Genomic DNA, 230686 nt, shown 5'->3' with positions numbered 1-230686 from the left:
CGGCGTGGATGGACCAGCCCTTCTTCAGCCATGCCGTCCAGCCGGCGCTCGCCACCCAGTTCGCCGACAGCGCCTGGCGCGACAAGGTGCGGGACGATCGCGCCACGCCGGTCAACGAGGCTGCGCTGAAAACGAACGAACAGAACTTCAAGCGGATTTACGATGCCGGCGGCAAGGTAGGCTTCGGTACCGACTCCGGCGCGACACCACTGCGCATCCCGGGCTTTGCGGAGCACCGCGAGCTGGCGCTGATGGTGGATGCTGGCCTTAGCCCACTGCAGGCCCTTAACGTGGCGACAGAGCGCGCCGCGAGCCTGCTGGGCCTGGATGACCGTGGCGTCATCGCCAACGGCAAGCGGGCCGATTTCGTCGTACTCGGCAGCGACCCGACGAACGATATTGAGGCCAGCACCCATATCGAGGCCGTATGGCAACGAGGCGTACAGGTATCAGGCAAGGTCACCGACTTCACGCCGTGAGCCATCCATGACCCCTCGCTCGCCCGAGCCCTTCGCCTTCCTGCCGATGGAATCGCCCACGGCCGCGGAGATTCGTGCGTTCGACTGGTCGAACACCGAACTTGGGCCTGTCGAGACGTGGCCGCCAGCGCTCAAGACCATGCTTGCCACGATGTTCGACACGCCACGCCCCATGTTCCTTGCCGTTGAGGCGGGCCAGCAGTTCTTCTTCAACGACCCCTACCGGCCCATGCTGGGTCGGCGCCTGCAGGGCGCCATCGGCAAATCGTTCCGCGCGCTGTGGCATGACGTGTGGGACGAGGTTGAACGCCATGTCGAGCTGGCCATGCGGGGCGAAGGCAGCATGCACCTTGATCTACCCCTGCGCATGACCCGGCACGGTTTCGAGGAGGAAACCTGGTGGACGTTTTCGTTCGCACCGATGCGCGACGAGCACGGCAAGGTGTTCGGCATGTATGCGATCACGAACGAGACGACACGCGCCGTACGCACCACGCAGACGCTACGCGAGCTCAACGCCTCGCTCGAGGTGGAGATCGACCAGCGCACTCGCGAGCGCGACCAGGTGTGGGCCATCGCGCGCGACCTTTATGTGGTGATGACGCGCGACGGGCACTATCGCAACGTGAATCCTGCCTGGCGAACCGAGCTGGGTTACGCGCCCGATGACCTGATGGGCGTCGGCTTCGAAGAACTCATCCACCCCGACGACCTCGACCGCGCACGGGACGCCGTGAGCCAGATGATCGATGGTGAGGTGGTGGAAGACCTTGAACTGAGGATCCGTAGCAAGGATGGCCAGTTCCGCTGGTTCGCCTGGACCGGCGTGCCTGATGGCGATGTGATCTACGGCATGGGCCGCGACACCCAGCGGCGCCGTGCCATGGATGACCAGATGCGCCACGCACAGAAGCTGGAAGCCCTGGGCCGGCTGACCGGTGGCATCGCCCACGATTTCAACAACATCCTGGGGGGCATCGGTGGCGCGATCGAAGTCGTCACCGAGAGGATGGAACAGGGCCGCGTGGATGGCTCGCGCCGGCTACTCGATGCGGCGCGTGGCGCCGTGCAACGTGCCGCGGGGCTCACGCACCGGTTGCTCGCGTACTCGCGCCAGCAGGCGCTCTCCCTCTCTGACGTGGATGCCAATGGCATCGTCCATGGCCTGGACCTGCTGCTGCGCCCCCTGCTGGGCGAGCAGGTGAATCTGCAGGTCAACATGACGGAGAGCTTGTGGCGCACGCTTTCGGATGCCAGCCAGCTCGAAAGCGCCATCCTCAACCTGGCCATCAATGGCCGGGATGCCATGCCGCACGGGGGCACCCTGACCATCGCCACGCGAAACGCGGAGTCGGTGGACATTGGCCGAGGTGCCTCGGATTACGTGGTCGTGGATGTGACCGATACCGGCACCGGCATGTCGGCATCCGTGATCGAAAAGGCCTTCGATCCGTTCTTCACCACGAAGGCCATTGGCCAGGGCACCGGCCTTGGCTTATCCATGGTCGATGGCTTTGCACGGCAAACCGGTGGCCGCGCGATCATCACCTCAGCGCCTGGCCGCGGCACGACGGTGAGCCTGTGGCTGCCGCGCCACATCGGCGCACCGGCGGCGAAGCACTCGCATATCGAAAACCGGTCGCGCCAGGGTGGCGGCCGCCACGTGTTGCTCGTCGAAGACGAGGCGATGCTGCGATCGCTTACCCGCGAAGTACTCGAAGAGGCCGGCTACACCGTCAGCGATTGCGCCGAAGGCAACGAGGCGCTGCTTCTGCTGGCCGCGGAGGATGCGCCGGACGTACTCGTGACGGACGTCGGCCTGCCAGGCATGGATGGGCGCCGGCTCGCGCAGGCTGCCCGGGAACGCTGCCCCACGCTGCCCGTGCTCTTTATCACGGGGTACGCGTGGGAAGCCTTTGCCGACAGCCCAGTCCTGCCCGAGGGCTGTGCCATCCTGAGCAAGCCGTTTTCGGTACATGCCCTTGTAGACGCCGTCGCCGACCTTATCGACGGCACGTCGGCATAACGCGCGCATTCCATTTCCTTGACCCATCCACGGGGACACTGCGTCTTATGAAGCCCGGAGCCCCCATGAACCGCACGCGCTACTACGCACTGATCGCGTTGATCGTTGCCATGCTTGCGATATTCGTGGTGGGCGCTATCCGCAAGGGCGGCCCCGCGGGTGATGTGCCGGATGACGGGCGTGCGCCTGCCACCCAGCCGTCAGGCCACTAAGCGGGCTCTGCCTCTTCGGCGCCCTGCCTGGACGCCTCTGCAGCGGCGCGTTGCATCGCCACGAGGAAATCGACGCCGTAGCGCATGACAAACGGCGCGACAGTGCCTGGCACGCAGCCATCGGGCAGTGCCGGCATCGTGGTGGTATCAAGCTGATCGAACTGCGACGAACGACTTGCCATGGCCTTTGCGGCCCCCTTTCTGGTATTCCCCCGCCAACCTAGTTATCGGAAAGGCCGCGCGCCGTCAAGACCAGGGCCACCTGCGGCATTTGGGCGCATGCCGCTGACCGTCCCGGCCCCGCAGGATCCTGCGGCCTAAAATGGCGCTGCACGCTCCACGCGTGCGGGAGGTTTACCTGTGCACTACGCGTCCGACGTCGCCATGCCCCCACCTGCCCTGCGCCGTGGCGCCGCCTGCTGCAACGCCTCATGTCGCCATGCTCACACCTGCCAGGCGACGCGCGGCGGGGCCGCCGAACTGCTGGCCATGCGCGATGTGGTCGAGCGTGTCGGGCCGTTCGCCGATGGCGACCGCCTCGTGCAACCCGATGCGCCCCACCTGGCTGCCTATGCCGTCCTTTCCGGCCTCGCCATGACGGTAGGTGGCGGGCGGATCCTCGCGTTCCACCTGCCCGGCGAGCTGTTTGCGCTGGACGTCGCGCGGCAAGGCCAGCATATGACCTCCGTCGTCGCGGTGGGCAAGACGTGGTTTTGCCGCTTCCCGCGCGCGGCCACCGACGCCTTGTGCGAGCACGACGACGCCATCGCCAGCCACCTGCGTGGCTTGCGCCGGCAGGAGCGCCGCCGAGCCACGCTGGGCGGCGACACGCCTGCCCTCGCCCGCGTCGCGTTCTTCCTCGACGACCTGCTTGCGCGGCGCCGCCAGGTCGAACCCGATACCACCTTCATACCCTTGCCGATGTCACGCGACGACATCGGTTCGTACCTGGGCATGAGCGCGGCCACGGTAACGCGCATGCTGGGTCGCCTGCGCGCCGAAGGCATCCTGACGGTCAGGAACGACGGGATCGATATTGCCGATCCCGCCGCCCTGGCCGGGCACGGCCTTACAGTTTGACCTTGACGCCCACGGTGAAGAATCGCCCGACAATGCCGCCCTGGGCGTACGTCGGGTTGTAGTTGAGTGCCGCGTAGTTCAGTGGATCGAGCGGCGGCTTGCGATCGAACGCATTGAGGATCGAACCGGTGATCGAGATTTTCTCGGTCAGGTCGTAGCGCCCGGTAAGATCGAACTGCGTGAATGACGACATCCGGCACGACGCAGGAAAATCCTCGCCCGTCGTCGTATTCGTCGACTGGCACCCTGGTGCCACATCGGGCGCGGTGAGCTTAAGGCCGCTCGTGTAGTACAGGGTGCCGGTGATGTTGAGCTTACCCATCTGCAAACTATTGGCCCACGAACCACGGTAACGCGGCGTACCCGCGCCCGACGACAACCCATACGGCCCATGCGTGCCGACGTACTGCAAGGTCGTCCCGTCCTGCAAGGTCAACGTCCACGAGATGATTTTGGTGAGGTTGATTTCACTGGTCAGCCGCACGTTCTCGCTGAAGTTGAAACCGCCCTTGAGATCGAGGTCGATGCCCTTGGTCTTCAGCGCGTTCTGGTTGACGTAAGGGGCGACCACCACCAGGGGGCGCGGCAACGCATCGGGGGCGGCCGGATCAGGCACATCAGCGATGATATTGGATGCCGTCGGCAGTGGCTGGCCGTTGTAGTAGGCATCGAGCACCGCCGCCGGGCTCTGCTGGCCGATCACCCCGGTCTTCTTGATCTGGTAGTAATCGAGCGATGCGCTGAGGTCCTGGGTCGGCTGGAACAGGATACCGAACGTATAGCTCTTCGAACGCTCCGGCTTCACCTTCGGATTGGCCGAGGTAAGGAACGCCAGCGGGTACGGTTGCACGTAACCACTGTTGTTGTGCAGCTCCTGGAATTCCGCAGGCGGCGTGTAGGTCGCGAAGCCTTCGGATTCGCTTGAGCCGTTCTCCGCAAAACTGGGGGCGCGGAAGCCCTTGGAGAAGGTCCCGCGGAACGCCAGTTCGTCAATGGGCTTCCACTTGATGCCGATCTTTGGCGAGAAATTCCTGCCGAAATCGGAGTAATGGTCATAGCGCCCGGAAACGTCCACCTCCAGTGACTCGAGGAACGGTGCATCGAGCTCCACATAAGCACCCGTCACCGTGCGGTTGCCTTTGGTATGCGCAATGCCGAGGCCCTGCGCCGCCAGATCAGGGTTGAGATCCGGGTCGTTCTGCTCTTCGTGGCGCACGTCGATACCCGTGGCCAGCCCAAGCGAGCCGCCGGGCAAATCCATGAGTGGGCGGGTCACCCGGAAATCGAACGACTGCAAGTCACTGGTCGATGTCTTCTGCAGCGTCGGGGCCAGTGAACGCAGCAGTTCCGGCGAATTCGCCGAGGGATTGATGAAGTTATACGTTCCGTTGGTGACCGCGGCGATCAACGCGTTATAGTTCAGCAGGCCCGGCGTGTTGATGTCGAGCGACTCGTGGTTGAACACCAACGCGGTATCGTAGCTCCAGTCGCCCCAAGTACCGGTCATGCCACCGGTAATGCGCAGGTTGTGGTTCTTGTTGTCGCCACCACCCAAGGCGCCCGGGAAGGTGTAGTTGATGAGCGCGGCCTTGCCCTCAGCGGCAAACGGGTTGTTCGGGTTCAACGAGCCATCGGGCAGCGTCGCTGGAAGCGCGATGGCGTTGGTGTTGTTCGGCGTACTGGCCTGGATCTGCGGTGGTGGCCCGCGGAAATCGGTGCGTACCTGGTAGTAGCTCGCATCGATGTAGGCCTGCGAGGTATCGCTCACTTTCAGGGTAAACCGGCCGTAGATACCCTGGCGCTCCATCTCCGGCGCGATGTCGAAATACCGCGTGCGGTTATATGCGCAGTAGCTTCCGGGGTTGTTGGGATCATCCGTGACCAGTGTGCTTCCGGTGCCGCAGGGCACGAGCGGTTGCGCGACCGCGCCCGGGTCCGGAATACCGGTCGTCACATCACCAGGCGTACCCAGCGTGCCCGGCGTCACCGTACCGAACGTCGAACCGGAGTTCTGCGATGGCTGGCCGCCGATCAGGTTGTTGCCACCGCTACGGCGCAGGTCGTTGGTGTTGTAGGGATAGCCACGGTCACCCACCTTGATCCGGTCATCTTTCTGGTACTCGGCGCTGAAGTACGCATTCCAGCCATCCTTGCGCAGGTCACCACCGCCAAACAGCACCGTGCCTCGGCGCGTCGTACCGCCGCCGTGCTGCGATGTACCCACGTCCGCGCTGAACTCCGTGCCCTTGTAGCTGGGGCGCAGGATGATATTGACGACACCTGCGATCGCATCGGCGCCATATAGCGATGACGCGCCATCCTTGAGCACCTCGATACGCTCAATCGCGTTCGACGGGATCGTATTAAGGTCGACAAAGGAGCGCTGCCCGTCGTCCGCCAAGGGGTAGTTCGCCGCTCGCCGGCCATTGATAAGCACCAGCGTCGAGTTCACGGTGAGGCCGCGCAACGCCACCCCGGATGAGCCGGCCGCGAAGCCGCCGGTGAATGCTGGCGGGATGGAGCCACTGTTGTCGGCCGATACCGCCCGGATCACATCCGACACGGTGGTGAGGCCACTCTTCTGGATTTGCTCGGCGGTGATGGTCGTCACGGGTGACGGCGTCTCAACGTCGATGCGCGGAAGCGCCGAACCCGTCACCGTGATCGCGGCCAGTTCGGTCGTGCCCTTCTGGTCATCCGGCGGCGGTACCGGCTGCTGCGCGGCTGGCGCGGGCGGGGGAGGAGCGGCCGATGGGGGCGGCGCATTCTGGGCCGCGAGTGTGCCGCAGGTGCAAGCCAGGGCGGCAGCGATGGACAAAGCGAGGCCGTGGCGCCTGAGCGCCATGTGTGCGTGCGTTTTCATTGTGAGTCTCCGAAGCCTTAGGGGAGTGGGGCTGGGACTTTGCGGGGCGGGAATATGCGAAAAACGCAACATTCACGCAGCCGCAATGAAAACCTACGCCGTGTAAACGACCTGTACCATCGGCCATTCGGAATACCTTGCGCCGCGTTGCGCGGCGCTTTCTGGCATGGCCTATGCAGGTATCCCGTAGCAGGTCGAGGCGTTATTCGTGCTCGCCCGGGTCAAACCCCTCGCGCTCTTTCATGAGTTTCCGCGCGGCGGCCACACCTAGCGCCATGCCTTCGCTGCACGCATCGTCCTCGTTTTCGTGCAGGGTGGCGCAGAGCTTTTCCTGCAGCTCTTCGCCGTCTTCACTGATGACGTACTTGCCGCGCCAACGGCCGGGCTTCGCGACGTAGCACGAACCTTCAACGTCGAAATAACCAATCTTGCGGTGTGCCATGGGTAGCTGGTTCCTCCGTAAGGCCACCATCCTATCCATCGCACATCAACGTGACGTGCAGCCGCTACTGCAGGCTCTGCACCGGCCGCTTCGCGTTCGACTCGAATTCACGCCACACGCCATCCGCGCCCTCGACCGACACCAGTACCTGCAACTGGCCCTGCGTTCCCAGCAACTTCGATTGCTGCACTGCATAAGCGATGGCAGCCACGCGCGATTCGAAGTTTTCCGTCGGCACGCCATTGATCTGGACATGCCAAAGGCCGGCCAGGTCGGGATTGAACGGAATGTCGTAGATAACCAGGGCCATGGGTACGACGCTGCTCCAGCGCATAGGCTATGCCGCCGGTCCCATCCCTATGGGTTCTTACGGTCGGACGAGGAAGCTTAGCCCTCCCGTTACGCCGCTACAACGGAAGGCCACGTGGCGAAACCTTCACGGCGTGTGCACATAAATCGGCGCGAAGCACTTTCCGCAAGATCCTCCGCCCATCCCTGGCGCAGGTGAATGCAAGGCGAGCGTGCCGCCACATGTGCCGCGATTCCACCCAGCCCGCTCGGCTAGACTGCGCGCATGAGCCGACACCCCCGCCTTCCCCTGCTGTTTTTTTCACTTTCCCTGGCGTTTATGTCGACGGCGACTGCCCAGGTACCGCCGCCCGCCACCAGCGTCCCCACGCTCGAAGCCGTGACCGTCAGTGGCATCCAGCCTGGCCCGGGGCTCTGGCGAGCCACCCGGGGCGACCATGTGCTCCTGATCCTCGGCACCCTGTCACCCATCCCGGGCAACATCACGTGGAAGACCGACGAGGTCGATGATGCGGTTGCCCATGCAGGCGCACTGATCCTGCCCCCGCATACCGAGGTCAAACCCAACGTCGGCTTCTTTGGCAAGCTGGCCCTGTTGCCGTCCCTCATCGGTGTGCGCAATTCCCCGGATGGCAAGACACTGGAAGAGACCGTGCCGCCCGATGTCTACGCGCGCTGGCTTACCGTGAAAGCGCGTTACATTGGCGACGAACGCAAGATCGAACGTTATCGGCCCATTTTCGCCGCCATCGAGCTCTACAAGCAGGCCGTGAAGAAGTCGGGGCTGCGCAAGTCGGGGTACATTACCGATGCGGTAGTGGCGATGGCCAAGGCGCACAATGTGAAACAGGTGCCCGTGGAGTACACCCTGCTCGTGGATGACCCACGTGCCGTCGTAAAGGAATTCAAGCGATCGACCCTCGACGACCTTTCCTGCTTCACCCAGAGCGTCGACAACATCGAGCCGCAACTGGCGGCCATGCGCGAACGGGCTAATGCGTGGGCCACGGGCGATGTGGACGCCTTGCGCGACGAGCGCCGCGCGAAACAGATTTCCACCTGCCTGGATGCCGTCACCGAAGGCGGCCTGGCGCAACGCATCGGCCTGACCGATGTACCTGCGCAGGTGCGCACACGCTGGCTTGCAGCCGTCGATTCGGAAACCGCGACGAACACCCAGACGGTGGCGATCGTGCCGCTGGACGACCTTATCGGCCCGAAGGGCTACCTCTCCGCGCTCGAGGCCAGGGGCTTCAAGGTGGAGTCGCCCGATGACGGCGATGCCTCCGACAAGGCCGCCGGCGGCACGCCCTGACGGATCACCGCGGAGAAATCATCGCCGGCTTGGGCAGCACGCGCGCGGTCGGTGATACGGCCGAGGCGGCGCCACTCGTCGACAGGCATGCGGTTATCCAGCGCGCCATTGTCCATCAGGTACTCGGGCAGGTATCCGGTCAGCAGCAAGCGGATATCCATGGGCAGGCCCCGGTCGATGCGGCGGGCCATCCGGTAGACGATGGTGGTGCAATTCGAGGTAATCGTGTTGTAGAAGCGAGGCTTTTCCACGAGCCGGTTCGCCGCGTCCACGTAGGAAACGAACAGTGAGCGCATAGCCTCGTGCGGCATGCGCAGGGGAAACAGGTAATCGTCTTCACCGCGCACATTGGTACGCACGCCAATGATGTCGCGCTCGTCCGCAGCGATCAGTACCAGTTCGAACTGCTTGAAAAAGCCGCCGACCTCGGAGAAGGCCTCGCCTTTTTCACGACGGATCTCCATGGAAAAAACGATATGGCGACCATCGTCGAACCCGAATGAAAGCATCGCATGGGCGATGGCTTCGCTCGACCAATAGGAAAGCACCGCATCGGCCGAAACCAGGTGATCGAGGTCGTATTCCCTCGTTTCCCAACGGGCGTCGTAGTCGTCGTCGGCGCGCCAGGTGAAATTGCGGACGTTGTGCAGGGTGACCCGGCTACCGCTGACCTCGCCGGAAAGGAGGTGGGCGACATCATCGGCCCAGAGGCGATCGTTTCGCGGCGGGATCATTACCCACCACCCCATAAGCACCGCCAGCAAGGCCATGAGGCACAGCGGGGCCCACCACAGGCGCCAGCCAAACGTCGCCACGAGGAGCGCAAGGTAAAGCGCCGACCAGGCGATGGCGCCGGCCGCGCGAATGGGTGGTGGCCCGGGCAGTTGGTAACGAAGGGCTAGCGCGCCCCAGGCTCCGGAAACGAAGAGCAGTAATCCGGCGATGGCGCCAGCCACGCTACGAGCAAGCATGCGGCGTTTTCTCATGACGTGGATCGCGACCAAGGGCTCATGCCACCAGCGTGAACGGAGCGGCCTGCCAGTGCAATCGTTTTCACACCATAAAAGGCCATCCGGAATATGGCGCTGTGCCACCACCCGCGCTATGGTCAACTGAAACGGGGCATTATCCGGCCGCTAGTGCGGCCATCGGGGGCAGGCATGGTGCGTTTTCCCGCAACTCCCCAGGCCATCGTGTTTGACCTGGACGGCGTCCTATTCGATACCGAAGCCCTTTATCGCGATGCCCTGCTCGGCGCGGCGGCTGATGTCGGCATCGATCTGCCGCTGGCCGTGTGCCAACGCATGGTCGGGCTGCATGGGCAAGCCGCGCGCATGCTGCTGCGCGAGCACGTCGGCGAAGACGTGGACCTGGATGATGTCTGGGAGGGGGCATCCCGGCGCTACCATGCCATGTTCGAAACCGACTTGCGCCTGAAACCGGGCGTCATGGCCCTGCTGGATACGCTGGATGAGTTCGGCATGCCCCGGGCCATCGCCACCTCCTCGCCCCACCGCACCGCGATTCATCACCTCGAGGCATTCGGATTGCGCGATCGCTTCGATGCACTCGTGGCCTCGGGTGACTGCGAGCGTTGCAAGCCTTTCCCCGACCCCTACCTTCGCGCCGCCCGCATCCTCAACAAGCCGGCCCATTGCTGCCTCGCCCTGGAAGACTCACACGCAGGGGTGCGCTCGGCCGTGTCCGCCGGTATTCCCACCATCATGGTGCCCGACCTGCAGCAGCCCTCGGCTGAGGTGCGCAGGTTGTGCGCGAGCGTCGTCAGCGGCCTCGACGAAGTGAACGGGTGGCTACGGAAAGCCTGCGGCGCCCAGGCTTCCTGACTCAGCAGGGGCGCGGGGCGCTGGCCTCTCGAATGGCCTGCTCCAGCTGCTGCGCGCTGTAGGGCTTGCGGACCATGGGTGCGCGATAGCGCGTCGGGATATCCAACGGCAAGGTGCCGGTCGCGAGCACATAGGGAATGCCCCGGCGCTTCAATTCATCGAGGGCCGGGTAAGCCATGACTCCCTGCAGGTCCAGGTCGACCACCGCCACATCGCACCGCTCGACGTGAGCGAGCCGTATGGCCTCTTCAATGCAACCCGCGCAAGCCGCGACGTCATAGCCCAGCCGCGCTTCCAGCAGGTCGGTCAACGCGGATGCGAGGCCGGAATGATCTTCAAAAACAATGGCTCTGGGCACGGCGGAAGTGGTGGCCATATCGACACTCACGGCTAACGTTTCGGACTCCCCGCCACCGAAGCTACTACCGAATTTGCATGCAGGCCATAGCCCAACAGGCCGATATCAAACTTTTGCGCCTGCGTACTTTCACGTATGCGAACGCCGTCATTTTCTTGGTTCGATCTAATAGCCAAACGGTAACGAAAAACCTCAGGGTTTGTCGTTTGGCTCGACAATGAAGGGTGGCGCACCGCCGTCGCCCTTACTGCGTGTTCCGACATCATCGGCCACCCGGGACAGCCGCTGGGCAATGCGGGCGCTGTCCCGGCGCAGCTCATCGCCCGGCTGGCCCGCCTGGGCGCTGGCAATCATGGCGGCCTGGGCCTGCTTTAACCGAACCACGCCCAGGTTGTACTGGGCCGGCGGGTAGCCAGGACGAATCTGGATGGCGTGGTTGTAGGCGAGCACGGCGTCGTCCGGCTGCTGCAGGCGGAACCGCGCGTTGCCCAGGCGAAACCAGGCATCGGCGTCCCCCGGCTGGGCATCGACGATCGCCTGGTACCGATCGGCCGCCTGGCACATGTCGCCTGCCGCATAGGCGCGCCTGGCTTCATCGGCCTCTCGCGCCACATCCACCGCCGGTTTGGGCGGTGGCAACGTACCGTGGCCCGCGCACCCGGCGAGTAAACCAATGGCGATGGCGGCCGGCCACTGCAGACTGACTCGCAGCATGGATCGCACTCCTATGGTGCAGTTCGTCCTCCCGACATTGCCCGGCCGGACGACCATCCGTCAAATCTCACAAAAGGCCGAAGGCGCTCAACGCGCTGCGTATGCGCCGGGCAACGATCCCGAGCAGCAGGCGCTTCACATAGAACCGCCACGCAAGCCAGGTGGCAAAGCGCCCACCCAGGCTTGAGGTGGCCGCACCGTATAGCGCCTGCATGCGGCCCTCGACCAGCGGCATGAGCGCATCCACATCGAGCGCACCCACGGGCCATGCCGGGACGGGTTCGCGCAGTCCCTGGCAACCACCGACGAGCGGAATGACGGGCGCAAACACCTCGCCATCGATCGTTCGCAGGTACCCGGCGAGCACGGGATCGCTTATCCATCCTGCGAAAATCGGATTGCTCGCGGGCACCAGGAGTCGCTCGGCGAGAAAACGCTGGCAGTTGCGCCGCCCCAGGAGGAAGTCGTGGTGGCGGTAAGCCTCGGCAAGGAAGCCCGAGAATCCGCCGAGCGCGCCAGCCGCCAACGCCCGCCCACCGATCCAGCGCGGGCCACCGGCAGCAGCGGGGCGGCTGGGCGCGATCATGAAGCGGCTGTACACCGTGGTATCAAGCGCAAGCGCCACCTCCTCGGGTTTGAACCGGGCCTGCTGTTTCCATGCACCGAACAGGGCGGCCATCGACTCAACGATGTTGGTATCGGCCGCCTCCACCGGCCCCGGCGCCTCGGCCTCCGGAAACGGATCGAGCATGATCACGATGCGGTTCACCCGGTTGCCTTCGCGCGGGTTACGGCCGAGCGTTCCCGCCAGCTCCGTGCGGGCCAGCTCGAAAGGCTCGTTATCCATGGCCCCACCATCCACGGCCACGAAGCGATAGTCGCCTTGCGCACCTTCGCCTTCAGCCCAGGCGGGCGGGATGGGAACGGGCGTGGCCTGGCCACCCTGGCCCGGCACGACCACTACGCGCTGGTCGTAATCAGCCCAGGGGCGTGCGACCTCGCGGTAGCGCAAACCCGCGGGAAACGCCGATGATGCAAGCGCGGCCTCCATCACGGCCTGCCAGTGTTCGCTGCCGGGATGGTTGGGACCATGGACGACACGCTCATCCGGATACTTCCAGACCGCCTCATAGCCGCCCTGCCCCGTGTCCACGGCGAAACGCAACCAATCGGAGTGGGCCATCATCCCGTGCCCGGGAATCTCCGGGTTGCCCTTGAACTGCACCATGTACGGCACGCCACGAAGGTTGGTGACCGTGAACACGCATTTCAGGGGATTCGCGATATACGGCCTGGCGGCGGCCTCCGGTCCGCCGTAGCCGAGCATCTCGCTGGCGATCGCGTCCAGGGGGGTCGAGTCCAGTAACGACATGATCGGCCGGGCCGGATCCGCAAGATCGGCCTTGCCCAGCAGCGCGCGGATATCGATGCGCTTCACCCAGGCATCGTAGAACGGATTACCGGTGCTGCCTCCTGCTGCCGGCCCAGGGTGGACATGCGGAAAGCGGTAGCGCAGCGCGATGGCCGACAACACGCCATTGATGCTGCCGGCGGATGCGCCCGAGATCACCCGCAACAGGACATCGTGGCTCGGCACGGGCACCCCCTTCGCGCGAGCCTCGTACCAGTGTTCAAGCGCCTCGTAGAGGAAATCGAGCACGCCGGCGGCATACGCGCCACCGGAAACCGCGCCGGCGAGGGCGAGGCCCAGTTCGAAGGTGCCGGGGCGGCAGGCGGGGGTTTCCCGGGGACGGGCAAGCGGCAACTCGGTGTCAGGCATCCAGCGTTGATCCGGTAGGTTCGCGCGAACGCCCCGCCCCCTCGGCGGCGTCTCGAAGATATTTACGGCGTTAGCGTGCCATCCACTGCGCCGCCAGCGCCAGCGCCGCAGGCAGTGCTTGCACGTAAAGAATGCGGCGGCTTGCGGTGATCGCGCCCCAAAGGCCCGCCACGACGACACAGCCAAGCCCGTAGAACACGAACGCCGTGGCGAACGGCTCGCGGAGCACCAGGCCCAGCACCAGGGCCACCACGAGGAATCCGTTGTAGAGGCCCTGGTTGGACGCGAGCGAAGCGCTTTCCTGGGCGAAGGCAGGCGTGATGCCGAACACACGTGGGCCACGCGATCGCCAAAGCACCATCTCAAGGACCACGATGTAGATGTGGATCAGGATGACGACCACGGTAAGTACGGTGGCTAGCAAGGGCATGGCGATCCTTCGTTGGCGTAATGCGCGCAGCATAGCGATGCCCACGCCCGGTATCACCTCTTTTGGCAACCCGCGACGCGACCCGTGGGTTTACGTAGGCCGATCGTTGGATTGCACGCGGGGCGGCTGCCGGGTCTGATAGCGCGATGCGCAACGTCATGGCAGCCCAGGAGATATCGCTGGAGGCCCTCGGGCTCCTCCAGGCCCTGCTGCATCACGATTACGACGAGGCGCACTTCCGCGCAGGCCACGTGGCGCGCCATGCCACGCTACACGAACACCTCCCCGTGGCCGACGCCGCCGAACGTATCGAGACCTTGCTGCAGACCGGCCCGGTGAACCAGGCTGAGCTGCGTATCGCCCTGCGCAGCCTTGCAGCATCTGTCGATCGTATGCATGCGGTTGCCCTTCGTCGCGCAGGGAAGCTGCTCTGAGCGGATGGCTCGGGTAGGATGCCGGGAGCTGCCCCGGAGCCTCCCATGAGCGACCATCTCAAGCACATCGACCCCAGCATCCCACCGAGCGGCACCGGTTGCGTGGAATGCCTCGCCACGGGCGACTGGTGGTTTCACCTGCGCCGCTGCACCGAGTGCGGCCATATTGGCTGCTGCGACGATTCACTCAACCGGCACGCCCGCAAGCACTTCCACGACACGGGCCACCCCGTCATCCAGAGCTTTGAGCCGGGTGAGGACTGGTTTTACGATTACCGCACCGACGAGGAAGTACGCGGCCCCCGGCTGGCCGATCCGCAGCATCATCCGCACGACCAGCCCGTTCCCGGGCCGGCCGGCGTCGTACCGCGCAACTGGCAACGCATCCTGATGGAACGCAATGACTGAACAGATTGACTGGGACGACTTCACGAAAGTGGTGATGGTGGCCGGCACGGTGGTCCGTGCCGATACGTTCCCCGAAGCACGGCGGCCCGCCTACCTGATCTGGGTCGATTTCGGCCCCTACGGCGAGCGCAAGACGAGCGCACAGGTGGCCGGGGTGTATCAGCCCGGTGACCTGGTAGGCCGGCAGATCATCGGCGTCATCAACTTCCCGGAAAAGCAGATTGGCCCCATCCGCTCGCAGTTCCTCCTGACCGGCTTTCACACGGATAACGGCGTGGTGATTGCCACCACCGAGCGTGCCGTGCCCAACGGCACGCGGCTGGCATGACGCCATGACGGACGACACAAACGCGAGCATCTGGGTCGATGCCGACGCCTGCCCCAACGTCATCAAGGACATCCTGTTCCGCGCGGCGGAACGCGAGCAGGTCGAGACAACGCTTGTAGCGAATCAGTGGATACGCACGCCTGCTTCGAAATTCATCCGTTCGATCCAGGTGGCTGGCGGCTTTGACGTTGCCGATGACGAGATCGTCCGCCGGGTCCAGCAAGGCGACCTTGTGGTAACGCAGGATATCCCGCTAGCTGCGCTGGCCATCGAGAAAGGCGCCATGGCGCTGCACCCTCGTGGCGAGATGTTTACCCGGGACACGATTGCAGCACGGTTATCCATGCGCAACTTCATGGAAGAACTGCGCGGTGCCGGGGTCGATACCGGTGGACCGGCCGCGATGCATCCGCGTGATCGCCAGAACTTCGCCAATGAACTCGATAAGTGGCTGGCGCGCCGACGCGTGCGGCCGCGCCCATAACGCTACGGTCAGGCCGTGGCCGGCACCGTGCGGGGCAGCTCATCGGCCGACACGGGGCTACCAAGCAGGTAGCCCTGCAGGGCGTTGCAACCCAGCCGCGTAAGGAGTTCCTGCTGCTCTACAGTCTCAACACCCTCGGCCACGATCTTCAGGCCGAGGGTCTTGCCGAGCGCGATGATCGCCGACACGATCGCCTCATCGTCGTTCCCGCAGGCCAGCTCGGTGACGAACCCACGATCAATCTTCAGCTCGTCGGCAGGCAACTGCTTCAGATAGAGCAAGCTCGAGTAGCCTGTCCCGAAATCGTCGATGGATATGCCCACGCCCAGCGCTGCCACCTGGTTGAGAATCGCGAGGCTAGTTTCCGCGTCGCGCATCGCCGTGGATTCGGTGACCTCCACCGTAAGGTGACGCGGCTCGATGCGGTGGCGCACAAGCGCATCGCGCAGCGTATCCACCAGCCCCACATGATTGAGCTGGGCGGTGGAGACATTCACCGCCACGGTCCAGTCGGCGTGCCCTGCATCGCGCCACGCGCGCATCTGCCGGCAGGCTTCATCGATGACCCAATTGCCGATCGGCACGATAAGACCGGTGCGCTCCGCCACCGGCAGGAACTGATCTGGCGGCACCAGGCCCTCGCCCGGCTTGTTCCACCGCAACAAGGCCTCCACACCCACCATGGGGCCATTGGGCGACACCAGCTTGGGCTGGTAATGCAAGGTGAACTCATTGCGGTCGAGCGCGCGACGCAGATCCTGCTGAAGTTTCAGCTGCTGGTGCACGTTGGCGTTCATCGCCACCTCGAAGAAGCGGAACGCGCGGCGCCCCTGCTCCTTCGCGTGATACATGGCCGCATCCGCATTGATCATCAGATCGTGGCGTGTACGGCCATTTTCCGGGTACAGGGCAATGCCCACACTGGCGGAAACGTGGGCCGTCACGTTATGGATCGCGTAGGGCTCGCTCAGAAGATCCACGAGCTCTTCGGCGAGAATCGCGGCATCTTCGGGCCCGCGGATATCCACCACGACCACGAACTCGTCACCGCCCAGCCGGGCGACCGTCTCCTCATCGCGCTTGCATGCCAGGATGCGGCGCGACACCTCCCTCAACAGCTCATCGCCCACGTGGTGACCGTAAACATCGTTCACGGCCTTGAAGCCATCAAGGTCGAGAAACAATACGGCGAAACGGCGGCCGCTGCGCGACGCGTTGTGGATGGCCTGGTCGATACGATCTTCGAGAAGCACGCGGTTCGGCAAGCGTGTGAGGTTGTCGTGCAAGGCCAACTGGAGCAACTCGCTGTTCGCCCGATCGAGCGACGTGGCAAGCATGCTCGCACGCGCATCCAGCGTGGCAACCGCCAATGCGATGGCAAACACGGACAGGGTCACGACGATGACGACGACCGCAAGGTACTTCACGTCCATGCCGCCGGCGACCGCGGCGCCGCACCAGCTGCCATCCGGAAAGTTTGCGGCAGCCATACCGGTGTAGTGCATGCCGACGATGGCACACCCCATGACAAGCGACGCACCGAAGCGCGCAACCCAGATGCGCCGGGCGTCCCGGCGCAGGCGGAACGCGATCCAGAGTGCCGCACCCGACGCGAGCACGGCGAACAGGACAGACAACGAGAACAGGAGCGGGTCGTATACGACGCCCGGCACCATCCGCATCGCCGCCATACCCGTGTAGTGCATGGCGGAAATACCCGCGCCCATCAGAAGCGCGCCGACCACCAGATGACGCTTCGGTAATTCGCTGTGGCAGACCAGCCACAGTGCGAACGCCGATGAGCCAACGGCGATCACCAGCGAGAGCACGGTCAACTCGATGTCATAACCCAGGGTGATGGGCAGGCTAAATGCGAGCATACCCACGAAATGCATGGCCCAGATGCCAAGGCCCATGGCAAAGGAGCCGCCCAGCAACCAGAAGACCGATGCCCTGCCGCGGGTACCGGCCACGCGCCCGGCCATGTTCAGCGCCGTGTAAGACGCCAGGATGGCGACGACGAACGAGAACGCGACCAGAACCGTGTTGTAGCTACTGGGGAGCATCAAGAGACCTGCAATGGGGAGATCGGGGTTCGCACCTCACCCAATCAATTTCGGTAGTTTCAGCGATTTCTTGAGCCAATATGCCGAAATTCACTAGCCGTATGACGGCTTTTCCCCTGTCGCGCATTTTATCTGGGTAATAAGTGAGCCTCAGCCACCGACGGTACGCCCCCGAGAGCGCGTCCGTGCGGAAGGTTTGTCACGACAAAACCCAGCAAGGAGCAAAGGGCGGCCATGGCTCCCGTGAGCACCCAGACCCGCAAGGCATGCACCTCTTCCTTGACTGCCAGCAGCACCTCCGACTTCGAGGCCCCGATCTCACGCTGCAACGCATCGAGGCGTGCGTTGAGCTCATCCCTGGTAACTTCAACCATACATTCCTCCTTCACCTTGACGGATGAAGAGAGTAACCATCCAGCGCATCGCTGGATGTCAGGGATCGCCCCAAGTGATGTAGGTGCCATGCGCTGTCGGCACAAAAAAACCCGCTTTCGCGGGTTTTTCTGCGATCCGGTAGAGGTGAATCCGAATCTATGTTGGTGCCCAAGGGGGGACTCGAACCCCCACGACCTAAGCCGCTACCACCTCAAGGTAGTGCGTCTACCAATTCCGCCACCTGGGCATAACTTTTAAAACTGGAGTGTTGCCTGATTACTTCTTGGCCGTCGAAGCGGACGCCGGATTGGCTGCCTGCTGCGGGGCCGGAACTTCGTTGTTTGCCGCCGGCGCCGTGGCTGCCGGGACATCGCCGCTGGCTGCCGGAGCCTTCGGTACATCGGTGGCCGGGGCCGCCGTGTTATTTGCCGGAGCTGCCGGGGCAACTGCGCCTGACATCACACCGAGATCTGCCGTGGGCTGGGGGTTACCCGTACGGCCCAGGTAGATACCCATGCCGAGGCTCAACAGGAAGAACAAGGTGGCCAGCACAGCCGTGGCTCGCGTCATGAAGCTGGACGAGCCGCGTGCACCGAACACGGTAGCGGAAGCACCGCCACCGAAACCAGAACCTGCCTCCGCACCTGCACCGCGCTGCATAAGAATCAGCACGATCATGGCTGCGGCGATCAGGATATAGAAAACGCTGAAGAGAATGAACATGTCTTCTTGTTTGCCGTGTCGCGAATTATCGACGCGCCGCGGCGCATTTGCATATATCCAGGAAATCGGAGGCCACCAGGGCAGCACCACCGATCAGTCCCCCGTCTACATCTGGCTGGGCGAAAAGTTCGGCCGCGTTGGCCGGCTTGACGCTTCCACCGTAAAGCACCCGGGTCAGGAGCGAGATAGTAGCATCCTTTTTTGCCAGTTGGCTACGGATGAATGAATGAATTTTTTGCACCTTGTCCGGCGTGGCCGTGAGGCCGGTCCCGATCGCCCAAACGGGCTCATACGCAATGATCGCTTCGCGGAAGGGCTCAATGCCGTTGTGCTCAAGCACGGCCGCAAGCTGGCGGGCGATGACCGCCTCGGCCTGGCCGGCTTCGTGCTCGTCCCTGGTCTCGCCCACGCACAGGATCGGCGTAAGGCCGGCCTGGCGCGCGGCTTCGAATTTCTTGGCCAGTAACGCATCGGACTCATGCTGGTACTGGCGCCGCTCGGAATGGCCGACGAGCACCCAGGTCGCCCCCACGTCGCGCAGCATGGCGCCCGAGATTTCACCGGTGAACGCCCCCTGCACATGATGCTCGGAGAGGTTCTGCGCCCCGAAGCCCAGGCCACGGTCGCCGTACTTCTCCGTCAATTCATGGAGAAACACATCAGGCGGAAAGACGAGCACATCGGTGCCATCGGGCAAATCCTCGACGATATCGCGGACCAGCTTGTCGGCCATGGATCGCGAGCCGTGCATCTTCCAGTTTCCGGCGACCAGCTTCTTGCGCATGGCTTGGCTTCCAGGCAGTGGCAAAGGGGCGGCAGGATAGCCGCGGTCCCGTGATGGGCAAAGCTGCAACGCCGCATGGACGAGCCCGCATGCGGCGTTCACCGAGGGTAACGCATGCTTCGGGCATTTGAGCTTGTCAGATCCGGCCTATCATTGCCCCATGCGTATATTGAGAATTCTCTTCCTTGCCCTGCTCCTTGCCGGAACGGGCGTCGCCCTGGCCCAGGACGGAGACACGGCGACGACCCCAGCCCAGCAGCTGGATGACCTGCGCGGCCAGCTGGACACCGTCGAAAAGACGATGAAAGCGGCCGACGTTCCTGATGGCCAGATCGATGACCTGCGCGCGCAGGCCAACGACGTGGGGAGCAAGGCCCAGAAGGTATCGAGCTCGCTGCAAAGCAGCCGCGATGCCGCCAAGGCCCGTGTCGACCAGCTAGGCCCCGCCCCCACCGGGGGCGCCAAGGAGCCGCCGGAAGTCGTCCAGGCCCGTAAGGATGCCCAGAAGGCGTTCGATGCCGTGGATGGGCAGATCAAGCAGGCCGATGCCATGGCCCTGGAAGCCAGCCAGACGGCCAACGCCCTGTCCGATCTTCGGCGCACCCGGTTCCAGGAAAGGATTTCCCGGCAAAGCTACTCACCCCTGTCGCGCCCCTTCTGGTCGGAACCCGCCAAGGCCTTTCCGCGCGACTCGGCAAACGTGCGTGATTTCGCCACGCAGGCGCAAGCGGACATCGCCGAAAGCTGGACCAACGGCAACCGCACCGCCCTGATCAGCAGCGTACTCCTCGGCCTGCTGCTCATGACCGCCGTCCGATTCTGGATCGAATCGCGCGTACGCAGCCTCACCGCGAACCGCATGCCCCCAGGCCGCCTGCGCCGCTCCGCCCTCATCGTCGGCATTACCCTTACATCCGCGCTGACAACGGGCATTGGCACGCAACTGCTTTACATCGGGCTCAACTGGCGCGACACGTTCAGCGATGAAACCAACGAGGTGGCCAAGGCCATTGTCCATCTCGTCTTCTTCGGCGCATTCATCGCCGGGCTGGGCCGCGCACTGATCTCGGTGAAGCGGCCATCCTGGCGCCTGCCGGCGATTTCGGACGAAACGGCACTGAGCCTGCGCCGCTTCCCGATGCTCTTCTCGATCGCCGTCGTCGTTTTTTACTTCCTGCGTGTACTCAACCGCGTTATCGGCACCAGCCTCGCTGCGGAAGTGCTCACCAGCAGCTTGCAGGCCGTGGTATTGACCGTGCTTACGGCGCTCGCACTCATCCGCCTGAGCCGCACTCACCACGTCACCGAAGAAGGCAGCACGGAGCCACCGCGCCCCGTGTGGGCCAGCCTCTTTATCGCCGCCGCATGGGTAGCCATCGTCGCGTCGTGGATCGGGCTGCTCAGCGGCTTCATCGCGTTTGCCTCCTGGATGGCAGGCCAGGTGGTCTGGACCCTTATCGTTATCTCGGCGACATACCTGGCGATGCGCCTCGTCGACGATCTGTTCGAGACGCTGCTCTCTGAAAAGGGGCCGATGAGCGCTCGCGCACAAGCCATCTTCGGCACGCACCCCAAACTGCTCGACCAGGCCGGCGTCCTGCTCTCCGGCGTATCGCGCCTTGCCCTGTTCCTGTTTGGCCTTACCGCGGTCATCTCGGGCTTCGGCGCGGGCACCTCGGACATCATCGACCTGGCCAGCAAGGTGCAGCAGCTGAAGGTCGCCGGGGTCACCCTGCAGCCCGCGCAGATCCTCGGCGGCATCGGGGTGTTCTTCGCCGGCCTGCTCGCCGTGCGCATCGTGAAGGGCTGGCTCGCAGACCAGTACTTGCCGCGGACCAGCCTCGACCCCGGCATGCGCACGTCGCTCACGACGCTGCTTGGCTACGTCGGCATCGTCATCGTGGTGTCGGTGGCCTTGCTCTCGCTAGGCCTTTCGCTCCAGAACATCGCCTGGGTCGCCTCTGCCCTCTCCGTCGGCATCGGCTTCGGCTTGCAAGCCATCGTGCAGAACTTCATCTCCGGCCTGATCCTGCTGGCGGAGCGGCCCGTCAAGGTGGGTGACTGGGTGGTACTCGATGATGCCGAGGGCGATATCCGCCGCATCAACGTCCGCGCCACCGAAATCCAGGTGGCCGACCGATCCACCATCATCGTGCCGAACTCGTCGTTCATCACCAAGCCCGTGCGCAACATGACGATGGCCAACCCGCAGGGCCGCGTGCTGATCAAGCTGCCCATGCCACTGGATTCGGACCCCGTATCGGTGCGGGAACACGTGCTGGGCGCCATGCAGGATCACCAGGGTGTCGCGGAAACACCAGCGCCCTCCGTGACGCTGGACAGCATCGACCGCGCGGCCATGACCTTCTCCATCACCTGTTACGTCGGTAGCCCACGCGATGTGGGCGGAGTGAAGAGCGACCTGCTGTTTGAAATCATCGCCCGCCTGCGCGGCGCGGATATCCCGCTGCTGCGGCCGCAGGACCTGGTGCTGCGCTCGGGCGGGAACATGGGCGACCTTATCGGACCCACCGGCGCCTCGGCGCCCAAGGCATCCACGGATCCGGACGCGTGACGTAACCGGGGATCGCGTGCAAGCACGCTCCTATAGATGCGTACCACCGTTGCACGGGGCCTTCTGCAGGAGCGTGCTTGCGCGCGAAAAACCAAGAAACCGGTGAAACCGCCCGTCAGTTCTTGACAGGCGCCAACCGCAGATCCTGGAAGTCGAAGCTGAAGTCCGTCAACGGCGAGACCGGCTCCATGCGCACTTCGCGCACCTTGCCATCCGGATCCAGTGAGAAGTTCACGAAGGCATCGCCGTTGAGCGAACGATCGTTCCAATGCGCGATGAACGTATCGTGCTGCCACGGCTCCAGCGTGCCGGTGAGCTGGGCGGTTTTGGTGAAGCTCATGACCAGCTTCCCACCCTGTTTTGCCACCTTGACGTCGCCATACCAGGGATCCCGGTACGTACCCACGTAACCATCCAGCGGCAACGAAGGCTTCGCGCCCTTCATCCGGTCGGCTTCGTGCTGCTTCATGCTGTCGTCGGCATTGCCCTGCGCTTTCTTCACCGAAGCGGCGTACGCAGCGATCCAGTCCGTCTTCGGCGCATCCATGTAGGCATCGAGCGCGCGCATGGTCACCGCCTGGAACGCGGCGCCACTTTCCTGGTTGGTGAGCACCACCACGCCAAGGTTCAGGTCGGGCACCAGGGTAAGGCGCGACACCATGCCCGGCCAGCCACCGGTGTGCCACACCAGCTTGTGCCCGCGGTAGTCAGAAACAAACCAGCCCTCACCGTAACCCGAGAAGTTCGGCACGGCCGCCTTCAACTCCGGCACGCTCGGCTCAGGAATGCGGATGGGCGTCAGCAGCGACCACATCTCCTTCTGCCGCGCCGCCGAGAACAGGCGCTGCTGTTTCCCGTTGGCATCGGTGTACACGCCACCGGCAAGCTGCATGGTCATCCACTTGGAAAGGTCATGCACGCTGGAATAGATGCCGCCTGCGGAGGGATTGTTGTTCCACGACATCGGCTCGACCGGCTTCAGGTCCTTGAAGTCGAACTTCGCGTGGCCAATGGCCGTGTCATCACCCGGGTTGATGTGATCGGGTGCACTGGTGATCGATTCGGTCATGCCCAGCGGCTGGAAGATACGATCACGGACGAAATCCGCCCACGGGCGGCCGGAGACCTGCTCGATCACCAGGCCCGCGACGGCAAACAGGATGTTGTCGTAGGCGTACTCGGCGCGGAAGCTGTTGGCGATCGGCACGTAGCGCAGGCGCTCAACCACTTCCTTCGTGGTGTAGGTCGTCGCGGGCCAGTACAACAGGTCACCCGCACCGAGACTGAGGCCGCTGCGGTGAGCCAGCAGGTCGCGCACGCGCATTTCGCGGGTCACGTACGGATCCGACATCTGGAACCACGGCAACCGGTCGACCACCCGGTCGTTCATGTCGAGCTTTTTTTCGTCCGCCAGGATAGCCAGCGAGGCCGCAGTGAACGCCTTGGTGTTCGAAGCGATGGCGAACCGCGTATGTGCATCCACCTTGGCCGGATCGCCGAGCTTGCGTACGCCCGAGCCCATCTCGAGAACGATCTTGCCGTCCTTCACGATCGCCACGGCGATGCCAGGTACATCGAACTGCTTGCGGGTGGCATCGACGTAAGCATCGAAATCGGCCAGGGCGACCGGCCGCGCATCCGCGGCAGCGGCGGCCGGGGCAGATGCTTGCTGGGCATCCTGTGCCTGCGCGGCCAGCGCGAAAGCGAACGATGTGACCCCGAAAGCGAGGACGTAGCGAAGACGCGACATTGGGTGACCCCTGCTGGAAAAACGGTGTTCCAGACTATGCCGCGACGGGCGCTCTTACGGAAGGGAGCGCTTAGGCCTTGCTTTTCTGACTGAAGATGACGCTACCCAGGATGATGGCACCCGCGAGGGCCATGGTCGGGGTCAGCGCCTCGCCAAGGAACATCCACGCCCAGGCCACCCCGAAGAGCGGCACCAGGTACGTGGACGTGGCCGCACGTGGCGCCCCGATCTTCTGGATCAGGCGGAAGTAAAACGCATAGGCCAGGCCGGTAGAGAGCACGCCAAGCGCCACCACGCACGCCCACGATTTCGCCGGGATCGGCGCATCGGGCCAGGTCATCCATGCCAGTGGCGCGGTCAGCAGCGTGGCACCCAGCAGGCAGCCCGCGGCCACGGCGGTCGGGGCGATGTCCGACAGGAAGCGCTTGATCAGGTTCGCCGCCAGCCCGTAGCAAAACGACGCGGCGGCGCCGGCCAGTGCAGCCAGGCCCACGTTTTCACCGGCGGTCTTGCCGCTGGCCAGGATCACCACGCCGACGAAGCCGGCCACCAGGGCGATGGCTTTGCGCGTGCCAATTTTCTCGCCAAAGCCGATAAACGCGACCAGCGCCGCGAACAGCACGGTCATGCTGTTGGCGATGGCGCCAATGCCGGCGGGTGCGCGCTCGGCACCCCAGGCAAACAGGGTGAATGGAATGGCAGCGCTAAGACCGCCAAGCAACAGCATCTTCCACAGGTGTGCCAGGCGGATCGTGGCACGAGCGCGCCACAGCAAGGGCAGCAGGATCGCCGAGCCAAACGCCAGGCGCGTGGCCACCATGGGGAACGGGCCGAAATCCTTCGCGGCGATACGCATGAAAAGGAACGATCCGCCCCAGATCGCACCCAGCGCCACCAGTTCCGCGCCGGTACGCCAGTCGCGTCCGGCAGCGGGTGCGATGGGGTCCAGGGAGGATTCGGCTGCGGCGGACATATGAACCTCACTTGTGTCTGGCCTTGTATTGTCGCTGGAACCCCGGGCCGGACAAGCGCATTCTTTGCACGCCAGCCTATCAAACGATTCAACCCTCAGATCATGCGCTCCGCCCTCCTCCCTGCCCTCGCCGCGTTCGCCTCGGCCGCCCGCCACCAGAACTTCGCCCATGCGGCGGAGGAACTGCACCTGACCGCCAGTGCGGTGAGCCACCATGTGCGCAAGCTTGAACTCGCGCTTGGGGTGAGCCTGTTCCAACGTCATGCGCGTGGCGTGGCGTTAACGCCCGAGGGCCGCCTGCTGGCCGATGCCGCCGGATCGGCCCTGGGCGAGGTGGAGGCGGTACTCGATAGTCTGCGCCAGCACCGGCGCGACCATGGCGTGCGCATCAGCGTATTGCCCTCGCTGGCCGCCAACTGGCTGGTGCCACGACTGCGTCGCTTCGCCGATATCCACCCTGACGTACGGCTATCGATCGATACCGACCGCACCCTGGTGCGCTTTGACGAAGCCGGCCCGGACCTGGGCATCCGCTATGGGATGGGCGCGTGGCCCGGGCTTACCTCACGCTACCTCATGGACGATTCGCTCCAACCACTGGCGCCGCCGGAACTTGCCGCGTCCGTGGGTGGGGCCGCCGACGTGGCCACACTGCCCTTGCTGGCCGATATTTCACCCGAAGGCTGGCGGGAGTGGTTCAAGGCCGCCGGCGTGCGCTACCCCCGCGGCGGCACGGTGCACACGCTCAGCGATTCGGCCGATAGCCTGAACGCGGCGGCGACCGGCCTGGGGGCCGTGCTTGCCCGTACGCGCCTGGCGGCGGCGCATCTGGCCGACGGACGGCTCGTACGCCTCCCCGGGCCCGCGCTGCCCACGAAATACGCGTACTACGTGGTGCACACCGCCAACCGTTCACCCACCGCGGCGGCGCAGGCTTTCATTAACTGGCTGGAACGCGAAGCCGCCGCCCACCCCCTGTAGGAGCGCGCTCCTACACCATGCCGGCGCTATTCGACGCCGACGAAGCCGCCGGTCTGGTGCGCCCAAAGGCGCGCGTAGAGGCCGCCGTGCGCAATGAGTTCGGCATGCGTGCCGGTTTCCACGATAGCGCCCTTCTCCATCACCACGAGGCGATCCATCCGCGCGATCGTGGAAAGCCGGTGAGCGATCGCGATCACCGTTTTGCCCTGCATCAGGGTTTCCAGGCTCTCCTGGATGGCCGCCTCGGCTTCGGAATCGAGTGCCGAGGTCGCCTCATCCATGACCAGGATCGGCGCGTCCTTCAGCAGCACGCGCGCGATCGCGATGCGCTGACGCTGGCCGCCCGATAGCTTCACACCACGCTCGCCGGCATGCGCGTCGTAACCCGTACGGCCTTCGCCATCCGACAGCAGTGGGATGAACTCATCCGCGCGCGCCTTGCGCACGGCTTCCGCCATTTCGGCATCACTGGCATCGGGGCGGCCATAAAGCAGGTTGTCGCGGATCGACCGATGCAGCAGGGAGGTATCCTGCGTCACGACGCCGATCTGCGAGCGGAGCGACTCCTGGGTGACCCGAGCGATATCCTGGCCATCGATCAGGATGTGCCCCTCTTCCAGGTCGTACAGCCGCAACAGCACGTTCACCAGCGTGGACTTGCCCGCACCCGAGGGGCCCACCAGGCCGATCTTCTCGCCCGGCCGCACGATCAGATCCAGCCCACTGATGACGCCGCCCGCCTTGCCATAGTGGAAGTGGATATCGTCGAAGCGAACCTCGCCCTTCGACACCTTCAACGGCAGCGCATCCGGCCGGTCGACCACGGTACGCTCCTGCGAGATGGTGGTGATGCCATCCTGCACGGTGCCGATGTTGTCGAAGATGCCATTCACCACCCACATGATCCAGCCGGACATGTTGTTGATGCGGATAACCAGGCCCACCGCCAGCGCCACCTGCCCCGTCGATACCGTGCCATGGACCCACAGCCAGAGCGCCAGCGCACTGGTGCCGGCGATCAGCAAGCCATTGAGCGAGGTGATGGAGAAATCCATCGTGGTGATGATGCGGTTCTGTGAGCGCAGCTTTTCGGTCTGCTCGCGAATGGCCTCCTTGGCATAACCCTCTTCGCGGTTCGTGTGCGCGAAAAGCTTGAGGGTCATGATATTGCTGTAGCCGTCGACGATACGGCCCATGAGCTTCGAACGGGCCTCCGACGCATGCCACGAGCGTTCTTTTACCCGCGGGACAAAAAACACCAGCATGCCGACGTAGCCGCCGATCCAGAGGACCAGCGGCAACGCGAGCCAGATGTCCGCCTTCGCGAAGAGATAGATAGACGTGCCGGCGTACACGGAGACGTACCACATGGCATCGACGACCTGCACCGCCGATTCACGCAGCGAGGGGCCCGTCTGCATGATGCGGTTGGCGATTCGCCCGGCGAAATCATTCTGGAAAAACGCCAGGCTCTGTTTCAGCACATAGCGATGCTGCTGCCAGCGAACCATCGCCGTGACGCCGGGGTTGATCGCCTGGTTCACCAGCAGGTCGTGGATGCCGATGAACAGCGGCCGCAGGATGACGACGACGACGGCCATCCACACCAGCGCTTGCCCATGGACCTGGAAGAACTGCGCCGCTGGCGTCTTCTGCGCCATATCGACCACGCGGCCGAGGAAATCGAACAGGGCCACCTCGACCAGGGCCACGGCCAGGCCAAACACCAGCGCTACCACGAACAGCTTCCACACCTGGCGCAGGTAATGGACGTAAAAGCGCACAACAGTCTTCGGCGGCGCCTTGTCCGGCGCGTCGTGGAAGATATCGATGAGGGATTCGAACCAGCGGAAGATCATGCGGCGCATTGTACGCCCGTGCCATGACACCCGCATGCCTCATCGAAACCCCTGTTTTTTATCGAGCGCCACGTAGATAAGGCCAATCACGAGGAATACGGCCCCGACGATGCCGGTATTGAGCAGGACCTGTCCGTAGCCCAGCGTGGTGACATCCATGAAGGGATAGGGGTATTCATGCACCACGGCACCGCGTGCGAACGTCCATGCCGCGAACAGGCCCGGGAAGGCCAGCCAGCGCAACGCATCGGCCCATTGCAATGCCCCATGGGGCAGCAAGGCCACCCACCAGAACACATAGAGCACCGGCACGGCGTAGTGCAGCGAGCGGTCGGCCAGCAGCTGCGGCCCCTGCGGGTGCCAATGGCCCTGGAGCACCGTGGCATACACCAGGCAGGTCACCGTGATCGACAAGGCGGCCAGCCCACGCACGCGCGGGCCGCGCCACACCCTGAGGAACGCCCAGTTGCCGCCCGTGGCGGCGGAACCCGCGACCAGGGCGACCAGCAGGTTGGAAAGAATCGTGAAGAAGCTGAGGAACCGTATCGTCTCGTGGCCCGGCGGGCCCGACCACAGCATCAGCCAGTACTGCAGCATGAGGGCGGGCCACGCGACGGCGGCCACGATGACGGCAAACAGGTTGGCGAAGGCGGCACGCGAGGGCATGCCACCCAGTATCAGCGAGGCCAGCTGTTATTGGAACGGTCGCGATCAGGCACTTTGTGGTCGGGATCGATCACCGCCGCGACGACCTTGTGGGCGCCAGGCACCGTCAGGTCGAAGCTCTTGTGCTGCTGCCAGGTCTCCACGGGGATGCGGATATCCTTCGTCGTCTTGTCGTCGAAGGTCACGCGCAGCGTGGCCGGCATGACCAACTGGTCGCGGTTCTCGATCGTCACCACCTGGCCATCGACCTTGGTGACGGCCAGGTCCAGCTGCCAGTTGTTGGCGTACCAGCCGCGCCAGAACCAGCCAAGGTCCTCACCCGCCTCGCTCTCCATCAGCCGGAAGAAGTCCGACGGCGAAGGGTGCTTGTACGCCCAGGTGGCGATGTATTTGCGGAACGCCGGATCGAAACGCTCGGGCCCGATGATTTCCTCGCGCAACAACACCAGGCCCAGCGCCGCCTTGTAGTAGGTGGCGGGGTGACGGTACTTCTCCTTCACCATGTCGGCGCCCATCAGCAGGCTCGGTGCGTCGGCATCGGCCAGCAGCGGCAGGATGCCATCCACCGGGTTACCGCCCTTCGGCGCGTACTCGCCATCGCGCTTGGGGCCGAACTCGCCGTGGTTGAACGCATCCATCTCGTACACGTCGATAAACGTATTGAAGCCTTCGTCCATCCACGCGTTACGGCGCTCATCACTGCCCACGATCATCGGGAACCACGTGTGGCCAATCTCATGCGCCGTCACCATGTGCAGCGGCTTCGCCGGCGCCTCCATCGGATCAAACACGATGCCCGGGTACTCCATGCCGCTGGCGGCGCTGCCGCCTTCGTTGATCGCCACCGGGTAGGGGTACGGGTACCACTTGGTCGAGAAGTGCTCCACGGAGGCCTTCAGGAACTCGGTCGAGCGGCCCCACAGCTTCGGCGTCGCGCTTTCCACCGGGTACACCGACATGGCCAGCGCCTTTTTCCCTTCGGGCAGGTTGATGCGTGCGGCATCCCACACATAGGCCGTGGACGCGCCAAAGGCGACGTCACGCGTGTTCTGCATGCGGAACTTCCAGGTCAGCGTGCCACCTTGCTTCGGGCGGCTAGCCGGATCAGTCACTTCGGCCGCGGTGCGGATCATCACCGTGGCATCGCTTTCGCGCGCCTTGGCCAGGCGCTCCTGCTGCGTCTTTGTCAGCACCTCACCGGGGTTCACCAGCTCACCCGAGCCCGCCACGATCATGTTGGACGGCACCGTGATCGCGTAATTGAAATCGCCGTACTCGAGGTAGAACTCGCTGTTGAGGTACGGCGCGGTATCCCAGCCACGCTGGTCGTCGTACACGCACATGCGCGGGTACCACTGGGCCATCTCGTAGATGTTGCCGTTCTTCGATGGATCGAAGCCCGTGCGGCCACCAAAGTCTCCTGGCAGGTCGTAGGAATATTCGATCGTGACATCGACCTTGCCGCCCTTGGCCGCCAAGGTCTCGGGCAAGCGCACCTGCATGCGCGTATCCGAGACCACATAGGTCGCCTTCGTTGCCTTGCCGCCCTGGTTCACCGTCACCGACGCGACGCGGTATCCATCCGTATGCCGCTTCTCCGCCTTGTCGCCTGTAAAGTTGCCGCGCGCATCCTCGGTGAAGCGGTTCTCATCCATCTGCACCCACAGCACATCCAGCGCATCGGGGCTGTTGTTGGTGTAGTGGATGGTGGCCTTGCCGACCAGCGTGTTATTCACCGGGTCCAGCGTGGCGGCCAGGTCGTAGTCCGCGCGGTTCTGCCAGAACAGCGGACCCGGCATGCCGCTGCCCGAGCGATAGGCATTGACCGGCTGCGGGTAGGTGAACGGGGCGAAGGTCTCGCGCGGATCGTAGGTACCGGCGGCGGCACCCAGCGTCGTGGCCAGGGCCAGGCCAGCCAGGGAAAGGCGGATTGTGCGGTTCATGGAAACACTCGTGGGACGACCCAAGGAGACTACCCGTGCCCGCCACATACCCCCAACCGTGCCGGAAGTCAGGGGTCCGGCCTCTCGCATGACGAAATCTTCCCATCGGCCCCGGCATGATGGGCGGATATCCGGAACAAGCCTTCCATGGTCGATCGTTTACAATAAAACGAGCGATCCCCGCGGGATCATCGGCCCCATCCGTTTGTATACCTTGCATCCCGCACGGACAGCCGCATATTCCCCACGTTGTTTTTCCACGAGGACCCCACGCATGAAAATCGGTTTGATCGGTCTGGGCCGCATGGGCGGCAATATCGCCCGCCGCCTGATGAGGGATGGTCACGAGACCGTCGTCTATGACGTCAGCGCCGATGCGCGCGCCGCCCTGGCTAAGGATGGCTCGCAGGCTGTCGAATCGGTCGAAGCCCTGGTCCAGGCCCTGCCCTCGCCCAAGGCTGTATGGGTCATGCTCCCGGCCGGTGACATCACCGAAGCCACGATCCAGCAGCTTGCTGGCCTGATGGGCAAGGATGACATCATCATCGACGGCGGCAACACGTTCTATAAGGACGATGCGCGCCGCGGCAAGGAACTGGCCCAGAAGGGCATCCACTACGTGGACGTCGGCACCTCCGGCGGCGTGTGGGGCCTCGATCGCGGCTACTGCATGATGATCGGCGGCGACAAGGCCACGGTCGATCACCTCGATCCCATCTTCAAGACCCTCGCCCCGGGCGCCGGTGACATCCCGCGCACCGAAGATCGTGAAGGCCGCGATCCGCGCGTCGAGCAGGGTTACATGCACGCTGGCCCGGCCGGCGCGGGCCACTTCGTCAAGATGATCCATAACGGCATCGAGTACGGCATGATGCAGTCGTTTGCGGAGGGCTTCGATATCCTGAAGAACCGCAACGCCGATTTCCTGCCGGAACACGAGCGCTACAACCTCGACATGGCCGACATCGCCGAAGTGTGGCGTCGCGGCAGCGTTGTGTCGTCGTGGCTGCTCGACCTGACCGCCAGCGCGCTGGCGAAGGGTTCGGAGCTGGATAACTACTCCGGTTACGTCAACGATTCGGGCGAAGGCCGCTGGACGGTGAACGCCGCCATCGAAGAAGCCGTGCCGGCCGAGGTGCTCACCTCCGCCCTGTTCGCCCGCTTCCGCTCGCGCCAGGATCACACCTACGCCGAGCGCCTGCTCTCGGCGATGCGCATGGGCTTCGGCGGCCACGTCGAAGGCCGTGGCAAGCCGCCGAAGGAAGGCGAGCACTCGTAAACCAGAACGCCCCGCTCTCGCGGGGCGTTTTTTTGTAGGATCCCACCCTGTGGGCGACATCCTTCGCAACAAGGCCACAGGCCCTGTTGCTACAGCATGAGCTGCGTCGCTCACAGGGTGAGCTCCTACAAAGTCGTCCAATCGTTGGCGCTTGTGTCATCGGTGGCCTGAGCTTGCCGAGCCACCCTCACCCTCCACTGCTCCGGCGTCTGCGGCTTCACGAACAGCGCCACGATGGGCAGCTTCGCATCGCGGGTCGCGGCCTCCATGCGCCGCACGCACTCCTCGATCGCCACGGTCGTCAGGTTGTCTTCGAATTCGGTGGACACTGCGACCATCACCTGGTCCGGCGCAAGCTGCAAGGTGAGCATGCCATTCACCCGGCGCACCCCCGGCACTTTCGATGTCACCGCGCACACCTTCTCCAGCAGGTTCGGTGTCGCCGGCTCGCCAATGAGCAGCGCCTTGCTCTCGCGCGCCAATAGCACCGACGCCAGCGCCAGCACCACGGCAATGCCCACGGAGGCCCAGCCATCAAGGCGTGGCTCGTTCAGGGCATGCGACAAGTAGACACCGAGGCCCGCGATCGCCAGGCCCAGCAGCGCAGCGCTGTCTTCGAACAGTACGGTGAAGGTCGTTGGATCCTTGCTGCCGCGAAATGCCTCGAAGTAGCCCATGCGCCCCTTGCGGCGCTGCACGCTTCGCAACGACAGATACCACGAGCTGCCCTCGAACACGGCCGCGATGCCGAGCACGATGTAGTTTGCCGTGGGATCACGCGGGGGGTCAGGCGCGAGGATGTGGTTCACGCCCTCGTACAGCGAAAAGCCCGCACCCAGCGAAAGTACGAGCAGTGCGACGATGAAACTCCAGAAATACAGCTCGCGACCGTAGCCCAAGGGGTGATATCGGTCGGGCGGCTTGCGCGAGCGGCGCAGCCCGTAAAGCAACAGTACTTCGTTGACGCTATCGACCAGCGAATGCACACCTTCGGAAAGCATGGCGGCACTCCCCGTCAGCGCGGCGGCGATGAACTTCGCCACGGCGATGCCGAGGTTGGCGGCCAGGGCCGCGTAGACGATGAGCTTGTTTTCGGTGGCCATGGCTGATGGTGCGCAGCATGGCGTATGCATGGGGTAAAAAATTGCATGGGCGCACCCTGTGAGCGCCCCAAATCGCAGTAGGAGCTCACCCTGTGAGCGACATCTTCCGCGGAAGAGCAACAGGGCCTGTTGCCGGCCGTCAAAAGATGTCGCCCACAGGGTGGGCTCCTACATGGGCTGAGCTACGCAGCCGGCTTATTTGGCGAACAGGTGCTCGACGCCGGCGCGCTCTTCGCGCAATTCCTTTTCGGTCGCGTCGATACGCGCCTGCGAGAACGCATTGATCGCCAGGCCCTGCACGATCGCGTACTTGCCATCCTTCACGGTGACCGGGTAGCCAAAGATGACGCCCGGCTCGACGCCGTACGAACCATCCGACGGGATCGCCATGGAGACCCAGTCGCCTTCGGCGGTGCCGAGGGTCCAGTCACGCATGTGATCGATGGCGGCCGACGCGGCCGACGCGGCCGACGAGGCGCCACGGGCCTTGATGATGGCCGCGCCGCGCTGCTGCACGGTCGGGATGAAGTCACCCTCGTACCACGCCTGGTCGACCTGCTCCAGCGCCGGCTTGCCCTTCACCGTGGTGGTGTGCAGGTCCGGGTACTGGGTGGAGCTGTGGTTGCCCCAGATGGTGAGCTTCTTGATATCGGTGCTGTGCGTGCCGGTCTTCTCGGCCAGCTGCGACAGGGCGCGGTTGTGGTCCAGGCGCACCATGGCGGTGAAGCACTTCGGATCCAGGTCCGGGGCGTTCTGCTGGGCGATCAGCGCATTGGTGTTGGCCGGGTTACCGACCACCAGCACGCGCACGTCACGCTTGGCGTGATCGTTCAGGGCCTTGCCCTGCGGACCGAAGATGGCGCCGTTCGCTTCGAGCAGATCCTTGCGCTCCATGCCCGGGCCGCGCGGACGCGCGCCGACGAGCAGGGCGTAATCCACGTCCTTGAAAGCAACGTTGAGGTCATCGGTGGCGACCACGCCGGCCAGCGTCGGGAAGGCGCAATCGTTGAGCTCCATCACCACGCCCTGCAGGGCCGGCAGCGCCGGGGTGATTTCGAGCAGGTGCAGGATCACCGGCTGGTCCGGGCCCAGCATGTCGCCGGCGGCGATACGGAACAGGAGGGCATAGCCGATCTGGCCGGCTGCGCCGGTGACGGCAACGCGAACGGGTGCTTTCATGTTTCGACTCCTCAGGGATATCGCGTGTGGGACTGACGATCAGTTCAGCTCGGCGAAGAACTCGACGATGCGGGCCATGCCCTTGTCGAGTGCCTCATCCGGGCAGGAATAGGAAATGCGCAGCGCGCGCGGCTCGCCGAAGGCGGAACCCGGCACGCAGGCCACGCCCTTGGCTTCCAGCAGCGCGGCACAGAAGGTGACGTCATCGGTAATGGCGACGCCGTTGTGCTGCTTGCCGAAGGCCACCGAGATATCCGGGAACGCGTAGAACGCGCCCTGCGGACGCGGGCAGACCACGCCGGGAATGGACACCAGCGCGTTGTAGACGCGATCGCGCTTGGCGGCGAACTCAATGCACTTCTGCTCGGGCACATCCTGCGGACCCGCAAGGGCGGCCACCGCGGCGGCGGTGACGACTTCAGGCAGGCTGGTGATGTGGTTGGAGTTGAGCGTGGTGACCGCCTTGGCGACCTCGGCAGGCGCGGCGATGAAGCCCACGCGCCAGCCCGGCATGCCGTAGGTCTTCGACAGCGAATCGACGAAGATCACGCGGTCCTTCAGCTCCGGGCGCACGTGCACGAAGTTGTGGTAACCCACGCCATCGAACACCATGGTGTTGTAGATGTCATCGGTGATCACCCAGGTTTCCGGGTACTTCACGATCACATCGGCCAGCGCGGCGATTTCATCGCGCGTGTAGACCATACCGGTGGGGTTGGAGGGGTTGTTGAAGAGGAACACGCGCGGCTTGCGCTGCAGGGCCTCTTCGAGCTGTGCCGGGGTGAGCTTGTAGTGCTGCTCGGGCGGGCACGGCAGGATGTTGATCTTCGCCCCGACGATCTCGGCGATATCGAGGTAGCTGGTCCAGTACGGGGCCGGGAAAGCGATTTCATCGCCTTCATCGAGCAGGGCTTCGGCCAGGTTGTACAGGATCTGCTTGGCACCGACGCCCGTGCTGACGTTCTCCGGCTTATAGCCGGTGAGGCCCAGGGCTTCGATGTGCTTGAGGAAGGCGTTGACCAGGGCATCGGCGCCGCGGTTGCTGCCGTACTGGCCGGAATCCTTCGCCAGCGCCTCGCGGGCGGCGGCGTAGACGTGCTCGCCGGGGAGGAAGTTGGGGACGCCGATCGAGAAGCTGACGATGTCGCGCCCCTCGGCTTTCAGGCGCTTGGCCTTCTCGGCAATAACCATGATCGCACTGGGCTTGGCGCGACCCATACGCTTGGCGAGCTGCGGCATCGTTTCCTCGTCGTGGGGACGGAACAAAGGCCGCTATTTTAGCATGGGCCCACGGCTGGATGGCGCCAAAGCAAAACGCCGCCCCAGGGGGCGGCGTTTCGTTTTAAACAGGGGGGGCCGGGGCGCTTAGCGAGCGTCCAGCACCGTGTTCCACTCCTTGACCTTGGCGGCCTGCTTCTCGAGCAGGGCGTCCACGTCGCCGGACACTTCCACCTTATTGATGGTGTCTTCCTGGCGGATGGCATCGACCACGGCCTGGTCTTCCGCACCCACGATTTCACCGAAGACGCTGTGCTTGCCATCCAGCCACGGGGTCGGGCCGTGGGTGATGAAGAACTGCGAGCCATTGGTGCCCGGGCCGGCATTGGCCATCGAGAGGATGCCCGGCTTGTCGTGCTTCAGGCTGCTGTCGAACTCGTCGCCAAAACGGTAACCCGGGCCACCGCGGCCGGAACCTTCCGGGCAGCCACCCTGGATCATGAAATCGGCAATGACGCGGTGGAACGACAGACCGTCGTAGTAACCACGCTTGGCCAGGTTCACGAAGTTGGCCACCGTCATCGGGGTCTTGTCGTCGTGCAGGCGCAGGTGGATGTCGCCCTTATTGGTCTTCATGGTGACGTTAATGGTCATCGTATTTCCTGTAACTCGTTGAAATTCGGCCAAACGCGGATTGCGCCCGGCCCAGGGGAGGCTGCAAAGGCTAACGAAGATGGCGCCCGGGGCCAAAGAACTCAAGCGGCACTGCGTGATGAAAGGATTAGCCTGGCGGCAAGGCCAGGGTCTTGGCGGTAAGCGGCCCGGGGCCACGGGGCTGGGTATCGCGGACCAGGGCGTCTTCCGGGAGGGCGCGGCCGGTGGTCAGGTGCGCCCAGGCCCGGTCAAGCGCGGCATAGCCGAAAGGCAGCAACGGGGCATGGCGGTCGCCGAAATCTGGGAAGGCCAAGAAGGCATCGAAGTGCTGGGCGTAGGGGACTTTCCAGAATACCGGGGAGCGGCCATGGGCACGGAGCCAGGCCACGTAGGGCTCGGCGCTGAAGCTGACCGGGATCAGGCCATCGTCGGTGCCGTGGACCACCAGGATGGGCAAATCCTCGCGCGGCATGGCGGCGGCCGTGGCAGCCACGCCTTCCCTTAGTTTTTGAGCATCCTCGCCCTGCCCCGTCCACAAGTCGCGCAGGCACAGGCAACCCGGCAGGGTCGGGTCGAGCGAGAGATCCATGCCTCCCGCCAGGGTGATGCCGGCATGGGGAGGTACGCCAGACCCGTCGGCCCACCAGGCCGCGCGGACGATCGCGTCGGCAGGCGTGGTGACGCCGCCGATGCGCTGCGCCTCGTACGAAAACCCACAAGGCATGTCGCCCGCCTCCCGGCGCAGGTACGAGGATGCATAGGCCACGGTGACCGAGCGCCACAGGTCCAGCCAGGTGGATGAAGCTGCAACCTTCAGCGCCTCGTCGCGCCACCCCGATGCACGGAGCATCGACAGTGCTTCCGCCGCTTGCGCCTGCGGCGTGTTACCTGAAAGCTTGCCGTGCGCACGCAGCGCGGCGCCGCGCAGCACCCATGCGGGTGGCGTGGCCATCCCGGCTCTCGCGAAGGGCACATCGTCAAACTCGGGCGCGGATAGAGCGGCAGGAAGCAGCAACGCCGCCTCGGTGGCGTAATCATAGAAGGGGCGGCCATGGCCTTCGATGTGGATGTTCGGCTCCAGCGCGACGACCGCGGAAAGCAAGCCTTCGGCATCGTCACCAGCGGCGCGTAATACCGCGCCGCCGCCGTTTGAAAGGCCCGTCGCGATGATGCGCGTGTTTTGTGGCGTGAAGGGCGCCTCATCCGGATACGCACGATCGAGCATCGCCAGACCGAACCGCGCAGCCTGCAGGACGTGCCTACCCCATTCCGCCTCCGGGTGATCGCCCGAATGGGCATGCTTGGCCGCCACGCCCGCATCGCGCGGCACACCCTTGGGCTCGAACTCCAGGACGGCGTCGCCCGCCTTCGCGCGCGTACCGTCAAGCGTCACGCCCGTGCCATCAGCCGGATCGAAATAACCCGCCCCCGTGCCCTTGTCCGTGTAGACCACCGCGCAACCACGCGGCAATCCCCAGCCACCCGCCAGCGCCACTGGCCCGTAGATACCGCGCGAGCCCGACGATGCGGCGACGACCAGGCAACGCGCTTGCTTGTCGAAGGCATCCGGTATCTGGGCGAGCACGCGGTGTGGATGACGCGCGCCGTGTAGCCATGCGAACGTGGTGAACTCGCGGCCGGGAACGTCGGGGACATCACCGTACACGCTACCGAACCCGCCAAGTGGGCCCAGATCCGCGATGCCTCGCCAGCTGCTCTGGATGGATCGGCGGCGCAGTTCTCCTGCGGTAGGCGCGGCAGGCGATACGAACCTCGCCGGCACACCTGCAAGTCCTCGCAAACCAAGACCCGCAGTCAGCAGGTCGTCATCGCCGCGATGAAGGGTCACCCGCACTTCGCCAAACGTATCGGTCACCGCGGCCAGTCCTGCTATTGCGATCGGGCAACCATACCACCCAGCGGTTATTCACCAAATGCACATAGGTCGACGCAGTCCGCACTCATGAATGCCCGCTCGATTTTCTGGAAGGTCGCCTGGTCACCCGGCGCGGCAAGCACGTGCGCGCGAAATGCACGCCTCCAGATGTCCTTTCGCTCCGCGAGCGTCAGTGCGCCCGCCACCACGGGTGCAACGTCAGCGGCGGCGTGGAGGATATCCTCACGTGCATCGGCCTCAGCGCCTTCAACGGGCCATGTCATGCCAAAGACGTCCGAAAGCAAGATCACCGAGCCACGCCGGATCTCACGTACAGCAGGCATCTTCGCCGCGCGCTGATCCGCCGGCACCTTGCCAAGCAGCGTCGTAAAGCCCGCGATGGCCCGGCCCGTCGTTGAGAGGGAGAAGGCAAACAACGGGCCGACTACACCTTCATACTTTCTGGCGTTCACGACGGCCCCGGCAAGGAGATCCTTCGGCGGCGATGTCGCGGTATCCGTTTTAAGGTATGCGTGCAGCACCTCTCCTGTCCTGATCATGATGTCACTTACACGGATCACATCCTCACCAGACATGGAGCGACTCTCGGCGATCGACGACCGTCCGAAGACCTTGCGGTCCGATGCCGCGGCGACGAGCGCCTGCACACGTGCGTCGGACTCCGGGAGCGCCGCGCCCGCTTCCTTCTGCGCCGCGATCACCACGTCGGCAAGGCGGAGGTATTCATCGGCGCCTGGCAAATCACCCGCATGGACAGGCCGCGAAAGGCTGGCGATCGCCAGCGTGCCCAGACAGAAAATTCGACAAAAACGCATAATCACCCGGTAACCCCTGCCTATCTATTCGCCAAATGCACACAGGCCAACGCATTCCTTGCCATCGAACGCCTGCTTGATGCTCTCGAACCTCGCCGCCTCGTCGGGCTTGCTGAAGGCCGCCGCGCGAACGACCTTGAAGTACATATCCCTGCGCTGCGGCACGGTCAACGCGCCAGCAACGGCAGGCGCTGAATCGGAGGCGGCCGCAAGCATGGCAACATGCATCGCGCGAGCGTCATCCTCATACATGGGCATCATCGTAAAGAAGCCGGCGTACATCTGAATCTCGGCCTGCCGTAATTCCCGTATGTCCTTCATCACCGACTCGCGATCGCCCTTCGGCAGCGATCCGGCATGCGCTGACATCGCCGACAAGGCGATTGAGATCCTGCGCCGTATCCGGCCCCTGGCCGAAAACGGCCTCGCCGGTGGCGGACGCCAGAAGCGCGTGAACCCGGGGGTCCGTTGCGGGCAGAGGTGATCCTGCGGAATTCTGTGCGGCGATGACCACGCCTGCGCGACGGATGAACTCATCGATGCCTGGGCGGCCCTGCGCCCAGACAGGAACCGACAACGCGGTGAGTGACAGCGCAAGCAAGACTGCAACGGCGATTCGATAACGCATGGACGCTCCCTGTTCTGCGGATGCGCAGCATAGGACAGGACGAGGGGCTATATACATACCTGGCTTGAACGTCAGCGCGCTCCTGCAAGGCCGTCGAAGGACAGGCTGGCACGCCACGCGTTATGCTCCAGCCTTCCCGGCAGGAGCCGGACGAACCCAGGGGATACCGAGCAATGATTGCCCGTCGTACCGTGCTGCTTGGCGCAGCCATTTCCGCCGCTTTGGGCCTGGTGGCCTGCCACAAGAAGGAAGAGGCGCCCAGCGCTGATCCGCAGGCCGTGGCCGCCGCGCAGGCGTCGCTTTCGTCACCGGCATGGCTGCGCCAGCACCTGCCTGCGCAGACGGTCGCTTACCTGCGCATCCCCTCGCCATGGGGCATGCTCAACGCCGTGCCGAATGGCCGGCCGCTCGATGCGGCGCTATCGGCAAAAGCGCACCTCGATGCGATCGCGCAGATCCGGGACGCGCTGGCGAAGGACAAGCTGCTCGCCGACCTGAAACTCGCGCCTGCGCTCAACCTCCTGCTTGGCGATGTGCGTTCACCCATCGAGATCGCCCTGGTCGATCCGCTCGGCATCCCGTCGCCTTCGTCGCGGATGATGGCCACGGCGCTGGTCGATTTCCCGAGCGTGGATGCGCTGAATGCGCGCCTGGCCAGCCTGGCCGGTGACGAGAAGCTGCTATCGGCACCGCTCGATGCCGAGGGTAACGGCATGCTGGCCGGTGGCTCGGCGGCCGTGCATTTCGATGTGGCCCAGCACCGGCTGTGGCTCGCCAGTGCCGTGCCGGTCGGCAAGAACGAACCTATGGATGCACATACCCTGACCGGCCTGGCTGCGGACATCTACAAGGCCAACGCGGCCACGGTGCCGCCCCTGCTCACTGCGCTTGAAGCGCGGATCGACACCAGCGGTGAAGGCTTCTTCGGCTGGGTAACTGTCCGCGGCGTCGGTGCCGTCGCCGCGGCGCAGGCGGGCGATTCCCCGCTCGGCAAGCTGCCCGCTGACTTCGCCTCCAAGGCCGATGCCATCGCGTTCGGCGCGGGCACGGTCAACGGCCGCGGCCAGCTCCAGTTGCTGATCCACTCGCCGCAGGCGCGCCTGCTGCAGTACCTCGCCCCCACCTCCTTCGCGCCGACGTTCAAGACAGTGGGCGATGCGCATTGGGCTTTCACCCTCGCCGCGCCTACCGCCGGGGCCTGGAAGGCAATGGATGCCAACATCAACCTCGATTTCGGCCCGGACGGGGCGAAGAAGATCCGCGAGTTCGGCGCCACGCTGCAGAAGCGCCTGCACATGGCGCCGACGGATTACTTCAGCTGGTTTGGCCCCGAATACATCTTCTTCGCCGATGACGCGGGTACCTACACGGCCGTGCGCGTGCGCGACTGGAAGGCCTGGCACGATCGCATCGCCCAGAACGCCCAGTTCGGGTGGAAGACCGGCACCACCAAGGTCGATGGCGAGGAAGTGCACTGGATGACCGCACCCAACGGTGCGGACGACGTGCTGCAGCCGAATACCCCGCCGGAACTGCAGAACCTCATGCGCGTCGTAGCCCGCACGGGCGGCCGCGCATGGTGGACCGAGGAAGGCGACTGGGCAATCTTCGCCAAGGTGCCCCAGGCCCTTTCCGATCGCTCGGCGGCCGGCCCCAGCGCCTCCATGGAGGACTGGTTCAAGGCCCACGCCTTCCAGGGCCAGCGCACGGTGGCCGGCTTTGCCGCCACCAGCCACGGTGCCCAGCGCGATGCGTACTACACCTACCTGTCCATCCTGCAGGCGATGACTGGCGTGGCCGGCTCGGATGGCGATATCGCCGCCCTGCCCTCGGCCCACACCCTGGGCTTGCCCGACAAGGGCGTAATCGGTGCCGGGCTGGAGGTCGACAAGGAAACGCTGGCCCTGTCGGTCACCTACGAGCAGTCCCCGGTTGAACTGGCCGGTGCCGGTGGCGGCGCCACGGGCATGGCCACGGTCGCCACGGCGGCGATCATCGCGGCCATCGCGATCCCGCAGTACCAGGTCTATACGATCCGGAGCCAGGTCGGCGCCGCCGCGGCGTCCATGGGCGCCGTGAAGGTCGCTGTCACCGAGCACCGCCTGGCTACCGGCAAGTTCCCCGCGAACAACGCGGCGGCGGGGCTGGGTAAGCCCGAGACGCTCAGCGATAACTTCCTGGGCAGCATCGAAATTGGCCCCGGCGGCGAGATCGTGGGTACCTTCGACACCACGCCGCCCCACAAGACCAACGCCAAGCTCGAGGGCGGCCAGCTGATCATGACGCCCACGGTCGAAGGCAAGACCATCCAATGGAGTTGCTCGGCCGAGGGTATCGACCCGAAATACCTGCCGCCCAGCTGCCAGGACGCCCCAATCGAGCCCTAAAAAGCCGGTCGCGCCGGGGCCCGAGACCGGGCCCCGGCGCCGTCATGCGAAAGTTCGAAAAAGTCTTTATAATCGTCGGCTTCCCATCCCAAAGAGGCCGCCCGGCTTAACGCCGGTGCACGACGCATGTCCATCGAATTCCTGCGCAATATCGCCATCGTCGCCCACGTCGACCATGGCAAGACCACCCTCGTCGACCAGCTGCTGAAGCAGTCGGGCACGCTCAACGAGCGCACCGTGCTCGCCGAGCGCGTCATGGATTCGAACGACCAGGAAAAGGAGCGTGGCATCACGATCCTGGCCAAGAACACGGCCATCACCTGGGAAGACAAGAAGAAGGGCGTCAAGAACCGCATCAACATCGTCGACACCCCGGGGCATGCTGACTTCGGTGGCGAAGTCGAGCGCGTGCTGTCGATGGTCGATACCGTGCTGATCCTCGTCGATGCGATGGACGGCCCGATGCCGCAGACCCGCTTCGTGACCCAGAAGGCCTTCGCCATGGGCTTCAAGCCCATCGTGGTCGTCAACAAGGTTGACCGCCCGGGTGCGCGTCCGGAGTGGGTGGTCGAGCAGGTGTGGGATCTCTTCGCCAAGCTCGGCGCCACCGATGAGCAGATGGAATTCCCGATCGTTTACGCCTCGGCGCTGAACGGTTACGCCTCGCTGGACGAGAACGCCCGCGAAGGCGACATGACCCCGCTGTATGAAGCGATCATGCAGCACGCGCCGAAGCCGGACGTGGATCCGGAAGGCCCGTTCCAGATGCGCATCAGCCAGCTGGACTACAACAACTTCGTCGGCGTCATCGGCATCGGCCGCATCCAGCGCGGCACCCTGAAGAAGGGCATGCCGGTCGCCGTGATCGACCGTGAAGGCAAGAAGCGCCAGGGCAAGGTTGTCCAGGTGCTGGGCTTCCTCGGCCTCGAGCGCATCGAGCAGGACACCGCCGAGGCGGGCGACATCGTCGCCATCGCCGGCATCCCCGAGCTGACCATCTCCGATACCGTCACCGCGCTGGATACCCCGGAAGCGCTGCCGCCGCTGAGCGTCGACGAGCCGATGATCAGCATGACCTTCCAGGTGAACAACTCGCCGTTCGTGGGTCACAAGGATCTCTCCGGCGGCAAGTTCCTCACCAGCCGCCAGCTGCGTGAGCGCCTGGACCGCGAGAAGGTGCACAACGTGGCCCTGCGCGTGGAAGACGGCTCCGACGCCGACAAGTTCCTGGTCTCGGGCCGTGGCGAACTGCACCTGTCGGTGCTGATCGAGAACATGCGCCGCGAAGGCTACGAGCTGGCCGTGTCGCGCCCGGAAGTCATCCTCAAGGATATCGACGGCCAGAAGATGGAGCCGATCGAAGAGCTGGTGATCGACATCGAAGAGCAGCACCAGGGCGGCGTGATGGAGCGTCTGGGCATCCGCAAGGGCGACCTGAAGAACATGGTGTCCGACGGCAATGGCCGCGTGCGCCTTGAGTACGAAATCCCGGCGCGCGGCCTGATCGGCTTCCAGAACCAGTTCAAGACCCTCACCCAGGGTTCGGGCCTGCTGTTCCACGTGTTCAAGCACTACGGTGCGTACACCCCGGCACCGATCGCCAAGCGCCAGAACGGCGTGATGATCGCGAACGCCCCGGGCACCACCCCGGCCTACTCGCTTGGGCCGCTGCAGGAGCGTGGCAAGCTGTTCGCCGCTGAAGGTGATTCGGTGTACGAAGGCCAGCTGATCGGCATCCACGCGAAGGACAACGACCTGACCGTGAACGCGATCAAGCCGAAGCCGCTGACCAACATGCGCGCCTCGGGCAAGGACGATGCGATCCAGCTGACCCCGGCCACGAAGTTCACGCTGGAGCAGGCACTGGACTTCATCGACGATGACGAGCTGGTCGAAGTCACGCCGAAGGAGATCCGCCTCCGCAAGAAGCACCTGACGGAAAACGATCGCAAGAAGGCTTCGCGCGGCGGTTAATCACCACCCGCAAGCCAACCGAAAAGCCCGGCGAAAGCCGGGCTTTTTTGTGCATGCCCGCGTGGGCTCGCCTTCAGCTTGGCGCTAGTGAAGCGGCTCATCCGCTGGCGCGAATGCATGTTCTTAGCGGCATCCGCCGCCTCGCCCTGGCGGGCTTGAGGCGAAGAGCCGCCGGTGCCCACCCTCGCTGCTCAGACAGGTCCTCCGCGTTCGGTGCGGAATGCCGCTGCGCGGCATGTGTACTTATTTGGCCTACGGCCGCTCTCTTGTGCGGAACTCGCCTCGAAGGTGGGCACCGACGGCTCTCTTCACCCATGAGGTGGCTTGGCGGGCGAGCTCGTAGCTCGTGACGCCATGCCCCTGTAGGAGGCCACCCTGTGGCCGACAGCTTTCGCGATACCGCCGCAGGACCTGCGCGCTCGGCGAAAAGATGTCGCCCACAGGGTGAGCTCCTACAAGGGAGTGGTTACCGCGATCTGATTAATGAATGCGCCAGGCTCGTGTAGGAGCCCGCTTGCACGCGATCAACCTACGCAGCGGTGAGGCCATAACGCATCACCACGCGACGATCGGCAAACGCTGCCACGACGCCGCGCTTGCCGATACACGCCGCACGGCCGCCCCTGTCGGTGGGCGGAGCAGCTGTCCGCCCACGCATGCCCGACCGCACCAACCTATCCGCAGACAACGCCGCGGCTCTCCACTCACTCAACCTCATGGGTCAAAAGAGTCGTCGGTGCCCACCCTCGAGGCGAGTTCCGCACAAGAGAGCGGCCGTAGGCCAATTAGGTACATATGCGCCGGAGGCGCACTCCGGTACGAACGCGGAGGACCTGTCTGAGCAGCGAGGGTGGGCACCGACGGCTCTCGGCCTCAAGCTAACCAGAGCGAGGCGGCGGATGCCGCTAAGAACACGCATTCGCCCAGCGAATGAACCGCTTAACCAGCGCGAAGCCAAAGGCAAGCCGACTCAGTCGCCCCGCTCGCGCACCAGCTTCAACAACAGGTCGATCTGCTCCTGCTGCTTCATCAGCATCAACTGCAGCTGGTCGTTACGCATCTGGTCCAGCTTCTCATGCAGGCCCATGATCTCGATCTCGGCCTTCAGGTTCACCTTGTAGTCGTTCGTCGCATCCATCCGATCCTTCGCCGCCTGGCGGTTCTGGCTCATCATGATCACCGGCGCCTGCACCGCCGCCAGCATCGACAGCATCAGGTTGAGGAAGATGTACGGGTACGGATCGAATGGCTTGTGCAAGACCCAGCTGTTCGCGCCCGTCCATGCCAGCAGAATCAGCGCGAACACGATGATGAACGTCCACGAGCCACCAAAGCGCGACACCTTGTCGGCCAGGCGCTCGCCAAAGCTCATATCCTCGCGGAAAACCTCGTTGATGTTCTCCGCCACCAGCTTGCGCTGCATCAGGCGGTCGAGCAGGTGGCGTTCGGCGTGGCCCAGGTCATCGAGACTTTTTGCGAACCAGCGGTGGGCGGCGTGTTCAGGGGTGTGTTCGTTGCTGGACATGGCTAAAGCTCCGGGCGGTGTGCCTGATGGCGGACACTATACCGCTGGCGTGCGCTCGCTCTTGTACGGGCGCGCTTGTGCACGATCAGCCTTGTCCATACACCCGGCCTGATCGCTTGGCAGTGAAAGGGACCGGGGCAGCTTCGACGCCGCGGACCTGGCTTTCCAGATCGCCGCGCAGGCGTGGCAGGTAGGCGGGGGACTCACGGCGGACGAAGGCGATGAGGCCCTCGCGAACCTTGCAGCGCAGGTCGAACGACTTGCCAGAGTTCGACGAACTGACCAGGGCGCGGATCTGCATGCCCTTGTCGTTACTGTCCACTACCTGCATCACCATGACCCGGCCATCCCACTCGGAGGCACCCTTGCAGATGCGCTCCAACTCGCCACGCAATGGCTCCAGCGGCAGGCCGTAGTCGAACCATAGCAGCACCGAGCCAAGGATCTGTGACGAGGTACGCGTCCAGTTCTGGAACGGGGTCTCGATGAAGTACTGCAACGGCACGATCATCCGCCGCTCATCCCAGATCTTCACCACGACGTAGGTGCTGGTGATCTCTTCCACCTTGCCCCACTCACCCTCGACGATCACGACATCATCAATGCGGATGGGTTGGGTCAGTGCGATCTGGATGCCGGCGATCAGGTTGCCCAGCACCGGCTTGGCGGCAAGGCCCACGGCGATGCCTGCGATACCCGCCGAGGCCAGGAGGCTGGCGCCGAACTGCCGGACGGCGGGGAATGTCATCAGCGCCACGCCGATGCCCAGCACCACGGTCACCACCATGCCCGTCCGCGCCAGCACGCGCGATTGGGTCTGCAGGCGCCGCGCACGCAGGTTGTCTTCGAGGTCGATCGGGTTGAAGCGCGACACCGTGGCCTCAACCGCACCGATACAGCGCACGAGGAACCACGTACACGCGCCGATCAGGCCCACCCCAAGCAGGTGCTCCAGCCCATCGATCAGTCGCGCTGGCTCGTCGGGCGCCACGCGAAAGGCCAGCAGCACCATGACCAGTGGCACGATGGCCTCCAGCGGCGTGTTCGCCTTCGCTACGATGCTGGCACCCATGGGATGCCGTAACGCAAGCCGGCGCAACAAGGCGTCGGAAACGCGATGGATGAGGCCCGCGACCACGAGCGCGATGATGATCACCAGCGCAAAACGCGTCCACGGATGCGAGACGTCGGGCATCCAGTCGGAGGAGTTCATGGGCCCTTACCCTAGCGGTCCTTATGTCTAGGCTTTGTTGTGGCGCATCAAACGCAGGTTAAAGTAACCGCATGAGCGATGCCGATTCCGCGCAACACATCCTGCCCGACGTGCTTGAGCCGGGCCTTCGCCTTGTGTTTTGCGGCACGGCGGCAGGCACACGCTCCGCACGTGATGGCGCGTATTACGCGCATCCGGGCAACATGTTCTGGCGCGCGCTGCACGCCATAGGGCTCACACCGCGGCTGTTCGCACCGGCCGAGTACCCACTGATGCGGGGTTTCGGCATCGGTTTTACCGACCTCGCGAAATATCATCACGGTAACGATAATCAGCTGCCGCGCGATGCATTCGATGTTGAAGCACTGCAAGCGAAGGTCCGGACGTTCGCGCCACGCATCATCGCCTTCACCAGCAAGCAGGCGGGTATGGCCGCACTCGGTAAAGGCATTGCGACCGGACGGCAACCCGAACGCTTCGGCGGCGCGAACGCGTGGGTACTCCCCTCACCCTCCGGCCAGGCCCGCGGCTCGTGGAACCTCGCGACCTGGCGGGCGATGGCGGATGAAGTGCTTCAGATACCGCCCGGCGTCGACCGGTAGGCACGCACGTCGTTCGGCGATACCGATGACGCACGGTTCGACCACGCGTGACGGATGTACGTGACCACGGCCGCCGCATCATCATCGGTAAGTACCTGCGCGAATGGCGGCATGGAGTAAGGCCGCGGATGCGATGCCGTGGCCGGGGCGAATCCACCGGAGAGCACCACGCGGATCGCGTTGATACCGCTCGGCTCGGTCACACTGACATTGCCATCGAGCGGCGGGTACGCATCGCCTTTGCCGCGGCCGTCGGCGCCATGGCAGTCCGCGCAGTGCTGCGCGTATACCTTCTGTCCGGCCTGGGCCACCTGCGCGGCATCCACGGCGTTGCCGCGCTGACGCACCGGGGCGCGCGGCGGCAATGTCTTGAGGTAGGTGGCGATAGCAGCAAGGTCGTCGTCGGTGAGGTGCTGCGTACTCTTGAGCACCACCTCCGCCATGGGCCCAAGGGCACTGCCCTTCGATGACCGGCCTGTTTTAAGCAGTGCCACGACATCGGCTTCGCTCCAGCCGGCAAGGCCACCCTCCGGGCCCATCGACAGATCCGGCGCATACCAGTTCTGCACCGGGATCAGGCCACCTGCGAGGTAGGGATCGGTCACCATCGCACCGAAGCTGTTGCGACTGGCGTGGCATTCGTTGCAGTGGCCCAGGCCCTGGACGAGGTACGCACCACGATTCCATCGCGCGGATTGCTTCGGGTCGGACGGGTACTCGCCTTCGTCGAAATACATGAGCCGCCATGTCGCCATGAGCGAACGCATGCGGTACGGCCAGCGCAACGTATTCGGGGTGTCGGGGTTGCGCACCGCGGGCAATGATTTCAGGTAGGCGAACATGGCATCGCTGTCGGCGCGGGTCACCCTGGTGTACGAGGTGAACGGGAACGCCGGGTAGAGCGATGTACCGTCGTGCGCCTTGCCGCTGTGCAGCGCCTGGTAGAAGTCATCGGCCGACCACTCGCCCAGTCCGGTTTCGCGATCGGGGGTGAGGTTCGGGGAAGGGATGGCGCCGAACGGCGTGGGAACCACGCGACCGCCCGCCATGGGCTTGCCGTTTCGAGCCGTATGGCAGCTGGCGCAATCGCCAATGGTGGTTAGGTATTGGCCTTCGGTAAGGGCATCGCGCGCGAGCGCGCTTCCAAAGGTGGTAAGGGCTACCAGCAGCGCGGCGATCTGGAGGGCGGTCTTCATCAGGTCAGCCTCCCAGTACGCCGCAGTGAAGGGGCGGCTTTACGCTCCCGGCGGGTTCCGCGTGCGCGTCGGGCGGCACGGGACGTGAGGCCAGCCACGCTGAGACGGCGCTGATGTCGGCGTCAGTGAGCCGGCTGACCACCGTCGCCATGCAGTCGGGAGCCGTGGTGCTGCGCGTGTTGGTCCGCCATGAGCCTAATTGCGCGCTCACGTAGTCATACGGAAGGCCGACCAGGCCGGGAATATCGGGCTGCACGCCCGTGAGGTTCGGCCCGTGGCATGCCATGCATGCGGGCACCCCCTTCGCCGCATCGCCCTTCGTGACCAGTTGCTCACCGCGCGCCATGGCCGCCGGCGTCATCGCCGGCGTCGGGTGCGTTTCATAGGGAACTTGCTGGCCCGCGAAGTACTCGGCGATCTCGCGCATGTACGCCTCATCCAGCGGCGCGACCATGTACTCCATGATCTCGTAATGGCGCAGGCCCTTCTGGAAATCCTGCAACTGGCGCAGGAGGTAACCGGCGGGCTTGCCGGCCAGGCGCGGTTTGAAGGCATCGTTGCCCCCTTCCCCGTGCGGGCCATGGCAACTGGTGCACGCGGCGATGCGCTGCTCAAGCGTATCGGGCACAGGCGGCGATGCCTGCGCGTGGGCATGCGTCGCGAACGCGAGCGCAATCACGGCCAGCACGATCCATCCGAACGAACGTCGCATCCGCCTGCTCCCCTGGGGTCCACCTTGGGTGTCGGCTGAGTATAGCCACACGGCGCACGGCCGCTGGGCTACCATCGACCGGACCACCGGGGGAGAGACCTTATGCCGCAGCACCGCCACGCACTCGTCGCCGCGCTCGCACTCCTGCTACCGCTCGCCGCCCACGCGCGCGATGCCGGCGAGGACGATGCCTTCGCCTCCATCGCCACGTTGAAGCGGGCCTATGCCCGCGGCGAGCTGACGCCCACCGGCATGACCCAGCTCTTCCTCGATCGCATCGCGACGATCGACAAAGCCGGTCCGCGGGTCAATGCCGTGCTCGAGACGAACCCCGACGCGCTCGCCATCGCTGGCAAGAGCAACGGCAAGGGCAAGGGGCCGCTGGCCGGCATACCCATCCTGCTGAAGGACAACATCGACACCGGTGACCGGATGCAGACCACGGCCGGCTCGCTGGCACTGGCGGGCAGCACGGCGCCGAAGGATTCCGCCGTCGCCGCACGGCTACGCAAGGCCGGCGCAGTGATCCTGGGCAAGGCCAACCTCAGCGAGTGGGCCAACATCCGCTCTAACCACGCCACCAGCGGCTGGACCGGCCGTGCCGGCCTCACCCTCAACCCTTACGTACTCGATCGCAACGCCTGCGGCTCCAGCGCCGGCTCGGGCTCAGCGGTAGCCGCCGGCCTCGCGACCGTGGCGATTGGCAGCGAAACCGACGGCTCCATCATCTGCCCCGCTTCCATGACCGGCCTGGTCGGCATCAAGCCCACCGTCGGCCTGGTCAGCCGCACCGGCATCATCCCCATCTCGCATAGCCAGGACACCGCCGGCCCCATGGCCCGCAGCGTCGCCGATGCAGCGACCGTGTTGAGCGCCATCGCCGGCAGCGACCCCAGCGACCCGGCCACGAAAGATGCCGACAAGCACGCCACCGACTACACAAAGTTCCTCGACCAGAACGCACTGCGTGGCAAGCGCATCGGCGTAGCTCGCCAGCTCGCCGGCATCGAGCCGAACGCCGATGCCGCATTGGAGAAAACGATCGCACTCCTGAAAGCCCAGGGTGCCACCGTTGTAGACAACGTTGAGATACCTCACCTGAAGGAACTAAGCGAACACGAACTCGATGTGATGCTCTACGAGTTCAAGCACGACATCGCCGCGTACCTCGCCACACGCCCGAACCAGCCCATGAAATCCCTGGCCGACCTCATCGCCTTCAACGAGGCGCACAAGGACCAGGAGATGCCGTGGTTCGGCCAGGAGCTGTTCCTCATGGCGCAGGAAAAGGGCGGCCTCGACGATCCGAAGTACAAGGAGATCGTCGAGAAGAACAAGCGGCTTGCCGGCCCGGAAGGTATCGACGCAGCGCTGGCGAAGGATCACCTCGATGCGTTGCTCGCACCGAGCTGGGGGCCTGCCTTCGTCAACGACCTGGTGCTCGGCGATCACGTGGTCAGCGGTGACCCGACCGTGGGCGGCGTCTCGGCACCGGCCGCCATCGCTGGCTACCCGTCGATCACCCTGCCCGTCGATTTCGCGCATGAACTGCCGGTGGGCGTGGTGTTCTTCGGCGCGAAGTGGAGCGAGCCGACGTTGATCGCGATCGCCTATGGCGTGGAGCAGAAGGCGAATGCGTTCCAGCGGCCGAAGTTCCTGCCGTCGTTGCCGGTGCATTGACCGGTCGATGCATGCGCTTACTTTGTAAGTGACGCGGTTCGCGTTGGTGCCGCGGCATCTGCGGCGCCGCTGCGAAAGATGTCGCCCACAGGGTGGGCTCCTACAGAAAAGCCCGGCGATTGCCGGGCTTTTCGTATTACATCGCCGCGTATTCGCGAACGATCGGCGCCAGCTTCGGATCTTCCAAAGCCATCGCCAGGGTCGCGCGGACAAGGCCCGCCTTGTTGCCGCAATCGAAGCGCGTGCCTTCGAACTTGTACGACAGCACCTGGCCCTTGTCCTTCAGCAGGTTCTCGATCGCATCCGTGAGCTGGATTTCACCGCCGGCACCGGCGCGCGTACGCTCCAGGAAGCCGAAGATCTCGCGCGGCAGCACGTAGCGGCCGACCACGGCAAGGTTCGACGGTGCATCGGCCGGCTTCGGCTTCTCCACCATGTGCTCGATGCGGCCCGCACGGTCGCTGATCTCGCTGCTGAGCTTCACCACGCCGTACTTGTCCGTGTCCTTCTCAGGCACTTCCTCAACGGCGATGACGCCGGCGTGCTCCTTGTAAGCCAGGTCGGACATCTGGCCCAGGGCGCCACGGCCCTTCGTCCAGATAAGGTCATCCGGCAGCATCACGCCGAAATACTCCTCGTTGACCACGGCCTTCGCGCGCAGCACCGCATCGCCGAGGCCCAGGGCCTCCGGCTGGGTGACGAACACGCAACGCACGCGCGGCGGAAGGATGCCACGGAGGATGCCAAGCAGCTCCTCCTTGTTCTTCTCGGCCAGCTTCTCTTCGAGCTCGTAGGCCTTGTCGAAGTAATCGGCGATCGCGTGCTTGTAACGGTTGGTGACAAACACCAGCGTGTCGGCACCGGCGTCGACGGCCTCATCCACGGCGTACTGGATGAGCGGGCGGTCGAGCACCGGGAGCATCTCCTTGGCTACCACCTTGGTCGCGGGAAGGAAGCGCGTACCGAGGCCAGCTACCGGAAATACCACCGTGCGCAGGGGTTGGGTCATGCGATGTCTCCACTTTCGTTGCGGCGAAGCGGCAGCACGTTATCGACCTGCGGCTCGCTCCAGCGGAACGAGGGCAGCAGCTGCGATACGCACCGACGCAAGGTTTCTTCGTCAAAGGCCCACACCGCTTCTTCGGCGCGGCCCAGTTGCGTTTGCAGCAGATCCCACGAGACCTGGCGGTGTTGCGCCTGGAAGATCTTGGCGTGGGTAGTACTCGTGTAGTTTTCCAGCGGGTGGAACAGCTCCTCGAACAACTTTTCGCCCGAACGCAAACCGGTGTAGACAATCTGTATGTCAGAACCGGGACGCTTGCCGGCGAGCCGGATCATCTGTTCAGCCAGGTCGCGGATCTTGACCGGGTCGCCCATGTCCAGCGCGAAGATCTCGCCCCCCTTCCCCAGCGTGGCCGCCTGCAGGATCAGCTGGCAGGCCTCGGGGATGGTCATGAAGTAGCGCGAAATCTCCGGATGGGTGATGGTCACCGGGCCGCCCTGGCGGATCTGCCGGCGGAACAGCGGAACCACCGAACCCGCCGAGTCAAGGACGTTACCGAAACGCACGGTGATAAAACGTGTCGCCGTATGCGCCGCGAGGTTCTGGCACCAGATCTCCGCCATGCGCTTGCAGGCACCCATCACCGAGGTGGGGTTCACCGCCTTGTCGGTCGAAATGAGGACGAAGGTTTCGGCACCGCAACGCACGGCCGCGTCGGCCACTACGCGCGTACCCAGGACGTTGTTGCGGAAGGCCTCACGCAGCTGGCCCTGCAGCATGGGCACGTGCTTATACGCCGCGGCATGGAAGACGATCTGCGGCTGAGTTTCTTCGAACAGGCGCTGCACCGCGACGGACTCGCGCGCGTCGGTAAGCACCCCGTTGAAGATCAGCTCGGGATACGCCGAGGTCAGCTCCTGGCCGATGCGGTACAGGTTGTACTCGGACATTTCCACGACGGTGAGCGAGGCGGCGCCCAGGCGGGCGACCTGCCGGCACAGCTCCGAACCGATCGAGCCGCCACCGCCGGTGACCAGCACGCGGCGGCCACTGATCGTTTCGCGGATGGCCGTCCAGTCGAGCTCCACGGCATCGCGGCCAAGCAGATCCTCGATCGCGACTTCCTTGATCTCGTTGAACTGCGCCCGGCCGGCGACCACATCTTCCAGGCGGGGCACCGTGCGAAACGGCAAGCCCGTGCTTTCGCAAAACGCGACGATGCGACGCATCTGCGCCGTGGTGGCGCCCGGCACCGCGATCAGCAGCATCTGGACGGCCACCGCCTTGGACAACTCGGCGAGTTGGTCCACCGTGCCCAGTACCGGCACACCACCGATCTGCGCACCGCGCAAGGCCAGGTTATCGTCCACAAAACCGATGACGCTGTAGCGGCTGTCGCGGCGCAGGTCGCGGGCCAGCGCGTCACCCGCGCGGTCGGCACCGACGATCAGCACGCGCTTGGTCGGCACGGACTGGAACAGATCGATGCGGCTATCTTTCCAGAAGCGGTAGCTGAGGCGCGGAAGGCCGAGCAGCACGACCAGCACCACCGGGTACACCAGGAGGACCGAGCGCGGTACACCGTCCAGGCGCGCGTACATCACCATGGCCAGGCCAATGATGAGCGAGCCGATCACGGTGGCCTTGATGATGTTCCACAGATCGGGAAGGCTGGCGAAGCGCCATACGCCCTTGTACAGGCCCGTCCAGTTGAATACCGCGCCCTGCACCAGGAGGACCAGCGGGAATTCCATGGGCAGGTAGGTGACCGGCGCCGACTCGGGCATCAGCGCATAGCGCAGTGATTTCGCAATCCACCATGCGAAGGCCGCCATGGCCAGGTCGTGAGCGACCACGGCAGTGCGGGGGTGGATGATGCCTATGAATTTACGCAGAAACATGTCGCTCCCTTCGACGCAAGCACGACCGCTTGCCAGTACGCCAGGCCGCTGCCCCCAGCAGGTAGGCCACCCCGCAGCATGCGGGCGCCACCGCCGGATGGCGGAGCGCGATCCATGCGCTGGGTACACAAACGAAAAGATTCCACACCAGGTACCCCGTGGCCACCCGTGTATGGGATTCCCCCCGCCTCACGAGCCATTGGTACAGGTGCTCGCGATGGGGAGTGTACCAGCGAGCACCGCGCAGGATGCGCACGAGCAGCGTCAAGGTCGCGTCGATAACGAACGCCGAGGACAGGATAAGTTCAGGCCATAGCAGGTCGGTGCGCCAGGCCCAGAGCATGGCTGTGAGGGCGAAAACAATGAACCCAACCGTCGCACTACCGACGTCGCCCATGAAAATGCGTGCCGGCGAGCGGTTGAACCACCAGAACCCGGCGGCCGCGGCATCCAGGGCAGCCGCGGCAATGCCGATGCCATAGGCCCCGGCGCTTGCGGCGACCAGCGCGGTGGCCCCGCCAAAGAACATGGCCTGCATGGCGGCGATGCCGTCGATCCCGTCCATGAAGTTATGCAGGTTGATGCACCAAACCCCCGCAAGAAGTAGTGGGACGGCCCACCATAAGCTTGCGGTGTGGCTGGATACGGCCACGCAAAAGAGCAGCGTCGCCGCCAGCTGGATGAGCAGGCGCGGCTTGATCGGCAGCGAACCGTGGTCATCCAGCCAGCCGATGGCCGCGATGGCGATGACCCCCACCGTAAACGCACCGACCACCCCTGCGCCTGGCGATGGCGGGAGTAACAGCAGGGCGGCCGGCATACCGACAAGGGCGCCAATGACGATGCCAATCCCCCCGCCCCGCGGCGTCGGCACGCTGTGCGACCGGCGCTGCCCGGGCGCATCGAGCATGCCCTTGCGATGGGCATACGCGATCGCCACGCGCACACAGCCGAACGAAACAAGGAAGGCGACAAGGAGGCAGCCCGCGGCGAACACGTGCGGGTCGGGCAACGGCAGGCTCATTCGTTGGCGACACCGTGGATGGGTCGCACGGTGCCCCAGTTCTTGCAGCTCGGGCACTGCCAGTGGTGGGCCTTCGCACCGAAGCCACAGCGGCTGCAGCGATACATGGCCTGGCCTTCGAGCAACTTGCGGGTCAGGTCACGCAGGATCAGGTAATTCTCGCGGGCTTCGCCGGATACCTTGTCCATGGTGGCGTCGATCAGCGCCATGAGGCCGCGCACGGAGGGCCGCTTGCGCAACTGGCCGGTGAGGAAATCGATGGCGGTGCGCTCACCGTCGCGCCCTTCATACAGGCGCGTGAGTGCGAGCACCGGGGAGATTCCGTGATAGCGCCCCATGATCTCGCGAAGAAAGGTCTCGGCGCGGTCCATCTGCTGCGAACGGGCATAGCAATGAAGCAGTGGCGGCAGGATCTCGGGGACGAATGCGATATCTGCCGCGATGGCCGCCTCGTAGGAGGCAATGGCGTTCGGCATATCGTCGTCTTCCGACGACAAGCGCCCGGCGATCATGTGCGCGCGCACGCAATCCGCCTGGCAAGCGAACGCTTCGCGGATGTAATCGCGCGCCTCGGTACGGGCCCCGTGCTGCCGCGATTGCTCCGCCAGCTCGCAGTAAAACTGCGCGATCATGGCGGCCTCGTCTTCGCCGGTCATGGCTTCCAGCCGGCGGGCATGATCGATGGCCTTATGCCATTCGCGCTCGTGCTGGTAAATCGCGATCAGGTGGCGCAAGGCAGACGGCGCCAGCGCATCCATCGCGACCAGGTCGGAGAACAGGGTCTCGGCCCGGTCGAGCAGGCCCGCGCGCATGTAGTCCTCACCCAGCTCGAGCAAGGCCACGGTCTTCATTTCATCCGACAGGCCCTGCCGGGATACGAGGTGCTGGTGCAGCCGGATCGCACGGTCCACCTCGCCGCGCTTGCGGAACAGGTTACCTAGCGCCAGGTGGGTTTCGACCGTGTCGCGGTTGTACTCCGCCAGGCGCAGGAACACCTCGAGCGCCTTGTCCTGCTCTTCATTGAGCAGGTAATTCAGCCCGCGGAAGTAATCGGACGACAGTTCGTTGACCCGCGCGCCGGAGCGCCCGGCATCGGTACGGCGTGCCAGCCACCAGCCACAGGCGAACGCGATGGGCGGGACAAGCGCCAACAACCAGATCGGGTTCATGCGGCTTTCGCGCTGGCTACCTTGCGCTCACCCAGGGCCCGGCGGCGCTTGCGCTGGTGGGCGAACGAGGTACCCACCCAGGCCGTAAGCCCACCCAGCACCCAGCCCACCAGCAGGAACGCGAGCATGGCGCCCCCCTTGGGCAGGGACGCGCGGGCGAACCCGAAATCGAAGGGCACGAGGTCGGCGTTGAGCGCACCGAAAATGATACCGGCGGCCACGAACAACAGCAGGAAAAGGAGGGCGATCAGACGCATCCGGCGACTGTACCTGAATCAGGAAAGGCGTGGGTGGGAACGGTTCGGAATTCGTTTAGGTTGTGCGGGTTTAGGGGCCGCAGGTTGCCAATGCACCCCAAAAAAAACGCCGCTTAGGAAGCGGCGTCTTCGAGGGCCAGGTTTACGCGTTCGCGTAGTTCCTTGCCCGGCTTGAAATGAGGCACATGCTTACCCGGCAGGGCTACCGCTTCGCCGGTCTTGGGGTTACGCCCCATGCGCGGCGGACGGAAGTGCAGCGCGAAGCTGCCAAAGCCGCGAATCTCGATGCGCTCGCCCGTGGAAAGGGCATGGCTCATCTGTTCGAGCACGCTCTTGACGGCAAGTTCCACATCGCTGAAGGCAAGGTGGGTCTGGCGCCGCGCCAGCGCCTCGATCAGTTCCGACTTGGTCATGGGTCCCCTGATTCTTCGATAAAGCTGACGCAAACAACAGGTTACAACAAAACGAGGGGCGGGATACCCGCCCCTCGCTCCGACCTTAGTCGGCCTTGTTCATCTGCTCCTTGAGGAGCGCGCCGAGCTTGGTCGTGCCACCGGCAGCGGACTGGTAGTCAGCCATGGTATCGGCCAGCTCTTCCTCGTCCTTCGCACGGATCGACAGCTGCAGCTGACGGCCCTTGCGATCCATGCCCGTGAACTTCGCCTCGACCGCATCACCCACCTTCAGGTGCAGGGTGGCGTCGTCAACGCGTTCCTTGGCGATGTCGTTGGCACGGATGTAGCCCTCGACGCCTTCGCCCAGGTCAACCAGCGCACCCTTGGCGTCCACTTCCTTGACCGTACCGGTCAGGACCGTGCCGCGCGGGTTCGTGGCCATGAACTGACCGAACGGATCCTGCTCCATCTGCTTGATGCCAAGCGAGATGCGCTCACGCTCCGGATCCACGGCGAGCACCACGGCTTCGACTTCGTCGCCCTTCTTGAAGTTGCGGACGAGGTCTTCACCCGAGGCCTGCCACGAGATATCGGACAGGTGGACGAGACCATCGATACCGCCATCGAGGCCGATGAAGATGCCGAAGTCGGTGATCGACTTGATCTGGCCGGACACCTTGTCGCCCTTCTTGTGCATGGCGGCGAAGGCTTCCCACGGGTTCGAGCGGGTCTGCTTGATACCCAGCGAGATGCGGCGACGCTCTTCATCCACGTCCAGGACCATGACTTCCGTCTCGTCACCGACCTGCACGACCTTGGCCGGATTGACGTTCTTGTTGGTCCAGTCCATTTCGGACACGTGCACCAGGCCTTCCACGCCCGGCTCGATCTCGACGAAGCAACCGTAATCGGTCACGTTCGAAACCTTGCCGAACAGGCGGCTGCCGACCGGGTAACGGCGGGCGATGGCAACCCACGGATCGTCGCCGAGCTGCTTCAGGCCGAGCGAAACGCGGTTGCGCTCGCGGTCGTACTTCAGCACGCGGACGTCGAGCTCGTCGCCAACGTTGACGACTTCCGACGGGTGACGGACGCGCTTCCACGCCATGTCGGTGATGTGCAGCAGGCCATCGATGCCGCCGAGGTCGACGAACGCGCCGTAATCGGTGAGGTTCTTGACCACACCCTTGACGACCGCGCCCTCGGTGAGGCGCTCGAGCAGCTTCTCGCGCTCTTCGGAGAACTCGGTCTCGACGACGGCGCGACGGCTGACGACCACGTTGTTGCGCTTGCGGTCGAGCTTGATGATCTTGAACTCGAGGTCCTTGCCCTCGAGGTAGACGGGGTCACGGACCGGACGCACGTCGACCAGGGAGCCCGGCAGGAACGCGCGGACATCCTTGATGTCGACCGTGAAGCCGCCCTTGACCTTGCCGGAGATCTTGCCGGTGATGGTCTCTTCCTTGTCGAACGCCTGCTCGAGGTCGTCCCACACCATCGAACGCTTGGCCTTCTCACGGGAGAGCTTGGTCTCGCCGAAGCCGTCTTCGAGCGCGTCGAGCGCGACCTTGACTTCGTCACCAACCTCTACTTCGAGAGCGCCGTTCTCGTCCTTGAACTGCTCGATAGGAACAATGCCTTCGCTCTTCAGGCCAGCGTTGATCACCACCACGTCGTTGCGGATTTCCACAACGATACCGGTGACGATGGAGCCGGGCTTCAGCTTCGAAATGGCCTGCTGGCTCTGTTCAAACAGTTCGGCAAAACTTTCAGTCATGTTGATTCCAGGGTTATGAAAGGCCGTACCCGGCGCAGGCGTGCATCAGTGAACGCGAGCGGACGAGGGACCCACCGGTTGTGGGTGCTTACGGAGGGGCCACTTACATGGAGCCCCCGGGCACCGTTGCCAAGAACCCGCGCACACTGCGCGGGCGATGTGCCGAATGCGCCCTACGGGCGCACCACGGCGAAAACTTTTGCCACCACCACTTCGATGGGCATGCCGGTCGTATCGATGACGACGGCGCCCTCGGCGGGCTTCAACGGGGCGACGGGCCGCGACGCATCACGCTGGTCGCGGGCCTCGATTTCCCGTTGCAGGCCTGCAAGTGTAACGCTGAGGCCCTTATCCTTCAACTGCTTATAGCGTCTTTTCGCACGCTCGGCCGCGCTGGCGGTCAGGAAGACCTTGAACGGGGCATCCGGGAAAATCACCGTACCCATGTCCCGGCCGTCGGCCACCAGGCCCGGGGCCTTGCGGAAAGCCAGCTGCAGGTCCACCAGGGCCTGCCGCACCGAAGGAATCACGGCAATGGCGGACGCCGCGGCCCCTGCCGTTTCCGTGCGTAGTTCGTCCGTGGCGTCGTGGCCGTTGACCAGGACGTGCGTCTCGCCGCCGTCGGGACTGGCCTGGAAGCGGATCTTGATGTGCTGCGCGCAGCGGGTGACCGCTTCCTCGTCGGAAAGATCGATGCCCTCGGCACCGGCGGCGTAGCCTACCGCCCGGTAGAGGGCGCCGGAATCGAGCATGCGCCAGCCGAGTTTCTCGGCGACCAGGCGGCTGATGGTGCCCTTGCCGGAGCCCGAGGGGCCGTCGATGGTGAGGACGGGGACGGGCGCGTGGGCCATGGGATACCTCGGTCGCGAAACCGGCATGATACAGCGAGCCACGCCCCGAGGCTGCCCGATGGACAGTGCCGGATACGCGTGTTACAAGCCCCCAACCTACCGCGCCACGCCAGCCCGCCCGCATGCCAGACGACCTTCAGAGCCAGTTCGAACAGGCGTCGCTGGATATCACCCGGCTCGGGCACCGGCCGGACAACGATACCCTCCTGAGGATCTATGCCCTCTACAAGCAGGGCTCGGAGGGGGATGTACACGGCGACAAGCCGGGTTTCTTCGATTTCGTGGGCACGGCCAAGTACGAGGCATGGGCCAAGCTGAGCGGCACCCCGCGGCAGCAGGCCATGCGCGATTACATTCAGCTGGTACGCGACCTGGGGGGCTGAAGCATGGGCGCCCCTATCGGTTTATCCAGGCGGCTACGGTGAGGTCGCCGAATAGCCCAGCCGCCGGTGCCACGCCCCCTTCCCTCTTCTCGCTGCCCAGCAGGCTGTTCCACTTGCCAGCGGGAAGCTCAAGCGATGTGCCATCCCAACGTTCCGTCGGGATCGCCGGGGCCGACAACCCGGCCAGCCAGGGCGCCAGGTGCCGCCCCACCGCCACCACCAGCTTTTGCCCGCGATGCTCGCGCGCGAAGGCCAGCACCTTGTCCGCGGCCGGCCCAACCGCCTCGAGCGCCCGGTACGTGCCTCGGGCGAACAGCTCCGGGTGGGCCTTGCGAGCACAGAGAAGGCGCGCGATCACCGACTGCTTCAGTGCGCCATCCCGCCATGAGCAGAGCGCATCGACCGGCGCCGACTCCCTCTCCAGCGACGCTGAGCGCGCCAGGAAATCCACCGGCCGCCGGTTATCCGGATCCACCAGGCTGAAATCCCAGTACTCCGTGCCCTGGTAAAGATCCGGAACCCCCGGGGTCGTCAGCCGCAACACCGCCTGCGCCAGGCCATTGGCCGCACCTGGCGCGCCGATGTACTCAGCGAAGGCATGCAATTCCTCCGCAGCACCACCCGACAGCATCGCCCTAAGGAAATCTTCGCACGCGTCCTCATACGGCTCGTTCGGCGAGGTCCACCGCGTCCAGCGCTTCGCTTCACGTAGCGCCTTGCGCTGCCACGCGGCGATACGCGTCGCGAAACGCTCCAGTCCTTCGTCATCGTCGGGCGCCAGGCCCAGCGGCCAGGCACCGACCAGCATCTGATAGAGCATCGCCTCATCGGAGGCAGAAGGTGCCATGCGCCCGTCGGCACGCTGGCGATGGTCCGCGTGACGGATCCGCCAGCGCTCCACCGTGATGACCCAGCGCTCGGCCACCTCCGAAAGCACGGCCAGGCGGGCGCGCAAATCTTCGCCGCGCTTGTGGTCATGGGTGGCGGTGGCCAACAAGGTATGCGGCAGCGCCATGTGCCGTTCGGCGCAACGGGCATGGAACGTGGAAGGCGGGATCGCGAGGTGCGCCGCGTCCACGCCCACCTCGTTGCGCGAAAGCAGGCGTCCATAGCGATAGCCCGCCGTGTCTTCCACGGCTTTCGCGGCAACCGGCGATGTCGCCTGCTGGAATACGGCGATGGCCCGCTCGCGCGCGCGGCGCACGGGGCCTGGCGGCAACGTGCGCGGAGCCTCACCGCCAAGCCAGCGCGCGACCAGGTGCAGCAGTTCGGCATCCTCCTGCCGCAAGGTACGTAACGCGCCCTCCACGGCACGCGCGAACACGGATTCATCGAACGCATCGCGGCCAGCGCCACCCGCGTATGTGCGGTACACCGGAAAATGGACCAGCAACTCGACCAGCACACGCCGGATCGCGGCCTGGGACACGTCACGCGTTGCCACATCGGCGCGCGCGGCGGCAAACAGGGCACGCGCTGTTCGATCGAGTTCGGCTTCGAAACTGTCGACCAGGATCTGCCGGCGGGCACGTACGGCCTGCGTCGCGAAATCCGCGGCATCCCCGGTCAGGCGCCGCCATAGCTCGGTCAACGGCGCCTCGCCACGCTCGTCGTGCAACACCGCCGATACCTGGTCCATGAACTCATACCCCGTGGTGCCATCCGTGCGCCAGTCGGCGTGCAATGCCTCATCTTCGGCAAGTATCTTCTCCACGACGAGATACGCGGCATCGCGTGGCGCACCCACCGGCCGCTGCGTACGCAGGCGCTCCAGGCGGTGGCGCAGCTGCCGGCAATATCGGCGCGGATCCGCCAGGCCATCGACGTGGTCGCAACGAACACCATCGATAAGACCCTCCGCATACAGCCGGAAGATCGTGCGGTGGGTATCCTCGAAAACGGCGGTGCGTTCGATCCGCAAGCCGGCCAGCTCATTGATGTCGAAAAAGCGGCGGTAATTCACCATGTCACTGGCGAGCTTCCAGAACGCAAGGCGGTAATGCTGCTTTTCGATCAGCTCATGCAGGCGCGCCCTGCCCCCATCGTGCCGTGGCTCGTGCACATGCAACGCATCGTCGCCAAGGGCCGCGGCGGAAGCCGGCGACAGCGGGAGATAGTCGTCATACAAACGCAGCACCCACGCCTCGCCACGCCGCGCCAGGCGCAGCTGCCCGCTGCGCAGCACGGCGTCATACCCATCGCCCAGGATGGGCAATAGCACCCGGCCGCGTACCAGCGGATCGGGGGCTAGCCAGTCGATATCGAAATAGCCGGCGTAGCGGCTTTCTCGCCCATGGCGCAGGACATCCATCCACCAGGCGTTCTCGCTGCCGATACCCATGTGGTTCGGCACGATATCGACGACCAGCCCCATGTCGTGTGCGCGTAACGCGGCGACCAGCCGACCCAAGGCCTCCTCGCCGCCGATTTCCGGGTTCACCTCATGGCAATCCACCACGTCGTAGCCATGCGTCGAACCGCGGCGTGCACGGAGGATGGGCGAAGCGTAAAGGTGGCTGACGCCCATGCGCGCGTAGTAACCCACCACATCCACGGCATCATCGAGCGTAAAGCCGGCGTGGAACTGAAGCCGGCCCAGCGCGCGCGGTGGGCTCACGAACGGTTCCGGGTCTGGTCGATCGCCGCGCTTACCGCATGGGCGATCGGGCCATCGAATAGCCGCGACGATGAATCCGGCATGCGACGACGCCAGTTGGGATGCACCGCGTCCGTTGGGCCCGGCAAGTTGGGTTGCTCGTGCAGGCCAAGCACATCTTCCACGGGGAAGATGGCGATCGGTGCGGGGGCTTGTGCCACATGCTTCGCCGCCGCCACCACGACAGGTGAGATATCGTCCGGCCCCGGCGGTGTCTCCGCGTTCCACGCGGAGCCCGATGCGACCATGGAACTCCACAGGCGGTGGCGGTCGGCCTCGCGCCCGGCCACTTCGTCCACATCGGGATCATCCAGGCCCGCCTTCTTCCGCCAGGCGATGTCGCGGCCGCTCCACCATCCCGCGACCGTCGGCACGTCATGCGTGCTGGTCGTCGCCATCGCCGTCGCGGACCAATCATGTGGCGCCATAAACCCACCATCGGCCGCACGTTCGAACCACAGGACGCGAATGCCCAGCACGCACTTCTCGCCAATGGCCTGGCGAAAATCCCCCGGCACCGTACCGAGGTCCTCACCAATGACCAACGCTCGGTGTAAGTGACTCTCCAGCGCAATCAGGCGCAACAGGTCCTGCAGCGGGTAGCGAACATAGGCCCCCTCCGTGGCCCCCGCACCGTGCGGCACCATCCACAGTCGCTTGAGGCCAAGGATATGGTCGATCCGCACGCCACCCGAATAGGCGAGCGCGGCGCGCAACATGCCGATGAATCCACGGAAGCCTGTATCGCGCAGGCCACGCGGCGAGAACGTTGTAAGACCCCAGTCCTGGCCAAGGCGGTTGAGTGCATCCGGCGGTGCGCCCACGGAAAGCCCGCGGAGCATTTCAGCCTGGTGGGCCCACGCATGGCTGCCACCGGCATCCGCGCCCACGGCAAGGTCGGCGATCAGGCCGATTTTCATGCCGGCATCGCGTGCGGCTTTCTGCGCACCGGAAAGCCCCTGCGCCGCCAGCCATTGCAACCAGGCATGAAAGCCGACCTCGCGTGAATGCTCGCGCGCAAATGCGGCCACCTCGGGGCTGGAAGGGTCATGGAAGGCCGCCGGCCATCCCTGCCACCCACCGGGCCGGCCGTGCGCGGTGAAATCGGCATGCAATGCTTCAAACCGGGCATGCCGCTCAAGCGCCTCGCCCTGCTCCCTGCGGAACGCGGCGAACCGTTCCGAATGAGCGAAGTCCACCGAGGCCCACTCGTAGACGGAGCGCAGGATCGTCATGCGCGCACGGGCGGCGCGCGGCCAGTCGATCAACTCCAGCCATTCCAGCTCGGCCAGTTCCTGGCGCAGGTTGTGCGTGTCAATGACCGCACGTACGGTCTGCTCGCCGCTGGTCTGCACCGGATCCACGTAAAGGCCGTTGAGGAACAGACGGCTGGATGGCGCGTAAGGGCTGTAGCGCTCCGGCGCGGCGGCGAACAGCGCATGCACGGGGCTGATCGCCAGCGCGTCGGCGCCTTTCTCGGCCGCCGCCCGGGCGCACAGGCTCAACGCGGTGAAATCACCGATACCGCCATCGCCGGGGCGACGCAGTCCCGACACCTGCACGGCCATGCCCCATGGACGGTGCAGCCCTTTCACATCGGCGACGCTGAACGCCCGCGGCGGTGCGACGGCGACGGTGACCTCGGCGTCGTCCAGAAACAGCGTGTAGTAACCGGGCTCGCGCGGTGCAGCGAGACGACCATCGCCGGACGCCAGTTCGCCCTCCGCGATCAAGCTGTCGTTTTCCCCCAGCAGCTTCCAAGTACGCCCGCGCGGTGCCGCCGGCACGTTGATGTCGGTTCCGGCATCCGCCGTGATCATGCGCGGAAGATAACTCCCTGCCCGCTCCTCCTCGAGCCGGTGCAGGCTCTCCTCCACCTCCCCCGCGCTATCCGCTGGCAACCCCAGCGCCTGGAGCACCGCGCGTAACGTATCCGCCGGCACCGACTGGGGACGATCCAGCGCATCGCGCCAGTGGACATCAACGCCTGCTTGTTCGGCCAGCAGTGCAAGGCGATCGTCGAGGGGGGCGTTCACGGTCAGGACTCCAGGCAAGCGAGGGCACGGCGTGCTGGCAGCAGCCCGCGTGAAAGGGAGGCGATATCCGCAGCGTCGCCATGCAACCACGCCGCCGCGGGTGAAGGTGGCTGGGCCAGCGCCGCATCGGCGTCGCCCAGGTTGACAAAGAGGGACAAGGTGCCTGTTCCACCCAAGGACCACGAAGCCATGAGGGCCTTCTCGCCGAGGGCCGTGGCGCCACGGCTCACGGCGGTCTCGCTATGGGGGCTAACGTATTTCGCACGCAGGCTGATCAAGCGCTGCACGAGCGCCATGCGCACGTCGGTCCGCTCGCCGTCGCCACCGGGAATGGAGCGCTGGAAGGTGTCGGGATGATTGGGATCGGGCAGATCCTCGCCACCGAAACGGGAAAACGCGGCGAACTCCTTGCGCCGGCCGTCGCGAACCGCGGTCCGCAGCGCCTCATCCGGAAAATCAGTGAAGAAGAGGAAAGGCGTACGGCTCCCCCATTCCTCGCCCATGAAAAGCATGGGGACAAACGGCGCAAGGAGCAGCAACACCAGGGCCGCCTCGACGACCTCCGGCTCCACCAGTGCGGTCAGCCGTTCACCAAAGGCACGGTTGCCTACCTGGTCGTGGTTCTGCAGGAAGTTCACGAATCGCGAGGGTGGCAGGTGCGCGCTGGGTTCGCCTCGACGGCGGCCGGCGAACTTTTCGCCCTGGTATGAAAAGCCTTCGCGCAGGCTGCGCAGAAGCTTGTCCATCGGCGTGGTGTAGTGCGCGTAGTAGCCTTCCTGTTCTCCCGTGAGGAGAACGTGCAATGCATTGTGGAAATCATCGTTCCACTGCGCATCGAAGCGCCCGCGCCCCAGCAGGTTGGCCTGGTTCGCTTCGTTCTCGAGCACCAGGTGCACGTGGCGCCGGTTACCGACGGCGGCGCGCACCCGTGCGGCCAGCGAGGAAAGCCAGCCCGGGTTGCCGATGGCATGGACCGCATCAAAACGCAGCCCATCCACCTGGTACTCCTCGATCCAGTACAGCGCGTTGTGCACGAAAAAGTCGCCTACCTGCGGCGTCGACACACCGATGGCCGAACCCCACGGCGTGTCGGCATCTTCATCAAAGAAGCCTGACGCATAGGCATGCAGGTAATTACCTTCCGGTCCAAAGTGGTTGTAGACCACATCCAGGAACACCATCAGCCCCAGGCCGTGTGCTGTATCGATCAGTGCCTTCAGCTCATCGGGCGTGCCATACGCTGCCGCCGGCGCATACGGCAGTACGCCGTCGTACCCCCAGTTGCGCGAGCCGGCGAACTCCGCCACGGGCATCAACTCCACCGCCGTGATGCCCAGCGCCGCAAGCCGCGGCAACGCCTTCGCCACCCCCGCGTAACCGCCGAACGCCCCCACGTGTAACTCGTAGAGCACCGTCTCGTGCCACGGGCGGCCCTGCCACCCCGCGTTGATCCACTCGTACGCGGCGGCGTCCACGACCACGCTGTAACCATGCACATCGCCATTAACCTGGCGGCGCGACGCGGGGTCGGGTACGGCCAGGTTGTCTCGCAAGCGAAAGCGGTACGCGCAGCCCACCCCACGTGGGCAGATGCATTCGAACCAGCCGTCATCGAGCGCACGCATGCTCGCGACGTGCCCGTCCTCACACTCGAGCGCTACCGATTCCAGGTCAGGAGCCCACAGGCGGAACCGCGTATTACCGTCACCCATGGGGCGCGCGCCGTAAGGCATGGCATGGGTGAACCGGGCGCTCATGCCTGCTCCAGCCGCACCGTTGCCGCGAGCAACACCACGCTATGCCCTTCCACTTCGATCGTCGGTTCGCTCCAGGCGGTTTCCGGTGCCGTCGGCTCCGCGCTGTTGCAACGGCGCCGCCATGCCACTCCTGGCTGGGGAATATGGAATACGTGCATCTCGGGCGTCGCGTTGATCATCACCAGGGTGACGTCCGCGCGCTTCTCGCCATACGCCTGCGCTCGCCGCAACGCCAGCAGGCGTCCTTCCGTGTAGCCCCAGGTATCCTGGGTCATCTCCGATCCACTTTCGTCGAACCACGCCACTTCGCGAATGCCGGGCAGCACATCGGTATCGCCGCGCAGGAAGTGCGCGGCACGCAGGGTCGGGTGCTGCTCGCGCAGGCGCACCAGCCGGCCCACGAAATCGGTCAGCTCCTTGCCGCGATCGGACGTAGCGAGCTTCCAGTCATACCAGGAGATCTCATTGTCCTGGCAGTACGCATTGTTGTTGCCATCCTGTGTGCGCCCGAACTCATCACCGCCCAGCAACATGGGCGTGCCGTGCGAGAAGAACAGCGTCGATAGCATCGCCCGCTTGACCCGGTCACGCGCCAGGCGGATCGCGGGATCATCGGTAGGTCCCTCCACGCCATGGTTGTAACTTTCGTTATCGTTGCCGCCGTCGCGGTTGTCTTCACCGTTGGCCAGGTTGTGCTTGTCGTTGTAGCTGACCAGGTCTTCCAGCGTGAACCCATCGTGCGCGGTAAGGAAGTTCACCGACGCCCACGGCTTGCGTCGCTGGTGATCGAACAGTTCGCCCGAGGCCTGCAGGCGGCCGGCGAGGATGCCGCGCATGTTCGAATCGCCCTTCCAGAACTTGCGCACGTCATCGCGGAATTTGCCGTTCCATTCGGCGAAGCCCGGCGGATGATTGCCGAGCTGGTAGCCCCCGGGGCCGATGTCCCACGGCTCGGAGATCAACTTCACGTTGGCGAGCACCGGGTCCTGGCGCATGGCATCGAACAGGCCGCAATTCGGATCGAAACCATTCTCCTCGCGGCCCAGGCTCACGCCCAGGTCAAAGCGGAAGCCATCGACGTGGAAGGTGTTGACCCAGTAGCGCAGCGAATCCATCACCAGCTGCAGCACGCGCGGGTGGGCCGTATTCACCGTGTTGCCGGTGCCGGTATCGTTGATGCAATAGCGCGGGTTATCCGGCATGAGCCGGTAGTAGCTCTTGTTGTCGAGGCCGCGGAACGACATGGTGGTACCCATCTCACTACCCTCGCAGGTGTGGTTGTAAACCACGTCGAGGATCACCTCGATCCCTGCGGCATGCAGCGCCTGCACGGCGGCGCGGATTTCGTTCAGGGCGCCCTCGGCCAGGTAGGCCGGTTCCGGCGCGAAAAACGCCAGCGTGTTGTAGCCCCAATAATTGCGCAGCTTCATCTCGGTGAGCCGGCGATCCTGGAGGAACGCGTGAACCGGCAGCAGTTCCACGGCGGTGACGCCCAGCTTCACCAGGTAATCCACGACGTAGGGATCGGCCAGCGCGATGAACGTACCGCGTTCATGCTGGCGGATACGCTTGAGGTTGCGGGTGAAGCCCTTCAGGTGCGTTTCGTACACCACCGTTTCGTTCCACGGTGTGTGCGGCCGGTTGCCCTGCGTCCAGTGCATGGGTTCGTCCACCACCACCGCCTTGGGCATGGCGGCAGCACTGTCACGGCGATCGAACGAGAGATCGGCGCGTGGTGACGATACCCGGTACCCATGCAGCGCATCGGACCAGCGAACCTGCCCGTGGAGCAACCGGGCATACGGATCGAGCAGCAGCTTGTGCGGGTTGAAACGGTGGCCTTCCTCCGGTGCATACGGGCCGTGGGCACGAAAGCCGTACAACGTCCCGCCACGCACGCGCGGCAGGTAGCCGTGCCAGACTTCATCCGTGCACTCGGGCAGGTCGTAGCGCGCGATCTCACGCTTGCCCGACGGATCGAAGAGGCACAGTTCGATGCGCTCGGCGTGGGCGGAGAACACCGCGAAGTTCGTCCCCATGCCATCGCAGTTCGCACCAAGGGGATAGGGCGATCCGGACTGCATGCGTTCGGGAAAAGTGGGCATCGCGTTCCTCTCTAGTCAGCCACGAACATCAACGTGGCCAGGGGCGGCAGGCTGACGACCAGGGACCGGTCGAACCCATGCGAGGGCACCTCCTGGGCGTGGCGCTCACCTTCGTTGCCAACGCCAGAGCCGCCGTAATCGGTGGCATCCGTGTTGATCGCCTCGCGCCAGCGGCCGCCTTCGGGTACGCCAATGCGGAAACTGTGCCGGGGCGTCGGCACCATGTTGCTTATCACCAGCACCGGCCTGCCGTTCTCGGCGAAACGCAGCCAGGCAAAAACACTCTGGTCGGCGTCATCGCCGATCACCCAGCGAAAGCCGCGCGGGTCCGTATCCCAGGCGTGCATGGCAGGCGTGCTCGCGAAGAAGCGGTTGAGGTCGCGCACGAGTGTCTGCATGCCGAGGTGCAGCGGCGCATCGAGCAGGTCCCACGCTATCTGCGCATCATGGTTCCACTCATGCGGCTGGGCGATCTCGCCGCCGGTGAAGAGCAGTTTCTTGCCGGGATGCCCCCACATGAAGCCGTAGTAGGCACGCAGGTTGGCGAAGCGCTGCCATTCATCGCCTGGCATCCGCCCCAGCAGCGAGCGCTTGCCGTGCACCACTTCGTCGTGGGACAGCGGCAGGACGTACTTTTCCGAGTACGCGTAAATCATGCTGAAGGTCATCTCGCCGTGGTGCCAGCGGCGATGGATCGGATCACGCGACATGTACTCCAGCGAATCGTGCATCCAGCCCATGTTCCATTTGAAGGTAAAGCCCAGCCCGCCCTCGCCCACCGGCCGGGTCACGCCCGGCCAGGCCGTGGATTCCTCGGCGATGGTCATGCAATCGGGGTGGCGCTCGGCCACCAGCTGGTTCACCCGGCGCAGGAACGCGATGGACTCCAGGTTCTCGCGACCGCCATGGATGTTGGGCACCCATTCGCCATGCTTGCGCGAGTAGTCGCGGTAAAGCATCGAAGCGACGGCATCCACGCGTAGGCCATCGACGTGGAAGCGCTCCAGCCAGGCCAGCGCACTGGCGATAAGGAACGCGGAGACCTCGTTGCGCCCCAGGTTGAAGATCAGCGTGTTCCAGTCCTGGTGGTAGCCCTCGCGCGGGTCCGCGTGTTCGTACAGCGGGGTGCCGTCAAAATGGGCCAAGCCGTGGATATCCGTCGGGAAATGCGCGGGCACCCAGTCGACAATGACACCGACGCCCGCCTCGTGGCAGCGGTCGACGAAACGTGCGAACGCCTCAGGCGTACCGAACCGGGACGTGGGAGCGAACTGCCCAAGTGGCTGGTAACCCCACGAGCCGCCAAAGGGGTGCTCGGAAATGGGCAACAGTTCGATGTGCGAGAAACCCATGCCGGCCACATAGGGAATCAGGCGCTCGCCGATATCATCCCAGTGCAGTTCCTCACCCTCTTTCCCTCGCAGCCATGAACCAGGGTGCAGCTCGTAGATCGAGATCGGCGAGCCGGCGTGGTGCAGGTTGCCGCGCTTGCGAAGCCATGCGTCATCGGTCCAGCGGAAGGCTTCAGGATCGGCCACGATGGATGCGGTTGCCGGCGGCAGCTCGGCGGCCAGGGCCACCGGGTCCGCGCGCTGGGTAAGCGAGCCATCGGCGCCCCATACCTCGTATTTGTAACGGGCGCCAGGCAACAAGCCAGGCACGAACAGCTCCCACACGCCGGCCGGTACGCGCTTGCGCATCGGCTGGCGGCGGCCATCCCAGCTGTTGAAGTCACCCACCACGCTCACACGCTGCGCATTCGGTGCCCAGACAGCGAAACGCACACCGTGCACGCCATCCACCGTGACCGGATGCGCGCCCAGGCAACGGAACAGCTCGATGTGCGATCCATCGGAAAGGCGGCCAAGGTCGTCGTCGCCCAGCAGCGTGCCGAACGCGTAGGCATCATGCGTATCGTGCGCCGCGGCGGGCCAGCGCACGCGCAGCCGGTAAGGCGTATCGCCATCCACGAAGCCGGCGAAAAGGCCGCCATCGTGTACCTTCTGCAATGCCGCCAGGACACGGCCGCCCGCATCGATGGCCTCGACCTGTAATGCACCGGGCTGCAAGGTACGAACGCTGCGCCGGCCATCGACGAGGTGCGGGCCAAGCAGCGCGAACGGATCGCCATGCCGGCCGTCGACAAGGGCGTCGACGGCGGCACGGTCGTCGAGGCCGTGGGTGCGCAGATCGATCACGTATCCTCCTCCAGTTCCCTGGCGGTATCGCCCTGGGCGGCATGCAGCAGGCCGTGCAACGGTACGTCCAGCCACCCGGGGCGGTTCGCCGCCTCATAACTCACTTCATAGGCCGCCTTCTCGATCACGAACAGTTCGATCAGCGGGGCAAGCGCGTCCGCGCTCACCCAACGCACGGGCGCGGCATCGAGCACGGCGCGGTACGCCTGCAGGAACACGCGTGACGCGCGCTCACGGAAGCGGGCCAGGTAATCGCCGAAGCCGGGGTCCTCCACCGGTGCCAGGCCATCCTCGCCACGCCGCGCCATGGCGGCGGCGTAATCCAGCGAACGCAGGAAGCCGGCCACGTCGCGCAGCGGCGTGCCCTTGCCGCGCCGCTCGGCGAGTGAACGGGCGGGCTCACCTTCGAAATCGATGATGTAAGCATCATCCTGCACCACCAGGATCTGACCCAGGTGGAAGTCGCCGTGCATGCGGGTCAGCACCGCTCCTGGGCCCGCCTTGGCCAGTCGGGCGACGCGATCGTCCAATGCCCCGGCCAGCCCGCGCAACGATTCGCCATCGGCCCGGAGGTCGTCACCCACACCGTTGGCGCCCTCCAAGGCCAGCAAGGCACGCCCCACTTCGGCACGGACGGCGTCGCGCCAATGGTTCGCCGTGGCGTCTGTCGCCTTCTCGGGTTCGAATGCAGGAATGCCCGACGGCTTCGCCAGCAGGGCGTGCAACTCGCCCAGACGCGTGCCCACCGCGGCGGCAAAGGCATCGTAGCCACCTTCGATCTCTACCCTCCGCTCATCATCGGTCGAGTGGCTGTACTCGTCGTAGCTGCGCCGCAGGAAATCCAGCGTCCATCGCCAGGCATCGCCCTGGTTGCGCAGGAATCCCTGGAGCACGGCAATGGTGGTGCGCTCCCCGCTTTCGTTGACGCGCACCACTTCGCCAAGCAACGGCGACGTGTTCGCATAGCCGTGTTCGGTGAGGAAGCGGCCCATCTCCACTTCGGGGTTGATGCCCGCCGACGTGCGCCGGAACAGCTTCAACACACCGGCATCGTGCAGGATCATGGAGCTGTTCGATTGCTCACCGGCGAGCCAGCGGCTTTCGATCGCCGGATCAAAGGCCACGGTATCGAACACCGGCGTCTTCTCGAACCGGACGGTGCCCCCGTTCACGGCAATCTCGGTGCCGTTGCGCAAGCCGATCAGCAGCCCGGAGGCAAACTCAGGCAACGCGAAGCCATCGGTCAGCAAGCCAATGCGGCGGCCCCGGCGCACGCGCGCGAGCGCCAGCTGCTGCACACGCGCGTGCGGGTTATCGTCTTCCCACGCGATGCCGACCGGCACGCTGTAGCGCTCCTTGCCGCCGTCGGCGAGGGTGGCCTCCACTTCCGTCAGGATCAGGTCGTCGCCACGGTCGGGCCAGGGCGCCGCATAGAGCACGTGCACCGACTCGATGCCACGATCCTTCGAGGCGAACCAGCGCCGCACGGCCAGGTAGCCCGGCAACACCTGGCGCTCGATGACGCCACGGTGATGCTCCATCACGGGCCCCTCCACCAGTGCGCCGCGCACGACCAGCGTTTCGTAATCAGGCAGCGGTTCGGCGGGCACTTCGTGCCACTCGGGCATCTGTGCGTTGGGGCATAGCTGGAACGCGTAGAAACCGTACGGCGGTACGGTGAGCAGGTACGGCAACTGGCCGACCGGCGGGAACGAGGTACCACCGACGATATCCACCGGCACCTGGCCATCGAACGACGCAAGGTCGAGCTCCACGGCCTGCAGCGTGCGCGACATGTTGGCCACGCAAAGCACGTGTTCGCCACCGAACTCACGCAGGTAGGCAAGCACTTTCCGGTTACCCGGATAAAGGAATTTCAAGGTGCCCCGCCCGAAGGCCTTGTAGCGGTTGCGCACGGCCAGCATGCGCCGCGTCCAGTTCAGCAGCGAATGCGGATCGCGCTGCTGCGCTTCCACATTGATCGCCTGGAAGCCGTACAGCGGGTCCATGATCGGCGGCAGCACCAGGCTGGCGGGATCGGCGCGGGAGAAACCCCCATTGCGGTCCACCGACCACTGCATGGGCGTGCGAACGCCATCGCGATCACCCAGGTGGATGTTATCGCCCATGCCGATCTCGTCGCCGTAATACAGCACCGGCGTACCGGGCATGGTCAGCAACAGCGAGTTCATCAGCTCGATGCGCCGACGGTCGCGCTCAAGCAACGGCGCCAGGCGGCGACGAATGCCGAGGTTGATGCGGGCACGGCGATCGGCCGCGTAGGTCTGCCACAGGTAATCGCGCTCGTTGTCGGTCACCATCTCCAGTGTGAGCTCGTCGTGGTTACGCAGGAAGATCGCCCACTGGCAGTTCTCCGGGATGGCCGGGGTCTGCCGCATGATGTCGGTGATGGGGAACCGATCCTCGCGCGCGATGGCCATGTACATGCGCGGCATGAGCGGAAAATGGAACGCCATATGGCATTCATCACCCTTGCCGAAATAGTCCTGGGTATCTTCCGGCCACTGGTTCGCCTCGGCCAGCAGCATGCGATCAGGGTAATGCTGGTCGATTTCCGCACGCATCAGTTTCAGGATCTCGTGCGTCTCCGGCAGGTTCTCGTTGTTCGTGCCTTCGCGCTCGATAAGGTAAGGCACGGCGTCCAGGCGCAAGCCATCCACGCCCATGTCCAGCCAGAAGCGCATCACTTCCATCACCGCCTTCAGCACCGCGGGGTTATCGAAGTTGAGGTCCGGCTGGTGCGAGAAGAATCGATGCCAGAAGTACTGGCCTGCCACCGCATCCCAGGTCCAGTTCGATTTTTCGGTATCGAGGAAAATGATGCGCGTGCCGTCGTAGGCCTGGTCCGTGTCCGACCATACGTAGAAGTTGCGCGCCGCCGAGCCTTTCTTCGCATGGCGCGCGCGCTGGAACCAGGGGTGCTGGTCGCTCGTATGGTTGATGACCAGCTCGGTGATCACGCGCAGCCCGCGCTTGTGCGCCTCGCTGATGAAGCGCTTCGCGTCGCCCAGCTTGCCGTAATCCTCATGCACCGCCTTGTACTCGGCGATGTCGTAGCCATCATCCCGGCGCGGGCTGGGATAGAACGGCAACAGCCACAGCGTGTTCACACCCAGGTCCGCGATGTAATCCAGCTTTTCGATCAGGCCCTGGAAATCGCCTACGCCATCATCGTTGGCGTCGAAGTACGACTTCAGGTGCACCTGGTAGATGATCGCATCCTTGTACCAGAGCGGATCCTTCGAAAACTCCGGCGCTTTTGCTTGCTTATGCACTTTGCCGCGTGTAGCCATGGATCAGACTCCAGGTAGACGCACATGCCAGACCGCATAGGGTTGGCCGAGGCCAAGCCACACATGTTGAACTGGGCCGCGCCAGGCGATGGGTTGGGTATGCAGGAGGTCGTGGATATCGAGCGCATCGCCAGGGCCGTAGCCCCAATCGCCCAACGGGAGTGTCAGGTCCGCGGCCTGGGCGTCGTGCGGGTCCATGCTGATCGCGACCAGCACGACGTCATCACCCGCGCGCTTTTCGAAGAACAGCACCTGGTCGTTGTTTGCAGGGAGGAAACGCACGCCAAGGTGGGTCTGCAACGCGGGATGCGCACGGCGAATCTGGTTCAGCTGCGTGATCTCGGCCACGATGTTGCCGGGCGCGTTGAAGTCGCGAATGCGGATTTCGTACTTCTCCGAATCCAGGTACTCCTCCTTGCCGGGCATGGGGGCGGACTCGCAGATTTCGAAGCCCGAGTACATGCCCCAAAGGCCCGATAGCGTGGTGGCCAGGGCGGCGCGGATCAGGAAACCGGGGCGCCCCGAGGTCTGCAGGAAGTACGGATCGATATCTGGCGTATTGACGAAGAAGTTGGGCCGGAAGAAATCCTTCGGCGGTGTCGTCGTCAGCTCGGTCAGGTAATCGATGAACTCCTGCTTCGAATTGCGCCAGGTGAAGTAGGTGTACGACTGGCTGAAGCCCACCTTCGCCAGCCGGTACATCGGTTTCGGCCGGGTAAACGCCTCCGAAAGGAACAGCGCATCCGGGTATTTCGCGCGAACGCGGGCAATCATCCATTCCCAGAACGGGAACGGCTTGGTGTGCGGGTTATCGACGCGGAAGGTACGCACGCCCTCCCCCGCCCAGAACAGCACGGCGTCGCACAGCGCCTGCCACAGCGATGGCATGGCCCCATCCTTGTAGAAATCGACGTTGACGATGTCCTGGTATTTCTTCGGGGGGTTCTCGGCGTACTTGATGCTGCCATCGGGGCGCCAGTCGAACCATTCCGGGTGCTCCTTCAGCCATGGATGATCGGGCGAGCACTGGATGGCGAAGTCCAGCGCGAGTTCGAGCCCGTGCTCGTGCGCCGCATCGCGCAACGCGCGGAAGTCCTCGATCGTGCCCAACTGGGGATGGATCGCCGTGTGGCCGCCCTCGGGCGAACCAATGGCATAGGGGCTACCTGGATCGTCGGGGCCCGGCGTCAACGTGTTGTTGGGGCCCTTGCGGAACGCCTTGCCGATCGGGTGGATCGGCGGGAAATACAGGACATCGAAGCCCATGTCACGAACGGCCGGCAAGCGATCGATCGTGTTGCGGAAGGTACCGTGTACTGTCTTGTCGGTGGTCATCGAGCGCGGGAAGAGTTCGTACCAGCTCGCGAACAGCGCTTCACGGCGATCGACTTCCACGACAAATGCCTGGGTAATGGTGGAGCGTGTACGCGGATCGGTCGCCGCCATCAGGTCGACCGTGCTCTCCGCGAGGAGCAGCCCAACGCGTTCCTCGCCCTCGGCTTTCTCCACCGCGGTGGCGAGCGTACGCAACGCTTTCGCTTTCGGGCCCGACGCGTCTTTCGCGCGGACATCCACCATCAGGCGCCCTTCTTCCAGCTCAAGCGCGACATTGACGCCGGCCGCGTGTTTCACCTCGAGTTCGTGGTGGTAGCTGCCGAAGGGGTCGTGCCAGGCCTCGATCTGGAACTCGTGGCGACCGATCCGCGTTGGCGTGAAGGTCGCTGTGTGGATATCGTTGTTCACGGGCGCCATCACGACCTCGCGCCAGGCTTTTTCGTCCTGGGCGCGGTAGCGCAAGCGCGCGGCGAGCACTTCATGGCCATCAACGAAGATGTCGGCTGTCACCGTGATGGGCTGGCCGACGATGCGCTTGGCGGGAAACTGCCCGCCGTCGACCGTGGGCTGTACGCTCTCGATCGCGACACGTGGTGCCCTGGTCGCGGCGTTGATCGCCTCCTTCTGCGCCGAGGCGCCGAGTTTGCGTTTCGCGGGCTGCCCAGGCGTGCCGGACAAGGTGAGTACCGCACCGGGTTCGAGTATCACGCTATCTCCCTGGTCGAATACCTTGCGCCCATCGGGTGTTACCCAGGGCGTGAAATGGCTCGCCGCCCCCGCCAGCGCGTCGCCGGCGGTGACGAGCGATTCGCGATCGAGTGATGCGTTCACCAGCGTCAGCGTGGCGTGCGCGGCCCGGCGCGGATCGGCACCAGCCACAGTGAGGAACGCCGCTACCCCGCCACGCGCGGTGATGTGAGGCGCGCCGGGCACCTCTTCGCCCACGGATGCGTTTGCGGCCTTTACCGTGTCGGTCAGGTCAGCGGCGGCGGCCGCCGCAAAATCCTTCGGTGTCGTGGGTTTGCCACGGCGCGGATCGAGCGCGTCATGCACCGCATACTCAAAACCCATTGGCATCAGCCAGCCCGCCGGTGCTGTCGCGGCGAACGCGATGGCGCGTCGGTACGCATGGTCGAGCTGGTTTTCTTCGCCCAGTTCATCGCCCAGGCGGGTCGCGAACGGCTGCTCGGTACAGGCGAGCGACGGCGCGATCGCTTGCAGCCGCATCGCTTCCTCGGCGAACCACGGTGAACGGAAATCCCACCATGCCGAGGAGTTCACGACCGCATCGAAGCCCGAACCCGCCAACGCTGCAAGTTCTTCCGGGGTGCTCCCCGGGGTCCAGGCAACAAAGCCCACCCCGGGTGACTCAGCGTGAACGGCCTCGATCAAGGCCTTCCAGCGCGCGGCCCCGAGGCGCTGCGGATGCATCAGCCGGAAGCCGAGCACACCGGCCTTTGCCCAGCGGCGCAACCGTTCCACCCACCATTGGGTCGCGGCCTGCGCCACATCGGGATCGTTGAGGCGCCAGCGCGCGCTATCGCTTTCGCTCGGTGTCCAGCGCGGATCGGGCGTGCCGTGTTCGGTCGCTACCGCGCGAAACCAGCCTGGGTTCTCCTGGCGTACAGGGGCATCGGCGGCAAGCTCATCGAGCGGCAGGTCGAGCCAGAGTTCGAGATTGCGCGCACGGCAGGCTTTTGCGAGTTGCTCGATACGGGTGGTCGCGTCGCCATCGGCAGCGAGCGCCGGATTCAGCCGGTCGAAATCCCGCGTGACAAACACATCGCCCGCCGGGGACGTTTCGAAGGGCGGCGCCATGAGCAGTTGCCGGAAACCGAGTGCCGCGGCGTGATCGATCCACGCATTCCACCCCGTCATCGGGCCGGCGATCAGCGGATGCAGGTAATAAATGCAGAAAGGCGCACGCATGCTTGCCGACATTGCCTCGTGTTCCCAAAGGGGTTGGACACAAGCATGCCGGGCCGGATGTGTGCATCGTGCCAATGACCCGGGCACGCAGAGCAATCACATTGGCGCAGATGGGTGTTGCTATTTCGTGAATGCCCCAAGACGGGGCAATGTGCAGGTTACTGGCCGAACTTGATTTCTTCGCCTTCGTGGCCGCGGTCCCAGCCGCGCAATTCATCGCGGATGTGCGCGATGCGCTGGCGACCGAGGGCATTGCGCTCTTCATCGAGCACGAGCCCATCAAGGAGCTCGGCAAGGCGCTGTGCCGTGGGCAACATCGCATCCCACGCATCCAGCGCGGCGACCGGGCCCGGCAACGCCATGAAGAACGACAGGCCCGGCGTCTGCAGGGTGGCGATGCGCGCCATGTCGAAATTGCCCGGCTTCACCAGGTTCGCCACGCTGAAGATGGGTCCCTTCTCCGGGTGCCCATCCACCAGCCGGTGGTAAATGCCCATGTCACCGAATTCGAGGCCGGCCTTTTCAGCGGCGACGACAAGATCGGAACCCTGGAAGCGCTGGCCTTCGCGCGAGACGACGTACAAGCTGACGATGCGCTCCACGGGCGCATTACCCGGGCGACGCCCCAGGTCCGAACGCGGCGGGGTCTTCGCTGGCTGGGGCGCGGGCGCAGGCGCGGGCGCAGGTGCCGGAGCTGGGGCCGGCGTGGGCGCGGCGGCCGAGGGGCGTGGCGGCACCGGCTCATCCAGGTCGAACGGGAGATCCAGGTCGATATGCGGCTCGGTACGCTGCGCCGGGCGCGGCGACGGCGCTGGCGTGGGTGCCGGTTCCACCTGATCGTGCACAGGCTGCTTACGCTCGCCAGCCAGCGATGCGCCCAGGCGTTCCAGCTCGGCGCGCAGATCGACGTCCAGCTCGCCCTGCTTCGGCGAGGGGCGGAACAAAGGATCGTTCGCATCGTCATCACGCGACCCAACGACCGGGGCAGGCGTATCGAAGCGATCATCGAAGGAATCGTTATCGCGGGCGCTGAAGGACAGCTCGTCGCCGCCACGGGGGGCCTCATCGCCGAACACCGGCTCGCGGCGCTCACGCGGCCGATCGGGCTGCTCCGGTGCAGGCTTGCGCCGGCCCTGCTCCTTGCGCGGCTGGCCAAACAGCCATATCAGCACGAGCACGACGATGCCGACGAAGAGCATCGGGATGCCGACGGCAGGGTTCCAGGCGAGGCCGATGGCGGGATTCATGGGGCGGTAATTCCTTTGGTAATGCTCAGGCGACGCCGGCGAGCTTGGACGCCTCAGCCAGGTCGACCTGGACGAGACGCGACACGCCCGGCTCGCGCATGGTAACGCCGCACAGCTGGTGTGCGGCCTCCATCGTGGCCTTGTTGTGGCTGACGAAGATGAATTGCACCTTTTCGCTCATTTCGCGAACCATCGCCGAGAAGCGGCCCACGTTGGCTTCGTCCAGCGGCGCATCCACCTCGTCCAGCAGGCAGAACGGTGCGGGATTGAGACCGAAGATAGCGAAGACGAGTGAGACGGCCGTGAGGGCCTTCTCGCCGCCGGAAAGCAGTGTGATGTTGGACACGCGCTTGCCCGGCGGGCGGGCCATGATGGCGACGCCGGTATCGAGCAGGTCCTCACCGGTGAGCTCAAGGTAAGCGTGGCCGCCACCGAACAGGCGCGGGAACAGCTCCTGTACGCCCGCGTTCACGCGGTCGAACGTTTCCTTGAAGCGCTGGCGCGTCTCGCGATCGATCTTCTTGATCGCACCCTCGAGCGTTTCCATCGCACTGGTAAGGTCGGTCAGCTGCGAATCCAGGTATTCCTTGCGCTGGGATTGCTCGGCGTGTTCCTGGATGGCGGCCAGGTTCACCGGCTCGAGGCGCGCGATCTTTTGCGCCAGGTCGGCCAGCTGCGATTGCCACTGCGACGGCTCGGCATCTTCGGCCAGCTCGGCCAGCAACGGCTCGAGTTCAAGACCGGAGGCGGTGATCGCCTGCGCAAGCTGCTCGGCACGCAGCTGCAACGCCTGGGCCGCAAGACGCTTTTCGGCCACGTTCTCGCGCACCTGGCTGAGCACGTGCTCCACGCGCTGGCGCTCCTGCTCCAGGCGGCGGAACTCCGCGTCGCAATCTTCCAGCGCGCGGCGCGCCTCGACCAGTTGCTTGTCCACCAGCAGGCGCTGGTCGAGGTAGGTCTGCCGCTCGGATTCCAGCTCGGCGATGGGATCGCTGCCGGCGGCAAGCTGTTCGTCGATTTCTTCGCGGCGCATCGTCACCTGGCGCAACTGGGTATCGAGGCGTGCCAGCGCCTGCTCCAGCGAGGTGAGCGCGGCACGCTTGGATTCCATGCTGAGCGCCAGCGCGTGCGCCTGTTCAGCGGCCTCGCGGGCGTTCATGCGCGCTTCTTCGCGCGCCTCAAGCAGTTCGCGGCGTTCGTTCTCAAGCCCACGGCGCTCGTCCTCGCGATCGCCCATGTGGCCAACGGCTTCGTCCAGGCGTGCGCGTGCTTCGCGGGTCTGGCCCTGCAATTCATCGAGCTGCTCGACCAGCGTGCTGATCTCGCCGCCAACCTTCTCGGCGCGGGCGCGCGCGGTTTCCATCTTGCCGCGGTGGCTCTGCAACTGGCCGGCCAGCTCTGACAGCCGGCGATGTGCCGCGTAAAGATCGCGCTGTGCATCATCGCGCTGGCGCTCGGTCTCGAACTTGCGCGTACGCAGGTCTTCGAGCTGCTCGGTACGCTCCTCGATAGTCGCTTCGAGGCTTTCAATCTGTTCGGCCAACTGGCGAATATCGCGCTCGCGGGCGAGCACGCCCACCTGGTTGCCCTGCGCGCGGAGCACACGGGTCCAGCCTGGGCCCATCCACGCACCATCCCGAGTGATCACCGACTGGCCAGCGCCAAGGGAATCCGCACGCGCGGCGGCCGCCTCCACCGAATCGGCGACAAACACGTTCGAAAGCAACGCGACCGCGGCCGAGGGACCGCGCACGTGGCCCGCCAGCGTGCCGGCGGCACCCGGGCCACCCTTTTCACTGGCGAAGAGCGCCACGTCGGCTTCGCCCAGCGCATTGAATTCCGGTGCGAGCGCGGTCGGTGAATCCACCAGCACGCCATCGAGCACGCCGGAAAGCACGGTCTCCACAGCGGATTCGTACCCGGCATCCACCTGCAGCGACTCGCCCAGGCGGCGCGCATCGGAAAGGCCCAGGCGTTTCAGCCAGCCGGTTGCGGCCGATTCTTCCTGGCCCAGCGCTGCGGTCTGCAGGGCCTCCAGCGAGGCCTGACGACCGCGCGCGGTCTGCAGCTGCTGGCGGGCATCGTTCAGTGCCGACTGCACCTGGCGCTCATCATCGAGCACGCGCTCGTAGGCCACCTTGTGCTGGTCGAGCACGCCGCCGAGCTGCTCCACGCGCTCGCGTTGCGTATCGTGTTCCGTATCGAGCTGTTCGGCGGCCGCATCCAGCGCGGCCACATCGGTCGCTTTCTGCTCGGCTTCCAGCGCTTCGCGCCGGCGCGAAAAATCCACTGCCTGGCGATCGAGGTAGGCCAGCTTGGTGCGCTCCACTTCCGCCGCACGGGTGGATTCCGACGCGCCGCGCGTATGCGTATCCCAACGCTGCTGCCAATCGGCCAGGCGCGACTCCGTCGAGCGCTGCGCCTCGCCCGTGTCATCCTGGATCTGCTGCAGCGATTCCAGCTTGGGTTCGCCTTCGGCCAGGGCCATGCGCAGGGTTTCCACCTGCTCACGATCCGCATCGATGTGGCCCTGCAACTCACCCAGTTCGCGATCGGTCTCTGCCTTCGAGCGGGTCAGGCGCTCTGCCAGGTCACGGTTGTGCCGCACCTGCTGTTCGACGCGGGCGATCTCGGCGCCGACCTTGTAGACCTCGGCCTGCACCTGGTTGAGGTGTTCACTGGCGCCCTGGTGGCGTTCGCGCACCGTCTCCATCTGCGCCTCGACCTGGCGCTGGGTGGCGGTGTGCTTCTCAATTTCGATTTCGTACTCGCGCAGGCCCGAGCCTTCACCCTGGCGCTGGCGATCCAGCGTGCGGTACTCCAGCGCGCGCAGTTCCGCCTCGCGGCGGGTCTGCTCTTCCTTGAAGCCCTTCCAGCGCTCGGCGGCGCGCGCCTGGCGGTTCAGGTGGTCCAGCTGCTTTTCCACCTCGTCGCGCACATCGCGCACGCGGTCGAGGTTTTCGCGGGTGGACTTGATGCGGCTCTCGGTTTCCTTGCGGCGCTCCTTGTACTTGGAGATGCCCGCGGCCTCTTCCAGGTGGGTGCGCAATTCTTCCGGTGCCGCTTCGATGATCTGGCTGATCATGCCCTGCTCGATGATCGAGTAGGAACGCGGGCCCAGGCCGGTGCCAAGGAACAGATCGGTGATGTCGCGGCGGCGGCAGCGCGCGCCATTGAGGTAATACGAGGACTGGCCATCGCGGCTGACCACGCGCTTGACCGAGATCTCGGCGAAGCTGGCGTACTCACCCTGGATGGTGCCATCGGCGTTATCGAAGATGAGTTCAACCGCCGCCTGGCCCACCGGCTTGCGCGCGCTGGACCCGGAGAAGATCACGTCGGTGAGCGAATCGCCACGCAGGCGGCTTGCCGCGGATTCACCCATGACCCAGCGGATGGCGTCGATGATGTTCGACTTGCCACAGCCATTGGGACCGACGACGCCGGTCATGTTGGTGGGCAGGTGCAGCGTGGTGGGGTCCACGAAGGACTTGAACCCCGCCAGCTTGATCGTGGTCAGACGCATGTTTGGTTCCGTTGGGACGCGGGCTTTCAGCCACCCCTTGGCTGATCGATCACTTTGCCAAAGGGGTCACCCCGGCGCAATACGCGAAATTACGCGAGAATAATAGCGTAACTGACTGATTGCAGGAGCGTGCTTACACACGATGGGGCTGTGGGAGGCCTGATCGCGCGCAAGCGCGCTCCTACGGGGCGCCGCCGGGGGCCGAAAGACCGGGGCGGCGGACTTATTCCCCGGGCGCTTTCGCGTCGATCGAGAGGGCGTGGATGCCGTCAGGCATCATGTCGCCCAGGGCCTGGTACACCAGGCGGTGGCGCTGGATGGGGTTCTTCCCCGCGAAGGCCGGGCTGACGATCCGGGCGAAGAAATGGCCCTTGCCCTCGCCTGAGTGGCCGGCGTGCTTATGGCCCTCGTCGATCACATCGAGCTCGACCGGGGCCAGCGCCTCGGTCAGGCGCTGGCGGATCATCGCGACCTTCTCGGCGGTCACGGCAGGACCACTTTGAACGGGCGGACCGAGACTTCCTTGTACACGCCAGCGGCAATGTACGGATCCGCCTCGGCCCAGGCCTGGGCGGCCTCCAGGCTATCGAACTCGGCCACGATCAGGCTGCCGGTGAAGCCGGCCTCACCTGGATCTTCCGAATCGATCGCCGGGAACGGGCCGGCCAGCTTCAGGCGGCCCTCTTCCTTCAGCGCGGACAGGCGCGCCACATGGGCCGGGCGCACCGAAAGGCGGTTGGCCAGCGAATTCGGGTGATCGATACCGGTGATGGCGTAGAACATGGGGGAGCTCCGGTCAGTGGACTGCCCATTGTATCGGCGGCAAGGGGGTGGCGTCAGTGCGCCGTTGCGGACGCCGCCTTGGCAGCGTTGGCAGCCTTCGCCTCTTTCGCGGCGTTCTCCGCCGCCTCTTCCGCCGCATCCTCGGCGTCTTCCTCAGCCTCCACATCGCTGTGGAACATGTTCAGCGCGAAGGTCTTGCACTGTCCCACGGAAAGCTTGTGGATCGACGTACGGATCGACCAGTCGTTCAAAGACTCACAACGGGGGCCGCGAATGCCGGCCATCAGCACCCCGGCAGCTTCGAGGGCGCCGGATTCGTGATGAGGCATCGCGGAGACGTCGGCCCAGCCGCGTTTGCCGGTCACCGTATCCGTGACCGAAAAATGGAGGTTGGCATCCACCGAGGAGACGGTGGCGTACTTGCCCGCGTCCTGGGTCACGCGGTGGGATTCGGCCGGCGCAAGAATCATGCGGTAACGGGTACCGATCGAGGCCTCGGCCGCCAGATCGGGTGCGAACTCGCGCGGCTGCTCTTTGGTACCGACGCTGTAGTCGATCACCTTGACCTTGCCTTGCAGACCCTGAGATTTCGTACGAAGCGCGGCGGCCATGTCCTGGCACGCCTTCAGGCCCAGCGCCGCGTCACGCCCATCGATGAAGCCGAAGAAGCCACCTTCGACCGGGCAATCCGGCACGTAGATCGTCACGGGGAGCAACGCGTCGCCCATGGGGATCGGCGTTTTGAGTACGGCCGGGCCGCAGCCGGCGAGGAACAACAGGGCAGCCGCAAGAAGCGGCGCCGCGAGGCGGATACGCATGACGAGTCCTTTCGATGTTGGGACGGAACAAAGCGGGCCACCCTCGCTTGGGTGGCCCGAGTGGGAACGTTAGCCGATCAGGCCTCGGGGCGCATGGTCGGGAACAGCAGCACGTCGCGGATGGACGACGAGCCGGTGAGCAGCATCACCAGGCGATCGATGCCTACGCCCAGGCCGCCAGTGGGCGGCAGGCCCACTTCCAGCGCACGGATGTAGTCGGCGTCGAAGTGCATCGCCTCGTCATCGCCGGCATCCTTTGCATCGACCTGGGCCTGGAAGCGCGCCGCCTGGTCTTCCGAGTCGTTCAGCTCGGAGAAGCCGTTGGCGATTTCCTTGCCGTTGATGAACAGCTCGAAGCGATCGGTGATGCCCTTGTCGGTATCGCTCTCGCGGGCGAGCGGCGAGACCTCCACCGGGTGATCGGTGATGAAGGTGGGCTGCACCAGGGTGTGTTCCACCGTGGCCTCGAAGATCTCGAGCAGCAGCTTGCCCCAGCCGTAAGACGGCTTGACCTGGATACCAAGGCGCTTTGCGTGCGCCGCCATGGCCTCGCGATCACGCAGGTCGCCCGGCTTGATCTCGGGATTGAGCTCCAGCACCGCATCTTCCATGCGCCAGCGGCGGAACGCCGGGCCCACGTCAACGGTGGCGCCATCCCATTCGATGACCGTATTGCCGATGACATCGGTGGCTGCCGAGCGAATCAGGCCTTCGGTGATATCCATGATCTCGTGGTACGTGGCGTAGGCCTGGTACAGCTCGAGCATGGTGAACTCGGGGTTGTGCCGCGTGGACACGCCCTCGTTACGGAAATTGCGGTTGATCTCGTACACACGGTCGAAGCCGCCCACAGTGAGGCGCTTCAGGTAAAGCTCCGGCGCCACGCGCAGGAACAGCGGGATATCCAGCGCGTTGTGGTGCGTGGTGAACGGGCGTGCGGTGGCACCGCCCGGGATCACGTGCATCATGGGCGTCTCGACTTCCATGAAGCGGCGCGGCGCGGCCTCGAGCCAACGGCGGATGTGGCTGACGATCTTCGAACGCAGCTGGAACGTGCGGCGTGCTTCCTCGGTAACGATCAGGTCGACGTAGCGCTGGCGGTAGCGCTGCTCCACGTCTGCCATGCCATGGTGCTTATCCGGCAGGCCACGCAGCGACTTGGTGAGCAGGCGGATCGCTTCCACCTTTACCGAGAGTTCGCCGGTCTTGGTGCGCATCAGCGTGCCGGTGGCACCGACGATATCGCCCAGGTCCCAACGCTTGAAGGCGTTGTAGGTTTCCTCGCCCACCGTGCCGTGGTGGATGAAGAGCTGGATGCGGCCCGTGCCGTCTTGCAGTGTGACGAAGCTGACCTTGCCCTGGCCACGGCTGAGCAGGATGCGGCCGGCCACGGCCACCTGGCGGGGTGCGGCCTCGATGGCTTCGGCCGTCCAGGTGTCCTTGTCCTCGAACTCGGCCTGCAGGTCGCCCGCGAAGCTATCGACCTTGAAGTCGTTAGGGAACGCGATGCCCTGCTCGCGCAGCGCTTTCAGTTTCTCGCGGCGCTCGGCGATGAGGCGGTTCTCGTCGGCGGCAGTTGCGGGAGTGGCGGCGCTGTCGTGTTCGGTCATGGCTTGGCTATAGGTCGTTTATAGAGTGGCCCCGGGGCACTCAGGCGCCCCGGGGTGGATCATCAGGCATCGATGCGCTTGGAACCCGCCTCGAGGCCGGCCTTCAGGCTGGCCTCGACGAATTCATCGAGATCGCCATCGAGCACCTTCTGCGTGTCGGAGCGTTCGATGCCGGTACGCAGATCCTTGATGCGCGATTGATCGAGCACGTAATTGCGGATCTGGCTACCCCAGCCGATGTCGGACTTGGTGGCTTCCAGGGCATCCTTTTCCGCGTTGCGCTTCTGCACTTCCAGCTCGTACAGCTTCGCTTTCAGCATCTTCATGGCGCGATCGCGGTTGGCATGCTGCGAACGTTCGGTCTGGCAGGCCACGACCGTATTGGTCGGGATATGCGTGATACGCACGGCCGACTCGGTCTTGTTCACGTGCTGGCCACCGGCGCCCGACGAGCGGTACACGTCGGTTTTCAGGTCGGCCGGATTGATATCGATCTCGATATCGTCGTTCACTTCCGGCGACACGAACACCGAGGTGAAGCTGGTGTGGCGGCGATTGTCGGAATCGAACGGGCTCTTGCGGACCAGGCGGTGTACGCCGATCTCGGTCTTGAGCCAGCCGTAGGCGTAATCGCCTTCCACGCGGAACGTGGCCGATTTGATGCCGGCGACTTCGCCACCGGAGACTTCCATCAGTTCGGCCTTCCAGCCGCGCGATTCGGCCCAGCGCAGGTACATGCGCAGGAGGATTTCCGCCCAATCCTGGGCTTCGGTACCGCCGGCACCAGCCTGGATATCGACGAAGGCAGCGGAATTATCGAGTTCGCCGGAGAACATGCGCTGGAATTCCAGCTTGCTGATGCGCGCATCGACCTTGTTCACGTCGTCGGCCACCGACTTCACGGTGTCCTCGTCGCCGTCGGCGGCGGCCATCTCAAGCAGTTCCTTCGCATCGTCGAGCGCGGCGGTCATCTCTTCGATGCCGGTGACGATGGTATCGAGCTGGGCGCGTTCGCGGCCGAGCTCCTGCGCGCGCTTGGGATCGTCCCACACGGTGGGGCTCTCAAGCTCGCGGTTGACTTCTTCTAGCCGTTCTTTCTTGACGGCGTAGTCAAAGGTACCCCCTAAGCGACTCGACGCGGCCCTTGAGGTCCGCGATCTGCGCAAGGATCGGATTGGTCTCGATCATGGTTGGATTGCCTGCTGGGGCAGCGCGGGAGGCGCCGCCGAAACGTCCAATCCTACCAAATTGCCACGTTTCCTTGTATGTCCGGAAGGCAGCCCCTGTAGGAGCGCACTTGCGTGCGATGGTGGCTAGCCGCGAGCGCCCATCGCGCGCAAGCGCGCTCCTACGGGGGAAATGCTCTCGTCATCAGGCCGGCAGGGCCTCCCGATGCACCCCGCGTACGGCCCGGCCGGAGGGATCGGCAGCGGCGGCAAACGACGGATCCCAGGCCAGGGCCGCCGGTGAGGAGCAGGCAATGGACTTGCCGCCGGGTACCGTGGCGGCGCAGGCCTCGCCGGGGAAATGCTTCTCGAAGATCGTGCGGTAGAAGAAGGCTTCCTTGGTAGCCGGGGTGTTCACCGGGAACCGCGCTGCCGCCGCGGCGAACTCGCGATCGCTCACCATGGCTTCGGCATGGGCCTTCAGCCCATCGATCCAGCCATACCCCACGCCGTCACTGAACTGCTCTTTCTGCCGCCACAGGATTGAATCCGGCAGCGCGCCCTCGAACGCCTCGCGCAGGATGCCCTTCTCGATGCCCTTGCGGGCCACCATCTTCGCTTCCGCATCAAACGCCATGGCGGCCTCCAGGAATTCCGTATCCAGGAACGGGACGCGGGCTTCCACACCCCAGGCGGCCATGGATTTGTTGGCGCGCAGGCAGTCGTAATAGTGCAAGGCGTCGAGCTTGCGCACGGTTTCCTCGTGGAACTCCCGGGCATTGGGCGCCTTGTGGAAATACAGGTACCCGCCGAATACCTCGTCCGAGCCCTCACCCGAAAGCACCATCTTCACGCCCATGGCCTTGATCCGGCGCGCCAGCAGGAACATGGGGGTGGAGGCGCGAATCGTCGTGACGTCGTACGTTTCGATGTGCCGGATGACTTCCGGCAGCACGTCCAGCCCTTCCTCAAAGCTGTACACAAACCCATGGTGCACGGTACCCAACGCTTCGGCCGCCACCTCGGCCGCCTTCAGGTCGGGCGATCCGTCCAGGCCGATGGCGAAGGAATGCAGGCGCGGCCACCAGGCTTCGTCGCGATCGTCGTCCTCGATGCGGCGCCGGGCAAAGCCCGCCGCCACGGCCGCCACGAGCGAGGAATCCAGGCCGCCCGATAGCAGAACGCCGTAGGGCACGTCGGTCATCATCTGCCGGTGCACGGCGGACTCGAAGGCAACGCGCAAGTCGTGCGGCTCGATCGTCTTGCCCTCGGTGACCGCGTAATCGCGCCACGCCGGTGTCCAGTAGCGCGTGGTCTCACCCGTCGCACTGTCATAGACGTGCCCCGGCGGGAACGGGGCCACATCGGCACACACACCCACCAGCGATTTCATCTCGGAGGCCACGCACAGGCGGCCCTGGCGATCGTGACCCCAATAGAGCGGGCATACCCCCACTGGATCGCGGGCGATCAGTACGCGCTGTTTCGCGGCATCCCACAACGCAAAGGCGAAAATGCCGTTGAGCCTGCCCAGGAAGTCCGCGCCAGACTCGCGATAAAGGGCGTTGATCACTTCGCAATCGGACCCGGTCGTAAACGCGTAGTCGCTGGCGGCGCGCAATTCACGGTGGTTATAGATTTCGCCGTTCACGGCAAGGGCAAGCTCGCCATCCGTTGAACGCAGCGGCTGGGCGCCACTGGCCGGATCGACGATGGCGAGGCGTTCATGGACGAGGATCGCCCCCTCCCCCACGTACACGCCGCTCCAATCGGGGCCGCGGTGGCGCTGCCGTTGCGATAGCTCCATCGCCTGCGTGCGTAGCGCCTGGAGGTCGTCGCCGGCCGCCAGGCCGAACATCCCGAAGATCGAACACATGGCCTTGCTCCTGGATCAATGGTGGGGTTGAGGAAAAACGCGCAAAGAAAAAGGCCCGCCTGGTGAGGGCGGGCCTTTGGTGATTCGGTGGTTTCAGTTGCAACCGCCTACACGCCGACCCTCCCGAGGTTCCGGGCATTATTGGTATTGGCGTTATTGGCGTTGAAACGGGTCATGGCCCGACTAAACCACGTTTCCCGACGCACTGCAACAGGCAGCATTTGTAGGAGCCCACCCTGTGGGCGACGCTGTTCGACGACGCGCAGCAGGTCCTGTTGCCTGTGGGCGAAACATGTCGCCCACAGGGTGGGCTACTACCGGGACGCCGGTTACATGGCCGCCAGCTTTTCGACCGTCCGGCGGTATTCTGCGGCAGCGCCCGCTTCCGCCGCATGCGCGTGGTCGCGCACGCGCCAGGCGCCACCCACCATCACATCGCGCACCAGCGGTGTATTACCTGCGAAGAGGAAGGTATCGATCACGTCCGCTTCGTCGCGCGCGGCAAGCAACGGCGAGCGATCGTCGATGACGAGCAGATCTGCGCGGCCGCCCTGCCCCAGCCGGGCGATATCGGCGCCGGATGCACGCGCACCGCCTTTGAGCGCGTGCTGCCATAGCGCAACACCGGTGCTTTCTTCCGGCTTGCGCGACGCCACGTTGCGGTGACGGGTCACCAGGCGCTGTCCGTACTCCAGCCAGCGCAGCTCTTCCACGGGCGATACCGAAATATGGGAATCGGAGCCGATACCCAGCGTGCCGCCCGCGTCGATGAAATCGGCCAGGGGGAACAACCCATCGCCCAGGTTGGCCTCCGTGGTGGGGCACAGGCCGGCCACCGCACCGCTCTGCGCAATGCGCTTCGTTTCATGGCCCGTCAGGTGGGTGGCATGGACCAGGGTCCAGCGTGCATCAACGTCAGCGTGGTCGAGCAACCATTCCACCGGGCGCGCGCCACGCACCGCCAGGCAATCCTGCACTTCACCGATCTGCTCGGCGATATGGATATGGATGGGCAAATCCTTCGCCACGCCCGTGGCAAGTACGGAGCGCATCGCCTCTTCCGGTACGGCGCGCAGCGAATGCAACGCGATGCCCACCTTGAGCATGTCGTGCTGCATCGGCACCAACCGCTCAAGCAACGCCACGTACTGGCCCACGTCGTGACGGAAGCGCTGCTGGCGTTCGGTCAGCGGGCGGCCATCGAACCCTCCGGTCATGTAAAGCACCGGCAGCAAGGTAAGCCCGATCCCCGCCTCCTTCGCCGCCTCGATAAGCGCGAGCGACATGGCGGCCGGATCCGCATAGGGCACGCCGCGCTGGCCGTGGTGCAGGTAGTGGAACTCGCAGACATGGGTGTATCCCGCCTTCACCATCTCGATGTAGAGCTGGGTGGCGATGGCCTTCAGGTCATCCGGATCGATCGCCTCGGCGAACGCGTACATCGTTTCGCGCCAGGTCCAGAAACTGTCCTCGCCGGGGCCGCGCCGCTCGGCCAGGCCAGCCATGGCCCGCTGGAACGCATGCGAATGCAGGTTGGGCATGCCCGGCAGGACAAAGCGGCCGATGCGCTCGCCGGCCTCACCGTTACGCGCGGCGAAGCGGCCATCGCGGACCCCGAGCCCACCCTCGGCCCAGGCGCCCTCGGACCAGAAGAAATCGGCGGTGAAGTGAGACTGGGGCATGTGCGAGGCCTGTGTAGGTGCGGGTGAACCGCCGTATGACGCACAGGATAGCGTGGTCGTGTGAATGGCTTCACGCTGCGGGGGCATAATGGGCGGATGAACGAGACCACGCCTGCCCAGCCCCCCAAACTCAACCTGCGCCTGGCGCGCCCCGCGGATATCCCGGAACTGGTGGCCCTGACCGCGCGGGTTTACACCGCCGAATGGGGGCATTCGGCCGAAATGCTGCAGGGCCAGCAGAACAACTTCCCCGAAGGCCAGTTCGTCGTGGAGTACGAAGGCCACATCGTCGGCTTTTGCGCCACGTTCCGGATCAATGAGGCCGTGGCGCTCGCGCCGCACACGTGGATGCAGATCACCGGCGGCGGCTTCGCCTCCCGCCACGATCCGAAGGGCGACTGGCTCTACGGCATGGAAGTCGTTGTGCATCCGGATTACCGCGGCATGCGCATCGGCCAGCGCCTGTACCAGGCACGCAAGCGCGTGTGTACGGACCTGAAGCTGCGCGGCATCGTCTTCGGCGGACGCATGCCCGGGCTTTCCCGCGCCATCGGTCGCTACGGAAGCGCCGAGGCCTACGTGCAGGCCGTGGTGGATGGCAGCCGGCGCGATCCTACGCTCAGCTTCCAGCTACGCAACGGCTTCGAAGTGATCGGCCTGCTGCGCGAATACGTTCCGTCGGATCATGAATCGCTCGGTTATGCAGCCCATCTGGTTTGGCGCAACCCGCAACTGCTGAATCACCCGGATACGCCGCGGGTCTCGCACAGCCACCGGTTGCCGGATTCGGTCCGTGTCGCCTCGGTGCAATACCAGCAACGCCGGATCACGTCGTTCGCCGAGTTCGCCACCCAAGTGGAGTATTTCGTCGATATCGCGGCGGACTACGACGCGGACTTCGTGGTGTTCCCGGAACTGCTGACGTTGCAGCTGCTCTCCATCGAGAACGCCGAACTCTCGCCGGTGGATTCGATCCGCCGCCTCTCCGAATACACCGATGAAGTGAAGGCCATGTTCCACCGCCTGGCCGTGCACTACAACATCAACATCATCGGCGGCTCGCACCCCACCCGGCAGCCCAATGGCGACATCCACAATGTCTGCTATGTGTGCCTGCGTGACGGTTCGATCCACGAGCGGGAGAAGCTGCACCCCACGCCCAGCGAAAAGAACGTGTGGAACATCACCGGTGGTGATTCGGCCGCCACCATCCAGACCGATTGCGGCCCGATCGGGGTGATGATCTGTTACGACTCCGAGTTCCCCGAGGTGGCGCGCCATCTCACGGACCAGGGCGCACTCATTCTGTTCGTGCCGTTCTGCACCGATGTGCGCGAGGGCTATCTGCGCGTGCGCTACTGCTCACAAGCTCGCGCCATCGAAAACCAGTGCTATGTCGTGCTGTCCGGCAATGTTGGCAACCTCCCTGGCGTGAATAACTTCGATATCCAGTACGGACAAAGCTGCATCCTCACGCCGAGCGATTTCCCCTTTGCGCGTGATGGCATCGCGGCGGATTCGACACCGAACATCGAAACCGTGCTGTTTGCCGACCTGCGCCTGGAAAACCTGGCGAGGGCACGCAACTCCGGTGCGGTACAGAATCTGAAGGACCGCCGCTACGATCTCTACCAGGTGCGTTGGGCGCGCACCCCGGAGGGCCGGTGAGCGCCGTGCCGGGGGACACGCCCCCGCTATCGCGCCTCGATCGCCTGCGACGCAACGAGTGGCTATCGCCCGAACAGTGGCGGCGGCGCATCCTGTTCTGGACAGGCGCGATCATCGTCGGCCTGGCGGCGGTGTTTTTCGCCAAGGCGGCCGACTACGCCTTCGAGGTTTTTCACGGCGTAGCCAGCCACGGCTGGTGGGTTCCCTTGCTCATCACGCCGCCGACGTTCGCCCTGCTCTGCTGGCTCACCCAGGGCGCGCTCAAGGCGACGCGCGGCTCAGGCATCCCGCAGGCCATCGCCGCACTGAAGATCGAGGATGAAGGGTTTCGCACGCGCCTGCTGTCCCTCAAGGTGGCTATGGGCAAAATGGCGCTGACCCTCGCCGCGTTGCTTGGCGGTGCCTCCGTGGGCCGCGAAGGCCCCACGGTGCATGTCGGCGCAGGCTTGCTGTATTCGATGGGCAAGCGTTTCGGTTTTGCGGACCCCACCGCGGCCGGGCGATTCATCCTGGCCGGATCGGCGGCAGGCCTCGCGGCGGCGTTCAACACACCCCTGGCGGGCGTCGTCTTCGCCATCGAGGAAATGTCGGGCACCTTCGAGCACCGCATGAGCGGCACGTTGCTCACCGCGGTTATCGTCGCCGGCGTCGTTTCGCTGGGCGTCGTCGGCAACTACGCGTACTTCGGTGACATCACGGCAGCGCTACCCTTGGGCAAAGCATGGCTGGCGGTCTTGCTCACCGGCATCGTCGGTGGACTGGCCGGTGGCCTGTTCGCCCGTCTCATCATTCCATCTGCCAGCGGTTTCCGTGGTGCGCTGGGACGGCTGCGCGGGCGCCAACCCGTCGTGTTCGCCGCATTCTGCGGCCTCGCGCTCGTACTACTCAGCATGGCCAGCGCCAATGGGTTGTACGGCACGGGCTACGCCCAGGCGCGCGCCATCCTCGAGGGTCATTCCGATACGGGCCCGCTGTTCGGCGTGCTGAAGTTCCTCGGCAATATCGCGTCGTCGTGGGCCGGCATTCCCGGTGGCATTTTTTCGCCCGCCCTTGCCGTTGGCGCTGGCCTGGGCGGTAACATCGCCCACCTCCTGCCAGGCGCCGATGTCTCGGCGGTGGTGTTGCTGGGCATGGCCGCCTATCTGTCTGGCGTGACGCAGGCGCCGCTCACGGCCGCCGTGATCTCGCTGGAGCTGACGGCGAACCACCAGATGGCCCTGCCGATCATGGCCGCTTGCCTGCTGGCCCGCGGTGTCTCGGCACTGGTATGCCGGGTACCGGTGTACAAGGCGCTGGCTGAGACGCTCATGGCCGGCTATGAAGAAGAGCGCGCACGACGCGAATCAACCGCCCCGCAAGAAGCCACGCCGCCATGACCACCGACACACGCTGGGATTACCTGCTGCTCGATGCCGGCCTTGCCACGCTCGTCGATAACGGGACACCGTATGGCGCCATCGCCGACGGTGCACTGGGGATCAAGGATGGCCGCATTGTGTTCGCAGGCAAGCGCGCCGGCTTGCCGGGCGAACCGCACGCATTGGCGCACCGGGTCGAGTCGCTTCGCGGCACGTGGATTACGCCGGGCCTGGTCGACTGCCACACGCACCTGGTATTCGGCGGTGATCGCGCCCAGGAATTCGAGATGCGCCTGGAAGGCGCAACGTACGAAGAGATTGCGCGGGCCGGCGGCGGCATCGTCTCCAGCGTGCGTGCCACGCGGAGCGCCAGCGAGGATGAACTGTTCCAGCAGTCGCTGCCGCGCGCGCGCGCCTTGCTCGCCGATGGCGTGACCACGCTTGAGATCAAATCAGGGTATGGCCTGGAGCCCGACGCCGAGCGACGCATGCTGCGCGTCGCGCGCCGCATCGGCCATGAGCTGGGTATCGACGTCCGCACCAGTTTCCTGGGCATGCATGCGTTGCCGCCTGAATATGCGGGCCGCCGCGACGATTACGTGGCGCTTGTGTGCGACACCATGCTGCCCTCGCTCGCCGAGGAAGACCTGGTCGATGCCGTCGACGCGTTCTGCGAAGGCATCGGCTTCACCCACGCGGAAACCGAGCGCCTGTTCGAGAAGGCAACCGCCCTGGGCCTTCCGGTCAAGCTGCACGCGGAGCAGTTATCCGATCTTGGCGGTGCGGCGCTGGTCGCCCGCTATAACGGCCTCTCCGCCGATCACCTGGAATGGACCAGCGAGGATGACGTCAGGGCCATGGCTGCCGCCGGCACGGTCGCCGTGTTGCTACCGGGTGCCTACTACGCATTGCGAGACACCCGGCCACCGCCGATCGCGGCCTTCCGCGAACACGGCGTGGCCATGGCCGTCGCAACGGACCTGAATCCCGGTACGTCACCCCTATTGTCGTTGCGCCTGGCGATGGGCATGGCCTGCACCCTGTTCCGCCTGACCCCGGAGGAAGCACTGCGCGGTGCCACGCAATATGGCGCGCGCGCGCTTGGCCTGGCGGACCGCGGCACGCTCGCCGTGGGTCAGCGCGCCGACCTGGCCGTGTGGAACATCCGGCGCCTGCCTGAGCTTTGCTACTGGATCGGCGGCGGCCTGCTCAGGGAAACCTGGGTAGCGGGTGAACGCAGCACCCCCTGAAATCCGTCGCATTTTTCAGAATCCTTCCATCGATTACCGCACCATCGTTTCCTAACATCGACAAGCTCAGGCCGCGTCCCAGGAAGCTTGTTGATCGCCGCACCGCCACTTCGCACGGCTTTGCCTCGCGCATGCCTTTTCGTGTTTGCGCTTGGCGCAGCCGCGCTCGTGGCCGCATGCTCGGAGGAACGTGAGGCAGGTGCGGAGGCAGCCGAACGCGCGCGGCAAATGCGCGATGTATCGCGGATGCTTGATGCCATGGAAATCCCGGCCGAGCCAGGCACGGCGGCGAGGCAGGCCACCACCCCACCCGCAGCCGTCATACCGGTCACATCGATGGTGGCCCCGCCCTCCCAGGCCACGCCAGAGCATGTCCACCTGCCGCTGACGACCTGGGCGGCCATATGCGCCGCGGCGGCCGGAATCACAGGCGTACTGGCCCTGGCGTGGCACCGCCGCAGGCGGCGGCCCGGCAAGTCCACACCTGCCGCCATCTCGATCGCCCCCGCCTTCGCGCCCGCGGAAGCCGGCTTGCCTTCAGGCCCCGACACCCCCAAGGAGGATGCCCCCATGGCAAGGAATCCGAACCCGCCCGACTGGACCTATAAACGCACCGCATTTGAAACACCGTCGCTGCAGCTGACGCTTGAGCCGGTCGATCTTCTTTCCCGCCCGCGCATGCCGGTCGAAGATGTTTCGCCGTCGCTCATCACGCGGCTGCATGCCCCGGGGATACCACCCACGCTCTATTTAAGTGGCGACCGGTTCCATCCCTCCATACGTCATGTAGGCGGCCATGGCGACGATTTCATCGCGTGGGAAGCCATCGTCCGCGCAACACTCGACGCCCCAGGTGATGATGGGCAGCTCGCGCGCTGGCTGTTGCCTCCGCTGCTCTGCCTGCGCGCACCCTACCTGGCGCGCAAGGACGCCCTGGCCAGCCTCGCCGAGGCGGTGAGCCTTTGCCGCGCCATGCTGGATAAAAACAGCGGCGAGGGGCTGACCTGGTGGCGCGCGCACCTGCTTCGCGCGGAGCTCGCCCGGCTCACACGCAGTTCGGGTGCCACCCGGTTGCTCGCCCTGCGTAACCTGGGCAGCGACGCCGATGATGATGATGTCCCTGCACTGGATGCCTGGGTCGATGTACATCTTGCCTGGTCGACCTGGCTCGTAGGTGTCGCCGCGAAAGAACGACTGGGCCTGGCTGACCAGATCTGTACCCGCCTTGCCCGGATCGCACCAGCGCATGCCGCCAGGCGCCGTGCGGAAGTAATGATGCGGCGTGCCAGTCTCGGGAAAGGTGAGGCGCGCCTTGCCGATCTCGATCACGCCATGTCGCTGCTGCACGCCGCGTCAGGTGAGGTCGATGACCCGGCGACCCTGCTGCTTTTCGCCGACTGCGCCCACCGACGCGCGCCACTGCTTCCCCACGACGAAGCCCTCGAAGCTTGCTCGTTTGCGCTGGCGAACGCGTTTGCCGCGGGCCAGCACGCTGCCTGGCACATCGCGTCGCTGGAAATGCGCATCGCCCTACAGCACACCCACGACACCCTGGCCGGCACCGCTCCGCCCGGGGACATCGCTGCCACCCTGCGTCGCGAACTCGCCGACGCCCGCTCCCTCCTCCGTACTGGATCCCCATGACCCGTGCCAAGACCTCGCCGCTGATAGCCACCCGCTACGGTTTCGCCGCCCCCACCACCAGCGATAACCCCGTCGCCCGCTCGTTACAGCTGTACGGGGAGTGGGCTGAAAGCGAAACGGATCTGCTCAGCGGGGTCGTCACCGACGGCCACCATGTCGTCGAGGTGGGCGGTGATCATGCGGCTCACACACTGTGGCTGGCCCAGGCCGTCGGCGATGCGGGTGCCGTTCACGTCATCGAGCCGCAACGCCTTCCGTTCCAACAGCTCTGTGCCAATGTCGCGCTCAACCAGTTGGCCAATGTCCACACCCACCACGCGTGGCCTGGCGCAAGCGATGGCACGAAAGCGCTGAGCAACGAAAGTACGCGGCGCATGCGGCTCGATGAGCTGGCGCTTCCGGCGTTGCATCTCCTGAAGGTGAATTTACCGGATGTCCTTGAGGATCTCCTCAAGGGCGCGAGCACAACGATGGCCGAACATCACCCGCTCATCTACGCTCGCCTCGGCGGTCCCGCGAACGCCGAGCGTGAGGTCGATGCCATAAAGGCGCTTGGCTATCGCGTGTGGTCCCACGCCCCGCTGCTGTTCAACCCTGAAAACCATGCTGGCGCCACGAGGAACCTGTTCCCGGGCCTGCTCAGTTGCAACATCATCGCGGCGCACGCCGAAGGTGGCATGGAGTTCGATACGCTGACCGAGCTATAAGCGGAGTCCCCAGGCACGCCGCTGTGATCCGGGCTATCGCGCGTTCCTTCTGACGGAGTGACCCCATGGCTAAGTTCGTCTTCGCAATGAACCAGTCCCTGGATGGCTATGTCGATCACCAGGCCTTCGCGCCACCCCCGGCCCTCTTTCGCCACTTTATCGACGATGTGCGCCAGCTGACGGGCATGGTGTATGGCCGCGGCCTGTATGAGGTCATGCGGTACTGGGACGATGAGGTCGCCGAGTGGGGGCCGGCGGAGCGCGAATACGCGCAGGCCTGGCGCAGCAAGCCCAAATGGGTGGTGTCCCGTTCGTTGCAACACGTAGGGCCGAACGCCACCCTGATCAGTAACGACATGCCGAAGGCGCTCGGGCAGCTGAAGGCCGAACTCGCTGGCGAGATCGAGGTCGGCGGCCCCGTCCTGGCGCACAGCCTGGGGGCGCTTGGCCTTGTCGACGAGTACCGACTCTATATGCACCCGGTAGTGCTCGGGGGCGGCAGCCCCTACTTTGCCGGCGCGCGGCCAACGCTGCGGCTGGCGGCCACTGAACAGGTGTGCGAAGGAATCATCCGCCTTACCTACGTAACGGCGTGATCGCCGGGCGCCTGGCCCAACAAAAAACCCCGCCGAGGCGGGGTTTTTCGCGTCACACGAAGAAGGATCAGGCCTTCTTGCGCGGAGCCGCAGCCTTCTTGGCCGCAGCCGGCTTTGCAGCCGGCTTTGCCACGGCAGCACCGGTCACGATATCGGTGTGCGGACGGGCAATGCCGTAGCTGGAACGGTAGATCTTGCCGCGACGGGTGCGGCGGTCGCCCTTGCCCATGGGAAACTCCTTAATTCGGGTGATGAAGAGGAACGGTCGGCCATCGTATCAGCGGCCGTGTAAAGCGCAAGGGTCCGGCGTACAGGGCCGTTCAGTGGCCGTGCCGGCCCCCATCCTGGCCGCAGCCCTCCAGCTCATCCGGGCACTCGCCCGGGTCGAACTGGACGGTGGCGTGGCCGACCTGCCAGCGCTCGCTCAGGGTCGTCTTAATGGCCGTGAGAACGCGCGCCTGGTCGGCGCCGGGTGCCAGCTCGGCATGCAACGTGGCCATGCGCGAGCCGGCCGTCATCTGCCATACGTGTACGTGATGGATATCGAGGATGGCCGGATCGCACTCGTGCAGCACCCGCGTGACCTCCTCCAGGTGCACACCATCCGGCGTGCCCTCCAGCAGGATGTGCCCCGAGCGGCGCACCAGCGACCAGGCACTGCGCAGGATAAGCAGCGACACCAGGATCGACAGGACCGGATCGGCCCACAGCCAGTTCATGAAATACACGGCCAGCGCCGCCAGGACGGCTGCGACCGAACCAAGCAGGTCGCCTAATACATGCAGGCTCGCACCGGCAATGTTCACGTCATCCGGGTCGTGGCCGTGCAGCGTGCGCAGCACCACCACGTTGGCCACCAGGCCGACCAATGCGACAACGAACATGATCCCGGACAGGATCGGTTCGGGGTGGAACAGGCGCTGTACTGCCTCGTAAATGATGAAGGCGACCAGTGCGAACTGGGTCAGCGCATTGACGAACCCCGCGAGCACCTCGATGCGGCCATAACCATAGGTGCGCTGGGCATCCGCAGGCCGTGCAGCGAAACGCGCGCCAAGGAAAGCCAGCAGGAGGGCAAGCGCATCGACCAGCATGTGGCCGGCATCGGCCAGCAGCGCCAGCGAACCGGATACCAGGCCACCGGCCGCCTCCACGACGAGCATGAGCAAGGTGAGGACGAACGCGAACAGCAGCTTCTTCTCGCTGCTGCCCTCGAAGTGGGAGTGATCGTGCGAATGATCGTGCGCGTGGCCGTGGGAGTGGCCGTGCGCGTGGGCGTGATCGTGTGCCATGGGGCGAAGGCTAGGTGCTGTGGCCGCGGTTACACAATCACGGGTGGGCGCAGGTGGGCCCGTGGATATGGCCGGCGTGGCCGCTGCGATCGACCTTGAGGTTCACGAAATGGGCGGTCGCGACCAACAGTCCGCCGGTGGTGACGAGCACGCTGTGCACCAGCAGCGAGCCACTGTGCAGGAAGGTCACGCCAAGGATCAAAAGCAGCAGGCCCGGCACCGCGAATGCGAATGGCAGGCGGCGACGATGCCGGCGGTAGCCAGACACGAGCGCGGCCATGGCCAGCACGCAGGCAAAGGAGACAAACACCTCTTCGAACCGGTGGTTGGCCAGGAACGACAGGCCAAGCAACGGGAGCACCGCGATGACAAACGGCAGCAGTGCGCAGTGGATCGCGCACAGGAACGATGCTGTCGCCCCCAGCCGGTCGGCGGCGTGCCACCAGCGGCGGCGGGTTTCGGGGGCGAGCGTGGGGTCGGTCATGGAGTGCATAGCGTGACTATTTGCACAGGTCGAGGCAAGTGATGATACTTTATAACATTGCAAAGTCCAACCGATGGAGCTCCACCCGATGCGCAGAACCCTTTTCGCCCTGACCCTTGCCGCAACGTTCGGCAGCTCGCTCCCCGCCATGGCGGAGGACGCACCGCAGGACGCCACGGCACCCGATGTGGGCACGAAGGAGCCGCAGGGCAAGTCGAAGAAGCACGTCGACAAGCTGGAAGGCATCGTGGTGAACGCCGTTCCTGGTGGCCGCAACGCTGACCAGATCGTCGCGCCGGTTGCGGTACTGGCCGGGTCGGCGCTGGACGATGCCAAGGGCGTATCGCTGGGTGAGACCGTGTCATCCATCCCCGGCGTGCAGACCTCGGCCCTGGGCACCGCCGTCGGTCGCCCGGTCATTCGTGGCCTGGATGGCCCCCGCGTCGCCGTGCTCGAGAACGGCCTTTCCTCGCAGGATGTCTCCAACGTCAGCCAGGATCACGCGGTCACCCTGGAGCCCTTCCTCGCCGACCAGATCGAGGTGCTGAAGGGCCCGGCCACCCTGCTCTACGGTTCGGGCGCGATTGGTGGCGTCGTGAACGTCGTGGATGGCCGCGTGCCTGAAAAAGCGCCTGACAATGGCTTCGCAGGCCGCGCCGAGGTACGTACCGATTCCGTCTCCGACGGCAAGACCGGCCTCGCCCGCTTCGATGCCGGCAACGACCAGTTCGCCATCCATGTCGATGGCATGCACCGCGACAACAAGGATTACGACATTCCTGGCGGCACACTGGCCAATAGCGCCGTGAAAACCACCTCGGGCGCGGTCGGCGCCTCACTGCTCGGCTCGTGGGGTTACGTTGGCCTGTCTATCTCCCGATTCATGGACCTGTACGGCAGCCCCGCTGAACCGGGCGACCCGGCCGAGGGCGAAGACCCGGTGCACATCAAGATGGCGCAGACCAACTACACCCTGAAGGGCGGCCTGGTGCAGCCGTTCGAAGGCATCAGCAAGGTCGAGTTCAACCTGGGCCACGGTGATTACCAGCACGTGGAATACGAAGGTGATGAACCCGGCACGACGTTCACCACCCAGAGTAACCAGGGCCGCCTGATCGTCACCCACGACGAACTCGACGGGTGGAATGGCGCGTTCGGCGTGCAGACCCAACACCGCCAGTTTGCGGCGGTGGGTGAAGAGACGTTCGTGCCGGCGACTACCACGAAGGGAGTTGGCGTATTCCTCACGGAAACGCGTGACTTCGGCCCGCTCAAGGTCGAGCTTGGCGCACGCCACGATAAACAGAGCGTGCAGCCTGTCGACGGAGCCAAGCGCAATTACGCACCAAACAGTTTCTCAGCGGGCTTCGCCTACCGCTTTACCGACCAGTGGCACGTCTCGTTGAATCTCGACCACGCCGAGCGCGCGCCGTCAGAAGAAGAGCTGTTCGCCAATGGCCCGCACGAAGCCTCGAACACGTTCGAGATCGGCAGTGATTTGGGCAAGGAAAAATCCAACCAGGCGGAGCTGGGCCTGCACTTCCACGGCGATGTCGTGGAGGGCAAGGTCGCGGTGTATTACAACAAGTACAAGAACTTCATTTACCTGGCCGACACGGGCGAGATCGAGGATGACCTGCCCGTGCGCATCTGGTCGCAGAACGATGCCACCTTCCGCGGTGCGGAAGCGGAAGCCACGTTCCATCTTTCGCAGGGCCCATCGGGCCATTGGGATCTCCGCGTTTTCGGCGACACCGTGCGCGCCACCCTGGATAACGGCGGTGGCAACGTACCGCGCATCCCTGCGGGCCGCGTCGGTTCCACGTTGAGCTGGAACGCCGACGGTCTGCGCGCCAGCCTGGGCGCTGTTCGCTACATGAAGCAGGACAAGGTGGCCGCGTTCGAAACCGATACAGCGGGCTACACGCTGGTGAACGCGCACTTTGGCTGGACCTTCGTCAACGACGAGCACAGTCAGTGGGAGGCGTTCGTGGATGGCAACAACCTGACCAACCAGACGGCACGCCCCGCGACCTCGTTGTTCAAGGATGTGGCGCCGATGCCGGGCCGCAATGTGTCGGTGGGGGTGCGCGCCTACTTCTGACCACGCTGCGTGATCGCTGTGCCGGGATCGCGCGCAAGCGCGCTCCTACAAGGTTCCCGGTCCCTGACGTCCCACTCCTCCCTCCCCGGCAGGGGCCGGAAACAAACGGGGCGCCGCAAAGCGGCGCCCCGTTTTCTTTAGTTCGTACACAAGGCGATCAGGATTCGCGGCAGTTCTTGCAGATGCCGTGCACTTCCAGGGTTTGCGCCTGCGGGCGGAAGCCGAACGCCTTTGCCTGCGCCTCGATCAACTCGGCCACGCGTTCGTCGCACACTTCCTGCGCGCACTGGCACTTGTCACAGATGAGGAAAGGCACCTGGTGCGACTCAGCCGGATGGTGGCAGGACACGTAGGCGTTGATCGATTCCAGCTTGTGGATAAAGCCGTTCTCGAGGAGGAAATCGAGCGCACGATAGACCGTAGGTGGTGCAGCGTTGCCGTGCTTTTCGCGCAAGCGGTCCAGCAGGTCGTACGCCTTCACCGGCTTGCCCGCAATGGCGACCAGCTCCAGCACCTCGCGGCGCAACGGGGTCAGGCGCAGGCCACGCTCGTTGGAGGCAAGCTCCACCGCCTCGACGAAGCCGCGGGCGTCATCGTGGTGGTCATGGGCGTGGTGGTGGCTGGCATGGGTGCTCATGGGGTCATTCTAACATGAGGACCTTTCAAGGCTTTTTCGAGCCCGGGAGGGGTGGCGGCAGCGCGCCGTGGTGTCGCGGCACCGGGGGGACACCGGAGCCCAGAGATGCTCTGGCGGGGCCCGCAGGCGCGGCCGGCGGGCGCGGCAGGAACGGCACGGCCCAGCCAAACGGCCCCAGCACCAGCGAGGCCACCACGGTGGCGGTGACACGGCCGCGCCACCAGCCCAGCAAGGCCCCTACCACGATGAAAACCACCTGCCACAGGACGAGTTGGCCCCACGGCACCAGGCGCATCAGGTTCATGAAGATGGTGAGGAACGCGCCTGGCGCCTGGGGATCGACCCCCGCCATGGCCTTGGCCAGCAGCTCATCCATGGCCACGACACCTGTAGGAGCGCGCTTGCGCGCGATCAGGGGTGCTGCGAGCACCCATCGCGCGCGAGGGCGCTCCTACGGGCGCGGTCATGCGGCCTTGGCCACCGCTTCGTCGATACGGGCCAGGGCCACGTCGCGGCCGCACAGGTAGATCGTGTGTTCGATGGACGGCGAGACCTGGGTACCGGTCATGGCCACGCGCAGCGGCGCGGCAACCTTGCCCATGCCCAGTTCCAACGCCGCCGCGGTACGCTCCACGGCGCCATGCACGGCTTCCGGCGTCCACTCCGGCAGGACCGCCAGCTCTTCCTTCGCTTTGGCCAACACAGCCGGGGCCGTCTCGGTGCGGAGGTGCTTTTCCACGGCCTTGGGATCCCACTCGGTGATCGGGCCGTACCAGAGGGTCGCGCGCTGGGCCATTTCCACGAAGGTCTGCACCCGGTCGCGCAGCGCCACGACCACATCGGCGGGGTTCGGGCCGGTAGCCGGATCGATACCGATGCGTTGCAGGTGGTAGGCGAGTTCGGGGCCAAGCGCCGCCGGATCATCCGTCTTGAGGTAATGCTGGTTCAGCCAGGACAGCTTGGTAACGTCAAAGCGCGACGCGGCTTTGTTCACATCGGCCACATCGAACAGCTCGATCATCTGTCCTACCGAGAAGATCTCCTGGTCGCCGTGGGACCAGCCAAGGCGGACGAGATAGTTCAGCAGCGCATGCGGCAGGAAGCCATCCTCGCGGTACTGCATGACGCTGACCGCGCCGTGGCGCTTGGAAAGCTTCTGGCCATCCGGGCCCAGGATCATCGGCAGGTGCGCGAACTCCGGCACCGGGGCGCCCAGCGCCTTGTAGATGTTGATCTGGCGCGGGGTGTTGTTCACGTGGTCGTCGCCGCGGATGACCTCGGTGATGCCCATGTCGATATCGTCGACCACCACCGCGAAATTGTAGGTAGGGAAGCCGTCCGAGCGGAAGATCACCAGGTCATCGAGCTCGGTGTTCGCCCACTCGATGCGGCCCTTCACCTTGTCATCGAATACGACCGAACCCGACGTCGGGTTCTTGAAGCGGATGACACGGTTCGGGTCGTCACGGAGCGGCTCGTTACGATCACGGTAATAGCCGTTGTATCGCGGCTTCTCGCCTGCGGCCATCGCTGCATTGCGCATGGCCTCGATCTCTTCCTTGGTCTCGTAGGCGTAGTACGCCTTGCCCTCGCGCAGCAGCTGTTCGGCCACTTCGCGGTAACGGTCCATGCGCAGGGTCTGGTAGTACGGGCCCTCGTCGTGCGACAGGCCGAGCCAGCTCATGCCATCCAGAATGGCCTGCACGGCCTCCTGGGTCGAGCGCTCGCGGTCCGTATCCTCGATGCGCAGGATGAATTCACCGCCACGACGGCGCGCTTCGAGCCAGCAGTACAGCGCAGTGCGCGCGCCGCCGATATGCAGGTAGCCGGTGGGACTGGGGGCGAAACGGGTGCGGACGGTCATCGTAGGGTCATGGCTTTTGCGGTCAGACCGGCGATTTTATCCGGTTCGGGCACAACCTGCTGTGCCTTGCGGGTGATCCGGGCACCAAATCCCACCGCTGGGGCCGATTTCGCGGATTCCTGTCATATGCCGGTCATGCCGCGATAACCGCCGCGACACGGCCGCGCGAGAGCATGAACCAAGCCAGGCCAGAGGGCACCGCCATGCGAGTTGGCATCGTCACCGAGACCTACGCACCGGACGTGAACGGCGTAGCCATGACCGTCCAGTCCCTAGCCCGCGGGCTTCTCCGCCGCGGTCACGCTGTCGACCTCGTCCGTCCCATCCATCCCGCCACACCCGCCATGGCGGATGCAGGCATGGATGTGTTCGAGGTCGAAGGTGCCTCCCTGCCCCGCTATGCCGGCCTGCGCTTTGGCCTGCCCGCCCGCATTCGCATCGAGCGCCGCTGGCGCTCTGACCGGCCGGATGCCATTTATGTGGCCACGGAAGGCCCCCTGGGCTGGAGCGCCGTAAGCGCCGCCCGCCGCCTGGGCATCCCTGTCGCGACCGGCTTCCACACACGGTTTGATTTCTACGTTGGTCACTACGGCTTTGGCGCGTTGACGCCCGTGGTGCGTAGCTACCTGGCCCGATTCCATCGCCGCGCCCAGGCCACCCTGGTCCCGACCGGCCAGTTGGCCGACGAACTGAATGATCTGGGGGTTCACGATGTGCGGGTGCTCCGCCGCGCCGTGGATACCGTCCGCTTTCACCCCGAAAGGCGCAGCGAAGCACTTCGCGCCGCGTGGGGCGCCGGCCCGGACACGCCGGTGATGATCTGTGTCGGTCGCGTGGCGCCGGAAAAGAACCTGCATGTCGTCATCGAAGCGTGGGAAGCCCTGCGCCGACGCGCGCCGGATGCGCGCTGTGTCATCGTCGGCGATGGCCCGGGTCGCGCTGCGCTCGAAGCCGCGCACCCCGAGGTGATCTTTGCCGGCACCCGCCGTGGCGATGAGCTGGCCGCGTATTACGCCAGCGCCGATGTGTTCGTGTTCCCCAGCCTCACTGAAACCTTTGGCAACGTCGTGCTGGAAGCCATGGCCTCCGGCATCCCCGTGGTTGCCTACGCCGAGGCGGCGGCACGCGAGTACATCCGCAATGGCCAGAACGGTATCCGCGTCGCGCCTGGCAATGAAGGCGGCCTCGTAGAACGCGCTGCCACGCTCGGCGCGGATGCCACCGCGTGCGCGGCGATGGGGCGCGCTGCGCGTGCATCCGTGGCAGGGCTATCACCGGAATCGGTCGTGTCTGAATTCGAATCCATCATGCAGTCGCTCGCCGAGGAGAACCTCCATGAACGCAGCACCGCCGTCGCCGCGTAGAGCGAACCTCGATCGACGCATGTGCGTCGCCGCCAACCGCTGGGGTGCACGCCGCGCCATTGGCGTTTTCTTCGGTATCGTCAGCCGCCTGGGCGATGGCGTCTTCTGGTATGCCCTCATGACGGTGCTCGCTATCGTGGGCGGCATGCACGGTCTGGCTGTCGCGGTACAGATGGCCCTGACCGGCCTTACCGCCCTCATGATGTACCGCGTATTGAAGCGCTGGACCAAGCGGCCGCGCCCCTTCCGCTCCTGTCCTGGTGTGATCGCACACGTGCCACCGCTGGATGAGTTCAGCTTTCCTTCGGGACATACGCTGCAGGCGGTTTCGTTCACGGTGGTGGCCGTCGCGCACTATCCCGTGCTGGCGCCGTTCCTGATCGGGTTCGCCGCGCTGATTGGCGCGTCGCGCGTGATTCTTGGCCTGCACTACCCAAGCGATGTACTGGCGGCTACCGCGATTGGCGGCGGCCTCGGCACGCTATCGCTATGGCTTGAGCGCGTTATCTTTTGAAGATCGGACGTCCAAACGCGGACACACCATCGTCCGCGGACACTGTTCTCGGCAGTGTGAGACTCGCAGACATGGCGTGATTCAAGGCATTTCTTAGCAGGAACGCCATTGGCACGCGCCATGCTTCGTGTTACGCGAAGGGCCCAAACGCCCAGGTTGCAAGTCGCCACGGAGACTCGCCATGAAAGCCGAATTCATCCTGTTGAAAACGCTGTTCGCGGTTGCCGTTATTGCCTGCGTGCTGACCATGGGGGCCATGGTCACGACCAGTATCGAGCAGATGCCTGTCGCGGCAATGGCTGCCACTCGCTGAGGATCGCCGGCGGCTGCCGCACATTACGACACCCCAAAACCTACGTGAATCGTGCCCGCCAGCGCCTTGTAAAGCGCGAACAGAAGGCCGATGACCGTCGCGCCACCTAGCACGAGGGTCTTCCAGGTTTTCAGATCGTCCACATCCTTCCTGGTGGCTTCTGCCACCTTCGTGAGGTGTGCAAGCTCGGTCTCGATGCGAACAATGGCCTCATTCATCTGAAGCAGAAGAGGCGACGGAACGGCGTCGCCCTGCGCCAACGCGGCGCCACCGATGGAGGTATTCTTCGGTGGGCGGGCCTCAGCCTGATTGAACATGCGGCTCTTGCGCATGTCGCGCCCTCCATGTGAGACGTCCTTGGGATGATCTACGGCCTTCGAACACTCATCGAAGCCCGTCACGAATAAAATAGCCATGCTTCCCCCTTGCCATTGGTTGCCGTTACGCAATGTGCGGGGAGCTGACGCGGGCTGTCTATCCGACATAGCTCAGCGAACCGCGAAGCCTGCATGCGGCGCGCAAATTTGCCAGGCAATACAGCTGGATATGAAATGCGTCAGCCTTTATCTCGAGGAGCGTGAAGCGATGCCGCAAGACGGACCCGAGCTCACATGGGTTGAGATGGCACTCAGGAGTACCCGTCACGCAGGCCTGACGCTCCGTACCTCGACGCAGAGGAACAGACAAAAAAAACCCCGCCGGAGCGGGGTCTTTTCCATCAGGCCGCGTCGACGCGCGGCATCTTTTCAAGTATGCCCAGCATGGCGCCCAGCTTCTCACGCATTTCACGGCGGTCGACGATCACGTCCACCGCACCGTGGTCCACGAGGAACTCAGAACGCTGGAAGCCTTCAGGCAGCGTTTCGCGCACCGTCTGCTCGATGACACGCGGGCCGGCGAAACCGATAAGCGCCTTCGGCTCGGCAACGTTCAGGTCACCCAGCATGCCCAGCGACGCCGACACGCCACCGGTCGTGGGGTGCGTCAGCACCGAGATATAAGGCACGCCCGCATCATGCATGCGCGCGATGGCCGCCGAGGTCTTCGCCATCTGCATCAGCGAGAACAGGCCCTCCTGCATGCGTGCGCCACCTGTAGCCGAGAAGCAAACCAGCGCGCTCTTCTCCGCCAGGGCTTTCTCGGCGGCGCGGGCAAACTTCTCACCGACGACCGAGCCCATCGAGCCGCCCATGAAGGAAAACTCGAAGGCCACCGAGACCAGCGGACGACCGAGCAGCTTGCCCGACATCGCGATCAGCGCATCCTTTTCACCCGTGCTCTTCTGCGCGGACGTAATGCGATCCTTGTACTTCTTCTGGTCCTTGAACTTGAGCGCATCGACCGGCTCGAGCTTCGACCACAGTTCGGTCGTGCTGCCTTCATCGAAGAACGACAGAAGGCGCGCACGCGCGCCAATGGCATGGTGATGACCACACTTGGGGCACACCATCAGCGACTTCTCAAGCTCGGGCTTGTAAAGCACCGTGCCGCAGCCTGCGCATTTCTCCCAAACGCCCTCGGGGACCTTGCCCTTGCCAGCGCCCGCTGCCGGAACGCGGGTTTTCGGGGTCATGATTTTCTGTAGCCAGTTCATGGTGTGTCTCCGATGGTGCGTGTGGGATCGCGCGCAAGCGCGCTCCTACAAATGAGCCTTTGGTATCGCGCGTTGGCGCGATACCGAATCGCGCGCAAGCGCGCTCCTACAACTGCGCCGCCCCGGATCAGCGGGCGTCGAGCGCCGTGCGGATCGGGGCCAGGAAAGCCTTCGCTCGCGACACGGCATCGTCGGCCGAATCCGCCCCGGCGAGGCGATCGACGAGGGCGCTACCAATGACCACGGCGTCGGCAAATTCCCCGATCGCCCTGGCCGAGGCGGCATCGCGAACACCGAAGCCCACCGCCACCGGTGCCTTCGAACGAGCACGGATGCCAGCCACGCGCTCGGCGATCTGGCCGGTGCTGAGCTGCGCGGCGCCGGTGATGCCAGCGAAGGACACATAATACAGGAAGCCTGAAGCAGCCTCGCAAAGGTTGGCCAGCCGGCCCTCGGCCGTGGTCGGCGAGGCGAGCAGGATCTGGTCGAGGCCAGCGTCACGCAGGGGCTTCAGCACCGCGGATTCCTCCAACGGGCAATCCACCATCAGGACGCCATCGACCCCGGCTTCGACCGCATCTTCGGCGAACGACCCGTAACCGTACATTTCGACGGGATTGAGATACCCCATAAGGACGATCGGCGTCTCATCGTCTGTCTCACGGAAGGCTGCGACCCAGGCGAGGACATTGTGCAGGCCCACGCCCTTCTCGATCGCCCGCTCCGAAGCGTGCTGGATGACCGGGCCGTCCGCCATGGGATCGGAGAACGGCACGCCCAGCTCAATGACGTCGGCGCCCGCGGCCACGAGGCCATGGAGCAGCGACACCACGTGGTCGGGCGAGGGATCCCCTGCCGTGATGAAGGTGACGAGGCCTGTGCGCCCGCTTTGTTTGAGGGCCGCGAAGCAGCGTTCGAGGCGACTCATCAGATCTCGATCCCTTCGCGCGCGGCGATCGTGTGGACGTCTTTATCACCACGCCCGGAGAGGTTGGCCAGCACCAGGCCGTCCTTCGGCAGTTCCCGGGCCAGCTTGATCGCCTGCGCGATCGCGTGGCTCGATTCCAGCGCAGCGAGGATGCCCTCGGTGCGGGCCAGCAGATGGAAGGCTTCGAGTGCTTCATCATCGGTGACGCCCACGTAATCCGCGCGGCCGGCATCCTTCAGGAAGGCATGCTCCGGGCCAACGCCCGGGTAATCGAGGCCGGCCGACACCGAGTGCGTCTCGATGATCTGGCCATTCGCATCGGAAAGCACGTAGGTGCGATTGCCGTGCAACACGCCCGGTTTGCCCGCGGCGAGCGAGGCGGCATGGCGCCCGGTCTCAATGCCATCGCCTGCAGCTTCGGCACCCACGATGCGCACATCACGATCATTCAGGAAGGCGTGGAACAAGCCGATCGCATTGGAGCCACCGCCCACGCACGCCGTGATGACGTCCGGCAGGCGACCGAACTGTTCGAGGGTCTGCGCGCGGGCTTCGCGGCCAACGATGGCGTTGAAATCGCGCACCATCTGCGGATACGGATGCGGGCCGGCAACGGTGCCAATGATGTAGAAGGTATCGGCGACGTTGGTGACCCAGTCGCGCATCGCTTCGTTCAGGGCATCCTTCAGCGTCTGGGAGCCGGAGGTGACCGGCACCACTTCGGCGCCGAGCAGGCGCATGCGGTAGACGTTGATCTTCTGCCGCTCGATATCGACGGCGCCCATGTACACCACGCACTTCTGGCCCATGCGGGCGGCCACCGTGGCGCTGGCCACGCCGTGCTGCCCCGCACCGGTCTCGGCGATGATGCGGGTCTTGCCCATGTGCCGGGCGACCAGCGCCTGGCCCACGGTGTTGTTGATCTTGTGCGCGCCGGTGTGGTTCAGGTCTTCGCGCTTCAGGATGATGCGCGCGCCACCCACATGCTTCGTGAGGCGCTCGGCGAAATACACCGGGCTGGGGCGGCCCACGTAGTACTTCAGGTCGCGGTCGAGCTCGGCAATGAATGTGGGATCCTGGCGCAGGCGCTCGTACGCGGCTGTGAGTTCAGCCAGGGGCTCCATGAGCGTTTCGGCCACGTAAATGCCGCCGTAATCGCCGAAGCGCCCGTGCGCATCGGGGTAGGCGTGAAAATCCGGGATCTGGGTCATTGCTATACCGTGTGTTGCTAAAAGGGGCTCACGCGCTGGGGACGGCGCGCACGGCGGCGAGGAAGCGTTCCATCTTAGCCCGATCCTTCAGGCCCGGCGACGTCTCGATACCGCTGGACAGGTCCACGCCCCAGGGGCGGGCCACGCGAATCGCCTCGGCGACGTTATCGGCGGTAAGGCCACCGGCGAGCACCAGCGGTTGCGCCAGATCCTGCGGCATGGCCGACCAGTCGAAGCGCTGGCCGCTGCCGCCGGTCTCGCCCAGGCCGTGGCCATCGAGCAGCAGGCCGGCCGCACGCGGGTACGCGTGCAGGCGCGGCAACGCGGCTGCACCCTCGCCCATGGCGATGGCCTTGAGGTAGCGGACGCCGTGGGCCGCGCAGGCCTCGTCGGTTTCCGCGCCGTGGAACTGCAGCATATCGGGGCGCACGCGCCGCATGATCTCATCGACCCATGCCGGCTCGTCGTCCATCACAAGGACAACGGTGGTGACGAACGGCGGCACGGCATCGCGCAGCGCGGTGGCCTGCGCAAGGTCGACGAAACGCTTGCTCTTGCGCGTCATGACGAAACCGACGGCATCGACGCCGAGTTGCGCAGCCGCCTGTACATCGTCAACGCGGGTAAATCCGCAGTACTTGATCCGTGTCATATGGTCACTTCCTGTGGCAGCCCCCAATGGGCCTCATAGCGGGGGCCGAGGAACGTAAGGCCCTCGGCGGGCGCGGTGGCTCCGGCCACGTCGCGGTTGCGGCCTTCCAGCAATTCGGCCATCCATTCGATGGGCTGTTCGCCGCGGCCAATGGGGATGAGCGAACCGACGATGTTGCGCACCATGTGGTGCAGGAAGGCGTTCGCCTCGATCTCGACCACGATGTGGATGTCATCCTGGTAGACCCGGATGTTCATCACGTTGCGGCGGGCGTGTGCCGCCTGGCAGGAGATCGCACGGAAAGCTGAGAAATCGTGTTCGCCGATGATGGCCTGGGCCGCTTCGTGCATGCGTGAGGCATCCAGCGGCTTCTTTTCCCACGCCACGAATCGTGCATCGAGCGCCGGGCGCACGTAGCGTGGCAGCAACCGATAACGGTAACGGCGGGCGCGCGCCGAGAAACGGGCGTGGAAATCGTCGGCGACCGGCTGGGCCCAGGTCACGGCGACCGTCCGTGGCAGGTTGGAACAGGCACCGAGCACCCAGCCACGCATATCGCGCTCCACCTCGGTATCGAAATGCACGACCTGGGTACGGCCGTGCACGCCCGCATCGGTACGGCCGGCCGCAGTCACTTCGATGGGTTGGTGGGCGACGAAGGAAAGGGCTTCCTCCAGCACACCCTGCACGGTCCTCGCATGGCTCAGCTTCTGCCAGCCAAAGAAGTCGGTGCCGTCGTATTCGACGCCTAGGGCGATACGCATGGGGTTATGGGGCGGTGGAAACCGGAAAGGTTACCACCGCCGGGACCCCATCGGCACGATCAGGCAATCCCGTCCAGGATGCGACGGGCCGTGTCCTTCTGCATCTGGGTGCCTTCGCTGATCACTTCATCGAGCATCAGGCGGGCGCCTTCGTTATCACCCATGTCCAGGTAGGCACGGGCGAGGTCGAGCTTGGTGTCCACCGGGTCGTCACTGAAGCTTTCCGGGCCCGCCGTATCCACCGGCTCTTCGTCCGGGAAGGTGGGCTCGTCGAAGCGCGGCGGCTCGGAAGGGGCAACCGGTGCAGCCGGCACTTCCTCATCGAACGACCACGTGGAGCGCTCCTCCGCCGGGGCCTTTTCGCCGGCGAGGATATCACCGAAGGCCGGCACATCATTCGCCTCGGTGTACGGCGATTCAGGGGCATCCACGTCGAACACGTCAGGCGCGTGCGGGCGACGATCTGCCTCCGTGCGCTGCGCGGGGGTCAGGTCGAAGTTGAAGTGGTATTCGCTGTGTTTCTGCGGCGCCGGCGGTGCCGGGTGCGCGTCTTCATCCGCACTGGTCACGTAGCTGCCCAGGTCGAAGGCTTCGAGGGCCTCCGCGTTCTCGTGCCCATCGTGCGCCGGGACGTAGGTATCGCCCTCGTAAGGATCGTCGATCGCATCGACCGGCTGGCCGCCGAACAGCGGGTGCGACGGGGCGAGCTCCTCACCCATCATCACCACCTCGCGCCATTCCGGCTGCTCGGGATCGGCCACGTGCGCATACATCGCTTCGGCGGCGGCTTCGAAATGATCGACGTCGCGACGGCCGTAGTAAAGGCTCACCAACTCGAGGTGCAGGCCGATATCGTCCGGGTGCTCGGCGAGCGCATCGATGATCTCGCGCTGGTCGGTGTCGATCGCCTCGTCGTGCCCGGCGTCGAAGTTACCGAAGGTCGGCTCACGACCGAAGCGATCGGCCAATGAGCTCGGGGCAACGGACGCGGCGGGCTTCTTGCGGCGGCCGAACACGGCAGCGACCAGCAGCAACAGGATGACGACGGCGCAGCCGCCCCAGGCCCACGGCTGCATGAACCACGGATCTTCTTCGACCGGTGCCGGCGCGGGCACCACCTTCTTCGGCAGCGGCTTCTCGGCAGGCGGCGTCGCTGGCTGGGCTGCGGCAGCCGCCGGAACAGGTGCGGTGGCAACCGTGGCGGCATGGGCAGGCACATTAGCCGCCGTATCCGGGGCGTTCGCTGCCGGTGCCGACGTGGCCGGCGCAGGGGTAGCGGCCGCCACAGGCTGGGCCGTTGCCGGGGCGGTGGCCGGCGCTGCCGCGGGCGCAGCAGGTGCCGGTACGCTGGCCGCGGCGGCCGGCTGGCCGGCGTTCTTGCGGGCTTCGGCGAGCTTGTGCTGCAGCTCGGCGATTTCCGAATCCTTGAGGCTCAGCAGGCGCTCGTTCTTGGTATTGATCGCCTCCAGGTCGCCAATGCGCGACTTGAGTTCGGCGCCCTGCTGCTTGAGCGAGGCCACGGCCTCCTGCGACGTGCTCAGGTCCTGCTTGAGCCCGGCCACCTGGGCATCGCCCGTGCCGCCCTTGACACCAGCGCGCGTGGATGCGGCTTCCCCGCCCTCCTTCGCCGGAACCAGGGCAAGGCGATCGTTCTTCGCGGCGCCAGACTTGGCCGGTGCCGCGCTTTCCGTAGCGGCACCATCGGCGACCGAGGCCGGCGCCCGCGCCGCGCCCGAGCGCCAGGCTTCGTTCTGGCGGCGAACCTCGGCCAGGGCGGCGGCGGCGCTCTGCGCCTGGATATCGTCCTGCGACGGCATGCGCAACACGGCGCCCGTCTTCAGGGCATTGATGTTGTCGCGGTAGAAGGCGTCCGGATTGGCCTTGTGAAGCGCGACCAGCACCTGGTTGAGGTCGGCACCGTTGGCATTGTCGCGGGCGATGGTAGACAAGGTCTGGCCACGCTGCACCGGGCCGATGCTGCCGTTGGCGGCCTGCGCGGAGGGCGCGGCCGTGGTACGCGGCTCGCTGCTGGTCGCGCGGGGCGAGGCGGCCCTGGCCGGCACGCGGGCCGGCACCGCCTCGGTGCGCGACGGACGCGATGCCGGGGCCGAGTTGGCTGCCGGCGTGGCCGGCGTACCCGGCGGATCGAGCAGCATGGTGACTTCGCGAATGGCGGAGCCGCTCTTGCCGCTGCTGACTTCCACCAGGAAATCGAGGTAGGTGTCGCGGACCGGGGCGCCGCTGGTGACGTGGATCACCGGCTGGCCGGCGGCGTTCTTGCCGACCGTGAAACTGAGCTGCACCGGCATGCCCGACTTGTTCAGGCCGGCGCGGGAGAACGCCTCATCGGAGGCCAGGGCCACCTTGATATCGCCAGGGTTCCCGGTGACACCGGTCAGCGGGATATCCGCGGAAAGCGGCTGGTCCATGGTCGAATGGACCTGGACGGCGCCGAGGCTCTGGGCCAGGGCCTGGCTGCCCCCCATGGCAAGCGCCAGCATGATCGACAGCTTCAAAGTACGGTTCATCACTCGCATCCCCCGAACAATTCCACGCTGGCGGCGCGCCTCTACGGGCGGTCGGCCGCGAAGGCGCCACTGTAGTGCACCCCAGCAACAACTAACAATAGCGGCTACGGGCATTTACGCGACAAGTTTGACTCGTTCGCGAGGCCCGTACACGCCCCCCTTACATGTTTACCCTTACGGGTGCCGCGCGGCTTCCAGCTGCCGTTCGAGCTCCGCGATCTTCTGATCGCGTTCCTCCAGGGCTTTCCTGGAGGCTTGCGAATTCGTTTCCAGCGCATCCACGCGCTTCTTGAGGTCCTTGTTCTTTTGGTCTTCGGCCTTGGCCTGCCCGCGCGCGGCATCGACTTGCGCGCGGGTGGCCTCGGCCTGCCCGGGCGGCGTCGCCTTCGCGGCCGCCTGGCCCATGGCAGCCGCGACGTGCGGCTGTGCCAGGAACAGGAAGCAAGCGACGGCGGCGCGGCCCAGGTTCATTACAGATAATCCCGGATCAGGATTTCCGCGATCTGGACGGCGTTGAGCGCCGCACCCTTGCGGATGTTGTCGGATACGACCCACAGATCCAGGCCGTTCTCATGCGAGATATCTTCCCGGATGCGTCCGACGTACACCGGATCCTTGCCCGCGGCGTCGCTGACCGGGGTCGGGTAACCACCCGCCTTGCGCTCATCGACCACGACCACGCCTTCGGCCTGCTCCAGTAGTTCGCGGGCGCGCTCGGCGGTGATCTTGTCGCGGGTTTCGATATGCACGGCCTCGGAGTGGCCATAGAACACGGGCACGCGCACGGCGGTGGGGTTCACCTGGATCGAAGGATCCTCAAGGATCTTCCGGGTCTCCCAGACCATCTTCATTTCTTCCTTGGTGTAGCCGTTGGCCTGGAAGTCGTCGATGTGCGGGATGACATTGAAGGCAATCTGCTTGGGGAACTTCTCGGTTTCGACATCCTGGAAGTTCAGCATCTGCGCGGTCTGCTTGCCGAGCTCCTCGAGGCCGCTACGACCGGCGCCAGAGACCGACTGGTACGTGGCAACGTTGATGCGCTCGATGCCCACCTCACGGTAGATCGGCGCCAGCGCCACCAGCATGCCCATGGTCGAGCAGTTCGGGTTGGCGATGATGCCGCGCACCGTGTAATCGGCGATGGCGTGCGGGTTCACCTCGGAAACGACCAGGGGAATATCGTCCTGGTAACGGAATTCCGAGGTGTTATCGATGACGACGGCACCTGCTGCCGCTGCGCGCGGCGCGTGCTCGCGGCTGACCGAGCCGCCGGCCGAGAAGAAGGCGATATCCACGCCTTCAAAGTCGAATTTGGCCAGATCTTTGACGACACAAGGTTTTCCAGCAAAATCGACCGTACCGCCCGCCGAGCGCTCGCTCGCCAGGGGAATCAGTTCGCTGACCGGGAACTCCCGTTCGGCCAGGATCGACAGGAGGGTCTCGCCGACCGCACCGGTCGCACCGACCATGGCTACCTTGTAACTCGTCTTCTTGCTCATCTTCGCTCTTGTTGGCGGGGGGTAGAGGGTCAGCTGGCGTCGGCCAGCACACCCGGATTGAGGATCGTGGGTGGCCGGCCGGCGCAGGGACCATGCCCAAACGCCGCCAGCACATTGTCCACAGCCAGCGACGCCATGCCGCGACGTGTGTCGCGACTTGCGCTAGCGATGTGCGGACTTAGCACCACATTGTCGAGTTGGAGCAGGTCCGGATGGACCCTGGGCTCGCCCTCGAACACATCGAGGGCCGCCGCGGCGATCTCGCCGTCGGCCAGTGCGCGGGCGAGGGCCTCGTCATCGACGATGCCGCCACGGGCGATATTGATGAGGGTGGCCGTGGGCTTCATGGCTTTCAGTTCGGCGGCGCCGATGATGTGCCGGTTGGCCGGGGTGAACGGCAGCACCAGCATCAGGTGATCGGACTGGGCCAGCAGGGCGGCCTTGTCCACATACGTGGCGCCACACTCCTTCTCTATAGCGACGTCGAGGCGCGAGCGGTTGTGATAAATCACCCGCGAGCGGAAACCCTGCGCCCGCCGGGCAATGGCCTGGCCGATGCGGCCCATGCCCAGGATGCCAATCGTCATGCCGTGCACATCGGCACCCAGCCAGCCCTCGAAGCGCGAACCCTTCCACTGCCCTGCCCTGAGCCAGCGCTCGGCTTCGCCCACGCGGCGGGCCGCGGCGAGCATGAGCGCCCAGGCATAGTCGGCCACGGTCTCGTTGAGGACATCCGGGGTATTTGACGCGCCGATGCCAGCTTCGGTCAGCGCATCCAGGTCGAGGTTGTTGTAGCCCACGCCCAGGTTGGCGACGAAACGCAGCCTCGGGGCGTGCTTGAGCACATTCGCGTCGATGCGGTCGGCCAGCCCGACGATCGCGGCGTCGGCATCGGCCAGCCGTGCCGCCAGCTCCTCCGGCGAGAACGCACGTTCCTCGGTCTCGGCCACCACGTCGAAGTGCTCACGCAGGCGATCGACGATATCGGGGAAGAATGGCCGGGAGACCCAGGCCTTCGGCTTGCTCATCACTTACTCCTGCAACGTACCCGGGATCCGCGGCGGCATCGGCGCCACGTCACCGCATTGGGCGCGATGGCGCAGGGCCTGGTCCATCAGCACCAGGGCCAGCATGGCCTCGGCGATGGGGACGGCGCGGATGCCGACACAGGGATCATGCCGGCCCTTGGTGACCACTTCGGTAGCGTTGCCTTCGCGATCGACGCTGCGGCCGGGCACGAGGATGCTGGAGGTGGGCTTGAAGGCCATGGACACCACGACCGGCTGGCCGGTGGCGATGCCACCCAGGATCCCGCCCGCGTGGTTGGAAAGGAAACCCTGCGCGGTGATCTCGTCACGGTGCTGGGTGCCGCGCTGGCGCACGGCATCGAAGCCATCGCCGATCTCCACGCCTTTCACGGCATTGATCGACATCATGGCCGCCGCGAGTTCGCCATCGAGCTTGCCGTAGATGGGCTCGCCCCACCCCGCCGGCACGCCTTCGGCCACCACGGTGACCTTGGCACCCACGGAATCGCCCGACTTGCGCAAGGCATCCATGTAGGCCTCGAGCTCGGGAATCTGCTCGGCGAACGGCCAGAAGAACGGGCTGGATTCGATGGTCTCCGCCTCGAAGCCGCGCGGAACCACCTCGCCGATCTGGCTGACGTGGCCCTGCACCGTTACGCCATAGCGCTGGGCGAGCCATTTCTTGGCGATGACACCCGCAGCCACGCGCATCGTGGTTTCGCGGGCCGAAGAGCGCCCGCCGCCACGCGGGTCGCGCACACCGTACTTCTGCCAGTAGGTGTAGTCCGCATGGCCCGGGCGGAACGTATCGAGGATGTTGCCGTAATCCTTTGAGCGCGCATCGGTGTTGCGGATGAGCAGCGCGATGGGGGTGCCGGTAGTGACTCCCTCGTAGACGCCCGAGAGGATCTCGACGTCATCCGCCTCGCGGCGCTGCGAGGTGTGCCGTGAGCGGCCCGTGGCGCGCCGCTCCAGGTCAACCCGGAATTCACTGGCCTCCAGCGGCAGGCCGGGGGGACAACCGTCGACCACGCACCCGATCGCCGGGCCGTGGCTTTCGCCGAAGGTGGTAACGGAAAGGAGCTTGCCGAACGTATTGGAGGACACGGTACTTCCGTTGGGTGGTTAGTTCCGCGCGGCGCGTGCGGCGCGGATTTCCGCGGCGTGCGCGACCAGGTCGCGGCGTTCGAGGGCGAAGATACCCATCTGGCCTACCTTGAACTCGATCCACACGAACGGGACGCGCGGCAACAGGTTGACCAGGGCATGTTCGCTATCGCCCACCTCGACGATCAACAGGCCATCCTCGCTGAGGTGGCTGGCGGCTTCGTCGAGGATGCGCAGCGTGATGTCCAGTCCATCATCGCCGGATGTCAGGCCGAGGACCGGTTCATGGCTGTATTCGGCCGGCATGGCGGCGTATTCGTCGTTGGTAACGTAGGGCGGGTTCGACACGATGATGTCGTACACCTCGTCCTTCACACCCGAGAACAGGTCGGACTTGACCGCGCGAACGCGGCCTTCGACGTGCTGGTAGACGATGTTTTCGTTGGCCAGGCTGAGGGCGTCGTCGCTGATATCGACGATATCGACCTGCCATTCCGGGTTGTATTCGGCCATGGCAATGCCGATGCAGCCGGAGCCGGTGCACAGGTCGAGGGCGCGTTCCACATGGCGGTCATCGAGCCAGGGGGTGAACCGGCTTTCGATGAGCTCGGCGATGGGCGAACGCGGGACGAGGGCACGGCGGTCGCTCTTGAACTTGAGGCCGGCGAACCAGGTCTCGCCGACCAGGTAGGCGACGGGGACGCGCTCGGTGATGCGCTTTTCGATGAGCGCGAGGATGGTTTCGCGCTCCTGGGCCACCAGCTTGCCGGCGCCGTAAGCGGGCGGCAGGTCGGGCGGCAGGTGCAGGGCGGCCAGGACCAGGTGGGTGGCCTCGTCGATCGGATTGTCATGGCTATGGCCAAACGTGAGGCCGGCGGCGGAGAAGCGGCTGGCGCCGTAGCGGATGAAATCGATGATGGAGCTGAGTTCGCTGGTCACGGGCGGGGGCTTTCTTGGGGCTGACTGGGGAGTATAGCCGTCTGTCGCCCGCTCGGCTTCCGGCCGCAACCCCTTCCGGCTTCGCCCCGTGGCATCGGTTCATTAGGGAAAGGCCTAGCCAGATTGCCGATACGCGGGCTCTCCCCGGGCGCGTAGAGTGTTTGCGGCCCTTTCAAGCCAAGGACTTCGCCATGATTTCCCGCTGGCGCGCCCTGCTTTTCCTGCTCGCCTCTGCCGGCATGAGCCACGCCCAGGAAATGCACGATCACGACCACGGCGTGCCTGAGAAACTGGGCACGGTGTCGTTTCCCATTTCCTGCATGGCCTCCGTGCAGCAGCCGTTCAATCGTGCCGTCGCGCTGCTTCACTCGTTCGCTTATGGCCCCGCGCAAAAGGCCTTCAGGGATGTGGCCGCCAAGGATCCAAAGTGCGCGATGGCCCACTGGGGAATCGCCATGACGGACTTTCACCCGGTATGGCAGCCGGCGCTGCCCCCGGAGACATTCGCCGCTGCGCAGAAGGAAATGCAGGAAGCTGTGCGCCTGCAGCCCGCCGCGGAGCGTGAGCGGCAATATATCCATGCACTGGCACTTCTCTACGCCGCGGACCCGAAGCTCAAGCCCGAACAACGCACCATGGCCTACGAAGAGGCCATGGCGAAGCTCGCCAAGGATCATCCCGAAGACGTGGAAGCACAGGTCTTTTACGCCGTCGCGTTGCTATCGAACGCCTCCATGAGCGACAAGACCCACGCGCGGCAAAAGCAGGCGGTGACCATCCTCGAGCCACTGTTCAGGAAGTACCCTGATCACCCAGGCATCGCGCACTACATGATCCATGCATGTGACAGCGCCGAGCTTGCACAACATGGCCTCGATGCAGCGAGGAAGTATGCGGACATCGCGCCTTCTGCATCGCACGCCCTGCATATGCCCTCGCACATCTTCACGCGCATGGGGCTTTGGGATGATTCCATCCGTTCCAATCTCGCCTCCGAAAAGGCCGCCCGCGCGCAGGGTGACCTGATGGGCGAGCTGCATGCGATGGATTATCTCGTCTACGCCTATGTGCAGACCGGGCGCGACGCGCAGGCACGGCAGGTGCTCGCCGAATTGAAGGCCCTGCCCCGACTGGACATGACCAACTTCGCTATCGCTTATGCGGCGGCTGCAATGCCGGTTCGCGTGGCGGTGGAAGAAGCGCACTGGGATGAAGCGGCGGCGATTTCGCCGCCCTCCGGAGCACCCGACGCCGTCGCCGCCATTTCCGTGTGGGCGAAGGGCCTGGGCCTGGCCCGCTCCGGCCACCCCGACCAGGCCGATGTACAGGCGGCCCGGCTGCGCGCCATGGAAGCCAGGCTAAGAACGTCGGGGGACATGTATTGGGCGGACCAGACCGGCATCCTGGCGACCGAAGTCGCCGCATGGACCGCCCAGGCGCGCGGCAAGGGCGCCGGGGCCGTTGCACTCTTGAGCGATGCCGCCGAGAAGGAAGACGCGCTCGAGAAGCGTCCGGTCACACCGGGGCCGATCGTCCCGGCACGCGAGCAGCTCGGTGAACTGATGCTGGAGCAGAACAAGCCTGGGCCGGCGCTTGCGGCGTTCCAGGATGCGTTGGCGCAGGCGCCCGGGCGGGCGGGTGCGCTGCGGGGTGAGGCGAAGGCGAAGGCAGCACCCTAACCAAAGCGCGGAGTTTAGACCTTCCGGGGGCCGGGATCGCTTGCAGCGGGGTTGCCGTCTTCGTGGTGGCCGGCGAAGCGACGCAGGTAGCGCGGCACCTCCGGCGTGGTTACGGCGATGTCGTACCAGCCTGAGCTCGCCGCCAGGTCCATGGAAACCGTGACCGTCGCACCCGCTTCGATGCTCAGGTGACGCGGATCGTCGGCCACATAGGCATCCGCCACCCGGCATGCCGCACGCGCCTTACCCACGTTCGTCACCGCCACATCGATGCGACGTTCGCCAGCCACCCCGCGCACTACCACTTCGAGGCCATCATCGGCAAAGCCGCGAAGGGCGGCGTAGTAGCCATTCGGCCCATGGATGCGCCGATCGTAGGCGTCGCCTTTCGCGGCAAGCGCCCAGTTGTCTTCAATGCGATCGCCGGCGGCGGCCGTGTAACGTCGTGGCGGTGCGTCGCGGTCAAGACCATCGTAGACAAGAAACGCAGCGCCCAGCCTGCCGGTGTTCTGGAAGATGATTCGGCTTTGATCGCCGTCCAGGCGGTGCTCGACCGACCACGCGTAACCGAGCGGGCGCGCCGGGCGCTGGCCCGGCTCCTGCGACGGCATGACCTGTTCGGCAGGCACGGTGATCGGCTTCTTGCCGTCGGAGCCCGCAGGCACCGCGATCGTCGGCACCTTGTCATCGTGCGCGCCCGCGAAATCAAAGCAGCTGGTGAGATCACCGCATACCGCGCGGCGCCAGCCACTGATGTTCGGCTCCGCCACGCCAAAGCGCGTTTCAAGGAAGCGGAGCACGGAGGTGTGATCGAACGTTTCGCTGCACACCCAGCCACCCCGCGTCCACGGCGATACCACGATCATCGGCACGCGATTGCCAAGGCCGACAACCTGCAAGCCCTTGGGATCGCTACCGGGAACGATCGGGCTGGAGATTCTCGGGTGGGCATCGAGATCCATCACTTCGTCGACAAGGCTTTCAGCCAGCGCAGCGGAGACCACGCCGCCCTCCCCGTTCACCAGCGGTGGCGCAGGCGGCACCACGTGATCGAAGAAGCCGTCGTTCTCGTCGTAATTCAGGAACAACACGGTGCGGCTCCACACCTTGGCATTCGCGGTCAACGCATCGAGCACGGCACGGATGTAGTACGCGCCATCGGCCGGTGAAGACGTGGGATGCTCGCTGTATTTATAGGGTGCAACGATCCACGTGACCTGCGGCAGGCGGTCATGGATCACATCGTTGCGTAGATCACGCAACGTGTGCGTGGAGACGCCATTGCGCACCAGCGGGCTTTTCGGATCAGCGCCTTCCTGCACCTGGTAGGCGGCGAAGAACTCCAGCGAGTTGTCGGTGTAGTTGTCGGTGGGCGACCCGGGCTCGCCGGTACCGCCCTGGTATACCCGCCAGGTGATGCCCGCCTTCTCCAGGCGCTCGGGGTACGTGGTCCACGTGTAACCATTCGTGTTCGCACGCTCCTCCGTGCCGGGGCCATTGGGTTTGACACCGAGCCGCCCGGAGGGATCCGACGTGCCGCTCCACAGGTAAATGCGGTTGATGGCGGTATCTGCCAGCGCGGAGGCGTGGTACGCATCGCAGACGGTGAAGGCATCGGCCAGCGCGTAGTGGAATGCGGCGTCGTCACGGCGCAGATAGGCCATGGTGAGCACATCCTGCTTCTGCTCGATCCACCTGTCGTTACGTGCGAGGTTCCACGAACCGTGGCCGGTGCTCCAGCCGTGGTCGGTACCTTCGTGGTGATCGCCACTGGCACGCGTATCGAGGTGGAAGGGATAGACCCAGCCCGTATCCGCGCCGATGCCTCGAGGTTTCCAGAACTTCGTGTGGGTGGCGGTCGTGGGTTGTTTCCACACCGGATCGCCATTGCCCAACTCCAGCACACGCGGATCATGGAAGCCGCGCACGCCACGCAAGGTGCCGAAATAGTGATCGAACGAGCGGTTTTCCTGCATCAGGATCACCACATGCCCCACGTCGTCGATGCTGCCGCTGCGCCGGTCCGGCGCGGTGGCCAGCGCACGGGCGATGCTCGCGGGGAAACCCTGCGCTACGAGCGACGCGGCAGCCGTGGCGGCAGCGCCTTGCAGGAACCGGCGGCGATCGCGGGAAAACATGGGGCTAATCCTTCAACGAGGCGATGATCGCGGCGTGCAGTTCAGGGGAGGCGGCGGCTACGACGCGCCCACCACTGTCGAGGCCCAGCGCCCGGCCCTCCCAATCGGTCATGACTCCGCCGGCCGCCTCGACGACGGGCGCGATGGCCAGGTAGTCATACGGCATAAGATTGGACTCAATCACTGCATCAATGTGACCGGAAGCCAACATGCCGTAGCTGTAGCAATCGCCGCCAAAGCGCCGGCCAAGCGCGGCGCGGCTGGTACGGTCAAAGCGGGCCCATTCCTCCGCCGTGAACATGTCCGGCGTGGTGGTGTAGAGCGTGGCCTCGGCCAGCGCTTTGCAGCCGCTCGTATGGCAGCGCACGCCATTCATGGTGGTGCCCACGCCCACATGCCCCACCCAGCGCTCATCCAGCACAGGCATATCGAGCACCCCAAGCACGGGCTTGCCGTGGCGCAGCAGCGCGATCAGGGTGCCCCACAGCGGCCAGCCAGAGATGAAGCTGCGCGTGCCGTCGATCGGGTCGATGGACCAGACGAACTCGGCGTCCACGCGGGTGGCGCCGTATTCCTCACCCAGCAAGCCGTGGGCAGGCCAGGCCATCTCGATACGCTCGCGGAGCATCGATTCCACGCCGCGGTCCACGGCGGTTACAGGGCTCAGGTCGCCCTTCAGCGTCACATCGACGGGGCGGCGGAAACGGGGGAGTGACAAGGCACGTGCATTGTTGGCGATGCCGGTGGCAAAGGCTTCGAACTCAGCCCGCTCATCGGCGGACAGCGAGGCGTCGACGGTCACTCTGGACTCCAAAAAGGCGTGCGCGATCTAGCGTTTGCACGTTTCACATTAATGACGAAAACGAAAATTTTCCTGTGGACTCGGAGTCCACATGTTTGCAAATATACCCAAAACGCCACACGGGTGGGTGATCTTTTCCACCGTGTCGCCTAGGAATTAACCCCAGGGTCTTCCATGCGTCCAGTCCAGCACATCGCCAGCATCACCGCGCTGCTTGCCCTGTGTGCCTCCGCGCACGCGGGCAGCCTCACGGTGTATTCGGCGCTGGAGAGTGACGAGATCGCCACCTACCTTGCGGGCGCAAAGCAGGCGCTTCCGGGTGTGGATATCCACGTGCTGCGCCTGTCCAGCGGTGACCTCGCCGCCCGCCTCCTGGCGGAATCGGCCGAGCCACGCAACGATGTGGTGTGGGGCATGGCCGCCACGGACCTGCTGGACCCACGTATCGCGGCGCTGTTGCAACCCGTGCACAGCCCCGCGATCGATGCACTGCCTGCCCGGTTTCGTGGCACGGATGGGCGCTGGTTCGCTCCCACGGGCTATATGGCAGCGCTATGCGTCAACCGCGACGCCCTGGCGGAACGGGGCCTGCCGATGCCGCGCACGTGGCGGGACCTGACATCGCCGGCGTACCGCGGGCAGATTGCCATGCCCGACCCGGCCTCCTCCGGTACCGGCTACATGGTGCTGTCGTCGCTTAGCGATGCGGGGCGCGACGCGAAGGGCATGCAGTTGGTAACCGAAATCGCCGCCAACCTGGGGCAGGTCACGCTTTCCGGCTCCGCGCCTTGCAAGCTCGCGCGTATCGGCGAGTTCCCGATTGGCGTTTCCTTCGCGTTTTCAGCCATGCAATCCATTCGCCAGGGTTACCCGGTGAGCATGGTGCTGCCCACCGATGGGACCGGATACGAACTGGAAGGCTCGGGCCTGATGAAGGGCGCAACGAACGTCGACGATGCCAGGCGCTTTCTCGACTGGACCGCCTCGCCCGCCGCCGCCGCGCTGTACCGCGGCTACAAGGAAATCGTCGCGGCGCCGGGCAGCACGCCCACTGAAGAACAACAACGCGCGGGGTTGCCGGCCAATGTGGTCGCCACCCTGCCCGCACGTGATTTCGAAGCCGCGGCGCGCGAGCGCGCGGCACTCATTGCTCGGTTCAAGCACCTGACGCGCTGAGGCGCGGGGTTGCGGGGGAGATAAGGCTTCATGCATCTGCGCATTGAAGACATCAGCAAGGCCTGGGGTGGCCACTCGGTGCTCGACCGCGTGTCGTTCAACGCGGGTGCCAGCGATTTCGTGTGCCTGCTGGGGCCCAGCGGCTGCGGCAAGACGACCCTGCTACGCATCGTTGCCGGCCTGACCGACGCCGATGCCGGGCGCGTCTACCTGGGCGGCAAGGACATCACCCGCATGCCCGCACGCGAGCGCGGCATGGGCATCGTGTTCCAGTCGTACTCGCTGTTTCCCGACCTGACCGCCGCGGCGAACGTGGGCTACCCCATGCGCCTGCGCGGCGCGCCGGCATCCACCATCGCCACGCGTAGCACCGAACTCCTCGCCAAAGTGGGCCTTGGCGGCTTTGGTGGGCGCTTCCCCGATGAGCTATCCGGTGGCCAGCAACAGCGCGTTGCACTTGCCCGCGCGCTCGCGGCCGAGCCGGCGTTGCTTTTGCTCGACGAGCCACTTTCGGCCCTCGATCCGGCGATCCGCGCCCAGTTGCGCGGCGAAATCCGCTCGCTGCAGCGCTCACTCGGCATCCCCACGATCATGGTGACGCACGACCAGGATGAGGCACTCGCCCTGGCCGACACCATCGTGTGCATGAAAGCCGGCGGTATCGAGCAGATCGGTTCGCCGCGCGACCTTTACGAACGCCCCGCATCCCGTTTTGTCGCCGACTTCATCGGGCACGCCAACCTGCTGCCCACCGCGTTCGTACGCGAAGCCATGCCTGGCTTCCTCGAGCGCCGGCCGCCTGGCGCGGATACCACATGGGAGCTATGCCTCCGCCCGGAAGATCTGGTCGTGGAAGCCAACCCGCGTGGCGATGCCGTCGTCGCCGACGTGACCTTCCTCGGCAACCTCACAAGGGCGGGCATCGCCTGGCGCGGCGAGCGTGTGGTGGCCGAGCTTCACGGCCGCAGCACGCTGGCGCCGGGCGAAGCCGTCTCCATCGATGCCATCCGTGGCGCGTGGGTGTGCGCGTGAGTACCGTAGCCACGTCGCACACCGCGGTGCGCGCGCGCAGCGTGGCGTGGCTATTGCTGGCCGTACCCGGCGCCGGCCTGCTGCTGTTCTTCCTGCAGCCGTTGTTGACCGTTGCATGGCGAAGCCTCACGGATGCCTCCGGCGCATTCACGCTGGCGAACTACGCACGGCTGCTGGATGATCCGGGCCTGCCTCGCGCCGCGTTGCACAGTGTGGAAACGGGCCTGGTCACTACCATGGCGACGATCTTGTTCGGCCTTGGCATCGCCATGGCCCTGCACCGCTCGCGCTTGCCCGGTAAGGCGTTCATTCGCGCGGCGCTGCTGCTGCCCATGCTCGCGCCATCGCTCGTGCTCGGCCTGGGCCTGGTGCTGCTACTGGGCCGCAACGGCCTTGTCCACCGGCTCACCGGCCTGCCTACCGATATCTATGGATTTCCCGGCCTCGTTATCGCCAACACCCTGTATGGCCTGCCGCAGGCGGTGCTGATCATCTCCGCGGCGCTCGGCCGCACGCCCGCCCGCCACTATGACGCCGCCGCATCGATGGGCGCGACGCCGTGGCGGCAATTCATCGATGTCACACTGCCGCGTTTGCGCTTTGCGTTGCTCGCGGCGGCCTTCCTCGTCTTTACTGAAACACTGACTGACTTTGGTAGCGCGGTCATCGTAGGCGGCAACTACCGCGTACTCGCCATGGAGATCTATAGCGAAGTCGTCGGCCAGCTCGATTTCGCCATGGGTGCGACCCTGGGCATGGTGCTATTGCTTCACGCGCTGCTCTCGGTATGGCTCGGCCGACTGGCGAAGCGCCGCCAGGATAGCGGTGATGCAAGCCCGGGGCGCGCGCTGGTGCCTGCACGCCACGCGGGCCGCGATACCCTGCTGGCCGTGGTCTCGCTTGCCGCGCTGCTGCCGATGATTGCGGTCGTGGGCACGGTCGCCTACGTATCGTTCGTCAAGCTGTGGCCTTATCAGCAATCGCTCACCCTGGCGAATTACACCGGCATGACGGAAGGCTTCGGGCCGGTGTGGACATCGCTGGGCATGTCATTCATCGCCGCCGCGGCCGGGACGGCACTCGTGTTCGCGCTCTGCGCCGGCCTGCGCAAGGCACCCCCTACGCTCGCGCGCCCCGTGCAGTTCATCGCCTCCCTACCCGCCGCCGTTCCCGGCATGGTGATCGGCCTGGGCTATGTCATGGCATTCAACCATGGCCCGTGGTCAGGCTGGTTCCACGGCAGCGTGTTCATCATCGCCGCGTGCAGCCTGTACCACTACCACGCGCAAGCGTTCCTCACGATGCAGACCGGCATGCGCCAGGTGCCAGATGCCCTCGAGGATGCCGTCGCCGCGTTCGGTGGCGGCACCCGCGAAGTCCTGCGCGACGCCGTGCTCCCGTTCACCGCGCCGGCCGCCATCTCCACCTTTTTCTACCTGTTCATGCGTTCCATGGTGACCCTTTCCGGCGTGATCTTCCTGGTCACGGCGGATGTAGGCCTGGCTTCGGTCACCGTGATGCGCCTGGACGAAAACGGCTTCCTGGCCCAGGCCGCTGCTTACGCCATGTGCGTGGTCGCGGCCGGCGCCATCGCACTCGGCGCCATGCGCCTGCTTTTGCACACACTCAAGGAACGACGCCATGTGGCATGAAGAACGACATACACGCATCCGCGACCTGCTGCGCACCAGCGGCCAGGTTTCGGTCGAGCGCATCGTCACCGAACTGGGCGTGTCGCGAGAGACCATCCGCCGCGACCTGCTTGAGCTTGCCGAACGTGGCGAAATCCGCCGCGTCCACGGTGGCGCCGTGCTTACCTCCGACGAGCCGCCGATCGACGTGCGCCATGCGACACGCGTGCGTGAGAAGCGCGCCATCGCCAAGGTCGTGGCCAGCCTGGTGGAAAGCGGCCAGACCATTTTCATGGATGCAGGCAGCACCATGAATGTCGTGGCCGAAGCCCTCGCGACACGCAGCGGCCTCACCATTATCACCAACGCCGTGGACGTCGCATCGCGCTTCGCCGCGCGCGAAGGCAACACCGTGCACCTGCTCGGCGGGCGCTTCAACGCGCAGATCGGCTGCACGATCGGTGCTGGCACCGTCGCGGAGATTTATCGCTACCAGGCGCACGTCGCCATCCTTTCGCCGGTGGGCGTGGATGCGAAGGCGGGTGCCAGCAGCTTTGAGCACGATGAAGTGGAGGTCGCCCGTGCGATGTGCACCAACGCACGCCAGGTCATCCTCGCCGCCGATCATTCGAAGATCGGCGTTCGCAGCCGCGCCAGTTGGTGCGCCCCCGAGCGTATCGATGTCCTCGTCACCGACCGCAAGTCGGAGAAATCCCGCGCCTTCGCCACCGTCCGCAAGGCGGTAGGCGAGGTCGCGCTCGCCTGATCCACCTACAACAACGCGCCAGGAAGGCCGCTTTACGCCTGTCGTTTAAATCGATCGAAACCTCACTGTCACAGACCAAAGCCTTTCCGGAGCATCCCATGAGTTCCCTCCCCGCCCTCCGCCGTACCCTGCTGTGCGCCGCGGTCGCCGCGACGTTCAGTGGCCTGGCCTATGGCCAGGCCACCACGGGCCGCATTACCGGCTCGGCACCCGCGACCGCCGGCGAAACCGTGCTGATCGAAGGCAGCAACGGCGTCACTCGCGAAGTGGCTGTCGACTCGCGCGGCCGTTACAGCGCTGAATCCCTGCCGCTTGCCACTTACAAAGTCACGCTGCGCGCCAACGGCCAGCCGGTCGATACACGCGACAACATCACGCTGCGCGTCGGCGCCGCGACCGAAGTGTCGTTCGAAGCGGCTTCGTCATCAAACGCCCAGGACCTGAGCGCCGTCACCGTATCGGCCACCTCGCTGCCCAAGATCGACGTCGCCACGGTCGCCTCGAGCACCGTGATCACCTCCGCCGACCTCGCCCGCCTGCCCCTTCAGCGTTCGGCCGAGGCCGTAGCGCTGCTCGCACCGGGTGCATCACCGGGCTACAGCGGTTTCAAGAACGCGTTTGGTGGCACCCTGGTGAGCTTCGCCGGCTCGGCCGTTTCCGAGAACGCTTACTACATCAACGGCATGAACACGACCGATCCGCTCAGCGGCTTCGGCGGCGTGACCCTGCCTTATGGTGCGATCGACCAGCAGGAAATCCTGAGCGGCGGTTACTCGGCCATGTATGGCCGCTCCGATGGCGGCGTGATCAGCCAGGTCGGCAAGCGCGGCACGAACGAATGGCATTTCGGCGCCCAGGTACTGTGGGAGCCGGATTTCGCCCGCGCCAGCGCACGCAACATCACCTACGGCCATGACAACCCCGCGCCCCCGGGCACGATCAACCAGCGCAACGATCGCAATCACGAATGGTCGTCGACCATCAGCGCTTACGCGGGCGGCCCGCTGATCAAGGACAAGCTGTACGCCTTTGCCGCGGTGGAGATGGAGCGTAGCCAGGGCAACAGCCTGGGCGACGTGAACCACGCGTACGACACCAAGTACACGTACAAGGACCCGAAGTGGTACGGCAAGCTCGACTGGAACATCAATGACAACAACATCCTCGAGCTGACCGGCGTTAACCAGACCCACCGTTCCAACGGCAACAAGTACAACTACGACTACGACACGAACACGATTGGCGACTACGCCAGCGAAGATACGACGTACAAGACCAAGGCGATGGTCTATGTGGCGAAGTTCACGAGCTACATCACCGATGACCTGACCCTCACTGCCCTGTACGGCAAGTCCAAGCTCACGTATTACAACGAGCCACCGGATACCGGCGTCAGCGGCCCGTTCATCGGCAACGTGAGCCAGCAGAACCCGGCATTGAATGGCGGCACGCCGATCACGAACGGCCAGACGCTGGACACGATCGACAACCCGGACCACGAATCGACCAACCGCAACCTGCGCGTCGACCTGAACTACAAGATCGGCAGCCATTCGATCACCGCCGGTATCGATAACCAGGATTCGAAGGATATCGATGACGGCACCACGATCGGTGGCGACGGCTACGAGCTGTGGTATGCCAAGGGCGACCCCAACCTCAACATCAGCGACAGCCCGTTTGTCGGCAAGCCTGGCGACTACCCGGGCGGCCAGACCGGTTACTACGGCTACTACCGCCACTACAACACGCTTGCCTCGGTACGCGTGAAGCAACGCGCCCAGTACATCATGGACGACTGGCAGCTCAACGACCGCTGGCTACTCTCGCTCGGCATCCGCAACGACCAGTTCACTAACTACAACCCGTCCGGCCAGCCGTACCTGAAGCTGACCAAGCCGCAGTGGGCCCCGCGCCTGGGCTTCAGCTGGGATGTGAATGGCGATTCCAGCCTGAAGGTATATGGCAACGCGGGCCGTTACTTCCTCGCGATGCCCGCCTCGGTCGCCCTGCGCACTTCGGCCGGCTCGCTGGCCACGAACCAGTACTTCACCTATACGGGCATCGACGGTAGCGGCATGCCCACCGGCGTGACGTTTATCCAATCGGCGACCGGCGGTGCCGTCTCGCCCAACGGCGAATATGGCCAGCCGCCCGATCCCAAGACCGTCAGCGCCAAGAACATCAAGTCGGAGTACCAGGACGAGTTCATCCTGGGCGCGGACAAGCAGCTCAACGCCGAATGGGTGACAGGCGTGAAGGCCACCGCCCGCAAGCTGCGTAACGCCCTTGACGACGTGTGCGACAACGGTGCCATCAGCCGGGCCGCGATCGCCCAGGGTGCGGATATCGATGCCGTGACGGTCGGTAGCTGCTACCTGTCGAATCCGGGTCGCGCCAACGTGTACCAGCTGGCCAACGCCAACGGTGGCTACACCAACGTCACGGTGACCAACGCCGATTTCGGTTTCCCGCACCTGAAGCGCAACTACTACGGCCTCGACCTGTACCTGTCGCATCCGTTCGATGGCAAGTGGTCGGGTAAGGTCGATTACCTGTGGTCGCACAGCTACGGCAACACCGAAGGCCAGGTGCGCTCCGACGTCGGCCAGGGTTCTGTCGCCGCTTCGCGTGACTGGGATTACGCCACGTTGATGAACTACGCCAACGGCGACCTCGGCAACGATCGCAAGCACCAGCTGAAGCTGTACGGTTCGTACCAGATCGCACCGGAATGGCTGGTCTCCGCCAACATCCTCATCCAGTCGGGCCTGCCGAAGTCGTGCCTCGGCCGCTACGGCGCGGATGAAAGTGATCCGTCGGGCTACGGCAGCTACTACCACTTCTGCTTCGGCGTACCGTCGGCGTACGGCGCCAAGGGCCGTGAGCCGTGGGAAGAGCTGGTGGACGTGAGCACCGAGTACCGCCCGCTGTGGGCCGACAAAAAGCTTGCGTTCACGGTGTCGGTGTTCAACCTGTTCAACCAGCAGCGTTCACAGCGCACCAACCCGGTCTCGGGCAGCACGAACTCGGTGAACGATGGCTACCAGCAGGTCATCAGCTACACCCAGCCGCGTTACGCCCGCTTCGGCATCACGTACGACTTCTGACGGAGCGTCCATGCATCCACTCCTGCGACTGGGTATCGTCGCGCTTGCCGCCGGGGTCCTCGCGACCCCGGCGGTCGGTGGCGAAAAGACCTATAAAGACCTGCCCACGGAGATCCCGGCTCACTTCACGCCGACGAACCCGGGCTTCAACTACGAGCGGCGCACCGTCGACATTCCCATGCGCGACGGCGTGAAGCTGCACACGGTGATCCTGGTACCCAAGGGCGCCACGCATGCCGGCATACTGCTAACCCGCACGCCCTACGGTGCCGATGGCATGGGCCATCGTTCCGATAGCCCGAACCTCGATTCGGCGTTGCGCGGCTACGACAACCCGGCCGACATCATCGTCCAGGACGGGTATATCCGCGTCATCCAGGATATCCGCGGCAAGAACGGTTCCGAAGGCGATTTCGTGATGAACCGGCCGCCGGTCGGCCATGGCAACCCGACGACTATCGACGAATCGACCGATATCTACGACAGCATCGACTGGCTCGTGAAGCACGTTCCCGAATCCAACGGGAAGGTCGGCATCATCGGCATCTCGTACGATGGCTTCGAGGCGATGATCGCCACGATCCACCCCCACCCCGCCCTGAAAGTAGCCGTGCCGATCAACCCCATGATCGATGGCTGGATGGGCGACGACTGGTTCCACCGGGGCGCGTTCCGCCAACAGATGATCCCGTACATCTACGGCATGGTGAACTCGCGCAAGAGCAACATCGGATGGACCACCGGCTACCGCGATGACTACGACCTGTACCTGAAGGGTGGCTCCGCGGGCGATATCGGCCGCGCCTACGGCATGGAGGCACTGGGCTTCTGGCAGAAGCTGCTCGCCCACCCGGCATACGACAGTTTCTGGTCGGAACAGGCGCTGGACAAGATCGCCGCGAAGGAACCGATGACGGTGCCGACGATGCTGGTACACAGCCTTTGGGACCAGGAGGACAACTACGGCGACATGGCCGTGTATCGCGCCCTGGCCCCGCGTGATCCGAACCACGAGAAGCTGTGGCTCGTTCTTGGCCCGTGGCGCCACGCGAAGACCTGGGAAAACGCGAGCACCATCGCTGCGATCGAGCTGGGCAGTGATACCGGCAAGACGTTCCGGCAGACCATGCTGCGCCCGTTCCTCGCCCAGTACTTGAAGGATGACGCTCCGAAAGCGAACGTCGCACCGGTCAATGCGTTTGTCACCGGTGAGAATACGTGGCGCAAGCTGGATACGTGGCCTTCCTCTTGCCTTAGCGGCTGTGCGCCTACCCTGCAGCGCTGGTATGTGGAACCGAACGGAGGGTTTGCCACCTCCATGCCGTCGGCTGGCGATGACGAATACGTGTCGGATCCCGCGAAGCCGGTTCCCTACCGCGTGCGTCCCATTCAATCATGGTCGCATGGCGTCGCCGACCGCGAGGACTCATGGCCGGAATGGCTTGTCGACGATCAACGCCAGTTTGCAACCCGCACGGATGTACTGACCTACGTGTCACCCGTACTTGATAAGCCGATGGGCGTTTCGGGCGAGCCGCTCGTGCACCTGCTGGCTTCCACCAGCGGTACGGACAGCGACTGGGTAGTGAAGCTCATCGATGTGTACCCCGATGAGGTCGAGGAGAGGCCTTCCATGGGGGGTTACCAGCTCCCGGTCGCCATGGAGATCTTCCGCGGCCGCTATCGCGAGGGTTACGACAAGCCGAAAGCACTGGAGGCCAACAAAGCCCTGCCCTACAGCTTCCCGCTTCCAACGGTGAACCACGTGTTCCAGCCGGGGCACCGCGTGATGGTGCAGATCCAGTCCAGCTGGTTCCCTCTGTACGACCGCAACCCGCAGACCTTCGTGCCGAACATCTTCAACGCGAAGCCGGCGGATTACGTGAAAGCCACGCAGAAGATCCTGCGCGGCGGGGAAAACGGCACGTACATCGAGCTTCCCGTGGTGCACTAGTCGCCTCGATGCACACCACCGTCTGCACGTGCACGGATGTCCCGCACGTGCATGACCCCGTACATGGATGGAACCTTGTAGGAGCGCGCTTGCGCGCGATGGGACTTGCCGCCAGACCCATCGCGCGCAAGCGCGCTCCTTCAGACGCCGCAAGCGTGATGTACGTCTCATTTTTGCCGCCATTTGCCGAATGTGCCCCCCATGAGTTTGCTTGATCCGGCTCACGCCACTCGGAAGAATGGGGGTCGCATTTCGTAGTTGCAGGGGCGGGGGAGAATGAATCTGGTACGAACAGCGCGGGACTGGCTCGACCGCGCGCCCACGTCCAGCCCGGTCGACCGCCTCAACGCCCGTTTCATCCAGATCCTGATGATCGGCCTGGGATTCGCCACGCTGCTCAGCCGTCTTTACTTCATCGCGATCCACGCACCTGCCGATGCGTTGGGTAGCATGACGGTAGACCAGGTCACGGACCTCGGATCGGATCTCGCCGTCATGGCGGCGACCCTGGGCGGCCTTATCGTGGTGCGCCGCGGGCATTTCGCGAGGGGTATCCAGTTATTCCTCTCGATCTACCTGCTCGCACTCATGGCGAACTTCGCCACGACGGGCTACCGCCACGCCCCACTCGATCCGACACCCACGCTGCTTCTTGCCGTCGCCGGCGTCGTACTGGGGCGGCGCACGCTATGGGTCGTTTATTCGGCCGTACTCGCCGCTTTCGCGCTTGGGCAACTGGCCGACGCCCTATGGCTGGCCGAACCTCGCCCCTCCCTTGCTGCCGCCTTTCATGTCCTGCCGATGCTGGTCATCGCTTACCTGCTGGTGGCGTTCGCCATCGACAGCACTACGCGAGCGCTGCGCACGATGCTTGCCGAGGCGATCGAACGTAGCGATGCGCTGGCCGCGGCCAACTGCCGGCTGAAACAGGAAATGGAAGAACGCGAACGCACCCAGCACCAGCTCATCCACTCGCAAAAGCTCGATGCGATTGGCCGCGCCGCCAGCGGCGTGGCGCACGATGTCGACAATGTACTCAGCGTGATCCTTGGCTACGCGGCGCAGCGCGAACAGCTGGCCGACCTTGGCACCAACGCGTTGCTCACCGCGATGGAAGGCATGGAGCTGGCGGCCCTTCGCGCGCTCAGCATCAGCCGCAAGCTGTTGAACTTCAGCCGCGAAGATATCATCGATAACCAGGTATTCGATGCCGGCGATGCGCTACGCGAACTGGAGCCACTCCTTCGCCAACTGCTCGGCCGCTACATCCAACCGGTACTTCGGTTACCCGATGCGCCCATGCCGGTACAACTCGACCGGAGCGCCTTCGAACTCATGGTGCTCAATATCGCGGCGAACGCACGCGATGCCATGCCCGACGGCGGGCGTTTCACGATGTCACTGGATGCCCCGCGCCACGGATCGACGGTGACGCTGGCATTGGCCGACACCGGCGTAGGCATGTCCGACGATGTGTGCGCCAAGGTCTTCGAGCCGTTCTATACCACCAAGCCCTACGGCCATGGCACGGGCATCGGCCTGTCCGTCGTCGCCGCCATGGTCCGGGCAGCGCAAGGCAGTATCGATGTCTGCAGCGCACCCGGCGAGGGCAGCCAGTTCCTTATCAGCCTGCCGGTGCATGATGAGAACGCATGCGCCGCGCCTCAGGTTTCGATCACGAACCGGTAACCCTGCCCGCGCGATGTGAGGAGTGGCAGGGGCACGCCCGCCGCATCCTGCGCCTTCCGGCGCAAACGGTGCACCATCATCTCGAGCCGGTGTGGATCGAAGTCGTAGACATCGGACGTCAGCGAGGCGATGAGCTTTTCGCGGGATACCGGCGCACCCTGCATGGCGACCAACAGCCGGAGGATGCAACGCTCCGGCGCTGTCAGCGGCAACGCCAGGCCGTCGGGCGTCACAAGGCACCAGTCATCGGTATCCATGCGCCATTTGCCGGTACCGACCAGCACGGCCGATACGGGCGAAGGTGCCGGGCCCGCTAACCGCCGCCCCACGCCATGCAACGTCGCGGCAAGGATCTCCACGTTCACCGGCTTGTTGAGGAAGGCATCCGCCCCGCGCTTCAGTGCCTCCAGGTGGTCGCTGCTCGCTGTATTCGCCGTGAGCATCACAATGCCGAGCTGGCTGGAGACCTCACGCAGGTGCTTGAGCACGCTCAGGCCATCCTCGTCCGGCACGCCAATATCGAGAACGACCATATCGAATGACTGCAGCAGCATGCTTCGGTACAACTCGGCCGCATGGCCGGCTCCCACCACCTGGAAGCCGAAGTACCGCAGGCCGGGCAAAATGATGCCTTCGCGCAGCTGGGCATCATCCTCCAGCACGCCGATGCGCCAGGGCCGGTCCGGCGCGCGAGACGACATGGTGGGCACTCCTGGAAACATGGGGATCAACTACTTTCGGTGAGCGGTCCCCGCGCCGTCAAGCACGGGGTAAAAAAGTGGACTTCCCTGTCCCGGGCAAACTCAAAGGGTGTAGGACGCCAGCACGCTCACGCCACTGTAAGCCGTGACACCGGAGATACGCAGGTAGTACGTCGTGGTCGCCGGGCTCCTGACCACCGCTGATTCGGTCGTACCTGGGCGGGTGGACGCCACATCCGCGTTACCGCCGTTCTCGTTGGGCGCGCTGCCCGCCTTCGCATACAGCGAGACATCGCCACTCCCGCCGAAACTACGCAACGTAAGCGTCTTCGCGCCTGCGGGTACGGTAATCGCATATAGCGTGCTCGCCCCTGCGGCGCCGGATTGACCGGCCAGGGCGACATTGACGGTAAGTGGCACGGCGTCTCCGCTTCCGCCGCCATCATCCGGGCCACTCACGGCTTTCTCGACCGCTGCATACGCATCCACGATGCCCGCACCGATCGGATGGTCCTCGCTCACCGGAAACGGACGTGCGGTCGACACCAGCAGGTCCTTGACCTGGTCGGGCGTGGAAAGTGGCTGGCCCAGCGCCTTCTCCGCACCAAGCATCATGGCCACGATGCCCGAGACGTGGGGCGTCGCCTGGGAGGTACCCGCCATGCCACCGTACCCGGCATCGCCCGGCGTCGTGGCACTCAGGTTGATCGTGGACCAGACAAAGCCATCGGGTACGTTTTGCGTACCGCTCGATGCGTCGTTTGCGTAGATGCCGCCACCCGGCGCCGAAATCGTGACGCCGGTGCCATAGTTCGAGTAGAACGCACGCTTGCCGGTGTAGCCATTGGAAGCGACGGAGATAACGCCTGGGCAACTGGCCGGACTGAAGTTGGCCACATCGGCGCCGCTGTTACCCGCGGCGACCACCACGGTTGTCCCCCGCGCGATCGCGCCGGCGATCGCCGTGCCCGTGACATCGCTGGCGGTACAAACGCCACCGCCGCCAAGGCTCATGCTGATGACCTGGGCGGGGTTCGCGTTATCGGCGATGCCATCCACATGGCCGCCCGATGCCCAGGTGATCGCATCGGCGATATCGGAGGTGTAACCGCCGCAATGGCCCAGCACGCGTACGGGCAGTACGCGCGCCGCATGGGCGGCACCCGCCATGCCCACGCCGTTATCCGTCAGCTCGGAAATCGTCCCCGAAACATGGGTGCCGTGCCAGCTACTGGCCTCGCCAGGATCACCCGCATCGCGGCACTCGGCATAGGCATCGCCCGTCGTCCAGTCGCCAAGGTCCCAACCGCCGGCCACGCGGCCATCGGTCGTGCGGCCGGAGACGAACGCATCGTCAATGAAGTCATAGCCTGCGTCGGCGAGCGACAAGTCGAGATCGGGGTGCTGCGTTATACCCGTATCCAGTACGGCCACGGTGATGCCCGCGCCATCGGCCACGGTCCAGCCCTTCTCGACGTTCGACGTGCCCGGTGCGCTGGCCGTGGGTGCCTTGAAGTGCCACTGGTAATCGGCGTACTTCGGATCGTTGGGTGTACTGGAAAGCAGGGCGCTGGCGCTCACGATCCGCCCGGACGCGATATCGCGCACCGGTTGCATCATCACATCGGCCTCCACGTGGGCCACCGCGGGGTCAGTCGCGATTTGCTGCATCAGCCGCGTCGCTTCGCTCGTATCGAGCTTGCGCGACGTGCGCAGCACATGCGCGCCGATGGCGAGCCGACGCACGTGGCTCACGGCGATGCCGGGGACGCTGGCACCCAGGGCGCTACGCGCTGCGCGATCCATGCCTGCGCGTGAAACCGCGGCACGGACCGACTGTGCCGCCGCCGAGGCATCGACGTTTTCCGTGGTGCCGTTGCGGTAAGTGACGATAAAGCGATCGATACGCTGCTGCGGCCGCGCCTGCAGGCTGCGCAGGTTGATCGTCGCGGACATCGTGGTGCTATCGGCCGCGTATGCCGAGGGCATGGCCAGGAGGATGGCTGCCGCCAGGGCACATGCCCTGGTCGTACGAAGAGTAAACATGATGTCTTCCGAATAAAGAGAAAGGAGGGATGCCGGTTACCAACCGATGCTCACGCCCACGGTGGCCGTCGATTCACCACCACCCGCAATGGAACCGCCCAGCAAGACGGCACCGTTCCCGGGTATGGCATGCGCGTAGCCCACGGCCAGGGCGCCTTGCCCCTTGTAGCCACCGGCCGCCGCACTCACGCGGTTATCCGTGTGGTCGGCCGCGGCGATCGCGCCCGCCATGCCGGCAAGCGCCGAACCCATGGCACCCACGCGATCCATCCGCGTGTTCACCGTGTGGAACTGATCGTTGACCTTGTTCCGGAACGCGTCGAAATCCTGGCCACTGACCATGCTGCCGAGCTTGCTGTCGGTATACGCATTCGCACTGCTTAGCGTCGTGGCGTCCCCACTGTCGGTGTAGCTCTTCGCCGTGGCGATCGCTTGCGATGTCGCACTATCGAGCTGGCCTTTGTTTACCGCATCCGTCGCTGCGCTGCCTGCCGCCAGGTTGTTGATCTGGGCGCCCCCCGCATCCGCCGCTATGGCAGGTGCGATGGCCGTCGCGACGGGGGCGGCAGCGGCGTTGTCGCGAGTGATTGTCGGAACGACAGGCGCCGGGGCCAGGGCCGATGTCGCCGACGCCTGCGTCGTACCGCCTTCCAGGGCGCCCACGCGGGAATCGAGTCCGTTGATATCGCGTAACGTGCTATCGATCGCGCCGTTCACGGCCGAGAGGGCGTCACCAACGTTGAAGTACGTATTGCCCTGGATGGCGAACGCAGGCGTATTGATCAAGCCATTCGAACCCATGGACAAGCCACCACCGAGGGTTGCCGCAAGCGAATTGAACTGCTGCACGTTAACGGCCTCGTTGGCGTGTGTGCCTGCTGCCACGTTGGCAAGTACCGTTCCACCTGCACCACCGAAACTCACTCGCGCGCGGTCGCTGGCGTCATAGGCCACTGCGTCCAATGTCTTACCGCCCACATCCACAAGGCCGGTGGCACGCAACTGCGAGACGTTCACGGCATCCGTATCGGCGCTACCCGCGGCGACATTCGTGATCTGGCGTTCATTTCCCGCGGAACCTACCGACACAGTATTGGCCACGGTGGCCCGCGAGCTGGCGCCCAACGCCACGCTGTTCGTGGCGCTCTTTGCCACCGAAGCCGCATTGCCCAATGCGGTACCGTCATCAGCGAACGCCGAGGCTCCGGCACCCACGGCCGTTGCCCCCGAGCCCGGCGTGGACGCATGCGCACCCAGTGCGGCGCTCCAGTCGCCGAAGGCCTTGGCGCTCCCGCCGACCGCGGTGGCTGCAAACCCTTCCGCATCGGACCAGCCACCCACCGACAGCGTTTCGCTGTTGGTCGCACGCGCCATCATGCCGTAAGCCGTGCCAAATACGCCGCTCGCCACCGAGTTCATGCCGACGGCGACCGCGCCCACACCCGTGGCCTTGGCGGACGCGTAGTCACCGTTGATGCCACCGCCAAGGCCATCGTGCGGCCCATAGGCTTCGTACTGGTTCGAAGCGTTCAACTGGTCGACGTTCACGGCATCGGTACCTGCGGTCCCGGCCGCCACGTTGGTGATCTGCCGCTCGGCACCCGCGCTGCCTACGGAGACGCTGTTGGCGCGATCGGCAAATGAATTCGCACCCACCGCGACGCTATTGATCGCACCGGCACTCGCGTCGAAGCCAACCGCCGTGGCTAAATCAGCTGCGGCCGTTGCCCCGTTGCCGACTGCAGCCGCACCGGTGCCCAGCGCCAGGCTGACACCGCCCAGGGCCGTCGTGTAATCGCCCGACGCATAGGCCTGGTTACCCACGGATACGCTCTGTTCGCCTGCGGCAATGGCACTGACGCCCATGGCCTGGGCGCGGCTGGTGCCGGCCTGCGCATCGGCGCCGAATGCGATTGCGTCGCTGACGTTCTGCGCCGGGTCGTCGATATCGGCCGTGGGATTTCCCGCGACGGCGCCGTCACCAATTGCCATGTTCCGCGTACCGTAACCGCCACCGGCCCACGCATTGCTGCCCAACGCCATGTCCTTGGAATACGCGGCCACCGCACCGTGGCCGAGCGCTACGCTATCGTCGCCATAGGCAACACTGGAGAAGCCCACTGCCGTCGCACCATCGTGCTGGGTCAGGCTTTCGCGGCCGATCGCCACCGTGCCGTCACCCGCCGCGAAGGCCTTGTAACCAACGGCCACTGATCCGCTGAGGGCACCATCCCCCGCATCCTGGCTGCCGCCGGCGTACGACAGCGTACCAAGCGCCGTCGTGTAATCGCCAAATGCCACCGCAGCGGCGCCGTAAGCGTTGGAGCCTTTGCCATACGCCCAGGTCATTTCACCGCCGCTGCCATGTCCTGGCAACTGGCCATCGCCGTTCGCGTCCAGCCAGCCGCCGATCGCCGTAGACCCAGCGCCCAGCGAATACGTGCCGGTACCCAGCGCCATCGAACCTTGCCCGTAACCGATCGCGCGCGTGCCGATGGCGACGGCATCGTAGGAGTTCTGTGCGAGCGCCGATTGGTAGCCGATCGCGACGCCGTTCTGGGCGCCCGAAAACGCAAGCGCCTCGTTGCCGATCACCACCGTGTTCGATGATCCGCGTGGATTGCCATTCGTATCCAGGCCATCGGTAGCCTGTGAACCGTTGCCGATCACGATGGTCCCGGTGGAGTACGCACCCACGCTGCTGCCCGCGCCAAGCACGATGCTGTTGTCGGCACGTGACGCGGCCGAGGCGCCTATAGCGACGCTGTTGCCTCCCGCCGCCTGGGCGTCGTCGCTTCCGTCGTTGCGGCCATTCACTTTCAGGTAGCGGGTGGCGTCGTCGAGGTTACTGGCAGCCTGCGCGCTGGCCGAATCCAGTTGCGCCCTGTTTACGGCGTCGTAAGCATTCTCGCCATCCGCGACATTCGTGACGCGCCGCTCTGCACCCGCACGCCCCACCGATACCGTATTGGCTTCGTTCGCCACGGAGTTCTGGCCCAACGCGACACTGTTGTTTGCCTTGGCCTTGCTGTTGTCACCGATTGCCGTACTGTTCTTCCCTGTCGCCTGTGCGGCCGCACCCAGCGCGGTACTGTCGTCGGCACTGGCCACCGCACTGTTACCGATGGCCGTGGCCTGGCTTCCCGTGGCCGCCGCCACCTGGCCGCACGCCAGCGAGTTCGCCGCCGCTGTCGGCGCCTGGCCGGCGGCGAACGTTCCCGTGCATACATCCGCATGTGCGGCGGTAAACACGGACGCCATGCCCAACGCCGCAACCCAAGCCACTGCGCGCTTTGTCACGACGCCAGTGCGACCTTTCCCCCGGCCTTTTGCCAGTTCGGATGCCACCACCATCGCCCCCAGCGATGGGTTCCAGACCTTGCTGTAAATCGTGTTCATCAGTTTCCCTCTTCCCCGTGGATGTGCGCCGCGAACGGCGTAAGCGGGGAAGAGCTTCGTGATCTGAAACACAACTGTCACGCACGGACATCACACACGTTTTCGAGGCGCACCTACCTCACGAATCTCACCAAACCTCACAGCGTGCCGCTAGAAATTCCAGCGAAGCCCCAGGTTCAACGACCAGCCACGCGCACCGGCCTCGCCGATGTTGTTCTGCCAATCCGCTTCACCATAAACCGATAGCTTGTTGCGCCAGGCCCAGGTGCCCCCCAGGCCCAACTCCACCATCTGGCCAAACTTGCCGCCGGCGAACTGCTGGGAAAAGTCGAAGCCCTCGGCGCCTACATCCACCTTCGATATGCCACCCCATCCTTTGATGTAATTCGCCCGGGCATAAGGTGTGAACTGACTCCCCGCCGACGTAATCCATGTGCGGTCGAAACGCAGCCCGGCCCGGCCCACCGTTTGCTCGAACGGCTCGTAGTGCGTGGTTACCTGATCCACATCGACCTGGTCGCGCAAGCCAATGTGCTGGCGGATCAACTGCAACTGTGGCTCCAGCTCCCAGCCACCATCGAACCAAAACGGATAGCCAGCCTCCACCGACCCATTCCAGCCCGAGCCGCGGACACGCGCTGCACCCTTGATTCGCGCGGTATCCACATCACCCGCGTGGCGATCGCCCGAAGCGATCACGTCGACGTAGAAACCGTTCACGTGCTGCCAGGTGACGAACATGGCGATGGAGTTGGTGTAGAGCTTGGCATGGCTGTAACCATCCGCCGCCTTTGGGTCCAACTGCGTCGTACCATGCGTGTAGGCCACGCCAGCGCGCAGTGTCGAGCGGTCGGCATCCAGCGCAAAAATATTCGTACCTACCTGCACGGCACGCATATCGATGTCGTAATCGTAGCCGTAATCGCGGAATGCCCGGTTGGTGGAGTAGTGGTAATCACCACCGAAGTAGCGGACGAACGTCTCGCCGCCCAGCCCCTCACCCAGGTCGTCCATGTTGCGCACTTCGCCGAGTCGACGGTGGAGGTTATCGATCGCGCGATAACCGTAGAACGAGAGTGCAGACGGTGACACGATGGACGTGGGGACCTGTGGCACCACGGCAAGCCGCGCGTCGGCCTCCGCGAGCGGGCCCGTCGGCGGCGGTGGGGCGATGTACGCCTGGCCAGGCGCAGGCGTGGGCGCCGGGGATTCGGTCGTGGGTGCCGGGCACGGCCCGTTGCAGACAATGACGTTTGCGAGCCGGTAATCCCAGAACGCATTACCCGAGGTAGCACCGGCCACGACGCGCTGCGATGCCTCACTCGATCCCGGCTGGAACGCATACAGTCCGTACTGGTACGGTCCGAACGCAAGGTAGCCACCATTGAGCCGAAATGCGCCGCCGGAGGACTGGCCCGCCACCTGCACGACCGAGATCCCCTCATCCGCACCCACGTAACCGTTACGGTTAACGTCAGTGATGGCGCCCGTGCTAAGCAACGATGGCGCGATGTCGAGCACCGTCTCGCCGCTCGCATCGCCTTGCACCAACAGCCGATCGGTACCTTGCGCGGCCAATGCGCCACCGGCATTCATCGTGGTGACAAGCCGCAATAACCCGGCCTGCCCGGTGTAGTTGCCATCAATGGTGAGCGTATTACCGGGAGAACCTGTCCCGTTGGTGAGGTCGATCGTGCCCGCATTGGTGACGTTGGCCCCACCCGGCGTCGCGGCGGAAATGACCGGGTGCACGTTATCGCCCGCATACAGCGTTGACGATGCATCGATGGTGACATCGCTCCCCGCAAGGACAAGCTTGTCGGTCAGCGTGAACGCCGCCCCCTGGCTCAGGTTGAATGTATTCCACCCCTGCAGGTTGATGCCCTTATCCAGCGTATCGCTATCAAACGTGCCGCCGCGCGCCTGCGTGCCGACCAGGTCCAGCGTGTTGCCGCCACCCGCACCTGCGATGAGGTGATAGGTAGTCGCCGTATCCACGGCGCCCAGGGTCGCGTGGTTACCCGTGCTTCCCATCGTCAGGCCGCCATCGAGCGTGCCGCCTGTCCAGGCGAATGTATCGCCGCCCTCGCCTGTTGCCACCTCACCACGGACTTGCCCGCCGGAGAGCGAGACGACATCGCTCCCCGCGCTTCCGCGCACGGCGACCGCACTCGCGGATGCCGCGAGGATGCTTCCGCTGTTCGTAAGCGACGAACGCGTGCCATTGGCAAGGTCGACCACAGGCGCCACCGTGCTTACCGACGACAGGACACCACTGTTCGACACGGATGACGCCGTACCCGCCACTAGCGCTGAGCCGCCTGACGGACTGAGGATATTCACGCTGGCCGCCGTACTCACCGCCCCCGTGGTCAACGCCTGTATGCCGGTGCTGCCCGCCCCGTTACCGTGGATGGTGAACCCCGCACCGATGGCGAGGTCACCCGTCGTGACCGACCCATCGGCATGACGGAACGCATAGCCTGCGCCGGGCCCATCCACCTCGAACGTGGCCGTGGAGGCCGGGTCGATCGCCGTGGCAGTGCGCAAGCCGGCGCCGGCTCCGGAGTGGAGCGTCGCACCCGTCAGCGTGATCGCGCTGGTTTCGGCCGCGTTCTCAATCGCATTGCCTGTGCCCAGGGTCGTGATGGTAGTGCCGTTGGCCACCAGCGATGTCGCACCGGCATCGACGAGGATGCCGTGCGCGCTGCCGCGTGTCGTAATGGCCGAGTCGCCGCTACCAAGGGCAAGGCTGGCGCCCGAGGTTAGCCACACACCCGCGTGCCCATCGTTCACCGTGATCGTGCCGGCCGGATTCAAGACGGTACCCGCGCCCTCGATCCGCACCCCGGTACCGTTCGCCACGGCGATGCTGCCGGTGTTCGACAGCGAGCCAGCGGAGCGCAGGATGGCACCCGTCGCCTCCGGGCCACCCAACGTCACGGCGCCGCTGTTAATCGCGGTCGCGCCGGTCTCGACGATCAGGCCGGTGGTGTTCGCACCGCTGAAATCCAGCGCACCGGCATTGGCCAGCTTCGCGCGGTTGCGCGCGATGAGGCCAATGACGCCTGCCGCCGATGAGTTCAACGTGGCGAGGCTATTCACCGACGTCGCGGTCGAAGCGGCGCCGGTGGCCGCGCCCGTCAGGTCATGCTTCTGCCCGTCGGCGACACCCGCGATGGCGCCGTTTCCCGTCAAAGCCATGGTCGTCGCGGCATCGATGGTCGCGGTAGAGCCGCCCTCGGCCACCACACCCTGGGCGCCCGCGCCGGTGACGTTGATCACCGCGTTGCGCGTATTGAGGACCGAGCCGGCCCCTGAGCCCAATACGCCCGTGGCCTGCGCGCCCGATACGGTGACGGCAAGGCCCGTACCGTCGAAATCCGCGCCGCTATCCAGGCGAAACAAGGTCGACTGAGGTGTCGATACATTCAGGGCAGTGCCGCCGGCCACGTTGATCTTTGCGTTATCACCAAACGCGAAGAAGCCGATCTGCTTGCTGCCGGACTGGAAGCTTGGCGCAGCACCCGCCGCGACATTCACCGTGGCCCGTCCCCGGGCGTGAATGCCGATCGCGCCATCACCCTGCAGGTTCACCGCACCCTGGATATCACCCGTGGCGGTCGCACTCCCCTGGCCCTCGATCCATACGCCATAGTTGCGCGTGCCGCTGGCAGGGTCCGCCCCGCCCGCTACGTTGATCGTTCCGGTGGAGTGCACAAGCGAGGGGGTGCCCGCCGTGGAGACCGCCTTCAATGCCGTGCCATTCACGCCCGTGACATTGATGGTGCCGGTGTTGCGAATACCTGGGCCGGTGGCACCCGCGTTCACGACGGATATGCCGATGTTTTCACGGGGCACGGCGGCGGCACGCCCCGTGATGTTGATCGTACCCGCGTTGGTCACGTTCGCCGCAGGCGCGGTGACAAGAATGCCCGCGGCGTTTTGCGTGCCCGTGCCAATCGTGATCGTGCCGAGGTTGTTGACGGTGGCCGCCGTAGGCACATTGATGCCGGTGGTGATCGTGCCCTGGTTGATCGCCACATCCGCAGGGTTATCGCTTGCCGCGTATTGCGGTCCCCGGCCGATATAGATCACGCCCGAGCTGCCGTTGGTGAACGATGCGGTCGCGTCGTTGAGATAGACACCGTCGGCCGATCCATTGGAACGAGAACCGGTGACCCCGACATTCACAAAGCCGTCGTTCGATGCCGTGGCGCCCGTCCCGACCCGGATGCCGGTCGACTTACCAGCACCATTGGTGGTGCCGAGTGCCAGGTTGATGATGCCGCCCGCCGCGTTGCTGAACGTACTTCCGGACTGGACATCCACGATATTTGCACCGAAGGCGCCACTGGAGATGCCACCATCAGCGTTACGGAAGAAGTTGCCGTTAATAACACCGGCGTTCGCACCGCTACTGCTCCCGGTAAGCACCAGCGCCGAACCATCACCGCTGCTGTGCTGTGCAGCAAGCGTTCCGTTATTTACGAACGATGCCCCGCTATCCGCACGCACGGCGCCACCGTTCGCGTTCACCACTTCCAGCACCGCGCCAGCGTTGATCGTGCCATGCGCGTTGGCGCCCACCATGCGCATGACGATACGGTCGCCAATCGGCTGCGCAACATCGTCTGGTGGGCTATCAGCAGTGATGCCGTAAGTGATCTGCTCGGTGGTCGAGGTATAGCCCAGCGAGAACAGCGTGACGTATTGCGCCGGGTCCAGCTTGCCCGCCTGGATTTGTGCGATGAGGAAATTGTTGTAGTCGCGCAGCTGGGCATCGTTGGTCACGGTGTGCGATGCCGTGCCATCGGCGGTGGTGACATTGAACGTACCGCCGTAGTGCGCGACGAACGAGACGCCATACGTGCGCGGTTGCGTGGGATCCGCGACCTCACCATTGAACGTGATGCGGTTTTGCCCAGCCCACGTGATGTTGCTGGCGACGCCTCCGGTGCCGTCGGCATAGAACAGGTTGGTCTGCTTTGCCGCCATGGACCAGCTGTTCTCCGCCGCCTGGCTATTGGCGCCGGTGCCGATCGCGACCGTCAACGTTCCACCGCCCGGCCCCACCTGGCCGACACGCGCATCGATGTACTGGTTATCCCCCACATTCACGATGTCGGGCACTACCGTGGTGTAGCCCACGGGCGCCAGCGCGAAGAGGTTGTTGGTGTTGTAGACGGAGACCACCCGGTTGGTCCCGGTGATCGGGTCTTTCACCGTGATGCCGAAGTTCTGGCTGCCCGGATTGAGTCGCGCCGCGCCGATCCACTGCTGCCCGGAGAGAAGTCGCCCCAGGTCGCTCAACTGTTGCAGGGTGGTGTCCTGTCCCCCCGTTTGCCCTGGCTGGAACTGCTGTGGACCATTGAGCGTGACATTGCCACCGGCAGGCACGTCGGTTCGCCCCACCTGCTGGTCGTTATCGATAGGGTTATAGGGTGGCACGGCCACTGTCTGCGCCCGCGCAACGGGCCATGGCCCGGACAGCGCGGTGGCGATGGCGATGGCGAGCACAAGGCGGGTGGCACCGCCCAGCATGGGGCGGCGGAGGAGCGCATCACAGGTTGTCATGTTGTTTACCCCGTTAGCGCCGCCGTCCGGAGCGGCATGGCGCACGGGTGGGCATGGTTCGCCCGGGTACTGCGAAAGGCCCCCTTCCTCCGCTCCCACCCCCGGGGCCTCATGGCCCTGCCGTGCAGAGCGGCGGACCGCATTCCCAGTGCGGTTCGCCTCCGAAAACGTCTATAGGGGCGGGTAGATGAAGAAAATGTGCACGGGACCCGCCATGGTCATGCCGCAGCGGGGTGCTGGTGCATCGGCGCCAGTCCCCTATACTCCCGCCGATGAAACCAAGCGTCCTGTTGCAGTACATCCTCCCGCATCGCTTCCTTTCCCGGATCGTCTACCAGGCGACACGCTGGGAATGGGCGCCATGGAAGAACTTCCTGATCGAGACGATCGTGCGGAACTACAACGTGGACATGAGTCAGGCTGCCCAGCCGGATCCGCTGGCCTACCCGCACTTCAATGCGTTCTTCACCCGTAAGCTGAAGCCGGGCGCCCGCACGGCCGATCCCGACCGCCAGGCCATCCTGTGCCCGGCCGATGGCCGGATCAGCCAGCTGGGCCGCATTCGCGATGGGCGCATCTTCCAGGCCAAGGGCCAGGAATACACCGCGGCCGAACTGCTTGGCGACGAAGCCGCTGCCGCACCGTTCCGCAACGGCAGCTTTGCCACCATCTACCTCTCACCCCGCGACTACCATCGCGTGCACATGCCGCTGGAAGGTGAACTGACCGGAACGACGCATGTACCGGGCCGCATCTTCAGCGTGGCACCGTTCGCGGTCGAAGCCATTCCGCGCCTGTTTGCCCGCAACGAGCGTCTGGTGTGCAGCTTCCAGGGAGAGCACGGCCCGTTTGTATCGGTGATGGTCGGCGCCATCCTCGTATCCAGCGTGGCAACGGTGTGGGATGGCCTGGCGATCCCGCCATATGCCTCGGACATAATCCGCACCGACTGCCGAACCCGCGGCGTGAAGCTGGAACGCTTTGCCGAAATGGCCCGTTTCAACATGGGCTCTACCGTAATTTTACTGCTCCCCGAAGGTTACGAGTTCGACAATCTTCAGCCACAACAACAGGTTATGGTTGGGCAAAGGCTCGGCCACTGGGCGGGTAGCGTCTAAAATCGGCTGACACTACGCGTCACATTGTGACGAAAACGTCTTACATTTGACGCAACAGCAGGCTATGCTTCGACCCTCGGACGCCATGGGGTAATGGGTAGGCGTCCCGACACGCAGTGCCGTATAGGGGAAGTCGTCATGCGTCTGGTTACTCATCTCATTGCCGTGAACCGTGAAATCCGCCTTCGCCGCCAGTTGGCGGATATCGAACGCGTGGTTCTCGCCCTGCCCGTCCGCACGCATGCGGACCTGCAGCAACTGGTTCGACGCGAGATGGAGCAGGCGGCAGCATGCGATTTCCCGCACCTGTACGGCACGCCGCCCGAAGAGCGTTACAGCACGTATGGTCACGGCCCTGACCTGGGCCTGGGCAAGGCGCGCTCGGATAATCCTCTCATCGCAACGCGTGGCGTCGCCCTGTGGATTGCAGCCGTGTACCACGAGACGCTGGATTCGCGCCGCCCGGGCATGGAAGAACTGCACCGCCAGGTGCTCCGCCTCATGCGCCAGATCAAGGAACTTTCCACACCGGACCGCCGCGACTTCGGCGCCGAGTGGATGGAACCGTCCGCGCTGGCCTGAGTCCGCCGCCTAGCGGCAGACAGGTACCTTCAGCGATTGCCCCACCCTGAGCGAATGGGTCTTGAGCCCATTCATCTTCGCAATGTCCTCCACGTCGGCACAGCTGCTGCCACGCGCGATGCTGACGAGCGTATCGCCCTTGCGGACGGTATAGCTTTTCGAACCCCGTGCGCTCTTCGACGATGACGACGAACCGCTGCCGTACTGGTACTGCGGGCCCGGGCCGTTCGGCCCGTTCGCGCCGCCCGAGGCAAGCGCAGCCGAGGTCGCTGCAGGCGGGGGCGGCGCCAGGATCTTCACGGCGTTGTGCAGGTCGCTGGCCAGGATGGGCCACGGGCCATCCGTGCAACTGGCCATGTAGGCCTTCTCCAGCTGCTTGGGCACCTCCAGGCGGGTACCCGCCGGCTGGCTCATCTGCGGATCCAGCCGCGGGTTTAGGTTACGCAATGTGCGGAACCAGCCTTCGGGCATGTCGTCGGAGGACCCGAGGCATACGGTCAGCTCGGTAAGCGACGCAGACCGGGTAAGCGTGATCTGTCCCGGCGCACCATCCAGCTTCGGCCATTTCAGGTGATAGCTATCCGCGTGCAGGAACAGCCAGGCAGCCGCCAGCACCATGGGCACGTAATCCCGCGTCTCCGCCGACATCTGCCCGTAGATCGAGGGGTCGTAGAAGCCTGCCCCCGGGCTGCCGGCCGCGATGCGACGCATGCGCCCTTCACCACCGTTATAGGCGGCCAGGGTCATTTCGAGGTTGTTGTTGAATGCACCGAGCTGCTCATTGATGTACTCGGCATTGGCCTGCGCGGCGAGCTGCGGATCAAAGCGCTGGTCGAAGCCGCCATCGCTGGACAGGCCAAAACGCAAGCCGGTGGCATACATGAACTGCAAGGGCCCCGATGCACCGGAGCGCGACACGGCGTGCACCTTGCCGCCCGATTCCTTGGCCATGATGCCGAACAAAAGCGCTTCGGGCAGATCGGCCTTCTGGTACGCGGGCCACATCTTGTAGCGCATCATCTGGTAATTGACGTAGGCATCCATGAGGTTCGGACGCAGCTGGGTCAGCCACATCTCCAGCGCGGCCTTCACGGGGCCGTTCATCACCATCATGTCGGAGAACTTTTGCCCCTTCAGCAGCGTGACGCTGCGCTGGGCTTCGGGGAGCGCGTTGAGCACCACCGAACCTGAGGCATCACCCGGCTGGGCACCAACCTCGGCGCTCTGCTCGGTGTCGTCAGAATCCTCGCCTTCGATGAAGCTACCGTCCTTCAGGCGCAGCAGGCGGTCGAACACCGCGGCAAAGCGCTGGGGATCGCAGCCCGGCGTGAGGCCACAGCGGGCCGACGCATCCTTGAGCTGGTCCAGGGCCTGCTTGCGCGTGCGCGCCGCCTGGTCGGTATCGCCGCGGCGGGCCTGGTCGATCGCCGCCTCGTACCCCTTGCTTGCCTGGTTCATCCGGTCGTACAACGCATTCACTTCCGGCGTCGCCTTGCCGGCCTTGGGCGCGGCGCCCGAAGCACAGCCCGCGAGGACCGCCAGGGGCAGCAGGAGAAGGGCGTAACGAGCGTGAAGCGCCATGCGTGGGACCAGGTCAGACAATGCCGGCAACGTTACGCCGTAACCCTACGTGACTCAAGCGGCGAAGCGGAAAATTCTCCGTAACGGCGCATCCTTGCGTAGACTTGTTCAGGACATTCATAAGGAACGGACCATGCCAGGCATCCTCGTTGGCCGCAACGACACCACCGCCGTCGAACTGGACTCCCGCTACGGCAACCGCCACGGCATGATCGCGGGCGCCACCGGCACCGGTAAATCGGTCACCCTCATGCTGCTGGCCGAGGGCTTTTCGCGCCTTGGGGTGCCGTGCTTCCTCGCCGATGCGAAGGGCGACCTGGCCGGCCTTTCCCAACCGGCCGCTGCCCCCTCGGACAAGCTCAAGGAGCGTCTGGCGAAGCTGGGGCTCACCAGTTGGGCCCCGCAGGCCAATCCGGTGGTGTTCTGGGATATCTACGGCAAGCTCGGCCACCCCGTGCGGGCGACCGTGTCGGAAATGGGCCCCACCCTGCTTTCGCGCATCCTCGAACTTAACGACACCCAGGAGGGCGTGCTCGAGGTGGTGTTCCGCGTGGCCGATGACGAAGGCCTGCTGCTGCTCGACCTGGGCGACCTGCGCGCGATGCTTGGCTTCGCCGCGGATCACGCCAAGGATATTTCAACCCGCTACGGCTTGATCAGCGCGCAGAGCATCGCGGCTATCCAGCGTGCGCTGCTGAAGCTCGAGCAGGACGGCGCAGACAACTTTTTTGGTGAGCCCGCGCTGGAGCTGGCCGACCTGATGCGCCAGGACATGAACGGGCGCGGCGTGGTCAACGTGCTGGCCGCCGATACCCTGATCCTCAAGCCGCGCCTGTATTCGACGTTCCTGCTGTGGTTGCTCTCCGAGCTGTTTGAGCAGCTGCCGGAAGTCGGCGATCTCGATGTGCCGAAGATGGCGTTCTTCTTCGACGAGGCGCACCTGTTGTTTGACGATGCGCCGCCAGCGCTGCGCCAGCGTGTGGAGCAAGTCGTCCGCCTGATCCGCTCCAAGGGCGTCGGCGTGTATTTCTGCTCACAGAATCCCGACGACGTGCCGGGGGAGATCCTGGGCCAATTGGGCAACCGCGTACAGCACGCCTTGCGGGCGTATACACCGCGCGACCAGAAGGCAGTGAAGGCGGCCGCCGAGACGTTTGCAAAGAATCCGAAACTGGATGTGGTCGAAACCATCGGCACGCTTGGCACCGGCGAAGCGCTTGCATCCACCCTCGGCGAGGGCGGCGTGCCGTCGCCGGTGCAGAAGGTGCTGGTTGCGACTCCTGCCTGCCGCATCGGCGCCATTACGCCCGAGGAGCGGACCACGGTGCGCTCACGCTCACCGGTGGGTGCAAAGTACGACACCGCCGTGAATCGCGAATCCGCCGAAGAAATGCTCGCGGCCCGCGCCACGGCGAAGAACGATGATGCCGCACCGCCCGTGAAACATGCCGACAAGGGTGACGACGAAGGCAATGGCTGGGGCGACGCCGTGCGCGATGCCGTCTTCGGCACCAAGCGCCGCCAGGGCATGCTGGAGACGATGGCCAAATCGATGGTGCGTACCGCAGGGTCGCGCGCGGGCCAGCAGATCGTTCGCGGCATCCTGGGCAGCATCTTTGGTGGAAAGCGCTAACCGTGCCCAGGGTAGCGCTCGCCGACGCATCGGTGCCCTTCCACCAGCGGATCATCACCGGCTTCCGCTACCCGCTGCGCGGTGCGGCGCCAGTCACGATCGGCGCCATCGCCGTGTTCGACCTGCTCGCGTACTTCCCGATGATGCCGTTGCGCCTGCTGGTGGTGGGGCTAGGCTGGATCGCCCTGTACACGTACGCGTTCGCGTGCCTTCGGCATACCGCCGACGGCTTCGCGGATCCGCCGGAAATGGCGATGAACTCGGAGGACAAGGCAGCCCTGGCGCTCATCGTCATCCAGCTCACCGGCAACGCGCTGGCCATTCTTTCGCCGCTCGTGTTCGGCGTGTCGGGCCTGCTCGTATCGCTGGTCGTGGCCTTCGTGCTGCCAGTAATGACCATGTCGCTGACGTTCGATGGCGTCGCCGCCGCGCTGAACCCCCTGACGTGGGTGGCTGCGATCAGCCGCATCGGCGTGGATTATTTCAAGCTGTTCGCCGTGGTGCTGGCCACCGGTCTCCTGCAAGCGGGTGCGCAGTACGCCATGCAGCAACGCGGGCCCATGTTCCTCGGCACGCTGGTGTACTACCTGATCGCCAACTACCTGGCGCTGTACACCTTCCACCTGATGGGTGCACTGATCCACCACCATCACGAACGACTGGGCTACCGACCGGAGGCCGATGCGCTCGTCGAAGCGACGAACCCCGCCGATGACATGGCGCTCCTTGCCCACGTGAATGAGATCGCCCGGGACGACATCCCGTCCGCGACGGATATCCTGACCGAACGCATCCGCGAAGGCCTCACGCCTGCCCCGCTTCACCAGCGTTACCGCCAGCTGCTGCGCGCCCAGGAGCGCTTGCCAGAGCTGCTCGTGCACGGACAGATATGGATCGCGGCACTGGTGGTCGGCGGCGAAACGCGGCGCGCCCTGGGCGTGGTGCAGGACTGCATCGGCATCGACCCCGGCTTCGTGCCCGACGCGACGACCACGTGCGGCCCGCTGGCGGATACCGCCGCCCACGGCGGCATGCCGCGCCTCGCCCTGCAACTGGCCCTCGGTTATGTGCGCCTGTGGCCTGGCGACATGGGCGCGCCAAACTACGGCCTGCTGGCCGTGCAGATGCACTTCCGGCTGGAAGAACGGGCGCAGGCAGCCGCACTCGCACGGTCGCTGCTGCAGGCGTACCCCGGCCATCCGGTATCGCAGGACCTGGCCGATATGCTCGATACCCTCGACCCTTCGCGTCCGGTGACGCCATGAGCCGCTGGCGTCCACCCGCACCGTCCTCGACGGCCATCATCACGCGCGACGGGTTCGAGCGGCTGAAGGCCGAACTGGACCACCTGTGGCACGTCGTGCGGCCCGAGGTCGTGAAGGCCCTTGCCGCCGCGGCCGCCGAGGGCGACCGCTCGGAGAACGCCGAGTACACCTACCGCAAGAAGCAGCTCGGCGAGATTGACCGCCGGGCGCGCTACCTGAGCAAGCGTATTCCGGTGCTGAAGGTCGTCGAAGCCACGCCATCGCAGGCGGATGCGGTCTTTTTCGGCGCCATCATCGAACTGGAGAACGTGGAGACGGGTGAAACGGTGCGCTACCGGATCGTGGGGCCCGACGAAACCGATGCGAAGCAAGGCTGGATCAGCATCGATTCACCGCTGGCACGCGCCGTACTCAAGAAGCGCGTGGATGACGAGTTCGAAGCGGTGTTGCCGGGCGGCCCCACCAGGTTTGCCGTCATCGCAGTCAGCTATCTGTAAGGCGCGGCAGCGTCCTGCTCCAGTTGTTCGGTGAACGCCTCTACGTGGGCCGCGAAGCGCGACACGGCATCCACATCGAGCGGCGTGCCTTCTCGTAGCGCAAGCTCAAGCGCTTCGCCTTCACGCGCAACCGCGGAATCGCCGAACACGTTGACGCCGCCCAGCACGTGATGGATCCAGCCGGCGACGCGCTCCGCGTCACCGCCCGCGATGACATCGTCAAAACGCGCCAACGCCTCGCGCGTTGCCGCGGCACCGGCGCGGATCACGGTCGTGACGTTGTCGTCCGATCCAAAGGCGCGGCGCATGCGCTCCCAATCTATCGCGACCGCGGGCGTTACCGTCGCTTCACCCACGGCGGGTTCGGCCGCCACGGCGCCCAGCCAGCGCGATACCGCCGCGTGGAACGCCTCCAGCCGGATGGGTTTGCGCAACAGGTCATCCATACCCGCCGCCAGGCACCGTTCGCGCTGATCCGCCCGTGCATCGGCGGTCATGGCCACGATCGGCAGGTGGCGCCCGGTGCCCTGCTCCCGACGGCGCACTTCGCGGGCCACTTCATAGCCGTCCATGCGTGGCATGTGGCAGTCCACCAACAATAGGTCGTAATCGGCGGACGCGATCGCGGCCAGGGCCGCCACGCCGTCGTCCACGATCTCGCAGCCCAGGCCATGCATGGCAAGCTGTGCACGCACCAGTTGCTGGTTCACCGGGTGGTCTTCGGCGACCAGGATCCGCGCAGGCTGCGCCGGCGCAGACACCTCCCGTGATTCCTCGACGACGACGGGTCTCGCGACCGCAAGCGGGTCCGCGATCGGCAACTCCACCGTGGCCGTCACAGCCGTACCCTTGCCGGGTTCGCTCTGGATCACGATGTGGCCGCCCATGCGTTCGATAAGGCGCCGCGAGATGCTCAGGCCCAGCCCGGTGCCACCGAACCGCCGCGTCGTGGATGATTCCGCCTGGCTGAAAGGGGCGAACACATGCCGCAGCTTCGCCGCGTGGATCCCTATGCCCGTATCGCTCACGACAAACCGGATGCGCTGCCGGCCGCCGTGTTCCTGGTCCACGTGGATAGCGACGCTGACGTGGCCCGCGACCGTGAACTTGATCGCATTGCCGATCAGGTTCAGTAGTACCTGGCGCAGGCGGCCATCGTCGACCAGCACGGCCGGCGCCAGCGCATCGTCGATATGTACTTCGATGGCGAGCCCTTTGGCCTGCGCCTGGCCGGCCATGATCGCCACCGCATCTTCAACCAGTGCCCGCGGATCGGAAGGCCGCGGATCCAGCGCGAGATGGCCGGCTTCGATCTTCGAGAAATCGAGCACGTCATCAAGGATGTGCATCAAGGCTTCGGCCGAGTGCTCGATGGTCGTGACCATGCGTCGCTGCTCACCATCGAGCGGCGTGCGCTCCAGCACATCAAGCAACCCGATGACGCCATTCATCGGCGTGCGGATTTCGTGGCTGATGGTGGCGAGGAAATCGCTCTTCGCACGCGTCGCGGCCTCGGCTTCGTCGCGCGCCTTCGCCATGCCGCGGGACGCGAGCTCTTGCGCCGTCACATCCACCCAGTAGCCATTCCAGCGCACGCTACCGTCGGCAGCCGCTAGCGGAACCGCATCCGAACTGAGGTAACGCACCCGCTCGCCAACCTGCGCACGTACGGTGACATGCAGCGGCGATGTCTCTCGTGCCGAGCGCTCGAAGGCTTCGCGCAGCGCATCGCGGTCTTCCGGCGCTACCGGTGCCAGCAGGCTATCGCCCGCACCCTCCAGCAACTGGCCGGGCTCCATGCCCAGCAGCGTCTGCGGATCGCCGCCCACGTAGGCCATGCGGTACTGCCCTGCCGTATCGCGCACCGCTTCGTACACGACGGCGGGCACATGGGCGGTGACTTCCGCCAGGCGGCGCTCGGTGCGCTCGCGACGGCGGGTCTCGCGGCGCAGGTTCAGGTACGCGTAGCTAATGGCGATCAACGATGCGAGCAGGACGGCGACGAAGGGCAGCACGCGGCTGGCGATTTCCCGCCAGGTGGGGCCCACCACGTAGTGCGAGGCAAACCAGGTGTTGCGGATCTCCTGCTGCCGGTGTGTCGGCAGGTTCACCAGCACGCGGTTGATCAACGGGAGCAAGGGCGCGAGTTCACGGCGCACGCCGATGGCGATCGCCTCGCTGTCACCGGTCGGCGCGGCCACTTTCAACTGGCCAAGGAAATGCTCACGAATCAGGTAATCGACCGAGGCGAGGTTACCGACGAAGGCGTCGCCATCGCCCGCGGCCAGCCGGCGGAGTCCCTCCTCCTCTGTCTCGACCGGGACGATGGTGACACCCGGGATCCGCCCCAGCAGCCGCCGGATGGGCTCACGCGCGGTGTTGCCAAGCACCCGCTTTCCCGCCAGGTCATCACGCCCGGCAATGACGGGAGCGCCTTCGCGGGTCACGATCATGATCGGGAAATCGAGGTATGACGTGCTTGGCTCGAGGTACGGCCACGTGGCACTCTGCGGATTGATGGCGGCCACCAGGTCGACATCGCCCCGCTTCACGCTCGCCACGGTGCCCAGCCAGTTCTCGCTGGGAACCTGGGTAAGCCGCAGCCCAAGCTCGGCGGCGATCTCACGAACGTAATCCAGCGATAGGCCCTCAGCCTGGCCCTGCCCCGTAATCAGGCTAAAGGGCGCATAGCTGGGATCCACGCCCAGGCGCAGGGGCGGCAGGTCGTGCAGCCACGCCTTCTCTCGTTCACTCAGCGGGATGGCGAATTGCCGGGGGCGCGGTGCGATGTCCCGCCCCACCCACGGCGCGCGCAGGCGGCCGTGGTCCGCCGCCGTGAGGTCGGAAAGGGCGTGGTCGATCGCCCGGCCCAGCGGGGCCTCGGATGCGGGAACGGCCAGCGCCAGGGCACTGATCGGCAGCGCCAGCGGGTCGCCCACATGCAGCTCGTGCTCCATGCCCAGGCGGGTGACGAAAGCGCGGGCTGAATAGGGGTTGTCGATGTAGGCCGCCACCTCACCCATCCGGACCCGCTGAAGGGCCTCGGCGGTCGATCCCACCTCAACCAGGGTGGTGTCAGGCAACTCGCGACGCAGGGCGGCCATATCGAAATAGCCCGCGTGCACGGCAAGGCGCTTGCCACGCAGGTCGCTGGTGCGGTGGATGATGGTGGTGTCCGCGCGCTGCACCAGGGCCGGCAGGGACTCAAAGTACGTCGCCCCCACCCGGATCCCCGGCATGCCCTGCTCCAGCGGGGTCACGCTGGTGGCCACGTCGATCTCGCCACGCGACAAGGCCGCCAGCAGCTGGGGCCAGGTGTCGTAGACCCGGGTCTTGAGGGTCACCCCCAGCTCGGTGGCCACTTCGTGCAGGTAATCCGGCCCCAGGCCCTCCAGCTGGCCGTCACGCAGCTCCTCGAAGGGTGGATAGCCCTCGCGGTAAGCCCCCACGGTGAGCACCGGGTGGTGGCGGATCCACTCGGCATCCTCCGGGCTCAGGGGCACGTCCGGGCCCGCGTAGGCCAAGCCTGACAGCACAAGTAGCATTAACGGAAGCAGATATCGGGTCACGGGCGGGCTTCGTCAGGGGAACCATCGTGGGCATAATCGGATCGAACCACATGGCGTCGCTAGGAAAGAAGGAGAAACAAACGCATGCCACTGAAAGTCATTCTGGCAGACGACCACCCGCTCGTACTCGTTGGCGGCGCTCTGGCGCTGGAAAACGCGCACATTGATGTCGTAGGTAAGGCCAAGGCCGCAGGCGAGCTTCTCGACATGCTGGCTGACCGCCCCTGCGATGTCGTGATTACGGATTTTCTCATGCCGAGCGATCAGCAGGACGACGGATTCGCCCTGCTCGATACCATTGCTGAGAAATACCCGAACCTCGGGGTGATCGTCCTGACCATGGTCAACCGGCCCGCCGCCCTGCAGTCGATGCTGTCGCGCGGTGCGCGCGGCATCGTCGATAAGCGCGCGCCGATGGACGAACTGGCCACCGCGGCGAAAGCCGTGCACGACGGCGAGACCTACCTGAGCGAGTCGCTGCTCGACATCCTCAACGAAGCCGACGATAACTCGGTCGCCATGCCCGGCGCCCCGCTATCGCCGCGCGAGAAGGAAGTCATCAAGGCCTTCGTCAACGGCCAGTCGCTACAGCAAATCGCCGATCGCGAAGGCAAGTCGGTGAAAACCATCAGCCGGCAGAAGCGCGATGCCATGCGCAAGCTCGGCGTGGACCACGACAGCCTGCTCGGCGATTACGTCCGCGATCACGGGTTGCTCTAAGCGCCCCTCAGGGCAGGCGGGTACATCCGCCCTGCCCTTATCGGCTGGAAACACGGGGCCGTGGTGTAAAACGCTTCGCTTCCCGTGTCCTCGAGCCAACCCGGCACGCCGGAAACCGGCAACGGCCGCAGCTCCTGTGGATCGTTGAGCACGTCGCCCCGTGCAATGGCGTGCGCGCACACGGCGGCGGCATCCCCGTCGCCAAGCACCACGAGCGCCTTGCCGACCAGCAGCTTTTCCGGGGTCAATGCGTGCTCAAGCAGCGCATGCCCGAAGACCTCCGCGCGGGCGTCGCCACACAGCCATGCATCGCGATGAACCCAGAACAACGTGTGCCAGTCGTGCCGATCCCACGCGGCCAGCATGGTGGCATCACGCAAGGTCACGATGATGCCCGCCTCATCGAAATGCGTAAGCGCACACTGCGGGCGGGAGCGCTCACGCGGGCCCATTCGGGCAATCTCGGCCACCTGGCGTGCGTTGAGCGCGCGCTTCAGCGCCGGGTAGCGCAGCCACACGAAGGCGTTGAAGAGATCGTGCCAGTTCGCCTCGCGCGTGGCGACGGCGCCGCGTGCAATGCGCTCTTCGTAATGCAGGCCGTCATCCAGCAACGCACGATCCTGGGCAACGAACCGAATCCCCGCATCGGCTGGCAACAAGGCGTTCAGCCCGGCCGTTTCCGGCCAGGCATCACTCGCAACGAGCGCAGAGAATTCACTCCAGTGCGCCAGCGGCGGCACGGCCAATACGCGGCGATCAAGCTGCTCGCGCGTGGGTGCCACGTAACGCATGGGCGTTACGCCAGGCGACCGTAAAGGTCGTGCGCGTCGGCCTCTTCCACCAGCACATCGACAAACTGGCCCGGCTTCAGCAGCTGGCCGTCATCGATACGCACGGCGCCATCGATCTCGGGCGCATCGGCGCTGGAACGGCCCCACGCACCCTCGGCATCGATCTCATCGACCAGCACCTTGATGGTCTTGCCGACCTTGCGCTGCAGCTTGGCGGCCGAGATCTCGGCCTGCACCGCCATGAACTGCTCCAGGCGGTCTTCCTTCAGTTCTTCATCGATCTGGCCCGGAAGGTCGTTGGCCTTGGCGCCATCGACCGGCGAATAGGCGAACGCGCCCACGCGATCGAGCTCGGCTTCGCGCAGGAAATCGAGCAGCTCGCTGAACTCCTGGTCCGTTTCGCCCGGGAAGCCGACGATGAAGGTGCTGCGGATGGTGAGATCCGGCACCTGGCGGCGCCAGTTCTGGATACGCTCCAGCGTCTTGTCGACATTGCCGGGGCGCTTCATCAGCTTGAGGATGCGCGGGCTGGCGTGCTGGAACGGGATATCCAGGTACGGGAGGATCTTGCCATCCGCCATGAGCGGCATGATCTCGTCGACGTGCGGGTACGGGTACACGTAGTGCAGGCGCGTCCACGCGCCCAGCTCCGAGAGGCCTTCGCACAACTCGGTCATGCGCGTGCGGTACGGCTTGCCGCGCCACTCGCGCTCGGCGTAGCGCGTATCGACACCATAGGCGCTGGTGTCCTGCGAGATCACCAGCAGCTCCTTCACGCCGCCCTTCACCAGCTTCTCCGCTTCCATCAGCACCTGGTCCACCGGGCGGCTGACGAGATCGCCGCGCATCGACGGGATGATGCAGAAGCTGCAGCGGTGGTTGCAGCCTTCGGAAATCTTGAGGTACGCGTAGTGCTTGGGCGTGAGCTTCACGCCGGTATCTGGCACCAGATCGAGGAACTTGTTGCGCGTGGGCGGCAGCGCGGCGTGCACCGCGCCCATCACCGAGGCGTAATCCTGCGGGCCGCTGATCGCGAGCACATCGGGGTAGCTTTCCCGGATCAGCTCCGAGCGCTTGCCCAGGCAACCGGTGACGATCACCTTGCCATTCTCATGCAGGGCTTCGCCGATAGCATCGAGCGATTCCTGCACCGCCGAATCGATGAAGCCGCAGGTGTTCACCACCACGGCATCGGCCTCGCCGTAGCTGGGCACGATCTCGTAGCCCTCGACCTTGAGCTGGGTGAGGATGCGTTCGGAATCGACCAGGGCCTTGGGGCAGCCGAGCGAAACGAAGCCGATCTTCTGGGACTGGGCGGCCTGGGACATATGCCGTGGGTACCGGGGGTGGGAAACCGCGCATTATAGCCGGTTGCGGCGCCCCGGTCCGGCTGTGCCACCACGCACGACTTCTGGACGGCGGCCCGGTTAATCTTCGCGCAGCGTTCTCACCCCACCCGGAGATTTCCCCCATGGGTCGTACCCTGATCCTCGACACATCCCGCCCCCACGAAAGCATGGATGCGTACCTCGCTGAGCCAGAGGGCACGCCGAAAGGTGGCATCGTCGTCATCCAGGAGATTTTCGGCGTCAACGCTCATATCCGCAGCGTGGCCGATCGATTCGCGGCGGACGGCTATGTGGCCATCGCTCCCGCATTGTTCGATCCCGTCGAGAAAGGCGTGGAAACGGGCTACGACCAGGAAGGCATGACCAAGGGCGTGAAGATGGTGGCCGAACTGGGCCTGCTGCGGCCCCAGCAGGATGTGGGCATCGCGGCGGCGTGGCTGGCGGATACCTACAAGGTAAAGGTCGGCACCGTGGGTTACTGCTGGGGTGGCACCGTGGCCATGCTGGCCGCCCTGCGCCTGGGCCTGCCCTCCTCCAGCTATTACGGCTCGCGCGATGTCCCGTTTCTGACCGAGCCGGCCAGGGCCAATGTCATTTTCCACTTTGGCGAGCGTGACCACTCCATCCCGCCTGAGATGGTGGAGAAGCACCGCGAACTGAAGCCAGAGATGGATACCTGGGTGTACCCGGCTGACCATGGCTTCAACTGCGATGTTCGGGCCAGCTACGACGAGCCGAGCGCCACGCTCGCGTGGGAGCGCACCCTGGCCTTCTTCGGCCGCGAACTGGCATGAGCGCGACGTTCGAACTGGATGCGCGGCTCGCCGGCGATACCGTCGTCGTCGGCGATCTGCCGCTGTGCCGGGTACTGCTGATGCGAGACCAGCGGTTTGCGTGGCTGGTGCTGGTGCCGCGGCACGCTGGGCTGGTCGAGGTGGCGGATCTGGCGGAAGCCGACCGGGCCGCGCTGTGGCGCGAGGTGGACCAGGCCGGTGCGGCGCTCCGCACCGTGGCGCCGTGCGACAAGCTCAATATTGGAGCGCTGGGAAACATCGTGCGGCAGCTGCACGTGCACGTGGTAGCGCGGGTGGAGGGGGATGCCGCGTGGCCGGGGCCGGTTTGGGGGTCCGGGAAGGCTGAGCCTTATGCGGATATCGAGGGGATGGCTGAACGGATGCGTCGCGCCCTGGTGCTGGGCTGATCGATGTAGGAGCCCACCCTGTGGGCGACATCTTCCGCCTCGGAGCAGCAGGCCCTGCGGCGCTCTCGCGAACAGCGTCGCCCACAGGGTGGGCTCCTGCCGTAACGAAGAAGGCCGGCTTGCGCCGGCCTTCGATGTTTACTGCTGCGTCTGCGGGTCGTACGCGCCGCTGGATGCTTCCTTGCCCTTCATGCGATCGGGCAGGTCGGCCTTGTGCGGGGTATCTTCCAGCTGGCGGGCTTCGCTCTCAACCGCGTTGAGGCGGACCAGCTCCCCCTTCTTGTCGTAGTACACGGCAAAACCGTAATCCAACGCCATGCGGGCCATGAAGCCCAGGTGGTTGTCACGGATCTTCGAATCGTCGCTGGGCAGCAGCAGCACGGTCTTCGGCAGCTTGCCGGTGTCCTTCAGGTAGGCAAAGTGGCTGCCGGCATCGGCCGCGGAAAGCACGGCGCCGTCGAGGGTCTCGAACTGGCCGCTCTTGTAGGCCTTCAGCGTGTAATCGAACTTGCCCTGCTCAGAGCTCGTGGCGATCACGTCGCCCTTGGACGCGCCACGGTGGCAGCCGGCGAGCACCAGCATGCTGGCGAGGAACAGCGCCGCGGCAATGCGGCCCATCAGGGTGGGAACTCGGGTCATGCGTGTCTCCGTGGATCGTTGGTACGGGCGGAAAAGGCGAGTCTACCGCGCCCGGGTGTCGGGCGCGGGTGCGACCATGAAGGCGTTCAGGTGCTTGGCAGGGTCACGCCGCGCTGGCCCTGGTACTTGCCGCCGCGGTCGGCGTACGACACTTCGCAAACCTCGTCGGATTCGAGGAAGAGCATCTGCGCCACACCCTCGTTGGCGTAGATTTTTGCGGGCAGCGGCGTGGTGTTCGAGAACTCCAGCGTCACGTGGCCTTCCCACTCCGGTTCGAGCGGGGTCACGTTCACGATGATGCCGCAGCGGGCATAGGTGCTCTTGCCCAGGCAGATGGTGAGCACGTTGCGCGGGATGCGGAAGTACTCAACCGTGCGCGCAAGGGCAAACGAATTCGGCGGAATGATGCACACATCGGACTTCACATCGACGAAGCTGCCCTTATCAAAGGCCTTCGGGTCGACGATGGTGGAGTTGATGTTGGTGAACACCTTGAACTCGTCGGCGCAGCGGACGTCGTAGCCGTAGCTGGACGTGCCGTAGGACACCAGGCGGTGGCCGTCGCGCTCCTTGACCTGGCCAGGCGCGTACGGCTCGATCATGCCGTGCTGCTCGGCCATGCGGCGGATCCACTTGTCGGACTTGATGCTCACTTACAGTTACTCCCTCGCTGGAGCGGAAAGGATATCAGGTGTTCTGGATGACGATCTTCGGGAACGAGATCGCTTTGTTCTTCGCCTGCAGCGAGAGCTTCGCCGCCGCCCCACGGGCGATCGCCCGGTAGCGCGCCGCGAGATCAGAATCCGGCATGGCGACCACGGTGGGCTTGCCATCGTCAGCCTGCTGACGGATGCGGATATCCAGCGGGAGCTCACCCAGGAAAGCGATGCCGGCCTCTTCCGCCATGCGCGCGCCGCCGCCGTGGCCGAAGATGTGCTCCTCGTGTCCGCAGTTCGTGCAGACGTGGGTGGCCATGTTCTCGATGACGCCCAGCACCGGCACTTCCACCTTGCGGAACATGCCCAGCGCCTTGCGGGCATCCAGCAGGGCGATGTCCTGCGGCGTGGTGACGATGACCGCACCGGAGACAGGCACCTTCTGCGACAGGGTCAGCTGGATATCGCCGGTGCCCGGCGGCAGGTCGATGATCAGGTAATCGAGCTCTTCCCAGCGCGTGTCATTCAGGAGCTGCATGAGGGCCTGGGTGACCATCGGGCCGCGCCAGATCATCGGGGTGTCTTCCTCGATCAGCACGCCGATAGACATGGCCTGGAGGCCATGGGCCTTCATCGGCTCGATGCTCTTGCCGTCGGGCGACACCGGCTTGCCGGACAGGCCCAGCATCCGCTGCTGGCTCGGGCCGTAGATATCGGCGTCGAGCAGGCCGACCCTGGCACCTTCGGCCGTCAGGGCCAGGGCCAGGTTCACGGATACCGTGGATTTGCCGACACCGCCCTTGCCCGAGGCCACGGCGATGATGTTCTTCACACCCGGCATGGGGGCGAGCTGGCCCTGCACCTTATGGGCATGGACGCGCCAGCCCACGGAGACGGCGGCCGCCGTGATCCCCGGCTCAGCCTCGAGGGCCGCCTTCGCGTCGGCGGCGGCCTGGGCCACGTAGCCCTCGGCCGGATAGCCGAGCTGGATATCGACCGACACGCGGTCGCCATCCACGCCCACGGCGCGAATGGAGGTGCTCAGGGGCTGTCCGGAATGAGGGTCGATGACGCGGTCGAGCACGCCGCGCACAAGGGTTTCGCTGGCCTGGGACATGGGGAAATGAGGAAAACCTAAGATGACGCGATTATGGCACGCCCGTGGCGGGGCGGCCCCGCCGGGGCCGAACGCTGCGGGCGATGCTGGCCGTGGAACAGCAGCGGGGCCTGTGGCGTCGTCGCGAAAGGATGTCGCCCACTGGGTGGGCTCCGACGCTGAATATTGCCGGGTGGCGCGTTGCAGCTTGACGGGCTGGGGCGGCTTCGTCAGGCTCCGGCCGTACCTGACCGTATGGGGAGCCCACGAGCCTATGAAGCACCTGATCCGTACCGCCGCCGCCCTCGCCTTCGCGACCGCAGCCCTCCCCGCCCTTGCCGCCACCGATTCCCCGGTGGGCAAGTGGAAGACCATCGACGACAAGACCCACGAGGTGAAGTCCATCGTCGAGATCACCGAGAACCACGGCCTGCTGGAAGGCAAGGTCCTGCAGGTGCTCAAGTCCGACAAGGGCCCGCACCCGGTCTGCGACGAGTGCGATGGCGACCGCAAGGGCAAGCCCATCGAAGGCATGACCATCATGTGGGGCCTGAAGAAGAGCGGCGATGAATGGTCCGGCGGCCAGATCCTGGACCCGGCCAAGGGCAAGATCTACAAGGTCACCCTCACCCTGGTCGATGGCGGCCAGAAGCTGGACGTCCACGGCTATATCGGTTTCTCGCTGCTCGGCCGCAGCCAGGAATGGGTCCGCGCCGAGTAACGCCACGGCGGGCCATGCCATAATCCCCGGTCCTACAGCCGACCGTGCGAATCATGGCCCGCCGCATCCTCGTCACCAACGCCCTCCCCTACGCCAATGGCCCGCTGCACCTGGGCCACATGCTTGGCTATATCGAAGCCGATGTCTGGGCGCGGGCGCAGCGAATGCAGGGCAACGAGGTGTGGTACGTGGCCGGCGAAGACGCCCACGGCACACCGATCATGCTGGCCGCCGAAAAGGTCGGTAAGACGCCCGAGGAATACATCGCGGGCATTCGCGCGAGCCACGAAGCGGATTTCACCGATTTCCACTTCAGCTACGACCAGTACCACACCACGCACTCGCCGGAGAACCAGGAGATCGCCACGGCGATTTACCTGAAACTGCGCGAGGGCGGCTACATCGCGCGCCGCGATATCCAGCAGTTGTACGACCCCACCCGCGACATGTTCCTGCCCGATCGCTACATCAAGGGCACCTGCCCGGTGTGCGGTACGCCCGACCAGTACGGCGACAACTGCGAGAACTGCGGCGCGACTTACGCGCCTACCGAGCTGTTGAACCCGTACTCGGTGATGTCCGGCGCCACGCCCATCCTGCGCGATTCGGAACACTACTTCTTCGAGCTGGGCAAGTTCGAGCAGCTGCTGCGCGACTGGTTCGCCGGCAAGCTCACCGGTGGCAAGCGCGTGGCCGACAGCAGCGTGGCCGCGAAGCTCGCCGAGTGGATCGATGGTGGCCTGCGCGACTGGGATATCTCCCGCGACGCGCCCTACTTCGGCTTCCCGATCCCCGACGCACCGGGCAAGTTCTTTTATGTCTGGCTCGACGCGCCGGTCGGCTATCTCGCCTCGTTCAAGGCACTGTGCGAGCGCAAGGGCCTGGCGTTCGATGATTTCCTCGGCAAGGACAGCACCGCCGAGATGCACCACTTCATCGGCAAGGACATCATCAATTTCCACGGCCTGTTCTGGCCGGCGATGCTGCACGGCGCGGATCTGCGCGTGCCCACCGCCCTGCACGTCAACGGCTACCTGACGGTGAACGGCGCGAAGATGTCCAAATCGCGCGGCACCTTCATCCAGGCGCGTACCTACCTGGATTCGGGGCTCGACCCGGAAGCGCTGCGCTACTACTTCGCCACCATGCTCGGCCCGCAGCCGGTCGATGTGGACCTGGACCTGAAGTCGTTCGAGGAGCGGGTGAACTCGCACCTGGTCGGCAAGTGGGCGAACATCGCCAGCCGCACCGCAGGCTTCGTGAACACGCACTTCGCCGGCAAGCTGGCCGATCGTTTTGACGACGAGGCCACCACGCTGTGGGGCGAACTGCTCGCGCAGTACGAGGGTGTCGAGACCCTGTACGAAGCGGATGAATACGCGGAAGTCACCCGCCGCTTCGTCGCCATGTCCGATGCGGTGAACGGCTACATCGCCGCGAAGGCTCCGTGGGTTATCGCCAGGGACGAAGCACGCCGCGATGAGCTGCAGCAGGTCTGCACGTTCGCGCTGAATGCGTTCCGCCTTCTTTCGGGCCTGCTCAAGCCGATCATCCCGGTGACCGTCGCCGCGGCCGAGACCTTCCTCGGCGGCCCCATCGAATCGTTTGCCGACGCACGCCGCGAGCTGTTCGGCCATACCGTCAACGCCTTCTCGCCGCTGTTCGGCCGCCTGGATCCCAAGAAGATCGAAGCGATGGTCGACGCATCGAAGGAATCGCTCAGCCCCGCCGAGCAGGCCCGAGAGGCCGCCAAGGCGGACGCCAAGAAAACCAAGCCCAAAGAAGCACCGAAAGCCATGACTGATACCGCCGCCGCTCCCGCCGATACCGCCACCATCTCGATCGACGATTTCGCCAAGCTCGACCTGCGCATCGGCAAGGTGCTCGCCTGCGAGTTCGTGGAGGGGTCGGACAAGCTGCTGCGCTTCGAGCTGGATGCAGGCCCGCTGGGCAAGCGCCAGATCTTCTCGGGCATTCGCGCCGCGTATGGCGAGCCGGAAACGCTCGTGGGCCGCAACGTGGTCTTCATCGCCAACCTCGCGCCGCGCAAGATGCGCTTCGGCCTGTCCGAGGGCATGATCCTTTCCGCCGGTGACGGCGGTGCGGATCTGTTCCTGCTGGATGCCGACCAGGGTGCGGCACCGGGCGCCACCGTTCGCTAAAACGCTTCGGTTTTGCGCCAGCCATGACGCCAACGCTTGCCGATCGCATCGACCACCTGCTGCCGCAGACCCAGTGCGAGCAATGCGGGTTCCATGGCTGCCGCCCGTATGCCGAGGCTATCGCCACGGGCGAGGCACCGATCAACCGGTGCCCGCCAGGCGGTGCACTGGGGATCGCACGGCTGGCGGCACTGCTCGATCAGCCCGTCATCCCGCTCGATACCTCGCGCGGCGCGGAAAAGCCCCGCATGCTCGCGCGGGTGATCGAGGCTGACTGCATCGGTTGCACCAAATGCATCCAGGCTTGCCCCGTGGATGCCATCCTGGGCGCGGCCAAGGTGATGCATGTGGTCATGAGCGACCTGTGCACCGGCTGCGAGCTGTGCGTGCCCGCCTGCCCGGTCGATTGCATCACGCTCGATCCCATGCCGCTGGCGCAGGCTGATGACCGCGCCCATGCCGATGCCGCCCGCGCGCACTTCCAGCGCCGCGAGGTTCGATTGGCGCGCGAGCGTGCCGCGCGCGATGAACAACTGGCCGCAAGCAAGCGCGATGTCGGCGCGCCTGCAGCCCGCAACGCCGTACTCGAAGCCCTGGCCCGCGCCAAAGCCAAGAAGAAGGATTCGCCGTGAAGAAGGCCGACATCATCGAGATGTTCACCCGCCTGCGCGAGCTGAATCCGCATCCGAAAACGGAACTCGAATACACCACGCCGTTCGAGCTCCTGTCCGCCGTGGCGCTGTCCGCGCAGGCCACCGATGTGGGCGTGAACAAGGCCACGCGCAAGCTCTTTCCCGTGGCGAACACGCCACAAAAGATCCTGAAGCTTGGCCTGGAAAAGCTGAAGAGCTATATCAGCACGATCGGCCTGTACAACAACAAGGCGAAGAACCTGATCGCCATGAGCCAGATCCTCGTCGACCAGTACGGCGGCGAGGTGCCCGAATCACGCGAGGCGCTGGAATCGCTGCCGGGTGTTGGCCGCAAGACCGCGAACGTTGTACTCAACACGGCGTTTGGCCAGCCCACGATCGCGGTGGATACGCACATCTTTCGCGTCGCCAACCGCACCGGCCTGGCGCCTGGCCCGGATGTGCGCAAGGTGGAAGACAAGCTGGAAAAGGTGATCCCGAAGGAATTCATCCAGGACGCCCACCACTGGCTGATCCTGCATGGGCGCTACGTATGCAAGGCGCGCAAACCGGAATGCCCCACCTGCGCCATCGTGGATCTCTGCGCGTACAAGCAGAAAACCAGAGCCTGACAAGCGGCAGAATCACCCCGTGCTGCAGGAGCCCACCCTGTGGGCGACATCTTTCGCGACACCCCACATAGCCCTGACACGGGGTCGCGAAAGATGTCGCGCACAGGGTGCGCTCCTACAGGGGCACCGCTGTGCGCGATATGGTCCTGGTTACGCCGCCTGGCGGTTACCTTCCACGCGGCGGTTCAACTCCTGCCAATCCACGATCAGCTCGCAGCCACGCTTGGAAGCATTGCGGCCCCACTCGCGCAGCAGTTCCAGCGACGCCTGGTCCACGTGCAGAAGCTGGTCCATCGACACCTGCAGGCGGGTGTTCGGCGGCACGCCTTCCAGCGTACGAGCCATGGTCGGTACCTTCAGGAACGTGGCAGAGCCTTCCAGGTGCAGCGTGGCATGGCCAGGCTCGTCGTGGTGCTTCACGTCCATCTTCAGCTTGGACGATAGCAGCGCCAGGCGGAACAGCGACAGACCGAAGCCAACGATGACACCGGTAAGCAGATCGGTAGCGACAATGGCCACCGTGGTCGCGACATAGACCGCGGCGGTGCCCTTGCCGTAGGCAGCAAGATCCTTGATCTGCTTCGGGTTCACCATCTTCACGCCGGTAAACACGAGGATGCCGGCCAGGCACGATACCGGGGTCATGCGCATCAGCCACGGCAGAAGCATGACGAAGCCCAGCAGCCAGGTACCGTGCAGGATGGTAGCCATGCGCGTGGCGGAGCCGGCCTGCACATTGGCCGCACTACGCACGATCACGCCAGTCATCGGCAGCGCGCCGAGGAAGCCGCAGATCATGTTGCCCACGCCCTGTGCCGTCAGCTCACGGTCGTACTGCGTGCGTGCACCATCGTGCATGCGATCCACCGCGGCGGCGGAAAGCAGCGTCTCGGCACTGGCGATGAATGCGAACGTCACCGCCGCCACCAGCAGGGCACTATCGAACAGACCGAACAGGCTACCCATGCTCGGCAGGCTCACCGCCGAGAACAGGTTGGCCGGCACATCCACGCGCTTCACATCCAACGCGCCCAGCTGGGCGGTCAGCGTCATGGCGATCACCGCCAGCAATGCGCCTGGCACAAAGCGTAGCTTGGCCGGGCGCAGCTTCTCCCAGCCCAACATGATGCCGATCGTGCCAAGACCAATCAACAGTGCGGTCATGCCCTGCCCTTCACCCGCACCAGTCACGGCCTCGAAGGCCGCCCCCGGAAGCGCCGCGAAGTTCTCCAGGCCACGGGCCATGGGGATGGCATCCATCAGCACGTGCGACTGCGACGCCACGATCAGGATACCGATGCCGGACAGCATGCCGGCCACCACGGCCGGCGAGGTCATGCGGAACCACACACCGACCTTGCACAATCCGGCCACCACCTGGATCAGGCCGGCAAGGAGCACGACGGGACCAAGGGCGGCCACGCCGTGCTCGCGCACCAGTTCAAACACCAGGACCGCGAGGCCCGCCGCCGGGCCGCTGACCTGCAGCGGCGAACCGGCAATGGCGCCTACGACGATACCGCCCACGATACCCGTGATGAGGCCGGCGCTGGGCGGCATGCCCGATGCGATGGCAATACCCATGCACAACGGCAGTGCGACAAGAAAAACGACCACCGAACCAAGGAGGTCGCGGCCAAACAGGCCCTGGGAGAAATAAGTGCGCATAGGGAGCTTCCTTTAAGCGGCAGACGCCACCGCCACCGGCACGGAGAACCGTGCGTGCGGCGTAGCATCACGAACGTCGGCCGGATCCGTCGCGAGCGGACGGAACTGGCCTTCCAGCGGATCGAAGGCGGTGATCTCCGTCTTCGCGATGTCATAGATCCAGCCGTGGATACGCAAGCTGCCATTCGCCATGGCTGCAGCCACGGCGGGCAACGTGCGCAGGTGCTCCAGCTGGCCTACGACGTTTTCTTCGGTGAGGTAACGCAGGCCTTCCTCGCCCTGGATCGTCGGGCGGTTCTCGGCAACGACGTAACGCGCCACATCGGCGTGCTTCAGCCACTGCTCCACGGAGGGTTTGCCCTTCAGGGCGGCCGGGTTTTGCAGGGCCTTCATGGCGCCGCAATCGGAGTGGCCGCAGATCACGATGTGCTGCACCTTGAGCGCGGTCACGGCGTATTCGATAGCTGCAACAACGCCACTGACATGCTGCGCGTACGGCGGCACGATATTACCCACGTTGCGGTAGACGAACAGATCGCCCGGCTGCGCGTTGAACATCAGCTCCGGCATGATGCGCGAGTCGGCACAGGTGATGAACATCGTGTGCGGCGTCTGCCCGGAAGCCAGGCGCGCGAACGTTTCGCGCTGCTCGCTGGTCATGTCACGGCGGAACTGGTCGAAGCCCTGGATGAGACGTTCCATGGTGTTTCTCTCTCTTTGCTGAGGGATGGGGGTTGCGGGCATAAGGGCCCGCTGGCGTGCCGCCGAACGGCGCGCCGATACATTCGATTAGGGGGCAAACAGCATCTGTAGGAGCGCGCTTGCGCGCGATCACCGGCGGCGGAAGAGCCTGGGGACCAGCGACGCCTCGCGAAAAGATGTCGCGCGCAGGGCGCGCTCCTACATGGGGTGCGCAGCGCGCACCGGGGGCTTACGCGATGGGAGGGCGCAGCTCGAAGCTGTGGTGGTGCGCGTGGGGATCCGGCGTCACCGCTGGTGGGTGCGCGGCGGCGGAGCGCGCGAGGGGAAGCGCGTGCTCGGGGGGCACATCGAAGGTGTCGTCGAGGCTGACCGTGTTGTCTTCGAGCGACGGGGTCGGATCGATATCGTCGCCGCTGGCGGTGTCATCAAGGACGACGGCAGCGTGGACAACGTGCTCCAACGGGGTATCGCAAGGCGCTGCCTGCACCGACACGCACGCGACGAACAAGGCAAGCAGCACGAAGGACGTGCAAGCGGCGCGGCGCATGAGGTTGGCGAGGAAAGTGCCCATGTGGGCGAACCTAGCCAGCGGCCATGACAGTTGCAAGTAGCGCGGCGCACCAAATTCAGGATCAGCCGCATAAAAGGACCTAAATCAAGACGTGGCGCACACTTACGACGAGCGGAACATACCGTTTCCCGCCATTTCGTTCAGCATTTGGACGTCTTTACGCGGCACCGCAGAGTGAGACGATTCTTAGCCGGGTCGCGAAACACAAAAGCCACAGAAAAGATTTCGCTCCGAACATGCTGCCCACCCGAAGAGCCATCTTCACAAGGCGGCACCATGAAACCCGGCAAAGCTACGATCAGAAATACCTGCATGGCGTTAGCCATCACCTCGCTCGCCTCGGCATGCTCAGCGGTGATAAGGACCGAAGCGCAGGCGACCGATACCTACGACCATTGGAACGGGCAGATGGACCACATCCCCTTCCTGGTGCACTACCCCGACGGACGACTGGTAGAAACAGACCGCTCCGGGCATCCCCTGGCAGGCCCTTCCGCAACGACGGCTCCAGACCGTGTCGAGGTGTATGTCGGCACGTTTCCCGGCCCCAACGCAACCCTATGCGAAGAGCCACCCACAGCCGAACAACGCGCCCTGCACCCCAAGGCGCCTGATGTCGTGGCGGCGCTCTGCGACCACACCCGTACCGTGGTCTACTTCAGCGACAAGGCTGGTAGCGGCTCGCTGGCGGACACGGGGAGCTATGTCGTAAGAGTGGACAAGCTGGTGCGAAAGGCCCTTGGCGGCGGTGACCCCGGGGCCCCGGACCCGGACATGGAATGACCAGGAAAGGCTGGGGCCGCTAAACTGTCGAAATCGTTCACAAAAGGTTGGGAAAAGACTTCGCCGGCATCCTCGTCGTCTTTATGCCCTTTTCGCAGCCACGCGGCCATGCACATCCTTCTTATCGAAGACGACATTGAACTCGGCGAGGCCATCAAGCACGCGCTGGAGCACCAGTCGTATGCCGTGACGTGGCTGACGGATGGCCGCACGGCCGCCAGCGCCATGTCGGATCCGTCATTCGACCTGCTTTTGCTGGATCTTGGCCTACCCGGGAAGGACGGCCTGGAGCTTCTGATGGAAGGCCGCCGGGCGGGTGTGAAGACGCCGATACTCGTGATGACCGCCAGGGACACACCCGAAGCGCGCATCAAGGGCCTGGATACCGGGGCCGACGATTACCTGGTCAAGCCGTTCCATCTGGGTGAATTGTCCGCGCGGATCCGGTCGCTCACCCGGCGCGCGCAGGGCCTGGTGGATAACCGCGTGGCGGTTGGCAACCTCGTGCTCGACCTGGGCACCACCGATGTCGAATACCACGGGCAGAAGATCACCCTGACGCGCCGGGAGTTCGCGCTGCTTCGTGTACTGATGGAGCGCGCGGGGCGCATCGTGCGCCGCGAAAGCCTGGAAGGATCGATCTACGGCTTCGACACGATCGTGGAACGTAACGCCATCGAAGTCCACGTGCATTGGCTGCGCCGCAAGCTCAGCCCCGATGTCATCCACACGGTACGTGGTATCGGCTACATGATGCCAAGGGAGCCGAAATGACCGCGCCCAGCCTGCGCGCCCGGCTAACGTGGCTGATCATCCTCGTGCAGGTCATCGTGCTCATACCGCTGGGCGTCCTGAGCTACCAGCGCGAGCAGCACGAGATGAACCGATTGCTCGACGGCCGCCTCGCCCAGGCAGGGCGGACTTTGGGCACGCTCATCGCCTATAACGAAAAAGGCTACACCGACGAGGATGCCCACCACGCGTTGCAGTTGGCGACCGATGCCCAGCGCGGCACGGTAGTCGTCGCCGTGCACCCCAAGAGCTACGAGCCGGAAGTGGGGTTCCAGGCATATGACGCGCATGGCGTCCTGATCGCCGCCACGGCCAACCTGGCCGACCTTCCCACGCCGCACGCCGATGAGCGCGGCTTCAGCGATATCGAGCACAAGGGGGCCAACTGGCGGCTGTTCACCCTCACCAACCGCTTCGACCTCACTATTCGTATCGGCGAGCGCGCGGAGAACCGGTCGGAAATTACCCGCAGCCTGATCCTTGAGCACTCGCTGCCGCTCGTCATCGGCCTGCCCTTGCTGGCCATCCTCGCCAGCCTCGCCGTCAGGCAAGGCCTGCGCCCATTGGACAAGCTGACCCGGCTACTGGCAGCCCGGGCACCGCGCAGCCGGACACCGATAGCGCTCGAACGATCGCCCGACGAAATCAAGCCGCTGGTTGCCGCACTGAACCAGCAGCTGGAACGGCTGGAAGATGCACTCGAACGCGAGCATCGCTTCGCAGGCGACGTGGCGCACGAGCTGCGTACGCCGCTGGCAGCCACCATGATCCACCTTGAAAGCGCACTCATCGCAAGCGATGCCGACGAGCTCGGGTTCACACTCAACAAGGCCCGGCGCAGCCTGGGCCGGCTTGGCCGGCGCATCGAGCAGATTCTCGCCATTGCGCGTCTCGAGGCCGGCGCTGCCGCGGACCAACGCGTGTCCCTCGATCTTGTATCCCTCGCCACCGAGGTGGTCGAAGAATTCGCACTGCTCATCGGCGAGAAGGATATTTCGCTGAGCCTTACCCACGAGGAGCCAGAGCTGCGCGTTATCGGGCACGAGGTGGCGCTCACCGCCATGTTGCGCAACCTGCTGGAGAATGCGCTGCGGCACACACCGGAACGGAGCGGTGTCGACATCGATATACATCGTGATGACCGGACCATCGTCATCACCGTTTGTGATGACGGCCCGGGCATTTCGCCTGATCTGCGCGACCTGGTATTTCACCGCTTCCAGCGCGGGGCCCAGGACAAAGCCATGGGTTACGGCCTTGGCTTGAGCATCGTACAGCGCGCCATTGAACTGCACGACGGCCAGATCGCGTTGCTTGACGGGCCGCCCGGCCGTGGCCTGCTTGTGCGCATACGCCTGGAAGCCACCAGCTAAGCCGACCCGAAAAAAGCACAAAAGAATTCCACAAGGAACAGACGGAACAATGGCAATGGGTGATGTGACCCAAGCCGCCGTGAGATATCCGTCCATGAAACCGCCCGCGTCGCCTGCCCCATGCTAGGACTTGTCCGCATCGCGCTGTCGCGCCCCTACACGTTCATCGTCCTTGCGCTGTTGATCCTGATCGCGGGACCGATGGCCGCCCTGCGGACGCCGACCGATATCTTCCCGAACATCGGCATCCCGGTCATCAGCGTGGTGTGGACGTACAATGGCTTGCCACCCGACCAGATGTCGGGCCGCGTCATCTATTACTACGAGCGCCAGCTCACGACCTCGGTCAACGATATCGAGCATATCGAATCGCAATCCCTTCCTGGCGTCGGCATCGTCAAGATCTTCTTCCAGCCAGGCGTCGATATCCGCACCGCCACGGCGCAGGTGACCTCGATTTCGCAGACCGTGGTGAAGCAGATGCCGCCAGGCATTACGCCGCCGCTCATCCTCAACTACAACGCGTCGACCGTACCGGTCCTGCAGATGGCGCTCTCCAGCCCGACCCTGTCCGAGGCGACCATCCGTGACATCGCGCAGAACTTCATGCGGCCCACGCTCATCTCGGTGCCTGGCGTCGCCATCCCCACGCCGTATGGCGGCAAGCAAAAGCAGGTCACGCTGGACCTGGACCCACACGCCCTCGCGGCCAAGGGCCTCTCCGCACAGGACGTGGGCAATGCGCTTGCCGCGCAGAACCAGATCATTCCGGTCGGAACGGCCAAGATCGGCACGTACGAGTACCACGTGCAACTCAACAACAGCCCTACCGCGATCGATGAGCTCAACGACCTGCCGATCCGTACGGTGAATGGCGCGACCATTACGATCGGTGATGTTGCCCATGTGCGCGACGGCGCGCCACCACAGAACAATGTCGTGCGCGTCGACGGCAAGCGCGCGGTACTCATGCCGGCGCTTAAGAACGGCAACGCCTCCACGCTGGACGTGGTGGCGGGCATCAAGAAACTGCTTCCGCTTATCGCCGAGACGCAGCCCAGGTCACTGAAGATGGATTTGCTTGGCGACCAGTCGATCTTCGTGAAATCGGCGGTGGCATCGGTTGCCCGTGAAGGTGTGATCGCCGCCGTGCTCACGTCGGTGATGATCCTGCTGTTCCTTGGCAGCTGGCGATCGACCATCATCATCGCGCTATCCATCCCCCTGGCGATCCTCTCGGCGATCGCCCTGCTCGCCGTATTTGGCCAGACACTGAACGTGATGACCCTGGGCGGCCTGGCACTTGCGGTCGGCATTCTTGTCGACGATGCCACGGTCACGATCGAGAACATCAACTGGCACCTGGAGCAAGGCAAGGAGGTCATCCCGGCGATCCTCGATGGTGCCCAGCAAATCGTGACGCCCGCTTTCGTCTCGCTTCTGTGCATCTGCATCGTGTTCGTGCCGATGTTCATGCTGGATGGCATCGCCGGCTTCCTGTTCCGGCCCATGGCGCTGGCCGTCATCTTCGCCATGGCGTCGTCTTTCATCCTGTCGCGCACACTGGTGCCGACACTGGCGATGTTCCTGCTGAAGCCGCACCACCTTGAACAAGGGCCGGGACACCACCCGGAAGACGGCTACCTGAACCATCACGAGGGTGACCAGCACGCCCGCGCGCGCCGGAGCGCCCCCGTGCGTGCACTCCTGACATTCCAACTGGCGTTTGAGCGAGGCTTCACGCGCGCAAGGGATACGTACTACGGCATCCTCGGCATGGCACTTTCCCATCGCAAGCCGTTCATCCTCGGCTTTCTTGCCTTCGTCCTGGTGTCGTTCGCCTTGTTGCCCGCGCTGGGCAGGGATTTCTTCCCCACCGTTGATGCCGATTCCCTGTCGCTCCACGTTCGTGCCCCCATGGGCACCCGCGTCGAAGAAACCGCGGCGGAGTTCGACCACATCGAGCGCACCATTCGCGCGGTGATTCCGCCCGATGAACTCGGCACGATCATCGACAACATCGGCCTGCCGCTGAGTGGCGTGAACCTGGTGTACAGCAGCAGCGGCACGATCGGGTCACAGGATGGTGACATCCAGATCACCCTGAAAGAAGGGCACCGTCCCGCTGCTGAGCTGATGAAGCGCCTGCGCGAGGTGCTTCCCCGCGACTATCCCGGTACGCAATTCGCGTTCCTGCCATCGGACATGACCAGCCAGATCCTCAATTTCGGCGCGCCGGCGCCGCTGGATGTATCGATCGCCGGGCGCGACCGGAAAGCCAACGAAGCCTATGCCGAGACGATCATGAGGGCGATGCGAAAGATCGACGGCATCGTGGACGTCCGCCTTCAACAGAGTTCCAGCTATCCGCAGCTCAACGTGAAGGTCGACCGCGTGCGCGCCGATGGCCTGGGCATCACCGAGCGCGACGTGACCAACAGCATGGTGGCGTCGCTGGCTGGCAGCTCGCAGGTGGCACCAGCCTTCTGGCTGAACCCGAAGAACGGGGTGTCGTACGCCATCGTTGCCTCGACGCCGCAATACCTGATGGATTCCATGGCCGACCTGAAGGCGTTGCCGGTCACGGCATCCGGCGGCGGTGCGACGCAGATCCTGGGCGGCGTTGCCAGCTTTACGCGCGGCCCGAGCGATGCGGTGGTGTCGCATTACAACATCATGCCGGCGTACGACATCTATGCGTCGATCCAGGGTCGCGACCTGGGCGGCGTGGCTGCCGATGTCCAGGCCGTACTGGCGACATATGCCGGCACGCGCCCCGCAGGCACGCAGGTCAACCTGCATGGCCAGGTTGGCACGATGAACGCGGCCTTCAGTGGCCTCCTGTTCGGCCTGGCCGGTGCCGTGGTGCTGATCTACCTCCTGATCGTGGTGAACTTCCAATCCTGGCTCGATCCCTTCGTCATCGTGACGGCACTCCCGGCAGCGCTTGCCGGCATCGTGTGGATGCTCTTCCTCACCCACACGAGCCTTTCTGTCCCTGCGCTGACCGGCGCCATCATGTGCATGGGCGTCGCCACGGCGAACGCCATCCTGGTGGTGAGCTTCTGCCGCGAGCGGCTCGCCGAACACGGCGATGCCATGAAGGCGGCGCTCGAGGCCGGATTCACCCGCTTCCGCCCGGTGTGCATGACGGCACTGGCCATGGTGATCGGCATGCTGCCGATGGCCCTCACACAGGAACAGAACTCACCCCTTGGCCGTGCGGTCGTGGGTGGCCTGATCTTTGCCACCGTGGCCACCCTGCTGTTCGTCCCCGTCGTCTTTGCCATCGTGCACGGGCGCGCCGCACCGGCCGCGCTCGGACACCGCACCATCGGAACCCACCCCCATGTCGCCTGATACGCCTATCGCACCGGTACGCCCGATGCGCATTCGCCTTGCCCTGGCCATCGGCGCGGCGCTTGCCGTCGCGGCTGTCGTGACAGGCCTTTCCCTGCGCACCGTCGAATCCCACGACCTTAGCCGCTGGACCCAGGCCCAGCTGACACCGAGCGTGCAGGTCATTTCGGCGGCGTCGCTGGGAAGCACACAGGGCCTCACCCTCCCCGGCCACCTCGATGCATGGATTGCGACACCGATCCACGCCCGGGTGGGCGGCTACCTGAAGCAATGGAACGTCGATATAGGTGAGAAAGTGAAAGCCGGCCAGGTACTGGCGCAGATCGATACGCCGGAGCTCGACCAGCAATTCGCGCAGGCCCGGGCCGAACTGGTGCGCACGCAAGCCAATGTACGGCTGGCCGATACCACCGCCAGGCGCTGGCAGAACCTGCTGCAATCGCATTCGGTTTCAAAGCAGGAAGCCGACGAGAAGGCCAGCGAGGCTGAAACCGCCCGCGCCAACCAGCTGGCGGCAAAGGCCGATGTCGACCGCCTGGCGGCGCTGGAGTCGTTCAAGCGCATCGTCGCGCCGTTTGATGGCACGGTCACCGCGCGCAATACCGATATCGGCGACCTGATCACCGCCAACAACGATGGCGGCACACCCCTGTTCTCTATCGCCGACACGAGCAAGATGCGGCTGTATACGCAGGTGCCGCAGGGGTACGCATCGTCGATCGTGCCGGGCATGAAGGTCCGGCTGCTCGTGCTTGGCCATGGGGGCGAGACGGTCGATGCCACGTTGATCGGTACATCCCACGCGATCAACCGGGCATCCGGCACCTTGCTTGCCCAGTTCCGCGTGGAAAACCCGCGACAGGATCTGCTACCCGGTGACTTTGCCGAAGTACAGCTCGCTACCCACGCACCCGGCCAGTCGGTCACGGTACCCGCCACGACGTTGCTGTTCCGCGCGGCCGGCCCACAAATCGCCGTCCTGGGCAGCGGGAACCATGTCGTTTTGCGCGATGTACACATCGCCATGGACCTGGGCGACAAGCTGGTCATCGACCACGGCCTGCGCCCCAACGACCGGATCATCGATCACCCGACCGATTCGCTTGCGCAGGGTGACCTCGTGCAAGTGGCCACGCCGTTGGCGGGTGACGGGAGTCAAGCGAAGCATGCCTGAGATGCTTATTCGCACGATGTGCACTGCTGCACTGCTGGCCCTGTGCGGGTGCTCGCTCGCACCAACCTACACACGCCCTGCGCTGGCTCCGTTGCCCGACGCCTTCAAGGGCGCCGTGGCTCCGCAGGGTTGGTCGCTGGCGTCGCCGGCGGATACGAACTCGCGAGGCGACTGGTGGCGCCTCTATGGCGACACCACACTGGATTCTCTCGAAGACACGCTCAACAAGGATAATCCCGATATCGCGCTATCGCTCGCGCGCCTGGATGCGACGCGCGCCGTGCTCCAGCAGTTGGGCACGGCACAGGCGCCCAACGCTGGCATCGACGCCAGCCCAACGAATGATCGGCAGTCGGACCGCCGCCCCCTGCGAGGCGCGAACCAACCGAACGAATACGATACCCGCACCCTCGGCACCTCGATTGGCTACGAGCTTGACCTGTGGGGACGCATCCGCAATGAGGTGGCGCAAGGCAAGGCCCAGGCGCAAGCCGCCGAAGCGGATGTCGCCACCGCCCGGCTAAGCCTGCAGGCACGGCTGGCCGACCTCTACCTGCGCTTGCGCGATGAAGATGTCGAAGGGCGAATCATCGCCGATTCGCTGAAGGCCTTCGGCGAGGGCCGGCAAATTACCCAGAACCGCATGGACGGTGGCGTATCGTCCGGCCTCGACGTAGCGCGCGCCAATGCGCAGTACGCCGACGCCCAGGCCCAGGCCACGGAGAATCGCGCTCAGCGCGCGCTCACCGAGCACGCGATCGCCGCGCTCCTCGGGCAGCCGGCCTCGTCGTTTTCCCTACCCGTGCAGGCAGCGCCCCTTGCGCCACCCGGCATTCCCCTCGGCGTACCGGCCACCTTGCTTGAACGCCGCCCCGATATCGCGGCAGCGGAGCGGCGTGCATTCGCTGCCAACGCGGGTATCGGCGTCGCGCGGGCCGCGTTTTATCCGGACATCAGCCTGAGCGCCGCGCTTGGCTTCCAGGATGTAGGCCACGGCGACCTCCTCCAGGCGGGCAATCGGTTCTGGACGCTTGGCCCACTCGCCTCGTTGAACCTGTTCGACGGAGGGCTGCGCCGGGGCCGCGAAGCACAAGCACGAGCCGAGTTCGCCGCCGCCTCTGCGCAATACCGCCATGTGGTGTTGCAGGCGTTCGCGCAGGTGGAAGACAACCTCACGCTGCTCCAGGAGCTAGGCCGCGAAGCGAACGAGGAAAGTGCCGCCGCCGGCGCGGCGAGGCAATCGCAGGTACTGGCCACCCATCGCTACAACGAAGGCGTCGTGAGTTATCTGGAAGTTGTCACCGCGCAGACGGCGGCGCTCAAGGCCGAACGGACGGCTGAGCGCGTCCGCATGCGCCAGCTGCAGGCAAGTGTCGATCTGATCCGCGCGCTCGGCGGTGGCTGGCGCACACCCCATGACAAAGCTTAAGGAGAAACATTACGTGCTGAACCGCCCTATCACCCGCCTTGGCCTGTTGGTTGGCGTGGCCGCCTTGGCCACGGGCTGCGCCGCCCATCTGCAAACCCGGACCGTGCAGCCATCGGATACCTACGATGCGTGGGCGACACGCATGGAGACCATGCCGTTCGTCTTCCACCGTGCCGGCGGCCCGACGGAGGTCTACGACGTGCACGGACACGCGTGGTCCGGCGCACAGGGCAGCGCGGATGCGGCCGATGGCCAGCGCGTGGATATCTACGTGGGTGGGCTGTCCACGCCAGCGACCAGCCTGTGCTCCGCGACAGGCAGTGCGGCTGCCAGTGGCACGGGCGTGGATGACACCAGGGTCACGGCGGCGATCTGCGATCACCAACGGACCGTCGTCTCGTTCGACGAGCATGTCCGTGCACGGGTCCTCGCCACCAAGCCAGCGTATGTCCCGCGCGTACGCCACCTGTTGCTCGAAGGTATCTGGGAAAGCGTGGCCCAGGAACCCGAGCCGCTGCACACATAAAGAAAACGGCGGGCCTGCGCCCGCCGTTTGGTTCGTCCTTGAGCAGAACTCCGTTCCGATACCGCTTAGAAGCTCAGCATGCCCCAGACGCCCACTTCGTTCGTCTTGTAGCCATACGGGGCGATGGTCGGGCCGTCCAGCTTGTTGTGCTTGTAGACGAGCGCGAGCTTCAGGTTCTTCAGGATGTCGTAAGAGACACCGGCGTTGTAGTACTTGTCCTTGATCTTTTCCTGGACGTCCGACAGGTTCGTGTACTTGTAGTCCACATTGTCGTAACGAGCGAACACCGCCCACTGGTCAACGAACTTCCAGTCAGCCCACAGCGAGTAGCCGTCGGCCTTGTCCTTCTTGGTGTTGTTCGCTGCACCCGGGCCCGTCGTGCCGCCGACGTACTTCAGGATGTCGTCCCAGTTCTCGGTGTGGAAGTATTCCACGCCCGCGCCCCAGGTCTTGTCACGCCACGCGATGAGCGCGTCGCCACGCGTTGCGGTGCGGGTGTCGGCGCCGTTCTCGACGTCGTTGCCGCGCTTGCCGGTGTAGCCACCAACGGCGATCACCATCTGCTCGATCGGCGAGTAGCCGAAGCGACCTTCCGTATCCACCGACTTCGAGCGGCTCAGGTTGCGGTAGCCGCGGCCGTTGACGACCGACAGCTGGTAGTTGACGGAGTTATCACCCGCCGTCGCGCCGAGGGCGTGGATACCCCAGTCGGACGAGTTGCCGAACGCGCCCACGCCGCCAGCCGTCGCGGTGCCGCCCGAGCGGCCGCCTTCGAACGAACGGTCGGTGATGGTGTTCTCGACGTAGCGGTAGCCGTACCACTTCTCGACGAACGGAATCCAGGGCATGTCGGCCGCACCGAAACGCACCGTGAAGAGCGGATCGAACTTGCCCTGCACGTAGGCCTTCTTGACGAACAGGCTGGTGGACGACAGCGACGACTGGTAGCTGAAGTCGGTGGTCAGGTTGGCCGACCACACGTCGTCGAACTTGTGGTCGACGGTCAGGTAGAAGCGCTTGACGTCGAAGCCGGTGCCATTGGTGGAACCGTGGCCGTCCTTCTTCGTGCTCGGACCGGTGACGCCCTTCTCGGTGTGATCCTGGTTGGTCACGTCGAAGAACATCGTGCCGCCGATATGGGTGTTATCGACCAGCTTGTTCAGCGCATCGAGCTTCTTGGCGAGCTCGTCGGCCGGCTTGGCGGAGGCGACCTGCACGTCGTTGACGGCCTTGGCGGTCTCGACCTGCGCGTCAGCCTGGGCTTCCTGCTTGGCCTGCAGATCGGCGACCTGCGCCTGCAGTGCGGCCAGCTGAGCCTGGAGCTGCTGAAGGGTGGCGGCATCGACCGTGACACGAGCCGGGGCCTGCTGCTTGGTGGCAGCCATGGCCGAGAAGCTGGTCACGCCCAGACCGGCAGCGATGGCCACCGTGAGCAACTTGGAACGCATGGGATTTCTCCGCTAGGTATGGAATGTGTGTGTGGACCCCTGTGCCCCTGCCTGAGGAATTTCTGTCCGAAACTTCTCAATCAGGGCCAACGGCGCGAAGGATGGGCCCCGGCTTTTACGGTTCGATGGTTTTTTTGTTACAAGATGACGACATCAGCACATCGGCTTAACGTCTGGTGCCGGGTTGGCTGGGGGCTGGTATCCTTCACGGCATGGATACGACGAGTAACAGCACCGCCCTGGCCATGGCCGGACGGTTCCGGGGGTTCCTGCCGGTTATCGTGGATGTGGAAACGGGCGGCTTCGATGCCGAACGGGATGCCCTGCTGGAAATCGCCGTGGTCGCCATCCGCATGGAACCCTCGGGGTTCCTGGTCCCGGAGCCGGCGGTTTCAGCCAATGTGGAGCCGTTCCCGGGCGCCAATATCGATCCGCGTTCCCTGGAGGTGACCGGGATCGACCCAGACCACCCGTTCCGCGGCGCCCTGCCCGAGCGGCAGGCCCTGGATCACGTATTCAATGCGGTGCGCGACGCGGTCAAGGCCGCGGAATGCCAGCGGGCCGTGCTGGTGGGCCACAACGCCGCGTTCGACCTGGCCTTCCTTAATGCGGCCGTGCGCCGCGTGGGCCACAAGCGCAACCCGTTCCATCCGTTCAGCTGCTTCGATACCGCCACCCTGGGCGGGCTCGCCTACGGCCAGACCGTGCTTAGCAAAGCTGTCATAGCCGCGGGCCTATCCTTCGATACGCGCGAGGCCCATTCCGCCGTTTATGACGCGGAACGCACGGCCGAGCTGTTCTGCGAAATCGTGAACCGCTGGCGCCGGCTAGAGCTTGCCGAGGCCGATCGCGTGACCTCCGTCGCAGTTTGAGGCATTTCGTAAGCTTTTGAATATGACAGCAAATCGGCCGCTGTCATACATCTGAAACATTCAACACATTTCATTGCAACACGGCAGGGCTGGAATACGGCCCGGGCGGGCCTTCGCCCGACACTCATTCAACCGAGGAATCCTCCGTGTTCACACGCAAACTCCGCATCGCCGCCATGGTGGCCGTATCGCTGTTCGGCATGGGCGCCGCCCAGGCGACCGACATCACCGGCGCTGGCTCGAGCTTCGTCTATCCCGTCCTCTCCAAGTGGTCGGCGAGCTACAGCGAAACGACCGGTAACAAGATCAACTACCAGTCCGTCGGTTCGGGTGCGGGTATCGCCCAGATCAAGGAAGGCACCATCGACTTCGGCGCCTCCGACGCCCCGATGAGCGGTGAAGATCTCGCCAAGTTCGGCCTGGGCCAGTTCCCCAGCGTCGTCGGCGGCATCGTGCCGGTCGTGAACCTGCAGGGCGTCCAGGCTGGCCAGCTGAAGCTGACCGGCGCCGTCCTCGCCGACATCTACATGGGCAAGATCGCTCGCTGGAGCGATCCGGCGATCGCCGCCCTGAACCCGGGCCTGAAGATCCCCGACAACAAGATCACGGTCGTGCACCGCTCGGACGGTTCGGGCACCTCGTTCAACTTCACCAATTACCTGTCGAAGGTGAGCCCGGAGTGGGCATCCAAGGTGAAGTTCGGCACGGCCGTCGAGTGGCCGGCTGGTGTGGGTGGCAAGGGTAACGAAGGCGTGTCGCAGTACGTGCGCCAGATCCCGGGCTCGATCGGCTACGTCGAATACGCTTACGCCAAGAAGAACAGCATCTCGTACGCGCAGCTGCAGAACGCTTCGGGCAAGTGGGTCCAGCCGAACGCCGAAACCTTCGGCGCCGCCGCGGCCACGGCTGACTGGGCTTCGGCCAAGGACTTCAACGTGATCATGACCAATGCCCCGGGCGACCAGGCGTGGCCGATCACCGCGACGACCTGGATCATCATGTACAAGAAGTCGAAGAACGCCTCGCACACCAAGGTCGCGTTCGATTTCTTCAAGTACTCGCTGGAGAAGGGCCAGTCGGCCGCTGCGTCGCTCGACTATGTCGCGCTGCCGGCCACGCTGGTGCAGAAGATCGAAGCCTACTGGGCCTCGGACTTCGGCAATAAGTAACAGGCCGCTGCCATCCGGCTGACATGTAAGCCGGTCACGGTAACGACCCACCGGGGTCGCCGCCCCTGCACGGGGCGGCGGCCCTCAAGTTTGCACAGGCCCCAGGAAACCGCATTCGCATGCACGCCACCGTCAGCAACGACGTTCCGAGCGCCGAGCGCACCGCCGAAGCGGCACGCAACGCCAAGGACACGCGCGACGATCGAATCTTCGGGTGGGTCCTCAAGGCCTGCGCCCTGCTTGTCCTGCTCGCCCTGGTGGGAGCCGCCGGCTCCACCCTGTGGCTGGGCTGGGATGCGTTCCATACCTTTGGCTTCGGCTTCCTCACCAGCGCCACGTGGGATCCGAGCAACGATCAGTACGGCGCGCTCGTACCGATCATGGGTACCGTCGGCACCGCCTTCATCGCGCTGCTGTTCGCCGTGCCGGTCAGCTTCGGCATCGCCCTCTTCCTTACCGAGATCGCGCCGCAATGGCTGCGCGGCCCCGTCAGCTCCGCCATCGAACTGCTCGCAGGCATCCCGTCGATCATCTACGGCATGTGGGGCCTCTTTATCTTTGCCCCGTTCGTCGCCGAGCACGTCAAGCCCTGGCTGATGAACAACTTCAGCGCCGATCCGCCCGATGGCCAGGTTTCGTGGCTGGTGCAGCACGTGCCGTGGATCGCGAGGTTCTTCTCCAGCGAATACCCCTTCTTCGGTGCCGGCGTCTTCACCGCCGGCCTCGTGCTCGCCGTGATGATCATCCCGTTCATCTCCTCGGTGATGCGCGAAGTGTTCCAGACCGTCCCCACCCGGCTGAAGGAATCGGCTTACGCGCTGGGCTCCAGCACCTGGGAAGTCGTGTGGGACATCGTGGTGCCGTATACCCGCACCGCCGTGATCGGCGGCATCTTCCTCGGCCTGGGTCGTGCGCTCGGCGAGACGATGGCCGTGGCCTTCGTGCTGGGTAACACGTTCAAGTTCTCCTGGTCGTTCCTGGAAACGGGAAGCTCCATCGCCTCGACCATTGCCAACCAGTTCGGCGAGGCCCAGGGCCTGCAGCGCTCGTCGCTCATGGCCATCGCCTTCCTGCTCTTCGTGGTGACCTTCATCGTGCTGCTGATCGCCCGCCTCATGCTGCGCCGCCTGAAGACGAAGGAGGGCAAGTAATGTCGACATCCCTCTACACCCGGCGCCGCGTCAAGAACATCGTGGCGATGACGCTGAGCATGCTGGCCACGGCCATTGGCCTGTTGTTCCTGGCCTGGATCCTGTGGGAAACCCTGAGCCAGGGCCTGGCCGGCCTGAAGCCGCAACTGTTCACCAAGATCACCGCCTACCGCGAAGAAGGCGGCCTGGCCAACGCCATGGTCGGCAGCCTGATCCTCAATGTGCTGGGCATCCTGATCGCTACGCCGATCGGCGTTGCCGCAGGTACATGGCTCGCTGAGTATTCGCTGCGCTCGAAGCTTGGCCCGACCATCCGCTTCCTCAACGACATCCTGCTTTCGGCGCCGTCGATCGTGCTGGGCCTGTTCGTCTACACGATCGTGGTGCTTCCGTCGAAGTACCTCACCGATGGCGAAGTCACGTTCTCGGGTATCGCCGGCGGTATTGCCCTGGCACTGATCGCCCTGCCCGTCATCGTTCGCACCACGGATGAAATGCTGCGCCTCGTGCCGGGCACGCTGCGCGAAGCCGCCCTGTCCCTCGGTGTGCCGCAGTGGAAGCTGACGATGCAGATCCTGGTGCGTTCGGCGCGCTCGGGTATCGTCACCGGCATCCTGCTGGCCCTGGCCCGCATCAGCGGCGAAACCGCCCCGCTGCTGTTCACGGCCTTCGGCAACAACTTCATGACGTTCAACCCGCTCGACAAGATGCCGAGCCTGCCGCAGGTCATTTACGAGTACACCAAGGATCCCAGCCCGGACATCAACGTCCTTGCGTGGGCTGGTGCGTTCGTCCTGACCATGTTCGTGCTGGCGCTCAGCCTCATCGCCCGCTTCGCCTTCCGCTCCAAGGTGTCCCATGACTAACATGAACCAAGTCGCCTCCCAGCCGGGCTTCGGCACGTCGCCGCACCACGGTGGCGTGGAAGTGGGTGATGCGCCCGCGAAGATGACCGTGCGCGACCTGAACTTCTACTACGGCGAATTCCATGCGCTGAAGCACATCGCGCTGGATGTACCGGAAAAGAAGGTCACCGCCATCATCGGCCCGTCGGGTTGCGGCAAGTCCACCCTGCTGCGCATCTTCAACCGCATCTATGCGATTTACCCCGGCATGCGTGCCGAGGGCGAGATCGTGCTGGATGGCGAGAACATCCTCGACCCGAAGTACTCCATGAACCGCCTGCGCAGCAAGGTGGGCATGGTGTTCCAGAAGCCGGTCCCGTTCCCGATGACCATCTTCGAAAACGTGGCTTACGGCATCCGCCACCACGAGAAGCTGGGCCGCTCGGCCATGGAAGAGCGCGTGGAACAGGCCCTGCGTGGCGCCGCGCTGTGGGATGAGGTCAAGGACAAGCTGAAGCAGAGCGCCCTGGGCCTCTCCGGCGGCCAGCAGCAGCGCCTGTGCATTGCCCGCGGTATCGCCCTGAAGCCCGAAGTGCTGCTGCTGGACGAGCCGACCTCGGCGCTCGACCCGATCGCCACGAGCCGTATTGAGCAGCTGGTGGAAGAGCTCAAGAAGGACTTTACGATCGTTATCGTTACCCACAACATGCAGCAGGCGGCGCGTTGCTCGGACATGACCGCCTTCATGTACATGGGTGAGCTGATTGAATTCGACCGGACCGAAAAGATCTTCACGAAGCCGGACAAGAAGCAGACCGAAGACTACATCACCGGCCGTTTCGGCTAAGCCCCCACTTTCGAGGCAAGCGATGAATACCCCGCACCAGCACATCATCAAGAGCTACGACGACGAGCTGAAGCGCCTGACCGGCGAGATCGTTCGCATGGGCGAGCTGGCCGTGGCACAGCTGGAGGCCGCGATCGACGTGGTACAGCGCCGCGACGAGCGCGCTGCCCAGCGCGTGGTCGATAACGATGACGCGATCGACGCGCTCGAGCACGATATCAGCCAGGACGTGGTGCGCCTCCTCGCCCTGCGCGCGCCCATCGCGGGCGACCTGCGCAATGTGTTTGCCGCGCTGAAGATCGCCGCCGATATCGAGCGCATTGGCGACTACGCTGCCAATGTGGCCAAACGCTCGATCCCGCTGAGCCGCGTGGCGCCGATCACTGCCGCGGGCGGCTTGGCCAACCTGGCCGAACTGGCCGCCGAGCAGCTGCGCAACGTGGTCAAGGCGTACCACGACCAGGATGCCGAGGCCGCCTATGAGGTCTGGAAATCCGACGCCGAGCTCGACGAGGCCTACACCGTGGTGTTCCGCGCCCTCCTCACGTACATGATGGAAGATCCGCGCAACATCACCCCGTGCACGCACCTGCTGTTCATGGCCAAGAACATCGAGCGCATCGGTGACCATGCCACCAACATCGCGGAAAACGTATGGTTCGTGGTCCACGGCGAACCGCTGGTAGCCCCGCGCACCAAGCGCGACGACACCGCCAGCCCGGATTTCACCGCCAAGCCGTAACCGTAAAGCGGATGTCACCACCCTTGTGGGAGCGCGCTTGCGCGCGAACCTCACAGCGGTAGTCGATACGAACGAGGCCATGCACAACATCAAGCCCGATGTGATGCATGGCCTCTTTCGTTTTCAGGTAACTCCGGGAGTTCGCGCGCAAGCGCGCTCCTACAGGGGCGTGCCGAGCGTGATCAGGCGGTGAGCTTCAAACCCAGGATGCCGGCCACGATCAGGCCCACGCATAGCAGCCTCAGCGGCTGCGCCGATTCACCAAACAGCACGATACCCAGGGTCACGGCGCCCACGGCGCCAATGCCTGTCCACACCGCATAAGCCGTGCCCAACGGCAGCTTCTTCGCTGCGAACGCGAGCAACACGATGCTCACCGTCATCGCGCCCACGGTGAGCACGCTCGGCACCAGCTTCGAGAAGCCCTCGGTGTATTTCAGGCCAACGGCCCACGCGATCTCGAAAAGACCGGCCAGGAATAGCATCGTCCAGTACATGATCTGGCTCCGCACAGGCGGGGTCGTCCCCGCGGAGTCTTGTGCGCCACCGGGTCGTCCCGGCGCGGGAACCCGCATTGCGCAGGTTCGGAAGCAATTCTAGGCGAACCAGACTGACCGCCACGTAACCCACCGCCAGGTAGGAGCCCACCCTGTGGGCGACAGATTTTCGCGAACACGCCACGAATCCTGCGGCGATTTGGCGAAAGATGTCGCCCACAGGGTGGGCTCCTACACAGGGCGGTTGCGCCGTCAGGGGAGGATCTGCGCGGCCTTGCGCGTGCGCACGCCGCGCACGATGCCGTAAACGCTGATGAGGAACCAGGCCATCTCCTGCAGGAACGCGGAGAGGTTGAAGGTGCCGAAGATCAGCGACAGCAGGATGCCGAACGCGCCGACCAGGTTCATCACCTGGTACGGGTAACCCTGCCCTGAAAGCTTGTGTGCCTGGAGCAGGAAGAACGCGATGAGCACCAGCGCGACGCCGAACAGGCCGCACCAGTCATGCCAAAGCAAGCTACTCATTTCACACCTCGCTGGCGTAAGGCCTCGAACAACACGACGCCGGTGGCGACGGAGACGTTGAGGCTTTCCATGTTGCCCGGCATCGGGATCCTTGCCACGAAATCGCAGGTTTCACGCGTGAGATGGCGCATGCCATCACCTTCGCTGCCCAGCACGATGGCCACCGGGCCCTTGAAGTCGACCTGGTAGATCGACTGCTCGGTCTCGCCGGCCAGGCCGGTAATCCACACGCCGGCGTCCTTCATCGCGCGCAGCGCACGTGCCAGGTTGGTCACGGCCACCAGCGGCACCAGATCCGCACCACCTGCCGATGCGCGGCGCACGGTAGGCGTAAGGCCCACGGCGCGATCCTTAGGCACGACCACCGCGGTCACCTTCGCAGCCGCCGCGCTGCGCAGGCAGGCACCGAGGTTGTGCGGATCGGTCACGCCATCGAGCACCAGTACCAGGCAATCGGGGCCGGCCTTTTCCACCAGGCTTTCCAGATCGTTCTCGCCCAGCATCGGCGGCGTTTCATAGCGCGCCACGACACCCTGGTGGCGGGCCTCGCCACTCATCTTCTCGAGCTGATCCTTGCCCATGGTGCGTACCTGGATACCGCGCTTGCGCGCGATAGCCAGGATCTCGTTGATACGCGCATTCTTCGAGTTCTGCTCGACCAGCAACTCACGGACACGCTCCGGATCGTTGGCGAGCGCGCCTTCGACCGGGTTGATGCCAACAATCCACGTTTCTGTCGCCATGACTTACGGCTTGCCTTTATTCGTGCGCGGCGCGGCCTTCTTGGCCGCCACCTTCTTTACGGCGGCCTTTTTCGGGGCCACCTTCTTCACCGCCGCTTTGCTTGCGGCGACCTTCTTTGTCGCAGGCTTGTTTGATGAAGCAGTCTTCGTCGGTGCGTTCTTGGCCGACGGGTGGTTACCGGCCGCTTTCTTCGCCACAGCCGGCTTTGCAGCCGCAGGCTTCGTTGCCGCTGCCTTCTTCGCCACGGCCTTCTTCGCTGCAGGCTTCGCCGGCACTGCCGGTTTCGCCGCAGGAAGCGGCGGCAGCGTGGGGAGCGGATGATCGGCGACCACTGGCGGCTTGGCAACCATCGGCCGCTTCTTCGCCGTGGTGGGCTGCGCGGTAGCGACCGGCGCCTTCTTAGCCACTGCCGGCTTGGCCGCAGCGGGCCTGGTAGCCTGCGGTGGGGCGACGGGCAACGACCGGGCGACCTTCAGCTTCGTCGGCTCGGATGCCTTCACCGGCACCGCCTCGGTAGCAGGAACCTTCGGCGCAGGCTTCTTGCCCGCGAGCTTTTCGGCGACCTTCTTGACCACGCGACCCAGTGCCTTGCCCACCTCGGCCATGGTACCCACCGGCATGACCGGCGGTGGCGCTATAGCGGGCGGCGGCGCGACCTTGGGCAGGCTTTCAAGCCGCGCCTTCAGGCGGAAATCGATCTTGCGGTCTTCCATGCTCGCGCGCAGCACCTGCACGCTCACATAGTCACCCAGGCGGTATGCGGCACCCGTACGCTCACCTGCCAGAAGGTGACGGACCGGATCGAACTTGTAGTAGTCGTTCGGCAGCTGCGACACGTGCACCAGGCCGGAGACGCGCGATGCCGCAAGTTCCACGAACAGGCCGAACGACGTGACGCCGGTGATGGTGCCCGCGAACTCCTCGCCGACGTGCTTTTCCATCCAGGCGCATTTGAAGCGCTCATCCACATCGCGCTCGGCCTCTTCCGCACGGCGCTCGCGCTGCGAACAATGCACGGCCATCTTTTCCATCTGGCCTTCGGTGTACTCGTAATCCGCCGGCTTGCCCTTGGTCAGGGCATAGCGGATGGCACGGTGCACCAGCAGATCCGGATAACGACGGATGGGCGAGGTGAAGTGGGCGTACGCGTCCAGGGCCAAGCCGAAGTGGCCATCATTGGTCGGCAGGTACACCGCCATGCTCTGCGCGCGCAGCAGCACCGACTGGATCAGCTCGGCCTCGGGGCGGTCATGGACCTTCTTCAGCAGCGCGGAGAAATCCGCCGGGGTCACTTCATCATTCGGCGGCAGGCGCAGCTTGAACTCACGCAGGAACTGCAGCAGGTCTTCGTACTTCTCGACCGGCGGCGGCGCGTGCACGCGGTACAGTGCCGGGATCTTGCGCTTAGAGAGGAACTTCGCCGCCTGCACGTTCGCGGCGATCATGCACTCTTCGATCAGCTTGTGCGCATCGTTGCGGTCGGTGGCACCCATCGCGATCACATCGCCCGATGGCGTGAGGCGGAATTTGACTTCCGGCGTCTCAAAATCGATGGCACCGCGACGCTTGCGTGCCTTGGCCATGGCCTTGTACAGCTTGTGCAGGTTTTCCACCTGCGGCAATACGTCGGCGATTTCCTCGCGAACATCGGCATTGCGCTCGCCGACGGCCTGCCACACCTTGGTGTAGGTGAGGCGCGCGTGCGAGTACATCACGGCTTCATAGAACTTCGCGTGCTGGACCTCGCCCTCCGCATCCACCTCCATGTCGCAGACCATGCACAGGCGATCCACTTTCGGGTTCAGCGAGCAGATGCCGTTCGAGAGCGTCTCCGGCAGCATCGGGACGACGAAGCCGGGGAAGTAGGTCGAGGTGCTGCGCTCGTAGGCTTCCGCATCCAGCGGGGTGCCCACGGGGACATAGTGGGAGACATCGGCGATAGCCACGATCAGGCGGAAACCGCCGTGCTTCAGCGGCTCGGCATACACCGCATCGTCGAAGTCGCGGGCGTCCTCACCGTCGATGGTCACCAATGGAAGGTGGCGGATATCGACCTTGCCCTTGCGCTCGGCGGCAGTGACCTTCGGCTCCACCTCTTCGGCCTGGCGGACGACCTGAGGCGGCCACTCGTGCGGGAGGTCGTGGCTGGCGATGGCCATCTCGACCACCAGCGAGGGCTGCAGGCGCTCGCCCAGCACGGCACGGATGGTGCCCAGCGGGCCCCGATGCGGGGTCGGCGGCTCGGTGATCTCCACGACCACGATCTCGCCCGAGCGGGCGCCGGCGTCACGGCCCGCCGGGATCATGATGTTCTGGTGCAGGCGGCGGTCATCCGGTTCGACCAGGGTCACGCCGTTTTCGACCACGACCCGGCCAACCAGGCGCGGCGAGCGGCGCTCGAGCACTTCCACGATGGCGCCCTGGCGGCGGCCTCGGCGGTCGATGCCAACCACGCTGGCGAGTACGCGATCGCCATGCAGCACGCTGCGCATCTGCGACGGCGAGAGATACAGGTCATCGCCACCCTCGTCCGGGCGCAAGAAGCCGTAGCCCTCGGCATTCGCAATGACGCGGCCAGGGATCAGGCTGAGCTTCTGGGCCGGTGCGTAGGCGTTGCGGCGGTTACGCAGCAGCTGGCCATCGCGGACCATCGCGCCCAGGCGCTTGTCCAGGGCGTTGATCTGGTCATCGGTGAACAGGCGGAGGCCGCGGGCGATGTCCTCGGCGGACATGATCTCGCCCCGCTCCTCCATCATGGCCAGGATGGCTTCGCGGCTGGGGATGGGGTTCTCGTAGCGCTGCGCTTCGCGCGCGGCGTGCGGGTCGGCTACCGCCGGCCCGGGGATGCGGTCACGGTATTTGGCCAGCGCCTTGCCGGGGCGGCTGGCTTTCGGCTTACGGGGCCCCTTGCGGGCACCGGAACCTTTGTTTTTCTTCGTCACGTAGGGACCTTGGAAGGGGGAAGTGAAATATTCGAACTTCCGTTTTGAAAAATCGTTGACAAGTGTACTCGACCTGCCTAATCTACGCGGCTCACGGGGCAGCAACTGCTGCTACCGGGACACCTGCCCAGGTGGCGGAATTGGTAGACGCACTAGTTTCAGGTACTAGCGGGTAAAACCGTGGAGGTTCGAGTCCTCTCTTGGGCACCAATTATAAGACAAAGCCTCGCAGCGATGCGGGGCTTTGTTTTTTCCGGGGTTCGATAGCGATATGACCAGCGATCCGAGTCCCTCCTCCGCCGACCTTTCGTTGGAAGCCGCCGCCCTGCTCGCCCAGGCCGTCGAAGCACGTGCCGCGATGGACCGCGCCGCACGCGACACCACGACGGCCGCCGATGAACTCCGCCGCTACGCCAAGTTCTCCAAACCCGGCCAGCCCTCAGCGCACATCGTGCAACTCCGGCAACGCCAGGCCACCGCACGCATCGATTCAGCGCGCGCGAAACAGGCATTCCTGAAAGCCTCCCAGGCCTTCGTCCACGCCGCCGGCCTGACCGTGCCACCCCGCACCACTCTCGACGCGTTCATGCAGCCCTGGCTGGCAAAGCCCCGGTAGGAGCGCGCTTGCGCGCGATGCGCTTTGCGGGTGAGCCTCGAGCATGCCCTAATGCCACCCGGACGGGCGACACGACAACCTCAAGGAGCAAGCGCATGGATATTCCAAGCAGCATGGCCGCCGAACTTCAGGCCTGGAACGGGGGCGAAGGCATTGATCTCGCAGCCTGGATTGGATGTGAAGGGCGCTTCTCGCTCGCAGTAGGTTACCTGACAGTCTTCTGGCCTGATTTCGACCTGCTTGATGACCATATCGTTCGAGCTCGAACCACCCTCGATTCGTTGCGGGGCTTTCAGCTCCGCCAAGGCAGTACGCGGCAATCCGTGGAAACCGTGCTGAACCATCTGCATCTGACCGACATCCAGCACCTCGGCTGCCCAGACGCATCTGCGGACAAACTGCTTGCCCTTGGCACAAAACTCAAGGAAATATACGAAGCGAAGCTCGCGTGGCAATTCCCTGATCGGCCATGCATCGTCAGCCTCTTAATCCCTGAGGACCAGAGCGATCTCAACGCATATCAGTTGACGTTCTGGCAAGCCACAAGCGAAACGTAGAGTACCGTCCGCGGATCACCTACGAGGTATCAGCGCGCGCCTACTCGGATACGCGGCATGGACCGCTTCAAAGCTAAGCGCATCGAAGGGACCATTCCGTATCTAACGATTTACGGAATGCATGATGCGGGTCATCTGTAACCGCGTACTCAGACAATTCGGACAAAGCTATCCCGATGCGGACAATTCGCTCCAGCACTGGAGACGGCAGGTGGAATCACGAGACTACCTAAGCTTCGCCGATCTCCGCTCCGCATTTGGCAGCGTCGATCTCGTTGGAGATCGCATGATTTTCGATATCCGCGGTAACCGATATCGCCTTATCACATACATGGATCTCATCCGTCAGGTCTGTTTCGTCAAAGATTTTCTGACGCATGACCAATACGACAGAGGAAAGTGGATGAAAGCAAAGACAGTGAAGGAAGACGGCGGCTTTTTCTGGACAACACCCCACCATCCACGCGCAGCTTTTGAGCTCAACACACCCGACGACTATGACGTGGCAGTTTTAGCGATCGACAAACTTGTTAATGATGGCGCGATCAACCATCAACATCCGCATAATGACCTTTTCATGAGCCTCTTCGATGCGATCCATGCGTACGAGAAAGTTCATTACCCTTAGTCGGCCCAAGGGTTCATTTTCGCGAACTTCGGCGCATATCCCCATTTTCCAGATAGACGACGCCGTGACTAGCATCGCTACTCGCAAACTCTGCGACAAAGGCGCGGCCAATATCGTCCTGCTCGATCACGCCAAACCGCCCGGGCACCAGGCGACCGAGCCACGCAACATAGCCCGGCGTATGGGCATTACCCGCAATGATCCCCGGCTGGAAGATGGCCAGCCGCTTGAAGCCGACGGCCTCGACGGTGGCCTCCTTCAACCCCATCACCCGCACATACCGAAAGCGACTCTTGGCCGTGCTCCCCACGGCCGAGAGCAACGCGAAGCGCTCTATTCCGCCCGCGTGACACCCACGTGCGAAAGCACCCACCACGCCCACTTCAAGGGCCTTGAGCTCATCTTCTGACCATTTCATGCTGCCAGCGCCAACGCCAACACATGAAGCTCCATAGACGGGCTCCCCCTGCGCAACCAGCTCTCGAGCAATTCGCCCGATCTCCGCCTCGAAGTCAGAGGAACCCGTATCCAGGACGACCTCGCGGACACGGGGATCAGCGAACGCCATGGCTTGCCGTCGATTAATCAATACGACTTCAACGCAAGCGGCATTCGTTACCAGGGCGCGCACGACCGCAGCGCCAACCTGCCCTGTGCCGCCAATGATCACTACGCGAAACGCCATGGGAACCTCCCGCATCGGGATTAGCCTGAAGTCTGGATGAGTCTAGTCACTTCCGCCAGCGGCGAGTGACCTTCCGCCAGGCTAACCACCAGAGCCATGCCAGTGGGAAAGCGAGGATGAGGTAGGGCAAGCCTTCGGCTAGCGCAGCCAGTGCATCGGCCGTGCCGTCGAGCGCGCTGTCGACCATCGCGGGCCCGATATCGCCAAACTCCCGGCGACTAGCGCGCGCATGTGGATCGTTAAATGAGATTCGCAGCAGGTTGGTGTCCAGCCTGTGGTGCTGGTCGGTGGCGGCATTGTCGAGAACGCGGCGCTTCTCGGCCACGGCGGCCTGTTCTTTGCTGACGGCGATAAGGTCCGTGACCGAGAGATCCTTGCGCGCCACTATGTCGTCCAGCCGCTTCGCATAGGCGTCAAGTTGGTCACGGTCACGCTGTGTTTCATGAACGGCATCACTAATGTCCTCGGCCGTCGTCATGCGCGACGCCACCTTGCCGCCCGCCCCTGCCATCTCCGCCAGCGGTTGAACACCTTCCGGCACAATGCGCACGGTGATCGAACCACCCGTGCTCGACTGATCCACGTTGAGCAGATTGCACGCGCCATGGGAACTGCTGGTGCAGGCCTTTCGGATGGCATCAATGCGCGTCGGAATGTCGGCGATGGGGAGGTCGACGCTCATGCTGTGCGAGTAAGCGAGCATCGCCTCGGCCGTCGACTTCTGGCCCGGCATCGGGGCAGGAAGGCCGGCGGTGGTCTTTTTCGAGCAGCCAGCCATACCGACCGCGAGCGCAGCGGCGAGGATAATCCAACGTTTCATTCCCTGATCCCCTGTGGACTGGGGCGAACCATGGCACGAGACCGCGCCCAATGCCATGGGCCTCCCGTCGAAACGGGAAGCCCCGATACCAAGGGTTCAGTTACTGATTACCGGCAACCACACCGCGCTCGGCTGACTATCCGACCGCAGCACCGAGATGGTTGCGGCCCGATAATCGGTGGCCTTCGCATTGAAGATATTGGGTACGAAGGTCTGCGGGTTACGGTCGTACAGCGGGAACAGCGTGGATTGCACCTGCACCATGATCCGGTGCCCGGGCTGGAAGACGTGGTTCACGTTGGGCAGGTCGAACTTGTAGGTCTGCGGGGTGTTGGCTGGGATCGCACTCGGGTGCTCGAAGCTCTCGCGGTAGCGGCCGCGAAAGATGTCCATGGCAATCGCCATCTGGTAGCCGCCCATGGCTGGATCGCTCGGCACCGATGAGGGGTAAACATCGATGAGCTTGATGACGAAATCCCCATCCGTGCCTGTGGTCATGGCCTTAAGGTCGGCCACGGGGATGCCCTGCACACGTACCGGCTCGGTAAGTACGGGCGTCTGATAGGTCAGCACATCGCTGCGGCCATCGACAAAGCGCTGGTCGTGCACCAGCCATGTGCTCCATGGGAGATACCCGGCATAGGTCGAGCCGTAGCCGAAGAAGGGGTCGAGTACGGGGCGTGGCAGGAAAGGAACGGGCTTTGCCGGATCGCTGACGTACGTGTCGGCGCCCTGCCCATCCGCAGGCTTTGTAAAGGACAGGCTTGCCCCTGTAGCCAGGTAAAGTGGCTTCAGCCCGACACCACAGCCCTGCGCACACGCCGTCGGCCAATCGTTGAACGCCTCCCAGTGGTCGTCGCCCGTGTTGTAGATGTTCACCTTTGCCAGCTTGGCCGGCTTGCCGTCACGCAGGTACTGCTCGAAGAACGGCATGACCATCTGCCGGTTGTACTGGCGGGCGGTATCGCCCTCCCACTTGAACGCGCCGACCGCGTAACCCTTGCCGTTGACCTGGCTGTGCGACCACGGCCCCATGACCAACCAGTTGTTTGCCGAATGGCCTGCTGCTTTCAGTGCAAGCCAGGCGTGGTTCGCGCCCCACATGTCTTCTTGATCGAACAGGCCCTGCTCCCAGATGGTCGGCACACTTGAAGGTTTTGCAGCCAGGCGCCGGGCCAGATCCTGCTCCTGCCAGAACGCATCATAGGCCGGGTGGGCCATTTCCCGGGCGATGAACGGGAGCTTGTCCAGCCCACGGCTGCGGATGTAATCGCCGGCGGAGCCCGCGCTCAAGTATTCCTCGTACTTGTCGTAGATATCCGTCGGCGTGACCGCGCCCTCGCCCTTCTGCACCGTCTGCATGTGCACGTAGCCAAGCATCATCTGGCGGAAGGCGCCGTAGTGAAACCAGTCGTCGCCCATGTAGGTATCGACCATCGGGCTCTCGGGCACCGCGGCCTTCAGGGCGGGATGGGGATCGAGCAACGCCATCACGACCGTAAGACCCTCATACGACGATCCGATCATGCCCACGCGACCGTTCGACTCGGGCACGTGCTTCACGAGCCAGTCGATCGTGTCCCAGCCATCGGTCGTCTCGTCGGTCTTGGTAGGGTTCAACGGCCCGCGAGGCGGGTACATCATGACGTATTTGCCGTCCGAGCCGTATTTCCCGCGGACATCCTGGTAGACGCGGATGTATTTCGCCTCGACAAACGCGGCATCGGGTGGCGGCAACGCCGTGGCCAGCGTGGTGGCCTTAGGATTCCCGGCGCGCTCGGCGGCGTTGTAGGGGGTGCGGGTAAGAACAATGGGCGCATCGTGTGCGCCCTTCGGAATCATGATGACCGTATACAGCTTCGTCCCGTCACGCATGGGAATCATGGCTTCACGACGTGTGAAATCCTGCCCACCCGGAATGACGTCCTCGAATTTCTCCGGGATATCGTTCTTGCTGTATAGCGACGTGTCTTGCGCATGGGCCAGCGGTATGGCGGCCAGCATGGCCAGGCCAAGGGAAGCTGCGAGCAGGCTGCGCTTTGCCGAATTTGGCATGGTCTGTCCTTTCATCATGAGTATCCCCCGAGTCGCAACGATCTTAATCACGGCTTGTTGGCCACTGGCAGCAAATAGTTCTAATGCGTGCCATAAGCTTCTCTAACATCATCATGCAGGCATTGCATGCTGCGGCGCTTGTCGTAGCATGCCGTCATGACGCTCCGCCTGGACATCGCCCTGCTCCGCAACTTCGTCGCCATTGCCGATGCGGCGGCCATGTCTCGTGCGGCTGACCAGGTCGGGCGTACGCAAGCGGCGCTCAGCCAGCAGATCAAGAAACTGGAAGAGGCGATCGGCCAGCCGTTGATGAACCGCACCGGCCGAGGCATTGCCCTTACCGTGCATGGCGAACGCTTGCTCGCGCACGCACACAAGATTCTCCGTGCGCACGATGAAGCAGTCGCCGAACTGAGCGGCGCCAGTCTTTCGGGGCAAATTCGCTTTGGGTGCCCCGATGACTACGCGCGCATCTTTCTGCCTGAGTTGCTGGAGACGTTTGCGCGACAGCACCCACAGGTCTTCATCGAAGTGGTTTGCGCATCCACACCGCGGCTATTGGAACAGCTGAAGGAACAGGCGCTGGATATCGCCATCGTGTCCTTGCCCGATAGCCCCGAACGCGACCAGTTCCTGCGATGCGAGCCGTTCGTATGGGTAGCGGCCAGGGGCAGCGAAGCATGGCTACGCGATCCGTTGCAGCTGGCGCTGTCCGATCCCGATGCCCTCGACCATATTGCGGCGACATCAACGCTTGAGAAGGCCGGACGCCGATTCCGAATCGCGTACGCGAGCGGAAGCGTCGCGGGGCTAACCGCCGTGGTTCGCTCAGGACAGGCAATCACGGTCATGACATTGACAGGCGTGCCGCCGGATCTGCAGGTGCTTCCGCCCGCGAGTGGCCTGCCGATGCTTACTTCGGTCGGGATTTCAGTGCAGACAGCACGACGGAATCCATCGCGACTGGTCCATCTGTTCGATACCCACGTACGAGCCGTCCTCCCCACACTCTGAGTCGCAGCCCAGACACATGGACCTGCACACCTGCCTCCTGTTTGCCGGCGCCAGCGTGGTGCTTTTCCTCGTACCTGGGCCTGACATGCTGTTCTTGTTTGGCCGAACCATCGCTTACGGCCGTCGCGCGGGCATTTGGGCCGCGGTGGGTATCAACCTTGGCTCGTACGTGCACCTCTGCACTGCCATCACGGGCCTTTCGGCCCTCATCGTCACTTCGGCCACGGCATTCGCGGCCGTGAAGTACGCCGGGGCTACCTACCTGCTCTATCTCGGCTGGCAGGCATGGCGGTCGAAGAGCGGGTTAGCTATCTCCACCGGCCGTCCCGCGGCAAGCGCTGCCCAGCACGTATGGCAGGGCTTTCTCAATGATGTGCTCAATCCCAAGGTCGCCCTGTTTTATCTCGCACTGCTGCCACAATTCATCAGCACGACTGACCCACAATCCGTCCGACATCTCTTTCTGCTCGGGATGATCGCCAGCGGAATAGGCCTCGCGATGAGTCTGTCCTACGTCTTTCTCGCCGCCTGCCTGATCCGGGCACTACAACATCGGCCCGCGCTGGGGCGATGGATCAATCGCGCGGTAGGAACACTGTTCATCGGCCTTGGCATTCGCCTTGCGTCGGCGCGCCTTTAACGACGCTTACAAAGCTTCAGCCCACGCCTACGGACCGACGCGGCATTCACCGAAGGCACGCCTGATCGGCATCCCGGAAAATCACGCATCCCGAACTCATGGGAATCGGAGATGTTGCTCACGGGATCTCGAATCATCAGGCAATTCGTGCAACGGCACCCTGATGCCCGCCGCGCACTGGATGCCTGGGCTCGCCTCATCGAGGCCCATGAATTTCGAAACTTCGCCGAACTTCGGAATACGTTCGGCAGTGCCGATATCGTTGGTGAGCGGATCATTTTCGATATCCGCGGCAACCGCTACCGCCTCATCGCAGGCCTCATACATGCGACACAGACCTGCCACGTCCAATCCATTCTTACCCACGCGGAATACGACAGGAGACGCTGGATGAAACCTCACGCGGTAAAAGAAGTTGCACTTGCGGCCTGGCACGATCCCCACCCCGTTGTCGTACCACCTATCTTCAACGAAGCGGACTACGACATTGCACTGGATCTGATCGACGGCCTTATCAGTCGGGGTGCAGCGAACGATCTCCACCCCGAAAATGCGGCGCTCAGCCGGATCCTTCTCGCCATGTATGCCTACGAAAAGATTCACCACCCCTGGCCTGACCACGGCCAACATCTTGGCTAGCGGGATTCATCGACGCCGCTTAGGGGCCACGTGCGCCCACGAAGGTCAAACCGCGCGCGCCGTTGCCAACAGGTACGCCCGGCACATCACAGGTAGCTCGGCGCGGAGCATGGCAATAGCCTCGGGCGAGGCATCGGTCTCAAGGACGGCACGAACGGTTCCCGTCAGCATGGTACGCAGCGCAACCGTCGTTGTGCCGACATCCACGAAAACAGCATCGTGCGCACTGGCCAGCAGCCCAGCGATGATGGCTTCGCAGCGCTCGACGATGTCATCGATAAGGCGGGAGGTTTCAAGCTCGGCCGCCACCACGTAAAGCGCCCGCGAACCGGGCATCCGCCGCATCTTGGCCTCGATGTACGCACGGCTGAGGCCATCGGCCATGTCGGCCAGCTTCGCGCCGTGGAACCGCCGGGATGCGTCGTCCATCGCCAGCACCACATCCTCAAGGTAGTCCTCAAGTACCGCATACAGCAGCGCCTGCTTGTGCGGAAAGTACTGATACATCGTGCCTACGGAGACCCCTGCCCGTGCAGCCACCCGCGTCGTCGTCAAGCCGGCATAGCCGTCTGAAAGCAAAACCTGAATCGTTGCCTCGAAAATCGCCTCCACGGTGGCCGCTGATCGTGCCTGTCGTGGGGTTTTACGGGGCTTCAGGGCATCGGAAGGGGCTACGGGCATATGCGAATGTAAATCCGTGGCAAGGGTTCCCAGTTCAAGGGATGGGGCTACCCATCACGTATTCAACAAGGAACCTGAGCATGAGCGACGCCAAACGCATCACCCTTATCACCGGTGCCAACAAGGGCATCGGCTTTGAAGTCGCCCGCCAGTTGGGCAAGGCCGGGCACCGCGTTCTCCTCGGCGCACGCGACGCCGGCCGCGGGCAGGCAGCGGCCGATACCCTGCGTGGCGAGGGCCTGGACGTGCGATTCGTCCAGCTCGACCTGGGCGACACAGCCTCCCTCGCGAAGGCCGCCGCGGAGATCGGGGCCAACGAAGGCCACATCGATGTCCTCATCAACAATGCAGGCGTCGCCCTGGAAGGTGACGGCAACGTCAGTACGGCCAACCTGGATGCCGTGCGCCGCACCTTCGATACCAACTACTTCGGTACCATCGCAGCGACCCAGGCCCTGTTGCCGCTGGTGAAGAAATCCGGCGAAGGCCGCATCCTCAACGTCTCCAGCCGCCTGGGCTCCCTCACCTATAACGCCGATCCCAGCTGGGAGTACGCCGGGGTGAAGATGATCGGCTACAACGCCTCCAAGGCGGCATTGAACATGTCCAGCGTGATCCTGGCCGATGAGCTGAAGGACACCGGCATCAAGGTCCACGTCGTGTGCCCGGGGTATACGGCCACCGATCTGAACGGGAACAGCGGCCCGCAGACGGTCGAGGAAGGGGCCGAGGAAATTGTCCGGCTGGCGACGCAGGCCGATGCGGCGCCGAGTGGGTCGTTTACGGGGCGGGAAGGTCCGGCGCCCTGGTGAGGGTGGTTATGGCGGCCCGCGCGCACCCTTGTGGTGCCGTGGGTCGGCGCGAGGCTTGGGGCGCAACGGATCCGCCGGGCGCCTGATCGCGCGCAAGCGCGCTCCTACAAGGGGCGAAGCGCCTTTTGCAGGTATCCGATCGGGTGGGCCGCGAGGGGGTTAACGCGCGCGTGAAGGCTGTATAATGCCCGCCTTACCGTACGGTGGGAGAAGCGGATGGACCCGCTGCCGAAGGCGCAACGCCCGTAATCGCTCAGGCTTCCATACCACCGCGCGGAAAAACACTCTGGAGAGACCGGTTAGATCCGGCGCCGAAGGTGCAAGGGGTTACCGCCCCCAAACTCTCAGGCAAAAGGACAGAGGGGCGCCCCACGTGCCGGCACGGCACGTATTTACGGACGCCCCTACGCCATGAGCCAGACCCACTCCCCCTCGCTGCGCGACCTCGAGAACCACGGCGCGTTCATTGAACGCCATATCGGCCCGAATGACGCCGAGATCGCCGAGATGCTGACCGTGGTCGGCCACGGCTCGCTCGATGCACTGACCGATGCCATCGTCCCCGGTTCGATCAAGTCCCCCGCCCCGCTTGCGCTGCCCAAGGCCGTGACCGAGGAAGAAGCGCTGGCCAAGATCCGCGCGGTAGCCGACAAGAACCAGGTGTTCCGCAGCTTTATCGGCCAGGGCTACTACGGCACGCTCACCCCGAACGTCATCCTGCGCAACGTGCTCGAGAACCCGGCGTGGTACACGGCGTATACGCCGTACCAGGCCGAGATCTCGCAGGGCCGCATGGAAGCGCTGATCAACTTCCAGACCATGGTCACCGACCTGACCGGCATGGATATCTCCAACGCATCGCTGCTCGATGAGGCCACCGCGGCCGCCGAAGCGATGACGCTGGCCAAGCGCTCGGCCAAGTCGAAGTCAAAGGTGTTCTTCGTTTCGGAAGACGTGCACCCGCAGACCATCGAAGTGCTGCGCACCCGCGCCGACGGCGTCGACATCGAAGTGCACGTCGGCCCGGATGCGGAAGCCGGCAATGTCGATAGCTTCGGCGTGCTGCTGCAGTACCCGAATACCTTTGGCCGCATCAACGATTACAAGGCCCTCGCCGATGCGACGCACGCCCGTGGCGGCATCGTCTGCGTGGCCACCGATCTGCTCGCCCTCACCGTTATCGCCTCGCCGGGTAGTTGGGGCGCGGATATTGTCGTGGGCAACACGCAGCGCTTTGGCGTGCCGTTCGGCTTTGGCGGCCCGCATGCCGCGTACCTTGCCTGCCGTGACGCTTACAAGCGCTCCATGCCCGGTCGCCTGATCGGCGTGTCGGTGGATACCGAAGGCAAGCCGGCCTACCGCCTCACCCTGCAAACCCGCGAGCAGCATATCCGCCGCGAGAAGGCCACCTCGAACATCTGTACCGCGCAGGTGCTGCTCGCCGTCATGGCCAGCATGTACGCCGTGTACCACGGCCCGGAAGGCCTGGTGCGCATTGCGCGCCGCGTGCATCGCATGGCGACCATCCTCACCGTCGCGCTGCGTCGTGCCGGCGTGGCTGTCGGCAACGATTTCTTCGATACGCTGCACATTACCGGTGTCGATGCCAAGGCACTCCACGCCCAGGCGGCCGCTGCCAGCATCAACCTGCGTGCGATCGATGCCGCCAGCGTCGGCATCAGCCTCGATGAAACCACCACCCGCGCGGATCTTTCGGCGCTTGCCAGCGTGTTCGGCGCCACCATCGACATCGATGCGATCGACGCCGAAGTGCACGACGCCCTGCCGAAGGCTCTCCTCCGCAACACGGAATTCCTGCAGCACCCGGTGTTCAATACACACCACAGCGAGCACGAACTACTGCGTTACCTGCGTGGCCTGGCCGACAAGGACCTGGCGCTGGACCGCACGATGATCCCGCTGGGCTCGTGCACCATGAAGCTCAATGCCACTGCCGAGATGATCCCGGTGACGTGGCCGGAGTTCGCCAACATCCACCCGCTGGCCCCGGCCGACCAGGCCAAGGGCTACAAGCAGCTCATCGACGAGCTGGAAGCCATGCTGGTGGAATGCACCGGCTACGACTCCGTCAGCCTTCAGCCGAACTCCGGCGCCCAGGGTGAGTACGCCGGCCTGCTCGCCATCCGTGCCTACCACCGTTCGCGCAACGAGGGCCACCGCGATATCTGCCTTATCCCGGAATCGGCGCACGGCACCAACCCCGCGTCTGCGCAGATGTGCGGCATGCAGGTGGTGGTCACCCGTTGTGATGCGAACGGCAACGTCGATGTGGAACACATCCGCGAGATGGCCGAGAAGTACTCGGACCGCCTGGCCGCCATCATGATCACCTACCCCTCCACGCACGGCGTGTTCGAGGAAGACGTGGTTGCCATCTGCGATATCGTGCACAAGCACGGTGGCCAGGTGTACACCGATGGCGCCAACATGAACGCTCTCGTCGGCGTGGCCAAGCCCGGCAAGTGGGGTTCGGACGTCTCGCACCTTAACCTGCACAAGACCTTCTGCATTCCGCACGGCGGTGGTGGCCCGGGCGTCGGCCCGTGCGCGGTCAAGCCGCACCTGGCCCCGTTCCTGCCGCGCGCGTTCGGTGGCGAGGGTGAGGTAGGCATGGTCAGCGCCGCGACCTTCGGTTCGGCCTCGATCCTGCCGATCTCGTGGATGTACATCACGCTGATGGGCACGGAAGGCCTGCGCAAGGCCACCCAGGTCGCCCTGCTCAACGCCAACTACATCGCCAAGCGCCTCGCCCCGCACTTCAAGACGCTGTACACCGGCCGTAACGGCCTGGTGGCCCACGAGTGCATCCTCGACCTGCGCCCACTGAAGGACGCCACGGGCATCGGTGCGGAAGACGTGGCCAAGCGCCTCATCGACTTCGGCTTTCACGCCCCGACGCTGTCGTTCCCGGTGGCCGGCACGCTCATGGTCGAGCCGACCGAAAGCGAATCGCAGCATGAGCTGGATCGTTTCATCGACGCCATGATCCAGATCCGCGACGAAATCCGCGCCGTGGAAGATGGCCGCCTGGACCGCGAGGACAACCCGCTGCGCAACGCCCCACACACTGCGACCATGGTGACGGGCAGCGAGTGGACGCACGCCTACCCGCGTGAGCTCGCGGCCTTCCCGCTGCCGTCGCTGAAGCTGAGCAAGTACTGGCCGCCGGTCTCCCGCGTGGACAACGTGTTCGGCGACAAGAACGTGATGTGCGCGTGCATCCCGGTCGATGCCTATAAGGAAGACGTGGAGGCCTGAACCACCTCCGGGCTCTCGCGCCCCCTGTAGGAGCCCACCCTGTGGGCGACATCTTTCGCACCGACGGCCAATGCTCGTGGCCACATCGCGAAAGGCTGTCGCCCACAGGGTGGGCTCCTACAAATGCGGGCCATTGATCGCAAAACCCGACGGGTCCATACCGCCGCGCATTTCCATCACACCGGTTTGGCATAAACTGCATCACCTAAGCCCGCCCGGCCCCTCTGGCGGCACACTTCCAAGGTGAGCACATGACCCAGGAAATCCCACGCGACGACAGCCTGCTTGGCTTGCTCAAGGGCGTCGAAGACTTCAGCGCCAACGTCTTCCCCGAGACCCAGGAGCTGTTTAGCGAACTGGCCGAAGGCCAGAGCCCGCATACCCTTTTCATCACCTGCGCGGATTCGCGCGTGGTGCCTGAAATGATCACCCAGACCCAGCCGGGCGACCTGTTCGTCTGCCGCAACATCGGCAATATCGTGCCGGGTTACGGCGAGATGCTCGGTGGCGTTTCCGCCGTGGTCGAATTCGCGGTCGCCGTACTGCACGTGCGCCACGTGGTGATCTGCGGCCATAGCGATTGCGGTGCCATGAAAGGCCTGCTCAATCCGGAATCCACCAAGACCCTGCCGACCGTCGAGGCCTGGCTGCGCAACGCGGCAGCGGCCAAGAGCGCGGTGTTCGCACGCAAGGTCGAAGGTCCCGAGCTGCTCAAGGCCGTGACCCAGGAAAACGTCCGCCTGCAGCTGGCGCACCTGCGCACGCATCCGGCGGTCACCGCGGCCATGGCCAACAAGGCCATCACCCTGCAGGGCTGGGTGTACGACATTGGCGATGGCACGGTCTCCGTGCTGGACCAGGCCCACGACGAGTTCATTCCCCTGGCTGAAGCGATCAAGCGCGAGCACCGCGGGTGATCCTCCCCGGGCGCGCGCACGTCGGCCACATTCTGCGGTACGTCGGCAGGCCGCTGGCCCTGCTTTTCGCGTGGGATGTGGCGGTCACCGCGTTCTGGTACATGGCCCACCCGCGCTGGACAGCGGAGTTTCCGGCGCTGCCCATCACCCTGCTTGGCTCGGCCATCGCCGTGTACCTGAGCTTCCGTAACACCACCGCCTACGCGCGGTGGTGGGAAGCGCGCACCCTTTGGGGAGCCATGGTGAATGCGTCGCGTACGCTGGCCCGCGAGGCGCTGACGCTACTGCCCGAACGCGCGCAGGCCATCCCGGTGGTCCACCGGCAAATTGCCTACGTGCACGCCATGCGCCTGCACCTGCGCAGGCAGGTGCCATGGGATGACCTGGCCGCCCGCCTCCCTGCTGACGAAATCGAGCGCCTGAAAAAGGTCGCCAACGTCCCCAACGCGATCCACAGCAGGACAGCCGAGCTGATGGCCGCCGCCAGGCCCGATCCGGTGCTTTGGCCAGCGCTCTCGCGCACCCTGGCGGATATCTCCAATGCCCAGGGCGGCATGGAGCGAATCAAGAACACACCGCTGCCGCAGCAATACGCCACGTACCCCGCCATCTTCACGCATGGTTTCTGCCTGCTGTTGCCTGTGAGCCTCGTCGAAACGCTGGGCCTGTGGACGCCGCTCGGCTCGACGGTTGCAGGGTTCCTCTTCCTGGCGCTCCTGCAGATCGGTAACGACATGCAGAACCCGTTCGAGAACCTGGACGACGACGTGCCGATGAGCACGCTGACCCGGGCTATCGAGATCGATCTGCGGGACATGCTGGGTGAGCCGCACGAGCTGAAGCCGGTGCAGCCGGAAGACGGCATTCTGCTGTAGCCCTCCTACAACGACGGCGATGCTGCACTGCACGCATGACCCTTGGCACGGGACACCACGCCCGATTCGCATTTCAATCGAGATAAATCCCGTTTTCGTGGAGGTCTCCCCTTGCGCGCGTTCCAGCCGATCGCTCTTGCCGCCGCCCTCATCCCCGCCCTGGCCGGCGCCACCTCCGCACCGGCGGATCTCGTCAATCCGCTGATTGGCACCACCAATGGCGGCAACGTGTTTCCCGGCGCCGTGGTGCCGTTTGGCATGTTCCAGTTCACGCCCGAGGCGTCCCCGTTGCCCGGCAAGAAGGCGCCGATCGCGGCGCCCGGCGGCTACGAGTACCGGGCGGACGCCATCCGCGGCTTCGCCTTCACCAACGTCGAAGGCTGGGGTTGCGCGGGCGGTTCGGGCGATGTGCCGGTCATGCCGATCACCGAAGAGGTCACCACCTCACCGAGTTCGGATTTCCGTCACGCTTATGCATCAAAGTTCACGCACGCCAACGAAACCGCAAGGGCCGGCCACTACCAGGTCAAGCTCGATAACGGCGTGACCGCCGACCTGACCGCGGCCTTGCACAGCGGCGCGGGGCGCTTTGCTTTCCCCGCGGGCAAACCTGCGAACGTGCTCGTGCGTGCGTCGGATTCCGAAGTGGGCTCCGAGAACGCCACCGTGTCGGTCGACAAGGCAAACCACCGCATCAGCGGTTCGGTGACCAGTGGCAATTTCTGCGGCTACATCGATAAGGCCGACCGCCACAGTTACTACACAGTCCATTACGTGATCGAATTCGACCAGCCGTTTGCAAGCACCGGCACGTGGAAGGACACCACGGTGACCAAGGGTGGCACGAAGAGCGAGGGTGGCTCTGGCTATGGCGACAAGGGCTTCCCGAAGGAAGGCCTTGGCTCCGGCGCATGGGTCGGCTTTGCGCCGGGCACGAAGGAAGTGAACGTCCGTGTCGGCATCTCGTACGTCAGCGCCGCGAACGCGCAGGCCAACCTGGATGCCGAAGTGCCCAAGGGCACGCCATTCGAAACCGTGCGCGACAAGGCGGTGGTGGCCTGGAACAAACAGCTTTCCCGGATCGACGTGGAAGGCGGCACGCCCGACCAGCGCACTGTGTTCTATACCGCGCTGTATCACGCGTCCATGACGCCCAACGTATTCAGCGATACGAACGGCGAATACATGGGCTTCGACCAGAAGGTGCATAAGGTATCCGGCACGCAGAAGGCGCAGTACGCGAACTTCTCCGGCTGGGATGTGTACCGTTCGCAGCTGCCCATGGTGACCTGGCTCGATCCGAAGACCGGCAGCGATATTGCGCAGAGCCTGTACAACCAGGCACAGCAGAACAACGGCGTGTGGGATCGCTGGACGCACAACAACGGCGCCACGCATGTCATGAACGGTGACCCGGCTGCCCCGTCCATCGCGGGCATCTACGCGTTCGGTGGCACGGATTTCGATGTGAAGGGCGCCTTCGCCTCGCTCGTGCACGCAGCAGATCACCCCACGGCACTCGATACCTCCATGGACGGCTGCCCGGTGGAATGCGTCGGCCAGCGCCCCGGCCTGGACCAGTGGCTGAAGCTGCACTACATCCCCGTGGGCGCGCCGTCGTGGGGCCCGGCCGCCGATACGCTGGAACTGGTTGCCGCGGAGTTCGCGCTCAGCGCCCTTTCCGATCGCCTGGGCGACAAGGCCACGTCGGAGCGCTTCCTCGACCGCGCACAGTACTGGCGCAACCTGTTCGATCCTAAGGCGACCCCGGAAGGCGGTTACATCCGCAACCGCAATGCCGATGGCAGCTGGGCCAAGGTAAAAGACGACGACGACAAGGAAGCCCACGACTTCGTCCCGTCCACGGGCGATGGCTTTGTCGAAGGCAGCGCCGCGCAGTATGTGTGGATGGTGCCGTTCAACGTGCACGGCCTGTTCAACGCCATGGGCGGCATGGATAAGGCAACGAAGCGGCTGGACAACTATTTCTACCAGCCCGATGGGGCGTTTGCTGTCACCAAATCCGGCCCGCTGCACGCGGAGCTGGATAACGAACCGTCCATCGGCGGCCCGTGGCTGTACAACTACGCGGGCCAGCCGTGGAAGACTCAGGAACTGGTTCGCCGGGTGCTCGATACGATCTGGGTGAACGCGCCCAACGGCATCCCCGGCAATGATGACCTGGGCGAGATGTCCTCGTGGTACGTGTTCGCCGCGCTCGGCATTTACCCGAACATCCCGGGCCGCGCGGAGTTCATCGTGGGCAGTCCGATCTTCACCAAGGCCACCATCCACCGTGAGGGTGGCGACGTGACGATCCTTGCGCCGAAGGCAGGTGCGGGCAAGCCGTACGTCAACGCGCTGAAGGTCGACGGCAAGCCGAGCGAGCGTTCATGGTTGCCTGAGTCGTTCGCCTTGAAGGGCGGCACGCTGGAATTCGACCTGAGCGACAAGCCGAACAAGGCATGGGCGGCAAAGGCGAAGGACGCCCCGCCGTCGTTCGACACCAAGAAATAGCCTGCCATGTGTAGGAGCGCGCTTGTGCGCGATGGGTGCTTGCGACACATCCCATCACAAGCGCGCTCCTACATCGATTGGATCAGATACGTTCGGTGCGCAGGCGCAAGGCGTTTCCTACCACCGATACCGAGCTCAGGCTCATCGCCAGCGCGGCCACCATCGGCGATAGCGTGATGCCCAGCAACGGATACAACGCCCCTGCCGCCAGCGGCACGCCCACGGCGTTGTAGATGAACGCGAAGAACAGGTTCTGGCGAATGTTCTTCACCGTTGCCGCCGACAACGCGCGTGCTCGTGCAATACCGGCAAGATCGCCTTTCAGCAGCGTCACCGATGCACTTTCGATGGCGATGTCGCTGCCGTTACCCATGCCGATGCCGATGTCGGCTTTCGCAAGAGCGGGCGCATCATTCACCCCATCGCCCGCCATGGCGACCTTGCGCCCTTCTGCCTTCAGCTGCGCCACGAGGTTCGCCTTGTCCTGTGGCGAGGCGCCCGCGTGCACATCATTGATCGGCAACATGGACGCCACCGCCTTCGCGGTCACGGCGTTGTCGCCCGTCAGCATGACCAGGTGGATACCCGCTTCGTGCAATGCTTCCAGCGCGGGTCTGGTTGAGGCCTTGACCTTGTCGGCGAGTGACAACACGGCAGCGAGCCGGCCATCGATCGCCACGTACATCGCCGTGGCGCCCTTTGCCCGCCACTTCTCCGCGATGTCCCGCCCTGCCGCGGCGTCCACGCGCTCATCGTCCATCAACCGCCCATTGCCGACAGCTACATCGTGGCCATCCACGCGACCCGCCACGCCACGCCCGACCATGACACGGAAACCGGAGACCTTCGGAATAGCGATGCCCTCGCCTTCCGCTGCCGCGACGATCGCGGCGGCAAGGGGATGTTCGCTGGGCCGTTCCACCGCCGCGGCGTAGGCGAGCACTTCGGCACGATCACGATTGAACGTGCGTACATCGGCCAGCGCTGGCTTGCCTTCCGTCAGCGTGCCGGTCTTGTCGAAGACCAGGGTATCGATATCGCGCAGCGTTTCGATCGCCGCCGCATCACGAAACAGCACACCCGCCTGGGCGCCGCGACCGCTGGCTACCATGATGGACATGGGCGTCGCCAAGCCCAGCGCACAAGGGCACGCGATGATGAGCACGGAAACCGCCGCGACCAGCGCGTGCGCAAGGACCGGCTGCGGGCCCAACAGCCACCAGGCAGCGAAGGCCAGGACCGCCACCAGCACCACGGCGGGCACAAACCACGCGGCCACCTTGTCGGCAATGCGCTGCGAAGGCGCGCGTGAACGCTGCGCCTCGGCCACCATCATGACGATTCGCGAGAGCACGGTATCCGCGCCGACGTGATCCACGCGCATCGTCAAGGCCCCGTGCTGGTTTTGCGTTCCGCCGGTGAGTTTGTCGTGCGCCCGCTTCACCACGGGGTTCGCTTCGCCGGTAAGCATGGCTTCGTCGACGTGGCTTTCGCCTTCCACGACGGTGCCGTCCGCCGGAATCTTCTCGCCGGGACGTACGCGCAAATGGTCACCGACATGCAGGTGATCCAGCGGCACGTCATCTTCCGTTCCGTTCGCAGCGATGCGGCGCGCGGTCTTGGGTACCAGGCCCAGCAGGCCGCGAAGCGCAGCGCCCGTGCGGCGACGGGCACGCAGTTCAAGGAAATCACCCAACGTGACCAGCGTGACGATGACGGCCGCTGACTCGAAATAGACATCCACATGACCGTGCATGTCGCGCATCGACACGGGGAATGCGCCGGGAAGCAGCAACGCCACCACGCTGTACGCCCAGGCAACACCCGTGCCCAGGGCGATCAACGTGTACATGTTGGGCGACCATGGCTTCAGCGACCGCCAGCCACGGGCAAAGAACGGCGCCCCGCCCCACAACACGACCACCGTAGCAAGCAACGCCTCGCCCCAGCGGGCCACGGCATCCCATGGCGAAGGCCACATCCAGCCGAACAGGTGCGGCCCCATGGCCACGACGAAGACCGGCACGGTGAGCGCCAGCAGCAAGCCGAAGCGGTGTGCCATCGCCTGCACTTCGCCGTCGTCGTCATCCAGCGATGGCATCGCCGGTTCCAGCGCCATGCCGCACTTCGGACATGAGCCTGGCCCTTCCTGGCGAATCTCCGGGTGCATCGGGCAGGTGTAGATCGTGCCCGCTGGCATCGGCACCTCGGGCTCCTTCGGGCCAAGGTACTTTCCCGGATCGGCCATGAACTTCGTGCGGCAGCCTGCGCCGCAGAAGTGGTAGTCGTGGCCTTCGTGGGTGTGGTGGTGCGGCGTCTTCGCCGGGTCCACCGTCATACCGCAGACAGGGTCAATCACCGGCGCCGCCTGTGGGGCGGTGCCGTGCGAGCAGCATGTATGGCTCATGGCGTGGGCTCCGCCAGGGCTTTCAGGATCGGACAATCCTCGGGGGAGCCATGCCCCGGGCAGGCATCCACGAGCTCGGCCAGGCCATCGCGTACACGCTGCAGTTCGGCGATGCGGTCATCGATGGCCTTGAGCCGGGCGGCGGCGCGCTCGCGCACCCCCTCCACCCCGCCATGGCGATCGGCCGACAGCGCCAGCAGTTCGCGAATCTCATCGAGGGTGAAACCCAGGTCCTTCGCCCGGCGGATGAAGCGCAGGCGGGAAACGGCCGAGGCGTCGTATTCGCGGTAACCCGAGGGCCGGCGCCGGGGCTCGGGCAACAGCCCTTCGCGCTCGTAGAACCGGATCGTATCGATGGCCACCCCCGCGCTCTGCGCGATGCGGCCGATGGTGAGTGAGGGTTGGGTAGTCATGGCTTAAGTCTAGAGCCTTGAGTTAGCTCTAGAGTCAAGAGAGGATCAAGTCACGCCGTCCGGGGGGCCTTGGGGACAGTTCGAGCCGGGGGCGACAGTTCGGTAGCGGCGCCGCCATCCGTATCGACGACGACGCGATTTCTCCCCATGTGCTTAGCCCGATACAGTGCCGCGTCGGCGGCGCGGCACAGGCGCGACAGGTCATAACCGGCGATATCTGTGCAAGCCACACCCACGCTAGCTTCAACAGTTATGACCGCGGTATCGATGACCAGCGGCGCGGCGGCCATCGCGGCGCGAATTCGCTCCGCAACCACGCTTCCCTGCATGCGTGGCGCATCCACTAAAAGCATGCCGAACTCCTCGCCGCCCAGGCGACCAAAAAGATCGTCTTTGCGTAGTTGGGCCTTGCAGATCGCTACCGCATGCTTGAGGACCAGATCGCCTATTGCGTGCCCATGCGTATCGTTTACCTGCTTGAAGTAATCCAGATCAAGAAAGACCAGGCAACCCGCACCTCTTCGCCTGGCCAGCACGCCAAGCATGCGCTCGGACTCACTCATGAAATGCTGGTGGTGGAATATGCCGGTCAATCCGTCGCACGATGAGAGCCACTTGAAGCGCAACTGCGAGCGCTTGATACGCACCATCCAGAACACGATCGAGAGCAGGACCAGCGACAAGACCACGACATACAGTCTGCTGGCCTCTACAGCCTTGGCATCGAGCGCCTGCTGCAACTTCAGGATGTGGTTTTCCTTGCTCAAGCCTTCGGTCTCGAGCTTCTCCGCGCGGAAATGTTCGCGCGCCGCCTCGTAGGCGGCATTCCTGACGTTAGCGTCGCGCAGATATCCCTGATCCTGGATAACATAGTTCTCGTAATACGCCAGTGCACTGGCAGTATTTCCTTGCGCCTTCTCGGTGGAATACAGAATGCGGTACGCGAAACGCATGGCCTCATTCACGTCGCCCGCGTGGGCCATGCTGACGGCATCCAGCGCTGCGCGACGGGCTTCGGCCGTGTTACCCATCTGCTCGTAGATCCGTGCACGTTGCGAAATGGCATCGATAAGGTGGCGAAAATATTGACTGGCCCGAATTCCGGGCACGATGCGTTGATTCGCGGCCAATGCATCCGCAAGCTTGTGCTCATCCAGCAGGCGATCGACGAGGATGAGCGATGCCGTGTTAGCAAAGATCGGCTGGTTGTCGGTGGTGCAGGTTTCGATCGTCTTGAGCAGATCTGGGCTACGGGACGTTAATTGCCGCGCTCCTTCGAGCGCCGTGACCTTCTGGACCATCGCCTGGCAAGCCGATTGACCTGCAGGCGTGGCCTCCAGCATCTGCTCGGCGTACTTCAACCCCTGCTCTGGCTGGCCGGCGAAGGTCAGCATTTGCGAGAGATTGGCAAGCAAGACATAGCGCGGGTACGGGTCCGTTATCTCGGGCAACGTATCTGCCGCCCGCGTGGCCACCGCGTAGCCTTCGGCGTACTTTCCTTGCTCGCTCAAGTTGTTCATCAACAAGGACGTTGCCCGGATGCCCACGGCATCATCGCTCGCATCAGCAATGACCTTCCTGAAAGCCGCCTCCGCCTCGGGATACTTCCCCTCGTAGTTCGCCTCCCAGCCGTCGAGAAACCGGAGGTATCGCCGCTCGGCAGGCGTCATGCCAGCGTCGCTACGATGAAGTTGAGCTAGCGAGTCAATGAAGTGCGGGTGATCCGACGTGCGCATGCCGTCGGTCCATTCGAGCCGCTCCGTTGTAGTGATGTCGCGCCGGGGCTCGGATGCGTGGCCAAGAGGCGTCAGCGCTCCGAGGGCGACTCCGATCAGGAGTGCCCCCGAGCGTAGGCGCCCAAGGCGGCCGCGGGCCATATCAGGCAAGGTCAGGCTGGCGGCGTGCTGTCGCCATCTTCAGGGTGCTGGGAAGGCTTGTCTTCCCGATCGTGATCGCGATCGGGGTGATGGTGGTGGTGATCGTCATGGCCGTCGCCTTCGTGGCCACCCGTCTGGCTCGTATGCTCGACGTGCATGTGCTCGAGACCGAGCTCTTTCGTCAGCGTGGCGCTATCGCCGCCGGAGGCAAGTTCGCGCAGCCCTTCCGATGCGTTTTCCGCCTGCAGCACCTTCGCCAAGTCCTCTCGCGATGCGTGCCGCAATGTCGCGTCGCGGCCGATGGCCTCCAGTAGTTCTACCGTGTCGCGCATGTTGTTCCCCTGGTTTTCATGACTTGGAAGCGCTACCGCACCGTGCTGTAACGGCAAGCAGACCTCAATCTTTAGCGGCTTATGCCAGCACGGCCGCCTCGGTGCCTTCACCGTAGAGCGCATCAAGCTCATCCAGCCTTGCACGCATCCTTGCGTTGGGCTTCAACGCATGGAGCGGGGGCAACACAAGCGTTTCGTGGCCAGTGAACTCCGCGCGCGGAAAGTCGCGAAGGGCCATGCGCTGGATGTAAGGCCCATCGATCGGAAGCGTGGGCGCGCGATAAACGATCACCTCATGGTCGGCCGGATAGTCCTCGCACAGGCGCTCTGTGAGCAGTTCCCTGTAGGCATCAGGCGTGAGGAACCGGCCAAGCGAACGATCACCGACGACACCCAACTGCCACAGGATGACCTGGCTGGTTGTATCCAGCTGGCGCTCAAAGAAAAGTGGCTGGCTGGCTTCGAGGTGCTGGCAACCCACGCGCCCCGGATCGATGCCCAGATCGGCATACAGGCAATCTTCCGCAGATATGCCGGGCTCCATGTGGGCGCGGTAGCCTTCGGCACGCGCAACGTCGATGACCTTGTGCGGCGACCAGGCAAAAATGCCGGGATGGCCGTAGAACACCGCACAGACGCGCTTGTTCGCACGAACCTCGGTCATCATCAGCTCGACCCATTCGCGGTAGGTCTTCATGCGCGATTTGCCCGGCCGATAGTACGGCTGCAAGCTGCGCACATCCGGATTCAGACGGCGCAGCCAAAGCTCGACGAGGTGATCGGACAAGGCGGCAAAGACGACATCCGCCGTCTCGATGTGGCTGCGCGCGAGCGGCGTCAGATGAGAGCCCAGGGTTATACCCATGCCGACGCAGGCAATACTGCCCCTGCGGCTGTCAGTAGGGTTCACGGCAAGTTCGGTCATCGCTAGGTCACAGGCAGGAAGTAGATGGCCGGCGTAGGCGCACGCACCGCAGGTGTCTTGCGAACCCCAAGAATGGCGATGAGCGCTCCCCCCGGGGAACTGCTATGCATGATGCAACACATTCCACGTTCCCGGCAGCAGGAATCGGGGATCCCCGCCGAATTCGCACATGCCCTCTATCGGGAACCCCCTTCTGGCCCGATAGCGGCCGAATCGACCGAACGAAAGACCGCCTCGAGCAGGTCATCCGGCGTGGTCCCCTCCGGCGCGAGCCGCTCAATGCCGCGAAGGCGCCGGTCGAGCAATAGCTGTGTAAACCCATGCACCAACGACCAGCCGGCGACCACTTTGCCCAGGTCATCGAGGGTGGGGTTCTCGAGGGGAATGGCGCGAGCGCCTGCAAGTACGCCTAACGCGCGCATACGGGCCTCGATCAGGTGGGTGTTGGTGTTATCCAGGCGGTCGCTCTGGAACATCAGCTGGAACAGGGCCGGGTTCTCCACGCCGAACGCGACATAGGCCCGGGCCGGATCCCAGCGACGAGGCCCTTCCCCGCCGGCCGCTTCGAGCCGTGCGGCCAGCCGGTCGTAGCCATCGGCGGTGAGTTCGGTGAGAAGGCCGGTCAGGTCGCGGAAGTGGTGAGCCGGCGCCGCATGGGACACGCCAGCCTCCCGCGCCGCCGCCCGCAGCGTCAGGCCCGCCAGGCCATCGCGCTGGAGGATGGTCTCGGCCGCCGTGAGAAGCGCGGATCGCAGGTTCCCGTGGTGATACGGAGTTGACTTCTTCATGAACGCATCTTACCACCGTAAAAATATGCATTGACAAGGGGTTTCGTTCGGGTGCAAGCTATCTTTACGTCGCCAAGATCGTGTTGCATTGAGGCGCGCACCCAATCGCCCCCCCTACCCCGGGATAACCATGATCCGCAATGTGCTCATCTCCGGTGCCGGCGTCGCCGGGCTGGCTCTCGCTTACTGGCTGGAACGCGCCGGCGTGGAAACCACGATCGTCGAACGCACACCCGCGTTCCGCCGGGGTGGTCAGGCCGTCGATATTCGTGGCGTCGCCCTGGAGGTCGTTGAGGCCATGGGCCTGCTCGAGCAGGCACGCGAGCTACGCACGCAGCTCAAAGGCATGTCCATGCTGGACAGCGAAGGCAACGAGGCGAGCCGTACCACCGAACGCACCTACAGTGCCGGCCGGTTGGATAGCCCGGATATCGAAATCTTCCGCGATGACCTGTGTGAGCTGTTGATGACCTCCCTTGGGAAGAATGTGGAGTTCATCTATGGCGATAGCATCACGGCGATCGGAAGCGCGGGACCGACCGCCCATGTCTCGTTCGAGCACGCCAGCCAGCGCGCATTCGACCTGATCGTCGGCGCCGATGGCGTTTACTCGAAAACACGACGCCTGGTCTTCGACAATGAGTCATCCGTGGTCAAGCCGCTGGACGTCGTGCTCGCCCTCTTCACCACTCCCAACCTGCTGAACCTGGATGCGTGGCAGTTGGGCCACCGTGAGGACGGGGTGGGCGTCATCATCTATCCCAACCTCGATAAGAGTGAATTGCGGATCGGCGTGGGCTTTGGCACGAACGGCGCGAACATCCCGCGCGGTGACCTGGCCGCTCAAAAAGAACAGGTCGCGGCGCAGGGGAAACACCTGGGCGGTCCGTTTCCGGCGCTGTTCCAGGTCATGCGTGACACACCCGAGTTTTATTACAACGAACTGGCCCAGGTACGCATGCCGCAGTGGTCGCAGGGGCCAGTAGTGCTCGCGGGCGACGCCGCGCATTGCGCCTCGCCGTTCTCGGGCCAGGGCACCAGCCTGGCCCTGGTGGGTGCGTTTGTACTCGGCCGGGAACTGGCTCTGCACCCGGACCAGCGCGAGATCGCACTGCAGCGTTACGAAGAACGCATGCGCCCGTTTGTCGCCCTCAACCAGGATATGGTCGATCTCACCCACAAGGGGCCCATTCCGGACGAGATCATGACCCGCGCGAAGAACGGCATCGACCTGGCTGACCTGCTCGCTACCACCTAGTCGCAGCCACGGCCGCCAAGGAAGGCGGTACGGCTCCAAGATATCGGCGACGGTACGCCAGACCATACCGGCATGAGCGATGACCGAGCCATCCGCCGCGCCATCGATGCGCACTGGGCTGCCTCCGCCGCTGGCGATCAGCAGGCTGAGCATGCGATCTACCACGACGACGCCTTGTGCGAGTACCCACAGTCCGGCGAAGTCATCCACGGCAGGGCGAACCTGCAGGCGCTGCGCAGCCACCACCCGGGCAAACCGTCAGGCTTTCAGGTCCGCCGCATCACGGGCGGCGGTTCGCTTTGGGTGACCGAGTACATGATTCATTACGAAGGCAAACTTGCCTTTACGGTGAGCATCATGGAGTTCGTGGGCGACAAAGTCGCCCACGAGACCCAATACTTTGCCGATCCGTTTGATGCTCCCGGATGGCGCGCCCAGTGGGTAACGACATCGCGCGGATTACGCTGACATTACCCTCCGCCGCTCGATGGTGCGGCAGCGGCTGCCGTCTGCGCGCCCTGCGACGGGGCACAATCCGCTTTCTTCACTGGCACCGACATCAACGTTCCGCGCAGCGAGCGTAGCAGCACCCGATCGCATTGCTCGGTAATGGGCTGGCCGCGCTCCATCCGTTCCTCGTTACCCTCCTGGTAACGCACCGTGCGAAACGCCGTTTCCGTGGCTGGAACCATCGCGTCAGCAAACGCAATATCGAGCGACTCCGCCAGAAGGTGCGCACTCTTGTCCTTCAGCAGCGCGCCACTATCCGCGGTCCAATGCCCCAGTGGATCGGGTTCGGCCTCAGCATCCGCGATCACACGCACCGTATTGATGTAGCTGGTTCGTTTCGTTTCCCCGGGGGCGTAGATCGCGATCGTGTTGTCCAACACCAGCGTCGTCTGGTCCTGGGTGATGGAATACACCGGGTTAACCAGTACCACCCACGTATCGGGATGTGCCGCACCACGGGGCAATACCGGTAACTGCGTACCAGTAAGCGCCCAGGGCTTGCTCCGCTCGGCAAGATCCGCGTAGGCAAACGTATTGATCACACCGCTAAAGGGTTCAAGGACCTGATCGGCTTCCTTCTCAATCTTCGTCTTCTGTGCGTCGCGGCTGCCTTTGGATATCGCCGCGTGTGTTAGTACCGCCACGAGCAACCCGGCCGGGTTGGGCGCCGGGTACATCATGCTGACCGGGGCGATACCCGCCTTGTCGAAATTCACCACGCCACGGAATGCCACCGTTTGAGCAGCGGGAAGCTCCATGGCCCAGCGGAGGGCAGCGGGTTCGGGCAGTTTCGCCGGGGGTGCCACCGGTGCGGCGAGGGCCAGGAAGGCCATCGCCGTCGCGGCCCGGGATGGGGGCATACGCATCGTGGGCATCAGCCGCTGAACGGCTTCAGGAAGCTGTCCTTGCCCATTTCCAGTGCCTGGAAATAGGCATTTGTGAGGCCCGGGAATTTCGGTGGTTCATCCCACTTGCCTTCCGCGCTGACGCGAATGTTCACGGGCGCATACCACTCATACGCGTTGGTCTTCAGGTTCACTTCGTAACCCAGGCCGGTCACGGCGCCCTTCGGATCGCTGGCCGGAATATAGGCCGAGTACATGCGCTCAAAACCGATCTGCGAAATATCAATCACGACCAGGTGGTCGATGTTGTACTGGCGGCCAAGTGACGAGAAATCCTTCTTCGCCATGTCCGGCCCCTTGCCCTGGGCGTTCGGGAGCTTGCCTACGTTGATGTCCTGCTCAATCACGACGACCTCCATGCCCTTCTTGCGGAGCAGTTCGGCCACTTGCTGCTTGAGCTTCGGCAGATCTTCCTGGGGGAGCGTATGGGTATAGCTGGTAAGCGTGGAATTGGCCACGGAAGCGGCGGCGAGGCAGAGCAGGCAGCCGGCGCCCGGCAGGGACGTATCGACCTTCGGCAACGCGGTCATGGCGACGCCCACCTTTTGCGGCTGGGCGGACATGGCGGGTGCTGTGAAGGCAATGGAGCGCTGCGGCTGGCCCGCACAGCCAGTCAGCAGGACGGTACCGGCAAGCAGCGCGGCGCCAAAAAACTTGTTCATGTGTTGATCCCCTGTAAACGGTTGAACCAGCCGGGCCCTCCAGGCCCGGTGTGGCGCAGCCGCCGGGACACGCTCACGCGCACCCCGTCGCGGCACACTCCCCCCCCGGGTGCGGCGACCAGCCAGTCGTATTCAGTAACCCCTGTTACGCAACGACCCCGCGTGAGCGGGGTCGGTCGCATTTTTCCACGAGGACCGCGGGGGCGTCTGTAGTCCTTCCCCTACAACAGCGCGTCAGTGCCGAAGAAGCCTACCAGCGCAACCAGCGCGGCCCAGCCAGCGCCCCGAGGCCACCGGCGATGAGCATCCCTAGCAAGTACCACAGCGACCAGAACGGCGGCGCCATCTCCGGGCAATGCAGGCAATAGGCGATAGCGGCCATGGCACCGGCGAGCAGGCCGGCCGCCGCGCCAGCCAGGCGGAGCCGCACCGGCGCCATGCCCCGGACCGCCCAGAACACAGCGATGATGGATGGCAGCGAGAGCACGGCGATGAGCGTGGAACAGACCTTCCACGTGTGCCCGAGCATGAGCGCGCCACGCGTATCGGGTGCCGCCTCGGCCAGCACCACGCCTGCCAGGCCCCATGCAAGAAGTATGGGCAACGCCAACCTGACCCACGCCCCACCACCCACACGCAGCCCCGGCCGGGATAGCCGGGCGGTTACATGGAGCGCTGCCAGGGCCACAGCCACCGGGAAGGCCAGCCGAACCCAGAACATCGGCTGGTGAACCACCATCGCCAGGTCAGGGCGCAAACCCAGCAACCCTGCCATAAGCGCCGACGAGGCAAGGAGCCCGGCGATGACGCCCACCGCGAATCGGCGGCCACCCACCTGGCTGCCCGGCGGCGGCGATGATTCACGGGCGAGGAAATCGATGAAGTCATCCGTCTTCATGCGTCACCCCGGATACGGGCCGCGAGGGCCTTCAGGCCGCGGTGGATGCCCACCTTCACCGCCGATTCCGACAGGCCACTGCAGCGCGCGGCTTCGGTCACGGAAAGGCCTTGCAGTTTGACGAGCTCGATAGGCACGCGGTGGCGATCCGGTAACGTTCCGAGCAATTGTCCCACGTCGCGACGCGCATCGGCCGGTTCCGCATCGGACGCCACGAAGAGATCGTCGTCACCGATAGGATCGTGGAGGGCTTCGCGGCGGGCGTGCGCGCGGAAGAAATCCATGAGCTTGTAGCGCGTGATCGCATGCACCCACGCCGTGAGCGGCTCACCCGCCCGGTAGGTGTGCCGCGCGTTATGCACCGCCAACAGCGTTTCCTGCAGGATGTCCTCGACGTCCTCCAGCGCACGCGGCAGGCGCCGCCTGAGGTAGGCACGCAGGTGGCACGCCAACGCATCCAGGAACTGGCGATAGGCGGCTGCATCGCCGCCCAGCCCACTAACGAAGCAACGCCTTAGTTCGATTTCTACAGCCGACGGCCCCTCTGGCCCGTGCTCCCGCGCTCCATGGCTCGTCATCGTCATCCTTTCGATGGAGGAACGTTCGTAGCGGACCCACCGCGTTCGCAGCGCAATCCAGTTTAGAGCCTCGCCAGGCTGGCGGCTCATGGGGACACAGTAAGGTATCGCATACATGCACGCTAGTTCGCTGCGGCACGCCCCACGGTTACAACGACGCGGCATCCATAAGAAACATCAGGCAGCGGTGTAACCGGAAACCGCCCCGGCACGAACTGCTCCATGAAGCCGGCCAACGGGCCCGGCATGACTGGAGCATACCCATGACCCCTCGTTACGTTGCCTCGTTTGCCTTCTCGGTCGCCGCCCTGGTGGCTGGCGTAGTCCATGCCGATGACGCAAAGGATGCGAAGAAGCCTGCCGTCGAAAAGTGCTGGGGCGTTGCCAAGGCGGGCCAGAACGATTGCGCCGCCGGGCCGGGCACCACCTGCGCGGGCACGGCCAAGGCCGACTACCAGAAAAATGCCTGGAAGAACGTCCCCGCCGGTACGTGCACGGCGATCAAGACGCCGCATGGCAACGGCTCGCTGACCAAGGTCGGCTGACCGGCGCGCAGCATGTCACTGGCGGCCTTCCAGCGCACGTTCCACGCCGAGCTTCGGTGCGAGGTACCCACCTCGCCACTGGCCACGCACCCCGGCCTGGCCGTGCACCGAAGCACGATGGCGCGTGCCGCCATCGATGCGCTTGAGGCCAATTTCCCCGCGGTGGCCTGCCTTGTCGGGCAGGCGTGGTTCCGTTCCGCCGCGGCGGCTTTTTTTGCCGAACAGCCCGCGCGTGACGCCCGCCTGCTCGCTTACGGCGCGGATTTTCCGGCCTTCCTGGCAGCAGCGCCGTCCGCCAGCGATCTGCCTTACCTCGCCGACGTCGCGCAGCTCGATTGGCTCTGGCTGGAGAGCTACGCCGCCGCAGATGCGTCGGCACTCCATGCCTCGAGCGTGCGCCGTCTTGCCGATGACGCTATCGGCGAATTGAGGGTGGCGCCCCACCCCGCCACGCGAGCATGGTCATCATCGTATCCCGCCCTCGCGATATGGAACGCGAGTCGCGCATGCGTCGCGGTGCCTGACGACATGGCCTGGGAGCCGCAGACCGCGCTGATCACGCGGCCTGCCGGTGACGTGGTTGTCACCCTTGCCGACCCACCCACGCTCGCCTTCCTCGATGCCTGTACGGATGAGGCGCCGCTGGCGGCGTGCGTTGAACGTACCCAACATCACTTCCCCTCCGCGCGAACGGATCTGATCTTCGCGCAACTGCTCACCACTGGCGCCCTGACCGCGCTCTGAAGGACCTTCCCATGGACTCTCCTGCCACGACAATCCCGGCGTCACGCTCGCTTCGGAGCCGATGGAACACCCTTGCCGAGCACCTTGAACGAGGGGTTGGCCACTCGTTCCTCGCGTTAGTGTGCCGTGTATCCATCGCCGCCATCTTCTTCCAGTCCGGCCGGACGAAGGTGGACGGGTTCCTGACCATTACCGAAGGCACGTACGAACTGTTCCGCACCGAGTACAAGCTGCCGCTGGTGCCACCGGAAATCGCGGCGCACATGTCCGCCAGCGTCGAAACGTTCGTGCCCATCTTCCTCGTGCTGGGCCTGTGCACGCGCCTGTCCGCCGCGGTGCTGCTTGGCATGACCACGATCATCGAGGTCTTCGTCTACCCCGACGCGTGGCCCACCCACCTGTCGTGGGCGGCCATCCTCCTTTACCTTATCGGCCGGGGTGCTGGCCGTTGGTCGCTGGATCAGGTGCTGCGCATCCGTTGATGTTCGCGGCAAACTTTTTTCGCGACGTGCTGTAACCCGCTTCCGAACACCGACGAACTCATCCATGCCACTTCGGCAACCCACATCCAATCGGAGACTCGCCATGCAAACCGCTACGCACAGCATTGCCGCCGCTGCCGCCCTTCTCGCCGTCTCGACCGCTGCCATCGTGGCGCCCGCCCAGGCCGCGGACCAGGCTGCCGGCAAGACCGTCCACTGTTACGGCATCAATACCTGCAAGGGCACGTCGGATTGCAAATCGGGCAACCACGAATGCAAGGGCCAGAACCAGTGCAAGGGCCAGGGCTTCAAGGCCGTCTCCGTCTCGGAGTGCAAGGCGCAGGGCGGTAGCACGACCCCGCCGGCCGCCTGATCACCGCGCCCGGCCGCCGCGTGCGGCCGGGCCCTTCCCGGAGAGACCCATGGCGATGACGACACTCCCCACCTTCCACGGTTTTGGCCTGGGCCTGCGCGTGCCGCACTACCCCGATGTGCTGGCGACGAAGCAGCCACTGGACTTTGTGGAAGTCATCTCCGAGAACTTCATGGTCGACGGCGGCCGGCCGCTGCACATCCTGGAGCAGGTCCGCGCCAGTTACCCGCTGGCCCTGCATGGTGTTTCCATGAACATCGGTGCCGGCGATGGCCTGGACATGGATTACCTGAAACAGCTGCGCCGGCTGGCTGATCGCTTCGATCCGCTGTGGGTGTCCGACCACGTCTGCTGGACGGCGGTCGATGGCATCCAGGCGCATGACCTGCTGCCGCTGCCCTACAGCGACGAAGCACTCGACGTGGTGAGCCGCAATGTGATGGTGGCCCAGGACGTGCTGGGCAGGCCGCTGGTCCTGGAGAACCCCTCGACGTACCTTGAGTTCCCCGGCTCCATGAGCGAAGCCGAGTTCCTTGCCGCCCTGTGCAAGCGCACGGGTTGTTACCTGCTGCTCGATGTGAACAACATCGTGGTGAGCGCCACCAACCACGGCAGGCGCATCGATGAATGGCTGGACCACATCCCGCTGGACCGTGTACGTCAGATCCACCTGGCGGGACATAGCCAGGGGCGCGACCTGCTGATCGATACGCATGACGCGCCCGTGCCCACGTCGGTATGGGAGCTCTACCAACGCTTCCTCTCCCGGCTTGGGCCGGTCGCCAGCATGATCGAACGCGACGACCACATTCCGCCGTTCGCCGAACTCCTTGATGAACTGAACGTGGCGCGGCGTGTCGCCGCAATAGCCGCCGCCGCATGAAGCTGGTCGACCTGCAACGGGCGTTGCTTGCATCACTCAACGACGCGGGTACGCCTGTGACGGCCGATCCCCGCGGCGTGCGGGTCTACGCCAACAACCATCGGGGCCAGTTGCTCGGTTCGTTGCGCGATACGTACGAGCGCGTGGCCCTATGGATGGGCGATGAGGTCTTCGAAACGTTGGCGCTGGCCTATATCGACCAGAACCCCTCGGCGGCATGGAGCCTGAACCACTACGGGCAATCCTTCCCCGCTTATCTGGCAGGCGCATGTCCGCTACCGGATCCGGTCGCCGAACTGGCCTGGCTGGATCATGCGCTGCGCCAGACGTTCTACAGTCACGATGTCGTCCCCCTGGCATTGCGTGAGGCGGCGGTCATCGATTGGGAACAGGCGAACTTCGCGTTTGTACCCTCCCTGCGCTTCGGGCATGTTCACACCAATGCGGCGGCCATCTGGTCGGCATTGTCGGCAGGTACTCACCCGCCCACGCCCTCGCTACTCCTCGCCCCCGCCGCCGTCAGGGTATGGCGCAGTGAGCTGTCGCCTCGCTTCGTAAGCATGCCCCCGCACGAAACGGCGAGCCTGGACCTCGCGATGGCCGGTGGCACCTTTGGCGATATCTGTGCGCTGCTCAACACCCACATGCCCGATGGCGACACGGCGGCCACCGCTGCCCAGCTCTTGCGCGAATGGTTCGAGGATGGTCTTGTGGTATCGGTAGCCTGAGCGCCACCGCGTACGCCGCGCCTGTACAAGACAGCGCGAGCCGCGTGCGCACAATACCTGCCTGACCACGATCCACCGAACCAGGAGCCCGCCGTGACCACCGATCGCTATCCCGCCGTTTCTTTCATCGGCCGCCTGCTGATGTGCAGCCTGTTCCTCGTATCCGGGATCGGCAAGGTGGCGGCACCGGCGGCGACCAAGGCTTATATCGCCTCGGCTGGCCTGCCCCTGCCCGATATCGCCTACCTCGCCGCCATCGCCGTGGAGCTTGGCCTCGGTACGTTGCTGCTGCTTGGCTACCGCACCCGACTCGTCGCCGGGCTCATGGCCCTGTTCACCCTGGTTACCGCGTTCACGTTCCACGCCCACTTCGATGATGCGAACCAGCAGATCCACTTCCTGAAGAACCTGTCGATCGCCGGCGGCCTGGTCCAGTTCGCGGTATGGGGCGCTGGCCGGTGGAGCCTGGATGGGTTGCGCTCCCGCACGGCGTAAGCGTTACACCGCTACAGTTTGCTGTGCTCGACCTGCCGTTCCCGCTGCATCAGCGTCCATTCGGCATGCTCGGTGAGGGCGGCCTCGCCGAGCGCGTGCAGGATGGCGCGTTGCTGGGCGGGATCGTGGGTGCGATCAAGCGCGCAGCGCGCGCTGGTGAATATCCGCTGCATGAAGCAGTACTGGCGCATCAGTTCGCGATCGGCCTTGCGGTACGCGTAAGCCTCGCGCACCGCGGCGACGATGGACAGCACAGCCATCACGGTCACCAGGGTCACCTTGGCCTCCTCGCCCAACTGTAGCGCGAATACCGCGAGGAAGACGCTGATGGCGATGCCACCCCACAAACTGATGCGACCCACGGTCTCGGTGATGTGGTGCAGACCTGTTCGCTCGGCGGTCTTCGATTCGTAGTAGTGCAGCTGGCCGGATTTACCCGGCTCCCCGACCCATTCCGCGATAACCTCCTGCAGGCTCGCGTCACCTGGCTCTTCCGGGTGGGTCGACGGATACAGGCTTGCCGCCCGCATCACATTGCGGATCCAGCCAAGCTCGATGTTTTGCTTCTGCAGGAAATTATCGTGCGCGAACTCGTGATCCGCGCTGGCCGCGATACCGGCGCGGCGCCAGCACGACTGGATGCGCAGGCCCTCGGCCAACGCGCGGTAATCCAGGTATTTGCGATGCCACCCACGCCTGCCCGCCAGCATGGCCACGAAACCGCCCGTCGCAAACAACAGCAGAAAGCCGTAGATCAACGAGTTGTTACCCGGCAGATGGGCATAGAAGGTGAAGGCAATGCCCATCAGCGCGGCAACGGTGTACGTGGCGCGTAGTGCCAGCACCACGCGCTTGCGAAAATGGATAGCGAGCCAATCGGCCTGGTGAAACACCTCCTCGATGGTGGCCGTGGCACCGGAGGGGCTGCCATGCAGGCTGCGGGGCTCGGCATCGATCTCGTCGGCATGCCGTGTCACATCATCGTTGAAGTCCGCCATGCGCTCGAACATCAGGCGGAAATCGCCGGGTAACGTTGTGTGGAATGACATGTCATCGGCAATCCGCCAGCCGGCTTCCAGGGGGTGCAAGCCCTCGGCCACGGGTTCGCCCGCGCGTGGGCATACGATGTGATAAAGCAGGCTTTCATCCCCGCCCGCCAGCACATGGCGCATGCGGTTGTGATGCAGCGTAGGCCCGGGCAAGCCACCGGTAAGGTGGTAATGCACGATCTGCGCGGTGCCGCCAACGCCATTGGCTTCGTTGCCATCCCACAGGGCGAGCAACACATGGCAGTGGCTCGCAATGTAGACGCCCGCTTTCGCGTACTGCCGATCGCGTGCCGCACCGGGCGAGCCCACGATGTGGCGCGGCATTTCCATCAGCCGTGGCAGCAACACCACTTCCGCACGCTTACGCAGTGATTCAAACGTCGCGTGAACTCCCGCGTCGTCGAAATCATCGACGTACAGATCGGGCGGCAGGGGTAGCGGCGCGACGAGACGCGCCCCTACCCCAAGGGCCTCTTCCGCGACGAGCTGGTCGCCTCCTTCGGCCAGCGCCGATAACACGAGCAAGGGCAGCCCTGGGAACGCCTCCTGGAGCTGCACAAAGAAAGCCCTGACCTTTTCGCGTAGCGGTTCGATATCGCCAGGGGCGATGTCGCGGTGGCTGGTGACCCCAACGACCAGTGGGATCATGAGGGCTTGATGCCAGGTTTCTTGGTGACGAGCGCGTCGGCTAGCGTCTTGGGAGTAGGGCTTCCCGTATCGTCCCGGTCGTTTTCACGAAGATCCTGACGATCTTCCTGGGTGGGTTCGTTGTCGAGATCAGCGGACATATCGTTCTCCTGTTGCGGTGATGGATCACAAACGGTCCCTGCTACCTGCCTCCAGCCGTCGCGGCCACCAGCTCGCGCTGGAAAGCCTGGTTGACGGGGTAATCGATGCGCGCGCGGCGCAGTTGCTGGACAAGGGCGAGATCGCGGTAGCCGGCGCTCCACAGGGTGCGAATCAGGGGCTCGGCCTCGGCGTGGCGCCCGAGCGCAAGCAGTGCTTCTACCTGCAGCGCGATCAAACGGGGATCTGACCTTGCGCTGGTCACCGCTGCGGCATCGCGCCCTACCCCGTCGCGCAGGACGCTGCGGCTGACGACATCAGGCGCCACATCGGCGGCCGCAAGACGCGCTGCCAGCGTGGCCAGCAACGTGGCGCGGTCGGCAGGTTGGGCGGCAAGCAACGGCTCCAGAACACTCATCGCCTCTCGAGCGCTGGCGGCAGCCATCATGGTGTCGCCGCGCTGCGCTGCTTCAGCGGCTTCCTCCGTACGCGCCTCGGCGTATTCCCGTTGCCATGCGGCGTTATGCGGATCCTGCTTGCGCAGGGCGATGAACACGGGTAGTGCTGTCGCGATGAGCGCGCGCGCAGCGTCGGCATCCCCGGCCAGCCGACGCAGGCGGGCCAGGTGTGTCGAGAACAACGCGACATGCTCCTGGGCATCCGTATTGGTCGCATCGAGGGCGACCAGTGCATGGGCCGCGTCGACAGCGCGCTGCAGGCGCTGCACGCCGGCAGGCACGTCACCCGCCAACGCCTGCGCACGGCCAAGGATGGCCTGCACGGTGAGCAGGTTGTCCTTGCGGTTCGCATCCTTCGGGTCGCTGCTACTAAGCCGCGCCTGGATGGTTTCGTCAGCGGCGTATTGCGCGATGGCGTTCGCGATCTCCCCGCGCAACAGGGCAAGCTTGCCCAGGTTGTAATGTGCCGAACCCAGCCACTCGGCGACATCGGCATCATTCGGAGCGGCGTTCGAAAGCCGCTGCATGCGAGCCAGCATGTCCCGGTAGTGCGTCTCGGCATCATCGATGGCGCCACGCGCTTCCATCACCCGGCCCATGTTGTTGTCGAGCATGGCCAGCTGGAAATGCAGGTCATTGTTGTCGGGTGCAGCCTTCTCCGCACCGGCCAGGATGGCGCGCGCATCGGCGAACGCGCGCTGCGCATCGTCAAGCCGCGCCTGTCGCCAATGCACCATGCCCATAAAGGTCACGACCTCCGCCAGTAGCACCTGTCGCGGAATATGGGCAGGATCCTTTGCCACGAGTTCGGCGGCGACATTTCGCGCCGCTTCGTACGAGGCCAGCGCGGCATCGAGCCGGCCCTGGTCCAGCCGCACGCTACCGATCTTCTCCAGAGCGGTAGCGCGCTGGAGCAGCGCCCTGTCGCTCACTTCGTTTGTCGGTTGTGCCTGGAAGTACGCCATCGCGCGGTCATCCACCGCCTCCAGGATATCCAGCCGCGACACCTGGGCCAGCTTGTCGTTGAGATCGCCCAGCATGAAGGCAACGAGGTCTTCGGCATCCTTTTGCCTACGCTCGGCGACACGGCTGGCTGCCACCGCATCGCGCCGCGCGAGAGTCGCGTTGATGGCCAGGATGATCGTAACGACCATCACCGCGACGGCGACCGCCGATATGGCAACCGCGCGCTTCGCGCGCCTCTGTAAGTCGCGGCGCTTCAGCTCATCCAGGCCGACACCCAGCATGCCGGCGACAAGTTTGCACAGGGCGTCATGCTTGCCATCCCCGCCCGGCCGCACGTCGGCGGCCAGCGGTTCAATGACGTCGTCGCTCAGGTTGCCTTCCGCGTCGTAGCGCTGCCGCAGGGCGGGCGGAAAACATTCTTCGGCGCCCCGCCCGGCGATACGGCTGGCATTGGGCTCACCCGCCACGACCAGGCAGAAGATGCGCTCGGCCCCACCCTGCCGCTGGTACATGCGTATTTCTTCATCGACCCAGCGCGATAACGCGGCCTCGGGTGAGCAGACCACGAGCAGCGACGCCGACTGTGCCAACGCTTCGCTCACCTTCTGGCCAAGGTCGCGTGCCGTGGCGAGTTCGTCGGTATCGCGGAAGATGGGCGCAAGGCGTTTGGGGACGGTGCCCAGATCGGTGACGCGGCCCACCAGGCGGTGCGGCACCGGGTAGCTTTCCAGCGCACGATGCAGCCATCTTGCCCAGGCTTTATCCCGGTGGCTGTAGCTGATGAAGGCCCGGTAGCGGACCTCCTGCGCCGTCGACCGTTGCGCCACCACGCGTGCTCTCCCCACGACCTGCGCCGAGGACGCCCCATCCACCCCAAGGGATAAGGGCACGGACCTGTCCGCCTGCCCGGACACGCGAGTTCTTACGCTAGCACCAAAACGTGATGTACATCACATTTAATATGTTTTATCCGGGTCAATTAAATGGCCCCGCGCCGACGCATCGAAAGACACGTCGGCGCGCGTGACAGGCCTGGTGCGTTCCGTCAGGAGGTGCGTCGATTAGCGAGGATCCGCTTCGCCGCATCGATGCCGATCACCCACGCGCCAGCCATCATCAGCGTGTCCTTCAGCACCAGGCGCCCGGCACCCGAGAGGTATGGGAAGCCATGCTGTGCATCGCCCAGTGCAGGCACCCACGCTTCCGGCGTGGTGAACAGGAACGACAGCGTCACTACCGTCGTGGCGAATGAGAGGAACGCGCCCAGCAACGCCAGTCGCTTCGAGAACGGGAAGGAAAGCACCAGGAAGGCGATGGTCAGTTCCACCGTGCCAAGGCCGCGGGAAAAGGCGTACGTGTTGTTCTGCTCCTGCCACGCGCGCTGCTCGGGTACGAGCTGGCCTTCATGGGTCAGGTGCGGCTTGTACTCCTGGGGGTGCTCGTAGAAGAACGACATCACCGGGCTGTTCGCGACGAACGGCGTGATGCTGTCTGCCTCGTAGGGTACGAACTTCAACGCACCGATCCAGATAAACACAATGGCGATCGCAAGGCGGATCAGGGTGGGTCCGACGGATTCGAGGCGGACAAAGCGTTCCAGCAGGGAACGGAAGGCGGTGTTCATGGCAGCTCCAGGGTTGATCGGGCCGTATTGCCCGGCAGGTGCATATGCTCCGCCGCCGCCATCGAGACGATAAGACCCTGAATACTCATGTTCTAGCGCAATCGTCTCACGCCACCGAACGCCCCGTGATGGCGCCTTTTCTTCTGGATTCAGCCGCGCGGGTGGGATTCATGCCATGCTGGCCCCACGTTCTATATCGCACGTCCACCCGACAGGAGCAGCAATGAAGCGTTTCACGATCCTGGCAGCGATCCTTGGCCTGGCAGCCACCCTGTACGTCGCGGGCTTTGTCACGGGCGCCATGTTCCTTGTCGCCGCCGGTGCACTCTTCGAAGGCGCGTTCTGGATCACCCTGCTCCGCAAGCCGCGCCCGGTACGCATCGTCGTCAAGCGCGACGAGTCGCAGCGCCGCCGCTATCGCTGAACGCTCAGGCCCGTCGCCACGACGGGCTTTGCCATGCCGCCAACGCATCCAGGAAGACCTGCAGGCGCTGGGGCATGAAGCGGCGCGTGGGGTAGACGGCATGCACCGGGAATTCCGGTGATGACCAGTCCGGCAGCAGCCGGACCAGTTCGCCGGCGGCGATCTTTTCGTCGCAGTACGCCGATGGCAGGAACCCCACGCCATGGCCGCGATAAACAAACGCACTGACCGAATTAAAGTCGCGGCTGGTTAGCGGCCCGCTGACATGCACGCGCTCCGCGTGCTTTCCGTTGACCAGGAGCCACTCGGCCTGGTTGTTGCGTGCATTGATCATGACGCACGCCATCGCCTCCAGGTCCTGCGGCTTCCGAGGGAGCGTTTGCCCGGCGAGAAATCCAGGCGTCGCGACGATGTAGCGGACGCTCGTGCCGATACGCCGCGCCACCAAGGCCGAGTCGTGCAGGTCGCCATAGCGAATGGCGACGTCGATGTTTTCCCCGATCAGGTCGAGGAACGCGTTGGTGATGTGAAGATCCACCCGGATCCGCGGGTAGGCATGCATGAAGTCCGAGACGAACTCGAAGAAGGGCGCCTGGCCCAGGATGACCGGAACCGACACGCGCAGTAGCCCCTCCGCGGTCTTCTGCGTCTGGGTCAGCGCCCGCTCCGCGTCGTGGAGTTCGTTCAGTGGCTCGCTGCACTGCTCGTAGTACGCCCTGCCCTGCACCGTCAGGCTGAGCTTGCGCGTGCTGCGCTGGATCAGCGTGACGCCGAGCTCCTCTTCCAGCGCCGTCACCCGCCGGCTGACGGTCGAAACCGGCATGCCCAGCGCCTGCGCCGCACGGCTGAAGCTGCCCAGCTGGGCCACCCGGACAAACACGGCGATGTCGTTGAGGTCGAGCATGCCTCGACTTTTGCATATGTGGAAAAGAGATTCCAGATTTTTCCGTCTAATCAAGCAATGCGGATCGGCGGAGCATACCCATCCAGCAAGACACCTCCCCAACCGATTCGGAGTCACGTATGAACGCTAAAACCATCATTGTCACTGGCGCTTCGCAGGGCATCGGCGCCGGCCTCGTCAAGACCTTCCTCGAGCGCGGCTATAACGTCGTCGCCACGTCCCGCAAGGTCAGCGAGTCGAACGAGCTGCCGGTCTCCGATCGCCTGGTCCGGGTGGACGGCGATGTCGCCGACGCCGCCACCGCCGAAGCCGTGGTGAACGCCGCCGTGAAGGCCTTCGGCAAGGTCGATGGCCTGGTCAACAACGCGGGCATCTTCATCGCCAAGCCGTTCACCGATACCACCGAAGAAGACTACCGCCAGCTGCTGTCGATCAATCTCGATGGCTTTGTGTACATGACCCAGCGCGTGATCAAGCAGCTGCTGGCGCAGGGTACCGGTGGCGCCATCACCAGTATCACCTCGCCGCTGGCGGACCACCCGATCGCAGGCGTGCCGGCATCCGTGGCCATGATCACCAAGGGCGGCATTGAATCCGCCTCGTTGAACCTGGCGATGGAATACGCACAGCAGGGCATCCGTGTGAACACCGTGGGCCCGGGCATCGTCGATACGCCGATGCACGCCAACGGCCCGAAGGACATCCTGGCAACGCTCTCGCCGATCCATGGCATCTCCAGCATCCAGGAAGTCGTCGATGCCGTGGTGTTCGTCACCGAGGCCCCGCGCGTCACCGGTGAAGCGCTCCGCGTGGATGGCGGCGCCCACCTGGGTAAGTGGTAATGAACGCCCCGCAAGCGCAGGCCGCTGGCGCAGAACAGCGGCTGGTGAAACTGGGCATCACGCTCCCCCCGCCGCCGTCGCCCTTTGGTAAGTACGTCGAAGCGGTGCGCGTCGGCCGCATGGTGTACTTCAGCGGGATGCTCCCCGCCGTTGGCCACGACCTGCCCTTGCTGGGACGCGTGGGTGAGGCGCTGACCGTTGCCGACGGCCGCAAGGCCGCCGAGATGGCCGCCCTCAGCGCACTTGCCGCAGCGAAGGAGTTCCTCGGTTCGCTCGACAGGGTCACCGCCGTGGCGAAGCTGGGTATCTATATCGCTACCGTGGGTGATTTCCGCGAGCACCCGACCATCGCGGATGGTGCTTCGGAACTGATGGCCAGCGTGTTCGGTGAAGAAAAGCTCGCCCCGCGCGTGGTCCTCGGCATGGCCAGCCTGCCTCTCGGCGTGCCGGTGGAACTGGAAGTCCTGCTCGAAGTCGCTGATTGATGGCGGCATGGCGGGCGGCCTCAAGATTCGGGGCCGCCCGTCGTTAACCAAGGGAGCACCAAGACGAAGGATCGTTGTGAATCCCCTGCTGCTGAACACAAACCAGGGCACGTCCGCCACATCGTGGCAGGATCGGCTGTACGCGCTGACGTCGAAGCCGGCCGCCGCAAGCCATGCACCGATAAAGCCATCGGTGGTGTACGAGGCCAGCGTGCCTTCGGCCAGCGCGACCTACGCCGGTGTGGGCGCTGCGTCGGTTGACCCTTCATCCAACGACGCGCTCGCGGCACTGATGGCGCGCAACAGCGCATCCAGCCAGCCGAGTGGCCTGTTCGCCGGCCTGGGGCAGGCGCTGCTGGGGCGCTTTTCCACCGAGGGCGCGGACTTTCAGGCCGACGTCGCTGGCGCAGGTAGCGCCGATGCATCCGTCAGCCTCGCCATCCGCACGGCCAGCGGCGCCACGGTCAAACTTTCGTTGAACGGCACGCAGAGCGGCCTTTCCGTCAGCCTCACATCCGATCGCACGTTGAGCGATAGCGAGAAGCAGGCCGTCGCTGGCCTCGCAAGCGCATTCCAGGACGCAGTCGACGGGTTGGGCAAGCAGCTACCCACCCTGTCGCTGGATGGCCTGATGGCAGCGGATCCGGCGGTGCTTACCAGCGTGGACCTCAACGCATCGATCGCGACCGCACCAGGTGTGCATGAAAGCATTGCGCTGCACACCGGTAGCGACAGCCGATCACTCAAGGTTGACGGCGCGGGCGGGTCTATCGCATTGAATCTCGATATGAGCCAGCCCG

General features: G+C 64.7%; 197 protein-coding genes, 2 tRNA genes and 1 riboswitch (2 of these 200 running past the window's edge). Of the genes, 86 read left to right on the top strand and 113 right to left on the bottom strand.

Annotated elements, in window-relative coordinates:
- The 3 genes from L2Y97_RS08980 to L2Y97_RS08970 all read left to right on the top strand — a co-directional run.
- Positions 1-479, top strand: partial view of an amidohydrolase family protein gene (locus L2Y97_RS08980; RefSeq protein WP_247435673.1) — the 3' portion only. Its footprint begins 886 nt before the window's first position; only the last 479 of its 1365 coding nucleotides appear in the window; the start codon falls outside the window, past its left edge; its stop codon occupies positions 477-479.
- A 7-nt stretch (positions 480-486) separates the two neighbouring features.
- Entirely contained in the window at positions 487-2505 is a 2019-nt protein-coding gene (locus L2Y97_RS08975; protein ID WP_247435670.1) for a hybrid sensor histidine kinase/response regulator, read from the top strand.
- Between the two features lie 65 nt (positions 2506-2570).
- Complete coding sequence (locus tag L2Y97_RS08970) at positions 2571-2717, top strand: hypothetical protein (protein WP_247435668.1); 147 nt, start codon at positions 2571-2573, stop codon at positions 2715-2717.
- Here L2Y97_RS08970 and L2Y97_RS08965 read toward each other — a convergent pair.
- Positions 2714-2899 carry a hypothetical protein gene (locus tag L2Y97_RS08965; protein WP_247435665.1) on the bottom strand — a complete coding sequence of 62 codons (186 nt, stop codon included), beginning with the start codon at positions 2897-2899 and terminating at the stop codon, positions 2714-2716. The two genes, L2Y97_RS08970 and L2Y97_RS08965, sit on opposite strands and share 4 nt — an antisense overlap.
- A 202-nt stretch (positions 2900-3101) precedes the next feature.
- On the opposite strand from L2Y97_RS08965, the gene L2Y97_RS08960 reads away from it, so the two are divergent.
- Complete coding sequence (locus L2Y97_RS08960; RefSeq protein ID WP_247435663.1) at positions 3102-3797, top strand: Crp/Fnr family transcriptional regulator; 696 nt, start codon at positions 3102-3104, stop codon at positions 3795-3797.
- Here L2Y97_RS08960 and L2Y97_RS08955 read toward each other — a convergent pair.
- From L2Y97_RS08955 to L2Y97_RS08945, 3 genes are all read right to left on the bottom strand, one after another.
- On the bottom strand, positions 3787-6660 hold the full coding sequence (locus L2Y97_RS08955) for a TonB-dependent receptor (RefSeq protein WP_247435660.1): 2874 nt from the start codon (positions 6658-6660) through the stop codon (positions 3787-3789). The two genes, L2Y97_RS08960 and L2Y97_RS08955, sit on opposite strands and share 11 nt — an antisense overlap.
- A gap of 202 nt (positions 6661-6862) precedes the next feature.
- Positions 6863-7102: a hypothetical protein gene (locus tag L2Y97_RS08950; RefSeq protein ID WP_247435657.1), complete on the bottom strand. Its 240-nt coding sequence runs from the start codon at positions 7100-7102 to the stop codon at positions 6863-6865.
- Between the two features lie 64 nt (positions 7103-7166).
- Entirely contained in the window at positions 7167-7412 is a 246-nt protein-coding gene (locus L2Y97_RS08945; RefSeq protein WP_247435654.1) for a DUF2188 domain-containing protein, read from the bottom strand.
- Between the two features lie 264 nt (positions 7413-7676).
- Between L2Y97_RS08945 and L2Y97_RS08940 the strand changes: the two genes are divergently transcribed.
- On the top strand, positions 7677-8726 hold the full coding sequence (locus L2Y97_RS08940) for a TraB/GumN family protein (RefSeq protein ID WP_247435651.1): 1050 nt from the start codon (positions 7677-7679) through the stop codon (positions 8724-8726).
- Here the strand turns inward: L2Y97_RS08940 and L2Y97_RS08935 are convergent.
- Positions 8636-9697: a DUF4105 domain-containing protein gene (locus L2Y97_RS08935; protein WP_247435649.1), complete on the bottom strand. Its 1062-nt coding sequence runs from the start codon at positions 9695-9697 to the stop codon at positions 8636-8638. The genes L2Y97_RS08940 and L2Y97_RS08935 overlap by 91 nt on opposite strands.
- A gap of 189 nt (positions 9698-9886) precedes the next feature.
- Here L2Y97_RS08935 and L2Y97_RS08930 point away from each other — a divergent pair, with 189 nt between their 5' ends.
- Positions 9887-10570 carry an HAD family hydrolase gene (locus tag L2Y97_RS08930; RefSeq protein WP_247435646.1) on the top strand — a complete coding sequence of 228 codons (684 nt, stop codon included), beginning with the start codon at positions 9887-9889 and terminating at the stop codon, positions 10568-10570.
- Between the two features lies 1 nt (position 10571).
- On the opposite strand, the gene L2Y97_RS08925 is transcribed toward L2Y97_RS08930, so the two are convergent.
- The 4 genes from L2Y97_RS08925 to L2Y97_RS08910 form a co-directional block, all read right to left on the bottom strand.
- Positions 10572-10946: a response regulator gene (locus tag L2Y97_RS08925; protein ID WP_247435644.1), complete on the bottom strand. Its 375-nt coding sequence runs from the start codon at positions 10944-10946 to the stop codon at positions 10572-10574.
- Between the two features lie 174 nt (positions 10947-11120).
- Positions 11121-11642, bottom strand: a complete 522-nt coding sequence (locus tag L2Y97_RS08920; protein ID WP_247435642.1) for a tetratricopeptide repeat protein — start codon at positions 11640-11642, stop codon at positions 11121-11123.
- 67 nt (positions 11643-11709) lie between these two features.
- Positions 11710-13422, bottom strand: a complete 1713-nt coding sequence (locus L2Y97_RS08915; RefSeq protein WP_247435639.1) for a patatin-like phospholipase family protein — start codon at positions 13420-13422, stop codon at positions 11710-11712.
- A gap of 70 nt (positions 13423-13492) precedes the next feature.
- On the bottom strand, positions 13493-13852 hold the full coding sequence (locus tag L2Y97_RS08910) for a DUF1304 domain-containing protein (RefSeq protein ID WP_247435636.1): 360 nt from the start codon (positions 13850-13852) through the stop codon (positions 13493-13495).
- Positions 13853-13998: 146 nt separating this feature from the next.
- On the opposite strand from L2Y97_RS08910, the gene L2Y97_RS08905 reads away from it, so the two are divergent.
- From L2Y97_RS08905 to L2Y97_RS08890, 4 genes are read left to right on the top strand one after another with little or no spacing between them, the layout of a single operon-like run.
- A complete protein-coding gene (locus L2Y97_RS08905; protein ID WP_247435634.1) occupies positions 13999-14286 on the top strand; it encodes a hypothetical protein in 288 nt (95 codons plus the stop codon).
- 45 nt (positions 14287-14331) lie between these two features.
- A complete protein-coding gene (locus L2Y97_RS08900; RefSeq protein WP_247435631.1) occupies positions 14332-14694 on the top strand; it encodes a UBP-type zinc finger domain-containing protein in 363 nt (120 codons plus the stop codon).
- A complete protein-coding gene (locus L2Y97_RS08895) occupies positions 14687-15022 on the top strand; it encodes a tRNA-binding protein (RefSeq protein ID WP_247435628.1) in 336 nt (111 codons plus the stop codon). Before L2Y97_RS08900 ends, L2Y97_RS08895 begins: the two co-directional genes overlap by 8 nt.
- Positions 15023-15026: 4 nt before the next feature.
- Positions 15027-15506 (top strand): YaiI/YqxD family protein, encoded by a 480-nt coding sequence (locus L2Y97_RS08890; protein ID WP_247435626.1) that lies wholly within the window; start codon positions 15027-15029, stop codon positions 15504-15506.
- Positions 15507-15514: 8 nt separating this feature from the next.
- Here the strand turns inward: L2Y97_RS08890 and L2Y97_RS08885 are convergent, their stop codons facing one another.
- From L2Y97_RS08885 to tpiA, 5 genes are all read right to left on the bottom strand, one after another.
- Positions 15515-17572 carry a putative bifunctional diguanylate cyclase/phosphodiesterase gene (locus tag L2Y97_RS08885; protein ID WP_247435623.1) on the bottom strand — a complete coding sequence of 686 codons (2058 nt, stop codon included), beginning with the start codon at positions 17570-17572 and terminating at the stop codon, positions 15515-15517.
- A gap of 128 nt (positions 17573-17700) precedes the next feature.
- The gene (locus L2Y97_RS08880) at positions 17701-17946 is read right to left on the bottom strand and encodes a hypothetical protein (RefSeq protein WP_247435620.1); all 246 of its coding nucleotides are present in this window, start codon (positions 17944-17946) and stop codon (positions 17701-17703) included.
- Between the two features lie 163 nt (positions 17947-18109).
- Positions 18110-18194: transfer RNA gene (locus L2Y97_RS08875), tRNA-Leu, on the bottom strand.
- Positions 18195-18223: 29 nt separating this feature from the next.
- Positions 18224-18670: a preprotein translocase subunit SecG gene (gene secG, locus L2Y97_RS08870; protein ID WP_247435617.1), complete on the bottom strand. Its 447-nt coding sequence runs from the start codon at positions 18668-18670 to the stop codon at positions 18224-18226.
- A gap of 25 nt (positions 18671-18695) precedes the next feature.
- Positions 18696-19454 (bottom strand): triose-phosphate isomerase, encoded by a 759-nt coding sequence (gene tpiA / locus L2Y97_RS08865; protein ID WP_247435615.1) that lies wholly within the window; start codon positions 19452-19454, stop codon positions 18696-18698.
- Positions 19455-19614: 160 nt separating this feature from the next.
- Here tpiA and L2Y97_RS08860 point away from each other — a divergent pair, with 160 nt between their 5' ends.
- Positions 19615-22029, top strand: coding sequence for a DUF3772 domain-containing protein (locus tag L2Y97_RS08860; RefSeq protein ID WP_247435612.1), 2415 nt, complete (start codon positions 19615-19617; stop codon positions 22027-22029).
- A gap of 115 nt (positions 22030-22144) precedes the next feature.
- On the opposite strand, the gene L2Y97_RS08855 is transcribed toward L2Y97_RS08860, so the two are convergent.
- On the bottom strand, positions 22145-23779 hold the full coding sequence (locus tag L2Y97_RS08855; protein WP_247435609.1) for a serine hydrolase: 1635 nt from the start codon (positions 23777-23779) through the stop codon (positions 22145-22147).
- Between the two features lie 70 nt (positions 23780-23849).
- Complete coding sequence (locus L2Y97_RS08850; protein WP_247435606.1) at positions 23850-24752, bottom strand: DMT family transporter; 903 nt, start codon at positions 24750-24752, stop codon at positions 23850-23852.
- Between the two features lie 102 nt (positions 24753-24854).
- Between L2Y97_RS08850 and L2Y97_RS08845 the strand changes: the two genes are divergently transcribed.
- Positions 24855-25733, top strand: a complete 879-nt coding sequence (locus L2Y97_RS08845; protein ID WP_247435603.1) for a LysR substrate-binding domain-containing protein — start codon at positions 24855-24857, stop codon at positions 25731-25733.
- A 26-nt stretch (positions 25734-25759) separates the two neighbouring features.
- Here L2Y97_RS08845 and L2Y97_RS08840 read toward each other — a convergent pair whose 3' ends face one another.
- Genes L2Y97_RS08840 through L2Y97_RS08830 form a run of 3 tightly spaced genes read right to left on the bottom strand, consistent with a single transcriptional unit; the run spans position 25760 to position 30201 of the window.
- The gene (locus L2Y97_RS08840; RefSeq protein WP_283248304.1) at positions 25760-27592 is read right to left on the bottom strand and encodes an ABC transporter ATP-binding protein; all 1833 of its coding nucleotides are present in this window, start codon (positions 27590-27592) and stop codon (positions 25760-25762) included.
- A 39-nt stretch (positions 27593-27631) separates the two neighbouring features.
- Positions 27632-28258: a Pr6Pr family membrane protein gene (locus L2Y97_RS08835; protein ID WP_247435601.1), complete on the bottom strand. Its 627-nt coding sequence runs from the start codon at positions 28256-28258 to the stop codon at positions 27632-27634.
- A gap of 11 nt (positions 28259-28269) precedes the next feature.
- Positions 28270-30201: a M1 family metallopeptidase gene (locus L2Y97_RS08830; RefSeq protein ID WP_247435598.1), complete on the bottom strand. Its 1932-nt coding sequence runs from the start codon at positions 30199-30201 to the stop codon at positions 28270-28272.
- Between the two features lie 274 nt (positions 30202-30475).
- Between L2Y97_RS08830 and gnd the strand changes: the two genes are divergently transcribed.
- The gene (gene gnd, locus L2Y97_RS08825; protein WP_247435595.1) at positions 30476-31480 is read left to right on the top strand and encodes a phosphogluconate dehydrogenase (NAD(+)-dependent, decarboxylating); all 1005 of its coding nucleotides are present in this window, start codon (positions 30476-30478) and stop codon (positions 31478-31480) included.
- A 125-nt stretch (positions 31481-31605) separates the two neighbouring features.
- On the opposite strand, the gene L2Y97_RS08820 is transcribed toward gnd, so the two are convergent.
- The 8 genes from L2Y97_RS08820 to L2Y97_RS08785 all read right to left on the bottom strand — a co-directional run bounded on the left by L2Y97_RS08820 (position 31606) and on the right by L2Y97_RS08785 (position 38974).
- Complete coding sequence (locus L2Y97_RS08820) at positions 31606-32583, bottom strand: cation diffusion facilitator family transporter (RefSeq protein WP_247435593.1); 978 nt, start codon at positions 32581-32583, stop codon at positions 31606-31608.
- A gap of 195 nt (positions 32584-32778) precedes the next feature.
- Positions 32779-33762, bottom strand: coding sequence for a malate dehydrogenase (locus L2Y97_RS08815; RefSeq protein WP_247435590.1), 984 nt, complete (start codon positions 33760-33762; stop codon positions 32779-32781).
- Positions 33763-33801: 39 nt separating this feature from the next.
- A complete protein-coding gene (locus L2Y97_RS08810; RefSeq protein WP_247435587.1) occupies positions 33802-35001 on the bottom strand; it encodes a pyridoxal phosphate-dependent aminotransferase in 1200 nt (399 codons plus the stop codon).
- Positions 35002-35127: 126 nt separating this feature from the next.
- Positions 35128-35634 (bottom strand): peptidylprolyl isomerase, encoded by a 507-nt coding sequence (locus L2Y97_RS08805; RefSeq protein ID WP_247435584.1) that lies wholly within the window; start codon positions 35632-35634, stop codon positions 35128-35130.
- Between the two features lie 127 nt (positions 35635-35761).
- Positions 35762-37510 carry a D-(-)-3-hydroxybutyrate oligomer hydrolase gene (locus L2Y97_RS08800; RefSeq protein WP_247435581.1) on the bottom strand — a complete coding sequence of 583 codons (1749 nt, stop codon included), beginning with the start codon at positions 37508-37510 and terminating at the stop codon, positions 35762-35764.
- Positions 37511-37557: 47 nt separating this feature from the next.
- Positions 37558-38352, bottom strand: a complete 795-nt coding sequence (locus tag L2Y97_RS08795; protein WP_247435579.1) for a hypothetical protein — start codon at positions 38350-38352, stop codon at positions 37558-37560.
- A gap of 18 nt (positions 38353-38370) precedes the next feature.
- Complete coding sequence (locus L2Y97_RS08790; protein WP_247435576.1) at positions 38371-38598, bottom strand: hypothetical protein; 228 nt, start codon at positions 38596-38598, stop codon at positions 38371-38373.
- Complete coding sequence (locus L2Y97_RS08785) at positions 38591-38974, bottom strand: hypothetical protein (RefSeq protein WP_247435573.1); 384 nt, start codon at positions 38972-38974, stop codon at positions 38591-38593. Before L2Y97_RS08785 ends, L2Y97_RS08790 begins: the two co-directional genes overlap by 8 nt.
- 173 nt (positions 38975-39147) lie before the next feature.
- Between L2Y97_RS08785 and L2Y97_RS08780 the strand changes: the two genes are divergently transcribed.
- Positions 39148-41361, top strand: a complete 2214-nt coding sequence (locus tag L2Y97_RS08780) for a pilin (RefSeq protein ID WP_247435571.1) — start codon at positions 39148-39150, stop codon at positions 41359-41361.
- Between the two features lie 126 nt (positions 41362-41487).
- Positions 41488-43335: a translational GTPase TypA gene (typA, locus tag L2Y97_RS08775; protein WP_247435568.1), complete on the top strand. Its 1848-nt coding sequence runs from the start codon at positions 41488-41490 to the stop codon at positions 43333-43335.
- A 970-nt stretch (positions 43336-44305) separates the two neighbouring features.
- On the opposite strand, the gene L2Y97_RS08770 is transcribed toward typA, so the two are convergent.
- Positions 44306-44860 carry a DUF1003 domain-containing protein gene (locus L2Y97_RS08770; RefSeq protein ID WP_247435565.1) on the bottom strand — a complete coding sequence of 185 codons (555 nt, stop codon included), beginning with the start codon at positions 44858-44860 and terminating at the stop codon, positions 44306-44308.
- An 85-nt stretch (positions 44861-44945) separates the two neighbouring features.
- Complete coding sequence (locus L2Y97_RS08765) at positions 44946-46073, bottom strand: mechanosensitive ion channel family protein (protein ID WP_247435563.1); 1128 nt, start codon at positions 46071-46073, stop codon at positions 44946-44948.
- Between the two features lie 71 nt (positions 46074-46144).
- Between L2Y97_RS08765 and L2Y97_RS08760 the strand changes: the two genes are divergently transcribed.
- On the top strand, positions 46145-46675 hold the full coding sequence (locus L2Y97_RS08760) for a mismatch-specific DNA-glycosylase (protein WP_247435560.1): 531 nt from the start codon (positions 46145-46147) through the stop codon (positions 46673-46675).
- Here L2Y97_RS08760 and L2Y97_RS08755 read toward each other — a convergent pair.
- Positions 46648-47871, bottom strand: a complete 1224-nt coding sequence (locus tag L2Y97_RS08755) for a c-type cytochrome (protein WP_247435559.1) — start codon at positions 47869-47871, stop codon at positions 46648-46650. The two genes, L2Y97_RS08760 and L2Y97_RS08755, sit on opposite strands and share 28 nt — an antisense overlap.
- A 4-nt stretch (positions 47872-47875) precedes the next feature.
- The gene (locus L2Y97_RS08750) at positions 47876-48583 is read right to left on the bottom strand and encodes a c-type cytochrome (protein WP_247435556.1); all 708 of its coding nucleotides are present in this window, start codon (positions 48581-48583) and stop codon (positions 47876-47878) included.
- Positions 48584-48685: 102 nt separating this feature from the next.
- Between L2Y97_RS08750 and L2Y97_RS08745 the strand changes: the two genes are divergently transcribed.
- Positions 48686-50263 carry an amidase gene (locus tag L2Y97_RS08745; RefSeq protein WP_247435554.1) on the top strand — a complete coding sequence of 526 codons (1578 nt, stop codon included), beginning with the start codon at positions 48686-48688 and terminating at the stop codon, positions 50261-50263.
- Positions 50264-50399: 136 nt separating this feature from the next.
- On the opposite strand, the gene L2Y97_RS08740 is transcribed toward L2Y97_RS08745, so the two are convergent.
- From L2Y97_RS08740 to cmk, 8 genes are all read right to left on the bottom strand, one after another.
- Positions 50400-51272, bottom strand: coding sequence for a UTP--glucose-1-phosphate uridylyltransferase (locus L2Y97_RS08740; RefSeq protein WP_247435551.1), 873 nt, complete (start codon positions 51270-51272; stop codon positions 50400-50402).
- A complete protein-coding gene (locus L2Y97_RS08735) occupies positions 51269-53167 on the bottom strand; it encodes a polysaccharide biosynthesis protein (RefSeq protein ID WP_247435549.1) in 1899 nt (632 codons plus the stop codon). Before L2Y97_RS08735 ends, L2Y97_RS08740 begins: the two co-directional genes overlap by 4 nt.
- Positions 53154-54191, bottom strand: a complete 1038-nt coding sequence (locus L2Y97_RS08730) for an MraY family glycosyltransferase (RefSeq protein ID WP_247435546.1) — start codon at positions 54189-54191, stop codon at positions 53154-53156. Before L2Y97_RS08730 ends, L2Y97_RS08735 begins: the two co-directional genes overlap by 14 nt.
- Positions 54188-55360 (bottom strand): lipopolysaccharide assembly protein LapB, encoded by a 1173-nt coding sequence (gene lapB / locus L2Y97_RS08725; protein WP_247435544.1) that lies wholly within the window; start codon positions 55358-55360, stop codon positions 54188-54190. The genes L2Y97_RS08730 and lapB overlap by 4 nt, the downstream gene beginning before the upstream one ends.
- On the bottom strand, positions 55357-55617 hold the full coding sequence (locus L2Y97_RS08720) for a lipopolysaccharide assembly protein LapA domain-containing protein (protein ID WP_247435541.1): 261 nt from the start codon (positions 55615-55617) through the stop codon (positions 55357-55359). Before L2Y97_RS08720 ends, lapB begins: the two co-directional genes overlap by 4 nt.
- 113 nt (positions 55618-55730) lie before the next feature.
- Entirely contained in the window at positions 55731-56030 is a 300-nt protein-coding gene (locus L2Y97_RS08715) for an integration host factor subunit beta (protein WP_247335824.1), read from the bottom strand.
- An 85-nt stretch (positions 56031-56115) separates the two neighbouring features.
- Positions 56116-57789: a 30S ribosomal protein S1 gene (gene rpsA / locus L2Y97_RS08710; protein WP_247435538.1), complete on the bottom strand. Its 1674-nt coding sequence runs from the start codon at positions 57787-57789 to the stop codon at positions 56116-56118.
- 173 nt (positions 57790-57962) lie between these two features.
- Positions 57963-58640: a (d)CMP kinase gene (gene cmk / locus L2Y97_RS08705; RefSeq protein ID WP_247435536.1), complete on the bottom strand. Its 678-nt coding sequence runs from the start codon at positions 58638-58640 to the stop codon at positions 57963-57965.
- Between the two features lie 122 nt (positions 58641-58762).
- On the opposite strand from cmk, the gene L2Y97_RS08700 reads away from it, so the two are divergent.
- Positions 58763-59023, top strand: a complete 261-nt coding sequence (locus L2Y97_RS08700) for an acyl-CoA-binding protein (protein WP_247435534.1) — start codon at positions 58763-58765, stop codon at positions 59021-59023.
- A 13-nt stretch (positions 59024-59036) separates the two neighbouring features.
- Here the strand turns inward: L2Y97_RS08700 and treY are convergent, their stop codons facing one another.
- The 16 genes from treY to L2Y97_RS08620 all read right to left on the bottom strand — a co-directional run bounded on the left by treY (position 59037) and on the right by L2Y97_RS08620 (position 89061).
- The gene (gene treY, locus L2Y97_RS08695; protein WP_247435531.1) at positions 59037-61640 is read right to left on the bottom strand and encodes a malto-oligosyltrehalose synthase; all 2604 of its coding nucleotides are present in this window, start codon (positions 61638-61640) and stop codon (positions 59037-59039) included.
- Positions 61637-63715, bottom strand: a complete 2079-nt coding sequence (malQ, locus tag L2Y97_RS08690) for a 4-alpha-glucanotransferase (RefSeq protein ID WP_247435528.1) — start codon at positions 63713-63715, stop codon at positions 61637-61639. The genes treY and malQ overlap by 4 nt, the downstream gene beginning before the upstream one ends.
- A gap of 2 nt (positions 63716-63717) precedes the next feature.
- Positions 63718-65472 (bottom strand): malto-oligosyltrehalose trehalohydrolase, encoded by a 1755-nt coding sequence (gene treZ, locus L2Y97_RS08685; RefSeq protein WP_247435504.1) that lies wholly within the window; start codon positions 65470-65472, stop codon positions 63718-63720.
- On the bottom strand, positions 65469-67577 hold the full coding sequence (gene glgX / locus L2Y97_RS08680) for a glycogen debranching protein GlgX (RefSeq protein ID WP_247435501.1): 2109 nt from the start codon (positions 67575-67577) through the stop codon (positions 65469-65471). Before glgX ends, treZ begins: the two co-directional genes overlap by 4 nt.
- Before the next feature lie 11 nt (positions 67578-67588).
- Positions 67589-69775, bottom strand: a complete 2187-nt coding sequence (glgB, locus tag L2Y97_RS08675) for a 1,4-alpha-glucan branching protein GlgB (RefSeq protein WP_425492834.1) — start codon at positions 69773-69775, stop codon at positions 67589-67591.
- The gene (gene treS / locus L2Y97_RS08670) at positions 69772-73089 is read right to left on the bottom strand and encodes a maltose alpha-D-glucosyltransferase (RefSeq protein WP_247435499.1); all 3318 of its coding nucleotides are present in this window, start codon (positions 73087-73089) and stop codon (positions 69772-69774) included. The genes glgB and treS overlap by 4 nt, the downstream gene beginning before the upstream one ends.
- A gap of 3 nt (positions 73090-73092) precedes the next feature.
- The gene (locus L2Y97_RS08665) at positions 73093-76353 is read right to left on the bottom strand and encodes a maltotransferase domain-containing protein (RefSeq protein WP_247435496.1); all 3261 of its coding nucleotides are present in this window, start codon (positions 76351-76353) and stop codon (positions 73093-73095) included.
- A 158-nt stretch (positions 76354-76511) separates the two neighbouring features.
- Positions 76512-77552 carry a cell division protein ZipA gene (gene zipA / locus L2Y97_RS08660; protein WP_425492853.1) on the bottom strand — a complete coding sequence of 347 codons (1041 nt, stop codon included), beginning with the start codon at positions 77550-77552 and terminating at the stop codon, positions 76512-76514.
- Positions 77553-77625: 73 nt separating this feature from the next.
- On the bottom strand, positions 77626-81126 hold the full coding sequence (gene smc, locus L2Y97_RS08655) for a chromosome segregation protein SMC (protein ID WP_247435491.1): 3501 nt from the start codon (positions 81124-81126) through the stop codon (positions 77626-77628).
- Between the two features lie 223 nt (positions 81127-81349).
- Entirely contained in the window at positions 81350-81592 is a 243-nt protein-coding gene (locus L2Y97_RS08650) for a BolA family protein (protein ID WP_247436750.1), read from the bottom strand.
- A 17-nt stretch (positions 81593-81609) separates the two neighbouring features.
- Positions 81610-81909, bottom strand: coding sequence for a YciI family protein (locus L2Y97_RS08645; RefSeq protein WP_247435488.1), 300 nt, complete (start codon positions 81907-81909; stop codon positions 81610-81612).
- A 53-nt stretch (positions 81910-81962) separates the two neighbouring features.
- Entirely contained in the window at positions 81963-82727 is a 765-nt protein-coding gene (locus tag L2Y97_RS08640; protein ID WP_247435486.1) for a hypothetical protein, read from the bottom strand.
- 77 nt (positions 82728-82804) lie between these two features.
- Positions 82805-84337 carry a lysine--tRNA ligase gene (gene lysS / locus L2Y97_RS08635; RefSeq protein ID WP_247435483.1) on the bottom strand — a complete coding sequence of 511 codons (1533 nt, stop codon included), beginning with the start codon at positions 84335-84337 and terminating at the stop codon, positions 82805-82807.
- A gap of 62 nt (positions 84338-84399) precedes the next feature.
- A protein-coding gene (prfB, locus tag L2Y97_RS08630) for a peptide chain release factor 2 (protein WP_247435480.1) occupies positions 84400-85525 on the bottom strand; the annotation gives its coding sequence in 2 pieces (ribosomal slippage) (positions 84400-85449 and positions 85451-85525; 1125 coding nt in all).
- A 183-nt stretch (positions 85526-85708) separates the two neighbouring features.
- Positions 85709-87379 carry an asparagine synthase B gene (asnB, locus tag L2Y97_RS08625; RefSeq protein ID WP_247435477.1) on the bottom strand — a complete coding sequence of 557 codons (1671 nt, stop codon included), beginning with the start codon at positions 87377-87379 and terminating at the stop codon, positions 85709-85711.
- A 329-nt stretch (positions 87380-87708) separates the two neighbouring features.
- On the bottom strand, positions 87709-89061 hold the full coding sequence (locus L2Y97_RS08620) for a formimidoylglutamate deiminase (RefSeq protein ID WP_247435474.1): 1353 nt from the start codon (positions 89059-89061) through the stop codon (positions 87709-87711).
- 96 nt (positions 89062-89157) lie between these two features.
- Between L2Y97_RS08620 and L2Y97_RS08615 the strand changes: the two genes are divergently transcribed.
- The 6 genes from L2Y97_RS08615 (at position 89158) to L2Y97_RS08590 (ending at position 96284) form a co-directional block, all read left to right on the top strand.
- Complete coding sequence (locus tag L2Y97_RS08615) at positions 89158-90729, top strand: bifunctional GNAT family N-acetyltransferase/carbon-nitrogen hydrolase family protein (protein ID WP_247435471.1); 1572 nt, start codon at positions 89158-89160, stop codon at positions 90727-90729.
- Positions 90730-90734: 5 nt separating this feature from the next.
- On the top strand, positions 90735-92105 hold the full coding sequence (locus L2Y97_RS08610) for a chloride channel protein (protein ID WP_247436748.1): 1371 nt from the start codon (positions 90735-90737) through the stop codon (positions 92103-92105).
- Complete coding sequence (gene hutI / locus L2Y97_RS08605; RefSeq protein WP_247435468.1) at positions 92102-93337, top strand: imidazolonepropionase; 1236 nt, start codon at positions 92102-92104, stop codon at positions 93335-93337. The genes L2Y97_RS08610 and hutI overlap by 4 nt, the downstream gene beginning before the upstream one ends.
- A gap of 228 nt (positions 93338-93565) precedes the next feature.
- Positions 93566-94981 carry a hypothetical protein gene (locus L2Y97_RS08600; protein ID WP_247435466.1) on the top strand — a complete coding sequence of 472 codons (1416 nt, stop codon included), beginning with the start codon at positions 93566-93568 and terminating at the stop codon, positions 94979-94981.
- Positions 94978-95688: a class I SAM-dependent methyltransferase gene (locus L2Y97_RS08595; RefSeq protein WP_247435463.1), complete on the top strand. Its 711-nt coding sequence runs from the start codon at positions 94978-94980 to the stop codon at positions 95686-95688. Before L2Y97_RS08600 ends, L2Y97_RS08595 begins: the two co-directional genes overlap by 4 nt.
- A gap of 65 nt (positions 95689-95753) precedes the next feature.
- Positions 95754-96284, top strand: coding sequence for a dihydrofolate reductase family protein (locus L2Y97_RS08590; RefSeq protein WP_247435460.1), 531 nt, complete (start codon positions 95754-95756; stop codon positions 96282-96284).
- Between the two features lie 67 nt (positions 96285-96351).
- Here the strand turns inward: L2Y97_RS08590 and L2Y97_RS08585 are convergent, their stop codons facing one another.
- The 3 genes from L2Y97_RS08585 to L2Y97_RS08575 all read right to left on the bottom strand — a co-directional run bounded on the left by L2Y97_RS08585 (position 96352) and on the right by L2Y97_RS08575 (position 98060).
- Positions 96352-96513, bottom strand: a complete 162-nt coding sequence (locus L2Y97_RS08585; protein WP_247435458.1) for a 30S ribosomal protein THX — start codon at positions 96511-96513, stop codon at positions 96352-96354.
- Positions 96514-96604: 91 nt separating this feature from the next.
- Entirely contained in the window at positions 96605-97576 is a 972-nt protein-coding gene (locus L2Y97_RS08580) for a cation diffusion facilitator family transporter (protein ID WP_247435455.1), read from the bottom strand.
- A gap of 37 nt (positions 97577-97613) precedes the next feature.
- The gene (locus L2Y97_RS08575; RefSeq protein ID WP_247435452.1) at positions 97614-98060 is read right to left on the bottom strand and encodes a MerC domain-containing protein; all 447 of its coding nucleotides are present in this window, start codon (positions 98058-98060) and stop codon (positions 97614-97616) included.
- An 88-nt stretch (positions 98061-98148) separates the two neighbouring features.
- Between L2Y97_RS08575 and L2Y97_RS08570 the strand changes: the two genes are divergently transcribed.
- Complete coding sequence (locus tag L2Y97_RS08570; RefSeq protein WP_247435449.1) at positions 98149-100164, top strand: TonB-dependent receptor; 2016 nt, start codon at positions 98149-98151, stop codon at positions 100162-100164.
- 157 nt (positions 100165-100321) lie between these two features.
- Here L2Y97_RS08570 and L2Y97_RS08565 read toward each other — a convergent pair whose 3' ends face one another.
- The 3 genes from L2Y97_RS08565 to gltX form a co-directional block, all read right to left on the bottom strand.
- Entirely contained in the window at positions 100322-100801 is a 480-nt protein-coding gene (locus L2Y97_RS08565) for a transcriptional repressor (RefSeq protein WP_247435446.1), read from the bottom strand.
- Between the two features lie 25 nt (positions 100802-100826).
- Positions 100827-101177, bottom strand: a complete 351-nt coding sequence (locus L2Y97_RS08560) for a hypothetical protein (protein WP_247435443.1) — start codon at positions 101175-101177, stop codon at positions 100827-100829.
- 87 nt (positions 101178-101264) lie between these two features.
- Positions 101265-102665: a glutamate--tRNA ligase gene (gene gltX, locus L2Y97_RS08555; RefSeq protein ID WP_247435441.1), complete on the bottom strand. Its 1401-nt coding sequence runs from the start codon at positions 102663-102665 to the stop codon at positions 101265-101267.
- 203 nt (positions 102666-102868) lie between these two features.
- Here gltX and L2Y97_RS08550 point away from each other — a divergent pair, with 203 nt between their 5' ends.
- From L2Y97_RS08550 to L2Y97_RS22350, 3 genes are all read left to right on the top strand, one after another.
- The gene (locus L2Y97_RS08550; protein ID WP_247435439.1) at positions 102869-104029 is read left to right on the top strand and encodes a glycosyltransferase family 4 protein; all 1161 of its coding nucleotides are present in this window, start codon (positions 102869-102871) and stop codon (positions 104027-104029) included.
- Entirely contained in the window at positions 104001-104543 is a 543-nt protein-coding gene (locus tag L2Y97_RS08545) for a phosphatase PAP2 family protein (protein ID WP_247435436.1), read from the top strand. The genes L2Y97_RS08550 and L2Y97_RS08545 overlap by 29 nt, the downstream gene beginning before the upstream one ends.
- A gap of 181 nt (positions 104544-104724) precedes the next feature.
- Positions 104725-104856 carry a hypothetical protein gene (locus L2Y97_RS22350; RefSeq protein WP_256452084.1) on the top strand — a complete coding sequence of 44 codons (132 nt, stop codon included), beginning with the start codon at positions 104725-104727 and terminating at the stop codon, positions 104854-104856.
- A 23-nt stretch (positions 104857-104879) separates the two neighbouring features.
- Here L2Y97_RS22350 and L2Y97_RS08540 read toward each other — a convergent pair whose 3' ends face one another.
- The 12 genes from L2Y97_RS08540 to prmB all read right to left on the bottom strand — a co-directional run bounded on the left by L2Y97_RS08540 (position 104880) and on the right by prmB (position 117106).
- Positions 104880-105272 (bottom strand): hypothetical protein, encoded by a 393-nt coding sequence (locus L2Y97_RS08540; protein WP_247435434.1) that lies wholly within the window; start codon positions 105270-105272, stop codon positions 104880-104882.
- Between the two features lie 302 nt (positions 105273-105574).
- Positions 105575-106450, bottom strand: coding sequence for an acetyl-CoA carboxylase, carboxyltransferase subunit beta (gene accD / locus L2Y97_RS08535; protein WP_247435431.1), 876 nt, complete (start codon positions 106448-106450; stop codon positions 105575-105577).
- 127 nt (positions 106451-106577) lie between these two features.
- Positions 106578-107378 (bottom strand): tryptophan synthase subunit alpha, encoded by an 801-nt coding sequence (trpA, locus tag L2Y97_RS08530; protein WP_247435428.1) that lies wholly within the window; start codon positions 107376-107378, stop codon positions 106578-106580.
- The gene (trpB, locus tag L2Y97_RS08525; RefSeq protein WP_247435425.1) at positions 107378-108589 is read right to left on the bottom strand and encodes a tryptophan synthase subunit beta; all 1212 of its coding nucleotides are present in this window, start codon (positions 108587-108589) and stop codon (positions 107378-107380) included. The genes trpA and trpB overlap by 1 nt, the downstream gene beginning before the upstream one ends.
- A 28-nt stretch (positions 108590-108617) precedes the next feature.
- Positions 108618-109241 carry a phosphoribosylanthranilate isomerase gene (locus L2Y97_RS08520; protein ID WP_247435423.1) on the bottom strand — a complete coding sequence of 208 codons (624 nt, stop codon included), beginning with the start codon at positions 109239-109241 and terminating at the stop codon, positions 108618-108620.
- Positions 109238-110005, bottom strand: a complete 768-nt coding sequence (gene truA / locus L2Y97_RS08515; RefSeq protein ID WP_247435420.1) for a tRNA pseudouridine(38-40) synthase TruA — start codon at positions 110003-110005, stop codon at positions 109238-109240. Before truA ends, L2Y97_RS08520 begins: the two co-directional genes overlap by 4 nt.
- 59 nt (positions 110006-110064) lie before the next feature.
- The gene (locus L2Y97_RS08510; RefSeq protein WP_247435417.1) at positions 110065-112533 is read right to left on the bottom strand and encodes a motility hub landmark protein FimV; all 2469 of its coding nucleotides are present in this window, start codon (positions 112531-112533) and stop codon (positions 110065-110067) included.
- A 174-nt stretch (positions 112534-112707) separates the two neighbouring features.
- On the bottom strand, positions 112708-113004 hold the full coding sequence (locus tag L2Y97_RS08505; protein WP_247435414.1) for a hypothetical protein: 297 nt from the start codon (positions 113002-113004) through the stop codon (positions 112708-112710).
- Positions 113004-114032, bottom strand: a complete 1029-nt coding sequence (locus tag L2Y97_RS08500; RefSeq protein WP_247435411.1) for an aspartate-semialdehyde dehydrogenase — start codon at positions 114030-114032, stop codon at positions 113004-113006. The genes L2Y97_RS08505 and L2Y97_RS08500 overlap by 1 nt, the downstream gene beginning before the upstream one ends.
- 29 nt (positions 114033-114061) lie before the next feature.
- The gene (locus L2Y97_RS08495; protein WP_247435408.1) at positions 114062-115060 is read right to left on the bottom strand and encodes a 2-hydroxyacid dehydrogenase; all 999 of its coding nucleotides are present in this window, start codon (positions 115058-115060) and stop codon (positions 114062-114064) included.
- A gap of 3 nt (positions 115061-115063) precedes the next feature.
- Complete coding sequence (aroC, locus tag L2Y97_RS08490) at positions 115064-116167, bottom strand: chorismate synthase (RefSeq protein WP_247435405.1); 1104 nt, start codon at positions 116165-116167, stop codon at positions 115064-115066.
- Between the two features lie 18 nt (positions 116168-116185).
- A complete protein-coding gene (gene prmB / locus L2Y97_RS08485; protein WP_247435402.1) occupies positions 116186-117106 on the bottom strand; it encodes a 50S ribosomal protein L3 N(5)-glutamine methyltransferase in 921 nt (306 codons plus the stop codon).
- A gap of 191 nt (positions 117107-117297) precedes the next feature.
- Between prmB and L2Y97_RS08480 the strand changes: the two genes are divergently transcribed.
- Complete coding sequence (locus L2Y97_RS08480; RefSeq protein WP_247435399.1) at positions 117298-118785, top strand: tetratricopeptide repeat protein; 1488 nt, start codon at positions 117298-117300, stop codon at positions 118783-118785.
- Between the two features lie 14 nt (positions 118786-118799).
- Here the strand turns inward: L2Y97_RS08480 and L2Y97_RS08475 are convergent, their stop codons facing one another.
- Positions 118800-120923: a phosphocholine-specific phospholipase C gene (locus L2Y97_RS08475; RefSeq protein ID WP_247435397.1), complete on the bottom strand. Its 2124-nt coding sequence runs from the start codon at positions 120921-120923 to the stop codon at positions 118800-118802.
- A gap of 4 nt (positions 120924-120927) precedes the next feature.
- On the bottom strand, positions 120928-121725 hold the full coding sequence (locus L2Y97_RS08470) for an inositol monophosphatase family protein (protein WP_247435394.1): 798 nt from the start codon (positions 121723-121725) through the stop codon (positions 120928-120930).
- Positions 121726-121899: 174 nt separating this feature from the next.
- Between L2Y97_RS08470 and L2Y97_RS08465 the strand changes: the two genes are divergently transcribed.
- The 7 genes from L2Y97_RS08465 to L2Y97_RS08435 all read left to right on the top strand — a co-directional run bounded on the left by L2Y97_RS08465 (position 121900) and on the right by L2Y97_RS08435 (position 133083).
- Positions 121900-122901 (top strand): ABC transporter substrate-binding protein, encoded by a 1002-nt coding sequence (locus tag L2Y97_RS08465; protein WP_247435391.1) that lies wholly within the window; start codon positions 121900-121902, stop codon positions 122899-122901.
- A 30-nt stretch (positions 122902-122931) separates the two neighbouring features.
- Entirely contained in the window at positions 122932-123933 is a 1002-nt protein-coding gene (locus L2Y97_RS08460; protein WP_247435388.1) for an ABC transporter ATP-binding protein, read from the top strand.
- Positions 123930-125585, top strand: a complete 1656-nt coding sequence (locus tag L2Y97_RS08455; protein ID WP_247435385.1) for an ABC transporter permease subunit — start codon at positions 123930-123932, stop codon at positions 125583-125585. Before L2Y97_RS08460 ends, L2Y97_RS08455 begins: the two co-directional genes overlap by 4 nt.
- Positions 125575-126330, top strand: coding sequence for a DeoR/GlpR family DNA-binding transcription regulator (locus tag L2Y97_RS08450; protein ID WP_247435382.1), 756 nt, complete (start codon positions 125575-125577; stop codon positions 126328-126330). The genes L2Y97_RS08455 and L2Y97_RS08450 overlap by 11 nt, the downstream gene beginning before the upstream one ends.
- A 98-nt stretch (positions 126331-126428) precedes the next feature.
- Positions 126429-129440, top strand: a complete 3012-nt coding sequence (locus tag L2Y97_RS08445) for a TonB-dependent receptor (RefSeq protein ID WP_247435379.1) — start codon at positions 126429-126431, stop codon at positions 129438-129440.
- 10 nt (positions 129441-129450) lie between these two features.
- Positions 129451-131394, top strand: coding sequence for a CocE/NonD family hydrolase (locus L2Y97_RS08440; protein WP_247435377.1), 1944 nt, complete (start codon positions 129451-129453; stop codon positions 131392-131394).
- Between the two features lie 276 nt (positions 131395-131670).
- A complete protein-coding gene (locus tag L2Y97_RS08435; protein WP_247435374.1) occupies positions 131671-133083 on the top strand; it encodes a sensor histidine kinase in 1413 nt (470 codons plus the stop codon).
- On the opposite strand, the gene L2Y97_RS08430 is transcribed toward L2Y97_RS08435, so the two are convergent.
- From L2Y97_RS08430 to L2Y97_RS08415, 4 genes are all read right to left on the bottom strand, one after another.
- Complete coding sequence (locus L2Y97_RS08430; RefSeq protein WP_247435371.1) at positions 133059-133784, bottom strand: response regulator transcription factor; 726 nt, start codon at positions 133782-133784, stop codon at positions 133059-133061. The genes L2Y97_RS08435 and L2Y97_RS08430 overlap by 25 nt on opposite strands.
- A 102-nt stretch (positions 133785-133886) precedes the next feature.
- On the bottom strand, positions 133887-135830 hold the full coding sequence (locus L2Y97_RS08425) for a S8 family serine peptidase (RefSeq protein ID WP_247435368.1): 1944 nt from the start codon (positions 135828-135830) through the stop codon (positions 133887-133889).
- 36 nt (positions 135831-135866) lie between these two features.
- Positions 135867-139229, bottom strand: coding sequence for an ESPR-type extended signal peptide-containing protein (locus L2Y97_RS08420; protein WP_247435365.1), 3363 nt, complete (start codon positions 139227-139229; stop codon positions 135867-135869).
- Between the two features lie 150 nt (positions 139230-139379).
- Entirely contained in the window at positions 139380-144806 is a 5427-nt protein-coding gene (locus L2Y97_RS08415) for an autotransporter outer membrane beta-barrel domain-containing protein (RefSeq protein ID WP_247435362.1), read from the bottom strand.
- Positions 144807-145078: 272 nt separating this feature from the next.
- On the opposite strand from L2Y97_RS08415, the gene asd reads away from it, so the two are divergent.
- Together asd and L2Y97_RS08405 are read left to right on the top strand one after the other, a co-directional pair.
- Entirely contained in the window at positions 145079-145924 is an 846-nt protein-coding gene (gene asd / locus L2Y97_RS08410; protein WP_247435359.1) for an archaetidylserine decarboxylase, read from the top strand.
- A 138-nt stretch (positions 145925-146062) separates the two neighbouring features.
- Positions 146063-146506: a hypothetical protein gene (locus tag L2Y97_RS08405; protein ID WP_247435356.1), complete on the top strand. Its 444-nt coding sequence runs from the start codon at positions 146063-146065 to the stop codon at positions 146504-146506.
- 9 nt (positions 146507-146515) lie between these two features.
- Here the strand turns inward: L2Y97_RS08405 and L2Y97_RS08400 are convergent, their stop codons facing one another.
- Positions 146516-148087, bottom strand: coding sequence for a lytic transglycosylase (locus L2Y97_RS08400; protein WP_247435354.1), 1572 nt, complete (start codon positions 148085-148087; stop codon positions 146516-146518).
- Positions 148088-148220: 133 nt separating this feature from the next.
- On the opposite strand from L2Y97_RS08400, the gene L2Y97_RS08395 reads away from it, so the two are divergent.
- From L2Y97_RS08395 to greB, 3 genes are read left to right on the top strand one after another with little or no spacing between them, the layout of a single operon-like run.
- Entirely contained in the window at positions 148221-149720 is a 1500-nt protein-coding gene (locus L2Y97_RS08395; RefSeq protein ID WP_247435351.1) for a helicase HerA-like domain-containing protein, read from the top strand.
- A gap of 2 nt (positions 149721-149722) precedes the next feature.
- A complete protein-coding gene (locus L2Y97_RS08390) occupies positions 149723-150985 on the top strand; it encodes a hypothetical protein (protein WP_247435349.1) in 1263 nt (420 codons plus the stop codon).
- Positions 150982-151482 (top strand): transcription elongation factor GreB, encoded by a 501-nt coding sequence (greB, locus tag L2Y97_RS08385; protein WP_247435346.1) that lies wholly within the window; start codon positions 150982-150984, stop codon positions 151480-151482. The genes L2Y97_RS08390 and greB overlap by 4 nt, the downstream gene beginning before the upstream one ends.
- Here the strand turns inward: greB and L2Y97_RS08380 are convergent.
- Positions 151473-154985, bottom strand: coding sequence for an ATP-binding protein (locus tag L2Y97_RS08380; protein WP_247435344.1), 3513 nt, complete (start codon positions 154983-154985; stop codon positions 151473-151475). The genes greB and L2Y97_RS08380 overlap by 10 nt on opposite strands.
- A gap of 150 nt (positions 154986-155135) precedes the next feature.
- Here L2Y97_RS08380 and L2Y97_RS08375 point away from each other — a divergent pair, with 150 nt between their 5' ends.
- Positions 155136-155771, top strand: coding sequence for a response regulator (locus L2Y97_RS08375; RefSeq protein WP_247435342.1), 636 nt, complete (start codon positions 155136-155138; stop codon positions 155769-155771).
- On the opposite strand, the gene L2Y97_RS08370 is transcribed toward L2Y97_RS08375, so the two are convergent.
- The gene (locus L2Y97_RS08370) at positions 155768-156562 is read right to left on the bottom strand and encodes a DUF3025 domain-containing protein (protein ID WP_247435339.1); all 795 of its coding nucleotides are present in this window, start codon (positions 156560-156562) and stop codon (positions 155768-155770) included. The two genes, L2Y97_RS08375 and L2Y97_RS08370, sit on opposite strands and share 4 nt — an antisense overlap.
- A gap of 5 nt (positions 156563-156567) precedes the next feature.
- Positions 156568-157890: a 30S ribosomal protein S12 methylthiotransferase RimO gene (rimO, locus tag L2Y97_RS08365; protein WP_247435337.1), complete on the bottom strand. Its 1323-nt coding sequence runs from the start codon at positions 157888-157890 to the stop codon at positions 156568-156570.
- Positions 157891-158033: 143 nt separating this feature from the next.
- Between rimO and L2Y97_RS08360 the strand changes: the two genes are divergently transcribed.
- Positions 158034-158705, top strand: a complete 672-nt coding sequence (locus tag L2Y97_RS08360; RefSeq protein WP_247435334.1) for a dienelactone hydrolase family protein — start codon at positions 158034-158036, stop codon at positions 158703-158705.
- A complete protein-coding gene (locus L2Y97_RS08355; protein ID WP_247435331.1) occupies positions 158702-159112 on the top strand; it encodes an HIT domain-containing protein in 411 nt (136 codons plus the stop codon). The genes L2Y97_RS08360 and L2Y97_RS08355 overlap by 4 nt, the downstream gene beginning before the upstream one ends.
- 138 nt (positions 159113-159250) lie before the next feature.
- Here L2Y97_RS08355 and L2Y97_RS08350 read toward each other — a convergent pair whose 3' ends face one another.
- From L2Y97_RS08350 to apbC, 3 genes are all read right to left on the bottom strand, one after another.
- Positions 159251-159751: a hypothetical protein gene (locus L2Y97_RS08350; protein WP_247435329.1), complete on the bottom strand. Its 501-nt coding sequence runs from the start codon at positions 159749-159751 to the stop codon at positions 159251-159253.
- Positions 159752-159837: 86 nt separating this feature from the next.
- Positions 159838-160404, bottom strand: a complete 567-nt coding sequence (dcd, locus tag L2Y97_RS08345; RefSeq protein ID WP_247435326.1) for a dCTP deaminase — start codon at positions 160402-160404, stop codon at positions 159838-159840.
- A gap of 34 nt (positions 160405-160438) precedes the next feature.
- Entirely contained in the window at positions 160439-161524 is a 1086-nt protein-coding gene (gene apbC, locus L2Y97_RS08340) for an iron-sulfur cluster carrier protein ApbC (RefSeq protein WP_247435324.1), read from the bottom strand.
- A 253-nt stretch (positions 161525-161777) separates the two neighbouring features.
- On the opposite strand from apbC, the gene L2Y97_RS08335 reads away from it, so the two are divergent.
- From L2Y97_RS08335 to nth, 4 genes are read left to right on the top strand one after another with little or no spacing between them, the layout of a single operon-like run.
- Positions 161778-162224, top strand: a complete 447-nt coding sequence (locus tag L2Y97_RS08335) for a DUF2147 domain-containing protein (RefSeq protein ID WP_247435321.1) — start codon at positions 161778-161780, stop codon at positions 162222-162224.
- 53 nt (positions 162225-162277) lie between these two features.
- Entirely contained in the window at positions 162278-164386 is a 2109-nt protein-coding gene (metG, locus tag L2Y97_RS08330) for a methionine--tRNA ligase (RefSeq protein WP_247435319.1), read from the top strand.
- Positions 164387-164409: 23 nt separating this feature from the next.
- Complete coding sequence (locus L2Y97_RS08325) at positions 164410-165018, top strand: RnfABCDGE type electron transport complex subunit B (RefSeq protein ID WP_247435316.1); 609 nt, start codon at positions 164410-164412, stop codon at positions 165016-165018.
- A complete protein-coding gene (gene nth / locus L2Y97_RS08320; protein ID WP_247435314.1) occupies positions 165015-165650 on the top strand; it encodes an endonuclease III in 636 nt (211 codons plus the stop codon). Before L2Y97_RS08325 ends, nth begins: the two co-directional genes overlap by 4 nt.
- A 150-nt stretch (positions 165651-165800) precedes the next feature.
- On the opposite strand, the gene L2Y97_RS08315 is transcribed toward nth, so the two are convergent.
- From L2Y97_RS08315 to L2Y97_RS08305, 3 genes are all read right to left on the bottom strand, one after another.
- On the bottom strand, positions 165801-167318 hold the full coding sequence (locus tag L2Y97_RS08315) for a SulP family inorganic anion transporter (RefSeq protein WP_247435311.1): 1518 nt from the start codon (positions 167316-167318) through the stop codon (positions 165801-165803).
- A gap of 12 nt (positions 167319-167330) precedes the next feature.
- Entirely contained in the window at positions 167331-168020 is a 690-nt protein-coding gene (locus L2Y97_RS08310) for a carbonic anhydrase (RefSeq protein ID WP_343218395.1), read from the bottom strand.
- Between the two features lie 229 nt (positions 168021-168249).
- Complete coding sequence (locus L2Y97_RS08305) at positions 168250-168591, bottom strand: hypothetical protein (RefSeq protein WP_247435309.1); 342 nt, start codon at positions 168589-168591, stop codon at positions 168250-168252.
- Between the two features lie 312 nt (positions 168592-168903).
- Between L2Y97_RS08305 and L2Y97_RS08300 the strand changes: the two genes are divergently transcribed.
- The 7 genes from L2Y97_RS08300 to L2Y97_RS08270 all read left to right on the top strand — a co-directional run bounded on the left by L2Y97_RS08300 (position 168904) and on the right by L2Y97_RS08270 (position 178028).
- A complete protein-coding gene (locus tag L2Y97_RS08300; RefSeq protein ID WP_247435307.1) occupies positions 168904-169374 on the top strand; it encodes a hypothetical protein in 471 nt (156 codons plus the stop codon).
- A gap of 108 nt (positions 169375-169482) precedes the next feature.
- Positions 169483-170148, top strand: a complete 666-nt coding sequence (locus L2Y97_RS08295) for a response regulator (RefSeq protein WP_247435304.1) — start codon at positions 169483-169485, stop codon at positions 170146-170148.
- Positions 170145-171539 carry an ATP-binding protein gene (locus L2Y97_RS08290; RefSeq protein ID WP_247435302.1) on the top strand — a complete coding sequence of 465 codons (1395 nt, stop codon included), beginning with the start codon at positions 170145-170147 and terminating at the stop codon, positions 171537-171539. Before L2Y97_RS08295 ends, L2Y97_RS08290 begins: the two co-directional genes overlap by 4 nt.
- A gap of 120 nt (positions 171540-171659) precedes the next feature.
- The gene (locus L2Y97_RS08285; RefSeq protein WP_247435300.1) at positions 171660-174899 is read left to right on the top strand and encodes an efflux RND transporter permease subunit; all 3240 of its coding nucleotides are present in this window, start codon (positions 171660-171662) and stop codon (positions 174897-174899) included.
- Complete coding sequence (locus L2Y97_RS08280; protein WP_247435297.1) at positions 174889-176073, top strand: efflux RND transporter periplasmic adaptor subunit; 1185 nt, start codon at positions 174889-174891, stop codon at positions 176071-176073. The genes L2Y97_RS08285 and L2Y97_RS08280 overlap by 11 nt, the downstream gene beginning before the upstream one ends.
- Positions 176066-177502, top strand: coding sequence for an efflux transporter outer membrane subunit (locus tag L2Y97_RS08275; RefSeq protein ID WP_247435295.1), 1437 nt, complete (start codon positions 176066-176068; stop codon positions 177500-177502). The genes L2Y97_RS08280 and L2Y97_RS08275 overlap by 8 nt, the downstream gene beginning before the upstream one ends.
- The gene (locus L2Y97_RS08270; RefSeq protein ID WP_247435292.1) at positions 177489-178028 is read left to right on the top strand and encodes a hypothetical protein; all 540 of its coding nucleotides are present in this window, start codon (positions 177489-177491) and stop codon (positions 178026-178028) included. Before L2Y97_RS08275 ends, L2Y97_RS08270 begins: the two co-directional genes overlap by 14 nt.
- 65 nt (positions 178029-178093) lie before the next feature.
- Here L2Y97_RS08270 and L2Y97_RS08265 read toward each other — a convergent pair whose 3' ends face one another.
- Positions 178094-179476 carry a carbohydrate porin gene (locus L2Y97_RS08265; protein WP_247435290.1) on the bottom strand — a complete coding sequence of 461 codons (1383 nt, stop codon included), beginning with the start codon at positions 179474-179476 and terminating at the stop codon, positions 178094-178096.
- A 212-nt stretch (positions 179477-179688) separates the two neighbouring features.
- Here L2Y97_RS08265 and rnt point away from each other — a divergent pair, with 212 nt between their 5' ends.
- From rnt to phoU, 6 genes are all read left to right on the top strand, one after another.
- Positions 179689-180348, top strand: coding sequence for a ribonuclease T (gene rnt, locus L2Y97_RS08260; protein WP_247435288.1), 660 nt, complete (start codon positions 179689-179691; stop codon positions 180346-180348).
- Positions 180349-180524: 176 nt separating this feature from the next.
- Positions 180525-181517, top strand: coding sequence for a phosphate ABC transporter substrate-binding protein PstS (gene pstS, locus L2Y97_RS08255; protein WP_247436746.1), 993 nt, complete (start codon positions 180525-180527; stop codon positions 181515-181517).
- 119 nt (positions 181518-181636) lie between these two features.
- Positions 181637-182668: a phosphate ABC transporter permease subunit PstC gene (pstC, locus tag L2Y97_RS08250; RefSeq protein WP_247435285.1), complete on the top strand. Its 1032-nt coding sequence runs from the start codon at positions 181637-181639 to the stop codon at positions 182666-182668.
- Positions 182668-183534 (top strand): phosphate ABC transporter permease PstA, encoded by an 867-nt coding sequence (gene pstA / locus L2Y97_RS08245; protein WP_247435282.1) that lies wholly within the window; start codon positions 182668-182670, stop codon positions 183532-183534. Before pstC ends, pstA begins: the two co-directional genes overlap by 1 nt.
- An 82-nt stretch (positions 183535-183616) precedes the next feature.
- Positions 183617-184360, top strand: a complete 744-nt coding sequence (gene pstB, locus L2Y97_RS08240; RefSeq protein ID WP_247436744.1) for a phosphate ABC transporter ATP-binding protein PstB — start codon at positions 183617-183619, stop codon at positions 184358-184360.
- Between the two features lie 22 nt (positions 184361-184382).
- Complete coding sequence (gene phoU, locus L2Y97_RS08235) at positions 184383-185102, top strand: phosphate signaling complex protein PhoU (RefSeq protein WP_247435279.1); 720 nt, start codon at positions 184383-184385, stop codon at positions 185100-185102.
- 182 nt (positions 185103-185284) lie between these two features.
- Here the strand turns inward: phoU and sugE are convergent, their stop codons facing one another.
- The 4 genes from sugE to rnr all read right to left on the bottom strand — a co-directional run bounded on the left by sugE (position 185285) and on the right by rnr (position 189810).
- Complete coding sequence (gene sugE / locus L2Y97_RS08230; protein ID WP_247435276.1) at positions 185285-185599, bottom strand: quaternary ammonium compound efflux SMR transporter SugE; 315 nt, start codon at positions 185597-185599, stop codon at positions 185285-185287.
- A gap of 252 nt (positions 185600-185851) precedes the next feature.
- Complete coding sequence (locus L2Y97_RS08225) at positions 185852-186124, bottom strand: CBU_0592 family membrane protein (protein WP_247435273.1); 273 nt, start codon at positions 186122-186124, stop codon at positions 185852-185854.
- Complete coding sequence (gene rlmB / locus L2Y97_RS08220; RefSeq protein WP_247435272.1) at positions 186121-186867, bottom strand: 23S rRNA (guanosine(2251)-2'-O)-methyltransferase RlmB; 747 nt, start codon at positions 186865-186867, stop codon at positions 186121-186123. Before rlmB ends, L2Y97_RS08225 begins: the two co-directional genes overlap by 4 nt.
- Positions 186868-186870: 3 nt before the next feature.
- Entirely contained in the window at positions 186871-189810 is a 2940-nt protein-coding gene (gene rnr / locus L2Y97_RS08215; protein WP_425492833.1) for a ribonuclease R, read from the bottom strand.
- A gap of 125 nt (positions 189811-189935) precedes the next feature.
- Between rnr and L2Y97_RS08210 the strand changes: the two genes are divergently transcribed.
- From L2Y97_RS08210 to L2Y97_RS08195, 4 genes are all read left to right on the top strand, one after another.
- Positions 189936-190020: transfer RNA gene (locus tag L2Y97_RS08210), tRNA-Leu, on the top strand.
- A gap of 61 nt (positions 190021-190081) precedes the next feature.
- Positions 190082-190426: a hypothetical protein gene (locus tag L2Y97_RS08205; protein WP_247435269.1), complete on the top strand. Its 345-nt coding sequence runs from the start codon at positions 190082-190084 to the stop codon at positions 190424-190426.
- Between the two features lie 95 nt (positions 190427-190521).
- Positions 190522-190983 (top strand): hypothetical protein, encoded by a 462-nt coding sequence (locus tag L2Y97_RS08200; RefSeq protein ID WP_247435266.1) that lies wholly within the window; start codon positions 190522-190524, stop codon positions 190981-190983.
- A gap of 121 nt (positions 190984-191104) precedes the next feature.
- Positions 191105-191611, top strand: a complete 507-nt coding sequence (locus L2Y97_RS08195; protein WP_247435263.1) for a type II toxin-antitoxin system HigB family toxin — start codon at positions 191105-191107, stop codon at positions 191609-191611.
- Positions 191612-191624: 13 nt separating this feature from the next.
- Here the strand turns inward: L2Y97_RS08195 and L2Y97_RS08190 are convergent, their stop codons facing one another.
- The 3 genes from L2Y97_RS08190 to L2Y97_RS08180 are packed head-to-tail and all read right to left on the bottom strand — an operon-like array spanning position 191625 to position 195171.
- Entirely contained in the window at positions 191625-192296 is a 672-nt protein-coding gene (locus tag L2Y97_RS08190) for a Rossmann-fold NAD(P)-binding domain-containing protein (protein WP_247435260.1), read from the bottom strand.
- Between the two features lie 46 nt (positions 192297-192342).
- A complete protein-coding gene (locus L2Y97_RS08185) occupies positions 192343-193173 on the bottom strand; it encodes a DUF4349 domain-containing protein (RefSeq protein WP_247435258.1) in 831 nt (276 codons plus the stop codon).
- 39 nt (positions 193174-193212) lie between these two features.
- Positions 193213-195171 carry a CocE/NonD family hydrolase gene (locus tag L2Y97_RS08180; RefSeq protein WP_247435255.1) on the bottom strand — a complete coding sequence of 653 codons (1959 nt, stop codon included), beginning with the start codon at positions 195169-195171 and terminating at the stop codon, positions 193213-193215.
- A 156-nt stretch (positions 195172-195327) separates the two neighbouring features.
- On the opposite strand from L2Y97_RS08180, the gene L2Y97_RS08175 reads away from it, so the two are divergent.
- From L2Y97_RS08175 to L2Y97_RS08165, 3 genes are all read left to right on the top strand, one after another.
- On the top strand, positions 195328-196185 hold the full coding sequence (locus L2Y97_RS08175; protein WP_247435252.1) for a LysR substrate-binding domain-containing protein: 858 nt from the start codon (positions 195328-195330) through the stop codon (positions 196183-196185).
- Positions 196186-196201: 16 nt separating this feature from the next.
- Positions 196202-196825, top strand: a complete 624-nt coding sequence (locus L2Y97_RS08170; protein ID WP_247435247.1) for a LysE family translocator — start codon at positions 196202-196204, stop codon at positions 196823-196825.
- A gap of 111 nt (positions 196826-196936) precedes the next feature.
- Positions 196937-197464, top strand: a complete 528-nt coding sequence (locus L2Y97_RS08165; RefSeq protein ID WP_247435243.1) for a type II toxin-antitoxin system HigB family toxin — start codon at positions 196937-196939, stop codon at positions 197462-197464.
- A 45-nt stretch (positions 197465-197509) separates the two neighbouring features.
- Here L2Y97_RS08165 and L2Y97_RS08160 read toward each other — a convergent pair whose 3' ends face one another.
- The gene (locus L2Y97_RS08160) at positions 197510-198076 is read right to left on the bottom strand and encodes a TetR/AcrR family transcriptional regulator (RefSeq protein ID WP_247435240.1); all 567 of its coding nucleotides are present in this window, start codon (positions 198074-198076) and stop codon (positions 197510-197512) included.
- A 149-nt stretch (positions 198077-198225) separates the two neighbouring features.
- Here L2Y97_RS08160 and L2Y97_RS08155 point away from each other — a divergent pair, with 149 nt between their 5' ends.
- The 5 genes from L2Y97_RS08155 to L2Y97_RS08135 all read left to right on the top strand — a co-directional run bounded on the left by L2Y97_RS08155 (position 198226) and on the right by L2Y97_RS08135 (position 206545).
- Positions 198226-198957 carry an SDR family oxidoreductase gene (locus L2Y97_RS08155; protein WP_247435237.1) on the top strand — a complete coding sequence of 244 codons (732 nt, stop codon included), beginning with the start codon at positions 198226-198228 and terminating at the stop codon, positions 198955-198957.
- Between the two features lie 276 nt (positions 198958-199233).
- A riboswitch (glycine riboswitch) is annotated at positions 199234-199327 on the top strand.
- A 41-nt stretch (positions 199328-199368) separates the two neighbouring features.
- The gene (gcvP, locus tag L2Y97_RS08150; RefSeq protein WP_247435234.1) at positions 199369-202236 is read left to right on the top strand and encodes an aminomethyl-transferring glycine dehydrogenase; all 2868 of its coding nucleotides are present in this window, start codon (positions 199369-199371) and stop codon (positions 202234-202236) included.
- Between the two features lie 251 nt (positions 202237-202487).
- Positions 202488-203153 (top strand): carbonic anhydrase, encoded by a 666-nt coding sequence (locus L2Y97_RS08145; protein WP_247435231.1) that lies wholly within the window; start codon positions 202488-202490, stop codon positions 203151-203153.
- A complete protein-coding gene (locus L2Y97_RS08140) occupies positions 203150-204028 on the top strand; it encodes a bestrophin family protein (RefSeq protein ID WP_247435229.1) in 879 nt (292 codons plus the stop codon). The genes L2Y97_RS08145 and L2Y97_RS08140 overlap by 4 nt, the downstream gene beginning before the upstream one ends.
- A 111-nt stretch (positions 204029-204139) precedes the next feature.
- Positions 204140-206545 (top strand): GH92 family glycosyl hydrolase, encoded by a 2406-nt coding sequence (locus L2Y97_RS08135; RefSeq protein WP_247435226.1) that lies wholly within the window; start codon positions 204140-204142, stop codon positions 206543-206545.
- Between the two features lie 82 nt (positions 206546-206627).
- Here the strand turns inward: L2Y97_RS08135 and L2Y97_RS08130 are convergent, their stop codons facing one another.
- The 6 genes from L2Y97_RS08130 to L2Y97_RS08105 form a co-directional block, all read right to left on the bottom strand.
- Complete coding sequence (locus tag L2Y97_RS08130; protein ID WP_247435223.1) at positions 206628-208952, bottom strand: heavy metal translocating P-type ATPase; 2325 nt, start codon at positions 208950-208952, stop codon at positions 206628-206630.
- Entirely contained in the window at positions 208949-209365 is a 417-nt protein-coding gene (locus L2Y97_RS08125) for a heavy metal-responsive transcriptional regulator (protein WP_247435221.1), read from the bottom strand. Before L2Y97_RS08125 ends, L2Y97_RS08130 begins: the two co-directional genes overlap by 4 nt.
- 50 nt (positions 209366-209415) lie before the next feature.
- Positions 209416-211101 carry a tetratricopeptide repeat-containing diguanylate cyclase gene (locus tag L2Y97_RS08120; RefSeq protein WP_247435218.1) on the bottom strand — a complete coding sequence of 562 codons (1686 nt, stop codon included), beginning with the start codon at positions 211099-211101 and terminating at the stop codon, positions 209416-209418.
- Positions 211102-211253: 152 nt separating this feature from the next.
- The gene (locus L2Y97_RS08115; RefSeq protein WP_247435215.1) at positions 211254-211574 is read right to left on the bottom strand and encodes a hypothetical protein; all 321 of its coding nucleotides are present in this window, start codon (positions 211572-211574) and stop codon (positions 211254-211256) included.
- Positions 211575-211653: 79 nt separating this feature from the next.
- Positions 211654-212484 (bottom strand): SAM-dependent methyltransferase, encoded by an 831-nt coding sequence (locus tag L2Y97_RS08110; protein ID WP_484497439.1) that lies wholly within the window; start codon positions 212482-212484, stop codon positions 211654-211656.
- Positions 212485-212675: 191 nt separating this feature from the next.
- Positions 212676-213287, bottom strand: a complete 612-nt coding sequence (locus L2Y97_RS08105; RefSeq protein ID WP_247435212.1) for a TetR/AcrR family transcriptional regulator — start codon at positions 213285-213287, stop codon at positions 212676-212678.
- Between the two features lie 130 nt (positions 213288-213417).
- Between L2Y97_RS08105 and L2Y97_RS08100 the strand changes: the two genes are divergently transcribed.
- Both L2Y97_RS08100 and L2Y97_RS08095 read left to right on the top strand, forming a co-directional pair.
- Positions 213418-214545 (top strand): FAD-dependent monooxygenase, encoded by a 1128-nt coding sequence (locus L2Y97_RS08100; RefSeq protein ID WP_247435210.1) that lies wholly within the window; start codon positions 213418-213420, stop codon positions 214543-214545.
- Between the two features lie 72 nt (positions 214546-214617).
- Positions 214618-215013, top strand: a complete 396-nt coding sequence (locus L2Y97_RS08095; RefSeq protein ID WP_247435208.1) for a nuclear transport factor 2-like protein — start codon at positions 214618-214620, stop codon at positions 215011-215013.
- A gap of 2 nt (positions 215014-215015) precedes the next feature.
- Here the strand turns inward: L2Y97_RS08095 and L2Y97_RS08090 are convergent, their stop codons facing one another.
- From L2Y97_RS08090 to L2Y97_RS08075, 4 genes are all read right to left on the bottom strand, one after another.
- Positions 215016-215921, bottom strand: a complete 906-nt coding sequence (locus L2Y97_RS08090) for a hypothetical protein (protein ID WP_247435205.1) — start codon at positions 215919-215921, stop codon at positions 215016-215018.
- Positions 215922-215929: 8 nt separating this feature from the next.
- Positions 215930-216622 (bottom strand): YajG family lipoprotein, encoded by a 693-nt coding sequence (locus L2Y97_RS08085; RefSeq protein WP_247435203.1) that lies wholly within the window; start codon positions 216620-216622, stop codon positions 215930-215932.
- A 250-nt stretch (positions 216623-216872) separates the two neighbouring features.
- A complete protein-coding gene (locus tag L2Y97_RS08080; RefSeq protein ID WP_247435201.1) occupies positions 216873-217520 on the bottom strand; it encodes a DUF1109 domain-containing protein in 648 nt (215 codons plus the stop codon).
- On the bottom strand, positions 217517-218098 hold the full coding sequence (locus L2Y97_RS08075; protein ID WP_247435198.1) for a sigma-70 family RNA polymerase sigma factor: 582 nt from the start codon (positions 218096-218098) through the stop codon (positions 217517-217519). The genes L2Y97_RS08080 and L2Y97_RS08075 overlap by 4 nt, the downstream gene beginning before the upstream one ends.
- Before the next feature lie 263 nt (positions 218099-218361).
- Between L2Y97_RS08075 and L2Y97_RS08070 the strand changes: the two genes are divergently transcribed.
- The 7 genes from L2Y97_RS08070 to L2Y97_RS08040 all read left to right on the top strand — a co-directional run bounded on the left by L2Y97_RS08070 (position 218362) and on the right by L2Y97_RS08040 (position 222348).
- Complete coding sequence (locus tag L2Y97_RS08070) at positions 218362-218643, top strand: BufA1 family periplasmic bufferin-type metallophore (RefSeq protein ID WP_247435195.1); 282 nt, start codon at positions 218362-218364, stop codon at positions 218641-218643.
- 12 nt (positions 218644-218655) lie between these two features.
- Positions 218656-219387 carry an HvfC/BufC family peptide modification chaperone gene (locus L2Y97_RS08065; protein WP_247435192.1) on the top strand — a complete coding sequence of 244 codons (732 nt, stop codon included), beginning with the start codon at positions 218656-218658 and terminating at the stop codon, positions 219385-219387.
- Between the two features lie 11 nt (positions 219388-219398).
- A complete protein-coding gene (locus L2Y97_RS08060; RefSeq protein WP_247435190.1) occupies positions 219399-219869 on the top strand; it encodes a DoxX family protein in 471 nt (156 codons plus the stop codon).
- Positions 219870-219972: 103 nt separating this feature from the next.
- A complete protein-coding gene (gene bufA2 / locus L2Y97_RS08055) occupies positions 219973-220242 on the top strand; it encodes a BufA2 family periplasmic bufferin-type metallophore (protein ID WP_247435187.1) in 270 nt (89 codons plus the stop codon).
- 49 nt (positions 220243-220291) lie between these two features.
- Positions 220292-221125, top strand: a complete 834-nt coding sequence (gene bufB / locus L2Y97_RS08050) for an MNIO family bufferin maturase (RefSeq protein ID WP_247435184.1) — start codon at positions 220292-220294, stop codon at positions 221123-221125.
- On the top strand, positions 221122-221853 hold the full coding sequence (locus tag L2Y97_RS08045; protein WP_247435181.1) for an HvfC/BufC N-terminal domain-containing protein: 732 nt from the start codon (positions 221122-221124) through the stop codon (positions 221851-221853). Before bufB ends, L2Y97_RS08045 begins: the two co-directional genes overlap by 4 nt.
- Before the next feature lie 93 nt (positions 221854-221946).
- Complete coding sequence (locus L2Y97_RS08040) at positions 221947-222348, top strand: DoxX family protein (RefSeq protein WP_247435178.1); 402 nt, start codon at positions 221947-221949, stop codon at positions 222346-222348.
- An 11-nt stretch (positions 222349-222359) separates the two neighbouring features.
- Here the strand turns inward: L2Y97_RS08040 and L2Y97_RS08035 are convergent, their stop codons facing one another.
- The 4 genes from L2Y97_RS08035 to rclC form a co-directional block, all read right to left on the bottom strand.
- Positions 222360-224045: a hypothetical protein gene (locus tag L2Y97_RS08035; RefSeq protein WP_247435176.1), complete on the bottom strand. Its 1686-nt coding sequence runs from the start codon at positions 224043-224045 to the stop codon at positions 222360-222362.
- Complete coding sequence (locus tag L2Y97_RS08030) at positions 224042-224185, bottom strand: hypothetical protein (protein ID WP_247435173.1); 144 nt, start codon at positions 224183-224185, stop codon at positions 224042-224044. The genes L2Y97_RS08035 and L2Y97_RS08030 overlap by 4 nt, the downstream gene beginning before the upstream one ends.
- 41 nt (positions 224186-224226) lie before the next feature.
- Positions 224227-226497, bottom strand: a complete 2271-nt coding sequence (locus L2Y97_RS08025; protein ID WP_247435171.1) for a toll/interleukin-1 receptor domain-containing protein — start codon at positions 226495-226497, stop codon at positions 224227-224229.
- A 155-nt stretch (positions 226498-226652) separates the two neighbouring features.
- Positions 226653-227231 carry a reactive chlorine resistance membrane protein RclC gene (gene rclC, locus L2Y97_RS08020; protein ID WP_283248302.1) on the bottom strand — a complete coding sequence of 193 codons (579 nt, stop codon included), beginning with the start codon at positions 227229-227231 and terminating at the stop codon, positions 226653-226655.
- Between the two features lie 223 nt (positions 227232-227454).
- Here rclC and L2Y97_RS08015 point away from each other — a divergent pair, with 223 nt between their 5' ends.
- Positions 227455-227655, top strand: a complete 201-nt coding sequence (locus L2Y97_RS08015) for a hypothetical protein (protein ID WP_247435169.1) — start codon at positions 227455-227457, stop codon at positions 227653-227655.
- A gap of 4 nt (positions 227656-227659) precedes the next feature.
- On the opposite strand, the gene L2Y97_RS08010 is transcribed toward L2Y97_RS08015, so the two are convergent.
- Positions 227660-228559: a LysR family transcriptional regulator gene (locus tag L2Y97_RS08010; protein ID WP_247435167.1), complete on the bottom strand. Its 900-nt coding sequence runs from the start codon at positions 228557-228559 to the stop codon at positions 227660-227662.
- A 119-nt stretch (positions 228560-228678) separates the two neighbouring features.
- Here L2Y97_RS08010 and L2Y97_RS08005 point away from each other — a divergent pair, with 119 nt between their 5' ends.
- The 3 genes from L2Y97_RS08005 to L2Y97_RS07995 all read left to right on the top strand — a co-directional run.
- Positions 228679-229401 carry an SDR family NAD(P)-dependent oxidoreductase gene (locus tag L2Y97_RS08005; RefSeq protein WP_247435164.1) on the top strand — a complete coding sequence of 241 codons (723 nt, stop codon included), beginning with the start codon at positions 228679-228681 and terminating at the stop codon, positions 229399-229401.
- The gene (locus L2Y97_RS08000) at positions 229401-229886 is read left to right on the top strand and encodes a RidA family protein (protein ID WP_247435161.1); all 486 of its coding nucleotides are present in this window, start codon (positions 229401-229403) and stop codon (positions 229884-229886) included. The genes L2Y97_RS08005 and L2Y97_RS08000 overlap by 1 nt, the downstream gene beginning before the upstream one ends.
- A gap of 76 nt (positions 229887-229962) precedes the next feature.
- Positions 229963-230686: the 5' portion of a hypothetical protein gene (locus tag L2Y97_RS07995; protein WP_247435158.1), read on the top strand. The gene runs 767 nt beyond the window's last position; the window shows 724 of its 1491 coding nt (coding positions 1-724); the start codon lies at positions 229963-229965; its stop codon lies beyond the right edge, outside the window.

Origin of the sequence: Luteibacter aegosomatissinici (assembly GCF_023078495.1) — a bacterium.
GTDB classification, from domain to species: domain Bacteria; phylum Pseudomonadota; class Gammaproteobacteria; order Xanthomonadales; family Rhodanobacteraceae; genus Luteibacter; species Luteibacter aegosomatissinici.
The sequence above is the reverse complement of the archived record's forward strand: the minus strand, read 5'-3'. Positions and strand labels throughout refer to the sequence as shown.

Excerpts from the sequence above, each read along its gene's own strand:
- L2Y97_RS08975 (WP_247435670.1), top strand. The coding sequence starts at position 487 with ATGACCCCTCGCTCGCCCGAGCCCTTCGCCTTCCTGCCGATGGAATCG.
- L2Y97_RS08970 (WP_247435668.1), top strand. The coding sequence starts at position 2,571 with ATGAACCGCACGCGCTACTACGCACTGATCGCGTTGATCGTTGCCATG.
- L2Y97_RS08965 (WP_247435665.1), bottom strand. The coding sequence starts at position 2,899 with ATGGCAAGTCGTTCGTCGCAGTTCGATCAGCTTGATACCACCACGATG.
- L2Y97_RS08960 (WP_247435663.1), top strand. The coding sequence starts at position 3,102 with ATGCCCCCACCTGCCCTGCGCCGTGGCGCCGCCTGCTGCAACGCCTCA.
- L2Y97_RS08955 (WP_247435660.1), bottom strand. The coding sequence starts at position 6,660 with ATGAAAACGCACGCACACATGGCGCTCAGGCGCCACGGCCTCGCTTTG.
- L2Y97_RS08950 (WP_247435657.1), bottom strand. The coding sequence starts at position 7,102 with ATGGCACACCGCAAGATTGGTTATTTCGACGTTGAAGGTTCGTGCTAC.
- L2Y97_RS08945 (WP_247435654.1), bottom strand. The coding sequence starts at position 7,412 with ATGGCCCTGGTTATCTACGACATTCCGTTCAATCCCGACCTGGCCGGC.
- L2Y97_RS08940 (WP_247435651.1), top strand. The coding sequence starts at position 7,677 with ATGAGCCGACACCCCCGCCTTCCCCTGCTGTTTTTTTCACTTTCCCTG.
- L2Y97_RS08935 (WP_247435649.1), bottom strand. The coding sequence starts at position 9,697 with ATGCTTGCTCGTAGCGTGGCTGGCGCCATCGCCGGATTACTGCTCTTC.
- L2Y97_RS08930 (WP_247435646.1), top strand. The coding sequence starts at position 9,887 with ATGGTGCGTTTTCCCGCAACTCCCCAGGCCATCGTGTTTGACCTGGAC.
- L2Y97_RS08925 (WP_247435644.1), bottom strand. The coding sequence starts at position 10,946 with ATGGCCACCACTTCCGCCGTGCCCAGAGCCATTGTTTTTGAAGATCAT.
- L2Y97_RS08920 (WP_247435642.1), bottom strand. The coding sequence starts at position 11,642 with ATGCTGCGAGTCAGTCTGCAGTGGCCGGCCGCCATCGCCATTGGTTTA.
- L2Y97_RS08915 (WP_247435639.1), bottom strand. The coding sequence starts at position 13,422 with ATGCCTGACACCGAGTTGCCGCTTGCCCGTCCCCGGGAAACCCCCGCC.
- L2Y97_RS08910 (WP_247435636.1), bottom strand. The coding sequence starts at position 13,852 with ATGCCCTTGCTAGCCACCGTACTTACCGTGGTCGTCATCCTGATCCAC.
- L2Y97_RS08905 (WP_247435634.1), top strand. The coding sequence starts at position 13,999 with ATGCGCAACGTCATGGCAGCCCAGGAGATATCGCTGGAGGCCCTCGGG.
- L2Y97_RS08900 (WP_247435631.1), top strand. The coding sequence starts at position 14,332 with ATGAGCGACCATCTCAAGCACATCGACCCCAGCATCCCACCGAGCGGC.
- L2Y97_RS08895 (WP_247435628.1), top strand. The coding sequence starts at position 14,687 with ATGACTGAACAGATTGACTGGGACGACTTCACGAAAGTGGTGATGGTG.
- L2Y97_RS08890 (WP_247435626.1), top strand. The coding sequence starts at position 15,027 with ATGACGGACGACACAAACGCGAGCATCTGGGTCGATGCCGACGCCTGC.
- L2Y97_RS08885 (WP_247435623.1), bottom strand. The coding sequence starts at position 17,572 with ATGCTCCCCAGTAGCTACAACACGGTTCTGGTCGCGTTCTCGTTCGTC.
- L2Y97_RS08880 (WP_247435620.1), bottom strand. The coding sequence starts at position 17,946 with ATGGTTGAAGTTACCAGGGATGAGCTCAACGCACGCCTCGATGCGTTG.
- secG (WP_247435617.1), bottom strand. The coding sequence starts at position 18,670 with ATGTTCATTCTCTTCAGCGTTTTCTATATCCTGATCGCCGCAGCCATG.
- tpiA (WP_247435615.1), bottom strand. The coding sequence starts at position 19,454 with ATGCGCAAGAAGCTGGTCGCCGGAAACTGGAAGATGCACGGCTCGCGA.
- L2Y97_RS08860 (WP_247435612.1), top strand. The coding sequence starts at position 19,615 with ATGCGTATATTGAGAATTCTCTTCCTTGCCCTGCTCCTTGCCGGAACG.
- L2Y97_RS08855 (WP_247435609.1), bottom strand. The coding sequence starts at position 23,779 with ATGTCGCGTCTTCGCTACGTCCTCGCTTTCGGGGTCACATCGTTCGCT.
- L2Y97_RS08850 (WP_247435606.1), bottom strand. The coding sequence starts at position 24,752 with ATGTCCGCCGCAGCCGAATCCTCCCTGGACCCCATCGCACCCGCTGCC.
- L2Y97_RS08845 (WP_247435603.1), top strand. The coding sequence starts at position 24,855 with ATGCGCTCCGCCCTCCTCCCTGCCCTCGCCGCGTTCGCCTCGGCCGCC.
- L2Y97_RS08840 (WP_283248304.1), bottom strand. The coding sequence starts at position 27,592 with ATGATCTTCCGCTGGTTCGAATCCCTCATCGATATCTTCCACGACGCG.
- L2Y97_RS08835 (WP_247435601.1), bottom strand. The coding sequence starts at position 28,258 with ATGCCCTCGCGTGCCGCCTTCGCCAACCTGTTTGCCGTCATCGTGGCC.
- L2Y97_RS08830 (WP_247435598.1), bottom strand. The coding sequence starts at position 30,201 with ATGAACCGCACAATCCGCCTTTCCCTGGCTGGCCTGGCCCTGGCCACG.
- gnd (WP_247435595.1), top strand. The coding sequence starts at position 30,476 with ATGAAAATCGGTTTGATCGGTCTGGGCCGCATGGGCGGCAATATCGCC.
- L2Y97_RS08820 (WP_247435593.1), bottom strand. The coding sequence starts at position 32,583 with ATGGCCACCGAAAACAAGCTCATCGTCTACGCGGCCCTGGCCGCCAAC.
- L2Y97_RS08815 (WP_247435590.1), bottom strand. The coding sequence starts at position 33,762 with ATGAAAGCACCCGTTCGCGTTGCCGTCACCGGCGCAGCCGGCCAGATC.
- L2Y97_RS08810 (WP_247435587.1), bottom strand. The coding sequence starts at position 35,001 with ATGCCGCAGCTCGCCAAGCGTATGGGTCGCGCCAAGCCCAGTGCGATC.
- L2Y97_RS08805 (WP_247435584.1), bottom strand. The coding sequence starts at position 35,634 with ATGACCATTAACGTCACCATGAAGACCAATAAGGGCGACATCCACCTG.
- L2Y97_RS08790 (WP_247435576.1), bottom strand. The coding sequence starts at position 38,598 with ATGTATGAGGATGACGCTCGCGCGATGCATGTTGCCATGCTTGCGGCC.
- L2Y97_RS08785 (WP_247435573.1), bottom strand. The coding sequence starts at position 38,974 with ATGCGTTATCGAATCGCCGTTGCAGTCTTGCTTGCGCTGTCACTCACC.
- L2Y97_RS08780 (WP_247435571.1), top strand. The coding sequence starts at position 39,148 with ATGATTGCCCGTCGTACCGTGCTGCTTGGCGCAGCCATTTCCGCCGCT.
- typA (WP_247435568.1), top strand. The coding sequence starts at position 41,488 with ATGTCCATCGAATTCCTGCGCAATATCGCCATCGTCGCCCACGTCGAC.
- L2Y97_RS08770 (WP_247435565.1), bottom strand. The coding sequence starts at position 44,860 with ATGTCCAGCAACGAACACACCCCTGAACACGCCGCCCACCGCTGGTTC.
- L2Y97_RS08765 (WP_247435563.1), bottom strand. The coding sequence starts at position 46,073 with ATGAACTCCTCCGACTGGATGCCCGACGTCTCGCATCCGTGGACGCGT.
- L2Y97_RS08760 (WP_247435560.1), top strand. The coding sequence starts at position 46,145 with ATGAGCGATGCCGATTCCGCGCAACACATCCTGCCCGACGTGCTTGAG.
- L2Y97_RS08755 (WP_247435559.1), bottom strand. The coding sequence starts at position 47,871 with ATGAAGACCGCCCTCCAGATCGCCGCGCTGCTGGTAGCCCTTACCACC.
- L2Y97_RS08750 (WP_247435556.1), bottom strand. The coding sequence starts at position 48,583 with ATGCGACGTTCGTTCGGATGGATCGTGCTGGCCGTGATTGCGCTCGCG.
- L2Y97_RS08745 (WP_247435554.1), top strand. The coding sequence starts at position 48,686 with ATGCCGCAGCACCGCCACGCACTCGTCGCCGCGCTCGCACTCCTGCTA.
- L2Y97_RS08740 (WP_247435551.1), bottom strand. The coding sequence starts at position 51,272 with ATGACCCAACCCCTGCGCACGGTGGTATTTCCGGTAGCTGGCCTCGGT.
- L2Y97_RS08735 (WP_247435549.1), bottom strand. The coding sequence starts at position 53,167 with ATGTTTCTGCGTAAATTCATAGGCATCATCCACCCCCGCACTGCCGTG.
- L2Y97_RS08730 (WP_247435546.1), bottom strand. The coding sequence starts at position 54,191 with ATGAGCCTGCCGTTGCCCGACCCGCACGTGTTCGCCGCGGGCTGCCTC.
- lapB (WP_247435544.1), bottom strand. The coding sequence starts at position 55,360 with ATGAACCCGATCTGGTTGTTGGCGCTTGTCCCGCCCATCGCGTTCGCC.
- L2Y97_RS08720 (WP_247435541.1), bottom strand. The coding sequence starts at position 55,617 with ATGCGTCTGATCGCCCTCCTTTTCCTGCTGTTGTTCGTGGCCGCCGGT.
- L2Y97_RS08715 (WP_247335824.1), bottom strand. The coding sequence starts at position 56,030 with ATGACCAAGTCGGAACTGATCGAGGCGCTGGCGCGGCGCCAGACCCAC.
- rpsA (WP_247435538.1), bottom strand. The coding sequence starts at position 57,789 with ATGACTGAAAGTTTTGCCGAACTGTTTGAACAGAGCCAGCAGGCCATT.
- cmk (WP_247435536.1), bottom strand. The coding sequence starts at position 58,640 with ATGGCCCACGCGCCCGTCCCCGTCCTCACCATCGACGGCCCCTCGGGC.
- L2Y97_RS08700 (WP_247435534.1), top strand. The coding sequence starts at position 58,763 with ATGCCAGACGACCTTCAGAGCCAGTTCGAACAGGCGTCGCTGGATATC.
- treZ (WP_247435504.1), bottom strand. The coding sequence starts at position 65,472 with ATGAGCGCCCGGTTCACCCATGCCATGCCTTACGGCGCGCGCCCCATG.
- glgX (WP_247435501.1), bottom strand. The coding sequence starts at position 67,577 with ATGCCCACTTTTCCCGAACGCATGCAGTCCGGATCGCCCTATCCCCTT.
- treS (WP_247435499.1), bottom strand. The coding sequence starts at position 73,089 with ATGGCTACACGCGGCAAAGTGCATAAGCAAGCAAAAGCGCCGGAGTTT.
- L2Y97_RS08665 (WP_247435496.1), bottom strand. The coding sequence starts at position 76,353 with ATGCGTGCGCCTTTCTGCATTTATTACCTGCATCCGCTGATCGCCGGC.
- zipA (WP_425492853.1), bottom strand. The coding sequence starts at position 77,552 with ATGCTCTTCGTCGGCATCGTCGTGCTCGTGCTGATATGGCTGTTTGGC.
- smc (WP_247435491.1), bottom strand. The coding sequence starts at position 81,126 with ATGCGTCTGACCACGATCAAGCTGGCGGGGTTCAAGTCCTTCGTGGAC.
- L2Y97_RS08650 (WP_247436750.1), bottom strand. The coding sequence starts at position 81,592 with ATGATCCGCCAGCGCCTGACCGAGGCGCTGGCCCCGGTCGAGCTCGAT.
- L2Y97_RS08645 (WP_247435488.1), bottom strand. The coding sequence starts at position 81,909 with ATGTTCTACGCCATCACCGGTATCGATCACCCGAATTCGCTGGCCAAC.
- L2Y97_RS08640 (WP_247435486.1), bottom strand. The coding sequence starts at position 82,727 with ATGCGTATCCGCCTCGCGGCGCCGCTTCTTGCGGCTGCCCTGTTGTTC.
- lysS (WP_247435483.1), bottom strand. The coding sequence starts at position 84,337 with ATGACCGAACACGACAGCGCCGCCACTCCCGCAACTGCCGCCGACGAG.
- asnB (WP_247435477.1), bottom strand. The coding sequence starts at position 87,379 with ATGTGTTCGATCTTCGGGATGTTCGGCCTGGCGGCCGGCGACGACCTC.
- L2Y97_RS08620 (WP_247435474.1), bottom strand. The coding sequence starts at position 89,061 with ATGCCCCAGTCTCACTTCACCGCCGATTTCTTCTGGTCCGAGGGCGCC.
- L2Y97_RS08615 (WP_247435471.1), top strand. The coding sequence starts at position 89,158 with ATGAACGAGACCACGCCTGCCCAGCCCCCCAAACTCAACCTGCGCCTG.
- hutI (WP_247435468.1), top strand. The coding sequence starts at position 92,102 with ATGACCACCGACACACGCTGGGATTACCTGCTGCTCGATGCCGGCCTT.
- L2Y97_RS08600 (WP_247435466.1), top strand. The coding sequence starts at position 93,566 with ATGCGCGATGTATCGCGGATGCTTGATGCCATGGAAATCCCGGCCGAG.
- L2Y97_RS08595 (WP_247435463.1), top strand. The coding sequence starts at position 94,978 with ATGACCCGTGCCAAGACCTCGCCGCTGATAGCCACCCGCTACGGTTTC.
- L2Y97_RS08590 (WP_247435460.1), top strand. The coding sequence starts at position 95,754 with ATGGCTAAGTTCGTCTTCGCAATGAACCAGTCCCTGGATGGCTATGTC.
- L2Y97_RS08585 (WP_247435458.1), bottom strand. The coding sequence starts at position 96,513 with ATGGGCAAGGGCGACCGCCGCACCCGTCGCGGCAAGATCTACCGTTCC.
- L2Y97_RS08580 (WP_247435455.1), bottom strand. The coding sequence starts at position 97,576 with ATGGCACACGATCACGCCCACGCGCACGGCCACTCCCACGGCCACGCG.
- L2Y97_RS08575 (WP_247435452.1), bottom strand. The coding sequence starts at position 98,060 with ATGACCGACCCCACGCTCGCCCCCGAAACCCGCCGCCGCTGGTGGCAC.
- L2Y97_RS08570 (WP_247435449.1), top strand. The coding sequence starts at position 98,149 with ATGCGCAGAACCCTTTTCGCCCTGACCCTTGCCGCAACGTTCGGCAGC.
- L2Y97_RS08565 (WP_247435446.1), bottom strand. The coding sequence starts at position 100,801 with ATGAGCACCCATGCCAGCCACCACCACGCCCATGACCACCACGATGAC.
- L2Y97_RS08560 (WP_247435443.1), bottom strand. The coding sequence starts at position 101,177 with ATGGATGAGCTGCTGGCCAAGGCCATGGCGGGGGTCGATCCCCAGGCG.
- gltX (WP_247435441.1), bottom strand. The coding sequence starts at position 102,665 with ATGACCGTCCGCACCCGTTTCGCCCCCAGTCCCACCGGCTACCTGCAT.
- L2Y97_RS08550 (WP_247435439.1), top strand. The coding sequence starts at position 102,869 with ATGCGAGTTGGCATCGTCACCGAGACCTACGCACCGGACGTGAACGGC.
- L2Y97_RS08545 (WP_247435436.1), top strand. The coding sequence starts at position 104,001 with ATGAACGCAGCACCGCCGTCGCCGCGTAGAGCGAACCTCGATCGACGC.
- L2Y97_RS22350 (WP_256452084.1), top strand. The coding sequence starts at position 104,725 with ATGAAAGCCGAATTCATCCTGTTGAAAACGCTGTTCGCGGTTGCCGTT.
- L2Y97_RS08540 (WP_247435434.1), bottom strand. The coding sequence starts at position 105,272 with ATGGCTATTTTATTCGTGACGGGCTTCGATGAGTGTTCGAAGGCCGTA.
- accD (WP_247435431.1), bottom strand. The coding sequence starts at position 106,450 with ATGAACTGGCTACAGAAAATCATGACCCCGAAAACCCGCGTTCCGGCA.
- trpA (WP_247435428.1), bottom strand. The coding sequence starts at position 107,378 with ATGAGTCGCCTCGAACGCTGCTTCGCGGCCCTCAAACAAAGCGGGCGC.
- trpB (WP_247435425.1), bottom strand. The coding sequence starts at position 108,589 with ATGACCCAGATCCCGGATTTTCACGCCTACCCCGATGCGCACGGGCGC.
- L2Y97_RS08520 (WP_247435423.1), bottom strand. The coding sequence starts at position 109,241 with ATGACACGGATCAAGTACTGCGGATTTACCCGCGTTGACGATGTACAG.
- truA (WP_247435420.1), bottom strand. The coding sequence starts at position 110,005 with ATGCGTATCGCCCTAGGCGTCGAATACGACGGCACCGACTTCTTTGGC.
- L2Y97_RS08510 (WP_247435417.1), bottom strand. The coding sequence starts at position 112,533 with ATGAACCGTACTTTGAAGCTGTCGATCATGCTGGCGCTTGCCATGGGG.
- L2Y97_RS08505 (WP_247435414.1), bottom strand. The coding sequence starts at position 113,004 with ATGAACCTGGGCCGCGCCGCCGTCGCTTGCTTCCTGTTCCTGGCACAG.
- L2Y97_RS08500 (WP_247435411.1), bottom strand. The coding sequence starts at position 114,032 with ATGAGCAAGAAGACGAGTTACAAGGTAGCCATGGTCGGTGCGACCGGT.
- L2Y97_RS08495 (WP_247435408.1), bottom strand. The coding sequence starts at position 115,060 with ATGAGCAAGCCGAAGGCCTGGGTCTCCCGGCCATTCTTCCCCGATATC.
- L2Y97_RS08480 (WP_247435399.1), top strand. The coding sequence starts at position 117,298 with ATGATTTCCCGCTGGCGCGCCCTGCTTTTCCTGCTCGCCTCTGCCGGC.
- L2Y97_RS08475 (WP_247435397.1), bottom strand. The coding sequence starts at position 120,923 with ATGTTTTCCCGCGATCGCCGCCGGTTCCTGCAAGGCGCTGCCGCCACG.
- L2Y97_RS08465 (WP_247435391.1), top strand. The coding sequence starts at position 121,900 with ATGCGTCCAGTCCAGCACATCGCCAGCATCACCGCGCTGCTTGCCCTG.
- L2Y97_RS08460 (WP_247435388.1), top strand. The coding sequence starts at position 122,932 with ATGCATCTGCGCATTGAAGACATCAGCAAGGCCTGGGGTGGCCACTCG.
- L2Y97_RS08450 (WP_247435382.1), top strand. The coding sequence starts at position 125,575 with ATGTGGCATGAAGAACGACATACACGCATCCGCGACCTGCTGCGCACC.
- L2Y97_RS08445 (WP_247435379.1), top strand. The coding sequence starts at position 126,429 with ATGAGTTCCCTCCCCGCCCTCCGCCGTACCCTGCTGTGCGCCGCGGTC.
- L2Y97_RS08440 (WP_247435377.1), top strand. The coding sequence starts at position 129,451 with ATGCATCCACTCCTGCGACTGGGTATCGTCGCGCTTGCCGCCGGGGTC.
- L2Y97_RS08435 (WP_247435374.1), top strand. The coding sequence starts at position 131,671 with ATGAATCTGGTACGAACAGCGCGGGACTGGCTCGACCGCGCGCCCACG.
- L2Y97_RS08430 (WP_247435371.1), bottom strand. The coding sequence starts at position 133,784 with ATGTCGTCTCGCGCGCCGGACCGGCCCTGGCGCATCGGCGTGCTGGAG.
- L2Y97_RS08425 (WP_247435368.1), bottom strand. The coding sequence starts at position 135,830 with ATGTTTACTCTTCGTACGACCAGGGCATGTGCCCTGGCGGCAGCCATC.
- L2Y97_RS08420 (WP_247435365.1), bottom strand. The coding sequence starts at position 139,229 with ATGAACACGATTTACAGCAAGGTCTGGAACCCATCGCTGGGGGCGATG.
- L2Y97_RS08415 (WP_247435362.1), bottom strand. The coding sequence starts at position 144,806 with ATGACAACCTGTGATGCGCTCCTCCGCCGCCCCATGCTGGGCGGTGCC.
- asd (WP_247435359.1), top strand. The coding sequence starts at position 145,079 with ATGAAACCAAGCGTCCTGTTGCAGTACATCCTCCCGCATCGCTTCCTT.
- L2Y97_RS08405 (WP_247435356.1), top strand. The coding sequence starts at position 146,063 with ATGCGTCTGGTTACTCATCTCATTGCCGTGAACCGTGAAATCCGCCTT.
- L2Y97_RS08400 (WP_247435354.1), bottom strand. The coding sequence starts at position 148,087 with ATGGCGCTTCACGCTCGTTACGCCCTTCTCCTGCTGCCCCTGGCGGTC.
- L2Y97_RS08395 (WP_247435351.1), top strand. The coding sequence starts at position 148,221 with ATGCCAGGCATCCTCGTTGGCCGCAACGACACCACCGCCGTCGAACTG.
- greB (WP_247435346.1), top strand. The coding sequence starts at position 150,982 with ATGAGCCGCTGGCGTCCACCCGCACCGTCCTCGACGGCCATCATCACG.
- L2Y97_RS08375 (WP_247435342.1), top strand. The coding sequence starts at position 155,136 with ATGCCACTGAAAGTCATTCTGGCAGACGACCACCCGCTCGTACTCGTT.
- L2Y97_RS08370 (WP_247435339.1), bottom strand. The coding sequence starts at position 156,562 with ATGCGTTACGTGGCACCCACGCGCGAGCAGCTTGATCGCCGCGTATTG.
- rimO (WP_247435337.1), bottom strand. The coding sequence starts at position 157,890 with ATGTCCCAGGCCGCCCAGTCCCAGAAGATCGGCTTCGTTTCGCTCGGC.
- L2Y97_RS08360 (WP_247435334.1), top strand. The coding sequence starts at position 158,034 with ATGGGTCGTACCCTGATCCTCGACACATCCCGCCCCCACGAAAGCATG.
- L2Y97_RS08355 (WP_247435331.1), top strand. The coding sequence starts at position 158,702 with ATGAGCGCGACGTTCGAACTGGATGCGCGGCTCGCCGGCGATACCGTC.
- L2Y97_RS08350 (WP_247435329.1), bottom strand. The coding sequence starts at position 159,751 with ATGACCCGAGTTCCCACCCTGATGGGCCGCATTGCCGCGGCGCTGTTC.
- apbC (WP_247435324.1), bottom strand. The coding sequence starts at position 161,524 with ATGTCCCAGGCCAGCGAAACCCTTGTGCGCGGCGTGCTCGACCGCGTC.
- L2Y97_RS08335 (WP_247435321.1), top strand. The coding sequence starts at position 161,778 with ATGAAGCACCTGATCCGTACCGCCGCCGCCCTCGCCTTCGCGACCGCA.
- metG (WP_247435319.1), top strand. The coding sequence starts at position 162,278 with ATGGCCCGCCGCATCCTCGTCACCAACGCCCTCCCCTACGCCAATGGC.
- L2Y97_RS08325 (WP_247435316.1), top strand. The coding sequence starts at position 164,410 with ATGACGCCAACGCTTGCCGATCGCATCGACCACCTGCTGCCGCAGACC.
- L2Y97_RS08315 (WP_247435311.1), bottom strand. The coding sequence starts at position 167,318 with ATGCGCACTTATTTCTCCCAGGGCCTGTTTGGCCGCGACCTCCTTGGT.
- L2Y97_RS08310 (WP_343218395.1), bottom strand. The coding sequence starts at position 168,020 with ATGGAACGTCTCATCCAGGGCTTCGACCAGTTCCGCCGTGACATGACC.
- L2Y97_RS08305 (WP_247435309.1), bottom strand. The coding sequence starts at position 168,591 with ATGGGCACTTTCCTCGCCAACCTCATGCGCCGCGCCGCTTGCACGTCC.
- L2Y97_RS08300 (WP_247435307.1), top strand. The coding sequence starts at position 168,904 with ATGGCGTTAGCCATCACCTCGCTCGCCTCGGCATGCTCAGCGGTGATA.
- L2Y97_RS08295 (WP_247435304.1), top strand. The coding sequence starts at position 169,483 with ATGCACATCCTTCTTATCGAAGACGACATTGAACTCGGCGAGGCCATC.
- L2Y97_RS08290 (WP_247435302.1), top strand. The coding sequence starts at position 170,145 with ATGACCGCGCCCAGCCTGCGCGCCCGGCTAACGTGGCTGATCATCCTC.
- L2Y97_RS08285 (WP_247435300.1), top strand. The coding sequence starts at position 171,660 with ATGCTAGGACTTGTCCGCATCGCGCTGTCGCGCCCCTACACGTTCATC.
- L2Y97_RS08280 (WP_247435297.1), top strand. The coding sequence starts at position 174,889 with ATGTCGCCTGATACGCCTATCGCACCGGTACGCCCGATGCGCATTCGC.
- L2Y97_RS08275 (WP_247435295.1), top strand. The coding sequence starts at position 176,066 with ATGCCTGAGATGCTTATTCGCACGATGTGCACTGCTGCACTGCTGGCC.
- L2Y97_RS08270 (WP_247435292.1), top strand. The coding sequence starts at position 177,489 with ATGACAAAGCTTAAGGAGAAACATTACGTGCTGAACCGCCCTATCACC.
- L2Y97_RS08265 (WP_247435290.1), bottom strand. The coding sequence starts at position 179,476 with ATGCGTTCCAAGTTGCTCACGGTGGCCATCGCTGCCGGTCTGGGCGTG.
- rnt (WP_247435288.1), top strand. The coding sequence starts at position 179,689 with ATGGATACGACGAGTAACAGCACCGCCCTGGCCATGGCCGGACGGTTC.
- pstS (WP_247436746.1), top strand. The coding sequence starts at position 180,525 with ATGGTGGCCGTATCGCTGTTCGGCATGGGCGCCGCCCAGGCGACCGAC.
- pstC (WP_247435285.1), top strand. The coding sequence starts at position 181,637 with ATGCACGCCACCGTCAGCAACGACGTTCCGAGCGCCGAGCGCACCGCC.
- pstA (WP_247435282.1), top strand. The coding sequence starts at position 182,668 with ATGTCGACATCCCTCTACACCCGGCGCCGCGTCAAGAACATCGTGGCG.
- pstB (WP_247436744.1), top strand. The coding sequence starts at position 183,617 with ATGACCGTGCGCGACCTGAACTTCTACTACGGCGAATTCCATGCGCTG.
- phoU (WP_247435279.1), top strand. The coding sequence starts at position 184,383 with ATGAATACCCCGCACCAGCACATCATCAAGAGCTACGACGACGAGCTG.
- sugE (WP_247435276.1), bottom strand. The coding sequence starts at position 185,599 with ATGTACTGGACGATGCTATTCCTGGCCGGTCTTTTCGAGATCGCGTGG.
- L2Y97_RS08225 (WP_247435273.1), bottom strand. The coding sequence starts at position 186,124 with ATGAGTAGCTTGCTTTGGCATGACTGGTGCGGCCTGTTCGGCGTCGCG.
- rlmB (WP_247435272.1), bottom strand. The coding sequence starts at position 186,867 with ATGGCGACAGAAACGTGGATTGTTGGCATCAACCCGGTCGAAGGCGCG.
- L2Y97_RS08205 (WP_247435269.1), top strand. The coding sequence starts at position 190,082 with ATGACCAGCGATCCGAGTCCCTCCTCCGCCGACCTTTCGTTGGAAGCC.
- L2Y97_RS08200 (WP_247435266.1), top strand. The coding sequence starts at position 190,522 with ATGGATATTCCAAGCAGCATGGCCGCCGAACTTCAGGCCTGGAACGGG.
- L2Y97_RS08195 (WP_247435263.1), top strand. The coding sequence starts at position 191,105 with ATGATGCGGGTCATCTGTAACCGCGTACTCAGACAATTCGGACAAAGC.
- L2Y97_RS08190 (WP_247435260.1), bottom strand. The coding sequence starts at position 192,296 with ATGGCGTTTCGCGTAGTGATCATTGGCGGCACAGGGCAGGTTGGCGCT.
- L2Y97_RS08185 (WP_247435258.1), bottom strand. The coding sequence starts at position 193,173 with ATGGCATTGGGCGCGGTCTCGTGCCATGGTTCGCCCCAGTCCACAGGG.
- L2Y97_RS08180 (WP_247435255.1), bottom strand. The coding sequence starts at position 195,171 with ATGCCAAATTCGGCAAAGCGCAGCCTGCTCGCAGCTTCCCTTGGCCTG.
- L2Y97_RS08175 (WP_247435252.1), top strand. The coding sequence starts at position 195,328 with ATGACGCTCCGCCTGGACATCGCCCTGCTCCGCAACTTCGTCGCCATT.
- L2Y97_RS08170 (WP_247435247.1), top strand. The coding sequence starts at position 196,202 with ATGGACCTGCACACCTGCCTCCTGTTTGCCGGCGCCAGCGTGGTGCTT.
- L2Y97_RS08165 (WP_247435243.1), top strand. The coding sequence starts at position 196,937 with ATGTTGCTCACGGGATCTCGAATCATCAGGCAATTCGTGCAACGGCAC.
- L2Y97_RS08155 (WP_247435237.1), top strand. The coding sequence starts at position 198,226 with ATGAGCGACGCCAAACGCATCACCCTTATCACCGGTGCCAACAAGGGC.
- gcvP (WP_247435234.1), top strand. The coding sequence starts at position 199,369 with ATGAGCCAGACCCACTCCCCCTCGCTGCGCGACCTCGAGAACCACGGC.
- L2Y97_RS08145 (WP_247435231.1), top strand. The coding sequence starts at position 202,488 with ATGACCCAGGAAATCCCACGCGACGACAGCCTGCTTGGCTTGCTCAAG.
- L2Y97_RS08130 (WP_247435223.1), bottom strand. The coding sequence starts at position 208,952 with ATGAGCCATACATGCTGCTCGCACGGCACCGCCCCACAGGCGGCGCCG.
- L2Y97_RS08125 (WP_247435221.1), bottom strand. The coding sequence starts at position 209,365 with ATGACTACCCAACCCTCACTCACCATCGGCCGCATCGCGCAGAGCGCG.
- L2Y97_RS08120 (WP_247435218.1), bottom strand. The coding sequence starts at position 211,101 with ATGCGCACGTCGGATCACCCGCACTTCATTGACTCGCTAGCTCAACTT.
- L2Y97_RS08115 (WP_247435215.1), bottom strand. The coding sequence starts at position 211,574 with ATGCGCGACACGGTAGAACTACTGGAGGCCATCGGCCGCGACGCGACA.
- L2Y97_RS08105 (WP_247435212.1), bottom strand. The coding sequence starts at position 213,287 with ATGAAGAAGTCAACTCCGTATCACCACGGGAACCTGCGATCCGCGCTT.
- L2Y97_RS08100 (WP_247435210.1), top strand. The coding sequence starts at position 213,418 with ATGATCCGCAATGTGCTCATCTCCGGTGCCGGCGTCGCCGGGCTGGCT.
- L2Y97_RS08095 (WP_247435208.1), top strand. The coding sequence starts at position 214,618 with ATGAGCGATGACCGAGCCATCCGCCGCGCCATCGATGCGCACTGGGCT.
- L2Y97_RS08090 (WP_247435205.1), bottom strand. The coding sequence starts at position 215,921 with ATGCGTATGCCCCCATCCCGGGCCGCGACGGCGATGGCCTTCCTGGCC.
- L2Y97_RS08085 (WP_247435203.1), bottom strand. The coding sequence starts at position 216,622 with ATGAACAAGTTTTTTGGCGCCGCGCTGCTTGCCGGTACCGTCCTGCTG.
- L2Y97_RS08080 (WP_247435201.1), bottom strand. The coding sequence starts at position 217,520 with ATGAAGACGGATGACTTCATCGATTTCCTCGCCCGTGAATCATCGCCG.
- L2Y97_RS08075 (WP_247435198.1), bottom strand. The coding sequence starts at position 218,098 with ATGACGAGCCATGGAGCGCGGGAGCACGGGCCAGAGGGGCCGTCGGCT.
- L2Y97_RS08070 (WP_247435195.1), top strand. The coding sequence starts at position 218,362 with ATGACCCCTCGTTACGTTGCCTCGTTTGCCTTCTCGGTCGCCGCCCTG.
- L2Y97_RS08065 (WP_247435192.1), top strand. The coding sequence starts at position 218,656 with ATGTCACTGGCGGCCTTCCAGCGCACGTTCCACGCCGAGCTTCGGTGC.
- L2Y97_RS08060 (WP_247435190.1), top strand. The coding sequence starts at position 219,399 with ATGGACTCTCCTGCCACGACAATCCCGGCGTCACGCTCGCTTCGGAGC.
- bufA2 (WP_247435187.1), top strand. The coding sequence starts at position 219,973 with ATGCAAACCGCTACGCACAGCATTGCCGCCGCTGCCGCCCTTCTCGCC.
- bufB (WP_247435184.1), top strand. The coding sequence starts at position 220,292 with ATGGCGATGACGACACTCCCCACCTTCCACGGTTTTGGCCTGGGCCTG.
- L2Y97_RS08045 (WP_247435181.1), top strand. The coding sequence starts at position 221,122 with ATGAAGCTGGTCGACCTGCAACGGGCGTTGCTTGCATCACTCAACGAC.
- L2Y97_RS08035 (WP_247435176.1), bottom strand. The coding sequence starts at position 224,045 with ATGATCCCACTGGTCGTTGGGGTCACCAGCCACCGCGACATCGCCCCT.
- L2Y97_RS08030 (WP_247435173.1), bottom strand. The coding sequence starts at position 224,185 with ATGTCCGCTGATCTCGACAACGAACCCACCCAGGAAGATCGTCAGGAT.
- rclC (WP_283248302.1), bottom strand. The coding sequence starts at position 227,231 with ATGAACACCGCCTTCCGTTCCCTGCTGGAACGCTTTGTCCGCCTCGAA.
- L2Y97_RS08015 (WP_247435169.1), top strand. The coding sequence starts at position 227,455 with ATGAAGCGTTTCACGATCCTGGCAGCGATCCTTGGCCTGGCAGCCACC.
- L2Y97_RS08010 (WP_247435167.1), bottom strand. The coding sequence starts at position 228,559 with ATGCTCGACCTCAACGACATCGCCGTGTTTGTCCGGGTGGCCCAGCTG.
- L2Y97_RS08005 (WP_247435164.1), top strand. The coding sequence starts at position 228,679 with ATGAACGCTAAAACCATCATTGTCACTGGCGCTTCGCAGGGCATCGGC.
- L2Y97_RS08000 (WP_247435161.1), top strand. The coding sequence starts at position 229,401 with ATGAACGCCCCGCAAGCGCAGGCCGCTGGCGCAGAACAGCGGCTGGTG.